This is a genomic window from Nocardia sp. NPDC051321 (assembly GCF_044455225.1).
Classification (GTDB): Bacteria; Actinomycetota; Actinomycetes; order Mycobacteriales; family Mycobacteriaceae; genus Nocardia.
This window is the reverse complement of the sequence record NZ_JBITEM010000001.1, coordinates 55,394-286,079: the sequence shown is the minus strand read 5'-3', so window position 1 is coordinate 286,079 and position 230,686 is coordinate 55,394. Positions and strand designations below refer to the sequence as shown.

Annotated in this window: 187 protein-coding genes, 1 tRNA gene and 3 pseudogenes (2 of these 191 cut by a window edge); 94 read left to right on the top strand and 97 right to left on the bottom strand. The window is 67.3% G+C overall.

Annotated elements, in window-relative coordinates; translation table 11 throughout:
- Together ACIA8C_RS01255 and ACIA8C_RS01250 are read right to left on the bottom strand one after the other, a co-directional pair.
- Nucleotides 1-967 carry the 5' portion of an epoxide hydrolase family protein gene (locus ACIA8C_RS01255; RefSeq protein WP_397130251.1) on the bottom strand. Its footprint begins 254 nt before the window's first position, so 967 of the gene's 1,221 nt are visible here — the first part of the coding sequence; its start codon is at nucleotides 965-967; the stop codon falls past the left edge of the window.
- Entirely contained in the window at nucleotides 964-1,443 is a 480-nt protein-coding gene (locus ACIA8C_RS01250) for a MarR family winged helix-turn-helix transcriptional regulator (protein ID WP_397130250.1), read from the bottom strand. The genes ACIA8C_RS01255 and ACIA8C_RS01250 overlap by 4 nt, the downstream gene beginning before the upstream one ends.
- A 122-nt stretch (nucleotides 1,444-1,565) precedes the next feature.
- Between ACIA8C_RS01250 and ACIA8C_RS01245 the strand changes: the two genes are divergently transcribed.
- The gene (locus ACIA8C_RS01245; protein WP_397130249.1) at nucleotides 1,566-2,663 is read left to right on the top strand and encodes an ABC transporter permease; all 1,098 of its coding nucleotides are present in this window, start codon (nucleotides 1,566-1,568) and stop codon (nucleotides 2,661-2,663) included.
- On the opposite strand, the gene ACIA8C_RS01240 is transcribed toward ACIA8C_RS01245, so the two are convergent.
- A complete protein-coding gene (locus tag ACIA8C_RS01240; protein ID WP_397130248.1) occupies nucleotides 2,613-3,782 on the bottom strand; it encodes an alpha/beta hydrolase fold domain-containing protein in 1,170 nt (389 codons plus the stop codon). The genes ACIA8C_RS01245 and ACIA8C_RS01240 overlap by 51 nt on opposite strands.
- 203 nt (nucleotides 3,783-3,985) lie before the next feature.
- Between ACIA8C_RS01240 and ACIA8C_RS01235 the strand changes: the two genes are divergently transcribed.
- On the top strand, nucleotides 3,986-4,624 hold the full coding sequence (locus ACIA8C_RS01235; protein ID WP_397130247.1) for an HD domain-containing protein: 639 nt from the start codon (nucleotides 3,986-3,988) through the stop codon (nucleotides 4,622-4,624).
- Complete coding sequence (locus ACIA8C_RS01230; protein ID WP_397130246.1) at nucleotides 4,621-5,595, top strand: GlxA family transcriptional regulator; 975 nt, start codon at nucleotides 4,621-4,623, stop codon at nucleotides 5,593-5,595. The genes ACIA8C_RS01235 and ACIA8C_RS01230 overlap by 4 nt, the downstream gene beginning before the upstream one ends.
- 48 nt (nucleotides 5,596-5,643) lie before the next feature.
- On the opposite strand, the gene ACIA8C_RS01225 is transcribed toward ACIA8C_RS01230, so the two are convergent.
- A complete protein-coding gene (locus tag ACIA8C_RS01225) occupies nucleotides 5,644-6,027 on the bottom strand; it encodes a hypothetical protein (RefSeq protein ID WP_397130245.1) in 384 nt (127 codons plus the stop codon).
- A 312-nt stretch (nucleotides 6,028-6,339) separates the two neighbouring features.
- Here ACIA8C_RS01225 and ACIA8C_RS01220 point away from each other — a divergent pair, with 312 nt between their 5' ends.
- Nucleotides 6,340-7,692, top strand: coding sequence for an FAD-binding protein (locus ACIA8C_RS01220; RefSeq protein ID WP_397130244.1), 1,353 nt, complete (start codon nucleotides 6,340-6,342; stop codon nucleotides 7,690-7,692).
- 37 nt (nucleotides 7,693-7,729) lie between these two features.
- On the opposite strand, the gene ACIA8C_RS01215 is transcribed toward ACIA8C_RS01220, so the two are convergent.
- Entirely contained in the window at nucleotides 7,730-8,572 is an 843-nt protein-coding gene (locus ACIA8C_RS01215; RefSeq protein WP_397130243.1) for a GNAT family N-acetyltransferase, read from the bottom strand.
- Nucleotides 8,573-8,637: 65 nt separating this feature from the next.
- Nucleotides 8,638-9,231, bottom strand: a complete 594-nt coding sequence (locus ACIA8C_RS01210; protein ID WP_397130242.1) for a hypothetical protein — start codon at nucleotides 9,229-9,231, stop codon at nucleotides 8,638-8,640.
- Between the two features lie 317 nt (nucleotides 9,232-9,548).
- Between ACIA8C_RS01210 and ACIA8C_RS01205 the strand changes: the two genes are divergently transcribed.
- Together ACIA8C_RS01205 and ACIA8C_RS01200 are read left to right on the top strand one after the other, a co-directional pair.
- Nucleotides 9,549-10,451 carry an esterase/lipase family protein gene (locus ACIA8C_RS01205; protein WP_397130727.1) on the top strand — a complete coding sequence of 301 codons (903 nt, stop codon included), beginning with the start codon at nucleotides 9,549-9,551 and terminating at the stop codon, nucleotides 10,449-10,451.
- A gap of 173 nt (nucleotides 10,452-10,624) precedes the next feature.
- Nucleotides 10,625-11,164 carry a hypothetical protein gene (locus ACIA8C_RS01200; protein ID WP_397130241.1) on the top strand — a complete coding sequence of 180 codons (540 nt, stop codon included), beginning with the start codon at nucleotides 10,625-10,627 and terminating at the stop codon, nucleotides 11,162-11,164.
- A 92-nt stretch (nucleotides 11,165-11,256) separates the two neighbouring features.
- On the opposite strand, the gene ACIA8C_RS01195 is transcribed toward ACIA8C_RS01200, so the two are convergent.
- Nucleotides 11,257-11,847 carry a hypothetical protein gene (locus ACIA8C_RS01195; protein WP_397130240.1) on the bottom strand — a complete coding sequence of 197 codons (591 nt, stop codon included), beginning with the start codon at nucleotides 11,845-11,847 and terminating at the stop codon, nucleotides 11,257-11,259.
- Between the two features lie 118 nt (nucleotides 11,848-11,965).
- On the opposite strand from ACIA8C_RS01195, the gene ACIA8C_RS01190 reads away from it, so the two are divergent.
- From ACIA8C_RS01190 to ACIA8C_RS01180, 3 genes are all read left to right on the top strand, one after another.
- Nucleotides 11,966-12,490, top strand: coding sequence for a DUF3237 domain-containing protein (locus ACIA8C_RS01190; protein WP_397130239.1), 525 nt, complete (start codon nucleotides 11,966-11,968; stop codon nucleotides 12,488-12,490).
- Between the two features lie 438 nt (nucleotides 12,491-12,928).
- Complete coding sequence (locus ACIA8C_RS01185) at nucleotides 12,929-14,449, top strand: peptidoglycan DD-metalloendopeptidase family protein (protein WP_397130238.1); 1,521 nt, start codon at nucleotides 12,929-12,931, stop codon at nucleotides 14,447-14,449.
- 168 nt (nucleotides 14,450-14,617) lie between these two features.
- On the top strand, nucleotides 14,618-15,142 hold the full coding sequence (locus tag ACIA8C_RS01180) for a hypothetical protein (protein ID WP_397130237.1): 525 nt from the start codon (nucleotides 14,618-14,620) through the stop codon (nucleotides 15,140-15,142).
- A gap of 44 nt (nucleotides 15,143-15,186) precedes the next feature.
- Here ACIA8C_RS01180 and thrS read toward each other — a convergent pair whose 3' ends face one another.
- On the bottom strand, nucleotides 15,187-16,404 hold the full coding sequence (gene thrS / locus ACIA8C_RS01175; protein WP_397130236.1) for a threonine--tRNA ligase: 1,218 nt from the start codon (nucleotides 16,402-16,404) through the stop codon (nucleotides 15,187-15,189).
- A gap of 302 nt (nucleotides 16,405-16,706) precedes the next feature.
- Between thrS and ACIA8C_RS01170 the strand changes: the two genes are divergently transcribed.
- Complete coding sequence (locus tag ACIA8C_RS01170; RefSeq protein ID WP_397130235.1) at nucleotides 16,707-17,645, top strand: undecaprenyl-diphosphate phosphatase; 939 nt, start codon at nucleotides 16,707-16,709, stop codon at nucleotides 17,643-17,645.
- Nucleotides 17,646-17,830: 185 nt separating this feature from the next.
- Complete coding sequence (locus ACIA8C_RS01165; protein WP_397130234.1) at nucleotides 17,831-18,751, top strand: class I SAM-dependent methyltransferase; 921 nt, start codon at nucleotides 17,831-17,833, stop codon at nucleotides 18,749-18,751.
- A 29-nt stretch (nucleotides 18,752-18,780) separates the two neighbouring features.
- On the opposite strand, the gene ACIA8C_RS01160 is transcribed toward ACIA8C_RS01165, so the two are convergent.
- Both ACIA8C_RS01160 and ACIA8C_RS01155 read right to left on the bottom strand, forming a co-directional pair.
- Complete coding sequence (locus ACIA8C_RS01160; protein ID WP_397130233.1) at nucleotides 18,781-19,449, bottom strand: AraC family transcriptional regulator; 669 nt, start codon at nucleotides 19,447-19,449, stop codon at nucleotides 18,781-18,783.
- A 166-nt stretch (nucleotides 19,450-19,615) separates the two neighbouring features.
- Entirely contained in the window at nucleotides 19,616-20,101 is a 486-nt protein-coding gene (locus ACIA8C_RS01155) for a MarR family winged helix-turn-helix transcriptional regulator (protein WP_397130232.1), read from the bottom strand.
- 171 nt (nucleotides 20,102-20,272) lie between these two features.
- Here ACIA8C_RS01155 and ACIA8C_RS01150 point away from each other — a divergent pair, with 171 nt between their 5' ends.
- From ACIA8C_RS01150 to ACIA8C_RS01070, 17 genes are all read left to right on the top strand, one after another.
- Nucleotides 20,273-20,725, top strand: coding sequence for an SRPBCC family protein (locus ACIA8C_RS01150; RefSeq protein ID WP_397130231.1), 453 nt, complete (start codon nucleotides 20,273-20,275; stop codon nucleotides 20,723-20,725).
- Nucleotides 20,726-20,838: 113 nt separating this feature from the next.
- Entirely contained in the window at nucleotides 20,839-21,687 is an 849-nt protein-coding gene (locus tag ACIA8C_RS01145) for an LLM class flavin-dependent oxidoreductase (protein WP_397130230.1), read from the top strand.
- 521 nt (nucleotides 21,688-22,208) lie between these two features.
- Nucleotides 22,209-23,144: a ParB N-terminal domain-containing protein gene (locus ACIA8C_RS01140; RefSeq protein ID WP_397130229.1), complete on the top strand. Its 936-nt coding sequence runs from the start codon at nucleotides 22,209-22,211 to the stop codon at nucleotides 23,142-23,144.
- A gap of 479 nt (nucleotides 23,145-23,623) precedes the next feature.
- The gene (locus ACIA8C_RS01135) at nucleotides 23,624-24,943 is read left to right on the top strand and encodes a lysine N(6)-hydroxylase/L-ornithine N(5)-oxygenase family protein (protein ID WP_397130228.1); all 1,320 of its coding nucleotides are present in this window, start codon (nucleotides 23,624-23,626) and stop codon (nucleotides 24,941-24,943) included.
- Nucleotides 24,940-26,016, top strand: a complete 1,077-nt coding sequence (locus tag ACIA8C_RS01130; RefSeq protein WP_397130227.1) for an NAD(P)/FAD-dependent oxidoreductase — start codon at nucleotides 24,940-24,942, stop codon at nucleotides 26,014-26,016. Before ACIA8C_RS01135 ends, ACIA8C_RS01130 begins: the two co-directional genes overlap by 4 nt.
- Nucleotides 26,013-28,028 (top strand): class I tRNA ligase family protein, encoded by a 2,016-nt coding sequence (locus tag ACIA8C_RS01125; protein WP_397130226.1) that lies wholly within the window; start codon nucleotides 26,013-26,015, stop codon nucleotides 28,026-28,028. Before ACIA8C_RS01130 ends, ACIA8C_RS01125 begins: the two co-directional genes overlap by 4 nt.
- On the top strand, nucleotides 28,028-29,515 hold the full coding sequence (locus ACIA8C_RS01120; protein WP_397130225.1) for an AMP-binding protein: 1,488 nt from the start codon (nucleotides 28,028-28,030) through the stop codon (nucleotides 29,513-29,515). The genes ACIA8C_RS01125 and ACIA8C_RS01120 overlap by 1 nt, the downstream gene beginning before the upstream one ends.
- Nucleotides 29,508-29,768, top strand: a complete 261-nt coding sequence (locus ACIA8C_RS01115; RefSeq protein ID WP_397130224.1) for a hypothetical protein — start codon at nucleotides 29,508-29,510, stop codon at nucleotides 29,766-29,768. The genes ACIA8C_RS01120 and ACIA8C_RS01115 overlap by 8 nt, the downstream gene beginning before the upstream one ends.
- Before the next feature lies 1 nt (nucleotide 29,769).
- The gene (locus tag ACIA8C_RS01110; RefSeq protein ID WP_397130223.1) at nucleotides 29,770-30,384 is read left to right on the top strand and encodes a GNAT family N-acetyltransferase; all 615 of its coding nucleotides are present in this window, start codon (nucleotides 29,770-29,772) and stop codon (nucleotides 30,382-30,384) included.
- Nucleotides 30,381-31,427, top strand: a complete 1,047-nt coding sequence (locus ACIA8C_RS01105) for a C45 family autoproteolytic acyltransferase/hydolase (RefSeq protein WP_397130222.1) — start codon at nucleotides 30,381-30,383, stop codon at nucleotides 31,425-31,427. Before ACIA8C_RS01110 ends, ACIA8C_RS01105 begins: the two co-directional genes overlap by 4 nt.
- The gene (locus tag ACIA8C_RS01100) at nucleotides 31,424-32,602 is read left to right on the top strand and encodes an acyl-CoA dehydrogenase family protein (protein WP_397130221.1); all 1,179 of its coding nucleotides are present in this window, start codon (nucleotides 31,424-31,426) and stop codon (nucleotides 32,600-32,602) included. The genes ACIA8C_RS01105 and ACIA8C_RS01100 overlap by 4 nt, the downstream gene beginning before the upstream one ends.
- A complete protein-coding gene (locus ACIA8C_RS01095) occupies nucleotides 32,599-36,309 on the top strand; it encodes an acyltransferase domain-containing protein (protein WP_397130220.1) in 3,711 nt (1,236 codons plus the stop codon). The genes ACIA8C_RS01100 and ACIA8C_RS01095 overlap by 4 nt, the downstream gene beginning before the upstream one ends.
- Before the next feature lie 2 nt (nucleotides 36,310-36,311).
- Nucleotides 36,312-37,316: a diiron oxygenase gene (locus ACIA8C_RS01090; protein ID WP_397130219.1), complete on the top strand. Its 1,005-nt coding sequence runs from the start codon at nucleotides 36,312-36,314 to the stop codon at nucleotides 37,314-37,316.
- Nucleotides 37,313-38,518, top strand: a complete 1,206-nt coding sequence (locus ACIA8C_RS01085; protein ID WP_397130218.1) for a CynX/NimT family MFS transporter — start codon at nucleotides 37,313-37,315, stop codon at nucleotides 38,516-38,518. The genes ACIA8C_RS01090 and ACIA8C_RS01085 overlap by 4 nt, the downstream gene beginning before the upstream one ends.
- Before the next feature lie 53 nt (nucleotides 38,519-38,571).
- Nucleotides 38,572-39,078 carry an O-acetyl-ADP-ribose deacetylase gene (locus ACIA8C_RS01080; protein WP_397130217.1) on the top strand — a complete coding sequence of 169 codons (507 nt, stop codon included), beginning with the start codon at nucleotides 38,572-38,574 and terminating at the stop codon, nucleotides 39,076-39,078.
- A gap of 209 nt (nucleotides 39,079-39,287) precedes the next feature.
- The gene (locus ACIA8C_RS01075; RefSeq protein WP_397130216.1) at nucleotides 39,288-40,124 is read left to right on the top strand and encodes a MerR family transcriptional regulator; all 837 of its coding nucleotides are present in this window, start codon (nucleotides 39,288-39,290) and stop codon (nucleotides 40,122-40,124) included.
- A gap of 758 nt (nucleotides 40,125-40,882) precedes the next feature.
- The gene (locus ACIA8C_RS01070; RefSeq protein WP_397130215.1) at nucleotides 40,883-41,347 is read left to right on the top strand and encodes a hypothetical protein; all 465 of its coding nucleotides are present in this window, start codon (nucleotides 40,883-40,885) and stop codon (nucleotides 41,345-41,347) included.
- A 136-nt stretch (nucleotides 41,348-41,483) separates the two neighbouring features.
- On the opposite strand, the gene ACIA8C_RS01065 is transcribed toward ACIA8C_RS01070, so the two are convergent.
- From ACIA8C_RS01065 to ACIA8C_RS01045, 5 genes and pseudogenes are all read right to left on the bottom strand, one after another.
- Nucleotides 41,484-42,302: an amidase family protein gene (locus tag ACIA8C_RS01065; protein ID WP_397130726.1), complete on the bottom strand. Its 819-nt coding sequence runs from the start codon at nucleotides 42,300-42,302 to the stop codon at nucleotides 41,484-41,486.
- Nucleotides 42,203-42,961, bottom strand: a complete 759-nt coding sequence (locus tag ACIA8C_RS01060) for an amidase family protein (protein WP_397130214.1) — start codon at nucleotides 42,959-42,961, stop codon at nucleotides 42,203-42,205. The genes ACIA8C_RS01065 and ACIA8C_RS01060 overlap by 100 nt, the downstream gene beginning before the upstream one ends.
- Nucleotides 42,958-43,131 (bottom strand): annotated as a pseudogene (locus tag ACIA8C_RS01055) (alpha-hydroxy-acid oxidizing protein); the annotation flags it as partial. The gene ACIA8C_RS01060 and the pseudogene ACIA8C_RS01055, both read right to left, overlap by 4 nt.
- Nucleotides 43,132-43,146: 15 nt before the next feature.
- Nucleotides 43,147-43,287: pseudogene (locus ACIA8C_RS01050) on the bottom strand (alpha-hydroxy-acid oxidizing protein); the annotation flags it as partial.
- Nucleotides 43,288-43,334: 47 nt separating this feature from the next.
- The gene (locus tag ACIA8C_RS01045; protein ID WP_397130213.1) at nucleotides 43,335-43,943 is read right to left on the bottom strand and encodes a MarR family winged helix-turn-helix transcriptional regulator; all 609 of its coding nucleotides are present in this window, start codon (nucleotides 43,941-43,943) and stop codon (nucleotides 43,335-43,337) included.
- Nucleotides 43,944-44,018: 75 nt separating this feature from the next.
- Between ACIA8C_RS01045 and ACIA8C_RS01040 the strand changes: the two genes are divergently transcribed.
- Complete coding sequence (locus ACIA8C_RS01040; protein ID WP_397130212.1) at nucleotides 44,019-45,470, top strand: FAD-binding oxidoreductase; 1,452 nt, start codon at nucleotides 44,019-44,021, stop codon at nucleotides 45,468-45,470.
- A 124-nt stretch (nucleotides 45,471-45,594) separates the two neighbouring features.
- Here the strand turns inward: ACIA8C_RS01040 and ACIA8C_RS01035 are convergent, their stop codons facing one another.
- The 7 genes from ACIA8C_RS01035 to ACIA8C_RS01005 form a co-directional block, all read right to left on the bottom strand.
- Nucleotides 45,595-45,933 (bottom strand): hypothetical protein, encoded by a 339-nt coding sequence (locus ACIA8C_RS01035; protein ID WP_397130211.1) that lies wholly within the window; start codon nucleotides 45,931-45,933, stop codon nucleotides 45,595-45,597.
- 262 nt (nucleotides 45,934-46,195) lie between these two features.
- A complete protein-coding gene (locus ACIA8C_RS01030; protein WP_397130210.1) occupies nucleotides 46,196-46,636 on the bottom strand; it encodes a hypothetical protein in 441 nt (146 codons plus the stop codon).
- Between the two features lie 224 nt (nucleotides 46,637-46,860).
- On the bottom strand, nucleotides 46,861-47,148 hold the full coding sequence (locus ACIA8C_RS01025; protein ID WP_397130209.1) for a hypothetical protein: 288 nt from the start codon (nucleotides 47,146-47,148) through the stop codon (nucleotides 46,861-46,863).
- 25 nt (nucleotides 47,149-47,173) lie between these two features.
- The gene (locus ACIA8C_RS01020; protein WP_397130208.1) at nucleotides 47,174-47,953 is read right to left on the bottom strand and encodes an acetoacetate decarboxylase family protein; all 780 of its coding nucleotides are present in this window, start codon (nucleotides 47,951-47,953) and stop codon (nucleotides 47,174-47,176) included.
- Nucleotides 47,954-47,957: 4 nt separating this feature from the next.
- Nucleotides 47,958-48,758, bottom strand: coding sequence for an SDR family NAD(P)-dependent oxidoreductase (locus tag ACIA8C_RS01015; protein WP_397130207.1), 801 nt, complete (start codon nucleotides 48,756-48,758; stop codon nucleotides 47,958-47,960).
- 16 nt (nucleotides 48,759-48,774) lie between these two features.
- Nucleotides 48,775-50,019, bottom strand: coding sequence for an NADH:flavin oxidoreductase/NADH oxidase family protein (locus tag ACIA8C_RS01010; RefSeq protein ID WP_397130206.1), 1,245 nt, complete (start codon nucleotides 50,017-50,019; stop codon nucleotides 48,775-48,777).
- A 14-nt stretch (nucleotides 50,020-50,033) separates the two neighbouring features.
- Nucleotides 50,034-51,446, bottom strand: a complete 1,413-nt coding sequence (locus ACIA8C_RS01005; RefSeq protein ID WP_397130205.1) for a flavin-containing monooxygenase — start codon at nucleotides 51,444-51,446, stop codon at nucleotides 50,034-50,036.
- Nucleotides 51,447-51,554: 108 nt separating this feature from the next.
- Between ACIA8C_RS01005 and ACIA8C_RS01000 the strand changes: the two genes are divergently transcribed.
- Complete coding sequence (locus tag ACIA8C_RS01000; protein ID WP_397130204.1) at nucleotides 51,555-52,226, top strand: TetR/AcrR family transcriptional regulator; 672 nt, start codon at nucleotides 51,555-51,557, stop codon at nucleotides 52,224-52,226.
- Between the two features lie 144 nt (nucleotides 52,227-52,370).
- Here the strand turns inward: ACIA8C_RS01000 and ACIA8C_RS00995 are convergent, their stop codons facing one another.
- The 3 genes from ACIA8C_RS00995 to mdoH form a co-directional block, all read right to left on the bottom strand.
- Nucleotides 52,371-52,751, bottom strand: a complete 381-nt coding sequence (locus ACIA8C_RS00995; protein WP_397130203.1) for an amidohydrolase family protein — start codon at nucleotides 52,749-52,751, stop codon at nucleotides 52,371-52,373.
- Nucleotides 52,752-52,814: 63 nt separating this feature from the next.
- Nucleotides 52,815-53,456, bottom strand: a complete 642-nt coding sequence (locus ACIA8C_RS00990) for a DsbA family protein (RefSeq protein ID WP_397130202.1) — start codon at nucleotides 53,454-53,456, stop codon at nucleotides 52,815-52,817.
- A gap of 77 nt (nucleotides 53,457-53,533) precedes the next feature.
- A complete protein-coding gene (mdoH, locus tag ACIA8C_RS00985) occupies nucleotides 53,534-55,609 on the bottom strand; it encodes a glucans biosynthesis glucosyltransferase MdoH (protein ID WP_397130201.1) in 2,076 nt (691 codons plus the stop codon).
- A 441-nt stretch (nucleotides 55,610-56,050) separates the two neighbouring features.
- Between mdoH and ACIA8C_RS00980 the strand changes: the two genes are divergently transcribed.
- Nucleotides 56,051-56,650, top strand: a complete 600-nt coding sequence (locus ACIA8C_RS00980) for a hypothetical protein (RefSeq protein WP_397130200.1) — start codon at nucleotides 56,051-56,053, stop codon at nucleotides 56,648-56,650.
- Here ACIA8C_RS00980 and ACIA8C_RS00975 read toward each other — a convergent pair.
- The 8 genes from ACIA8C_RS00975 to ACIA8C_RS00940 form a co-directional block, all read right to left on the bottom strand.
- The gene (locus ACIA8C_RS00975) at nucleotides 56,636-56,821 is read right to left on the bottom strand and encodes a hypothetical protein (RefSeq protein WP_397130761.1); all 186 of its coding nucleotides are present in this window, start codon (nucleotides 56,819-56,821) and stop codon (nucleotides 56,636-56,638) included. The genes ACIA8C_RS00980 and ACIA8C_RS00975 overlap by 15 nt on opposite strands.
- On the bottom strand, nucleotides 56,770-57,138 hold the full coding sequence (locus tag ACIA8C_RS00970; RefSeq protein ID WP_397130199.1) for a zinc-binding dehydrogenase: 369 nt from the start codon (nucleotides 57,136-57,138) through the stop codon (nucleotides 56,770-56,772). Before ACIA8C_RS00970 ends, ACIA8C_RS00975 begins: the two co-directional genes overlap by 52 nt.
- Nucleotides 57,047-58,282, bottom strand: a complete 1,236-nt coding sequence (locus ACIA8C_RS00965; protein WP_397130198.1) for a lipase family protein — start codon at nucleotides 58,280-58,282, stop codon at nucleotides 57,047-57,049. The genes ACIA8C_RS00970 and ACIA8C_RS00965 overlap by 92 nt, the downstream gene beginning before the upstream one ends.
- 548 nt (nucleotides 58,283-58,830) lie before the next feature.
- A tRNA-Ala gene (locus ACIA8C_RS00960) sits at nucleotides 58,831-58,903 on the bottom strand.
- 102 nt (nucleotides 58,904-59,005) lie between these two features.
- A complete protein-coding gene (gene glpR, locus ACIA8C_RS00955; RefSeq protein WP_397130197.1) occupies nucleotides 59,006-60,118 on the bottom strand; it encodes a gephyrin-like molybdotransferase receptor GlpR in 1,113 nt (370 codons plus the stop codon).
- Nucleotides 60,119-60,398: 280 nt separating this feature from the next.
- Nucleotides 60,399-61,052 (bottom strand): GNAT family N-acetyltransferase, encoded by a 654-nt coding sequence (locus ACIA8C_RS00950; RefSeq protein WP_397130196.1) that lies wholly within the window; start codon nucleotides 61,050-61,052, stop codon nucleotides 60,399-60,401.
- Nucleotides 61,053-61,064: 12 nt separating this feature from the next.
- On the bottom strand, nucleotides 61,065-62,324 hold the full coding sequence (glp, locus tag ACIA8C_RS00945) for a gephyrin-like molybdotransferase Glp (RefSeq protein ID WP_397130195.1): 1,260 nt from the start codon (nucleotides 62,322-62,324) through the stop codon (nucleotides 61,065-61,067).
- 132 nt (nucleotides 62,325-62,456) lie between these two features.
- On the bottom strand, nucleotides 62,457-63,413 hold the full coding sequence (locus tag ACIA8C_RS00940) for a UTP--glucose-1-phosphate uridylyltransferase (RefSeq protein ID WP_397130194.1): 957 nt from the start codon (nucleotides 63,411-63,413) through the stop codon (nucleotides 62,457-62,459).
- Nucleotides 63,414-63,492: 79 nt separating this feature from the next.
- Here ACIA8C_RS00940 and ACIA8C_RS00935 point away from each other — a divergent pair, with 79 nt between their 5' ends.
- The 4 genes from ACIA8C_RS00935 to mscL all read left to right on the top strand — a co-directional run bounded on the left by ACIA8C_RS00935 (nucleotide 63,493) and on the right by mscL (nucleotide 65,720).
- Nucleotides 63,493-64,089 carry a 5-formyltetrahydrofolate cyclo-ligase gene (locus ACIA8C_RS00935; RefSeq protein ID WP_397130193.1) on the top strand — a complete coding sequence of 199 codons (597 nt, stop codon included), beginning with the start codon at nucleotides 63,493-63,495 and terminating at the stop codon, nucleotides 64,087-64,089.
- 69 nt (nucleotides 64,090-64,158) lie between these two features.
- Nucleotides 64,159-64,470: an FmdB family zinc ribbon protein gene (locus tag ACIA8C_RS00930; RefSeq protein ID WP_397130192.1), complete on the top strand. Its 312-nt coding sequence runs from the start codon at nucleotides 64,159-64,161 to the stop codon at nucleotides 64,468-64,470.
- A gap of 88 nt (nucleotides 64,471-64,558) precedes the next feature.
- Nucleotides 64,559-65,212, top strand: a complete 654-nt coding sequence (locus ACIA8C_RS00925; protein WP_397130191.1) for an SAF domain-containing protein — start codon at nucleotides 64,559-64,561, stop codon at nucleotides 65,210-65,212.
- 103 nt (nucleotides 65,213-65,315) lie between these two features.
- Nucleotides 65,316-65,720 carry a large conductance mechanosensitive channel protein MscL gene (mscL, locus tag ACIA8C_RS00920; protein ID WP_397130190.1) on the top strand — a complete coding sequence of 135 codons (405 nt, stop codon included), beginning with the start codon at nucleotides 65,316-65,318 and terminating at the stop codon, nucleotides 65,718-65,720.
- An 80-nt stretch (nucleotides 65,721-65,800) separates the two neighbouring features.
- Here the strand turns inward: mscL and ACIA8C_RS00915 are convergent, their stop codons facing one another.
- From ACIA8C_RS00915 to ACIA8C_RS00880, 8 genes are all read right to left on the bottom strand, one after another.
- A complete protein-coding gene (locus tag ACIA8C_RS00915; RefSeq protein WP_397130189.1) occupies nucleotides 65,801-66,463 on the bottom strand; it encodes an MspA family porin in 663 nt (220 codons plus the stop codon).
- A 64-nt stretch (nucleotides 66,464-66,527) separates the two neighbouring features.
- Entirely contained in the window at nucleotides 66,528-67,202 is a 675-nt protein-coding gene (locus ACIA8C_RS00910; protein WP_397130188.1) for an MspA family porin, read from the bottom strand.
- 316 nt (nucleotides 67,203-67,518) lie between these two features.
- Complete coding sequence (locus ACIA8C_RS00905; RefSeq protein ID WP_397130187.1) at nucleotides 67,519-68,190, bottom strand: MspA family porin; 672 nt, start codon at nucleotides 68,188-68,190, stop codon at nucleotides 67,519-67,521.
- A 65-nt stretch (nucleotides 68,191-68,255) separates the two neighbouring features.
- Nucleotides 68,256-68,930, bottom strand: coding sequence for an MspA family porin (locus tag ACIA8C_RS00900; RefSeq protein WP_397130186.1), 675 nt, complete (start codon nucleotides 68,928-68,930; stop codon nucleotides 68,256-68,258).
- A gap of 695 nt (nucleotides 68,931-69,625) precedes the next feature.
- The gene (locus ACIA8C_RS00895; protein ID WP_357381779.1) at nucleotides 69,626-70,120 is read right to left on the bottom strand and encodes a MogA/MoaB family molybdenum cofactor biosynthesis protein; all 495 of its coding nucleotides are present in this window, start codon (nucleotides 70,118-70,120) and stop codon (nucleotides 69,626-69,628) included.
- A gap of 80 nt (nucleotides 70,121-70,200) precedes the next feature.
- Nucleotides 70,201-71,673: a trypsin-like peptidase domain-containing protein gene (locus ACIA8C_RS00890; protein WP_397130185.1), complete on the bottom strand. Its 1,473-nt coding sequence runs from the start codon at nucleotides 71,671-71,673 to the stop codon at nucleotides 70,201-70,203.
- A gap of 174 nt (nucleotides 71,674-71,847) precedes the next feature.
- Complete coding sequence (locus ACIA8C_RS00885; RefSeq protein ID WP_397130725.1) at nucleotides 71,848-73,233, bottom strand: ATP-binding protein; 1,386 nt, start codon at nucleotides 73,231-73,233, stop codon at nucleotides 71,848-71,850.
- 84 nt (nucleotides 73,234-73,317) lie between these two features.
- Nucleotides 73,318-74,004 (bottom strand): response regulator transcription factor, encoded by a 687-nt coding sequence (locus ACIA8C_RS00880; protein WP_396997455.1) that lies wholly within the window; start codon nucleotides 74,002-74,004, stop codon nucleotides 73,318-73,320.
- 363 nt (nucleotides 74,005-74,367) lie between these two features.
- On the opposite strand from ACIA8C_RS00880, the gene ACIA8C_RS00875 reads away from it, so the two are divergent.
- The 7 genes from ACIA8C_RS00875 (at nucleotide 74,368) to ACIA8C_RS00845 (ending at nucleotide 81,151) form a co-directional block, all read left to right on the top strand.
- The gene (locus ACIA8C_RS00875; RefSeq protein WP_397130184.1) at nucleotides 74,368-77,121 is read left to right on the top strand and encodes an ATP-binding protein; all 2,754 of its coding nucleotides are present in this window, start codon (nucleotides 74,368-74,370) and stop codon (nucleotides 77,119-77,121) included.
- Nucleotides 77,118-77,525 carry a roadblock/LC7 domain-containing protein gene (locus ACIA8C_RS00870; protein ID WP_107659354.1) on the top strand — a complete coding sequence of 136 codons (408 nt, stop codon included), beginning with the start codon at nucleotides 77,118-77,120 and terminating at the stop codon, nucleotides 77,523-77,525. Before ACIA8C_RS00875 ends, ACIA8C_RS00870 begins: the two co-directional genes overlap by 4 nt.
- A gap of 7 nt (nucleotides 77,526-77,532) precedes the next feature.
- Nucleotides 77,533-77,904 carry a DUF742 domain-containing protein gene (locus tag ACIA8C_RS00865; RefSeq protein WP_396997459.1) on the top strand — a complete coding sequence of 124 codons (372 nt, stop codon included), beginning with the start codon at nucleotides 77,533-77,535 and terminating at the stop codon, nucleotides 77,902-77,904.
- Nucleotides 77,894-78,520 carry an ATP/GTP-binding protein gene (locus ACIA8C_RS00860; RefSeq protein WP_379281097.1) on the top strand — a complete coding sequence of 209 codons (627 nt, stop codon included), beginning with the start codon at nucleotides 77,894-77,896 and terminating at the stop codon, nucleotides 78,518-78,520. Before ACIA8C_RS00865 ends, ACIA8C_RS00860 begins: the two co-directional genes overlap by 11 nt.
- 107 nt (nucleotides 78,521-78,627) lie before the next feature.
- On the top strand, nucleotides 78,628-79,386 hold the full coding sequence (locus ACIA8C_RS00855) for an MHYT domain-containing protein (RefSeq protein ID WP_397130183.1): 759 nt from the start codon (nucleotides 78,628-78,630) through the stop codon (nucleotides 79,384-79,386).
- A gap of 68 nt (nucleotides 79,387-79,454) precedes the next feature.
- Nucleotides 79,455-80,474 carry a glycoside hydrolase domain-containing protein gene (locus ACIA8C_RS00850; RefSeq protein ID WP_397130182.1) on the top strand — a complete coding sequence of 340 codons (1,020 nt, stop codon included), beginning with the start codon at nucleotides 79,455-79,457 and terminating at the stop codon, nucleotides 80,472-80,474.
- A gap of 452 nt (nucleotides 80,475-80,926) precedes the next feature.
- Nucleotides 80,927-81,151: a hypothetical protein gene (locus ACIA8C_RS00845; protein ID WP_364723029.1), complete on the top strand. Its 225-nt coding sequence runs from the start codon at nucleotides 80,927-80,929 to the stop codon at nucleotides 81,149-81,151.
- Nucleotides 81,152-81,219: 68 nt separating this feature from the next.
- Here ACIA8C_RS00845 and rpmF read toward each other — a convergent pair whose 3' ends face one another.
- The 3 genes from rpmF to mrf are packed head-to-tail and all read right to left on the bottom strand — an operon-like array spanning nucleotide 81,220 to nucleotide 82,977.
- Nucleotides 81,220-81,393 carry a 50S ribosomal protein L32 gene (gene rpmF / locus ACIA8C_RS00840; RefSeq protein WP_150402032.1) on the bottom strand — a complete coding sequence of 58 codons (174 nt, stop codon included), beginning with the start codon at nucleotides 81,391-81,393 and terminating at the stop codon, nucleotides 81,220-81,222.
- 1 nt (nucleotide 81,394) lies between these two features.
- Nucleotides 81,395-81,658: a type B 50S ribosomal protein L31 gene (locus tag ACIA8C_RS00835; protein ID WP_397130181.1), complete on the bottom strand. Its 264-nt coding sequence runs from the start codon at nucleotides 81,656-81,658 to the stop codon at nucleotides 81,395-81,397.
- Nucleotides 81,655-82,977 carry a ribosome hibernation factor-recruiting GTPase MRF gene (mrf, locus tag ACIA8C_RS00830; protein ID WP_397130180.1) on the bottom strand — a complete coding sequence of 441 codons (1,323 nt, stop codon included), beginning with the start codon at nucleotides 82,975-82,977 and terminating at the stop codon, nucleotides 81,655-81,657. The genes ACIA8C_RS00835 and mrf overlap by 4 nt, the downstream gene beginning before the upstream one ends.
- Nucleotides 82,978-83,073: 96 nt before the next feature.
- On the opposite strand from mrf, the gene rpmB reads away from it, so the two are divergent.
- Genes rpmB through rpsR form a run of 4 tightly spaced genes read left to right on the top strand, consistent with a single transcriptional unit; the run spans nucleotide 83,074 to nucleotide 84,126 of the window.
- Nucleotides 83,074-83,310, top strand: a complete 237-nt coding sequence (rpmB, locus tag ACIA8C_RS00825; protein ID WP_396997470.1) for a 50S ribosomal protein L28 — start codon at nucleotides 83,074-83,076, stop codon at nucleotides 83,308-83,310.
- 13 nt (nucleotides 83,311-83,323) lie between these two features.
- Nucleotides 83,324-83,494, top strand: coding sequence for a 50S ribosomal protein L33 (rpmG, locus tag ACIA8C_RS00820; protein WP_011211511.1), 171 nt, complete (start codon nucleotides 83,324-83,326; stop codon nucleotides 83,492-83,494).
- A 39-nt stretch (nucleotides 83,495-83,533) separates the two neighbouring features.
- Nucleotides 83,534-83,839 (top strand): 30S ribosomal protein S14, encoded by a 306-nt coding sequence (gene rpsN / locus ACIA8C_RS00815; protein ID WP_397130179.1) that lies wholly within the window; start codon nucleotides 83,534-83,536, stop codon nucleotides 83,837-83,839.
- A 32-nt stretch (nucleotides 83,840-83,871) separates the two neighbouring features.
- Nucleotides 83,872-84,126 carry a 30S ribosomal protein S18 gene (gene rpsR / locus ACIA8C_RS00810; protein ID WP_040738992.1) on the top strand — a complete coding sequence of 85 codons (255 nt, stop codon included), beginning with the start codon at nucleotides 83,872-83,874 and terminating at the stop codon, nucleotides 84,124-84,126.
- 73 nt (nucleotides 84,127-84,199) lie between these two features.
- On the opposite strand, the gene ACIA8C_RS00805 is transcribed toward rpsR, so the two are convergent.
- Nucleotides 84,200-84,763, bottom strand: a complete 564-nt coding sequence (locus ACIA8C_RS00805; protein WP_397130178.1) for a LysM peptidoglycan-binding domain-containing protein — start codon at nucleotides 84,761-84,763, stop codon at nucleotides 84,200-84,202.
- A 210-nt stretch (nucleotides 84,764-84,973) separates the two neighbouring features.
- Here ACIA8C_RS00805 and ACIA8C_RS00800 point away from each other — a divergent pair, with 210 nt between their 5' ends.
- Nucleotides 84,974-85,435, top strand: a complete 462-nt coding sequence (locus ACIA8C_RS00800; protein WP_397130177.1) for a hypothetical protein — start codon at nucleotides 84,974-84,976, stop codon at nucleotides 85,433-85,435.
- A 12-nt stretch (nucleotides 85,436-85,447) separates the two neighbouring features.
- On the opposite strand, the gene ACIA8C_RS00795 is transcribed toward ACIA8C_RS00800, so the two are convergent.
- The 10 genes from ACIA8C_RS00795 to ACIA8C_RS00750 form a co-directional block, all read right to left on the bottom strand.
- Nucleotides 85,448-87,016 carry a family 20 glycosylhydrolase gene (locus ACIA8C_RS00795; RefSeq protein WP_397130176.1) on the bottom strand — a complete coding sequence of 523 codons (1,569 nt, stop codon included), beginning with the start codon at nucleotides 87,014-87,016 and terminating at the stop codon, nucleotides 85,448-85,450.
- Nucleotides 87,017-87,230: 214 nt separating this feature from the next.
- The gene (purH, locus tag ACIA8C_RS00790; protein WP_397130175.1) at nucleotides 87,231-88,808 is read right to left on the bottom strand and encodes a bifunctional phosphoribosylaminoimidazolecarboxamide formyltransferase/IMP cyclohydrolase; all 1,578 of its coding nucleotides are present in this window, start codon (nucleotides 88,806-88,808) and stop codon (nucleotides 87,231-87,233) included.
- A gap of 73 nt (nucleotides 88,809-88,881) precedes the next feature.
- Nucleotides 88,882-89,562: a phosphoribosylglycinamide formyltransferase gene (gene purN, locus ACIA8C_RS00785; protein ID WP_397130174.1), complete on the bottom strand. Its 681-nt coding sequence runs from the start codon at nucleotides 89,560-89,562 to the stop codon at nucleotides 88,882-88,884.
- Between the two features lie 64 nt (nucleotides 89,563-89,626).
- Nucleotides 89,627-91,147: a DUF6350 family protein gene (locus tag ACIA8C_RS00780; protein ID WP_397130173.1), complete on the bottom strand. Its 1,521-nt coding sequence runs from the start codon at nucleotides 91,145-91,147 to the stop codon at nucleotides 89,627-89,629.
- 155 nt (nucleotides 91,148-91,302) lie between these two features.
- Nucleotides 91,303-92,373 (bottom strand): DUF5336 domain-containing protein, encoded by a 1,071-nt coding sequence (locus ACIA8C_RS00775; RefSeq protein WP_397130172.1) that lies wholly within the window; start codon nucleotides 92,371-92,373, stop codon nucleotides 91,303-91,305.
- A gap of 252 nt (nucleotides 92,374-92,625) precedes the next feature.
- A complete protein-coding gene (locus ACIA8C_RS00770) occupies nucleotides 92,626-92,889 on the bottom strand; it encodes a hypothetical protein (protein WP_397130171.1) in 264 nt (87 codons plus the stop codon).
- Nucleotides 92,890-92,972: 83 nt separating this feature from the next.
- On the bottom strand, nucleotides 92,973-95,897 hold the full coding sequence (locus ACIA8C_RS00765) for a BTAD domain-containing putative transcriptional regulator (protein WP_397130170.1): 2,925 nt from the start codon (nucleotides 95,895-95,897) through the stop codon (nucleotides 92,973-92,975).
- A gap of 288 nt (nucleotides 95,898-96,185) precedes the next feature.
- The gene (gene sucD / locus ACIA8C_RS00760) at nucleotides 96,186-97,100 is read right to left on the bottom strand and encodes a succinate--CoA ligase subunit alpha (RefSeq protein WP_397130169.1); all 915 of its coding nucleotides are present in this window, start codon (nucleotides 97,098-97,100) and stop codon (nucleotides 96,186-96,188) included.
- Nucleotides 97,101-97,111: 11 nt separating this feature from the next.
- Complete coding sequence (gene sucC, locus ACIA8C_RS00755; RefSeq protein WP_150402017.1) at nucleotides 97,112-98,278, bottom strand: ADP-forming succinate--CoA ligase subunit beta; 1,167 nt, start codon at nucleotides 98,276-98,278, stop codon at nucleotides 97,112-97,114.
- 427 nt (nucleotides 98,279-98,705) lie between these two features.
- Nucleotides 98,706-98,843 carry a hypothetical protein gene (locus tag ACIA8C_RS00750; RefSeq protein ID WP_357381821.1) on the bottom strand — a complete coding sequence of 46 codons (138 nt, stop codon included), beginning with the start codon at nucleotides 98,841-98,843 and terminating at the stop codon, nucleotides 98,706-98,708.
- A gap of 15 nt (nucleotides 98,844-98,858) precedes the next feature.
- Between ACIA8C_RS00750 and ACIA8C_RS00745 the strand changes: the two genes are divergently transcribed.
- Nucleotides 98,859-100,055 carry a M23 family metallopeptidase gene (locus ACIA8C_RS00745; protein ID WP_397130168.1) on the top strand — a complete coding sequence of 399 codons (1,197 nt, stop codon included), beginning with the start codon at nucleotides 98,859-98,861 and terminating at the stop codon, nucleotides 100,053-100,055.
- 736 nt (nucleotides 100,056-100,791) lie between these two features.
- Nucleotides 100,792-102,171, top strand: a complete 1,380-nt coding sequence (locus ACIA8C_RS00740; protein ID WP_397130167.1) for a DUF1731 domain-containing protein — start codon at nucleotides 100,792-100,794, stop codon at nucleotides 102,169-102,171.
- Between the two features lie 466 nt (nucleotides 102,172-102,637).
- Here the strand turns inward: ACIA8C_RS00740 and pcrA are convergent, their stop codons facing one another.
- On the bottom strand, nucleotides 102,638-105,265 hold the full coding sequence (gene pcrA / locus ACIA8C_RS00735; RefSeq protein ID WP_397130166.1) for a DNA helicase PcrA: 2,628 nt from the start codon (nucleotides 105,263-105,265) through the stop codon (nucleotides 102,638-102,640).
- 383 nt (nucleotides 105,266-105,648) lie between these two features.
- Between pcrA and ACIA8C_RS00730 the strand changes: the two genes are divergently transcribed.
- Entirely contained in the window at nucleotides 105,649-105,942 is a 294-nt protein-coding gene (locus tag ACIA8C_RS00730) for a chorismate mutase (RefSeq protein WP_014988338.1), read from the top strand.
- A 128-nt stretch (nucleotides 105,943-106,070) separates the two neighbouring features.
- Here the strand turns inward: ACIA8C_RS00730 and ACIA8C_RS00725 are convergent, their stop codons facing one another.
- The gene (locus ACIA8C_RS00725) at nucleotides 106,071-107,525 is read right to left on the bottom strand and encodes an NAD-dependent succinate-semialdehyde dehydrogenase (protein WP_397130165.1); all 1,455 of its coding nucleotides are present in this window, start codon (nucleotides 107,523-107,525) and stop codon (nucleotides 106,071-106,073) included.
- Nucleotides 107,526-107,619: 94 nt separating this feature from the next.
- Between ACIA8C_RS00725 and pgi the strand changes: the two genes are divergently transcribed.
- Nucleotides 107,620-109,257 (top strand): glucose-6-phosphate isomerase, encoded by a 1,638-nt coding sequence (gene pgi, locus ACIA8C_RS00720; RefSeq protein ID WP_397130164.1) that lies wholly within the window; start codon nucleotides 107,620-107,622, stop codon nucleotides 109,255-109,257.
- Between the two features lie 9 nt (nucleotides 109,258-109,266).
- Here the strand turns inward: pgi and ACIA8C_RS00715 are convergent, their stop codons facing one another.
- Nucleotides 109,267-109,953, bottom strand: a complete 687-nt coding sequence (locus ACIA8C_RS00715; RefSeq protein ID WP_397130163.1) for a nucleoside/nucleotide kinase family protein — start codon at nucleotides 109,951-109,953, stop codon at nucleotides 109,267-109,269.
- Between the two features lie 129 nt (nucleotides 109,954-110,082).
- Between ACIA8C_RS00715 and ACIA8C_RS00710 the strand changes: the two genes are divergently transcribed.
- Nucleotides 110,083-110,487: a nuclear transport factor 2 family protein gene (locus ACIA8C_RS00710; protein ID WP_397130162.1), complete on the top strand. Its 405-nt coding sequence runs from the start codon at nucleotides 110,083-110,085 to the stop codon at nucleotides 110,485-110,487.
- A gap of 70 nt (nucleotides 110,488-110,557) precedes the next feature.
- Here the strand turns inward: ACIA8C_RS00710 and ACIA8C_RS00705 are convergent, their stop codons facing one another.
- The 3 genes from ACIA8C_RS00705 to ACIA8C_RS00695 form a co-directional block, all read right to left on the bottom strand.
- Nucleotides 110,558-112,084 (bottom strand): M4 family metallopeptidase, encoded by a 1,527-nt coding sequence (locus ACIA8C_RS00705; protein WP_397130161.1) that lies wholly within the window; start codon nucleotides 112,082-112,084, stop codon nucleotides 110,558-110,560.
- 521 nt (nucleotides 112,085-112,605) lie between these two features.
- Entirely contained in the window at nucleotides 112,606-114,225 is a 1,620-nt protein-coding gene (locus ACIA8C_RS00700) for an acyl-CoA dehydrogenase family protein (RefSeq protein ID WP_397130160.1), read from the bottom strand.
- Nucleotides 114,212-114,862: a TetR/AcrR family transcriptional regulator gene (locus tag ACIA8C_RS00695; RefSeq protein WP_397130159.1), complete on the bottom strand. Its 651-nt coding sequence runs from the start codon at nucleotides 114,860-114,862 to the stop codon at nucleotides 114,212-114,214. The genes ACIA8C_RS00700 and ACIA8C_RS00695 overlap by 14 nt, the downstream gene beginning before the upstream one ends.
- Before the next feature lie 94 nt (nucleotides 114,863-114,956).
- On the opposite strand from ACIA8C_RS00695, the gene ACIA8C_RS00690 reads away from it, so the two are divergent.
- Complete coding sequence (locus ACIA8C_RS00690; RefSeq protein ID WP_397130158.1) at nucleotides 114,957-115,718, top strand: crotonase/enoyl-CoA hydratase family protein; 762 nt, start codon at nucleotides 114,957-114,959, stop codon at nucleotides 115,716-115,718.
- A 199-nt stretch (nucleotides 115,719-115,917) separates the two neighbouring features.
- Nucleotides 115,918-117,228, top strand: a complete 1,311-nt coding sequence (locus tag ACIA8C_RS00685; protein ID WP_397130157.1) for a hypothetical protein — start codon at nucleotides 115,918-115,920, stop codon at nucleotides 117,226-117,228.
- A gap of 10 nt (nucleotides 117,229-117,238) precedes the next feature.
- Here ACIA8C_RS00685 and ACIA8C_RS00680 read toward each other — a convergent pair whose 3' ends face one another.
- From ACIA8C_RS00680 to ACIA8C_RS00670, 3 genes and pseudogenes are all read right to left on the bottom strand, one after another.
- On the bottom strand, nucleotides 117,239-117,370 hold the full coding sequence (locus ACIA8C_RS00680; RefSeq protein WP_397130724.1) for a helix-turn-helix domain-containing protein: 132 nt from the start codon (nucleotides 117,368-117,370) through the stop codon (nucleotides 117,239-117,241).
- Nucleotides 117,371-117,587: 217 nt separating this feature from the next.
- Nucleotides 117,588-118,304: pseudogene (locus ACIA8C_RS00675) on the bottom strand (hypothetical protein); the annotation flags it as partial.
- 271 nt (nucleotides 118,305-118,575) lie between these two features.
- Entirely contained in the window at nucleotides 118,576-119,268 is a 693-nt protein-coding gene (locus ACIA8C_RS00670) for a pyridoxamine 5'-phosphate oxidase family protein (RefSeq protein WP_397130156.1), read from the bottom strand.
- 80 nt (nucleotides 119,269-119,348) lie between these two features.
- On the opposite strand from ACIA8C_RS00670, the gene ACIA8C_RS00665 reads away from it, so the two are divergent.
- The 4 genes from ACIA8C_RS00665 to ACIA8C_RS00650 are packed head-to-tail and all read left to right on the top strand — an operon-like array spanning nucleotide 119,349 to nucleotide 123,963.
- Nucleotides 119,349-120,716 carry a PLP-dependent aminotransferase family protein gene (locus tag ACIA8C_RS00665; RefSeq protein WP_397130155.1) on the top strand — a complete coding sequence of 456 codons (1,368 nt, stop codon included), beginning with the start codon at nucleotides 119,349-119,351 and terminating at the stop codon, nucleotides 120,714-120,716.
- A 10-nt stretch (nucleotides 120,717-120,726) separates the two neighbouring features.
- Nucleotides 120,727-120,972 (top strand): DUF2630 family protein, encoded by a 246-nt coding sequence (locus ACIA8C_RS00660; protein ID WP_397130154.1) that lies wholly within the window; start codon nucleotides 120,727-120,729, stop codon nucleotides 120,970-120,972.
- A gap of 5 nt (nucleotides 120,973-120,977) precedes the next feature.
- Nucleotides 120,978-122,444: a dihydrolipoyl dehydrogenase family protein gene (locus tag ACIA8C_RS00655; protein WP_397130153.1), complete on the top strand. Its 1,467-nt coding sequence runs from the start codon at nucleotides 120,978-120,980 to the stop codon at nucleotides 122,442-122,444.
- A 13-nt stretch (nucleotides 122,445-122,457) separates the two neighbouring features.
- Nucleotides 122,458-123,963: a carboxylesterase/lipase family protein gene (locus ACIA8C_RS00650; RefSeq protein WP_397130152.1), complete on the top strand. Its 1,506-nt coding sequence runs from the start codon at nucleotides 122,458-122,460 to the stop codon at nucleotides 123,961-123,963.
- Between the two features lie 11 nt (nucleotides 123,964-123,974).
- Here ACIA8C_RS00650 and ACIA8C_RS00645 read toward each other — a convergent pair whose 3' ends face one another.
- A complete protein-coding gene (locus ACIA8C_RS00645; RefSeq protein ID WP_397130151.1) occupies nucleotides 123,975-124,844 on the bottom strand; it encodes an Fpg/Nei family DNA glycosylase in 870 nt (289 codons plus the stop codon).
- Nucleotides 124,845-124,884: 40 nt separating this feature from the next.
- On the bottom strand, nucleotides 124,885-125,622 hold the full coding sequence (cobF, locus tag ACIA8C_RS00640) for a precorrin-6A synthase (deacetylating) (protein WP_397130150.1): 738 nt from the start codon (nucleotides 125,620-125,622) through the stop codon (nucleotides 124,885-124,887).
- 43 nt (nucleotides 125,623-125,665) lie between these two features.
- Between cobF and ACIA8C_RS00635 the strand changes: the two genes are divergently transcribed.
- The 7 genes from ACIA8C_RS00635 to ACIA8C_RS00605 all read left to right on the top strand — a co-directional run bounded on the left by ACIA8C_RS00635 (nucleotide 125,666) and on the right by ACIA8C_RS00605 (nucleotide 131,515).
- The gene (locus ACIA8C_RS00635) at nucleotides 125,666-126,466 is read left to right on the top strand and encodes a thymidylate synthase (RefSeq protein ID WP_397130149.1); all 801 of its coding nucleotides are present in this window, start codon (nucleotides 125,666-125,668) and stop codon (nucleotides 126,464-126,466) included.
- Between the two features lie 68 nt (nucleotides 126,467-126,534).
- Nucleotides 126,535-127,035 (top strand): dihydrofolate reductase, encoded by a 501-nt coding sequence (locus tag ACIA8C_RS00630; protein ID WP_397130148.1) that lies wholly within the window; start codon nucleotides 126,535-126,537, stop codon nucleotides 127,033-127,035.
- A 202-nt stretch (nucleotides 127,036-127,237) separates the two neighbouring features.
- Nucleotides 127,238-127,564, top strand: a complete 327-nt coding sequence (locus tag ACIA8C_RS00625; protein WP_397130147.1) for a cupin domain-containing protein — start codon at nucleotides 127,238-127,240, stop codon at nucleotides 127,562-127,564.
- Nucleotides 127,565-127,624: 60 nt separating this feature from the next.
- On the top strand, nucleotides 127,625-128,644 hold the full coding sequence (locus tag ACIA8C_RS00620; RefSeq protein WP_397130146.1) for a Dyp-type peroxidase: 1,020 nt from the start codon (nucleotides 127,625-127,627) through the stop codon (nucleotides 128,642-128,644).
- Nucleotides 128,641-129,441, top strand: a complete 801-nt coding sequence (locus tag ACIA8C_RS00615) for a family 1 encapsulin nanocompartment shell protein (RefSeq protein WP_397130145.1) — start codon at nucleotides 128,641-128,643, stop codon at nucleotides 129,439-129,441. Before ACIA8C_RS00620 ends, ACIA8C_RS00615 begins: the two co-directional genes overlap by 4 nt.
- A 116-nt stretch (nucleotides 129,442-129,557) precedes the next feature.
- Entirely contained in the window at nucleotides 129,558-130,088 is a 531-nt protein-coding gene (locus ACIA8C_RS00610) for a hypothetical protein (RefSeq protein ID WP_397130144.1), read from the top strand.
- Nucleotides 130,089-130,135: 47 nt separating this feature from the next.
- Nucleotides 130,136-131,515: a TerD family protein gene (locus ACIA8C_RS00605; protein WP_397130723.1), complete on the top strand. Its 1,380-nt coding sequence runs from the start codon at nucleotides 130,136-130,138 to the stop codon at nucleotides 131,513-131,515.
- A 3-nt stretch (nucleotides 131,516-131,518) separates the two neighbouring features.
- On the opposite strand, the gene ACIA8C_RS00600 is transcribed toward ACIA8C_RS00605, so the two are convergent.
- Nucleotides 131,519-132,187 carry a TetR/AcrR family transcriptional regulator gene (locus tag ACIA8C_RS00600; RefSeq protein WP_397130143.1) on the bottom strand — a complete coding sequence of 223 codons (669 nt, stop codon included), beginning with the start codon at nucleotides 132,185-132,187 and terminating at the stop codon, nucleotides 131,519-131,521.
- Between the two features lie 209 nt (nucleotides 132,188-132,396).
- Between ACIA8C_RS00600 and ACIA8C_RS00595 the strand changes: the two genes are divergently transcribed.
- From ACIA8C_RS00595 to ACIA8C_RS00580, 4 genes are all read left to right on the top strand, one after another.
- Nucleotides 132,397-133,935: an amino acid permease gene (locus tag ACIA8C_RS00595; protein WP_397130142.1), complete on the top strand. Its 1,539-nt coding sequence runs from the start codon at nucleotides 132,397-132,399 to the stop codon at nucleotides 133,933-133,935.
- A gap of 81 nt (nucleotides 133,936-134,016) precedes the next feature.
- On the top strand, nucleotides 134,017-134,769 hold the full coding sequence (locus ACIA8C_RS00590) for a DUF1989 domain-containing protein (RefSeq protein ID WP_397130141.1): 753 nt from the start codon (nucleotides 134,017-134,019) through the stop codon (nucleotides 134,767-134,769).
- On the top strand, nucleotides 134,766-135,371 hold the full coding sequence (locus tag ACIA8C_RS00585; protein WP_397130140.1) for an urea amidolyase associated protein UAAP2: 606 nt from the start codon (nucleotides 134,766-134,768) through the stop codon (nucleotides 135,369-135,371). Before ACIA8C_RS00590 ends, ACIA8C_RS00585 begins: the two co-directional genes overlap by 4 nt.
- Nucleotides 135,323-137,527 (top strand): 5-oxoprolinase/urea amidolyase family protein, encoded by a 2,205-nt coding sequence (locus ACIA8C_RS00580; RefSeq protein WP_397130139.1) that lies wholly within the window; start codon nucleotides 135,323-135,325, stop codon nucleotides 137,525-137,527. The genes ACIA8C_RS00585 and ACIA8C_RS00580 overlap by 49 nt, the downstream gene beginning before the upstream one ends.
- A gap of 5 nt (nucleotides 137,528-137,532) precedes the next feature.
- Here ACIA8C_RS00580 and ACIA8C_RS00575 read toward each other — a convergent pair whose 3' ends face one another.
- From ACIA8C_RS00575 to ACIA8C_RS00565, 3 genes are all read right to left on the bottom strand, one after another.
- Nucleotides 137,533-137,757, bottom strand: a complete 225-nt coding sequence (locus ACIA8C_RS00575; RefSeq protein ID WP_397130138.1) for a hypothetical protein — start codon at nucleotides 137,755-137,757, stop codon at nucleotides 137,533-137,535.
- A 57-nt stretch (nucleotides 137,758-137,814) separates the two neighbouring features.
- Nucleotides 137,815-137,967 carry a hypothetical protein gene (locus ACIA8C_RS00570; RefSeq protein WP_396997554.1) on the bottom strand — a complete coding sequence of 51 codons (153 nt, stop codon included), beginning with the start codon at nucleotides 137,965-137,967 and terminating at the stop codon, nucleotides 137,815-137,817.
- A gap of 87 nt (nucleotides 137,968-138,054) precedes the next feature.
- Nucleotides 138,055-139,209, bottom strand: a complete 1,155-nt coding sequence (locus ACIA8C_RS00565) for an epoxide hydrolase family protein (RefSeq protein ID WP_397130137.1) — start codon at nucleotides 139,207-139,209, stop codon at nucleotides 138,055-138,057.
- Between the two features lie 63 nt (nucleotides 139,210-139,272).
- Here ACIA8C_RS00565 and ACIA8C_RS00560 point away from each other — a divergent pair, with 63 nt between their 5' ends.
- A complete protein-coding gene (locus ACIA8C_RS00560; protein WP_397130136.1) occupies nucleotides 139,273-140,223 on the top strand; it encodes a helix-turn-helix transcriptional regulator in 951 nt (316 codons plus the stop codon).
- On the opposite strand, the gene ACIA8C_RS00555 is transcribed toward ACIA8C_RS00560, so the two are convergent.
- Together ACIA8C_RS00555 and ACIA8C_RS00550 are read right to left on the bottom strand one after the other, a co-directional pair.
- Nucleotides 140,220-140,624 carry a RidA family protein gene (locus ACIA8C_RS00555; RefSeq protein ID WP_397130135.1) on the bottom strand — a complete coding sequence of 135 codons (405 nt, stop codon included), beginning with the start codon at nucleotides 140,622-140,624 and terminating at the stop codon, nucleotides 140,220-140,222. The genes ACIA8C_RS00560 and ACIA8C_RS00555 overlap by 4 nt on opposite strands.
- A 51-nt stretch (nucleotides 140,625-140,675) precedes the next feature.
- On the bottom strand, nucleotides 140,676-141,692 hold the full coding sequence (locus ACIA8C_RS00550; RefSeq protein ID WP_397130134.1) for an NAD(P)-dependent alcohol dehydrogenase: 1,017 nt from the start codon (nucleotides 141,690-141,692) through the stop codon (nucleotides 140,676-140,678).
- 21 nt (nucleotides 141,693-141,713) lie between these two features.
- Here ACIA8C_RS00550 and ACIA8C_RS00545 point away from each other — a divergent pair, with 21 nt between their 5' ends.
- Together ACIA8C_RS00545 and ACIA8C_RS00540 are read left to right on the top strand one after the other, a co-directional pair.
- Nucleotides 141,714-142,160 (top strand): TetR/AcrR family transcriptional regulator C-terminal domain-containing protein, encoded by a 447-nt coding sequence (locus ACIA8C_RS00545; protein ID WP_397130133.1) that lies wholly within the window; start codon nucleotides 141,714-141,716, stop codon nucleotides 142,158-142,160.
- Nucleotides 142,148-142,738, top strand: coding sequence for a GDSL-type esterase/lipase family protein (locus ACIA8C_RS00540; protein ID WP_397130722.1), 591 nt, complete (start codon nucleotides 142,148-142,150; stop codon nucleotides 142,736-142,738). The genes ACIA8C_RS00545 and ACIA8C_RS00540 overlap by 13 nt, the downstream gene beginning before the upstream one ends.
- Nucleotides 142,739-142,786: 48 nt before the next feature.
- Here the strand turns inward: ACIA8C_RS00540 and ACIA8C_RS00535 are convergent, their stop codons facing one another.
- Entirely contained in the window at nucleotides 142,787-143,398 is a 612-nt protein-coding gene (locus ACIA8C_RS00535; RefSeq protein ID WP_397130132.1) for a TetR/AcrR family transcriptional regulator, read from the bottom strand.
- A 72-nt stretch (nucleotides 143,399-143,470) separates the two neighbouring features.
- On the opposite strand from ACIA8C_RS00535, the gene ACIA8C_RS00530 reads away from it, so the two are divergent.
- Nucleotides 143,471-144,028 (top strand): peroxiredoxin-like family protein, encoded by a 558-nt coding sequence (locus tag ACIA8C_RS00530; RefSeq protein WP_397130131.1) that lies wholly within the window; start codon nucleotides 143,471-143,473, stop codon nucleotides 144,026-144,028.
- Nucleotides 144,025-144,507 (top strand): anthrone oxygenase family protein, encoded by a 483-nt coding sequence (locus ACIA8C_RS00525; RefSeq protein WP_397130130.1) that lies wholly within the window; start codon nucleotides 144,025-144,027, stop codon nucleotides 144,505-144,507. Before ACIA8C_RS00530 ends, ACIA8C_RS00525 begins: the two co-directional genes overlap by 4 nt.
- A gap of 39 nt (nucleotides 144,508-144,546) precedes the next feature.
- Here the strand turns inward: ACIA8C_RS00525 and ACIA8C_RS00520 are convergent, their stop codons facing one another.
- The 6 genes from ACIA8C_RS00520 to ACIA8C_RS00495 all read right to left on the bottom strand — a co-directional run bounded on the left by ACIA8C_RS00520 (nucleotide 144,547) and on the right by ACIA8C_RS00495 (nucleotide 192,504).
- Entirely contained in the window at nucleotides 144,547-145,122 is a 576-nt protein-coding gene (locus ACIA8C_RS00520) for a Uma2 family endonuclease (protein ID WP_397130129.1), read from the bottom strand.
- A gap of 132 nt (nucleotides 145,123-145,254) precedes the next feature.
- Nucleotides 145,255-189,021: a non-ribosomal peptide synthase/polyketide synthase gene (locus ACIA8C_RS00515; RefSeq protein WP_397130128.1), complete on the bottom strand. Its 43,767-nt coding sequence runs from the start codon at nucleotides 189,019-189,021 to the stop codon at nucleotides 145,255-145,257.
- A gap of 376 nt (nucleotides 189,022-189,397) precedes the next feature.
- Nucleotides 189,398-190,147, bottom strand: coding sequence for a precorrin-4 C(11)-methyltransferase (cobM, locus tag ACIA8C_RS00510; protein WP_397130127.1), 750 nt, complete (start codon nucleotides 190,145-190,147; stop codon nucleotides 189,398-189,400).
- A 27-nt stretch (nucleotides 190,148-190,174) separates the two neighbouring features.
- Nucleotides 190,175-190,600: a PPOX class F420-dependent oxidoreductase gene (locus tag ACIA8C_RS00505; RefSeq protein ID WP_397130126.1), complete on the bottom strand. Its 426-nt coding sequence runs from the start codon at nucleotides 190,598-190,600 to the stop codon at nucleotides 190,175-190,177.
- Between the two features lie 93 nt (nucleotides 190,601-190,693).
- Complete coding sequence (locus ACIA8C_RS00500) at nucleotides 190,694-191,311, bottom strand: LuxR C-terminal-related transcriptional regulator (RefSeq protein ID WP_397130125.1); 618 nt, start codon at nucleotides 191,309-191,311, stop codon at nucleotides 190,694-190,696.
- A complete protein-coding gene (locus ACIA8C_RS00495) occupies nucleotides 191,308-192,504 on the bottom strand; it encodes a sensor histidine kinase (protein ID WP_397130124.1) in 1,197 nt (398 codons plus the stop codon). Before ACIA8C_RS00495 ends, ACIA8C_RS00500 begins: the two co-directional genes overlap by 4 nt.
- 130 nt (nucleotides 192,505-192,634) lie before the next feature.
- Here ACIA8C_RS00495 and ACIA8C_RS00490 point away from each other — a divergent pair, with 130 nt between their 5' ends.
- From ACIA8C_RS00490 to ACIA8C_RS00480, 3 genes are all read left to right on the top strand, one after another.
- Nucleotides 192,635-193,693: an ABC transporter permease gene (locus tag ACIA8C_RS00490; protein WP_397130123.1), complete on the top strand. Its 1,059-nt coding sequence runs from the start codon at nucleotides 192,635-192,637 to the stop codon at nucleotides 193,691-193,693.
- A gap of 33 nt (nucleotides 193,694-193,726) precedes the next feature.
- Nucleotides 193,727-194,467 carry an ABC transporter ATP-binding protein gene (locus ACIA8C_RS00485; RefSeq protein WP_397130122.1) on the top strand — a complete coding sequence of 247 codons (741 nt, stop codon included), beginning with the start codon at nucleotides 193,727-193,729 and terminating at the stop codon, nucleotides 194,465-194,467.
- 108 nt (nucleotides 194,468-194,575) lie between these two features.
- Complete coding sequence (locus ACIA8C_RS00480) at nucleotides 194,576-195,436, top strand: hypothetical protein (RefSeq protein WP_397130121.1); 861 nt, start codon at nucleotides 194,576-194,578, stop codon at nucleotides 195,434-195,436.
- A gap of 290 nt (nucleotides 195,437-195,726) precedes the next feature.
- Here the strand turns inward: ACIA8C_RS00480 and ACIA8C_RS00475 are convergent, their stop codons facing one another.
- A complete protein-coding gene (locus ACIA8C_RS00475; protein WP_397130120.1) occupies nucleotides 195,727-196,686 on the bottom strand; it encodes a LysR family transcriptional regulator in 960 nt (319 codons plus the stop codon).
- A gap of 101 nt (nucleotides 196,687-196,787) precedes the next feature.
- Between ACIA8C_RS00475 and ACIA8C_RS00470 the strand changes: the two genes are divergently transcribed.
- Nucleotides 196,788-198,170 (top strand): MFS transporter, encoded by a 1,383-nt coding sequence (locus tag ACIA8C_RS00470; RefSeq protein ID WP_397130119.1) that lies wholly within the window; start codon nucleotides 196,788-196,790, stop codon nucleotides 198,168-198,170.
- Entirely contained in the window at nucleotides 198,167-198,913 is a 747-nt protein-coding gene (locus tag ACIA8C_RS00465; protein WP_397130118.1) for a 3-hydroxybutyrate dehydrogenase, read from the top strand. Before ACIA8C_RS00470 ends, ACIA8C_RS00465 begins: the two co-directional genes overlap by 4 nt.
- 8 nt (nucleotides 198,914-198,921) lie before the next feature.
- Here the strand turns inward: ACIA8C_RS00465 and ACIA8C_RS00460 are convergent, their stop codons facing one another.
- Entirely contained in the window at nucleotides 198,922-199,515 is a 594-nt protein-coding gene (locus tag ACIA8C_RS00460) for a TetR/AcrR family transcriptional regulator (RefSeq protein ID WP_397130117.1), read from the bottom strand.
- Between the two features lie 183 nt (nucleotides 199,516-199,698).
- On the opposite strand from ACIA8C_RS00460, the gene ACIA8C_RS00455 reads away from it, so the two are divergent.
- The 10 genes from ACIA8C_RS00455 to ACIA8C_RS00410 all read left to right on the top strand — a co-directional run bounded on the left by ACIA8C_RS00455 (nucleotide 199,699) and on the right by ACIA8C_RS00410 (nucleotide 212,210).
- Nucleotides 199,699-201,297 (top strand): carboxyl transferase domain-containing protein, encoded by a 1,599-nt coding sequence (locus ACIA8C_RS00455; protein ID WP_397130116.1) that lies wholly within the window; start codon nucleotides 199,699-199,701, stop codon nucleotides 201,295-201,297.
- A 5-nt stretch (nucleotides 201,298-201,302) separates the two neighbouring features.
- Complete coding sequence (locus tag ACIA8C_RS00450; protein ID WP_397130115.1) at nucleotides 201,303-203,342, top strand: acetyl/propionyl/methylcrotonyl-CoA carboxylase subunit alpha; 2,040 nt, start codon at nucleotides 201,303-201,305, stop codon at nucleotides 203,340-203,342.
- A complete protein-coding gene (locus ACIA8C_RS00445; RefSeq protein WP_397130114.1) occupies nucleotides 203,339-204,499 on the top strand; it encodes an acyl-CoA dehydrogenase family protein in 1,161 nt (386 codons plus the stop codon). The genes ACIA8C_RS00450 and ACIA8C_RS00445 overlap by 4 nt, the downstream gene beginning before the upstream one ends.
- A complete protein-coding gene (locus tag ACIA8C_RS00440; RefSeq protein ID WP_397130113.1) occupies nucleotides 204,496-204,996 on the top strand; it encodes a MaoC family dehydratase in 501 nt (166 codons plus the stop codon). The genes ACIA8C_RS00445 and ACIA8C_RS00440 overlap by 4 nt, the downstream gene beginning before the upstream one ends.
- The gene (locus ACIA8C_RS00435; protein ID WP_397130112.1) at nucleotides 204,993-205,805 is read left to right on the top strand and encodes an HpcH/HpaI aldolase/citrate lyase family protein; all 813 of its coding nucleotides are present in this window, start codon (nucleotides 204,993-204,995) and stop codon (nucleotides 205,803-205,805) included. The genes ACIA8C_RS00440 and ACIA8C_RS00435 overlap by 4 nt, the downstream gene beginning before the upstream one ends.
- 30 nt (nucleotides 205,806-205,835) lie before the next feature.
- Nucleotides 205,836-207,785 (top strand): acetoacetate--CoA ligase, encoded by a 1,950-nt coding sequence (locus ACIA8C_RS00430; protein ID WP_397130111.1) that lies wholly within the window; start codon nucleotides 205,836-205,838, stop codon nucleotides 207,783-207,785.
- 197 nt (nucleotides 207,786-207,982) lie between these two features.
- Nucleotides 207,983-209,326: a cytochrome P450 gene (locus ACIA8C_RS00425; RefSeq protein ID WP_397130110.1), complete on the top strand. Its 1,344-nt coding sequence runs from the start codon at nucleotides 207,983-207,985 to the stop codon at nucleotides 209,324-209,326.
- A gap of 39 nt (nucleotides 209,327-209,365) precedes the next feature.
- Nucleotides 209,366-209,500, top strand: coding sequence for a hypothetical protein (locus ACIA8C_RS00420; RefSeq protein ID WP_397130109.1), 135 nt, complete (start codon nucleotides 209,366-209,368; stop codon nucleotides 209,498-209,500).
- Nucleotides 209,501-209,535: 35 nt separating this feature from the next.
- Nucleotides 209,536-210,780: a TetR/AcrR family transcriptional regulator gene (locus ACIA8C_RS00415; protein WP_397130108.1), complete on the top strand. Its 1,245-nt coding sequence runs from the start codon at nucleotides 209,536-209,538 to the stop codon at nucleotides 210,778-210,780.
- A 185-nt stretch (nucleotides 210,781-210,965) separates the two neighbouring features.
- On the top strand, nucleotides 210,966-212,210 hold the full coding sequence (locus ACIA8C_RS00410; RefSeq protein WP_397130107.1) for a TetR/AcrR family transcriptional regulator: 1,245 nt from the start codon (nucleotides 210,966-210,968) through the stop codon (nucleotides 212,208-212,210).
- Here the strand turns inward: ACIA8C_RS00410 and ACIA8C_RS00405 are convergent, their stop codons facing one another.
- The 11 genes from ACIA8C_RS00405 to ACIA8C_RS00355 are packed head-to-tail and all read right to left on the bottom strand — an operon-like array spanning nucleotide 212,211 to nucleotide 221,872.
- Entirely contained in the window at nucleotides 212,211-212,861 is a 651-nt protein-coding gene (locus tag ACIA8C_RS00405) for a hypothetical protein (protein ID WP_397130106.1), read from the bottom strand.
- Between the two features lie 11 nt (nucleotides 212,862-212,872).
- Nucleotides 212,873-214,051 carry an MCE family protein gene (locus ACIA8C_RS00400; protein WP_397130105.1) on the bottom strand — a complete coding sequence of 393 codons (1,179 nt, stop codon included), beginning with the start codon at nucleotides 214,049-214,051 and terminating at the stop codon, nucleotides 212,873-212,875.
- Nucleotides 214,048-215,118, bottom strand: coding sequence for an MCE family protein (locus ACIA8C_RS00395; protein WP_397130721.1), 1,071 nt, complete (start codon nucleotides 215,116-215,118; stop codon nucleotides 214,048-214,050). Before ACIA8C_RS00395 ends, ACIA8C_RS00400 begins: the two co-directional genes overlap by 4 nt.
- A gap of 59 nt (nucleotides 215,119-215,177) precedes the next feature.
- Nucleotides 215,178-216,278, bottom strand: a complete 1,101-nt coding sequence (locus ACIA8C_RS00390) for an MCE family protein (protein ID WP_397130104.1) — start codon at nucleotides 216,276-216,278, stop codon at nucleotides 215,178-215,180.
- Nucleotides 216,278-217,300 (bottom strand): MCE family protein, encoded by a 1,023-nt coding sequence (locus ACIA8C_RS00385; protein WP_397130103.1) that lies wholly within the window; start codon nucleotides 217,298-217,300, stop codon nucleotides 216,278-216,280. The genes ACIA8C_RS00390 and ACIA8C_RS00385 overlap by 1 nt, the downstream gene beginning before the upstream one ends.
- Nucleotides 217,300-218,322 (bottom strand): MCE family protein, encoded by a 1,023-nt coding sequence (locus ACIA8C_RS00380; RefSeq protein ID WP_397130102.1) that lies wholly within the window; start codon nucleotides 218,320-218,322, stop codon nucleotides 217,300-217,302. The genes ACIA8C_RS00385 and ACIA8C_RS00380 overlap by 1 nt, the downstream gene beginning before the upstream one ends.
- Nucleotides 218,309-219,685: an MlaD family protein gene (locus tag ACIA8C_RS00375; protein ID WP_397130101.1), complete on the bottom strand. Its 1,377-nt coding sequence runs from the start codon at nucleotides 219,683-219,685 to the stop codon at nucleotides 218,309-218,311. Before ACIA8C_RS00375 ends, ACIA8C_RS00380 begins: the two co-directional genes overlap by 14 nt.
- An 8-nt stretch (nucleotides 219,686-219,693) precedes the next feature.
- Complete coding sequence (locus ACIA8C_RS00370; RefSeq protein ID WP_397130100.1) at nucleotides 219,694-220,557, bottom strand: ABC transporter permease; 864 nt, start codon at nucleotides 220,555-220,557, stop codon at nucleotides 219,694-219,696.
- A gap of 1 nt (nucleotide 220,558) precedes the next feature.
- Nucleotides 220,559-221,413, bottom strand: coding sequence for an MlaE family ABC transporter permease (locus ACIA8C_RS00365; RefSeq protein WP_397130099.1), 855 nt, complete (start codon nucleotides 221,411-221,413; stop codon nucleotides 220,559-220,561).
- A gap of 46 nt (nucleotides 221,414-221,459) precedes the next feature.
- A complete protein-coding gene (locus ACIA8C_RS00360) occupies nucleotides 221,460-221,648 on the bottom strand; it encodes a hypothetical protein (RefSeq protein WP_397130098.1) in 189 nt (62 codons plus the stop codon).
- A complete protein-coding gene (locus tag ACIA8C_RS00355) occupies nucleotides 221,648-221,872 on the bottom strand; it encodes a hypothetical protein (protein ID WP_397130097.1) in 225 nt (74 codons plus the stop codon). The genes ACIA8C_RS00360 and ACIA8C_RS00355 overlap by 1 nt, the downstream gene beginning before the upstream one ends.
- A gap of 291 nt (nucleotides 221,873-222,163) precedes the next feature.
- Here ACIA8C_RS00355 and ACIA8C_RS00350 point away from each other — a divergent pair, with 291 nt between their 5' ends.
- Nucleotides 222,164-223,066 carry an oxygenase MpaB family protein gene (locus tag ACIA8C_RS00350; RefSeq protein ID WP_397130096.1) on the top strand — a complete coding sequence of 301 codons (903 nt, stop codon included), beginning with the start codon at nucleotides 222,164-222,166 and terminating at the stop codon, nucleotides 223,064-223,066.
- Between the two features lie 72 nt (nucleotides 223,067-223,138).
- On the opposite strand, the gene ACIA8C_RS00345 is transcribed toward ACIA8C_RS00350, so the two are convergent.
- Nucleotides 223,139-224,269, bottom strand: coding sequence for a serine hydrolase domain-containing protein (locus tag ACIA8C_RS00345; protein WP_397130095.1), 1,131 nt, complete (start codon nucleotides 224,267-224,269; stop codon nucleotides 223,139-223,141).
- A 139-nt stretch (nucleotides 224,270-224,408) separates the two neighbouring features.
- Between ACIA8C_RS00345 and ACIA8C_RS00340 the strand changes: the two genes are divergently transcribed.
- The 3 genes from ACIA8C_RS00340 to ACIA8C_RS00330 all read left to right on the top strand — a co-directional run bounded on the left by ACIA8C_RS00340 (nucleotide 224,409) and on the right by ACIA8C_RS00330 (nucleotide 227,119).
- Nucleotides 224,409-225,230, top strand: a complete 822-nt coding sequence (locus tag ACIA8C_RS00340) for a carboxymuconolactone decarboxylase family protein (protein WP_397130094.1) — start codon at nucleotides 224,409-224,411, stop codon at nucleotides 225,228-225,230.
- A gap of 101 nt (nucleotides 225,231-225,331) precedes the next feature.
- Entirely contained in the window at nucleotides 225,332-226,027 is a 696-nt protein-coding gene (locus ACIA8C_RS00335) for a type 1 glutamine amidotransferase domain-containing protein (RefSeq protein ID WP_397130093.1), read from the top strand.
- A gap of 219 nt (nucleotides 226,028-226,246) precedes the next feature.
- Entirely contained in the window at nucleotides 226,247-227,119 is an 873-nt protein-coding gene (locus tag ACIA8C_RS00330) for an aldo/keto reductase (RefSeq protein WP_397130092.1), read from the top strand.
- Between the two features lie 47 nt (nucleotides 227,120-227,166).
- Here the strand turns inward: ACIA8C_RS00330 and ACIA8C_RS00325 are convergent, their stop codons facing one another.
- Nucleotides 227,167-227,355 (bottom strand): hypothetical protein, encoded by a 189-nt coding sequence (locus tag ACIA8C_RS00325; protein ID WP_397130091.1) that lies wholly within the window; start codon nucleotides 227,353-227,355, stop codon nucleotides 227,167-227,169.
- A gap of 257 nt (nucleotides 227,356-227,612) precedes the next feature.
- Here ACIA8C_RS00325 and ACIA8C_RS00320 point away from each other — a divergent pair, with 257 nt between their 5' ends.
- Nucleotides 227,613-228,959, top strand: a complete 1,347-nt coding sequence (locus tag ACIA8C_RS00320) for a helix-turn-helix domain-containing protein (protein WP_397130090.1) — start codon at nucleotides 227,613-227,615, stop codon at nucleotides 228,957-228,959.
- Between the two features lie 20 nt (nucleotides 228,960-228,979).
- On the opposite strand, the gene ACIA8C_RS00315 is transcribed toward ACIA8C_RS00320, so the two are convergent.
- From ACIA8C_RS00315 to ACIA8C_RS00305, 3 genes are all read right to left on the bottom strand, one after another.
- Nucleotides 228,980-229,141: a hypothetical protein gene (locus tag ACIA8C_RS00315; RefSeq protein ID WP_397130089.1), complete on the bottom strand. Its 162-nt coding sequence runs from the start codon at nucleotides 229,139-229,141 to the stop codon at nucleotides 228,980-228,982.
- A 122-nt stretch (nucleotides 229,142-229,263) separates the two neighbouring features.
- Entirely contained in the window at nucleotides 229,264-229,482 is a 219-nt protein-coding gene (locus ACIA8C_RS00310; protein WP_396991206.1) for an MbtH family protein, read from the bottom strand.
- Nucleotides 229,483-229,532: 50 nt separating this feature from the next.
- A protein-coding gene (locus tag ACIA8C_RS00305; RefSeq protein ID WP_397130088.1) for a condensation domain-containing protein crosses the window boundary here: on the bottom strand, nucleotides 229,533-230,686 show its 3' portion. The gene runs 1,009 nt beyond the window's last position; the window shows 1,154 of its 2,163 coding nt (coding positions 1,010-2,163); its start codon lies beyond the right edge, outside the window; the stop codon is at nucleotides 229,533-229,535.

The window sequence follows — 230,686 nt, the reverse complement described above, 5'->3', positions numbered from 1 at the left end:
TCGCGTTGGCGTAGTAGCGGATCGAGGTGCCGATGGCGTTGTTGACCCAGAAGATCATGGCGTGGGTGAGCAGGTCGTCTTTGCTGAAGACGGTCTCGATATCGCCGTGGTTCGCGCTCCAGGTGACCCAGCGTTGCAGGATCCAGGCGAGCAGGCCGACGGGTGAGTCGGTGAGACCGTAGGCGAGGGTGCTCGGTTCGAGCACATGGGCGGCCAGGTGAACGGCGAAGCGATGCTCCAGGGAGAGCAGCTGCCGGTAGGCGGACTCGGACAGTCCGGACGGAATCGGTTGTCCCCCACTGAGATCCCAGGCGCGGTCACCGGTGAAGAGGCTAAGTTTCTGGCCGGAGCCGATATGGATGCCGTACAGCTCGTCGGCGTACTTGTGGCCGAGTTGGCCGGTGACGAGGGCGCCGACATCGCAACCCGCGGCGGCATACTTCGGATGGCCGAGGGTATCGGTCATCAGCGTGTGCCAGAGGTCGGCGACCTTCCAGAAGTTCATGTCGGGGTTGTTCGGCAGCGGGGTGGAGAAGCCGAAACCGGGCAGCGAGGGGACGATGACGTCGAACGCGTCGGCCGGGTCACCGCCGAAGGCCGCCGGGTCGGCGAGCGGGTCGATCACCTTGGCCCAGTGCCAGAAGGTCCATGGCCAGCCGTGGGTGAGGATCAACGGGGTCGGGTTCGGGCCTGCACCTGGTTTGCGCAGGAAGTGGATCGGCACGCCCTCGATGTGCACGTGGTAGTGCTCGTAGGCGTTGATCGCGGATTCGGCTTTGCGCCAGTCGTATTCGTCGATCCAGTAGTCGACGAGCTCCTGGAGATACCGGCGGCTCACGCCGTAGTGCCAGTCGTCGTTGCCGACGTCGTCGGGCCATCTGGTCAGCCGAAGTCGCGCCGCGAGATCGTCGAGTACGTCATCGGCGACATGGATCGGCGATGTATGGAGGGGGAACGTCGATGTCATGAAAGTCCTTCCGGCACAGCGGCAGCCATGGACCCGCGCTCGGTGTCCATCAGCGTTGCCATGCGTTCGAGCGCGGGCAGCGCCGCGCTGATCGTCGCTCGTTCCTCGGGCGTCAACGTCGCCATCAGCTCGGTGAATCGACGGACCCGCTCTCGATGACGGGTTCGCACGATCCGCGCCCCCGCCTCGGTGATCTGAACCAGCACCGCCCGGCCGTCCTCGACGTCGGGCCGTCGCTCGACCAGACCATCGCGTTCGAGTCTGCTGACGAGCTGGGTGATAGCGGGCTGAGTGATCTGCTCGGTCACCTTCAGCGCGGACACCCGCATCGGCCCTTTACCGGCCAACGTGTGCAGCACCGAAAGCGTGGTGAAGGAATGCTTCTCAGCACTCGGAAGCCGGACGGACCCCCGCGTGAACGCACCCATCACCCGAGCGAGGTCGTCGGCCTCGAGGCCACGCCGCTGCGCTGACATGGTCAGAATGTATCACTTATTTATCTAAGTTGCTTATGTAATTTCGGGCGGCCCGGTGTTCCGGCAGCCGACAGGCCGCGCGGGTAGTGGGCATCCGCACTGGTGGGACCTAGTGTGCGGGGATGGCTAACCCGCATGGTCAGCATGAGCGGCGACGGACACGGGCCGAGTGGTGGGCGATGGTGCGGGCCTCGCCGTACCTGCCCGCGACGGTGCTGGTGCTGCTGGTGACCGCTGCGGCCGGTCTGTTCGCCGGGTCGTACACCTACGCGTTGGCGAATCCGACGCCGCGCCAGATTCCGATCGCCGTGATCGGACCGGAGCAGGATGCTTCGGTGCAGCGGTTCCTCACGGAGATGCAACGCTCGCTAAATGATTCGCTGACTATTCGCCACTACGACACCGCCACGGCAGCGCGGTCGGCCATCGAGGATCAGCAGGTCTTCGCCATCGTCACCGAGCGCCCGCCCGGCGTGCGTCTCGATATCTCCAGCGCGTCCGGGCAATCGGTCGCACAGCTGATCACCCAGGACGCCACGGCGGCCGGTCCGGCGCTGGGGATGCCGGTCGAGGTGACCGATGTCGTGCCGCTGCAGCGCGGCGATCCGCGCGGGCTCGCGATCTTCTATATCTCGCTGGCCGCGGTGATCATCGGATTCGTCGGCGCGACCCAATTCAGTGTGCACGCGTCGGCGCTGAACCCCGTCGAACGGATCGGCTTCACCGTGCTGTACGCGGCGTGCGGCGGCTTTGCCATTGCGGCGGTGACGGATTGGGTGCTCGGCGCGGTCCGCCTGCCGTTTCTGGAGTCCTGGGGAATTCTGTCGCTGACGATGTTCACCTCCGGCATGGTGTTCACCATGTTCAACACCCTGTTCGGGCGGTGGGCGATCCTGCCGACCTGGGGTCTGATGGTGCTGCTCGGCAACCCGTCGTCCGGCGGTGCGGTGTCCTGGCCGCTGCTGCCCTCGTTGCTCGGCCATATCGGCCGCTGGCTGCCGCCGGGCGCGTCGGTCAACGCGCAGCACACCGCGGTGTATTTCCATGCGCACCAACACCTGCTGCCGTTCCTGGTGCTCGCGGGCTGGGCACTCGTCGCGTGTGCGGTGTTCTGGATCTGGCGCAGCCGTCATCCTGGCGGGCGGTCGACCGAGAACGCGCACGCGAGATCAAGGAGCCGGGAAGTGCTCGGCGAGGAACTTGCCGAAGACCTGCCGTGACAGCTGAGTGCCCCAGTTCTCCCAGGTGAAATCGTAGATATGTTCGCCGTAAGGCACTGCGAGCAACTGATTTTCGACGCCGACCCGACGCAGCCGTTCGGCGAGTTCGGCCGAGCCGCGGTACGGCGCGACATGGTCCCGATTGCCGTGCATGAGCAGCGTCGGCGGCAGATTCGGACGGACATAGGTGACCGGCGAGGCCGCCTTGTAGCGGTCGGGCACCTGGTCCGGGGTGCCGCCGGTGTAGTCATGCAGAAACGTGTGCATCCGCGCAGGCAGACCGGTGTCGCGCCACGCCTCGGCCAGGTCGGGCACCGGGTAGAACGCCGCGACCGCCTTGACCGCCGTGTCGGTGACCGCGCAACTCGGCGCGATCCGATCGTCGCCGTAGGCACCCATCAGCGCGAGATTGCCGCCCGCCGAACCGCCCGCGAGCATCACCCGTTCGGGATCGATCCCGTACCTCGCCGCCTGCAGCTTGACCCAGCCGACGGCACACTTCACGTCCGCGGGCGCCTGATTCCAGCGCGCGGGCGGCGTCATCCGGTATTCGATGGCGAAGACCGCATATCCCTTGTCGTTCAACCACTTATGCCACAGCGGCACCTCCCCGCGATCGCCATTGCGCCAGCCGCCACCGTGCACCCAGACCACCGCGGGTCGCGGTCGATCCGAGGCGCCCTCGGGCAGTTTCACATCGAGCTTCAGGTCTTGACCGTCGACGGTGTTGTACACGGTGCTCAACGATTCGACCGGTGCGCCGGTGTTCGTGCCGCCGGACAGGTAGTCGCCGATCGACAGCGTCGCGTCCTGCCGCACGGCCGTACCCCACGACGCCGCCATCGGAAAGCCCGCGGCGACCACGCCGAGCAGGCACACCAGCCCGGTCGCCCCCGCCACCCGGCGCACGCCGACCCGGCCCTTCTTCCCGAAAGCGATCAGCGACAACACGAATCCGGCCAGCCCCAGCGGGACCAGGTACAGCCCATAGTCACTCACCACATGCGTCAGCACCACGAAGGGCGCGGGAATCCGCACCGCGATGATGACGTAAATGAACAGCACCATCAGCGCGGCGACCCCGGCCGCCGATGCCGCAACCAGCCAGCGAATGACCATGCGCTCATTAACCCACGACCGCCAACACCAGCACCTATGGCACGCCGACCACACGTGGTCACCGAGGCGCACTTGATACGTGCGCCCGGAAGGCGGAGGATGTCCCGATCTGCGGTGCATCGGTCCGAACAGACACGGCGGCCGAGCCGCCGCAGCACGCATTCTGGGACAGGTCAGCCACCGTCGTTTACAGGAGCGTTCCCATGACAGAGCATGTCGCAGGCATCGCGATTCCCGACAGCCGCCTCGTCGCCGAGGCCACCGAACTGGTGCGTGCCAGCGCGCCGCCGCTGCTGTTCCACCACTCCCGGCGCGTCTATCTGTTCGGGATGCTGCAGGGACAGCGGCGCGGGCTGAAGCCCGATCCCGAGCTGCTGTACGTCGGCGCGATGTTCCACGATCTCGGGCTCACCGACACCTATCGCACCGCACACCAGCGTTTCGAAGTCGACGGCGCCGACGAGGCCCGCCGATTCCTCGCCACGCACGGCATCGATGACGAGGCGGCGCAGCGGGTGTGGACGGCCATCGCATTGCACACCACGCCGGGCATACCCGAGCACATGGCACCCGAGATCGCGCTGGTGACGGCCGGGGTGGAAACCGATGTCCTCGGTATCGGTTACCGCGACCTCGACCCCGCCGACCTCGCGGCCGTCACCGCGGCGCATCCGCGCCCCGACTTCAAGCGACAGATCCTGGCCGCGTTCACGAACGGGTTCGCCGATCGCCCCGACAGCACCTTCGGGACCGTCAACGCCGACGTGCTCGCCCACTTCCTGCCCGGCTTTGTCCGTACCGATTTCGTCGAGGTCATCGAATCCAATTCGTGGCCCGAATGAGCGGGCGGCCTCGTCCGCACGTGGTCGGCGTGCTGGTGTTTCCCGGCGTCACGCTGCTCGACGTAGCCGGGCCGAGCGAGGTGTTCACCGAGGCCAACCGGTGCGGCGCGAACTACCGGATCACGCTTATCTCTCCCGATGGCGCACCGGTGCGCTCGTCTACCGGGTTGCGTTTCGACGTCGACCACGCCGCCGAGGACCTCCGCGAGCTGGACACCCTCGTGGTGCCCGGCTCCGAGGAACTGGTCTCCGCGCCGCTGCCGGACGAACTCGTTTGCTCCGTAACGCGATTGACTGAACGTGCGCCGCGGGTCGCGTCGGTCTGCACAGGAGCGTTCGCGCTCGCCGCCGCGGGTCTGCTCGATGGCCGCCGGGCCACCACGCATTGGCGGCACGCCGCGACCCTGCAGCGACGCAACCCCGGTGTCGAGGTCGATCCCGACGCCATCTTCGTCACCGACGGCCCGATCATGACGGCGGCGGGCATCAGCGCGGGCATCGATCTCACCCTGCACCTGGTGGAACAGGACCACGGCCCGGCACTGGCCCGCGACGTGGCGCGCTCATTGGTCGTTTTCCTGCAGCGACCGGGCGGCCAATCTCAGTTCTCCGTCCCGATTCGCACGCCCGCACCGCGGGACAACACCCTGCGCACTCTGCTCGACACCATGCACGCCGACCCGACCCGGGCCTACACCGTTCCCGTGCTCGCCGGGCTCGCCAACACCAGCCCGCGCCAGCTCACCCGCCTGTTCCGTCGCGAACTGGGCACCACCCCCGCCCGCTACCTCGAGCGGGTTCGCCTCGAACAAGCCCAAATGCTCTTGGATCAAGGACATTCCGTCACGACCACGGCCGCCCGCAGCGGCTTCGGCAGCGACGACACCCTCCGGCGCGCCTTCCAGCACCACCTCGGCATCCCACCGAGCACCTATCAGCACCGATTCACCGCAACCACCGAGCGCGACTAGACCGTCGCGGTCAATTCGCTTGGCGCGGCGGCAGTTACGCGCGGACCGCTACGACTCGCACCACGCGGCGATCGCGGCTTCCCACCGGCGATTGCTGGTGAACTCGGAAATCTCGCGGCGATTGATCAGGATATAGATCTCGCCCGCCGTTGTCGTCTGCAGAATCAGCGGCTTGCCCGCATTGAGCAGGCCACCCATGAATCTGCCGTAGAGCGAGGTGAATTCGCGGCGCAGCGAGACGATGGCCGCGCGCGACAGGGTCAGATCGCCGGTGTCACTCCAGTCGGACAACACCAGAGCTTGCTCGCGGAGCTCGATGCGACCGCGGCGCGGGAACATCGCACGTTGGCTGACCATGCAGGCCGCCTTGTCGGCGGCGGTGTGCTGGCGCAATTCTGCAACGGTGGCGGCGATGTAGCTTGCACTTCGCATACGAGAATTGTCTTGCCGGGCATGGGTTGGGCACATCGCTCGGGCGACCGCTTTCGGCATCCCTCTAAGGAACTACTTCCGGCCACACCCATACTCCGAGAGGAGGACACCGTCGTAGCCCGGGGTGCGCCTTGGCAGCCTCCGCAGGTGTCGCGCCGCTGTTTTGGGTGGTCACGACCCTAGGCTAGGAGGATCGACACCAACTTCTCGCGCGGCATCTTCCTGCGGAGCGCACTCGGCATCGGCCTGACCGGCTGGGCACTGGCGGGTCTGCCCGGCCCTTCCGGCGCTCGGATCGCGCGTGCCGAGCCGATGCCGCTGCCGTCCAGCCGGATTGCGGCGGGCGTGGACTGGAGCAGGCTCGACAAGCGGGTGCGTGGCCGCGTCTTGCTGGCGACCGACGCGGAATATCCGGCGGCGAAGCAGATCTTCAACATGCGGTTCGACGACGAAAAGCCGACCGCCGTGGTGCGTGCCGAGACGGTCGACGACGTCGCCGCCGCGGTCACCTTTGCCGCCGAGAACGAGCTGATCACCTCGACCCGCGCGGGTGGGCATTCCTATGTTGGCTCCTCCTCGGCGACCGGGGCGATGATCATCGACCTGCGCAAGCTGTCCGGGGTGACCTATCGCGACGGCGAAGCCGTTGTCGCGCCGGGCATGACGCTGAACGCGGTGTACCGCGAGCTCGACCGGTTCGGGCAGACGATTCCCACGGGGATGTGCCCGATGGTCGGCATCGCCGGGCTCACCCTCGGCGGCGGCCTCGGCTTCGAATCGCGCCGCTACGGGCTGACCTGCGACCGGCTCGCCGCCGCGACGATGGTGCTGCCCGACGGCACCGTGACCGAGGTCTCGCCGACCATCCGGCCGGATCTGTTCTGGGCGGTCCGCGGCGGCGGCTCGCATCTCGGCGTGATCACTTCGCTCACCTACCGGACCTGTCCCGCGACGCCGAAAGATGTTGTGCAACTAGCTTTCCCCGGCGAGCTCGCAGCCCAGGTAATCGCCGGCTGGTCGACCTGGCTCGGCACCGCCGACCCCGCCGAGTGGGCCTGCGTCAGCGTGGACGCGGACGGGAAGGGCGGGCTGAAATGCTGGATGCAGCTGGTCTGCCCGGCCAAGGAGGGCATCAGGGCGGCGGTCGCGTTGATGGCGGCCACCGCGAAGCCGCTCAATGTGGAGTACCGGAGCCTGAACCACATGGACACGGTCATGTATCTGGCGGGCGGTAACGCCACCCAGCCGCGTGCCACCTTCACCTGCGGCTCCGACGTGGTCACCGAGCTCGGCGCGGACGCCATCGCCGCGATCATCGAGGCGATCACCGCGCACTCCCGCGCCGGCGGCACCGGCTGGGTCCAGATCAACACGCTCGACGGTGCCGTCCGCGACACCCTCCCCACGGAAACCGCCTTCCCGTGGCGCGAGCACGCCGCCCTCGTGGAATGGGGCAACTACCAACAGATCCCGCACGAGCAGGCCGCCGCCTGGATCGCCGAGGCGCACCACCTCGTCGCGCCATACTCGGCGGGCGCGTACGTCAACTATCTCGAATCCGGCGAGCCGATGGAGCGCTACTACGCGCACAACTACCCGCTGCTCGATGAGATCCGCCGAAAGGTGGACCCGCAGAACCGAATACACACGGTGCTGGTCAGCTGAATTCGCGGTCCCGGCGACGTGACCGAGTCGCCGGAAGCTAGACCTGACGGACGAGAATCGCTCGGGCGTACAGGAGTTGGAACCCGAGCTTTTGCACGTTCTGCTGCGACTGCGAACCGGGGAGCGTGGTGACGACGGCGAGGTCGCAGCCTGCCGACGCGGCCGCGGCCAGGCGAGCCGAGAGCAGCGCGGCTTGGACGCCGCGGCGGCGGAAGGCCGGAAGGGTCGCCGCACCACAGAGCTGGGCGACACCATCGGCGAGGCGCAGGCTGGCGCCACCGACGGGGACGCCGTCGATGCGGGCTAGCGAGCCGGAAAAGCCGGTGGCCGAGGCGATGTCGCGAATCGAGTTGTCGAGGGCGGCACGGGGAAACTCCTCGTGCGACGCCACGCCCTGGGTGTCCGGCGCGGCGAAGGCGTCGGCGACGACATTCAGCCAGGTGTCGAACTCGTCCGGAGCAACAGCCGAGATGTCGACTCCAGCAGCGGAATTCGCCTGCCTTCCCGCGTCGAGTCGCAGGCCGAGCACATTCTCGAAACCGGTCAACACGTAGCCGCGGCGAGTCAGTCGTTCGACCACGGCGGGATCGGCCAGAGTCGAGACTTCGAACTGGACCGGTGCGTCACGCTCAGCGAAAGCCGCTTCCACCACGTCCAGGGCGCTGTCGTCGAACTCGTCGCCCATGCCGATGCCGACAACCTTGTCGAGGGGCGAGTTCGGCCCGGCCCACACGGCCAAGCCGCTGCCGATGGGGAGTAGCAGCACCCGCGGCTCTCGCTGCGCGGCGGCGCGAGCGCCCTCTTCCATCAGCGACCGTTCGGCGCGCTCGACGCGGGTCGCAAGATCATTTCCCGCGAACAGGCTGGGTTCAGGCGACATGAACGTATTCCTACCAGGGTGAACCGCCGAGGCGGCAATCCTTTTCCGTTCAACCGTTCAGCCGTTCAGCCGTTGGCCCGGACCGCCGACGTCGCCTCGAATTCGTCAGTGTCCGTTCTGAGTGCGACGACCGACGCAACGATGCCGATGCCCGCGAGCGGAATCAGATCGAGCGTGAGCATCGGCACCATCGTGCTGACCGCCATCACCACCGGGCTCCACCACGGCAGCCGGCCCGCGCGGGTGAGCAGCACGGTCAGCACTATCAGGCCGAGAAAGAACAGCGGCGGACCAACCTCGTAGAACGCAGGCCGAACACCGGGTATAGCCGAGAACTCATGGCTCAGCCTGGACATGTCGGCCTTGTCCTCGGCCATGGCCGCGAACGCGATATCCGCGCCGAACTGAACAATCGACGCCGCCAGCCCGACCAGCGTGACGATCACCGTCCCGGTGCGCCAATTGCCCTGCGGGAGCAGATGTTCCAGTCCGAGCACCGCTGGGATGAACAGCACCATGCCGATCAGGCCGACGATATGCGCGGCCTGCCAATCGACGCCGGGCCCGTATCGGCCGTCCCCCAGGCCGAACAGCCGGATCACGCCGTATCCGGAGAAGAACAGCGGTGCGGAGATCAGCAGCACTCCAGGGGATTTCACGCTCCAAAGCTTGGCAGGACGACGAGGCGGTGACCTCCGGGAAAACCCTGGTTCCAGCCTGAGAATTCGCAGCGCCCCGCAGGGTTACGGCGCGCTCTGTTGCCAAGTCCGCGGATCGGTCGAATGCGAAACCTTTATCGCGCCACTCCGGCCGCATGTTTGCCACTCATTCGCTCCGATGGTTGCATGAGCCATCGATACCTGGTGACGAGATTGGCATCCGATTTGCCGCGCAGAGCTGTTTGGCCGGTGAAAGGAGCTGTGTCTCGATGCATGCGGGTGAATCACGTCGGTATCGCTGGGGAATCAGTTTGACCGTGGCGCTCGCGGTCGCCGGAATGGTTGCGGCCGTCCCGGCTTTCGCCGAAGTCGTTGCGGACGGCAGCGTCGCGCCGACCGGGGCGAACGATTGGACTTGCGTCCCGAATACGAAACGGCCGGATCCGGTGGTGCTCGTGCATGGCACGTGGGGCAATCAAAACTCCTGGGACACGTTGGCTCCGGAGCTGAAAGCTTCTGGCGTATGCGTATTTTCACTCAATTACGGACACGCGCCATTCAGCATGCGCGGCGCGGCCCCCGGGGTGTTCGGTACCGCGGATATTCGCACGTCCGCCAAGGAGCTCGCGGCATTCATCGATCGGGTGCGCGGCGTCACCGGTGCGGCGAAGGTCGATATCGTCGCGCATTCGCAGGGCGCGCCGTTGACCAGGCAATATCTACGGTTCGACGGGGGCGCGTATCGCGGCGATCCGCGCCGCAACAAGGTCGACCACCTCGTCACCATCGCAGGCACCAACCACGGCACCACGGCCGATGGGCTCGGGGTCTTTCTCCCCTCGGGGAGCGCGTCCGGAATTTCGGACGGCGTGATCGCCAGGGTGCTCGGCACGTCGGCGGCGCAACAGTTGACGGGCAGCGAATTCATCCGGGCCCTCAACGCGGGCGGTGACACCGAACCCGGCGTGCATTACACGGCGATCGCGACCCGTGTCGATCACGTCGTCACACCGCCCGAAGCGACCTTCCTGCGCGCCGGACGCGATGCCACCGTCGAGAATCTCTGGGTGCAAGACCTATGCCCGACCGACACTTTCCACCACGGCATACTCCCCGATTCCCCGGCCGTGGGCTTTCTGGTGCATCGGGCACTCGGTCTGCCCTTCACCGGCGATCCCTGCCCTGCGCCCAGCACCGATCAGCAGACTCCGTCGCCGTGACCGGGCGGTGGGCGAAGTCCCCCAACGCCAGGGGCTCAAACCAAACCAAAAATATGCTTTGATCAGGGGAAATGCCTAATAGACAGTGATCAGCCACCAGCGCATCATGATCTTACGTCCGGTGCCGTTTGTCGGGGGAACGTCAAAGGAAACCCGCACGGATTGGAAAGACCATGTTTGTTAAGAAGTTGGTAGCGACAGCGATATTCGCCATAGCGGCCACCGGAATCACGATGGCGACGGCACACGGCGAAGCCGAATTGGCCGACATCAGTGTCAGCGGAATGGACGGCTCGGTCGGCTACACGACGACGTTGGCAGCCGATCATTCGCACGCCCTGGTCACTTTGGCCTCCGGCAGGTTCGTCCTGACGCCGGACGCGGTTCAGGTGGTCGCCGACGACGGCGCCGTCATCGGCGCGATCCCCACGACGCTGCGCGCCGAGACGGGCCAAACCATGTCCGTCACACCGGCTTTGACCAGTGATACCGCGCTGACCCTCACCCCGGTTGGTGGTCCGACGGTCGCCGCGACCAGCTCGCATGACCTGCCGTTCGTGCACACCGTCGGCGGTGGCGGAGCCATCCTGGCCGGTGCTTTCGTCGGCTGCCTGGTCGGCATTGTGATCGGAATCTGGTTCTTCCTGGTCGGCGCCATCATCGGTTGCGCCATCGGTGCCGCCATCGGCGGTTTCATCGGCGCGGTTTCGTGATCGATAGGTGACGACGCACCCCGAGAATTGGGAAACGAGAGGCCCGTGCTCATTGCGAGCGCGGGCCTTTTTGTGTGTGCGGACGGATGCCGTTACCCGCAGTATTCGCAGGTTCCGTTGGCGGGCAACTGGATAAAGCATTGCGCGCACACCGCCGGACGGGACGGCTGCGGTTTGGTTTCGACCTGCGCGACGGTGCTCGGCGCACGGCGCCCGGCCACCTTGGGCGTGAGCGGCGGGACCGCCATGTCGGCAGGCATTGCGGCGCCGTAGAACTCGTAGCACTGCCAGCGGGCGTAGGCGGCGTGCAACTCGAGGTCGTCCGGGATCGGCAGTCCGGCAAGCTCCAGCACGTACTTGTAGGTGTCGCCGACTGTGTGGTTCTGCCGCACGCAGAGCGCGGTGAGCGGCGGCTCCCCCGCTTTGTGGCAGCGTCGCGCGATCTTGCGCAGGATGGCATCCATCCACGTGCGCGTCGGCGCCCCGGTGTGCACCCCGGACACCTCCTGCACCCGCTCGGCCAGCTCGCCGACGGTGATGAAATGCCCGTACCCCGTAGCGATCTCGGACAGTTCCGCGTGCGCGGCCAGCGCCCACGCCACCGTCGCCTCCCGCAACGACACCGCGGCGTCGTCACCCGCCCGCCATGCTCCCGCCGTCGTGGGTACCGAATTGCTGATCACCCGATCAAGTTATCGCGCGCGCCCATGAAAAGACCAATGCCCTAGGCGTACTGGAGTGATGTCGACGGCATCTCAACCCACTCTTGACTATAAATACGTACGGCCGTACGTTTTTTTGATGACCATAGATACCGGCAGCGGCCGAAACATGACGAGGGACCCACGAGTGCAGGATGTCGGCAAGGTTCGGACCACGCACCTGTTCGACGTGGTCGTCGATTTGAACCCACAGCTGGACATCGGCGCCGGGCCGTACGGTCGGCGCATCCTGTTCGGCGCCGCGGGCGGGTCGTTCGAGGGGCCGAGGCTGCGCGGGGAAGTGGTGCCGGGCGGCGGTGATTGGACGTTGTTTCGTCCCGACCGGGCGATGACCGTGGATGTCCGGCTCACGCTGCGTACACACGACGATGCATTGATCCATATGTCATATGGGGGGCGGTGGACCGTCCCGCCCGAACTTCGCACCGATATCGCCGACCCGATCAAAAGCCGTGAGATCGATCCTGCACGGTATTATTTTCGGACCGCACCGCTCTTTGAAACCGGAGCGGCGCAATATGCATGGTTGAACGATATCGTGTGCGTCGGATCGGGATATCTGATCAAAGGCGGGGTTGCCTATAAGGTTTCTCAAATCCTCTAGTATTCGCCATAGAGAACGAGTCGCGAGGGTGAGCCAGGAACAACAACTGTACTGAATTCGTAGCCCCCCGCTTACCGGCCAGGCACAGCCACGATGCGAACGAGGGACGAGGCAAGCTTGCAGGCCCAAGGGGTGCTCAGAGCGGCGCCACTCCGGCAAGCGCAATGCGATCCATGCATCACTGCCCAATTCTCGATGCCGCCCATAACATATCGAAGCCAGGGATTCATAATTATTGAATCCCTGGCTTAACTCTATTTATAGAATGGCTAATCTTTCCATCTTTCACTAATCGCCTAGCCTACACTTTCGGCTGGGAAGTGGGCATGCGATCCGGCAAGCGTGACCGATACGTTATATGCCGACACCCCTCTCCCACCGGCCGTTTCGGCCCCTCGATAGACGATTGTCACGACCGACGGAGAAAGTTGCCTCATCTTGAGATCGATCAATCCACGCCGCCTCGGACGTTGGATATTCCCCAGTGCCATCACCACACTCGTCCTCGCCACCGCCATCGGCTTGACGATTACCATCGGCCCGGTCGCGGCGGAACCCACCGCGGACGGCCTGGACGACGCGATCACCGACACCCTCGCGACGCAACCCAGCACTAAGGACGTCACCAGCGACAAGCCTCCGGTCATCGACCGCATCCGCAGCGACGGCGAATGGGTCTTCGGCGCCGCGACCGTCCCACAGGACAGCGAGAGCGAGGAAACGCCGAAATCCACGCTATATGTCGCGAAACTCGACGACGAGGGCGATTGGGCGGTCGCGCTGGAAGGCACCCCAGAGTTCGGCAGCATGGTCGGCGACGCGCCGGAATCGGTGGTGAGCGGCGGCGAGAAAGCGGCTTTGACTGCGCCGCAACCACGTTCGGGAAACACCGCGCTGTCCCTCCCGTGGAAACAGGGCCAGGCCTGGTACATGGGCGGCGGACCGCACGGCATCAGCGGTACCAGCAGGCCGTACAACTCGATCGACTTCAACGGCGGCGACGGCCGGGTGATGGCCCCTGCGGCGGGCCGGATCTACAAGACGTGCGTGCGCAACGGAAGCGCCGAGGTGAAGATCGTGCACAACAACGGTTACACCACCACCTACTACCACATGACCGACATCATCGGCGCCGCCGACGGCACCCAGATCGCCGCGGGTACCTACTTGGGCCACACCGGTACTCAGCTCCCGTGCGGCGGGTTCGCCAGCGGGGCGCATGTGCATATGTCGCTCTACAAGGGTGCGCAGCCGGTGCCCGTCAACGGTGTGACCCTCGGTGGCTGGACATTCCATGAAGGTCCCGAGGCTTACGGCGGATACGCCCAGCACGAGGGTCAGCAGGTGCGGGCAGGCGGCAGGCTGACGAACTTCGGCGGCGGCGACGATTCGACTCCCCCAACGGATCCCAAACCGCCGACGGATCCCAAACCACCGACGGATCCCAAACCGCCGACGGATCCGAAACCACCGACGACCCCCAAGCCGACCGAGCCCAAGCCACCGACGGACCCCAAACCCAATCCGACACTTGCCAAGGGCGTCGTCCGCCCCTACCCCGACCGCAATCGGAACGTCAACCTGCGTTCCGGTCCTGGCACCCGGAATTCGGTAGTCGGCACGGTCCGTAACGGCGACGTCGTGAAGATCACCTGCACGGCCCGCGGTGACCGGCTGAACGGCAAGTGGGGCACCACCGATCTGTGGAACAAGCTCGACAACGGCAAGTGGGTCAGTGACGGCTTCCTCGACACCGGAAGCAATGGACCGGTCGCGCCCGCATGCCAGCAGAACGAGCCGCCGAAGCCGCCCAAGGGGACGGACGGCCAGCGGCCGAACAATGAAGGCACAGAAGACGAATGGACGGACAACGAATTGCCTGATGATGATTCGACAGAGGATGACTGGCCGGGCGATTGGGCCGGCGGCGATTGGACCGACAGCTGGTGGACAGAATAACGAATGATCCGCAGCCGTTCGGCTGACCGATCGGCGCGGTGGAGACCGCACCATAGCCTCCACCGCGCCGAGTCCTACCTCGATTGTGACGCGTGACATACCTCCGAACGGGTGCTACAGTCGGCCTCAGCAAACTTTCGGTAATCCAACTTTTAGGATGTGAGTGGCATGCAGAAACTTGCTATCCGGGCGCTACCAGGCATCGGAGCATTGGTGGCGGTCGCCGCATTCGCTGGACCGGCACAAGCCGCACCGCCCGCCAATGCCCAGCAAGCCCAGGACACCTGCATCGACTACCTGTCGCAAACCATCCGGGCCATGCCCGAGGGCACCTACCTCGAGGCGCAACCGGACGCCGGACGGACGACATCACCGGGGGCCGTCTTGCCAACGGGGACCGGCAGTGCCTTTTTTCCCCGCCCCGAGTACTACTCCCTCAGCTACAAACTGCTGGGCGACTCGTCCCAGTCGCCGCTGGCCGATCTCGAGTCCGCATGGAACACCATCGGGTGGCCGCCGAATCGAAAACCGCCATACCCCAACGGGGTCGTCGAAACACAGGCCTATCCCGCCGACGGATATCAGCTCAGCGCCATATTCGCCAACGCCATCACCCTCTCGTGTGAAACGAACCAGACATTTCCTGGCGGCGGTCCCGCCGCCGCCCCGGCCCCCTGGACCCTCGTGCCCTGACCGGTCCGAGCTACGCAAGGACAGGTAGTCGGGATTGATTGGAATCAGTCAGTCCACAAACGGGTTTCGTTGCTCTCGATCAGCGCACGGATCTGCGCTACTGCATAGTCTGCGGCCTGGGCAGGCAGGCGGCGACCGTCTCGCAGTCGTACCGCCACCTCGCCGTTCGCGATTTCGGCCGGACCGAGAATGAATTGGTATGGCACCAAACGGGTTTCCCGCACCCGCGCGCCCAGGCTTCCTGCTGCCGCATCGACAACCTGTACGCGCAAGCCCGCGCGCAGGCATCGGTCTCGTAGCGCCGCGGCGGCCGGTACCTCGGCCTCGGAGATCGGCAGCACCGCCACTTGAAGCGGCGCAAGCCAGGCGGGAAAGGCGCCGCCGTGCTGTTCGATCAGGTGCGCGACCGCGCGCTCGACGCTCCCGATGATGCTGCGGTGCACCATGACCGGCCGATGCTTCGCACCATCGGCACCGGTGTAGTGCAGGTCGAACTGTTCGGGTTGATAGAAGTCGACCTGCACGGTGGACAGGGTCGATTCGCGGCCTGCGTGATCGGTCACTTGGACATCGATCTTCGGGCCGTAGAACGCGGCCTCGCCCTCGACTGCCTCGTACGGCACCCGTGACCGGTCGAGTACCTCGCTCAGAATTTTGCTCGCGCGCTGCCACATCTCCGGTGCCGCAACATATTTGCCGCTTGCGCCCGGCAGTGACAATCGGTATCGGGCGGTGCTGATCCCCATTGCCCGATACGCGGAGCCGATCAATGCCAGCGCGGCGGTGGCCTCGTCGGCGACCTGGTCGAGAGTGCAGAAGATATGCGCGTCGTTGAGCTGGATACACCGTACCCGGGTCAAACCGCCCAGCACTCCGGACAATTCAGCACGGTACATCCCGCCGAGTTCGGCCATCCGCAGCGGAAGTTCCCGGTAGCTGTGCGACCGGGACCGGTATATCACCGCATGGTGCGGGCACAGACTGGGACGCAGCACCACCTGCTCGCTGCCGAGGTCCATCGGCGGGTACATGTCGTCGTTGTAATGCGCCCAGTGTCCAGAGATTTCGTACAGTTCGCGTTTTCCGAGCACCGGAGAGTACACATGCTGGTAGCCCGCCTGCCGTTCCGCGGTGCGGATGTATTCCTCCAGGCTGTGGCGCACGATCGCGCCGTCGGGTAGCCAGTACGGTAATCCGGCTCCGATCAACGGATCGGTGTCGAACAAGCCGAGTTCGCGGCCGAGCTTTCGATGGTCATACATTGAGACTCCTCGTCGTCGAGGACGGATGACCACAGCGAAAAGCCCCGGGCATCCGCCCGGGGCTCTTGCAGAACAGGGTTCAGCGCGCCGGGACGTCGTCCGGCGTCGTGGTGATCTGAGCGCGCTGCATGCCGGGGACGCTACACCTGAGGCGTTTCGCGGTACAACCGCAATATCGTTTCAAGATCGACTACGATGGTGCGTTTCGGCCGAAAGGCGCTGGGAGCGGCTCGATTCGGGCATATCGGTCGACGTGCGGGGGCCTGCCGAGTTGCCATTGGTCGCATGCGAAACTCGTCGCGATGCTCACCTACTTTCAAGCGGCTGTCATCGGTGCGGTGCAGGGTGTCACCGAACTGTTCCCCATCTCGAGCCTCGGGCATTCCGTGCTCGTCGCCGCGTGGCTCGGCGGTAGCTGGCAGAAAATGGTCAGCCCGGGCGAATCAGGCCCTGGCACACCGTATCTAGCCTTCGTAGTGGCCTTGCACGTCGCGACGGCGCTGGCACTCATCGGCTACTACTGGCGGACTTGGTGCGGCATCGTCGCCGGTCTCGTCACCATGGTGCGAACCAGGCGCCTGGACACCGTCGCGCAGCGGATGGCACTGCTGATCGTGGTCGCCACCCTGCCCGTCGCCATCCTCGGACCATTGCTCGAACACCCGCTGCACGCGCTGTTCGCCGCCCCCATCTGTGCCAGCGTCTTCCTGGTACTGAACGGTGTCGTCCTGGTCATCGGCGAGGGACTTCGCCGCCGCAACGAGCCGACGCTCGCCGAATACGGTCGCCGATTCGCCCGGCAGCAAAGCCGCACAACAGTTCTCACCGTCGAAGCGCCGCCGCGGCGCCAATCCGACCGCCAACTGGCCGCCCTCGACATCCGAGACGCCATCGGCATCGGCTTCGCTCAAGCCGGCGCGCTGGTCACCGGCTTCAGCCGAGCCGGCCTCACCATGGTCGGCGGCCTGTGGCGCGGCCTGGAAAACGAGCACGCCGCCAAATTCGCCTTCCTGCTCGCCACCCCGGCCATCCTCGGCGCCGGAATACTCGAACTCCCCGAACTCGTCGGCCCCGAAACCCACGGCATCCGCGGCCCGATCCTCTTCGGCGCCACCATCTCCGGCCTCTCCTCCTGGCTAGCCGTCCGCTTCCTGGAACGCTACTTCCAAACCCGCACCCTCCTCCCCTTCGCTGTCTACTGCGTAGTAGCCGGCCTACTCTCCATCGTCCACTTCAGCTGAAACGCCGCGCTCGACAAGCTGCAGCGACAGGATCCCCCTTGCACTGTGCTGGGATCGACCCATCAGCTGGCTGCACCACCGAAAGGGTGGAATTGTTTGCTGCTCAGAGGGATTCGAATGTGCTTCGGCCGAGCTGATCGAGGGCCGCCGGAGATCCTGGTCCGACGAAACGAGAAGGGCAGAACATGACTTCCACCAGGCATGATGGAGACACTTGGGACCTGGCGTCCAGCGTCGGCGCGACCGCCACGATGGCCGCGGCGGTCCGGGCGATCGCGACCCGCGCGGAGCGTCCGCTCATCGACGACCCGTTCGCCGAACCACTCGTCCGGGCGGTCGGCATCGACCTCCTCACCCGGCTGGCGACCGGCGAAGATACCTCCAATGACTTGGTCGAGCAGATATCGATCGACATCGGCGTCGTCCGCACCAAGTTCTACGACGAGTTCTTCCTCGACGCGACGAACGCGGGCATCAGACAGGTCGTAATCCTGGCCTCGGGGTTGGATTCCCGCGCGTATCGACTGCCATGGCCGACCGGGACCGTGGTGTACGAGCTCGACCAGCCGAAGGTCATCGAATTCAAGACCCGCACGCTGGCGGAGTTGGGCGCCGCACCCACCGCCGACCGGAGAGCGGCCGCGGTCGATTTGCGCGACGATTGGCCAGCCGCACTGCGCACCGCCGGATTCGACCCGGCCCGGCCGACCGCGTGGAGCGCCGAGGGACTGCTCGGCTACCTGCCGCCCGAGGCGCAGGATCGGCTGCTGGACACCATCACCGAACTCAGCGTGCCGGGCAGCCGAGTGGCCACCGAAAGCAGACCGAACCCACAACCGGGCGAGGAGGACAAGACGAAGGAACGCCTGCACCGCATCTCCGAACGCTGGCGCGCGCACGGTTACGACCCCGACATGGCGAAGCTGCGATATTTCGGTGAACGCAACGAAGCCGCTCCCTACCTGACCGACCGCGGCTGGACACTGAACGAAACGAGCGCCCGAGACCTGTTGGCCGCCAACAATTTTGCGCCGATGAACGACGACGGCTTGCGCATGGGCGACGTGCGCTACGTCAGCGGCACCCGCAACGAGACCACGACGTAGCACCAAGTACCCGAATCGGCGCGCGCCGACTACTCGAGGTCGGTTGTCGCTCCCACGTGGAGATAGGTGCCGGGCGTTCGGCCGGTCGATCGGCGGAAAGCCGTGATGAACGCGCTGGGCTTGCGGTAGCCGACGGCCCGCGCGGTGGCGTTCACGGATCGGCCATCGGCCAGGTGCTCGGCAGCGGCCCGCATGCGGACGTGCGTTCGCCACTGCGCGAACGTCAGGCCGGTTTCGTTGACGAACAGCCGCGACAGCGTGCGGACTCCGGCATGAACCTGGTGTGCCCAGAAGGTCAGCTCGCGGGTGTCGCTCGGGTCGGCGATGAGCTGCTCGGCAATCGCCCGCAGTCGTGGATCGGTCGGCATGGACACGTCGATGGCGTTGACCGGAAGCGGTGTGAGCAGGTCGAAGACCAGCGGCTCGGCGTGTGCGCGACTCGGGTCGTCCGGTGCCGCTGTGTGCAGGTGCAGCACGAGCTCGCGCAGCAGGGGTCCCACCGCGATGCCGAACGGTTCGGGCCAGCGGATTGGACAGAGGTCCGGCGCGAATCGCACGATGCAGAGCTCTCCGGCCCGTAATGCTTTCTCCGCGTGCACGATCCGCGGCGGAACCCAGAGGCCGTAGCCGGGCGGCACGAGCCAGTCACGCGCCGGGGTACTCATCGTCACGGTGGCGGTGGCCGACCACAGCAGCATCGCGTGGTCATGCGAATGCCAGTCGATGGTTCGTCGAGCTTCCGCTCCGTTCCGAACGATGCTCAGGATCGGCGACCTGGCTGGAGTCGGGGCGACCAGGTCGGTGCTGCCCGGCGCGCGCGTCAGCTCTGGGCGACGTTCGACTCGACCGGCCAACTCCGGCCGACTAGGTCCCGGCGAGGTCGCGCTCGGCGACCAGCGCCAGCAGGTTCAGCACGAGATCGCGGTGGGCGGCGGGGACCCCGTCGAAAGCGCGGGCTTCGGCGGCGTCCCTGGCCACGGCGAACTCGGCGTGGGCGCGCTTACCCGCGGCGGTGATCCGTGGGATGCGCACGCGCCGGTCGGTCGGATCGATGGTGCGCGTGACGAGTTCTCGCCGCTCTAGCCGGTCGAGCACGCTGATCAGGGTCGACTTGTCGACGCACACGATGCGGCTCAGTTCGAGCTGGTTCGCGTGCTCCCCATCTGCGAGTGCCGCGAGCACGAGCCAGTCCCGCATGTCCTTCAACCCGATCTCGACCGCGGCACGGTCGAGATGGTCCGCCATTCGCGAGTTCGCCGCGTGCAGCAGGAAGGCGAGGTCGGCCGGACGGCCGTACATGTCGGAGATCTGACCGTTCGCTACGAGGTCGGACGGTCCCGAAGTCTCCATGAACTGCACGGTAGCCGCTCCAACGAGTTAGGTCAAAAGCAAATCAGTTGAAAGTAGATAATCTTGACTCAAACTATCTCGACTCGTATGTTCAAACCTGCCGCCGCGGTGCCATCCGGTCGAAGGACTCCGATGCGCGCAGGCAACCACCAGCTGAACCAGGAGAACCGCATGTCATCCACGCCCCGTCCACTCCGGGTCTCGCGCGACATCGTCATCGCCGCACCGCCGTCGGCGGTGTTCGAGGTGCTAGCGAACCCGCACCGCCACCCCGATTTCGACGGATCCGGCACCGTGCGCAACATGATCACGGGACCGGACCGGCTGAGCATGGACGCGACGTTCAAGGCCGCAATGAAACTGTTCGGTGTGCGCTACCGAATCCTGAACACGGTGGTCGAGTTCGAGGCGGATCGGCGCATCGCGTGGTGCCACCCCGGCAAGCACCGCTGGCGTTACGAACTCGACGAGGTCGACGGCGGCACCCGGGTGACCGAAACCTTCGACCTGACAACGTCGCCGATACGCGCACTGCTCGTGCGCACACCGTGGCCGCGCCGCAACGCCGACGGCATCGAGAAAACCCTGCCGCGACTCAAGACACTGGTCGAGAAAGGCGCCTGAACCGATGCCAGCCACACCTCGTCCATTCCGGATCGACATCCCGAAGCAGACTTCGGCTCCCTTCGCCACACGCTGTGACGCTCCAATTGTCCCCTTGCAGAAAGGAATCGCTGGTGCAGATCGGCATCGGAATGCCCAACCAGGTACGCAACCTCACCTCGTCGATCATTCCGCGCTGGGCGGCGCGGGCTGAGGAAGCCGGGTTTTCCACGCTCGCCACCACCGGGCGCTTCGCCTATCCAGGCGTGAGCGACACCGTCGCGCTGGCGGCCGCTGCCGGAGCGACCACCACGATCGACCTGCTCAGCGCGGTCTTACTGGCCCCGGCATGGCCAAGTGCCTTGCTCGCCAAGGAAATCGCGAGCATCGACGGGATCTCCGGCGGCCGCCTCACGCTCGGCATCGGAGTCGGCTCACGCGAGGACGAATTCACCGTGCCAGGCCACGGGCTACACGGTCGCGGCGCGCGCTTGGCCGTCGACCTTGCGACCTACCGCGATGTATGGGGCGGCAAGCCGGTCGGCGGTGGGCCGAATCCGGCTGTGCCAGCGGGAACTCGGCAAGTTCCGCTGCTGTTCGGCGGCTACTCCACCGCCACGCTGAACCGCATGGCGCGCTGGGGCCAAGGCTATATCGGCGGTTCGCTACCGACGGCCATGACGGCGCCCAGCTTCGAAGCGGCGAGACGAGCCTGGCGGGAGGCAGGCCGCCGAGGAGCCCCGAAACTCGTCGTACTCACCTACTTCGCACTGGGCGACATCGAGACCGGACGGACGAACATCCGGGACTTCTATCGGCTGGCCCCCAAAGCCATCGCCGACAACGCCGTCCTGCGCACTACCCCGAAAACGATCAAGCAAACCATCGCGGACTACACCGACCTCGGTGTCGACGAGATCATCTTCATCCCCGCCACCGACGACCTCGACGACATCACCCGGCTCGCCGACATCGTCAGCTGAACGGTCGTCGGGGCCTTGAACTGAAGTCCACGATTGCCACCGGCCTGGCGAACCCAGGCAACGGCTTCGGAACCGGCGAACCCGGAAGGGTCAGGGGCGAAGCGAACACGGAAACCCGTCGCAGATGCGCCAGACCGCACCCCGCAGGTGGTTCCATGCGGTAACTTTTTCAGAGTCGATGGCGTCATGCGGACACGACGCCATCGTCGGGGCTGCCAGGGGTCGCGGCGATGAGAAAGGGGGTCGCGGAACAGCGCGACGGCCCGCCCCGCCCACGGCGCGATACCCCCCGTTCGGGGGACCCGGCCACCGGTGCCGCTGGTTACCCTGAAGTTGGGACGCGATCCCGGATTGCCTGCGCCGTAGCCGTCAGCGAACTCGGCTGTGCGGCGTATCGGAAGCATGTGGACCCGGGAGGGGAATCTATGACCAGTGGGGGTAGTGCCGGTTCGTCCCGGGCAGGGACCCTATCCGTACCGAATTTCCCTGGGGCACAGTCATATTGCTCGGAGATCGTCGAAGTGCCGACCAGCGAGCTGCGGCCGTCGGATTCGCCACCACGCGCGGCGGGCGAGAACACGGCGCACACTCGCCTACTCGCCGAGTCGACGACCGCAGCCGCGCCCATCGTCGTCCGCCGCGCGACCATGCAGGTTGTCGACGGCTGGCATCGTCTGTGCGCGGCTCGACTGCGCGGCGAAAAGACTATCGCGGCAGTATTTTTCGACGGCGGGCCCGAGGACGCGTTCGTGCTTGCGGTCAAACTGAACACGACGCATGGCCTGCCGCTGTCGCTGGCCGAACGCAAGGCCGCCGCGCTACGCATTCTGATCTCCTATCCGGACTGGTCGGATCGAGCGGTAGCCGCCATCGCCGGGGTCTCACCGAAGACCGTCTCCGCCATCCGCAGGCGGTCGCCTGTGGAAGTTCCACAGTCGACCGGTCGGATTGCTCGTAACGGTGTGCGGCATCGGTCCGGACCGCAGGGTCGACAACGCGCCGCCGAGCTGTTCACCGCCGATCCCACCGCGTCGGCGCGAAAAGTAGCTGTGGCGGCGGGCATTTCGGTCACCACGGCAAAAGATGTGCGAAACCGACTACACAGCGGCCGGGATCCGGTGCCGCTGCGCCGCTCAGCACGCCGTTCGACCGCCACCCTCGAAGCCGCCGACAGGTCCGAGCGGACTCCGGTCCCGTTCGAGCAGCGGATGATCACCGCGGCGATGTTGCATCAGCTGCGCAAGGACCCGTCGCTGCGCTTCTCCGATACTGGGCGAAAATTGCTGCGGTGGTTGGAGTTTCCGTTCGATGACGACGTCGAGTGGGATGCTGTCATCGGCAATATCCCGAGTCACTGCGCCCCGCGTATCGCCGAGCTCGCTCGACGACGCTCGCAGGACTTGCAGCGGCTGGCACAGCAACTCGACCAGCACACCCGCGGAGCTTTCTCCGCGTAAAACCCCTTGCTGGTCGCCGCGATGAGGCCGATCGGCGAGCAAACCACGCCCGCTTCCGAACACGCTGCCCTGCAAGAGGATCCGCTGTTCGAACGCGGCACAGCAGGGCAACTGCCGCCATGGCGAGATGAGCGGCCTGCTACCAAGCGTCGCCCGACTTCCAGGTTACGCCGTAGGCGCCTCATCCCAAAGGCCCACCGCACCAACCGCTTACTGCGTACGCGTCCGAGATGATCAGTGCCGCAAAACAACCCGACAAAAACTTTCACCGTTCTTGTGCACGCCTGCACCACCCGCTAGCGTTGAGTCGAGGATATTACCGCGGAATCTCGAGTGGTAAACAGGGCGCCAGCCGATCGACGGGGGTTCTCTATTCATGTGCATACAAAGCCGCCGGGGTAGGCGAGTACTGCGAATCAGCAACCGACGATTCTCTCGGTATTCACCCCGAGGACTGGTCTCGAGGTGCAGGAGGCGTAATGAGCCAGAGATCGCTCACCGACAATCATGAACATTACCGATGCGTTGGCATCGGTATCGGGCCGGCAAACCTGAGCCTGGCGTCGCTGCTGTACGAACAGCCGGATGTCTCGAACTTGTTCTTCGAAAAGCGGCGCGACTTTCGGTGGCACGATGGCCAGCTGCTCCCCAACACGTCGCTCCAGGTCTCGATGCTCAAGGACCTGGTCAGCCTCTCCGACCCGACGAATCGTTTTACTTTTCTGTCCTATCTCCATGCCAAGGGCCGGATCTACCACTATCTCAACGCCCAATTCGATGCGGTGCCGCGCAGCGAGTTCCGGAACTATCTCGAATGGGTGAGTTCCATGAACGAGAACCTTGTTTTCGGCGAAGAAGTGCGCTCGATCGAATTCGATGACGTCTTCCGGCTACGCACCGGCAATCGCACCGTGACGGCCGACAACATCGTGATCGGCGTCGGCCGGAAGCCGTATGTTCCGCCGATAGCCGAAAAACTGCTCGGGCCAACTCAATTCCACATCAGCGAATTCGCCGACAAGGCAGGCGGACTCGCCGGGAAACGAGTCTGGGTGATCGGTGGCGGCCAGTCCGGAGCGGAGGCCTTTCTCGAGCTTATCTCCCGGTCGCGCACCGAACTGCCGCGCCGGGTCGGCTGGATATCCCGGCGCCGCAACTACTTTCCGCTGGACGACTCCCCGTTCACGAACGACTATTACATGCCGGGCTACTCGGAGTACTTCTCCGGCTTACCCGGCGCTGCCAGAGACGCGCTCAACTTCGCCCATGTACTGACCAGTGACGGCATCTCCGAGGCCACGTTGCGGGAGATCTATCAGCGCATCTATCTGCACCAATTCGTCGACGGTGCAACCGATCTGGTCGCCCTGTATCCGAACCGCGAGGTGCTGCGGGTGACCGGCGATCCCGGCTCCGGATGGGACATCACCTTCACGCACAACGACCAGCCGGGCGTGCAGGAGCACGCCGAGACGGATGTGATCGTCTGGGCGACCGGTTTCCGCGCCGACGACATGGCGTTCCTGTCCCCGTTCGCGGACCGCATGGAGCGGGACAACGACGAATACAAAATCGACTCGGATTTCGCCGTGTGCTGGGACGGCCCGGCCGACCGAAACATTTTCCTGCAGAACGGTGCTCGACGACAACGCGGCCTGGCCGACACCAATCTGAGTCTGCTGGCCTGGCGCAGCAAACGGATAGCCGATCGCCTGCGTGGCATCCGCTCCGACGATCCGCACGATTCCTTCCTCGAATGGTCGGCCAAGGCCCCCGACGACCGGAGTGTGGAGCGATGACCAGTCGCACCGTCGCCGTGGTCGGCGGCGGAATCATCGGCTGCCTGATTGCGCGCGAGGTGATTTCCCGCTCCCCCGATACCCCAGTCGTGGTGTTCGACCGGGATGGCATCGGCACCGGAGCGAGCAGGCGCTCCGCAGGACTGCACTTTCCGCGCGGAGCAACCGAACGGGTGCGTCAGATGACCGCGTACAGCCACGATTACTACGCGGACCTAGCGGCGAAACATCATGCGCTGCCGATTCATTCACTCGGCATGACCGTGGTGGCGACACACACGGCGGCGAGCCTCGCGCAGATCTACCTCGACCGTGCTGCGCTGACTCCGACGGACGCGGTGCCGGGGCTTGTCCAGATGCCGCGCGGGGCCGGCGTCTGGCGCGGTCAAGGCTGCCATTACGCAGATGTGCCCGCACTGGCTCAGGCGATAGCCCGCGAGCTGCGCCCGCGCGTCACCTTTCGGGAAGGCGTGCGCGTCACCGCCGTCGAAGCCGCGGGGTCGCAGGTGCTGCTGCGGCTGAGCACGGGGGAGACCTGCACGGCCGGACGCGTGGTGCTGGCTCCTGGACCGTGGCTGGCCGACCCTGCGTGGCGCGACCTGGTCGCCCCGCTGCATTCGCGAGTCAAGAAGGTGGTCGCGATCCACCTCGAACAGGAGCCGAGGCCCGATGACGGGGTCGTCGTGTTCCAGGACGAGGACGCCTTCCTGCTGCCGCTACGGCACCGCGGGCACTGGCTGTTCAGCTACACCCACGACGAGTGGGACGTCGACCCGGACACCGTATCCAGCGGGCTCGACGACAGCGTTTTCGCGGCGGCAATGCCGCTGCTGCACCGGTATTCGCCCGCACTGGCCGAGCGTGTGGTTGGCGGCCGGATGTTCTGCGACGCCTACAGCGTCGATCGGCAGCCGCAGGTGCGGGCGCTCGACCCGGCCGGACGGGTGATCTTCGCCGGCTCCGCGAACGGTTCGGGTTACCGGCTCGCCCCGGCGATCGCGGCCGAGGCCGTCGGCCTGCTGGCACTGGACGGGCAGACAAGTCAGCCACCGAAGGAGATGAGTCCCGCATGATCATCAATCGTTTCGATACGGCCGAACTGCACGCGGCATTCGGCATCGACATGAGTTCGATCGACGGATTCGGCTTCGGCGCAGGCTGGGCACGGGTGGCCCCCGGCGGACAGTCCGATCCGCACCAGCACGACGAGACCGAGTTGTTCCTGGTCGTCAGCGGTCACGGCGACGTCGTCGTGGATGGCGCGCGCCATCCCGTCGCCCCCGGCATGGCCGTGCTGTTCGATCCGTTCGAGACCCACGTCGTCGAGAACACCGGGTCGACGGAACTGGTGTTCTTCGACCTGTACTGGCGCGACCCCGGCCGGGCCGCCCGTGCGGCCGCCGGACGCAGCGACCGGCGGCGGTTCGGCGAGCGGCCGATCTTCGTGTTCTCCACGCCGCCGACGCCGAATGGCGATCTGCATCTCGGGCACCTGTCCGGCCCGTACCTCGGTGCGGATGTTTTCGTCCGTTTCCAGCGGATGAACGGTGCCGAGGCGTGGCACCTCACCGGCAGCGACGACTACCAGAGTTATGTGGTCGACCGGGCTCGGCGCGAGGGCAAGGAGCCCGCGGCGACGGCAGCGCATTACAGCGCCGAGATCGCCGAAACGCTGCGGCTGATGGACATCGAACCCGATCAGTACACGGCGACCGACGCTGATCCTGACTACCGGGCCGGACTCCAGGAGTACTTCTCCCGCCTCGTGGCATCGGGATCCGTTGTACCCCAAGAGGGCTCGGCGCTGTTCGACGGATCGACGAAGGACTACCTGTACGAGGTCGACGTGTCGGGCGGTTGCCCCGGGTGCGGAGCCGCGACCGGCGGCAATATCTGCGAGGGCTGCGGCGAGCCCAATTCCTGTGTCGATCTGGTCGATCCGCGATCGAATCGGTCGCAGGCGGCCCCGCGGATCGACACGATCACCCGATTCACCTTGCCGTTGCACGAGTTCGCGGCCGAACTCGCGGCGCACCATCGCCTTGGCCGAGTTCCGGCGCGGCTGCGCGAGCTGGCCGGGCGATTGTTCGCCCGTCCTCGACTCGACGTGGCGATCACCCATCCGGCGACGTGGGGTGTGCCGCCCACCGAACCCGGCGCGGACGGACAGGTCATCTGGGTCTGGCCGGAGATGTCTTACGGTTTCCTGCACGGTATTTCGACACTGGGGCGTCGTCTCGGCCGAGACTGGCGTGCGGACGAGCCCGCGCAGGACTGGAAGATCGTGCATTTCTTCGGCTACGACAACAGCTTCTACCACTCGATCCTGTACCCGGTGCTCTACCGGCTGGCCTTCCCCGGCTGGCACCCGGATATCGACTACCACGTCAACGAGTTCTATCTGCTCGACGGCGGCAAATTCTCCACCAGCCGACGGCATGCGGTGTGGGGCAAGGACATCCTTTCGCCGGACAGCGTGGACGGGGTGCGGTACTTCCTGTCCCGCACTCGACCGGAGTCGCGGAGCACCAACTTCACGCACGAAGGTTATGCGGCCGCCGTGCGCGAGGAACTGATCGGCACCTGGCAGCAATGGCTCAACGATCTCGGACTCCGCGTCCGGACTCGCTACGGGGGCCGGGCACCGGACGCCGGTGTCTGGACACCGGAGCACACGGCATTTCTGGGCCGCCTCGGCGACCGGCTGTCCGCCGTGACCGCCGCCCTCGGTCCGGATGCGTTCTCCGTCGAGGTCGCGGCCGCGGAACTGCACGGAATCGTCACGGACACAGTTCGATTCGCCGATCGAGAAAGCGCGGTGGCGACGGTCGACGGCTGGCATGACGAGGCCCGTACCGCCGTCGCGCTGGAACTGGCCGCGGCGCGGTTGCTCGCCCACTGCGCAACACCGATGCTGCCGCGCTTCGCCGGGCGGCTCGGCGAAGCACTCGGCGGGCAGCGCCCGGCGCAATGGCCGCACATCGTGCAACTCGTGCCCGCGGGCACCCGGATCGACCTGGTGCGGGAGTTCTTCGCCGAACCATCGGCCGCGGCGGCGGAGCCGGTCGGTGTGGGGCGGGCGTGATGGATTCGGTGATCAACCAGATCGTCAGCACGCCGCCGCCGGCAGGCTATCACGCCACCTTCGCGCGGCTCGGCACGACGGAAACGATCGAACTTCGTGAGTTGTCCACGCGGGCCGAACATTTGGCGGCTCGGCTCCGCGAAATGGGGGTGGCGCCAGGGGATCGCATCGGGATCCTCGCCGCGAACTGTCTGGAATGGGTGCTGCTGGATCTCGCCGCACTGCGGTGCAAGGCCGTGACCGCAGGCCTGGAACCCGGCAAGTTCGAGCCCGACGCGGAACTGCTCGCGCGCTACGACCTGAAGCTGTTGTTCACCGATCAACCGTCCGCTGCCGCCGGAGTGCGGCCGATCAGCGAGGCTCGCACCCTCGCCGAGCAGTCTGCGGGCCCCCTGCCCGCGGTCCGGTACGACAGCGCGGAGGCGACGACAATCAAGTTCACCTCGGGCAGCACCGGTGTGCCGAAAGGCCTCGCGGCCAGCGTGGGCAGCATCGACAGCTCACTGCGCGCCGTCCAGGACATGTTCGCGCACGGTCCCGGCGATCACCTGTTCGTCTTTCTGCCGCTGGCGCTGTTGCAGCAGCGGTATTGGATCTATTCGGCGCTGCGCTTCGGCCACGACGTCACGGTCAGCACCTACGAGGCGGCCTTCACCGCGATGCGGCAGGTGCGGCCCACCGTCGTGATGGGGGTGCCGGGTTTTTACGAGACCGTGAAACAGCATCTGGCGGCACAGCCCGATCCGCAGGTCGCGGCCAAGGAGTTGTTCGGCGACCGAATCCGCTACCTGTGGACCGGTTCCGCGCCGGCGAGCGCGGACATGCTGCGTTTCTTCACCCGCCTCGGCGTGCCCATCTACGAGGGCTACGGCATGAACGAGACCTGCATCGTCGCCAAGAATCATCCCGGCGCCAGTAGGGAGGGCAGCGTCGGGCGCGTCCTGCCCGGCAAGCAGGTGCTCTTCGACGCCGACGGAGTCATCAGTGTCCGCAGCGACTACCCGGTGGCACGGCGGTACGAATACGGTGCGGCCGCGCAGTCGATGGGCGTGTTCGCCGCGGATGGCACGGTCCGGACCGGCGATATCGGCTACCTCGACGACGACGGCTTTCTTTACATCCGTGGTCGCGCCGACGACGTGATCGTGCTGGCGAACGGGAAGAAGGTCATCGTCCGGCCGATCGAGGAGCGCATGGCGGCGAGCGCGGCGATCGAGCATTGCGTGGTGTTCTGCCCCGCGCAGACCCAGCTCGTCGCCGTCGTCTCCCCCGCGCATGAACCCGCCGACGAGGCGGCCATCGCCGAGCACCTCGCGCACACCAACGCGGAGCTGGAGCGCGATGAGCGCATCGGCAGGGTCGTGATCGCACACCCTCGGTTCAGCATCGACAACGGACTGCTCAGCTCGCAGTACAAACCGAAACGCGGGCAGATCCTCGAACAGTATCGACGGGAAATCGGCGAGAAAGGAAGAACCCATGCCTGATGTGGAAATGGCTGTGCACGACAACTTCCGGAAGGTGATCGCGTCGAACAGCGCGCAAGGTGAGCTCGATCAGGACCTCGACATGGTCGACGACTACGGCCTCACCTCACTGAACAAGGTGCTGTTCCTGACCGCGGTGTGCGATGACACGGGCATCTCGCTGGCGAACTTCACCGAGGAGGACGTGGCCGTCATGCGCACCTTGCGCGACGTGACCGCCGCGCTGTCCCGGCACTCGGAAAGCGCGGTCTGAGATGGGGTGGGCTGAGCTTGCGCCCGCGCGGCTCGAGAACGACCATGTCTTGCTCCGGCCGATCGAGCCTGCGGACCGGGCGGCGCTGTGCGAGATCGCGCTGGATCCGGATATCTGGCGGTACTTCGTTTCGCTGGTGGAGACCGAGGCCGACTTCGACGCGTTTTTCGATGCGGCACTGGACGATCAGCGGGCCGGGCGCCGGGTGGTCTTTTACATCATGGACAAGGCCAGCGGCCGGGCCGCGGGCAGCATGAGTTTCGGGAACATGGCCGAGCGGGACGGCAGGATCGAGATCGGCTGGTCCTGGCTCGGCCGCGACTTCCGGGGCCGCGGGCTCAACCGGTGGGCGAAATATCTACTGCTGGAACACGCCTTCGAACGACTCGGCGCGGAACGGGTGGAGTTCAAGACCGACATCCTGAACGAGCAGGCACGCCAAGGCCTGCGCAATATCGGGGCGGTCGAGGAGGGCGTGCTGCGCAGTTTCAATCCGATGCCGGGCGGCCGCCGCCGGGACGCCATCTTCTACAGCGTGCTGCGCGGCGAATGGGCCGGTGTCAAAAGCAAATTGGCGGCCTATCCGAAGGTGCAATTGGCGGGCGCCGTCGAATGAGCGCGGTCCTGCGGACTCCGTTCCTTCGCGTCGAGGGTGATGCCTTCGCCCTCGGCTACCAGCACGGCAAGGCCAGAGCCGGCGACTTGCGGGCCTTCCTGGACGACGGGCTGTGCCGGTTGAACCGGATCCTTCCCGAGCCGGTGTCGCTGACCGAGTTGGGGCCGACGATCGACGCCTACCTGGCCGAGATCACCGCGGCGACACCGGATCTTGCCGAGGAGATCCGCGGCCTCGCCGCCGGGGCCGGCCTCCACCCGCACGAGGCCGTGCTGCTGCAGATACGCCGCGAAATCCTTGGCTACCAGAAGATCCCGACCGCCGGGGACTGCACCACCTTCGCACTGGCGGGCCCCGATCCGGTGCTGGCGCAGACGGTGGATCTCAACGGCAATCTGGACGATCAGATCAGCGTCCTGGAAATCGTGCGGGCCGGGACACCCCGGCGCGTCCTTGTGCTCAGTTTCGCCGGCTTGCTCGGCTACCTCGGCCTCAACAGCGACGGCCTCGCGGTGGGATTGAATCTCGTGCTCGGCGGGCAGTGGCGGCCGGGTGTGCCGCCCTACCTGGCTATTCGGCATCTGCTCGACAATGCGGGCTCCGTCGAGGAAGCGGTGCGCCTGTTGCGGGAGCTGCCGCTGGCGAGTTCCCGCAACATCGTGTTGTGCGACCGGGACACGGCCGCCTACGTCGAGCTGCTCGGCGCCGACAGCAGGGTCGAGTACGGACTGAATGTGTTGCACACCAACCATTTCCTGCATCCCGACTTCTCGCCGCGGGACGAGATCAACGTATTCGCCCGCAATTCCTCCGTCCGCAGGCTCGAGGTGTGCCGGACCAGGCTCGCCACCGTTGGCACCGACCCGGAGGACCATTTCGCCGTGCTGTCCGCGCCGCCGATCAACGTCACGGACAACGGTGACATCCGCCGCGAACACACGGTCGCCGCTGTCGTCCTGAGTCCTGGTCGGCTGCACCTGCGGGCGGGCAACCCCGCGGTGCATCCCACCGAAATCTTCACGCTGTCCGAGGAGCAACGATGAGCTTCGACGCGGGCATCCTCGCCCTCCCGTTCTACGAGCCGCGACATGTGCAGCGCGCGCGGCAGATCGAGAGTTGGTGCGCGGAACACACTGAGCTGTGGGATGACTCGGGCGCGGACCCGGACGCGACCGGGCTACGGGTCCTTCGGGCGCTCGGCGAGCACGGCTGGCTGGCCGCGCTGGATCCCGCCGCCGGACCAGAAGGGTTGGCGGCGGGCGACAGTCGCTCCCTGTGCCTGCTGCGCGAGGCGCTGGCCTACGCCGACGATCTCGCCGATTTCGCGTTTTCGATCCAGGCGCTGGCCGCGACGCCGATAGTGCGCCATGGCAACGAAGAACAACAGCGACGGTATCTCGCGCCGATGGCGAAGGGCACCCTGTGCGGCGCGTTCGCCATCTCCGAAACGGAGGCGGGCTCCGACGTCGCGGCGATCGGCCTGCGTGCCGACCGGGTCGCCGACGGTTATGTGCTGAACGGCGCCAAGGCGTGGATCGCGAATGGCGGTATCGCGGATCTGTTCTGCGTCATCGCGCGGACCGGCGAAGGCCCTGGCGCCTTGGGCTTGACGGCGTTCCTCGTGCCCGCGACGGCCCCGGGATTGGCGGTGGGACAACGGGTTCCGCTGATCGCGCCCCGGTCGTTCGCCGATCTCGAGTTCGCCGACTGCCACGTATCGCAGGACAGCGTGCTCGGCAGACCGGGCACCGGTTTCGTGATCGCGATGGAGGTGCTCGAACGGTTTCGGATGACCGTGGGCGCCGCGGCGCTAGGGTTCGCGCGCCGGGCCACCGACGCCGCGCTGGCCCACGCGAAGAACCGAAAAATGTACGGCGCAAGGCAATTCGATTTGCAGCTGGTGAAGGCCACCTTCGCGGACATCGAGGTCGAGCTGAACGCCGCGGCATTGCTGGTGGCCCGTGCCGCCTGGGCGGCCGACCGCGGGGATCCGGCAGCGGCGAAACACTCCAGCATCGCCAAGCTGTATGCCACCGAGCGCGCGCAGCACATCGTGGATGCCTGCGTCCAGGTGTTCGGCGCCGCGGGGTTGGTCGCCGACAGCGTGCCGGAGCGGTTGTACCGGCAGATTCGGTCGCTGCGGATTTATGAGGGCACCTCCGAGGTACAGAAGATGATCATCGCGGGCTCGCTCGGCGGCCGAGGGCGGGCGAGATGAGTGCGTTCCTCGCTCGGCCACCGCGTCGCTCCGCTCGGGTGCGGCTGTTCTGCCTCCCGCATTCCGGCGGTGGCGCTTCGGTTTTCCGTGGCTGGCCGCAGGAGCTACCGGGCTGGGTGGACGTGCTGCCGGTACTGCTCCCCGGTCGGGAAGAACGCGCGGATGAGCCGCCGGTAGCCGATTTCGACGAATTCGCCGACGCGATCGCCGACGCGATCCGTCCGCATCTCGACGCGCCGTTCGCGTTGTTCGGGCACAGCCTGGGTGGCCTGCTCGCATACCAGGTGGCGCTGCGACTGCATCGTGACCGGGTCCCGGTGGCGCTGCTGGTGGCGGGCCTTGCCGCACCGCACCGGCTCGCGCCGGAGCCGATGCACGAGCTGTCCGACGACAATCTGCTCGATCGGATCTTCGAAATGGGCGGAACCCCAGTCGAATTGCGCGATGATCGGGATCTGCTGCGTTCGGCGTTGCCCGCGCTGCGCGCGGACGTGACGATGTTCTGCACCTACCGGCATCGGCCTGCCGCACCGGTGGCGTGCCCGATCGTGGTGTTCAGCGGCCGCGACGATGCCCTTGCGGCACCCGACGACGCCTCCGCCTGGGGTGCGCTTACCGACGGGCCTGTCCGAACGCGCGAATTGCCCGGCGGTCACTTTTTCGTCCGGACTCATCGCCGCGAGCTGACCCGGATGATCACCGCCGAGCTGCGCCGCTGCCTGCCGCCGATCGATCGACCACGGACGCCGGGCCCGGAGCCCGCTCGACGCGGACGCATCGAACCGGTCGCCGTTGTCGGCATCGGCTGCCGCCTGCCGGGTGCCGATGGCCCGCAGGCGCTTTGGCGATTGCTGGTCGACGGCGTGGATGCGGTGACCGAGGTGCCCGCTGCGCGCACTGAGCACCCGACCGTGTTCGGTCGGCTGCCGGCGGTGCCGTCCGAATTTCGCCGCTTCGGCGGATTCCTCGACGACGTCGAGGGTTTCGATGCGGCGTTCTTCGGCATCTCGCCGCGGGAGGCCGACCGGATGGATCCGCAGCAGCGGTTGCTACTCGAGGTGGCCTGGGAAGCCTTGGAGGACGCCGGAATTCCGCCCACGGCGCTGGCGGGCACGCGCACCGGTGTCTTCGTCGGGCAGATGGGCCGGGACTACTGGGAATTGCAGGCCCGGCAGAGTTCGCTCGACCTGCACGCACTGACCGGGGGCGGGTTGTCCTCGTTCCTGTCCGGCCGTATCTCGTTCGCGCTCGACCTGCGTGGCCCGAGCGTCTCGGTCGACACCGCGTGCTCGTCGTCGCTGACGGCGGTGCATCTGGCCTGGCAGAGCCTGCAACTCGGCGACTCGGACCTGGCGCTGGCCGCCGGCGCGAATCTGGTGCTGCTGCCCGAACTTGCCGCCATCTATGAGCAGGTCGGGCTGATGTCGCGGCGGGGCCGCTGCCGCTTCGGCGACGCCACCGGCGACGGCTTCGTCCGTTCCGAAGGCGTCGGCGTGGTGGTGCTCAAACCGCTGGCGCGAGCACGTGCCGACGGCAATCGGGTGTACGCGGTGATCGCGGGAAGCGCGAGCAACAACGACGGCAGCGGCGGCGGTTCCCTGGTAGCCCCAGCACAGGAGGCGCAGGAGCGGCTGCTGCGCGACGCATTGGACCGGGCGGGCGTCGAACCCGCCGCGGTGGATTATGTGGAAGCCCATGGCACGGGCACGAATACGGGTGACGCCATCGAGCTGCGGGCACTGTCCCGAGTGTTCGGTGGAACGCGACCCGACGGGCGGCCGTGCCTGGTTGGCTCGGTGAAGACTAATATCGGCCACCCCGAGGGGGCGGCCGGTATCTCGGGACTCATCAAAACCGTGCTGAGCCTGCATCATCGAGTGATTCCGGGGAATCCGCTGCTGACCGAGCCGCATCCGGTCCTGCTCGAGCCGGATACGCCGCTGCGGGTGCCCACCGAACCTGTTGCGTGGCCCGAGGATTCGTCCCCCATCGCCGGTGTGACGTCCTTCGGTCTTTCCGGAACCAATGTGCATGTCGTGCTCACCGCCGCACCCGCCGTTACCGAACCCGATGACGACAATGCGCCGAAGCCGTTAGTGCTGCCGCTCTCGGCGCGCGATCCCGCTGCGGTACAGGCGCTTACGGCTGCTTACGCCGACCGGTTGGACGGGGCGGATCCGGACACCGTACGACAGGTGTGTGCCGTCGCGGCGCGCGGCCGTGCGCACCACGAATGGCGTTCGGCGGTAGCCGCTTCAGATGGCGACGGACTGGCCACGGCGTTACGCGACCAACTGCTCGATGAGGTCACCCAGCAACCCACCGGCGGAAGCCGCGTCGCCTTCGTCTTTCCCGGACACGGCAGCCAGTGGGTCGGTATGGGTCGCGAGTTGTTGAACACCTCGGCCGCGTTCCGCGAGGCGATCGAAAACTGTGACTCGGCAATCGGATCCGTGGTCGGCTGGTCGCTGCTGAAGGTGCTCGCCGACGACGACGGGACGGAGCTGGCCAAGACCGCGGTGATCCAACCGGCCGTCTGGGCCATGCAGGTGGCGCTGGCACAACACCTGCGCACCTGGGGAATCCGGCCCGACGTCGTCATCGGTCATAGCTTCGGTGAGGTGGCCGCGGCCACTGTTTCCGGGGCGATCGATCTCGACACTGCCGCCGAACTCATCTGTCGCCGTGGCGAACTCACTACGCAGACGGACGGCCTGGGCGGAATGGTCGCTGCGGCAATGCCGGTCGACGAGGCTGAGGCGGCCGCCGCGCGCTACGGCGACCGGATCGTGGTGGCCGCGCGCAACAGCCCACGACTGACCGTGCTGTCCGGCGAAAGCGACGCGCTCGACGAGTTGCTCGCCGAGCTGCGGGCCGCCGGGAAGCGCGCCGGGCGAGTGCGGATCAACTTCGCCTCGCACAGCCGGTTCATGGATCCCCTGCAACCGCAGTTGATCGCCGCGCTCACCGGACTACGGGCCGAACCGGTTGCCGTGCCGTTCCGGTCCACCGTCACCGGCGAGCGCATGTCCGGTCCGGATCTCGACGCCCGGTACTGGGCCGACAACCTGCGGTCCGCCGTTCGATTCGCCGATGCGATCGTCGCCGAAAATGCGACGGGCCCAACTGTTTTCCTCGAAATCAGCCCGCATTCGGTGCTTGCGCAGGCCATCGAGCAATGCCTCGCCGACAGTGCGAGCGGTACGGCGGTCGCCGGGCTGCGCCGGGGCACGTCCGAAACCGCCCGCCTCGCGGCGATCGTCGCCCGCCTCTACACCGCCGGAGTAGATCCGGATTGGACCGCGATATACCCGACCCGCACCGTTCCGGACGAGATGCCCACCTACCCTTGGCAGCGTCGGCGGACCTGGTTCACACCTATCGAATCCGCTCCGGTGGCTGTACCGGTTCGCGCGGAACCTGCTCCGCCGCAAACGGTCCCGGCCAGTGGCGGCCTGCTGGACGACCTGACCGCCGAACTCGGCGCGGTACTCGGCCTTCCCGCACAACGGATTCCGCGTCGGCGTCCGTTGCGCGACGTCGGTTGCGACTCACTGGCCGCCGTCGAGATCCGTGCCAGGCTCGAACAGCGGTGGGGAACCGAGATTTCGTCGAGCGCGGTGCTCGCGGCGAGCGTCGAAGAACTCGCCGAGGCGATCACCGCGAGCCGCCCTGACGCGGGTGGCCGGAAAGAAATGGAGGGATAGCCGTGTCTTTGCCGCAATATCCCGGAGGCGGTCCCGTCGTGCCGTCGCTACCGGACCACGACCCCGACGACCCGGTCGAAAACGCGGTGATCAGCAGGCTCACCGCGAATTGGCATCGGCGCGCGATGGTGAAGCGCCCGGAGCCGGACCTGGACGAGCTGTTCGAACCCGCTCGCCCCGACTATCCGGAAGGCCTCATCCCGTTCCGGGACCACCCGACCTATCAGGCCATGGACCCCGAGCTCAGGGCGCGGCTGCTCGGCTGGGGCTGGGTGGCCTTCAACAAGCACATCATGGACACCGAACAGCACGTGGTGAACCCGACCTTCGCGCTGGTCATCGAGGACACCTTCGACACCGGCCTTGCGATGGAAACGCTGACCACCGCCATGACCCAGGCGATGCTCGACGAGCAATACCACACCCTCATGCACCTCAATGCCAGTTCGGTGATGCGGCGCCGGCGCGGCTGGCGGATGCCAGAAACGGCACTCCCGCTCGGGCACAAGGCATCCCGGCTCCGGCAGCGCATGGCCAACAGCGAGCAACGCTGGCAGCGCGATCTCAGCGCGCTCGCCTTCGCCACGGTCGCCGAGATCTCGATCAACTCCTACCTCGACCTGATCGCCGAGGACGACGAGATCCAGCCGATCAACAAGGTCACCGCCACCATGCACAACCGGGACGAGTACTGTCACTCCTCGATCGCCGACGAGATCGCCAAGGCCGTGTACCACCGGCTCGGTCCGGCCGAACGCGCCCTGTTCCGGGAGGCTATGGTCGACGGGCTGGAAGCGTTCGCCGCGAACAACTTCCCCACCTGGCATCGCATCGTCGATCTGGTGGGCTTCGATGGCGGACACGAGATGCTGCGGGAGGTCGAGCACGACCCGTCGGCAAAGCGGTTGCTGTCCAATTTCAGTGGGCTGCACAAGTTCTGCAGCGAGCTGGACATACTCGAGGAGCTCACGTTCGATTGGGCCACGGTGACGATCGAGGGCCCGTGAGGGCCAAGACCACCGCGCTCGCGGCGAAATCCGCTGCGGCGGTCCCGATCTGGCTGGTGGCCGTCGGTGTCTCGCTGGTCGCGCTGAACCTGCGGCCGCCCATCACGGCGATTTCCACGCTGATGCCGCAGGTGCAGCGGCAGGAAGGGTTCAACAGCACCGTCGCCAGCCTGCTGGTGGCGGTGCCGATCGCGTGCTGGGTGGGTTTCTCCGGCCTGACACCGCGCATCGGGCGCACACTCGGGCTCAACCGCACCATCGGGTTCGCGCTACTGGTGCTGTTGGCAGGCTTCGGCATCCGACTGCTGCCCGGCGTGCCCGCGCTGTTCGCCGGGACCGCGATCATCGGCTTGGCCATCACCATCGGCAACGTGCTGGTGCCCGCCGCGATCAAGCGCGATCATCCGGCACACGTCGGACTATTGACCGGGCTGTACACCATGTCGCTGTACACCGGTGCGGCCGCGGCTTCCGGAATCACGCTGCCACTGCAGGACGCCACCGGTTTCGGCTGGCGCGCGACATTGGGCCTGTGGGCCGTCCCCGTCGTCATCGCATGGCTGGTGTGGCTGCCTCAGTTGCGCGCCCGGAGCGACGCCGGCACCGGCCCAACGTCGGAAGCCACGCCGCGTAGCCTGTGGCTGCAGCCGCTGGCCTGGGCGGTAACCATCTTCTTCGCGATGCCCGCGCTGCTCTTCTACGCCGTTTCCGCTTGGCTCCCAACGATTCTCGTAGATGCCGGCATGAACGCTTCCTGGGCGGGCGGCATGCTCTCGGTAGCCAATCTGGTCGCGGTCCCCTCGGCGCTGGCCATGTCCATCCTGGTGAACCGGAGCGAACGGCAGGTCTGGGCCGCGATATCGACCGGTGCCGTATCGGCCACTGCCTTTGTGGGCCTACTGATTTCGCCCACCGGCGGGACGATCGCGTGGATGATCCTGCTCGGCGCCGGACTCGGCGCAGGCACCGCGATCGGCTATTCACTACCCATACTCCGCTCGCACGACGCACAGACAACCGCGAAGCTGACCGCGATGAGCCAAATCGCCGGCTTCGCCCTCTGCGCGGTCGGTCCGGTACTGGCCGGTGCGCTGCACGACCTCACCCACGCCTGGACCGCGGTACTGGTCTTGCTGGTGGTGCTTTCCGTCGTGCAGATCGCGTCAGGCATCCGAGCTGGAACCCCGCGCTTCGTCTCCTGAATCAAACTCTGGGCTGATGAAGTATCCGACGCCGCGCAGGACACAATGGCCCCATGGTTGAACTCGTGCTGGTCCGCGGCGACATCACCGAGCAAGATGTGGATGCGGTGGTGAACGCGGCGAATTCGTCGCTGCTCGGCGGCGGGGGCGTCGACGGCGCTATCCACCGCAAGGGTGGTCCTTCGATCCTTGCGGCATGCCGTGACCTGCGTGCATCGCACTACGGGAAGGGTCTGGCAACCGGCAAGGCCGTCGCGACGACCGCCGGAAACCTGCCGGCACACTGGGTGATCCACACCGTCGGCCCGGTGTGGTCGGCCCAGCACGACCGATCAGACCTGCTGGCCTCCTGCTACCGCGAATCATTACGAGTAGCAGACGAATTGGGCGCACAAACAGTAGCGTTCCCAGCCATCTCCACCGGCATCTTCGGCTGGCCGATCGACGACGGCGCCCGCATCGCCATCGAAACCGTACGGACCACCGACACCGCGGTGCGGGAAGTGCGTTTCGTACTGTTCAGCCCGGATGCCTACAACACCTTCGCTGCAACAGTGTGAACCCGACGCCGACGATGACTTCGCGGATTGCGGTTCCGAGCTCCTGACAGTGCTCTCGATCCTGATCGCAACGATGGGCGGACTACCGAGGGGCACTGCAGCATTGACCTGAATCATGTCACCTCACCTGCACAGACAACGAGACTTCTAACGTTTACTAGAAGAGTATTGACTAGATAACTGAACGATGCAATGCTCAACTCGTGCGAGTGACAGACAGTGATCTGACCGTGGAGGAGCTGGCTGCGCGAGTCGGCGTGCCGACCAGCACCGTGCGGATGTATCAGTCGAAGGGTTTGCTGCATGCGCCGCGCCGGGCCGGTCGCACCGCGCGGTACGACAGCTCGCACCTGCAGCGCCTCGAACTGGTGCAGCGATTGCAGGAGCGCGGCTTCTCACTCACCTCGATCGCCGAACTGCTGACCGCCCGCGAACAGGGCGCGACGGTTGCCGATCTCCTCGCGCTGCCCGGCGGCCCCGAGGATTGGGTACCGCTCGGCCTGCGCGAGATCCGGGTGATGATCAAACCGAAGGATCTGCGGCCCACCTTGCTGCGCAAGGCAACTCAGCTCGGATTGATCCGGTGGCGGCGCGGCCGCCCGCAGGCGCGGCGTTGGGCACTCACTAGCGGAATGCGGGTCGCCGAACTGGATATACCGCCCGGCGAGGTGCTCGATCAGGTCGTCCGGCTGCGTGCGCACACCGATCAAATCGCGGCCGACTTCGGAGACATCTTCGAACGCACGTTGTGGCCACGCATCCACGCCAGCAGCTCCGAGACCGACCAGCTCGACCGAGTCCGGGCGCTACTCGAGGAGCTGACCGGCCTAGCCGAAGGAGTGGTGGTCAGCGCGTTGCGCGAATCGGTCCGGCACCTCGCGGAGCAATTCGCCGATCGACACGAACTATTACCCGCCGAGGGGGAACGACCCGCTTGGCTGGACCATCCGGTTCCCGTGCTCAACGAGCGCCTCCTCGACCGCACCGATGACGACGTCGAGGCTGTGGACCAATTCCTGGCCACCGATCACACCCCGGAACAGTGATGAATTCGTACATAAACTTCAATGCGGCCAAGACGGGTTGCCGGCCCCTCGGCCTGATATCGATGAGCCGACAAGCGAGTCTCCGCGATACGGCCTCGACCTGGCTCCGTTACGGCTGGCAGCTGGCCCTTGGCGTCGTATCGGGCGTCGTGCTGACCGCCGTCTGCACAATGACCCTTGGGTACTTTCTGTACACGTGGGCCATCGTAATAGGACCGATTGTCGCCCTGGCGATCTGGACCGTGATCATTATTGGCAGTGCTGTGCACTTGATGTTTCGTGGCTGGAATTCCGCGAGGATTAGATTTCTGGCCGGGTGCGGGATTATCCCCTGCTACGCTGGCGTATCCATGATTATTTACTGGTCCGAATTGTCGAATCCGTAGCCGATGAGTGTGTCGACAGCACCCGCCATCTCAATGGATCGATCGCCAGTCGTGGTGCGGCCCAAGGTGTTCCGGCTCCGGTCAATGAAACCCTTACGCACCTAGTAAATTTGACCGAGGCCACCACCGCCTACCAGCGAAACCGCTCCACCACCATGGATGGCACCACCAACCCGCACTGACTCGAATCGAGGCCGGGAACCCTGAACCGCGGGCGTTCGATGCGAGCCCGGCGCGCATAGGCGATCGCCGCGCCGAGGTGCGCCCCCAGCCGCGAAAGAACGACTGGCCGAGCCTGCGGCAACGACGGCGACGCGCCGTTGCGGCTGCCGATTTCCGCAGGTCAACCCCGTACCGGGGTATGGTCCGGCGATGACGAACGAGGCGGCGTTGCCGATGCCTCATGGCAGACGACCAGCGGGGGTCGGCACGACCCTCATCGGCCCGGGCGAGGTCGAATGGACACCCGCGCCAGGCGCCCCCTCGCAGAGCTTCGAGATTGCCCCGGTCGTCGGTTCCTTCTGGCAGGACGGCTTCTACATCTGCTACGCACGCTGGTACCCCGGGTGGATGAGCGCCCCACACACCTACCAGGTCGACAGGCACTCGGTCACGGTGTCCGGGGTCTGGACCGTAGGGGCAGGCACCAGCATCGATCTGGAGCAAACCATTCCCGCCTTTCCAGGTGACTACGGATTCCGCAAGGCCGGCACCTCCCACTACGACGGGGCCCTATCCGACGCCGGCGAACCGGCGGTATTCGTACTCTTCGGCGAAGGCCCGGCCATCCCGGCTCTCACCGATCCCGACGCGAAGACGATCTACCTCCGGTTGTGATCGACTCGCGCCGTCTCCCCCATCAGGTTCGTACAGGTAACACGGTGCGGCCATGGCCTCAACGCGCAGTACCGCGATGTGGAGTTGACCGCCCCGAAACAGCCTCCGCCGCAGCACATTCGACGAACCGAAGGAGTCAGATGGGTGGTGTCGCGGTGTGGTATCCGGTGTGGGCCTGGATGTCCACGGCAATCTGCAGCAGGTGAGCGTCGCTGTAGGGCGCGCCCATCAGTTGTACGCCGACGGGGAGCCCGGTGACGGAGCTGCGCTGCGCCGGAATCGCGACAGCGGGCAGGCCGCAGTAGTTCGCGTCGTTGGTTTGCGGTGACATCGCCATGCCCTCCTGCGGGCCGTAGTCGCCGAACGGCGGGCGGTCGACGAGTTCGGTGCCGAGCACCGGCAGCAACACGGCGTCGAGTTTGTGATCCCGCAAGAGTGCGCACCATTGCTGTTGGCGCCGCGTGCGTTCGCGCAGCAGCTGGTTGTAGACGATGGCCTTGGGTTCGTGCGCGAGCAGGAAGGCGAAGCTCTCGGACAGATATCGGGTGTAGACGTCGCGCCGCGCGGGCCACCATTGTGCTTGGTAGGCACCGATTTCCACGCCCTGGCCGATGATCATGTCGAGATAGTTCATCGAGGCGGGGGTCTCGACCTCGATCACCTCGGCACCGAGGGAACGCAGCGTCGCCTGCATCGCACGGTAGCTGTCGGCCACGCCTGGGTCCAATGTCGGTGCGGTGGAGGGGATTCCGAGGCGAGTGCCGGAGAGCCCGGATGCGCGCGGCGCGCTGGGGTAGGACTGTGGCCAATCGATGGCACCGTTGGTGCGGGGATCGAAGGGGTCGAATCCGGCGATCACCGCGAGCAGGGGCCCGAGATCGGCGGCGCTGCGCGCCATCGGGCCGACGTTGTCGAAGCTCCAGGCCACCGGGATGGTGCCGTATACCGAGACCAGTCCCGCCGTGGGTTTGATGCTGCACACGTTGCAGGCTGAGGCGGGGATGCCATCTGATGGGTCTGCACGTGGCCGAGCAGCGGCATCCCGTCGGCCTTCAGCCGCGCCCACGCGGTGCAGTCGCCTACGGCAATGTTGTCGCCGAGCAGTGCCGGTAGGCCGGCGGTCAGCGGACGGCCCTGCACCGCGAAAACATCCTTGAGCGCGAGCGGGATTCCGCACAGTAGCGGCGCGCGATCGCCCTCGGCTCGGCGGCGCGCGTCGGCGTCCCTGGCTGCCGCGAGCGCGGTGTCAGGGTAGCGGTGGACGAAGGAGTTGATGTCGCTGTCCTTCTCCTGCGCTCGGTCCAGCAGGGCCTTGGTCAGCTTCTCGCTGGTGAGTGCGCCCGCGCGCAGCAGCGCCGCGAGTTCGAGCACGCCGAGCGCGGTCGGATCGGTGGAGTCGATGCCGTGATGCTCGGGTAGCGACAGCTCGTAGGTGCGCGGTTTCGCTACGGGCCGGGGTGCCTGCTGCACCGGAAAGGGCGCGCGCGCATCGGTATTGGTGGGATCGGTCCCCGGCGGCTGCTCCGGGTAGGAGAACGCCGAGGCGGATGCCCGGGTCGTCGCTCGGCGCGCACCGTCAGCGGTCTGGGCAGCGGCCGATGATTTCCCGTTCATCGGCCGGTGGGCAGGATTGCTTCGGCGGTGAGGTCGGCGATCGCCGGGTAGCCGTCGAGGGCCAGCGCCTTCACCACGTCGGCACCGGATCGGATGCCCGAATCGAACAGCACCGGCATTCCGTCGGCGGCCGCGACGACACCGGGCAGCAGATCGAGCGCGGCCAAGCCGCTCATGCCGCACAACTCGACAGACAAATCGCGCTGCGCGGTGGCACGCAGAATACGGGGCAGCACACCGAGTTTCTGAAAGGCGGCCTCGTTGTTGGACTGGGTGAATTCATCGCCAGCGCCGTGGGAAACATAGGACCAGATATCGGGCGCCATCGTGGTGCGCGCTTTGTCTGCCAATTCGGTGCAGTCCGCGTAGTTCGTCATGTCGTTCCTTTCTCGGTCGGTCGAGTCTTGGTCGGTCGAGTCGGAGTATTGGAGTCACCGCGGCGCTGTTGTGGCGGGCGAGCCGGGGATGCCTGGTCGAGCATGCGGGTCAGCGCCGGCGAGGTCGCGAGGGAATCGAGTACCGGTCGCAGGCTCTGGGTCAGGGCGGCGCGGTCGTCGGTGGTCAGGTGTTGCAGGAAGTAGCGGCGTACCCGGTCGATGTGTTCGGGAGCGACGGCGAGCAGGGTTCGGTGGCCTGCTTCGGTGAGTACGACCTCGACGCCGCGTTTGTCGGTCACGGCCTGCCGCCGGTCGACCAGGCCGCGTGCCTGCATGCGCTTGATCTGCTGAGACAGCCTGCTCTGGGAGAGCATGGCCGCCTCGGCCAGGTCGTTCATCCGCACGCCGAAGCCGGGCGCCGCTTCTAAGGCGACCAGGATCCCGTATTCGTCCAAAGTCAGCTCGTGGCCGCGTCGCAGGTCGGTGTCGAGCCGGTTGACCAGCAGTCGGCTGGTGAACAGCAACGACAGCCAGGTTGTCAGTTCATCACCATCCCACCTGCTCACGAATGCGATACCTGCGGATTGATCCTGTGGGACCATCATCACATCTCCTCGAAGCAAGCACTTAGCTACTATCTAATCTACATTAATTTTAATGTAAATCGAGAGGAGATAGCCGTGAGCGACATCGCAACGCTGCTCCACCAGCACCTGCCCTCGGTGCAGATGAGTTTCGAGGACGATCCCGAGTACGACCGAGCCCGGGCTACCTGGAACGTGCGGACCCAGTTCCGCCCGCTCGGAATCGTGCGGCCGCGCAGCACCGCTGAGGTAGCGACGATCGTGCGATGTGCGCGCGAGGCCGGCGTCACCCAGATCGCGATCCGCTCCGGCGGCCACTCCATCGAGGGCAACGGACTGGGCGGGCGAGGCGGTCACGCCCTGGTGATCGACCTCATCCACCTCGACAAGATCACCGTGGACCCGCAGGCGCGCACCGCGACCGTGGAACCCGGTGCGCTGCTGGGCAACCTGTACTGGGAGGCGTGGTCGCATGGCGAGCTCATGGTCCCCGGCGGTGACTGCCTGCCCGTCGGCATCGGCGGCCAGGCCACCTGCGGCGGTTACGGGCGCAGCGTACGCCGGTACGGCATCCTCACCGACCATGTCATGCGGGTAGAAGTCGTCGCGGCCGACGGTCAGGTGCTGATCGCCGACGACGACACCAACTCCGACCTGTTCTGGGCGCTGCGCGGCTCCGGCACCGGATCGTTCGCCGTGATCACCAAGTTCGTCTTCCGTCTGCACGAGGCACCGAAAGCCCCCGCGAACTTCTCCATGCGCTACCGCCTGACCGACCTCGACTTCGTCGAAACATTCACCGCGCTACAGGATTTCACCCTGAACGCGCCAACGACCTTCAGCCCGATGCTGGTCATCTGGCAAGGCATCCTCGAAATGACCGGCGCGATCCTCACCGATACCCCCGCCGAGCGCGACGCCCTCATCGCCGACATGCGCGCGCAGCTGCCGCGGCCGACCGAGTCCGACATCGAACCGATGAGCTATATCGAGGTAGTCGCCAGCCAAGCCGCGACGCAAACCTCGGCGCACTGGCTGGCCGAGCCCGGGAAAATAAGCCGCGAAGCCGACGAAAACCTCCGCTACCAGGCGATCAAGGCCGCACACCTGCCCGAACCGTTCACCCCCGAAGTCATCGCGAAACTCGGCGAACTCGCGGCCCGGCAACCACCGCGGGGCGCCCGGATGCAGATGCAAGCCTTGGACCCGACCTCCGGACTACCGGCCGGCGCCACCGCCATCAAGACCCGCGGCAGCGTCTGGCTGCTCGGCTTCGGCACCGACGTCGAACCCGACGAAGCCGACGACCCCGCAAACCTCATCCCGCTCGGCGAGGACCGCCGCTGGTGGCCCCGCGAGGCCTACGAACTGGTGTATCCCTACACCGTCGGCGGCTACATCGGCGACGACGACCTCGAAGAACAGCTGCACGGACGCGACATGTACGCCAGCTACTACGGCGACCACTTCCCCCGGCTGCAGGCCATCAAACGCAAGTACGACCCGGACAACCTATTTCACAACGCCATGAGCATCCCGCCCAACTGACTGGACCAGAAAGGGACGCAGATGACCCCTGCTACCAAGGGACCCTGGGACCGACGGTGCGGCAGGTGCGAGAGCAACTCGCACCCTATGACTTCATCGCTTGGGTAGGCGGCGCGGTACTGCCCTACCACGCCGTGGACCCGGGACGATACCTGCCGAGGGAACCAGAGCTGACCCTGCTCACACCCGACCCCGACCAAGCCGCACGCGCACCACTCGGTACCCCACCATCGGCGACCCTGCCGAAGCGCTCGCCCGGCTCGCCGAACTGGTCGCCACCACCGCGGGTCAGGGAGATCGTCTGCGGCGCAAGCGATCGCACCGCAGGCGTAGCGAGTAGCCGCAGCAACCGCGTGTAGTACTCCCCGATGGTGAGCCCGAAGATCGGGAGTACGTGTTCGTCACCGCCGTCGTACGGCGCCCACTCGACAGCGAACTCGAGCAGGTCTCGCTGATATCTCATCGGTGCGGATTCCGTTCGCGGACCGGCCCGTTACCTAGCCGATGCGCGACCGGGCCTCGCCGAAGATGTTTCGGATCCTCACGATCAGATTGGCGTCCGAGTCACACAAAACTGGAGCCGCCACGCAGCTGCCTTGCGGTGTAGGTGCTGCGGGTAGGCCGATCGGTTGGATGCATCGGCCGCCGATCAGATCGTTCACGCACCGACACGACAGTCATATGCCACTTGCCAGCCGGACGGACAGCCACACCGACTGGTCGGCTCAGGGGCGGTTCTGGCAATCCCACGACTGGCCTTGGTGGCCGGGGCAGTAGACGGTGATGTAGGCACTGTCACGGACTCCGTAGCTACCGTTCGGCGCGCTAGGGTCGTCGTAGACGTACTTGGCCTCGATCTCGTAGTGGCCCTGCTTGATCGGCATCCACGGCATAGTTGCGACGCCGTCGGTCGATTTGATCGGCTTGTAGCACGTCCCGATGCGATCAACGGTCGAGCAGAAGGTGGCTGTCCCCGGCTTGGCCAGGTCCGCCGTGATCGTCAACGAGTACGTCGACCAGACCGAGTATGTGCCGTTGTCCGAGGTCATCGTGAAGGTAGCCCCCCACGCTGTGGCGTTGGGTGCGGCGAGGATCAACGCCACGCCTGCCACCGCCGACCCGAGACCGAGCCGACGCACACGCCTGCCCAAAACGCTTGTGATCACAGATGATTCCCCCTCATCGCGAAGTGCTGCACCGGAGAGCGGCTCGGCCGCATCCCCCTCGTACATCATACCGCGATCATGATCAATCAGTAAATACCGACAGCGCAAGGGTTCGCGCGACCAACCGTTCGGCACTTCCCTGAAAGATGCAAGCCCCCAAGCGTTTTCAGCACTCTCGACAAGTCCGGCGATGAGTGGTCCAGCGCGTGCGATGTGGCTGCCAGCTACATACTTCCGCTGTTGCGTGCGCGGATGGCGCGGTATGTCGAGCAGAGATATTGATGGATGGAGGATTTCAGCAGTTGCCATAAGCGTACCGAATCAGGAGTGCCGGTAGCGGCGAATACCCGCCGGAAATCCAGAGCGGCGCTGCGGCATTCGCGCAGTCGAGCACCGAAGCCGCCAGGTGCGGTGAGTGCCTCGTCGAAGGTATCGATGCGGGTGAACAGCGAGGTGGCGGCCGGGCGTGGGATGGCGATCGGCTCGGTGGTGAGACGGTCGGCGATGCTCATGCGTGGCTCCTGGGTGCGGCGGCGGTTACAGGATGCGGGGCCGCAGGTGAGTCATGGTGAACAGCGGGGTCAGCGGGCGCACCGGAATTGGTGGCAGCCACCCGCCCAGCAGGTCGACGCGATGCAGCCGCGCCTCGATCACCCGCCCGATCCCCATCTGATCGATCGGATCACGTTCGGAACCGTCGAGTTTCAGGGTGAAGTCTTCGATCCGCCGTACTTCGATCACGCTCTCGCGCGGTGTGAAGGCCACCAGCCACGCCGGGAACAGGCCCGCGAGACCGACGACATTGCGGTGCGGGCGGGCCAAAATGGGCGGCGGGTCGGGGATGACCTCGCCGAGCCAGCCGCCCATGCTGAGCAGCTTGTGCCCGCGGCGGGTTGCCTGCGCGTGGATCTCGATGTCGGTGAGCGTCCAGTCGACCTCACCCAGTTTCTTCGGGTAGCCGAGCAGTTCGCGGCCGATGATGAGGGCTACGTCGTCGTCGAGAATCATCCACGGGCAATGGATTCCGGTGCCTTGCACGGTCTTGACGTGCACGAAGAGCCCAGCCTCGTGGTATCCCGGGGACTCGAAATTGTTGTCGGGGAACCAGGCGGTGAACAGGTCCGCGCGAGCAGGTTCGCTCAGCTGCATCCCGGCGGGCAGCCACTGCCGCATGCGTGCTGGGTCGATTTCGACTGTGGCGCTGAAGTAATGGGCGTCGCGGTAGAGGCTCTGCCGTGGATCCCCCAGCGCCAGGAGGCGGCGCAGGTCCGCACCGAGCGCACGGCCCGCAGTCCGAATAGCGGGTTCCCATCCCATGATGTCATACGACCTTTCGGTAGATGGCGCGCAAGATCGGCCCGACCAACCCGCGCGGGGTGTACTGACCGCCGACGGTCTGCACCTTGGCGAACAGGCCTGGAACCACGCGGCGGCGACCGGCGGCCATGCCCGCGATCGCGTCGGCCGCAGCCTGCTCCGCGCTCACCCACAGTGGACCCGGCACCATGCGGTCCAGGTTCGGGGCCTCAGCCGCCTCGGCGTATTCGGTGCGCACCGGGCCCGGCGCGAGCAAAGTGCACTGCACACCGGTGCCGGAGAGTTCGACGTGCAGCGATTCGGCCAGGGTGTTGGCGAAGGCCTTGCTGGCGGCGTAGGTGGCGTTGTGTGGGCCGGGCTGATTGCCCGCGGTGGATCCGGTGATCAGGATCGCGCCGGTACCGCGGCGCACCATGCCGGGCAGCGCGGCCAAGGTGAGGTCATGCACCGCAACGGAATTCAGTTCGACCTGCTGGCGTTCGCGGTCTGGGTTCGCGGTCGCCAGCTCGCCATAGGTGGCGAAGCCTGCGTTGTTGCACAGCACCGCGATATTCCGGTCGGCGAGTTCTGCACACAGTTTCGCGCGTGCACCGCGGTCGGACAGATCCATGGCCCGGACCTCGGCTTCGATACCGTGGCGGGCCGCCAGTCGCTCGGCCAGCGCACGCAGCCGGTCCTGGCGACGAGCCACCAAAATCAGCGAATAGCCGTGCTGGGCAAGGGCTTCAGCGAGGGCCACGCCGATACCTGAGGAGGCGCCGGTGACCACGGCGCGCATGGTGGGAGAGGGGGTAGGCAGGCTCATGAAGGCTCCTCTACGATCAGAACTGAGTGAGTGCGTGGGCGGTCACGGTGGTACCGGCGGCGGCGAGGGTGCGCAGCGCTCCCGGACCGCTCACCTGCTTCGCGCCTGCGGCGATGCGGCGGAAATTGGCTGCGTGCCAGGCGAGTTGGAGATAGGAGTTGATCGGTGTGGCAGCGGGCAGCGCGATACGCGGTGCGGTCGGCAGCACCTGCGGTTCCCGTTCGCCGGACAGCAGCTCCGCCGCGATATCGGGGCGCACCGCGAAGGGGCGGCCCAGTCCGATCACGTCGACCGCGCCCTGCGCCAGGACCTCGTTCATGAAGTCGAGGGTGCGGATACCGCCGGTGAGCATGAGCGCCATCCCCGAGCGGGCACGCAACTGTTGCGCGTAGCGCAGGAAGTATGCCTCGCGCTCGCGCGTATTGTCGGCCACCACACCGGTCATGGCCGGGGCCTCGTAGTTGCCGCCGGAGATTTCCAGCAGATCGATGCCTGCGTGCTCCAGGGCGAGCGCGACATCGAGAGACTCGCCTTCCTCCAGGCCCCTGCGCTGGAAGTCGGCGGAGTTGAGCTTCACGGAGAGAACGGCATTGGGGCCGATGGCCTGTCGTACGTCGGCGACTACCTCGAGCAGCAGGCGACGGCGGTTCTCGGCGTCGCCGCCGTAGCAGTCCTTGCGCTGGTTGGCGATCGGCGAGAGGAACTGCGAGAGCAGATACCCGTGTGCCGCGTGCACCTGCACACCGGAGAAGCCGGCAGCCACACCGAGTTCCGCCGTCCGTGCGTAGCGGCGGCGCAGGTCGGCGATATCGTCGAGCGACAGCGCGCGCGGCTTGCGCAGGTTGAATCCGATCGCCTGCGGACGCAACGCCGACGGGCCGACCGGGCGGCGGTGCAGCGGGCCGACCGCGACGCGGCCAGGGTGGTTGATCTGCATCAGCATCACCGATCCCGCTCGCGATCCCGCGACTGCCCAATTGCGGACGGCGTCGAGATGCCGGTCGTCGGTGAGGGTCACATTGCGCGGCTCGACGTACGCGCGGCGGTCGATCATGACGTTGCCGGTGACGAGCAGCCCCGCACCGCCGCGTCCCCACGCGCTGTAGAGCCGGGTCAGGGTGTGGCTCGGAGACCCGTCGATCTGGCCGAGCTGTTCGCTCATGGCTGCCTTGGCGATGCGGTTGGGCAGGGTCACACCGCACGGCAGGGCTAAGGGGCTGCCGACGGCGACGATGCGGGGGATGCTGTTCTTCGATGTCATGGGGGTTCTCCTGTTCAGGTCAGGCTTTGCTGCGCGCGGCGGCGAGGATCGGGCGCAGCGCGCCGCGTTTGCGTGCGGCGGCGGTCGGCATGTGCGTCGAATCTGTCTGCGGCTCTGAGCTTTTCGCCTCGGAGATAGGAGTGCACAGGCAGGTAGGACAGCAGTGCACGCAGGGTTGACAGCTGGGTCAAGCGGCGCACCAGCCACCGCCCGCGCAGCACCTCCCAGCGCAAATCCGGTCCGCCCGCGAGGATCTCGCTCGACGGCTTGCAGAGGTGGGCGTAGAGATCTCCCACGGGTGTGCGCATCCGCTGTTGCAGCAGCACCGCCTCAGCGAGCAGCCGGGAACTGTTCATCAGCAACATGCCCGCACCCGAGCGCGGGGCCACCAGTCCGGCGAAGTACAGATTGGCCAGCCCCGGTGCGAAGGTGTGCGATACCAGCCGCGGCTGCCCGTTCTCCCACTCCAGCAGGCCCTCGCCCAGGAATGGGAAGGTGGTCCGGAAACCGGTCGCCCAGACGATGGTGTCGTAGTCACCGTGGGTGCCGTCGATGAAATGCACTGTGCGCCCTTCGAAGCGCGCGATCTCCGGACGGACGGCAATGCGACCGTGCTTGAGGAAATACGGCAGCTGCTGGTTGACCACCAGGTCCTGGTCGAAGATCCGATGTGTGGGCTTCTGCAGCCCGAAGCTGTGGAAGCTGCCCATACCGAGCGCGACGATCGACCGGAAAACGGCCTCCTGCAACAGTTTCGGCACCGGCACCGATCCGAAATCGAACTTACCGCTTGGGATGCCCAGGACATATTTCGGGATGAACCAGTAGCTGCGGCGCAACGAGATCTCCGCGTTCCCGAACGTCAGCGCCGCTTCCACGGCCAGATCACAGCCCGAGTTCCCGGACCCCACCACCAGCACGCGCGGCCCGTCCAGATCCCGAGGACGCTTGTAGTTCTTCGAGTGGATTTGCTTGCCGGTGAATTCGCCCGGGTACGACGGGATATTGACATCCCAGTAGTGACCGTTGGCGACCACGACACCGGCATATTCGCGTACTTCGCCGCCGTCGACTACGACCCGCCACCCAGACGATCCCGAATCATCGAGCGGTCCGACATCGGTCACCAGGGTGTCGAACTCGATCCGGTGGACCAGGCCGAATTCCGTCGCGAAACAACGCAGATAGTCGCGCATTTGCGCAGCGCTGGGGAAATCCGGGTACTTCTCGGGCATCGGATAGTCCGGGTACTGCGTGACGTCCTTCGAGCTGATCAGGTACGTCGAGTCATAGACCCCGTGCGACCAGTTGCCGCCGATGGCGTCGGTGGCCTCGATGTGGTCGTAGTCCAAGCCCAAATCCGTAAACGCCTTCGCCACCGCCAATCCGGTGTATCCGGCCCCGATGATGCAGTACCGACGCGCCATTGCGACCTCCCATCAAAGCTACAGTCTCTGTAGCTACAGTGAGTGTAGTATTTGCTCACTCGCTGCCGGATGTCAAGCAGCCCCAGGACGGAAAGGTGGATTGTCCGCATGGCCGAGCGGCGAAACCGCGAATACGCACCGCGTATGGCTCCCGAGGCGCGTCGGCAACAGTTGCTGGACGCGGTCTTGCGGGTCATCGTCGAACAGGGCATCCACAAGGTGTCCATCGACACCGTGGCCCGCACGGCGGGGGTCAGCCGCCCGGTGGTCTATGGACTGTTCGACGACTCCGAGTCGTTGCTGCGCGCCTCCCTCGACCGCGAAGAAACCGCAGCACTGGCGCAGATGGCCCAGGCGGTGCCACTGGCAAACACGAGCGACCCAGCCCGCGCCATGTCGGACAGCCTCACGCGCTTTCTTGCCGCCGTGCAGGCAGCCCCCGATCGGTGGCGGGCAGTATTCCTGATCGCCGACGCCAGCACCCCCGCTTTCCGTCGCCGCCTCGAAGCCGGACGGCACGCATTCATCGCGGCACTGGTGACCTTCGTCCGGGCCGCGACACAGCCCGACCTGCTCCCGATCATTGACGTCGAACTGACGGCCCGCACCATCTACGCACTGTTCTGGGAAGCCGGCCGCCTGATCCTGGCCGACCCCGAAACCTTTCCACCCCAGCGGATTCGCGATTACGCCGACACGCTGATCCCAGCCCTACCCGCGTTCCGTGACGCAGGGCCGCCCGATGACCGACCTCTGTCACCACGTCCTGCGCGCCCATGAATGGATTTACGAGAACGCCGACGGACCGCTCGGGCACCGCCTGCTCTTCAGGAACCCCACCGCAAGCGGATAACGGCGACTGATAGCAGGACCGAAATCGCTGCGCGTCGACGACGTTCTCGTGTGGCTGGCCGGAGGCAGCGGCTAGCGGGCGGCTGGGGTCGGTGCCAATCCAGCGATTTTGGTGCCGAACACCTTCAGCGCGGTTCCGCCGAGGATGTTGTTCTTCGCCTGCTCCGACAGATTCGGGATCGACATGATGCGGCCGGGGGTGTCGAAGTCCCAGTGTGGCCAGTCCGAGGAGTACATCAAGGTGTTCTCGGCATCGATCGCCTTCAGTGTGCTTTGCAGTAGGTCGGGGTCCGGCATCTCCAAAGGCTGTGAGGTGTAGTACATTCCGCGCATGTAGTCGCTGGGCATTTTCCGCAGCAGGGGCGCATCCGAGGTCCGCAGGATGAACTCGTGGTCCAGGCGCTGCATGAGGAATGGCAGCCAGGCCAGACCGCATGCCGATGGTGCGGTCATCGACCACTCGTGACAGCTGGCTTGGCGCTGCGCAGGATGTCTGTATCAGCATCGATGACGAAGTTAGTCGAACGACGGTTCGGCGTCTCTGCTTCGTTTCAGTTCGAAGAAGCCTGGGGTACCTGCGAGGAGGAGCATCCCGTCCCACAGTCGTCCCGCGGCCTCGGCTTTAGGGGCGGGGGTGACCACCGGCCCGAAGAAGGCGATGCGGGAGCCGTGGGGTCCAGGAACGCCAATGATCGGGGTACCGATTTCTTGTCCGACGAGACTGATTCCCTTCTGGTGGGAGGTGCGTACAAGGGTGTCGTAGTCGGCGGAGTACGCGGCATCGGCGAGGTCTTCAGACAGGCCGGCATCGGTCAAGGCTGCCGCGAAGGTTTCCCGAGTCTGCTTCTGGCCCAGGTTGTGGATGCGGGTACCCAGGGCTGTGAACAGCGGGCCAAGGACCTGGCTGCCGTACTTCTGCTCGGCGGCGACGCAGATCCGCACCGGATACCGGCCTACGATGTCCCATCTGTGGAATTGCTCGGGCAGTTCATCGAGACGGTTCTCGTTCAGCACCGCCAAACTCATGACGCGCCAACGGATTTCCACTGACCGGACCTTCTCGACCTCCGTCATCCAGCGGGACGTGATCCACGCCCAGGGGCACCGCGGATCCAACCAGAAGTCAACTGGCGTCGTAGTGGCATTGACTTTGGACACGATGCTCCTCGTTGTTACCGATACGCGGGTTCTATGTCCCGGTTGAGTGACCGACTACCGAAACCGTGCGGTGTCTGTTACCTCGTGATCAGTTGTTGTTCTGGCATAGGTGTTGGGATGAGTGGCGGGTAGTCGATCGGCAGCGCTGACGGTGGATTGTCGGCGAGGTTCTGCGGGGCGCGCAGCAATGCTGTCTTCTCGGCGGTTGTCATGCCCATCCGTGCGGAGGTGCCTGCGCGGTATTTCTGGGCTGCCGCAGCGGCTTCGGTGCGTTGCTGGGCGGTCAGGGGTGCGGCGTGGGCGAGGAATCCGCGATGTATGGCGGCGGCGGTTTCATCGGTCAGCGCTGCTTGCCAAGCGTGCGGGGGGAGTTGCTTGCCGATGATCTCGGCCAGTTGTTCGGATCGTGTGATGATCGGTGGCGGCACGTTTTCTTCGGGGATCAGCAGTATTCCTGCTTGCTGGGTGAATCCACCGAGTCGAGTGGAGGAAAACATTCGCGCGATGGGTACCGTGCAGATCCAGCAGGCCAGTACTGGCGAGATCCACCACAGCGCCCAAGAATTGGTGACGATCAGGGTCGTAGTGACGCCGGTGCCGAAAGCGGTGTGGGCGAAGTACAGTCCGATGTTCTGGCTGCGGGTCGACATGTCGGGGGTGCGGCGCAGGGTGGTCCAGCCCGCATCGCGCCCGTAGGCGAGTTCGACGACGAACAGCGCGTGGGTGAGCAGCCTGGTGGGTGTGGTCAGCAACCACAGGATCTGGTCGAGGAAACGGTTGCCCAGCGACCGCCACACCGGCACCCGCTGCTGGGTGACCGAGCGGTTGTAGACCGAGATACCGAACCCGATCGCGGGCACACCTGCCCAGGATTGGCGGGCGGCGAAATCCCACACCAGCAGCGGAACGAAGATCGCGGCAGCTCCGTAGCCAGGTCTGTCGGCTTGCGCGATGATCAGCCCGCACAACAGCAGAAGTAGCGGTGTCGACACATCACGCACGGCGGCCATGGCGAAACGAATCCGGCCTGCCGGTGGCAGTTTTGAGGTGCCGATGAGGCGGAAGTTGACGAAATCGCCTTGGAACCAACGCCGGTCGCGGCGGAAGTACTCGTCGAAGGTGGGCGGGCATTCCTCGTAGGAGCCCTCCAGCTCCGGCACCAGCCACACCTGCCAGCCCGCGCGGCTGAGCAGGGCCGCTTCGACGAAGTCGTGGCTGAGGATGTCACCGCCGAAGGGGGGCCGGCCGGGGACGACCGGCAGTCCGCAGTGCTGCATGAAGGGCGCGATCCGGATGATCGCGTTGTGGCCGTAATAGGCGCCGGCGGCGCCCTGCCACACCCGTTCGCCCCACTGCACGATCCGCGCGTTGCTCCAGATCGTGAACTGCTGCAACCGTGCCCACAGAGTTCGGCCTTTGATGATGTTGGGTGCGGTCTGCATCAACGCCGCTCCCGGGTTGGCCTGCATCAGCCCCACCAAGGTCAGCAGGCAGTCCGCCGACATGAGGCTGTCGGCGTCCATCGTCACCATGTATTCGTAGCCAGCGCCCCACCGTTCGCAGAATTCGGTGATGTTCGCGGGTTTGCGGCCCTGCTCGCGGTGACGACGCCAGTAATAGACTCGGTCGAACATCCCCGAGACCGCATGCCAGGCCAGTTCCTCTTCCACCCAGCAGTCCGGGTCGTCGGAATTGCTGATCACATAGATATCGAACAATTCCTGCGCGCCGGTGGCACGCAGCGACTCGGCCATCGCCGCGACGTTCGCGAAGACCTGAGCGGTGTCCTCGTTCTTGATCGGGAACACGATCGCGCTGGACACTCCCAAGTCCGCAGCCGTTGTGGAATCCGGCCACAGCAAACCTTGCGGCACCCGCCGCCGCGCCGCCGCGACCGCCCCCAGCACCCAGGTATTGGCGCCGATGGTCAGGAATATCGCGAACGGGACCGACAGCAGCTGAACCATCTTCAACCCGGTCCCCGACAAACCCGCACCGAGCAAGAGTTCGCGATATCCAGCAAGTAGCAACACCAGACTCAGCGGCCAGCCGACACAGATCAGGGTAAGTCCCACAGGTCGTTTCGCCGCGGCGAGTGCGTTCGAGTGCTCGATCCGGGTTTGGGCATGGCTGAATTGCTCATCAGTCGTCAACGAAAGACCTCCGGTATGTCGGTCGACCAGAACGCGGCGTGAACAAACGCAAAGAGCCTGAGCTACACGAGCTTTGAGATCTCTCGCCGTTGAGCGACCAACCGGAGCGCTATCCCCCAGATCTGTATTACGTTAACAGCCAGCATCTTTGAGCAGCCCTAGAATCAGGCAAACCGACGATCATCCTGGAAACCTGCCCATGCCCCTGTGCTCGACGGCCGTCGGCTGGCCTCCTATCCATGCGGGCACTGACACTCAACACACGCACATGCCGAATACCGTGCGTTCGCGAGGGAACGCTCCGACGATATGTGGCCCTGGAGGCCGGGGCCACCTGCGGTCCCAAACCCGTGGCGGTTCACGGTGGTGGAGGAGGCTGCGGTGTCGTGACTGTAGAGCAGCGTTGCATAATCGCTGGGGCCATGGCGGGAGGGGATGAGCATGTTGCCAGAGCAGAAGGAATGGGGACCGCTGCTGTCGCACTGGATCCGATACATGAGTGTTCGCGCCAATAATGTTGCTGAAACAGCGGATTCCAGCACAGGTCACGCAGCTTGGGCGTGGGACCCCGATGACTACGAACCGGTGACGGCGTTGGAAGCGCTAGAAGCGAACACTCTGCTGACCAGGCTTCTCGACGCTGAGCGTGATGAGCTGATGATCGCCGCTCTCGCTGATTTCGATGGGTGGCAGCCGGGGCTGCAGCGTCCCGGTGGACGTCCGAATATTCTCGGATTGCTGGATGACTGGGGTTGCTGGGCCGCGTTTACTGCCCTGTGGTCGGATCATCTCGAGCGCACCGCATCAATTACTGCCGCTGAACGTGCAGCAGCGATCGGTGATGCTGCTGGGGCACATCGTCATCATCGAGCCGCCCAGGCGATCGAGCCATTGTTGCCTGTGGATGCTCTCTCGATCGCCGTACATATGATCAAGAGCCTCGATATCGCGAGAGACGGCGTGATCCGTGATGCCATCGCGGAAGGTGTGACTGATCAGCAGATCGCTGGGATCATTAACGGCAGATCACATTTGATCTGAACGGCCATGGGCGGGAAGCAGTCTTTTGATGCCGTGCGTGGCGCAGAAGTCGAGCATTTCCCGGGTTTCGGCGATCCCGCCGATCACGGAGGAGCCGATGGTAAGCCGGTGGGCGGCCGTCAAATTGATGAACAGCGGCTGGGATAGATCCAGCGGCCCGACCATGTCCACGACACCGCCTGATCGTCGACCACGACGACATCGTCGGCACCGAGCTGGCGGGCGGCGTCGATCTTGCTGGGAGATGAGGTCAGGGCGATGACTGTGGCGCCGAGTGCCTTGGCGATCTTGACGGCTATGTGGCCCGGGCCCCCGATGCCTTGCGATCCTCGATCGTCGGGGGCCTCGCCTACGGCATGGACATCGCAATTTCCGGTCGCGTGAGGCCCTGGGCCGTCACGGGCATTGGGACGGGGCGGGTTTGCCGGCGAAGCGGTCGGCGAGGTAGTTCGTGGTGGGACCCACCTCGAGGAGGATGCCGGTGACATGTTCGCCGGGTGTCCGGACGCGGTCCACGGCGGCACCGGCGGCGCAGTACGTGTCGAGCACCGCGTCGGCTTGCGCGAGGGGGGCGACTTCGTCACCGGTGGTGTGGAATTCGAAGATCGGCGCGTGCGGGATGCGCTGACCTAGACTGTTGATATCGAGCAGTTGGACGCCCCGCGGCTCGGTGAACGGATTGGGGACCGAGCTGAACTCGGCAATGTGAGCGAAGGGGTGTTTCACCAGTAGATCGTTGAGGCAGTCGCTTGCGGCGTCGGCCAAGACCGCTCGACCGCGATCGTTGAGGAAATCGGTGAGCCCGAACTCTGGATAGGCGCGGTCGAGCCCGATGAACCCGGCGATCAAAAACCCGAAGAACGGGCTGCCGTCGAGCGCGTGGGCGACGGCCTGGAACTGGGCCGGCCAGCCGCTGAGCGCGACACCGGACAGCGTGAGCTCGGGCGCGTACTCCGGTTGCAGCTCGGCCGCCCAGGCGGTAGCGACGGCACCGCCGGAATACCCCGACAGCCCGAGCGGGGCGTCTGCGCTCAATCCGGCCGGACCGTGCGCCCGCGCCGCGCGCACACCATCGAGCACGCTATGAGCTCCTATCGGTCCGGCAAGGAACTGCGATCGCGGTCCTTGGTAGTCGGGGACGACCACGGCCCAGCCGTTGGCGAGTTCCCGCTGGATGTTCTGGTCGGCTTGCGTGGCGTTGCCCGGCGCGCTGTATCCGACACGCAGTGCATAAGACGGGGCGCATTGCAGTCCCGCCGAGTCCTCAAACATCTGCTGCGACACCAGCGGCCGCGGGCCCGGGCCGGGCCACGGCGTGCGCGGGACCATCACGGTGGCCACCGTCGCGGTCGGTGCGTCGTGGGAGTCGGAGGTCTTGTACAACAATTGCCACGCGTCCACGGGCATCGGCAGATTCAGATACAAGGAGGCGACCGGCCGCGATCGCAGGATGGTCCCGTTCGACTCAGAGCCCACCTCGGTGGGCACCGCATAGAACGGGTCCTCGTTCGTCGGCAGGACCCCCGGCACCGGCGGCAACAACGGCGGAATCACGGGCGCGGCGGCACCGACCCCGGACATGCCCGCAACGACGCCGAGGACCACGGTCACCACAGTTAGCGCTCGCTTCATACCAGCCCCTCACTGTTGCTCTCACCGGGCACCGAGAAACCCTATGGCAATAGCTGAAAATTCGCCCGTTTCTCGTAAACCAGGCGTTTCGGCAACCCATAGAAATGCCGGAGGCGAGCAGCTGCCAGCTTGCGGCAGCCATTTCAGGTGCCTGGCGCCTACCCCGAATGCGCTGCTATGCCCGCAGTTCCGGATCGAAAGCCAGTGGCGGATCTAAGGGTGCCCATTAAGAGAGCGCATCCAGTAGCGGATGAACACCCTGTAATGCCGCGAGCCGCGCATTGGTCAGCCGTCCAAACTGGCTGGCTGGCAGCACTTCCCACCGCGCCCCAACTAGCCACGACCCGTGCGTTGACTCCAATGGACGCACCTATCCAACAACGACACCAGCAACCACAACAGCCCTTGTAACCACTTGGACACCACCTACCAAATGTCACATCGAACTCAGGCCCAGCCCCATCCCTGCTGGTCAACCACGCAATCAGGGCTCCTGACAGGAGCACAGCAAAAAGCCGCAGGTCTCTGACCTGCGGCTTTTCTACGAGTGGAGCTAAGGGGAATCGAACCCCTGACCTTCTCGATGCGAACGAGACGCGCTACCAACTGCGCTATAGCCCCGTGCGGCTCCTGGGAACCGCGCTGTGTCACTCTAGCAAAGGATGTTGCGAGACTCCGAATCGAGGGGTTGACCTGGGGTGATTCGGAGTTACGCCGATGTGGTTATTCGCCTGCGGCGCGGCGCATGTCGCCGCCGCCGGTGCGGTCGCGCAGGGCGCGGGCGGTGGCGGGGTCGAAGGGGTCGAGGTGGTCGAACATGGGGTCTTCGTCATCTGTCTCGAGGAGGGCGGAGCGGCGGCGTAGGGCGCGGGCGGTGTCGCGGTCCATGGCGGCGCGGGCGGCTTGTGCTTGCCGGGGGCCGTGTTCGCCGAGTTGTTCGGCGCGGCTGAGGCGGGCGGCTCGGCGGCGGCGGATGTCTTCTTCGATGCGGACTTGCTTGCGGAGGTAGGTGAGGTAGCCGATGAGGACGAGGCCGGCCAGGCCGGAGCCCCACCAGAAGTGTGGTGATATCGCGACGGCCAGTCCGCCGCACAGGACGCCGGCCAGCACGAGGCCGAGGACGGCACGCTGGCGGAAGGTGTAGCGGGCGGCGCGGGCGATGGCGTCGGCCTCGGGGTCGTAGCCGCCGCGGCCGCGGCGGGTGGGGACGTAGTCGAGGTCGTCGGGGTCGTATTCGTCGCGGTCGCGGCGTGCGGCGTGTTCGCGGTCGGCTTCGTCGTCGGCGAGGTAGTCGTCGAGGGAAACGCGCGCGGGGGCGGTGGACGGCGCGGGCGGGATCCGGGCCGCGGGTGGTTCGGTGTGCTCTTCGCCCACCTCGTCATCTTCGACGGTGTCGTCGTCGGATGTGGTGACTTCGGCGTCGTCGGATTCGGTTTCCGCGCTTACCGTTTCGGTATCGGAAACCTCGGCGTCCGCCGATTCGGCGAGTTCGGCGTCAGCGATGTCGGGATCGGGTCGGGATGCCGCGGATTCGGCGATCGCCGGTAGGTCACCTTCGGTGACTGGTTCGTCGGCCGGTGTTGTCATCCGGTCCTCCGCATCATCGCTGTGGGCATGCTTTCTCTGTGCGCGGCGAGGCCGCCAGTTGGGGTCGGTTTCGTGTCCTGCGGCCGGTCCACTCTTGGTGCGCCGCTTGGAATCTCCGCGGACGAGCACACGCGTGGCGAGGGCGGCGTCGGTGGTCCGCCGGATCCTCGGGTGCCGGTCGGCGAGGATGGGGAACAGGACGAAGACCCAGAGCACGACCAGGCCGATCCACAGGATTGAATTCGGCATCTCGGTCAGCACCTCCGTCCCGGCCTGGTTTGGTCCGTTCGGCCGGCGAGCGGTGCGCAGCACGCCCCGCGTCCGCCCGGCTTCCGTCCGTCGCTGCGGCGTGGACGCCGGTCGCCTCGCAGGCTCCCTGCCGAGGGTGCAGGACGCACCTCCGACGTCCGTAGGTTAATTCCGTGACACGTCGAGATCCGGCAGGCGCGCCGTGCACATACGCCACATGAGTCACAATGCCACCAATTCCTCCGCGCGTCGGATGCGCCGGGCGTGTCCGTATTGCGTCTTATCTGGGCAAAATGGCCCTGCCGTCGCGAACGAGCCGGTCGACGACAGTGCCCATCAGCTCCTCCACGGTGATGCCGACCAGCAGGTGATCGCGCCAGGCGCCGTCTACATCGAGGTAGCGGCGCAGCATGCCCTCCTCACGGAAACCGACATTGCGCAGTACCGCTTGGCTGGCAAGGTTTTCCGGCCGCACGGTCGCCTCCACGCGGTGCAGGCCGACGGGCCCGAAACAGTGGTCGAGGCCGAGCGCCAGCGCGGCGGTCGCGACGCCTTTACCGCTGAGGTCCTTGGCGACCCAATAACCGATCCAGCCCGAACGTAGCGCGCCGCGCACGATATTGCCGACCGTCAGCTGCCCGCTGAAGACGCCGTCCACCTCGATCACCAGCGGAATCATCGCGCCGCGCCGCGCTTCGGCCTTCAGGCTCGACCACAGCGACGGCCAGTTGGACGCGTGGTTGCGCGCCTCCCACGCGCCGCGGCCGGTAGGCTCCCACGGTTCCAGATGTGCCCTGTCCTGCAACCGGATTCGACTCCACGCGGCGGCGTCACGCAGGCGCACCGGGCGCAGCGTCACCTCCCCGGCGGCGACCCGGACGGGGCCGAGGCGGGCCGGCCAACCGGGATGCTGGGTGACCCGGAACACGTTCATCGACCCCACGCCTCAGCCGCGCTGTGCGAGGAAAGCGACCCGGACCTCGTCACCGGTGCGAATCTCGGTGTCGTCGGGATCTATCACGATCAAACTGTTCGCCTCGGCCAGCGTGGCGAGCAGGTGCGACGAGGCGCCCGCGCCACCGCCGAGTGGTTGCACGAGATAGTCGCCGGTGGCCTCGTCGCGCATGAGTTGCGCGCGGAGGTAGCCCTTGCGACCGGCCATCGAGCTGATCGGTGTGATGGTCCGCGCCATGATGATCCGCCGCATGGGATGCCTGCGCCCCAGGGCGATTCGGATCAGCGGACGCACCATCACCTCGAAAACGACCAGCGCGCCGACCGGGTTGGACGGCAGCAGAAAGGTGGGCACCTCGTCGCGCCCGAGCCGGCCGAAGCCCTGCACCGAGCCGGGATGCATGGCGACGCGGGCGATTTCGAGTTCGCCGAGCCCCTCGAGTGCCTCGCGAACCTGATCCGAGGCCCAGCCACCGACCGCGCCCGCGATGACGACGACCTCGGAGCGCACCAACTGGCCCTCGACCACATCGCGCAGCCGTCGCGGATCGGCGCTGACGATGCCGACCCGATTCACGTCCGCGCCCGCGTCTCTGGCCGCTGCGGCGAGAGCGTAGGAGTTCACGTCGTAGACCTGGCCGGGGCCAGGGGTGCGATCGATATCGATGAGCTCGCCGCCGACCGAGATCACCGAAAGCCGCGGCCGCGGATGCACGAGCACCTTGTCCTGCCCGACCGCCGCTAGTAGTCCCACCTGGGCCGCGCCGATGATGGTGCCCGCGCGCACCGCGACATCGCCGGGCTGCACATCGTCGCCGATGCGCCGCACGTAGTCGCCGGTACGGACCGGCTCGTAGATCTTGATCTTGGCGCGGCCACCGTCGGTGAAGTCAACGGGCAGCACGGCATCCGCGAGCGTCGGCAACGGGGCACCGGTGTCGACGCGCACGGTCTGCCGCGGCTGCAGCCGGATGGGCTGACGCGATCCGGCGATCACCTCGCCGACCACGGGCAGCGTGAGATCGACCAGCTCGTCGTCCTCGTTGCGAATATCGGTGCCCGCGGCGGCGACATCGACGCTGCGCACCGCGTAGCCGTCGATCGCCGCTTGATCGAATCCGGGCAGCGGTCGTTCGGTGACGACGTCCTCGGCACACAGCAGGCCCTGCGCCTCGGAAATCGCGACCCGGACCGGCCGAGGCGCGACCGCCGCGGCGGTCACCTTGATCTGCTGATCCTCAACCGAGCGCATCCAGCCCTTCCTGATCTCTTCGCACACCTGTGATTGCACCGCGCGATTTCGCTTCGGCACAACCATTTCGGCGCACGTGATGGTGAACCATCATTCGTACCCGACGGCCCACTATCAACGAAACCCGACGCCTCAGTCGTAGGTCGTCAGCTGCGGATCCCAGTCGGGCCCGAGCCGATGCTCCAACCACTCCCGTAGGGCGGGGCCGTATTCGTCGCGTTCCAAAGCGAAATCGACCGCAGCACGAAGATAGCCGCCCGGGTTGCCTAAATCGTGGCGCGACCCACGGTGTACCACCACATGAACCGGATGGCCCTCGGCAATGAGCAGCGCGACGGCATCGGTAAGTTGCAATTCGCCGCCCGCGCCGGGCTCGATGCGGCGCAGCGCGTCGAAAATGGCGCGGTCCAACAGGTATCGACCGGCGGCGGCGAAGGTGGACGGCGCATCGGCGAGCGCGGGCTTTTCCACCATGCCCTTGACCCGCAGCACATTCGGATTCACCGCGTCCGGCACGGTCGCCACATCGAATACGCCGTAGGCGCTGACCTCGTCCTTCGGCACGTCGATGGCGCACAGCACGGTGCCGCCACGCTTGCGGCGGACTCGGCACATCACGTCCAACACGCCGGAGGGCAGCACCAGATCGTCCGGCAGCAGCACGGCGATGGCGTCTTCGTCATCGTCGAGGACGGCCTCGGACTGGGCGACCGCGTGCCCGAGGCCGAGCGGTTCCTCCTGCACCACCGAGGTCACGTCGAGCAGGCCCGGCGCCTTGCGCACCTTTTCGAGCAGCTGGAACTTGCCGCGCTCGGCGAGGGTGCCCTCGAGCACGAGGTCCTCGACGAAGTGCGCGACGACACCGTCCTTGCCCGGCGAGGTGACGATCACCAGCCGCTGGGCACCGGACTCGGCGGCCTCGGCGGCGACCAGCTCGATACCGGGGGTGTCGACCACCGGCAGCAGTTCCTTCGGCACCGTCTTGGTCGCGGGCAGGAACCGTGTTCCGAGCCCGGCTGCGGGCACCACGGCCGTGCGGAAGCACGAGGCCGGCGTGGCATCGCCGGGTTGTCCGGCCTTTGCTGTCATGCGCATACCCTATCCATCGTCACAGCCCCTGACTCGACGTCGAGCCGACCGGTATTCCGGTCAGCCTATGGTGATCGCCATGGAGATGCCCGGTGAGCGCGATAAACATGCATGGCGCACCGAAATTCTTGCTCGACGGGCGGCGATGTCCGCCGAAGAGCATGCGATGAACACCCTCGCGCTGGTTGCCGCAGCCGGTCGGCTGGACGTGCACGAATGGGTCGGTGCCTATGTACCGGTGCGCGGTGAGCCCGGATCGACCCAGGTGCTCGACGCGTTGCGGACTGCGGGCGCGCGGGTGCTTGTGCCGGTCACCGGGTCGCCGGGACCGCTGAATTGGGCCGAGTACACGGGCCGGGACAGCCTGCGGCGAGCCAGGTTCGGGCTACTCGAGCCGATCGGTGAAACGCTGCCAACCACTGCGATCGGGCAGGCGGAGCTGATCTTGGTTCCGGCACTCGCGGTGGACCGCCGCGGGGTCCGTCTCGGCCGCGGGGCGGGCTATTACGACCGGACGCTGGCCGCGGCCCGACCGGACGCGCGGCTGGTCGCGGTGGTGGGTGACGAAGAACTCGTCGACCGACTGCCGGAGGAGCCACACGACCGGAAAATGGGCTGGGCGCTCACTCCGCGTCGCGGCCTGCAACGACTGGGCGAAGATCACGCGCCGGAATGAAAGGTAGATTGGCAACGTTGGCACTGTCGGCTGTAGAGTGCCAGATGACGAAAACTTGCGGAGGATGCTGTGCCAACTTACTCGTATGCGTGCACCCAGTGTGACAACCGCTTCGACATCGTTCAGTCCTTTTCCGACGATGCGTTGACGGTGTGCCCGGAGTGCTCCGGGAAGCTGCGCAAGCTGTTCAATTCGGTCGGCATCGTGTTCAAGGGCAGCGGCTTCTACCGCACCGACAGCCGCGGCGGTGCGTCCACCGCGAGCGAACCGGCGAAGTCCGACAACGGCGCCAAGGAGTCGAGCTCGACGGCTTCCACGAGCTCGGATTCCGGCTCGTCCAACGGCAGCAGCACGTCGGCCAGCACGGCCGTGGCCAGCTGATTCGTCGAGTTATCCCCAGCCCCTTCGTTATCCACAGCTAGCCCTTTTGCCGGCGTGGCGGGTGTGCTCGCGGTCATAGGATTCGGCCATGACTCGCGCACTCGCCGATCTCGGCCGCGGCAGCCGCTTCGAGGTGTGGCATCGGCCACCCTGGGCGGACAGCACGCTGGCGCGGCGACTCCTCGCCGTCGGGCTGATAGTCGTCGCGGCGATCCTGTTCCTGCGCGGTGATCCCGGCGCGGATCGAACCACGGTCGTGGTCGCCGGGCGTGATCTCGCACCGGGTCACGTGCTCGACGCGGGTGATCTTCGATCGGCTCCCCGCGAATCCACCGCACTGCCCGAGGGTGTGGTGCGCGACCCGTCGACCGTGCTCGGTGCCACCCTGACCGGCGCGATGCGCGGCGGCGAGATGTTCACCGATATCCGCGTCGTCGGACCGCGCCTGGCCGCGGTAGCAACCGGTGCGCGCGACGCGCGCATCGTGCCGATCCGGCTGGCCGACACCGCCGTCGCCGAGATCCTGCGCGCGGGCGACCGGGTCGACGTGGTCGGCGGCGAAGAGCAAGGCGCGCGACCCGCCCGCACGTTGGCCACCGATGCCCCGGTGGTGCTGGTGTCGGGCCCCGGCGATGGGCGCGCCGCGAAAGAACGAGTCGTCCTGGTAGCGATGGACGCCGAGCACGCCGCCACTGTCGCGGCCGCGTCACTACATACGGCGCTCACCGTTGTATTCCATTGAGTTGTCCGCATATCTGCAACAAGGTCAACTAGCATCGGCCATACCACGGGCGTCGACCGCCGAGCAAGACTTGTCAGCTCCATACGCAGAGGAGATATCGGCAATGCTCAAGGGTTTCAAGGACTTTCTATTCCGCGGAAACGTTGTCGATCTCGCGGTGGCGGTGGTGATCGGCACCGCGTTCGTCGCGATCGTCACCGCGTTCACCAACGGCATCGTCAACCCGATCCTGGCCGTCTTCGGCGGCAGCAACGAGCTCGGTCTCGGTTTCCAACTCGTGGCCGACAAACCGGCGACCTTCGTTCAGGTCGGTCCGATCATCACCGCCGCGATCAATTTCGTGGTCATCGCCGTGGTGCTATACCTCGTGCTCGTACTGCCCGCGCTACATGTGAAGAAGCGGTTCAGCAAGGAAGCCGTCGAGCTCAGCGACACCGAACTGCTCATTCAGATCCGCGATCTGCTCGCCGAGGGTCAGCGCAGCGCGGGCGGTAAGCACGAGTCCTGAATGCGCTTGCGGGAGAACAAAAAACGGGCCCGCCGCGGTAGCGACGAGCCCGTTTCTCTTGTGCTAGTGGATATTCGATATCAGCCGAGGCTGAAAGGCTGGCCCCACAGGACCATCCAGGTGATGACGTTGTCGGTCTCCACCTCGACCTTGACGTACGCGCGCGCCTGCGCGTAACCACCACAGCCGGACAGACCGATGGTCTCGTCGGCCCAGGTGGTCGAGGCGCTTTCGCCCTTGAACGCCCAGCTCTTCTTGTGTACCTCGTTACCGTAGTCGTCGGCCTTTTCTCGGTCGATGATAGAGAACGAGGTCGCCTGGCCGGGGCCGAGCGACAGGTTGGCGCCGGTGGTGGCCTCGGCTTTCGGACTCTTGCCTGCCCAGTCGGTGCCGCCGGAGAGACCGCCGCTGGCGCCGCCACCGTCGATGTTGACCTGGCAGCCCACGACGTAACCCGGGATGATCGCGCCACCCTTCGCGCCTTCGATGTTCACCGACGCGGACCCGGAGACCCACGCGTTGCGGTGCACCGGCGTGGAACCCATGGACGGGCTGATGTTGGCCGATTCGTTGGTCAGCCGGACCGTCACCACGGTGCCGTCGGACAACGTCTTGACGAGTTCACCGCCCGGCAGCGGAATGAAGGTATCGGCGTTGGCCGCACCGGTGGAGAAGAGCCCGACTGCCATCGTGGCGGCGGCAACAAGCCCGGCCGCCCGTGCGAGTTTCTTGCGGTTGATCATTGTATGTGTGTCCTAAGGGATCGAATTCGCTTCAGCGAGAACAGAGATGACGGATCCGGCGCGATCAGCCGATGCTGAACGGCGCACCGTAAAGGGTGGTCTTGGAGTAGTTGTCGCCGATGATCTCGACGACGGTGTACGACCTGGCCTGGGCGTACCCGGCACAACCCTGGATCTCGATCTCGGCGTCCTGGTACTCGACCGAGTAGACGCCTGGCTTGGTGATGTCCTTGCTGTCGATCCCGACGAACTTGACGTCGCCCGGGCCCAGTTTCAGCCCGATGGAACCACCGACGTTGGCACCACTGAGGTTGACGCCACCGGAGACGCCCGCCGAAATGGCGTTGTCGGCGATGCTGACCTGGCAACCGACGATGTAGCCGGTGTTCAGCTGCGACGTCCCGTGCGTCGACGAGTTGTTGGTGCCCGGGTTGTTGGTGGCACCGTTGTTGGGTCCTGCCTTGCCCTCGGGTGTCGCGGTGATGTCGGCGACGGCGTTACCCGACACCCACACGACGCGCCCCGCGCCATTCGCCGCAAGCGACGGCGAGATCAAGGCGTGCTCGCTGTTGCGCGAGATCGTGACGCCGGGTCCGATCTTCTGGCCGTCCGGCAACGGCACAAAGGTATCGGCGTTTGCGGCGCCGGTCGAAAGCAGGCCCATGGCCACGGCGGCCGCAGCGCCGGCGCCCGCGATGCGGACCCCTCGATGCAGACCCCTGGTGCGGATCTTGCTCATACTTCCCCTCATCAGGTTCTAGCGGTCGACCTCGGGTTGTCGAGGCCGAGTTACCCCTTTCAGGTCGGCGACACCTGGTGGAATGTTCTGTCCATCAGGTGAATTGCCGTCCATCCCGTCATAGGACGATCTCGGGTGGGGCTTATGTTATTGGTTTTTACCAGACTTCTCACAGATTTCGAGTATGTTACTCCCGATATCCGCTATGTTCGCCAAAAATGTTGGGGGACAACACGTTTGCACACGAAACTAGCCCGTCGCATAGGGCGCGACGGGCTCGTTTCGTGATCTTGCTAGTTGTTCGACTCAGATCGACTCAGCCAAGGCTGAACGGCTGCCCCCACAGGGTCACCCAGGTGATGACGTTGTCGGTCTCGACCTCGACGCTAACGAATGCCCGCGCCTGCGCGTAACCGGCGCAACCGGTCAGGCCGATGGTCTCGTCGGCCCAGGTGACCGAGCCGCTGGTGCCCTTGAACTTGTTGCGCTTCTTGTGCGCCTCGTTGCCGAAGTCGTCGGCCTGCTCGAGGTCGAGCACGTAGAACGACTTCGACTCTCCGGGGCCAAGCGACAGGTTGCCACCGGTGGTGGCGCCGACACTCGGCTTCACGTTCTGGCCGTCGCTCCAGTCCACGCCGCCCTCGACGCCGCCGGTGGTACCGCCACCGGCGATGTTGACCTGGCAGCCGACGGTGTAGCCCGGGAAGATCGCGCCGCCCGCGGCACCGGACAGCTCTACCTGCGCGCTACCGGAGACCCACGCGTTGCGGTGCACCGGGGTGGAGCCCATGGACGGGTTGATGTTGGCGGATTCGCCGACCAGCTTGATGGTCACCACGGTGCCGTCGGACAGCGTCTTGGTGATTTCACCACCGGGCAGCGGGACGAAGGTATCGGCGTTGGCGGCGCCGGTGGAGAACAGGCCCAAGGCCATGGTGGCAGCGGCGCCGACACCGGCCATCCGTGCCAAGTTCTTACGGTTGATCATGTGTACTGCCCCTCGAGGGATTGAGTTCGCTTCAGCGAGAAGATTGTTCGTGTTTTCGACAGACGTCAGCCGATGCTGAACGGCATCCCGTACAGGGTGGTCTTCGAGTAGTTGTCGCCGATGATCTCGACGACGGTGTAGGAGCGCGCCTGCGCGTAGCCCGCACAACCCTGGATCTCGATCTCGGCGTCCTGGTACTCGACGGAGTACGTGCCGGGCTTGGTGATGTCCTTGCTGTCGATACCGACGAACTTGACTTGGCCGGGGCCGAGGTTCAGGCCGATGGAACCGCCGACGTTGGCGCCGCTGAGGTTGACGCCGCCGGAGACGCCGGCCGAGATCGCGTCATCGGCGATGCTGACCTGGCAACCGACGATGTAGCCGGTGTTCAGCTGCGACGTCCCGTGCGTCGAGGAGTTGTTGGTGCCCGGGTTGTTGGTGGCGCCGTTGTTCGGGCCCACCTTGCCTTCAGGGGTGGAGGTGATGTCGGCGACGGCGTTGCCGGACACCCATACGACACGGCCTGCGCCGTTCGCCGCAAGCGACGGCGAAATCAGGGCGTGCTCGCCATTTCGGGAGATGGTTACGCCAGGGCCGACCTTCTGACCGTCCGGCAACGGCACGAAGGTGTCCGCGTTGGCAGCACCGGTCGAAAGCAGTCCCATGGCCACGGCCGCGGCAGCGCCGACGCCCGCGACGCGGACACCGCGGCGCAGACCGTTGGTGCGGTTCTCGCTCATACTTCCCCTCATCAGGTTCAAACAGTCGACCTCGACCTTCGAGGTGGACAATGGTCCTCTCAGGCCCAGCTCAGTGTGTCGTTACTTTGTTGCCGATGTGTAACCGGCCGTAAGTTCGGCGCAACGGTAGCTGGCAACGGAACCGAGCCAGGTTCCGCCGGGCGACCACATACGTGCCGACCCGGGCCTGCGGGGTCCAGTTGTGGGTTGGCTCGTGGCGAACATTAAACGCTAGGTAACGGCGCTGCAACGTAAGCTTTCGTAAAGATCAATGTGATGTAGATCACAATTGATAACATCCGAATAACGCTTGACGTGCATAAATGGCTGACGGAGACAGTCGGACCGACCGGCCGGTGCTGTCAGAGTCGCTAAAGCGTCAGCCGCCGAATACGGGACACGGCCGTACATATATCGGCGAAATAACGCTGATGTGAAACAATCACAAGTAAATTACGGTTAGCCAAACTTATCGATACGTAGCTACTACGTAGATTCGGGCAATCAACCGTGGTGCGGCGGCTTCTGCGCGCGCAGCCATTCATCGGCGGAAGACTCGTTTCCTGAGTCATCTCCGCGTTCGTCGCTCGTAGTGTCTGGGAGGGTGTCCCCGAAAATTTCGGCGAGACGCGCCGCATCCCTCGCCCGGCGAGCGGCCGGACGAGGGATGTCGTCGGAAGAACTGGAAACCGTAATTACTCGACCAATCCGGACAGCTCGCCGATGACCTTGCTGGCCAGCGGGCCGAGGGTGGCCATGCCGTCCCGGACCGCGGCCCTGGTGCCGGGCAGATTGACCACCAGGGTGCTGCCGGAGATGCCCGCCACGCCGCGGGACAAGCCCGCGTCCAGCGAACCGGCCACTCGACCGGAGGAACGCAGCGCCTCGCTGATGCCGGTCAACTCGCGGTCGAGCACCTGCGAGGTGGCCTCCGGAGTCACGTCACGCGGGGACATGCCGGTGCCGCCGACCGAGATGACCAGGTCGACACCGCCGATCACCGCGGTGTTCAACGCGTTGCGGATCTCGACCTCGTCGGCCTGCACCGAGACGGACGCGTCCACCAGGAAGCCTGCCTCGGTGAGCAGCTCGGTAACCAGCGGGCCGAGCGAGTCAATACCTCCATGCGCCGTTCGATCATCGACGACCACCACCAGAGCACGCCCCGCCACCGGAGCATCGATTTCCATGGTGCTAACCGTAGCGTCTACGCCGAGAACCTCTGCGGCCGTGTCGAGCAGCGGCGTCCGGCCGCCCTGGACCACGCGCATCACCTGCCACCGTCCGCGGGCGCGCCGGTGAGGGTCACCTCGACGGTCTTCGGGTTCTTGCCTTGATCATCGGTATAGGTGACCTTCACCTTGTCTCCCGGTTGATGCGAGCGGACCGCGGCGACGAGTGCGTCGCCGGTCGTGATGCTGCGGTCGTCGAGCTTGGTGATGACGACGCCCGCGGGGATCCCCGCCTTCGCGGCGGGACCGTCGGCGGTGGCATCTATTACCTTGGCGCCGTTGATCGCGTCCTGCGCCTGCGCCTGGATCTTGATGCCGATCTGCGCGTAGGTGGCGTGCCCGGTCTTGATGAGCTCGTCGGCCACCCGGCGGGCCTGGTCGATCGGAATGGCGAAACCGAGGCCGATCGAACCGCTCTGCTGGCCGACCCCCGGCTCGCCGGCACCGAGGCTGGCGATGGCGGTGTTGATGCCGATGAGCTTGCCTGCGCCGTCGACCAGCGCGCCACCGGAATTGCCCGGGTTGATCGCGGCGTCGGTCTGGATCGCGTCGATCACCGGATTCACGCCAGGGGCACTCTGCTGGCCCTCGCCCTGCGTGGACACCGGACGGTTCAGCGAGGACACGATGCCCGTTGTCACGGTCCCGGCCAGGCCGAGCGGTGAGCCGATCGCGACGACCGGCTGGCCGACCTGCAGACTCGCCGAGGTGCCGAGCTCGATCGGGGTCAGGCCGGTCTTGCCCGCGACCTTGATGACGGCGAGATCGGAAACCGGGTCGGCGCCGACGATTGTCGCGGGCGCGGAGCTGCCGTCGGAGAACAGGACGTCCATCTTGGCGTTGGGGCCACCGCCCGCGGCGACGTGATTGTTCGTCAGGATGAGGCCGTCGGAGGACAGCACAACGCCAGAGCCCTCGCCCTCGGCGCGGCTACTGGCCACCTTGATCATCACCACGCTGGGCAGCACCTTCTGCGCGACCGCCTGGGTCGAGCCCGCCGGTGCGTTGGAGACGTTGTTGACGTTGGGCTTCGGCTGGTCGAGCGCGTTGGTGATGGTCGAGTGGCCGTTGTCCGAGTGGGTGGCCAGCGCACCGACCGCGCCGCCGACGCCGCCACTGACCAGGGCCAGGGCGACCGCGCCAAGCACAAGACCGGTGCGGACCGGGCGCCGGGCTGGCGCCTGCTGCCCACCGAGCGGACCCCCTTGGGATGCGTGCTGATCGAAGGGCTGTGCGTGCTCATAGGTCTGCGCGCCGAACTCCTGGCCGGGGAACGGCTGGGTGTGCTGGTACGGCGGCGGATACTGCCCCGCCTGCGGCGGTACCTCGTACGGCGGGCGCGGCGCTTCGTACGGCCCGAACCCGGGTCCCTGCGGCGCGTAGCCGCCCCCGTATGGCGCGCCAACGGGCTCCGTCGGTGCGGCCGGGATCTGATCGGTCGGGTTGGGCTGATCCGGTGCGGCGTTCGCCGTTTCCGGCTCGTCCCGCCGGTCCTTCGAATCCTCGGTCATGGACTCCTCGTTTCTCCTCAGCGTCTCCTCGACTAGCTTGACGACGACTACTGAGAGCGGACTGAGACCGTGCTTTCAATTGTCCGAGACTGTGTACCCACGCAACGCGGCGCAAGCGGCCGCTCCCCCCGCCATACGATACGACCCCGGCCTCCACTTCGCGCGCTCGCGACGTCAGATATCCGCGGTCTTGCCGTTTTCTCCCGGCAAGACGATGCGGATCCGCGCCCCGCCGCGGCCGGACGCCTCGATCGTGATGGTGCCGCCGTGCTTGGTGACGACCTGCTTGACGATCGCCAAGCCGAGACCCGAGCCGGGCATCGAGCGCGACGCGGTGGTCCGATAGAAGCGCTCGAACACCAACTCACGCTCGGCAGGCGGGATGCCTGGCCCGGCGTCATCGACGGTCAACTCGAGCAGGCCACGGCCGGTCTCGCGCATCTCGACATAGACCTGAGCACCGGCCGGGCTCCACTTCGCGGCGTTGTCGAGCACATTGAGGATCGCCCGCTCCAGCCCCGCCTCGTGGCCGTAGACGAACCACGGCCGGATCGCGGAGACGAATTCGACCGTGCCACGGCGGCGCCGGGCCCGTTCCAGCGCCCGCTCGGCGACCTCGCCGAGATCGACTCGCTCATAAACGGTTTCGGGCGCGTCCTCACGTGCCAGGTCGACCAGGTCGCCGACCAGGTTGGACAGCTCCTCGATCTGACCCATCACGTCCGAGCGGAGCTCGGCCATGTCCTCATCCGGAATGCGTGGCGCGCCAGGCCGGCTCGACGCCATCAACAGTTCGGTGTTCGTCCGCAGCGAGGTGAGGGGGGTGCGTAGTTCGTGCCCGGCGTCGGCGACCAGCCTGCGCTGCCGGTCCCGTGACTCGGTCAACGCGCGCAGCATGGTGTTGAAACTTTCGGTGAGCCTGGCGAGTTCGTCGTCGCCCGTCACCGGGATGGGCGTCAGGTCGTCGGTGCGCGCGATCCGCTCGGTGGCCGCCGTCAATCGCCCGATCGGTCGCAATCCGGTGCGGCCGACGGCGGTACCCGCGGCGGCGGCGAGCACGACCCCGCAGCCACCGACGACGAACAACAGCCACGCGAGGCGATCCAGCACATTCCTGGTCGGCTCCAGTCGTTGCGAAATCACCAGCGTCGCGCCGTCATCCGTGCGCACCGCGAGCACCCGCTGATTGGCGACCGTGCGCAGCGACGAATTCGCCTGGCCTTTGTAGACCGCCTCCTCCGGCGCCCCGACCGGCGGAATGGTCGCTTGCGGCACGGTATAGGGGCCGATGCCGGGATAGAGCAGGATGATGCCGGTGTCGGGGTAGAACGCGGTCGCGAGCACCAGGTTCTGCAGATTGAACCCGTACGGGTCGACGGCGGTCACCGCGGTCGCCCTGCTGCGCAGTTCGGTATCGACGTTCGCGTACAACGCGCGTGCCACCAACGCGTAGGCCGCTATAGATGTGAAGGCGACAGCGATGGCGACCACGGACGCGGCGAGCAACGTCACGCGCCAGCGCAGCGAGACCGAGCGGGTGAGCGGGATCGGTGGCCGCATCTCCGCCGGGTCGGCCGGACGTTGTTGCTGTTCGAGCCCGGCGATGGTGGCTCGCTTGGGATCTTTACGTGCCATGGTCTGCCCCTACGGGGGCGTCTCCCGCAACACATAACCGACACCACGCACCGTGTGGATGAGCCGCGATTCCCCCTCGGCCTCGGTTTTACGGCGCAAATACCCGATGTACACCTCGAGCGCGTTACCCGAGGTCGGGAAGTCGTAACCCCAGACCTCCTCCAGGATCCGGCTGCGCGTCAGCACCCGGCGCGGATTTGCCATCAGCATTTCCAGCAACGAGAACTCGGTGCGGGTGAGGCTGATCCCGCGCTCGCCGCGAGAAACCTCGCGAGTCACCGGATCCAGCGACAAATCGGCGAACGTCATTGCCTCCGAATCCTCGCCGGGATCGGCGGTCGTGCGTCGCAGTAGCGCACGCAAACGCGCGAGCAATTCTTCCAACGCGAAGGGTTTCGGCAAATAATCGTCGGCGCCCGCATCGAGTCCGGCAACCCGCTCGGACACCGAATCCCGTGCCGTCAAAACCAAAATCGGAAGATCGTCACCGGTGCTGCGCAGGCGACGGCAGACCTCGAGGCCGTCCATCCTCGGCATCATCACGTCGAGCACCAACGCGTCCGGCCGCTGACTCGTTGCCTTGTCGAGGGCATCGACGCCGTCCACCGCGAGGTCGACGGAGTAGCCGTTGAAGGTCAGTGACCGGCGCAGAGACTCGCGGACGGCGCGATCGTCGTCGACTACCAGAATGCGCATGCGACCAGTTTGACCGTATCGACTGAGAGCCGACTGAGAGGGGACGTTCGACACGCCGCGACCGAGTCCGCGCGGCACGCCGGAAGCCAGCAGCCGATCAGCTATCAGCGATCTCACGCCGTATAGATCAATCGTCCAGGAGCTATGTAGACTCACAAACTCATACAGCGCGAAACCTGTTCCGCGTAGCCATATTCGGCCACGAGCAGACCCGGTCCCTCAGATTGCCGACGGCCAGTCAGCACGGTATGTTCCCTGCGGTAAAAAGAAGACCTTGAGTTGGTTCTCGGCGGGTTGCTCCAGACTGCTCCTAGACAGCCTTCATTCGGGGACCATGCGCGAAGTGGAGGCGACGGAAGCGGAATGGAAGCTGCACCGCGTTCCTGGCAATTCAGCCTGTCCAACATGTCGGTCACGCGCAAGGTCGGCATCGTGCTGTTGCTGCCGGTGCTGCTCGCCTCGGCCTTCGCTGGACTGCGCATCAAGGATGAGCTCGGGGTGATCTCGAAGCTCGACGCGGCTACTGAGCAGGCCCGCATCCTGCGCCCGATGCTCGAATTCGGCGAGGCCACCGAGCAACTCGCGATCGCGGCGGTCAACGCCAGGCCGGAGGACCCGATCGATACGGTCGCGGCCAAGTTCGATCAATCGGCCATCGATCTGGAAACCGCGCTGCGGACGAAGAAGACCGAAGACGGCATCACCAAGGAACTGCCCGCCGCCATCGCGGTGGCCCGCACCATGCGCAACGGACTGCGCACCTCCTCCCCCGCGACCATCGGCGGACAGGTCGACGAGGTCGGCACCCGCATCATCACCGCGATCTCGGTCTCCTCATCGATCGAAGAGATCGTCATCCAGCGCTACTTCCTGCAGTTGGGCCTGATCTCCAACGCCTCGCGCCTGCTCACCCAGGAGCAGATCATGTCGGCGACGGCGAGCGGCAGCAACAACCCGGCCGCGCAAGCCAGCATGCTGACCACGCTCGGCGCGGAAATGATGCTCACCTACTCCTATCCGCAGATGAGCCCGGGTTCGGCCACCAACGCCCAGGTCTTGATCGACCAGGTGCAGTCCCGCATCGGCGCGCTGAGCCAGAACCCGAACAGCCTCGGCAGCAACGGATTCATCAACGATTCGCTGCACGCCAGCTCCGAGGCCTATCGCCAGGCCACCACCACGCTGCTCGACACGATCGACTCCAAACTGGCGGACCGGACCATCGAGTTGCGCAGCGCGGTGCTGCGTGATGTCGCGATCGTGATCACCACGCTGCTCGCCGGTCTTGCCCTCGCCCTCGGCGTCGCCCGCTCGCTTGTGGTGCCGATTCGCCGGCTGCGCCACGACGCGTTGCAGGTCGCGCACGTCGATCTGCCGAACGAGATCGAGGTGGTGCGCACCGGCGGTGCGACGCCGAAGATCACCCCGGTCGACATCCGCACCACCGAGGAGATCGGCCAGCTGGCCCGCGCGGTCGACGACATCCACCAGGCCTCGCTGCACCTGGCCGCCGAGCAGGCGCGCTTGCGGGTGCAGATCGGCAGCATGTTCGAGACGCTGTCGCGGCGCAGCCAATCGCTGGTCGAGCAGCAGCTGGCGCTGATCGAGGACCTGGAGCACGACGAGGACAACACCGAGCGGCTGCAGAGCCTGTTCCGCCTCGATCACCTGGCCACCCGCATGCGCCGCAACGGCGACAACCTGCTGGTGCTGGCGGGCACCGCGCTGCGTCGTGGCCAACTGCACCCGGTTCAGCTCTCCGACATGCTCTGGAGCGCGGTCTCCCAGGTCGAGGACTATCAGCGGGTCGAGATCGGCGCCGTCCCGGACGGCATCGTGTCCGGCGAGCCCGCCATCGACATCGAGCATCTGCTCGCCGAACTGATCGACAACGCGCTGCGCTACTCGCCGCCGACCACGCCGGTCACGCTGTCGGTGGCCCGCGCCGTTGACGGCGGCTACCTGATCGAGATCATCGACCGCGGCCTCGGCATGTCCACCGAGGATCTGCGCGCCATCAACGACCGGCTCAGCTCCGGCGGTGAGGTCACCGTCGAAACCGCGCGCCGGATGGGCCTTTTCGTCGTCGGCAGGCTGGCGAAACGCCACACCATCACCGCCAACCTGCGGCGCACCTCGAGCACGGCGCAGCAGCCCGGCGTCACCGCGAGCGTGCACCTGCCCGGTGCGTTGGTCGCGCCGCCGCTGGATGCCACCGACCCGACCGGCAAGCCGCTGGAGCTGACCGGCGACTACGAACTGCCCGCCCAGCCGCGCGCGCTGACGCCGGTACCGAGCCTGCCGCAGCCGCGGTTCGAGGTGTCCAGCACCGGCCTGCCGCAGCGCAGGCCCGCCATCCGGGTCGCAGAGCCGCCCGGCCAGCCCGCCGTCTCGGTGCCCGGCCGGGCCAATACTCCCGACGCCGATTCCGACACGCAGCCGCCGACCGAGCCGTGGTCGATCAACACCCCTACCGACGATCGGTCCCCCTTCGGCCCGCCGACGGTGGGCGTATCGAGCAGCGGACCGACTCGGGCGGCCGAACCGGAGCAGGATTTCTGGAGCGAGTCCGACGCCAAGGGTCCGGAGCCGGAGCCGACCATCCCGCAGCAGCGGGTGCCGCGCGAAGCGGAGCAGCCGAGCGCCGCGCGCGAGCCCGCCCGCACCACCTCGCGGTCCGGCCTGCCGATCCGGCGACCGTCCGCCGTGCCGGAACCCGCACCCGTGCCGCCACGGGCACCCGAGCCCGCGACGGTGACCTCGACCCGGTTGCAGCCGGTGGCGGGCGCCTCGCCGACCCCGATCTATCAACGCATGGTGTCGGAATGGCTGGTCGAGCCCGCGACCTCGCAGGCCGCCGAGAGCACCTGGACCTCGCCCGCCGACGTGGGCTGGACCGCCGCCGAAGAGGCGACGCACCCGACACCGACCGGCCGCACCAGCGGTGGACTTCCTATCCGAACGCCGGGCGCGCAGCTCGTCCCCGGCGGTCTGGCTCAGGCAGACGAATCGGGAGCCCGTGATCCCGAGGAGATTCGGAACAACCTGACCAGGCATCTCAGTGGGGTCCGCAGTGGGCGGGCCAATGCGCAGTACGACGACGGAGGGCTTGCATGACCAACGCGAACAGCACCACGGACGAGAACCTGAACTGGCTGGTCGCCAGATTCACCAGGGACGTGCCCGGCGTGTCCCACGCGGTGCTGGTGTCGGCCGATGGCCTGTTGCAGGCGACCAGCCCACACCTGCCCTCGGACCGGGCCGAGCAGCTCGCGGCCGTCACCGCGGGCCTGGCGAGTCTGTCGATGGGCGCGGCGTCGCTGTTCGACGGCGGCAAGGTGATGCAATCGATCGTCGAGATGCAGCGTGGCTATCTACTGGTTATGAGTGTGGGCAACGGATCTCATTTGGCCGTGCTCGCCAACAAGTCGCACGATATCGGCCGGATCGGCTACGAGATGGCGCTGTTGGTCGACCGGGTCGGCACGGTGGTCACCGCCACCGCGCGCACCGCGGTTTGAGCGGGAGATGTCCAATCCCTACGGACCTGGGCCGCGACCGACCACGCGCGTCCGACCGTATGCCCTGACCTCGGGGCGCACCGAGCCGGCGGTCGACCTGCCGCTGGAAGCAGTCATCGAGACCCTGTCCTACACTGCGCATCTCGACTGGCCAACCGGTGATGTCCGCACGGATATCCTTAGGCTCGGCACACATCGGCTTTCTGTTGCCGAGATCGCCGCTAACTTGGATCGTCCGCTCGGCATGATCCGGGTGATGATCGGTGACCTCGTGGTCGACGGCATTGTGCGTCTGCATTCGACACTGACTGACGAGGCGAGTTTCGACGAGCGCCGTTCTTTGATGGAGAGGACTTTGCGTGGACTCCGTGCCCTATAAGAGAATCGGGCCCGACACCAACCCCGGCCAGGCCGACGGGGACAATCGGACCGCGTCCACGAAGATCGTGGTCGCCGGTGGTTTCGGGGTAGGCAAGACAACATTCGTCGGCGCGGTGTCGGAGATCGTTCCCCTGCGCACCGAGGCCATGGTCACCCGGTTCTCCGACGGCATCGACGATCTCGCCGAAACGCCGGAGAAGGAAACCACCACGGTCGCCATGGATTTCGGCCGGATCATCCTGCCGGGCAACCTGGCGCTGTATCTGTTCGGCACGCCGGGGCAGCGACGCTTCTGGTTCATGTGGGACGACCTGATCCGCGGCGCGATCGGCGCCGTGGTGCTGATCGACACCCGCAGGCTGGAGGACAGCTTCGCGGCGGTCGACTTCTTCGAGGCACGGCAGTTGCCGTTCCTGGTGGCGGTCAATCGTTTCCCCAACGCGCCCCGCTTCCCGATCGCCGAACTGCGCGAGGCGCTCGCGGTGCGCGAGAGCGTGCCGATCGTAGACATCGACGCGCGCAACGCGAACGAGGTGCGCCAGTCGCTGGCCGCGGTGACCGAGTACGCCATCCAACGCCTTGCCGCGCAGGAACGCGAACAGGCTGTGCTGTGAGCGAGCGTCAGTCGTGAGCGAGCGTCAGTCGTGAGCGAGCGTCAGCGAGGGAACCGAAGGCACAGGCCCTTGGGCACGGCGGAGCCGAGCGCTAGCGAGGCGGAGTCGTGACCTACTTCAGCATGGGCTATTGGATCATTGGCTTGTCGGCGGCGGTTTCGCTGGTCGGCGCGCTGGTCGGTTTCAGTTGCATTCGGCAGTCGACGAAGTCGGTGACGTCCAAGTTCCGGGTGGTGTGGCAGGCGTCGGCGGCGGTCTCGATCGGCGGGATCGGTGTCTGGCTACCGGTGTTCGTCTCGATGCTCGGTGTCACGGTGCCGGGCAGCTTGGTTCGCTACGACGTGTGGAGTGTCGCCGCGGCGGCCGTGGTTTCGGTGCTCGCGGTGTGGGCCGCGCTGCTGATCATGGGGAAGACGCTGAACATTCCGCGCCTGATCGGCGCCGGGGTGGTGATGGGCGGCGGCTTCGGGCTGATGCACTACCTGGCCTTGGACGCCATGCACATTCAGGGTTCGATCACGCTGAAGCCGCTGCTGCTCACCGGCGCGGTGGCGATCGCGATCGCCCTCTCGCTGGCCACCCTGTGGTTCACCCAGCCGAGGCGGCCGCTGGCGATGCTGGCGGGCGCGGCGCTGGTGTTCGCCGCCGGGATCGCGGGCATGCACTACACCGATCTGCTCGGTGTGCAGATCGACCTCGCCAAGGCCAATTCGACGCCACCGGGTGAGGACCTGTTCGGGTTCTTCGTGCCCGCGTTCGTGGTCGGCATGCTGTCGCTGGCCATACCGATCAGCGCGATCTTGATCGCGCCGGACCGGCGCACCTCGGCTCCGGTGCGAGTGCCCGCGCCGAATTCCGCGTTCTGAGCTGATTCGCGCGGCATGGTTCGGCAATGCCGCCGTACGCCCTGACCGCCCGATTTACAGTGAGAGACATGCGTTTCGGTCTGGACTACGCCACGGCACGTCCGGGCGGCGCGGCAATCCGCGCGGCGGGTTTCGACTTCGTTGTCCGGTATCTGTCCGATGGTGGCGTCACCTTGCCAGGCAAGTTGCTGACCCCCGCCGAGGCCGACGATCTGCGCGCGCACGGCGTGTCGATCGCGGCGAATTGGGAGACCACCGCGACCCGCATGCTGGACGGCTATGGTGCCGGTGTGGTCGACGCGCGTGCGGGCCTCGCGCAGGTGCTGCGCTGTGGCGGCAGGCAGGATCGGCCGATCTACTTTTCCGCCGATTTCGATGTGACGGCGCAGGATCAGCAGCGGATCAATGCCTATCTCGACGGCGCGGCGACGGTGCTCGGTCGCGCGAATGTCGGTATCTACGGCGGATATTGGTCGGTGAGCCGGGCGTTGGACGCGGGTAGCGCGAGTTGGGCGTGGCAGACCGATGCCTGGTCGGGCGGCAAGGTGGAGCCGCGGCGCAGTATTCATCAGACGTTGCGTCAGCAGCTGGTCGGTGGCGTGGTCTGCGATGTGAACGAGGCCGAGTCGACCGATTTCGGTCAGTGGGATTTCTTTGCACAGGAGGACGCCGACGTGACGCCGGAGCAAGAGGCAGTGCTGCGCGATATCCAGGTCCAGTTGCGCGGGCCCGGACTAGCGGGCTGGCCGCAGTTGGCCGACGATGATGGGCCGGGTCGCACGCTGGTGGATGGTGTCGCGGCCGCGCTGGCTCGGATCGGCGAGCTGGAGGGCGAGGTCGGCGAGTTGCGCACCGAGATCAGCGAATTGGAGGCGACCACCGCCGAGCTGGCCGAGCAGGTGCAGCGGCTTACCGAGCGGCATTGGCCGTGGCCGTTGTCATTGATCGAGGGTCCCGCGGCGCTGGTCGGTGAGCAATTGGCGCGACTCGAGGCATTGCTGCCTGACTTGCCCGGTTTGCCGGGGCCGGGTGCGGGTACGCAGCACACATCTAGTAGTGGTTCGCGGGATTCGCGTTCTGCGCGATGAGGGTGGCTGGTGCGGTGGATGGTTCCGCATGCGCGGGATAGATGTGCCGCGGCCGGGATATTGGCGATGAGCGGGTTCTCTCGGGAACCGGGAGAACCCGCCCTCCCGCACGAGAATACTGACGCGAGGACACGTTTGCATCACTTCGCGGAGACTTTTCCGACTGCCAAAAACCAACCAACAGTAGGTATTTCGCCCCGTAGCTACCGGGTCGCAATCGCATCGTGCACGAGGTGACAACGTCGCCCTGACCAGGCCAGTAGCTACTCGATTGCCCCTCGTTCCACTTCCACGGAAATATTGGTCATCAACCCCGCACGACGTCCCGATCCGGCCGTTCGACCATCGACCCGGCGCGTTCGCCACCCATGACAGCAGCGTGCGAGTTATCGTCGGCTGGCACATGGCGCTCGCTGGGCGCCGCACATCCAGGTTCGTTCGAAGGAGTTCGCATGGCCGTCAACGTGGTGCTCGACAAGGCTCTCGACAAGGCGTACGAGAACAAGTCGCTGAACGAAATCCTCTCCGCTCCGCCCTCGGCCCTCGCCGGTCTCACCGAAGCGCACGACAAACAACTGCTGGACGCGCTCAAGATCAAGACAATCGCCGATCTGGCCAACAACAAGTACTTCCGGCTCGCCGCGACCCTCGCGGACCTCGCGGCCAAGGAAGGCTGAGCGAGCCGAGATCCGAAGATCGACTGTGGCCCGCGGCATCCGCCGTGGGCCACAGTCGATTTCGGCCGTCAGAGCCGATCTAGGTCGATCAACCCCCGCTTGACGGCCGCGACCAGTCGGCGCGGCACCTTGTGCACCACACCGGCCACGGTCACCGGCACCAGATCCGGCGGCGTCGCCTTCCACTGCGCGCGCCTGCTGCGGGTATTGGACCTCGACATCTTCCGCTTCGGAACCGCCATCTCAGCCCGCCACCCGGCGCGTGCGCCTGCCGTACTTGCGCTCGAACTTCTCCACCCGCCCCTGACTGTCCAGCACACGCTGCGCGCCGGTCCAGAACGGATGCGAGTCGGCGGTCACGTCGACGGTCAGCAGCGGGTAGGTGTTGCCGTCCGGCCACCGCACGGTGCGGGCGCTCGTCGCGGTCGACCTGGTCAGGAATTGCTTGCCGGTGCCCGCGTCCTCGAACACCACCGGATGGTAGTCCGGATGGATTCCTGTCTTCATTTCGCTTCTCCTCTCGGGCTTTTCACATCATCGATCGGTAACGTGGTGTCGGCGGTCTCGCACGGGTCGGCGTGCCAGGCGCCAAAGGGGTCCTCCCACTGGGCAACTCGTTCGGGTGCGCGTTCGACGAGGCGTAATTCGTCGTCCTCCACCAGCGCCCAATGCAATGCCTCGCGGATCTCGGCGGGGTCGGCGTCGTGCACCAGGATCACCAGCGAGATGTCCCGGTCGCCGAACTGCTCGTCCCAGCGCAGTGCCGCCATCGCCCGGCGGTCCGGATCCGCCTGTGCCCGTTCGGCTTCCGACATCGAAGCCAGCCAACGTCCTGCGCTGCCGACGCGCAGGCCGCCGCCCGCCGACTCCAGCCAGGTCACCTCGTCGGGCTGGGTGGCGAGCCACATCCGGCCGCGCGCGGTCACCACGCCGTCGAAGAGCACGTCGAGCGCCTCGTGCAGGCGGGCCGGATGGAACGGCCTGCTCGCGGCGAATTCCAGCAGCGCGACACCGTAATCGCTGGACAGCGGCGGCTGCCCACGCAGCAGCGGCGCGTGCGCGTCGAACACTCTGCCGCGGCGCGCATGCGCCGGGATTCGCGTCAGCAGCCCGTCGAGCCGAGCCGCGGTGAGCAGGTGCGGATCGCCCACCCAGTCCACCGGCGCATCGGGGACGAGCCGGGCGAGCACCGCACCGAGCTTGCCGCGATCGACGTCCCCGCCGGGCGCGACCGGACCCAAAGCTATTACCGCGTCCGCGAATTCGACCTGACCGACGGCGACCTGCGCCACCGTGCGCTCGTCGTCGGCTCTGGCTAGTCCGCGTTCGGCCAGGGTCTGCTCGCCGGTCGCGTCGGCCACCCACGCATCCGCGTCCAAGAAGGTCAGCACGGCATCGATGCGCACATCGCGCCCGGCCGGACCGTCGACTCGGCCTAGAATGCCTTCCACCACAACATGTTCGATGGCATGGCAGACCGCCTCGGCCTCGAACGCGGGATCCAGCGCGAGCACGATGCGGTCGACCGAGTCGCGCGCGGCGAGCGTGCGCAACAGTGGCAGCAGGTCGATCCGCAGGGTGCAGGAGACGCAGCCGTGCGCGAGTTCGAGCACGTCCGACGTCTCGTAGGTGGCGCTGCGGACCGTGCGGTGCACGATGCCCTCGTGCAGCTGACCGAGGTCGTGCCGGACAACGACGGTGCCGGGCGCGTCATGGCACAGCGCGGACGCCGCGTGGTCGGCGCCCGCCGCGGCCGGTCCGGCGAATCCCGCGAGCACCACGACCGGTGTTCGCCGGTCGGTCTCAGGTGCGAGCACTGACAGCACTCCCTTTCGATAACGATTTTCATTTGCGTCAAGGCAACGGTACATTGTCGATCAGCCGTTGTCGAAAATGATTGTCATCTACCGGAGGGAGCCCGCATGTCGGCCCACTGCCAGGTCACCGGGCGCAAACCCGGGTTCGGCAAGTCCGTCTCGCACTCACACGTGCGGACCAATCGGCGCTGGGATCCCAATATCCAGCGCAAGACCTACTTCCTGCCCAGCGAGGGGCGGCGCATCACGCTGACCGTCTCGGCCAAGGGCATCAAGACCATCGACCGGGACGGGATCGAGGCGGTAGTTGCCCGCATCCGCGCCCGGGGCGACAAGATCTGACCAGGAGAAACCCATGGCGTCCAAGTCGACCGAGCTGCGGCCGATCGTCAAACTCAAGTCCACCGCAGGCACCGGGTACACGTACGTGACCAGGAAGAACCGCCGCAACGATCCGGACAGGATGGTGCTGCGCAAATACGACCCGGTGGTCCGCAAGCACGTCGATTTCCGCGAGGAGCGGTGAACACGGTGCCGGACAACGACTTTCCCGAGGAGCGCTGACATGGCGAAGAAATCGAAGATCGCCCGCAACGCGCAACGCGCGGCCGTCGTCGCGCGCTACGCCGAGCGCAGGGCGGAGCTGAAAGAACTCATCCGTAAGCCGGGCACCTCGGCCACCGCACGCACCGAAGCCCTCGCTGAGCTGCGACGACAGCCGCGGGACGCCAGTCCGGTACGATTGCGCAATCGGGACGCCGCTGACGGACGACCGCGCGGTCACCTCCGGAAGTTCGGATTGTCCCGTGTGCGTGTGCGCGACATGGCCCACCGGGGCGAGCTGCCCGGTGTGCGCAAATCGAGCTGGTAGAAAACCACCGTTCTCGTACGAAGGATCCGTATATGGCAGTCAAGCGAGCACCGTCGAAGAAGGTTCGTGCCGAACAGGCCCGCCGTCCGAAGAAGAACCCACTCATTGCCGCCGGCATCGAGAAGGTCGACTACAAGGACGTCAACCTGCTGCGCACGTTCATCTCCGATCGCGGCAAAATTCGCAGCCGCCGGGTCACCGGGCTCACCCCGCAGCAGCAGCGCCAGGTTGCCGTCGCGGTGAAGAATGCCCGCGAGATGGCGTTGCTCCCCTTCACCAGCCGGTAGTCGCTCCCCCCGAACGAAAGCGTGGGGCTCCGGATGCTCCGGGGCCCCACGTTTTGTCTTGCGCCGCAATAGGTTACGGGATGGTCAGCACCTGACCCGGGTTGATCGCGTCCGGGTTGTCGATGCCGCTGGCGTTCGCGATCTCCTGGTAGCGGTTGCCGTCACCGTAGAAGCGCTCCGAGATCGCCCACAGGGTGTCGCCCGGCTCGACCGTGTAGGTGCGCACCTCGGGCGCCGGCGGCGGAACCTCTTCGGCGGCAGGCGCCTCGGCGACCGGCTCCGGCTCGGGGGCCTGGAGCGGGTTGTCGGACTTGGTGTTCGAGGCCCACAGCGCGCTGCCGTCCTTGCCGTACAGCACCACGTTGCGGTCCGCCTGCACGACGAGCCGGTCCGCGTCCTTGCCATTGGTCTCGGTGGACCAGGCCGACGCGTCGCCCTTGTACACCACGAAGTTTCCGTCGTCCTGCAGCACGGCGCGGTCGACACTCTGACCGTGAGTCAGGGTGGACCACACCACATTTCCGTCCGGCTCGGACAACACCAGGTTGCCGTCGTCCTGCAGCGTAAGGGTGTAAGCACCACCCTGCAGGGACTGACCCAGTCCGAGTTCTTCACCAACGCGCAGTGTGTCGCCCACGGTTCTTCCTTTCGAAGGTTCTGAAGAGCATCCGACAATCGACGCGCGCCGAAGACACAGGCGCGCATCTAGGCCGAAGATACTGCGCGAGACCGGGCTACGTAGGGATTACGCGCATGGTTCGCCGAAAGTTCACTGTGGGGTGTGTCCTATTGCCGTGTCATGCCCGATGTGAGATGACCCCGGGGATTGCCCACTAGGGTGGTCGCCATGACTCGGATGTCGGGCGGGCGTGCCGCCGCAGCTGTTGCCGTTGTGCTCGGATGCCTCGCCGCGGCGGGGTGTGCCGGTTCGGATGATGCTGGGACGCAACCGAAAACCAGCACCACCACCAGCGCGGCGCCGAGCACGCCGACCGAGGACACCGGCGGCAACAGCGGCCGGGACTTCACCGCCGACCCGACCATCGTGAACGGGCGGCCGATTCCGTTCAGTACCTGGACGCGGCTGGCAGACGACCGGATCGCGGTCAACTTCCAGACCGGCACACCCGAATGCTATGGCGTGGACGTCACTGTGCGCGAGACTGATTCGACCGTCACCGTCGAGCTGCGTTCGGGCACCCGCGCCGACGCGGTTGGCCGGATGTGCACCATGAACGCCGTGTTCGGCACGATCCAGGTGCCGCTGAAGGCACCACTGGGCAACCGGCAGGTGCTGAGTGCGGCGTAATACCCGCACCCGCTACGCCGCGGGTTCGCCGACGGCGTCGGCCAGCGCCGAGAATTCGAGGTAGCTGCCTGCTTGCGGTGGACCCCAGGTCTGCTGTGCCGTGACCCGCAGCGGCATCGTGACGGCCGCGGCGATCTGGTCCGGCGTCCGCACCGTCGGGTCGTCACACCAGACGAACAGACCCGAGCCGAGGTTGTGGGCGTTCTGATCCGGTGTCAGCCGGGTGCCGTCCACGAACAGCGTGGGATCCCACAGCTGGTAGGCGAGGGGCGCGGGTACGTTGCCCGCCGCCGTCGGTCCGCCTGCCACGTAGTAGGCCGGGGTGAACGAGGCGTTCCTGACGTCGTGGCCCGCGGCGATGAGATCGGCTGGGCTGCGGGCTATTCCGAAGAACGGCAGCGGCAGCTGCGGGATGCCCGCCTTGCTCCAGTAGTCGATGACGATGTCGGTGCCGACGGTCAGGGTGCCCGCGCCGGTGTGCAGTCCGTCGTTCCAGATACGCGGGCGCTTGCCGTGCGCGCGCACGATGTCCGCGCCCCAGTTGATCAGCCCGAGGAACGCGTCGACAGGCTGCGCCTGCGGGCCGTAGGCGGCGCGCGCGTACTCGCCGAGCTGCGAATACTCGTCGAAGCTGGCGACACGGGTGCCGTCGAGCAGGAACTCGTCGGCGCCGAGATGCCAGTAGCGGCCGGGGAACAGCGGCAGGAACTCGTCGAGGATGTCGCCCATCAGGTCGTAGGCGCGCGGATTCGCGATATCGATGGCCGCGTCGGAGACCCGTCCGTCCGCGCTGCGCAGCTTCAGTTCGGGGTGCGCGGCCAAGATGCCGTTCATGTGGCCGGGGAAGTCCACTTCCGGCATGACCTCGACCTGATACCGCGCCGCGTACTCGACCAGATCGCGGATGTCCTGCTTCGAATAGTGCTGTGCGGCAGTAATTTCTGGATGTCTGTCGCTTTCGAGGCGGAACCCGAAGGTATCCGAGAGGTGCAGGTGCAGCAGGTTCAGCTTGAGGTAACCCATCCGGCGGATCTGGGCGCGGAGCAGGTCGAGCGGCATGAACTCGCGGCCGACATCCAGCATGAGGCCGCGTTCCCGGTATTGCGGCCAATCGATCACGGTGCCACCGGTTATCGTGGTCCGCTGGCGCAGCAGCTGCAGTGCCGAGCTGGTGGCATAGAACGCGCCCGCAGTGTCGGCACCGCGCAGGTCGAGGGTTTCGCCAATCGAAATACGGTATGCCTCAGGCATTTCTGGCGCGCCTGGCATCGAGCCGGTGCCGAGCGCGATGTCCCCGGGATTGCCGGACGAGCCCTCCTGCGCGACAACGTCATTGCCGGTGAATGAACGCAACGCTGCGGCGAAATCCGTTGCGGTGTCCCGCAATGCCTCCGTGGCGTACCACACCCGCGCATGCGCGCCGAGCGAGAATCCGGTCCCACCCGGACTCCACGCCTTCAACGAAGGAAGCGTCCGCGGCGGCGGTCCTTGCTCCGCATGCGCCCAAGGCTGTCCGCTGAACGACACCGCCACAGCAGCCACCATTACGACCGCACCGGCTGCCACTGCACGAATCGACATGCCGTCACTGTACGAAACCAGCGCAAGCACTACAGGCATTCGCCACGCGCTCCCGTCATCGCAGCTCAGCACCAGCCGCCGCACCACTTCTGATTTCCCGCACTGAAATTCGCATGCGATTCTCGGTGCGGCGCATCAGAAGGCGTGCGTGGATCGAGGGACGAGACGCCGAACGCCACGTCGGCGGGCGACGTGGCGTTCGGGGTTGGCTAGGTCAGTGGGCGAAGTGGCGGGAGCCGGTGAGGTACAGGGTTACTCCGGCCTCGCGGGCAAGGTCGATGGTTTCCTGGTCGCGGACCGAGCCGCCGGGCTGCACGATCGCCCGGACGCCCGCCTGGATGAGCTGCTGCGGGCCGTCCGGGAACGGGAAGAACGCGTCCGAGGCCGCGACCGAGCCCTTCGCCCGGTCACCGGCGCGCTGCACGGCGAGCTGCACCGCGTCCACCCGGTTCACCTGGCCCATGCCGACGCCGACCGAGGCGCCGTCGTGCGCGAGCAGGATCGCGTTGGACTTCACGGCACGGCAAGCGCGCCAAGCGAATTCGAGATCGGCGAGGGTCTCGGCGTCGGCCGCGGTGCCGGTGGCCAGCGTCCAGTTGGCCGGGTCGTCGCCCGCGGCGTCGAGGATGTCGCGCTGCTGCAGCAGCGCGCCGCCGCTGATCGGGCGCAGCTCGGCACCGGCGCGCCGCGGCGGCTCGGCGATCAGGATGCGCACGTTCTTCTTGCGCTGCAACACTTCTACCGCGCCGTCGGCGTAGGCCGGTGCCACGATCACCTCGGTGAAGATCTCCGCCACCTGCTCGGCCATCTCCACGGTGACCGCACGGTTGGCCGCGATCACGCCGCCGAACGCGCTCACCGGATCGCAGGCGTGCGCCTTGCGGTGCGCCTCGGCGATGTCGGCGCCGATCGCGATGCCACACGGGTTGGCGTGCTTGATGATCGCGACGGTCGGCGCGGTGTGGTCGTAAGCGGCGCGCCAGGCGGCGTCGGCATCGGTGTAGTTGTTGTACGACATCTCCTTGCCGTGCAACTGCCGTGCCTGCGCGAGCCCGAGGCTGCCGTCGTTGTTGGTGTACAGCGCGGCCGCCTGATGCGGGTTCTCGCCGTAACGCAGCACCGCGGTGCGCTCCCAGGTGCCGCCGAGCCAGCCGGGGAACTGCACGCCGCTGTCCTCGGCCTGCCCCGCGACACTGGGCGCGAGCACCGAGCTCATCCAGCTGGCGACGGCCACGTCATAGCTTGCGGTGTGCTGGAATGCCTTGGCCGCCAACGCCGTCCGCTCGGCCAGGGTGAAGCCGCCAGATTGCACCGCGCCGAGTACCTCGTCGTAGTCACCGCTGTCGACGACCACGGCCACCGACGGATGGTTCTTCGCCGCGGCGCGCACCATCGACGGTCCGCCGATGTCGATCTGCTCGACGCACTCGTCCGGGCTGGCCCCGCTGGCCACGGTCTGGGTGAACGGGTACAGGTTCACCACCACCAGCTGGAACGCCTCGACGTCCAGCTCGACCAGCTGGTCCACGTGCTCCGGCTTGCGGGTGTCGGCGAGGATGCCCGCGTGCACCCGGGGGTGCAGCGTCTTCACCCGGCCGTCGAGGGTTTCCGGGAAGCCGGTGAGCTCCTCGACCTTGGTCACCGGGATGCCCGCGTCGGCGATCTTGCCCGCGGTCGAGCCGGTCGAGACCAGCTCGATGCCCGCGGCGTGCAGACCGGTCGCGAGCTCGATGAGCCCGGTCTTGTCGTAGACGCTGACCAGCGCCCGCTTGATCTCCTTGCGGTCACTCATGACTGCGCCTCGCCGGCGCTCGGCTTCGTCATTCGTGCCGACGCCGCGTCCTTGGTTCGCTCGCTGCGCTCACTCACCGGAGAACTCGCTCATCTGGGATAACTGCCTTTCGTCCGTCGGAAACAATGCCCCGCGTGGCGACGGCGGCGACGACCTGCGCGAGCAGCCGCCGTTCCACCACCTTGATGCGTTCGTGCAGGCTCGCCTCGTCGTCCTCGGGCAGCACCGGCACCGCCTCCTGCGCGAGGATCGGCCCGGTGTCCACGCCCGCGTCGACCAGGTGCACGGTCGAGCCGGTGACCCGCACCCCGTAGGCGAGTGCGTCGCGCACCCCGTGCGCGCCGGGGAAGGCGGGCAGCAGCGCGGGGTGGGTGTTGATGATCCGGCCGCCGAACCGGGCGAGGAAGGCGGGCCCGAGGATCTTCATGAATCCGGCGGACACTACGAGATCGGGTGCGTAGCCCGCGACCGCGTCGGTCAGCGCGGCATCCCAGGCGGCGCGATCGGGAAAGTCATTCAGCGCCACCTTGAAATGCGGTACGCCCGCGGCGTCCGCGTGCTCGGTGGCCGCGCAGGTGCGGTCGACGCCGACGGCGACGATCTTCGCCGGGAAGTCCGCGGTAGCGGCCTCGTCGAGCAGCGCGCGCAACAGCGATCCGGTGCCAGAAGCGAGCACGACCACGGTCGCCGGGGTCCACGGGGCGGACGGAGACGGCCCGGGGCCGGCGGACGGCGAAGCAGGCGGGGTGGGCACGCTCAGGGCTCTACTCCTGCGAGTCGATCGGATGGCGGACGGAAGAGCTCCGCCGTGCTAGAGCCTAACGACCGTCGACCCGGTCGCTTTCCGGCAGGTCCGCCTCGACCACCTCGGCATCGACGATGTCGGGTGTGCTAATCGGGTCGGGCGTGCGCACGGTGTTGATCGAGGTCTGCTCCTCGACGAGTTCGCCGTCCAGTTCCACTTCCAGGTCCGCGCCGTCGTAGTCGGCGTAGTCGTCCTCGAAGTAGTCGCGGTTATCGGCGTAGTTGTCGTCGGCGTAGTCGTCGTCGGCGTAGTCGTCGTCCGCGTAATCGTCGTCGTAGTAGTCGTACTCGTCGTACGGGTCGGCGTAATCGCCGGGCGCCGTGCCGACCGGGACGAGGAACCAGCGCGCGAAAGCCAGCCCGACGTAGCCGGGGATGGCCAGCCACGCGAAGGTGACCAAGAGGAAGATCGGCAGGTCGAGGCCGATCCGGCCGAAGGTGCCGAGCTCGCCGCCCCCGATCGCGCCGAGCAGCGCGAGCGCGATGGTGGCCAGTGCCGCCGAGCACAACGTCGCCCATGGCGCGCCGATCCGGTCGGTCGAGCCGCGCGCGAGGTCGAGTCCGCCGAGCACGCCAACGGCGGCCGGGATCAGCAGCAACACCGGCCACCAGCCCGCGGCCGGTCCGGTCGGCACCGCCGCGATCAGCGGCACGGCCGGAATCGGGCCGCCGACAACGGAAAACACGCCGAACGACGCGACACCGATCTGCGCGCTGGAGCCGACGAGCACGCCGACCGCCAGCACCACCAGATTCGGCAGGTAGGCCAGCGAGAGCAGGGTCAGCCCGATCACCCCGGCGGCGTTGCCCGCACCGTGGTAAGTGTCCCCGAGCCGCGGGATGTGCACCAGGAACGAGATCACGATGAGCGCGGTGGCGCAGCCGAGCAGGCGCAGCATCGCACGGCCTGCGCCGTACATTCCCGAGATCGCCCAGTCGGGCAGGCGAAGCAACTCGAACACATGCCGTCGGCTCCTGGTCGCGATCCCGCCTACTGCCGCAACCAGATACAGGCCGCCGACCCAGGCGAACGCGGCGAGGGTATTCGGCGGTTGCAGCGCGACAATCCCGGACGCGTCCTCCGCGACCGCCAGGCAGATGGCCGTGACCAGCAGCGGCCCGGCCAGCGCGGCGCCGACTATCCAGCCGAGATCGGCACGCGTGCAATCGGGTTCGACGGCGCGGGCACATTCGCGCCCCGCAAGCCAGACCACGAGCGCGGTCGGCAACAACGGAAGCAGGCCGAGTGAAGTCTTGCCGATCACCAGCGAAACCTGGTGTGTGCCAAGCCATCCCGCCGCGATGGCACCTGAGGTGCCCGCCAAATTGCTGCCTGAGGTCAGCAGCGTCGCGAGCACCAGAACGATGATCGCGGTGAGCGCGTAGGTCGTCGGGCGCCCGGCCACCAGGACGAGAACCCTGGCACGTTCGGGCGTCAACGACAGAAACCCGGCCTCTTCGGGCTCGGGGTGCGGATCGGGCGCGCCGCGCGATCCGCCGGTCCGGCGCGCGAGCGAGTTTCTGGACGAATTCACGACGCCGCCTCGGGCACGCTCGGCTCCATCGTGCGCTCAGGCGCGCCGCATCCCTGATTCACTCGCTGACGCTCACTCATGACAATTCAGCGTGGCAGCTCCCCCGGCGCGAGCGGGTCAGGCGCGCCGCGTAAACCCGCGCCGGGGACCGACTGCTACTTGTTGTCTTCGGAGGGACGGAAGGCCTGCGTGGCGTCGGAAGACGGGTCGGCGGCCTGGTCGCCACCGAAGGGCTGGCCTTGCTGCGCGCTCTGCTGACCCGGCTGCGCGTAGTTCGACGAACCGTACGGCGACTGCTGCGCGGGCTGCTGGGTCGAGCCGAAGTGCTGGGTGGCACCCTCGTCCGGCCGCGGCTGCGCGGTGCCCGGCGCGCCGTATGGCGAACCCTGCTGCGGCCCACCGAAAGCCGTGGTCGGCGGCTGCTGACCGTAGGCGGGCTGCTGACCGTAGGCCTGGCCCGGCTGGCCGTAGGCGGGCTGGCTCGGCTGGCTCTGGCCGTACGGCGAAGCCTGCTGCGCCGCACCGTAACCGGGCTGCTGGCCGTAGCCGGGCTGCTGGCCGTAAGGCTGACCCGGCTGGCCCTGGCCGTAGCCGGGCTGCTGGTTCTGTCCGTAGGAAGGCTGATTCTGTCCGAAGGCCGACGGCTGCTGCTGGCCGTAGCCGCCCTGACCGAACGCGGGGGCGCTGGCCGGACGCGGCGCGGGCGCCTTGACGATGCCCGCCTCGAACAGCACCGCACCCACCGCGACCGCCGCCTGCACGAACGCGAGCACCAGCACGACATACGCGCCGAACTTCAGCTCGATGCCGTCGGAGAGGGTGAAGGAGTGCACCGCCAGGGCGAGGAAGCCCGCGACCGAAGCCGCCGCGGCCGCGCCCGTCCAGCTCTGCTTGGGCAGCACCGACAGCGCGGCGAGCAGTCCGCCGAGCAGCAGGATGCCGAGCAATGCCGAGCCGCCCGCCTCGAACAGGCTCGCGGTCTCACTGCTGGTCATCCTGGCACCGCCGAAATCGACTGCCTTGGTGCCGACATAGGGCAGGAAACCGAGCAGGAAGTTGATCACGCCGAGCGCCGCGACACCGACCACCAGGAAAAACGGCAGCCCCTTGCCCTCGGCACCGGTGGCGCTCGAACCGGAACTGGCACCACTCGCCGTCGAAGCGGGGCTGGACGGGGTGGAGGGCGCGGGTGTGTTGTACCCGGAGCCCCCGGACGGGTATGACATGTCGTCGTCTCCTAGGTCGAGTCATACGTGGTCTTCAACTGCTGGATCTGCACCTGACGCTACTGCACTCCTCCGTCCAGGTCACCCTCAACCGACGGCTCTCAGGGCCTTATCAGCCCTTCCCTGCCAGGTCGCGAGGGTTTTGCCAGTAGCAAGCACCGCCCAGCGCAAGCACTACGGCCGCACGGCCTCGGCCCGGAGCCGCGCGGGCGCGCACACTCCGGGCCGAGGCCGATCGAGTCGATTACCGGGTCAGGGCCGGGGAAGGAGCTGCCAGGCGCCGTAGCTGCCCACGCAGTCGTAGTTGGACCATTCGCCGTTCTCCATGCCCTGGTTGCCGCGTTCGAGGCACTGGTGCTCGTACTCGAACGGGCCGAGGTTGCCTGGGGCGGCGGGCGCGGCCGAGCCGCTGTCGAAGGGGCCCGCGAACGCGGGTCCGGTGGCGCCGAAAAAGCCTGCGACGATCAGGGCGGCGGTGGCGGCGCCGCGGGCGGCCGCGATGCGGGTGGTTGTCATCGGTCTTCGCTTTCTGGTCTGGTGTGGTGCGTTGCGAGGACCAGACTCCCGGCCGACCGTCTCAGCGCGGTTTCACCGGCATCTCACGCGATCAGACCGGGTCTGACCAGCCGGTCTGTGTAACGGTGCCAGCCGAATCCGGCCACCGCGAACTCGGCGCGGACCTGTTCGAGCAGCGATCGCGCGCCGGCATCGTCACCCTCGGCGTGCCGCAGCGTCACGGCGACGGCGCGGGCGGCGAGCAGTGGCACGCCACCCGGCGCCGTCGCGAAGAATTCATCGAGCAGCAGCCTGGCGGCCGCGATCTCGCCCTTGGCGAGCAGCACGTCGGCGAGGTCGATGCGGGCCAGACCCGTCGCGTCCTCCTCGTGGCCGAGCGCGGCGCGGCAGTACGACTCGGCCGCGTCGAGGTGGCCCGCGACCAGCGCCGCGGCGGCGCGGGTCAGGTCGTTCAGCGGCAGGATCTGCCGGTCGTCCAAGCGGCGGGCGTAGCGGTCGGATTCCTCGGCGGCGGCCAGTGCCTCGTCGACGCGGCCGAGACCGAGCAGCGCCTTGGCCTGATTGCTCAGCCCGCGGGAGAGCCCGTGCTCGTCCTCGTGCGCGGCGTCCACCTCGCAGGATCGGGTGTATGCCGCGAGCGCCTCGGCCAAGTCACCCGAATACAACAGTGCCGTGCCGAGCGCGTCGGCGAACGACGAGCCCTGGGTGTCGCGCACGGCAAGCCGCTCCCCCTCCCGCAGCCGCTCGACGGCCTCCGGCAGCCTGCACCGTTCGATGTCGACGATGCCTTGGTAGTAGCGGACGGTTTGAGCCAGTTCCGGATCGCCGAGGGGCGCGGCCAATTCGCCCGCCTTGGCCAGTTGGACGGCCGCGGCTTCGAGATCGCCGGTCATCAGCGTGTGAAAGCCATAGTGGCTCAAGGCCTGCGCCAGTTCGTGCGCCGCGACGTCGGCCGCGTCGGTGAGCGCCGCGTAGTGGCGTTGCGCCTCGCGGAACCAGGCCCTGGCGAGCCAGGGCACGTGCATTTCCACCGCGAGCCGCAAACCGTCCGTGGCCCTTGGTGTTCCGGGCGCGCGCTCCAGCGCGGCCAAGATGTTCGGCCATTCCGCGAACACCGCCGCCACCGATTCGGCCGTAGCGAAATCGTCCGGCGCGCCGATCGTGCGCACCAGGTGCAAACACCAGCGCAGGTGTCCGGCGCGCAGCTCGTCGACCTCGTTCACCTCCGCCAGCCGAGCCAGCGCGTAGTCGCGAACCGTCTCCAGGAGCACGAAACGCCTTGTCGCACCGTCGGCCTGGACGGTGACAAGGTTCCGGTTCACCAGGTCCGCCATGGCCGGCGCGACATCGCCCTGCTCGACGTCGCCGTCCGGCACCACCGCCTCGGCCGCCTCCAGCGTGCACCCACCCGCGAACACGCCGAGCCTGCGCAACACCGCCCGCTCTCGCTCGGCGAGCAGCTCGTGACTCCAGTCCAGCGCGACCCGCAGGCTGGTGTGCCGACCGCCCGCGGCACCGCGTGCGCCGCCGACCAGCAACCGGACCCGGTCGTCGATCCGTTGTGCCAGTTGGGAAATCGTCAACGTCCTGGTGAGACCGGCGGCCAACTCGATGCCAAGTGGCAGCCAGTCCACCGCCGCGCAGATCGTCACCAGCTCGTCCCGCTCCGTCGCGGTCACCAACCCGTGCAGCCCGGCCCGCTCGACGAACAGCGCAACGCCGACACTGCGATCCAGCGGACCGAGCGGGTACACCGACTCTCCCGGCACCCCGAGCGGCTGCTGCGACGTGACCAGCACGCTGAATTCGTGTGCCGCCGTCACCAATTCGGCCACCGAGTGCAATACATGCTCGGCGTTGTCGAGCACGAGCAGTGCGCGCTCACGGTCGACGCCGCCGTCGAGTGCGGCGATGATTCCGGGCAGCGGACCATTGGGATCGATCGATCCGTCGACGGCAAGGCCGCCCGCTTCGAGTGCCGCGGCCACCGCGGGCGACACGTCCTCGGCGCGGCCGAGCGGTGCCAATTCGACGAGCACGACAGGCCGGCCCGCTCGACCGATCGAGCGCGCGAGTTCGGCGGCGAGACGAGACTTTCCGCTGCCCGCGACACCAACCACCGTTGTCAGGCCAGGATCAGCGAGACGCGTTGTGAGCGTGGCAAATTCACGGCCGCGGCCGACGAAGCTCGTCATCGGCGCCGCCAGCACCGGCGCGGGCCATGGCCGCGGTTCCGGTGCGCCCGACCCGGCCGGAAGGATCCGCAACGCCGGATCATGTTCCAGGATACGAAGTTCCAACGCGCTCGTGTCCGGCGAAGGATCGACGCCCAACTCCTCGGACAGCGCCCGCCGCAGCCGTGCCAGCCGCTCCAACGCGTCCGCCTGCCGCCCCGTGCGATACAACGCCAACGCCAACAGGCACGACAGCGGCTCATGCAGCGGATGCCGCGCGACCAGCCCCGTCAGCTCGGTCACCACCTCACCCGCCGCGCCGAGTTCGAGATTCGCCTCCAGGCCCGCCACGGTCAGCGAAAGCCGCCAGTCGTCGAGCCGCTCCCCCTCGGCCGCCGCGAACGCGATCGTGCGCAGGTCGGCCAGCGCATGCCCACGCCACAGCGCGAGCGCCTCGCGCGCCGCGGCCGCCACGGCATCGAAGTCGCCGCCGCGCCGCGCGGTATGCAACCGCTGCGCCGCCGCCTCAGCGGCAAGCAGATCCGTCGCCGCCACCGTCGCCTGATATCCCGCCGGCGTCCGCACGATGACGTCGGCCAGCGGCCCGAGCGTGGCCCGCAGTCGCGACACCACCACGCGCAGCCGCTGTACCGGGCGTTCGACCTCGGCCCCCCACAAATCCTCGGCCAGCCGCCCGTCCGGCACCGGAACCCGATTCGCCAACGCCAACCGCACCAGCACTGCTCGTTCCAGCGGCCGATCGACGGTCACCGCGACACCGTCAGCCCACGCCTGCACTGGACCCAACACCAGCACGTCCACGTCGCTAAGCATGCCCTGTCCGGTACATCCGCGTCTCCCCAATATCGATGAACTCAGCGGTGAACCAAGTGGTGTCTCAGCTCGTATCGATGAGGGGAGACGAAATGGAGGTGTCCATCATGAATCCGATGGAACAGTTCTGCGAATGGCTGGCCAGGACGCTCGGCTTCTGCCCAGGCTGAGCGCGCCGCCGCACATGACGAAGGCCGCCCTCCCTCGAACCAGGGGGCGGCCTTCGTTTCGACCTGACGAAGGCCGCCCCCCGATCGGGAAGGCGGCCTTCACTACGGACGCTGCGCGTCAGACTTCGACGCTTGCCTTCTCCAGGATCTCGCGAGCCAGCGCGGCGGTCTCGGACGGCGTCTTGCCGACCTTCACGCCCGCGGCCTCCAGCGCGTCCTTCTTCGCCTGGGCGGTGCCCGCCGAGCCGGACACGATGGCGCCCGCGTGGCCCATGGTCTTGCCCTCGGGGGCGGTGAAGCCCGCGACGTAGCCGACGACCGGCTTGGTGACGTTGGCCTTGATGTAGGCCGCGGCCCGCTCCTCGGCGTCGCCGCCGATCTCGCCGATCATCACGATCAGCTTGGTCTCCGGGTCCTTCTCGAACGCCTCGATGGCGTCGATGTGGGTGGTGCCGATGACCGGGTCGCCGCCGATGCCGATGGCGGTCGAGAAACCGAAATCGCGCAGTTCGTACATCATCTGGTAGGTCAGCGTGCCGGACTTCGAGACAAGACCGACCGGGCCCTTGCCGGTGATGTTGGCCGGGGTGATGCCGACCAGCGCCTCGCCGGGGGTGATGATGCCGGGGCAGTTCGGGCCGATGATCCGGGTCTTGTTCCCCTTCTCCACGTTGTAGGCCCACGCGAACGCGGTGTCCTGCACCGGGATGCCCTCGGTGATGACCACGAGCAGCGGGATCTCCGCGTCGATGGCCTCGATGATGGCGTCCTTGGCGAACTTCGGCGGCACGAACGCGATGGAGACGTCGGCGCCGGTCTCCTTGATGGCCTCGGCCACGGTGCCGTACACCGGCAGCTCGACCGCGTTGCCGTCGGAGTCGGTGTGCGCGACGGTGGTGCCCGCCTTGCGCGCGTTGACGCCGCCGACGACCTGGGTGCCTGCCTTCAGCATCAGCGCGGTGTGCTTGGTGCCCTCGCCGCCGGTGATGCCCTGAACGATGACCTTCGAGTCCTTGTTGAGGAAGATAGACATTTCCGGATTCCTTACTTGGCCGCTGCCAGTTCGGCGGCCTTGTCGGCGCCTTCGTCCATTGTCTGCGCAAGTGTGATCAGCGGGTGCGCGGCGTCGACCAGAATCTGGCGACCCTCGTCCACCTTGTTGCCGTCGAGACGGACGACCAGCGGCTTGTTCGCCTCGGCGCCGAGGATCTCCAGCGCCTTGACGATGCCGTTGGCGACCGCGTCACAGGCGGTGATGCCACCGAAGACGTTCACGAACACGCTCTTGACCTGCGAGTCACCCAGGATGACGTCGAGGCCGGCGGCCATCACCTCGGCCGAGGCGCCGCCACCGATGTCGAGGAAGTTGGCGGGCTTGACGCCGTTGTGGTTCTCGCCCGCGTAGGCGACCACGTCGAGGGTCGACATGACCAGGCCTGCGCCGTTGCCGATGATGCCGACCTCACCGTCGAGCTTGACGTAGTTGAGGTCGTTCTCCTTGGCCTTGAGCTCCAAGGGGTCGGTCGCGTCCTTGTCCGCGAAAGCCTCGTGATCCGGGTGCCGGAACTCGGCGTTCTCGTCGAGGGTGACCTTGCCGTCGAGGGCGAGGATCTCGTCCTGCGGGGTGCGCACGAGCGGGTTGACCTCCACCAGGGTGGCGTCTTCCTTGACGAACACCTCCCACAGCTTCTGGATGGTCACGGCCGCGGCGTCGAGCACGTCGGCGGGGAGGTGGCCCTGCTCGGCGATCGAGCGGGCGAAAGCGAGGTCGACACCTTTGACCGCGTCGACGGCGACCTTGGCGAGGCGCTCCGGCTTGGTCGCGGCGACCTCTTCGATCTCCATGCCGCCTTCCACCGAGCACATGGCCAGGTAGGTGCGGTTGGACCGGTCGAGCAGGAAGGAGATGTAGTACTCCTCCGCGATGTCCTTGGCTTCGGCGACCAGGATCTTCTTGGTGATGTGGCCCTTGATGTCCAGGCCGAGGATGTTCTGCGCGTGTGTGAACGCGTCGTCCGGGGTGGCGGCGTACTTGACGCCACCCGCCTTGCCGCGGCCACCGGCCTTGACCTGAGCCTTGACCATCACCGGCTTGCCGATTTCCTCCGCGATGGCGCGGGCGTCCTCGGCCGTGTCCGTGACGCGGCCCTCGGACGAAGGCACTCCGTGCTTAACGAAGAGCTCCTTCGCCTGATATTCGAAGAGATCCATGTACTCACCGTCTCGTCTGCGTTGTGTTGACAACGTCTTTGTTGGTGGCCCGACACCCGTAGTGATTGCTTGCAGGTCACTCGAATTGGTCGGAAGCGGGTCGGGTCGGACTCTAATCAGTCACATGGACGGCCAATCGGCCACGTTCATCCTAAGTGGCGCAGGTCACGGGCCGATACGCGTGGCGGAGAAACCCCTGGCCAACGCTACTCATCAGTAGGTTGTTGACACCTCACCAGGTAGAGCGTCAGAACCCGCGGACACGGCTGGATCTACTACGGAACGTCGTGGATCTACCCGCCTCGCGTCCCCAATGCACAGATAGATATTCCGTGGTGTTACCGTGATCAATCTCACATGTTCGGACAGAAAGGCCGCAGCGCTTGCGGACCCTGCAATCGTTTCGTTACCGTCATTGCGGTCGATGTCACAGCACGGTCACGACTAGGAGGACGGCAAGCTTGACGCAGCACAGCACTCCGCAGATGGAGAGCCGTTCCGCAGACGACTCGTCGACGCCACTGATCAGCTGGCCGCTCGGCCCCGCGAACATCTCCCGCTTCACGATGTGGCCCCGCCGATGAACTATCGCTCCGCCCTTATTCCTGAACATCGCGCCCAGCCCGGACATCGTTATCGCAACGATGACGACGCCTTCGGCACGCAGGCTCCGCACGGCAGGCAGGCAGGCCCCTCGGTGGATCGACAGCGGAACTCGCTGTTCAACGCCGCGCCCGCCAGGCCGCAAGACGACTACAGTGCGCCGCGCCCCGACTACGGCACCGCGACACCTGACGCCGGATACCAGAACGGCCGCGAGAACTCCTGGACCGCGAACGACTCGTGGTCCCAGCAAGATTCGTGGGCCCCGCAGGACTCCTGGTCCGACGGCGGCGCATGGAACGCCGGCGACGCCTGGGCCGAGAACGACTACCAGGCACCCGAAGACGGCTGCTGGGCCCCGGAGGAATCCTGGGCACCCGACACCGGTTCGGAAAACCCGGTCGCGCCCACCATCATTCCGGCCCGCCGCACCGCCAAGCGTGGCGGCGCGCACCGGCTGCCCGCACCGCCCGCCGCCCTCAAGGGTCGTGCCGCGGTCGCCGCGGTCGCCGCAGGCGCGGTCGTCGCCGCCGGACAGGCCGCGTTCGCCTCGCCCGACCAGCCGTCCCAGTCCGTCGACTACGAGGCCGCCGGCCAGATCCACGAGATCGCCGCGCAGTCCGTCAGCCTGGCCGACCCCACCGCTTCCCCGGAATCGCCTCAGGTTCTGAACGTTTCGGGCGCCACCAACGTCGGCGATTTCAACGACATCCTGCAAAAGGGCCAGAAGTACGCGAACGACCTGGCCGCCCAGGAAGCCGCGAAGCTGCGTCCGCTGTTCACCAAGTTCGCGGCAGGCACCTTCACCTCCGGCTACGGCGCCCGCTGGGGCGTCCAGCACCTCGGCGTCGACATCGCGGGCCCCATCGGCACCCCGATCGTCGCCGTCGCCGACGGCACCGTGATCGAGGCAGGCCCCGCCGCGGGCTTCGGCATGTGGGTCCGCCTGCTGCACGACGACGGCACCGTCACCATCTACGGCCACATCGACACCGCCACGGTGTCCCAGGGGCAGCGCGTGATGGCAGGCGACCAGATCGCCACCATCGGCAACCGCGGCTTCTCCACCGGCCCGCACTGCCACTTCGAGGTGTGGTTGAACGGGTCCGACAAGATCGACCCGCTGCCTTGGCTGGCTACGCGCGGCATCAGCTTGGGCGTCCAACGCGACTGAAGCTCGCGGTCCTTCGGGGCCGGGGGTCGAGATGCGACTGGAGCTCCCGCCGCTTCGGGGCAGGGTCAAGACGCGACCGAAGCTCCCGCCACTCCGGGGCAGGGGTCAAGACACGACTGAAGCTCCCGCCACTCCGGGGCAGGGGTCAAGACACGACTGAAGCTCCCGCCGCTCCGGGGCGTGGGTCAACACGCGACAGAAACGATCATGCATTTTCGGGCATGATCGCTTCTTTGCGCATCTGGTTGGGTAGCGCCGCCCGCGTTGCCGGTCGGCAAAATCATCCAGAAGGAACTGACGCGCGCCGCACCACCGGAGCAGACGCCGAGCGCCAGTGCGAACAGGCCTCGAGTCAGATCGGCAGTCGCCTGCCGCGCACAAAACTGCCGACACTTTTCACGCGCACGGAGCGCCGATACGCAGCTGGACCGTGGCTGCCCGCCATGGTCGCTACCCCCAAAGCCATCTGAACAAACGCATCGGGACGGCGCGCGCATATCGTGCTGCGACTCACGAAACCGCTGGCAATTTCGTGCGCACAGGGCGAATCGGCGCGCGGCTGGATGGTCGAGACAGGGGGCAGGTGCGGGGCCGATGGGCCGTTGGTTGGGACACCAGGCAGAACTCTCGGCGATGCCGGAGCCATGCGCCGCGCATTCTGGTCCGATGCTGGAGCGACCGGTAGGTGATGAGGCGCACGGTTCATCGATGCTGGTCAGGGACTAGCGTCGTCGGTATGGCACGTACAACGTTGTACACCCAGTTCATTGCGCTTCCAACGGAACTCGTGTGGGCGGTGGTGGCGGATCCGGCTCGGTGGCCGGAATGGCATCCGGGCGTCACCTCGGTTCGGCTGCATGGTTCGGTCGCGGTGGGCACCACGGGTGACTACCTGCCTAGGGGGCGGGTCCTCGAGACATTGCATGGGCGGACGGCGCCGCCGTTCGTCATCAGCACGCTGATTCCCGGGCGGGAACTGAGCATCGAGCAGCCGGAACCGATCGGGCGAATGCGGCTGACCTGGACGTTGACGCCGCGCGACGGCGGCACCGAGATCACCCAGCGGCTCACGTTCACGGGGCTGTCGGCGCCGATCGCCAGGATGGTGGTCGGGCCGCTGTTGGAGACCGACGCGCGCGTCTGCTTCGCACGGCTGGCCCAGCTGGCGGGTATCGAACCCTCGGCGTCCGCGCTCACCGTCGTAATTGCCGGTGGCACAGGCGCGTTGGGTAAGCATATCGCCGCTGACCTGACCTGCCGCGGTCATCGGGTGACCGTACTCACCCGGCGACGCGACACCGGACTGCCGTTCAACCAGGTGGAGTGGGACGGTAGGTCGGTGGGCAATTGGGTTGCTACGCTGCGCAATCCGGGGCGGACCGCGATCATCAACCTGGCGGGCAAGCTGGTCGACTGCCGGCCCAGCAAACGTAATGTCGACGAATTGCGGCGCAGCCGAGTGGATTCCACCCGCGCGCTAGTGGACGCGGCCGCCACGCTCGACGCGCCCATCGACTACTGGGTACAGGCCAGCACCACCGCGATCTGGTCGGACGCTGGCGAAACCCGTTGTGTCGAAACAACTCCGCTGCCGGTGGGGCTGCCACAGATGACCGGTGTAGCCGAACCGTGGGAGCGGGCGTTCGACGGCGCCAACGCCGCACACTCGACCATCCTGCGCACCTCGATCGTGCTCGACCCGCAAGCTCCCGCACTGAAACGCCTTGGCCAGTTGACCAAAGCAGGCCTCGGCGGCCGCGTCGGCCCTGGCGACCAATGGTTCAGCTGGATTCACGTCGAGGATTGGCTTGCCATCGTGCGCGCCGCTCTCGGCCTAGACCCCCAGCTCACCCTGCCGAACGGAATCCTGGTGGCCGCCACCGACTTCCCCGTCCGCAACCGTGAGCTGATGGCCGCGCTACGCAGCCACCTGCACCGCCCACCGGCCCCACCGACCCCGACCGCGATCCTGAAGATCGGCGCCGTCTTCCTCCGCACCGACCCGGCCCTCGCCCTAACCGGCCGCCACGCCACCTCAGAAGTACTGCGCGACAACAACTTCACCTTCCGCTACCCCACCCTGAACGAAGCCCTCACCGACCTACTACCACGCTGACCAAGCGACAGATAGGTCAACTTCGCACACCCGCGTCTTCTTTCACATACCCCTCGGCAGCTGCCAAATAGGTGAAGGGAGAAACAGGTATGCGAAGAACCCTCACCCCCACCGCCGCGATTTCATTTGATATTGAAAATCTCGAAACCGGACCACAGCCAGATGACCACGCTGGAACGCGACACCACGCACCTGACGTGCACCTACAGCCGGGTACGGCACACGACGCAACCACACTACTCACGGAAAAACCTGGACAGGTCTTCAGCTTTCAGGGCTGCTGACCTTGGGTCGTCCTTAGCTGTACTCACCCGGACGAGTACACCCATCGAGTCCTTGGGATCTTCCACAATCGAGGTGAGCGAAATGGTCGTTCTCGCTCATCGACGTGAGTCAAAAGGTCGCTTTACAAGATCTTTAAGCGACCATATGACTCACCTCGATGGTGCTTACCGCTGCGGACGGGTCACAGCTTTACCAGGGTTCTGCTGTATTGGGGGATGAGGCGGATCTTGCCTGCGGTGCCGAAGTCGATGGTGACCGTGGCGAGGGGGCCGAAGCCTTCCGCGGCGACCACCTTGCCGAGTCCGTATTTGTCGTCGCTGACTCGATCGCCCACGGCGAGAACGAGGTTGGCGTTGTTGCGGGCCGCCCCGCCGGGGGCGGGGCGACGGGATCCGCGGTCGCCGCCGCGCACACCGGGTCGCTGCTGCTCGGACCAGCCGTCGCCGCGGGTCCAATCGCGTTCCATCCGGTCGTCGTCACCTCGCCTGCGGATGCCCCTGGTCGCCGCGGAGCCGGTCGGTTCCAGCCGCCGCCAGTCGATCAGGTGGTCCGGGATCTCCTGTAGGAAGCGAGATTCCGGGTTGGACACCGGCTGCCCCCAGCCGGAACGCACCACGGCGCGGGTGAGGTACAGCCGCTTCCTGGCGCGGGTGATGCCGACGTAGGCGAGTCGGCGTTCCTCGGCCAGCTCGGTCGGATCGCCGAGCGCCCGCATGTGCGGGAACTGGCCGTCCTCCCAGCCGGTCACGAAGACGACGGGGAATTCGAGCCCCTTGGCGGTGTGCAGGGTCATCATCGTCACCACGCCGGTGCCCTCGTCCGGGATCTGGTCGGTGTCGGCGACCAGCGAGACCCGCTCCAGGAACGCGGCGAGCGACCCGGGATCGGGTTCGCCCTCGGCGGCCTCCGGCAGCAGGCCCTCCGCGCGGGCGGCCTCCGCGTTGTTGTGCGCCTCGGAGCTGAATTCCCGTGCGACGCTGACCAGTTCGTTGAGGTTGTCCAGCCGGGCGCCGTCCTGCGGATCGTCGGACGACTCCAGCTCGGCCCGGTAGCCGGTGCGCTCCAGCACCGCGTCGACGACATTGCCGACATCGGGGAAGTCGAGGTTTTCCTGCACGCCCGCCGCCCGGATCTCCTCGAGCAGGTCGAGGAACCCGGCGATCGCCCGCTGCGCCCTGGTGTTCAGCAGCGCGACCTTGCCGTCGGCCGCGTCCCGCAGCGCCGCGGCGAAACCGATGCCGCGCTGGTCGGCGTGCACCGCCACGCAGGCCTCGGCGCGATCGCCGATGCCGCGCCGCGGCGTGTTCAGGATCCGGCGCACGCTCACCGCGTCCTCCGGGTTCTCCAGCACCCGCAGGTAGGCGACGATGTCGCGCACCTCCTTGCGCTCGTAGAACCGGACACCGCCGACCACCTTGTACGGCAACCCCATCCGGATGAAGATCTCTTCCAGCGCACGGGAGTTGTTGTTGGTCCGGTAGAACACCGCGACGTCGCCGTAGTTGGCCTCACCCTGGTCGACCAGCTTGTCGATCTCGCGGGCCACGAACGCGGCCTCGTCGTGCTCGTTGTCGGCGACGTAGCCGGTGATCAGGTCGCCCTCGCCGGAATCGGTCCACAGCTTCTTGTCGCGCCGGTTCTCGTTGCGCGAGATCACCGCGTTTGCGGCGGACAGGATGTGCTGGGTGGAGCGGTAGTTCTGTTCCAGCAGAATGGTTTCCGCGTCCGGGAAGTCGCGCTCGAACTCTTCGATATTGCGGATGGTCGCGCCGCGGAAGGCATAGATGGACTGATCCGCGTCACCCACCACGCACAGCTCGCTCGGCGGGGCCTGATCCTCGCTCTGTTCTTTCCGATGGTGACCGACCAGCTCGCGCACCAGAATGTACTGAGCGTGGTTGGTGTCCTGGTACTCGTCGACGAGTACGTGCCGGAACCGGCGCCGGTAGTACTCGGCGACCTGCGGATGATGTTGCAGCAGCGCCACCGTCTCGCCGATCAGATCGTCGAAGTCCAGCGCGTTCGCCGCGCGTAACCGCCGTTGATATTCGGTGTAGACGCGGGCGACCAGGCCGGGCAGTTCGGTTTCGTCGGACTCGGCGTCCGCGACCGCCTGTTGCGGCCCGATCAGCTCGTTCTTCAGATTCGAGATGGCGGTGGACAGCAGCCGCGCCGTGTATTTCTTCGTGTCGATGTCGAAGTCGCGGCTGATCATGGTGAGCAGTCGCCGCGAATCGTCGGCATCGTAGATGGAGAAATTGGAATTCAGGCCGGGCAGCAGGGCCGCTTGCATGCGCAGGATGCGGACACAACTGGAGTGGAAAGTGGATACCCACATGTTGTTCGCCCGCGGGCCGACCAGGCCGATGACCCGCTCCCGCATCTCCGCAGCAGCCTTGTTGGTGAAGGTGATCGCGAGCACCTGGCCGGGCGTCACGCCACGGGCGGCGAGCAGGTAGGCAATGCGGCGGGTGAGCACGGCGGTTTTGCCGGAACCCGCGCCGGCCACGATGAGCAGGGGTGCGCCACTGTGCACAACGGCGGCCCGCTGCTGTGGATTCAGGCCGTCGAGTAGCTGCTCGGCTTCCTCGGCGCGCCGACGCTCCCGTTCGACACGCCGTTGTTCCAAATCGGTGGCCGACGGCGGCGGTTCGGGGACAGCGGCCCGCTGTGTTTCCCGCACCGCACGCACCTCCTCAACGGGCCCGCCCGCATGGTCGGTGTTACCACCGGTGACCTGCGGTTTGTGTGTCGAATCCGGCTGCAGGGCGCGACCGGCCTGCGTCTTGGGAGCCACCGTGATGTCCATCGCCCATCCACGCTACCGGCGGGCACCGACAGAGATGAAGCCCCGGGTGGCTCCGGTTTCTGTTCGGTACCGCCCCGGCGAACGGCGGGTGAACTCCGCAGGCAGGCGCCGCGACCATTTCGTGTCCTGCTTCTCAGCAGATTCACAAAACGAAATGTTTTGCATACCTACCGGCCCGTGGCAGACTGGCGACATGATGAGTGCCCGCGCGATACATCCGTTTCGGTTACCGACCGGATATCGTGATCGCGGCACCTGTATCTGAGCGCACATCCTGGGGGGACAATTCGACGGCCCCACCAGGTCTGTTTCATGGTGAAAGAACCGATCGGTAACGAGCCGGGCTCACCCGCCGATCCAGTTCTGACACGAGGAGATGAATGATGAGCACCCCCGCCACGACGACCGGGTCCGATTCGGCGTTGCCGCAGAGCGACGCGGAGATCGACAAGCTCCGTAAGGAGATCGATCGTCTCGATGCCGAGATCCTCGCCGCCATCAAGCGTCGCACGGAGATCTCCCGGATCATCGGCCGGACCAGGATGGCGTCGGGTGGGCCCCGCCTCGTACACAATCGTGAAATGAAGGTGCTGGAGCGATTCAGCGAACTCGGCCAGGAAGGCCACACGCTCGCCATGCTCCTGCTGCGCCTCGGTCGCGGCCGCCTCGGCCACTGACGGCCCCCTCCCCTGTCGGCCGCTACGCGCGGCCCTAGACCCATGCGGCAAAAAGTACGACAACCGCATCCCCAAGGCCGCCCCGGGTGTTCATCACCCCGGGGCGGTCGTTTCGTCTCTGCGGCGGCTCAGCTCAGCGCGATGTACTTGGTGGAGAGGTATTCCTCGATGCCCTCGGTGCCGCCCTCGCGGCCGAAGCCCGATGCCTTGACGCCGCCGAAAGGTGCTGCGGGATCGGAGATTACGCCGCGGTTGACGCCCACCATGCCGGACTCGAGGCCCTCGGCGACACGCAGGGCGCGGTCCAGGTCCCGGGTGTAGACGTAGCTGACCAGACCGAACTCGGTGTCGTTCGCCGCGGCGATGCCTTCCGCCTCGGTCGCGAAGCCGACGATCGGCGCGACCGGGCCGAAGACCTCCTCGCGCAGGATCCTGGCCTGCGCCGGGATATCGCTGAGGATGGTGGCCGGGTAGTACCAGCCGGGACCGCCGGGTGCCTTGCCGCCGAGCCGGACCTGAGCACCCGCCGTGACGGCGTCCTCGACCAGTTCGCTGACGATGTTGAGCTGCTCCTCGTTGATGAGCGGGCCGAGGGTGGTGTTCGGGTCGGTGCCGGGGCCGAGGGTAACGCCGCTCGACATGGCCTCGACGAACTTGCTGGTGAACTCCTCGAGCACGCCGTTCTGCACGTGGAAGCGGTTGGCCGCGGTGCACGCCTCGCCGCCGTTGCGCAGCTTCGCCAGCATCGCGCCCTGCACGGCCGCGTCGATGTCCGCGTCGTCGAACACCACGAACGGCGCGTTGCCGCCGAGTTCCATCGACGTGCGAAGCAATCCGTTCGCCGACTTCTCCACCAGCTTCTTGCCCACCTCGGTGGAGCCGGTGAAGGTCAGCTTGCGCAGCCGGGGATCGTCGAGCAGCGGCTGGGTCACCGCGCCGGAATGGCTCGACGTGATCACCGAGAGCACCCCGTCCGGCAGCCCGGCCTCGCCGCACAGCTTGGCAAGCAGCAGCATGGTCAGTGGCGTCGCCGAGGCGGGCTTGACGATCATCGTGCAACCCGCGGCCAGCGCGGGGCCGATCTTGCGGGTGCCCATCGCGAGGGGGAAATTCCACGGCGTGATCGCCAGGCACGGCCCGACCGGCTGCTTGTGCACCATGATCCGGCCGGTGCCGGACGGCGCGTGCAGGTAGCGCCCGTGTACCCGGACAGCTTCCTCGCTGAACCACCGGAAGAACTCCGCGCCATACTTCACCTCATTGCGGCTCTCCGGCAGCGCCTTGCCCATTTCCAGGGTCATCAGCAGCGCGAATTCCTCGGCACGCGCGGTGATCTGCTCGAAGACCGCGCGCAGGATCTCGCCGCGTTCCCGCGACGGCCGCGCGGCCCACTCGGCCTGCACCGCGACGGCCGCGTCCAGGGCGCGCACCGCGTCCTCGGGTGTCGCGTCGGCGACCTCGGCCAGTACCTCCCCGGTGGCCGGGTTGTGCACCGGAAAGGTGCCGCCGCCGGTGGCGGCCACCGGCCCACCGATCCATAGTTGCGTCGGGACGGATTCGAGAACTTCGCGTTCGGACACCATGAGGCCAGCGTAGGCCGAGCCGAATCAGTTCTCACCGAGTCCGGCGGGGTGTTTGCCGTGCGCGGCGGTGGGGCGGTGAGTAACCTCGGCGAACGTGAGCAGCGACATCACCGCCACGGCGGCCTGGCGGAAACTGCACGAACACTTCGACGGGATCGCGGGGCGGCACCTGCGGGAGCTCTTCGCCGACGATCCGTCGCGTGGCCGTGCGCTGACTATCGACGTTGCGGACCTGCACATCGACTTCAGCAAGCATCGGATCTCGCGGGAAACCCTGCATCTGCTCGTCGAATTGGCCCGCGAGGCCAAGGTCGCCGAGCGCAGGGACGCGATGTTCCGCGGCGAGCACATCAACACCTCGGAGGATCGCGCGGTCGCGCACATCGCGTTGCGGCTGCCCGAGGGCGAGTCGCTGACCGTGGACGGTGCCGACGCGGGCGCCGAGGTGCACGAGGTGCTGCGCCGGATGGGTGAGTTCACCGACGCGGTGCGCTCCGGCGAATGGCGCGGCGCCACCGGCGAACGCATCAGCACCGTGGTCAATATCGGCATCGGCGGGTCCGATCTCGGGCCGGTGATGGTGTACCAAGCGTTGCGGCACTACGCCGACGCGGGCATCAGCGCGCGGTTCGTCTCCAATGTCGATCCGGCCGACCTGGTGGCCGAGCTCGACGGACTCGACCCTGCGACAACGCTGTTCATCGTCGCCTCGAAAACCTTCTCCACCCTGGAGACGCTGACCAACGCGACCGCCGCCCGGCGCTGGCTGGTCGGCGCGCTCGGCGAGGACGCCGTCGCCAAGCATTTCGTCGCCGTCTCGACCAACGCCGAGAAGGTCGCGGATTTCGGCATCGACACCGCCAACATGTTCGGCTTCTGGGACTGGGTCGGCGGCCGCTACTCGGTGGATTCCGCGATCGGTCTCTCGGTGATGGCGGCGATCGGCAAGGCGCGGTTCGCCGAGTTCCTCGCCGGAATGCACGCCGTGGACCAGCATTTCGCGAACGCGCCGCTGGCGGCGAACGCACCGGTGCTGCTCGGCCTGCTCGGCGTCTGGTACTCGAACTTCTTCGGCGCGGAATCCCGTGCGGTGCTGCCCTATTCGAACGATCTGGCCCGCTTCCCGGCCTACCTGCAGCAGCTCACGATGGAGTCCAACGGCAAGTCGGTGCGCGCCGACGGCAGCCCGGTCACCACCTCCACCGGCGAAATCTTCTGGGGCGAGCCGGGAACCAACGGCCAGCACGCCTTCTATCAGCTGCTGCATCAGGGCACCCGTCTCATCCCGGCCGACTTCATCGGTTTCGCTCGCCCCACCGACGATCTGCCCACCCGTGACGGCACCGGCAGCATGCACGACCTGCTGATGAGCAACCTGTTCGCACAGACCAAGGTGCTCGCGTTCGGCAAGACCGCCGAGGAGATCGCCGCCGAGGGCACCGACCCGAAGGTGGTGCCGCACAAGGTGATGCTGGGCAACCGGCCGAGCACAACCATCCTCGCGCCGCAGCTCACCCCGTCGGTCGTCGGCCAGCTGATCGCGCTCTACGAGCATCAGGTGTTCGTCGAGGGCACCATCTGGGGCGTCGACAGCTTCGATCAGTGGGGCGTCGAGCTCGGCAAGCAGCAGGCGCTGGCTCTTGCGCCACTGCTGACCTCTTCGGAAGAGCCTGAGCCACAAGGGGACTCGTCCACCGACGCGCTTATCCGCTGGTACCGCGCCAAGAAGTAGACCGGCCGGTCAGGACGGCACTACGACGTCGTAGCGGCGGCCGCGTTGACGTAGCACCAGATCGGCTCGCGCCTTTGTGGTGCCGATCAGGTCGGCGTTCAACAGGTCGCTGTCACGTACCTTCGTCCGGGCGGCGGCGGGCGTGCGGCCGCCGCGAATGTGGCGGCGCAGCAACCGATCCTCGATCAGACGTCGCGGTGCGTCGAGGTACCAGCACTCGTCGAGCAGCTTGCGCACCGCCGACCATTCCCGGTCCCCGACATCGTCGAGCAGCAGGTAATTCCCCTCGGTGAGCACGATCTGCTGTCGATCGAAGACGAGACCGGCGGGGATCGGGGCGTCGATGGCGCGGTCGAAGGTCGGCCACGGCACCGGTTCGCCGATCGGGGCGTCGCGGAGTCTGCGGAGGTTGTCCAGGAAAGCCGCGGTATCGAAGGTGTCCGGTTCCCCTTTGCGCGCAAGGCTTCCCGCGGCACGCAATACGTCGTTGGTCAGGTGATAGCCGTCCATCGGCGCGATCTCGGCGATCGGCGACTCGGCATTGAGCGCGTTGCGCAGCCGGACCGACAGGGTGGACTTCCCCACACCGGGCGGCCCGACGATGCCGAGCAGGTATCGGCCGCCGCGGCCGTCCGCGTGCTCGCGCACCCGCCGGACCAGCGCGCTCAACGATGTTTCGGCATACGCCCTGTCCACCGCGCCACTGTACTGCCGGGTCGCCGAGACCGCGCTCCTCGATGGCTGCCGCATCCATGCCGATCACGCATGCCGCGCATGCGGGATTGTCGCTTGTCGCACGGACAAGGCGCTCCTACCGTCGATCGAGTGAGTGCGATCGAGAACAAGAAACTGCTGGAGCACATCTTCGAGCAGATGGCCGCGGGCAACACCAGCGCGCTGAGCGAGGCGATGGCGGACGAATTCCGCTGGGTGTTTCCCGGAAGTTGGTCATGGAGCGGCACCTGGGAGCCGAAAGCCGTTGTGCTGAAGGAACTTCTGCGGCCGTTGATGGCCCAGTTCACCGAATATCGGGTCGCCGCCGACTTCGTCATCGCGGCGGACGACCGAGTCGTCGTCCAGGCCCGCGGGTACGGCGACACCATTCGCGGCGACCGTTACCACCAAACCTACTGTTTCATCTTCCGGGTAACCGACGGGCAATTGACGGAGGTGATCGAGCACTGTGACACCGCACTGGTCGAGCGAGTGCTGGAAACAATCGCGCCCTAGCGAACAAAAGAACAACTCACCGAGCTCGAGATGAGCGCGGTGAGATGTTCGGTTCTAGCGATAGCGATTGTTAGTCGCGGGTCGCTAGCTGCGGCAGCTTGGTTGCCTTGGTGGCGTTGGCCACCTGGACGCAGTCAGCGGCCGTTGTGCCCGCGGTGTTGTTGCGGACATTGGTGTTGCACGCGTTCTTCAGCGCGGTGGACAATGCGCCGTAATTGGAGTTCGACGACAGCAGGGTCTGCGTCGTCCAGTAGAGCGCGGCGACCTTCGGGATGCCGAGCGCGGTGACGGTCACGCCATTGAGGGTGCCACCGTCGACCATGATCGACGCGGTCCGGTTGCCCACGCCGCTGTTGGTGTGGACGCCGCCACTGTCGCCACTACCGGCGTACCAGTACTGGCCCTTGTAGGTGTCGGGATCTTGGTATGCCTTCGGGTTCTTCATATCCCGGATCACGCCGATCGAGCTGCAGACACCGAGCTTCCACCGATTGGCGGCGGTGTTGCACGGGTTGGCGGTGTCAACCAGGAAGGTGAGCTCGCCGAAGACGTCCGACATGGACTCGTTGATCGCGCCAGGCTCATTGCGGTAGACCAGACCGTTGGTGTGCTGGGTTACGCCGTGGGTGAGCTCGTGTGCGGTGATGTCCTCGGTGGTCAGACCCGTGCCGTAGGCCATGTAGCTGCCGGACCAGAACGCGTTCTGGTAGGGGCATTCGGTGGTGGTGCAGAGACGGACGGTGCCGCGCAGCGCTTTACCTTTGCCGTCACCGGTGTCCGACCCGATCAGGTTGGTCAGGTTCGCCACCTTGGTGTACTGCGCGTAGAACTGCTCGGTCTTGCCGAAGTAGTCGTAGATCTTGTCGACGTCCGCGATTCCGCTGGGGGGCTGGCCTTCCGACCTGGTGGAACGAAGGCTGCCGGTGCCACATCCGGCCCGGTTGGGGTCGATCCGCCGGTTGGCGTTGTCGCACACGACACGGTTGAGGTTCTTGGTCTCACTCCAGCTGTCGAGCACCTTGCCGGGATTGTTCGCGTCGACGAAGACGACCCAGGTCGCGGGCTCGCCCTTCTTCTCGGCGGCCGCACCGATGATGTCGACCTTGAACGCGGGCACCGCGATGCTCTGTGCCTCGTCCTTGGCTGCCAGCTTCGAGTCGTACCAGAAGGCCTTCGTGTCGCTCACGGACAGCTTGTCGATTGCCGTCTTGCTCTGGTCGGCAACCTTTTTCAGCGCGGCCTGCTGCACCTGGGCGGACGGTTGAGTCGTCGCGAACTTGCCCTGCGACTTCTTCGACAGCGAACCGGTCACCGAGATCAGTGAGCCGTCGGCGGTCAGCGACTGCGCCGCCGATGCGCCGAACACCTGTACCTTGTCAATCTCCTGACGCAGTCGGACCGTGGATCCCTCACCAACCTGGAACACCGACTCCACGACCAGATTACCGGCGGTATCGCCATTTCCGCCGAGCGCCTTCTGCACACCGTTCGCGTGCGCCTCCGCCGCGGCCGGCGCTTCGGCAGCCGTTCCCGCCGGAGCCTTGATCGGCTCCTTGGGGACCACCTGCTGGACGGAGCCTTGCGCATCCGTCGTCACTTCTTTCGGTACGGAGGAAAGGTCGGAACCCGCCGGTGCGGATGGACTGGCCGGCGGCTGACCGCTGGCGCCAGGGCCGGACGCGAAGATCATTGCCCCGACAGCAATTATCGCAAAGGCGGTATTTCGACCCGCCCGTTTATGTGTGGGTTTCATGACCAAGTAGAACCACAGACGGGCGGTCAACTCGACTGGAGACGAGTACTGGGGAAACAGATGAATGGGCTGGGAATCTTTGAGCTATCGCCGAATTCGGGCCGTGAGAAGTTATGCGCGAATATCTTTCGAATGCATGGATATCCAGCAAAGAGGCGCCTTACACCGCGTGGCATGCCGAACCATCAATTACATTGATCTACCGGCGATCCCGAGACACCGCAAGCTAACTCGCTCAGCGAGAACAGCTTTCGATGGCCAACCCATTGAGGTACGCCACTGTACCCACGACAAAGATCAACAATTGCACCAATAACTCAGCCAGAACTATTGCTACCCAACCCATTCCGGCCGACGCGGCGAACTCACACCAACGCGCGCCCCAGGATCGCTCCGGTATCCACACCGGTCGGCAAGGTGCCGAAAGCGATGCCCCAATCGTCGCCGAGCCTGGTGGCACAGAAGGCATCGGCGACCGCCGGGTGACCGTGCCGGACCAACTGCGCACCCTGCAGCACCAGAGCCATGAGCTCGACGACGCGCCGGGCCCGGAACTCGATGTCGCTGAGGTCGGACAGTTCCTTGCCGACCCGCGTGATGGCGTCGTCGAGCCGCGGGTTCTCGCCGCGGGCCAGCGAGACCTCGTTGAAGTACGCCTCGACCGTCTCCGGCTGACGCCCCATGGCGCGCAACGCGTCCAGCGCCGCGACATTGCCGGAACCCTCCCAGATGGACATCAGCGGGGCCTCCCGGTAGAGCCGCGGCATGCCCGACTCCTCGGCATAACCGTTGCCGCCGAGGCATTCCAGCGCCTCGGCCGCATGCGAGGGCACCCGCTTGCACACCCAATACTTGGTCACCGCCAACGCGATGCGCCGCAGCGCCGCCTCGGCCGGATCATGGCCGGCCCGGTCGGTCGCACCGGCCAGCCGCATCATCACCGTGGTGGCGGCGTCGGACTCGATCACCAAGTCCGCCAGCACGTTACGCATGGCAGGCTGATCGATCAGCTTGGCGCCGAACGCTTCTCGATACCGCGCGTGGTGCGCGGCGAACACCACGCCGGTCCGCATGTTGGTCGCCGAGCCGATCACGCAGTCCAGCCTGGTCATGTTCACCATCTCGATGATGGTCTTGACCCCGGCGCCCTCCGCACCGACCAGCCAACCGGTGGCGTTCTCGTATTCGATCTCCGAGGAGGCATTGGACTTGTTGCCGAGCTTGTCCTTGAGCCGTTGGATGCGAATGGGATTGCGCGTTCCGTCCGGCAACACCCTGGTGAGCAGGAAGCAGGACAGGCCGCCGGGCGCCTGGGCCAGCGTGAGGAACATGTCCGACATCGGGGCCGAGGTGAACCACTTGTGCCCGACGATCCGATACGAGCCGTCGGGCTGCGGTGTCGCGGTCGTGGTGTTGGCGCGGACGTCGGAGCCGCCCTGCTTTTCGGTCATCGACATGCCGGCAATCAGGCCCGCCTTCGACGACGGCTCGCGCAGACCGAAATCGTAGACCCGGGACCCGAGCAGCGGTTCGTATCGCGCCGACAGTTCCTTGTTGTGCCGCAACGCGGGCACCACGGCGTAGGTCATCGAGATGGGGCACATGTGCCCGGCCTCGGCGGCACCCCAGGTGAAGAACTTCGCGGCGCGCGCGACGTGCGTACCGGGCCGGTCGTCCAACCACGGCGAACCGTGCAGGCCATGCGACACAGCGACATTCATCAAGTCGTGCCAGTGCGGATGGAATTCGACCTCGTCGATCCGGTTGCCGTAGCGGTCGTGCGTGTGCAGCACCGGCGGGTTCTCGTTGGCCAGGCGTCCCCACTCCTGCGCCTCGGATCCGCCTGCCAGCACCCCGAGTTCACGCACCTCGGCCTCGGCCCAGCCCGCGCCCTCCCGGTGCAGACCCTCGATCAGCGCCGGATTGCGCGCGACGTCGAACGGCGCGATGTCGGGTACCTGGTTGAAGACTTCATGCGTCTGCATCGGACACTCCTGATTCCTGCCGAGCGATCGACTCGCTCGGCTCCGCGCGCACCCCGAGTGCGCGCAATGCGAAGGTAATGAGTTCGGGGACAACGGATTCCCCGTGCGGCGCCGAGGCGAGCGGGCCGACGAGCACCTCGCCGATCGCGCCGACCAGCGCGGCGGCACTGGTCCGCGCATCCTGTGCGGGCAGCTCGCCACGCGAAACACCGTCCGCGACAGCCGATTCGAAGGCCTCGGCGAAGGCGCGGCGGAAATGCAGCCGTTCCGCGTCGACCACGGTGTCGACGGGCTCGACGAGCAGCACGTAGGCGAGCTTCCGATTCTTCAGCGCGCGTCCGGCGAAGGTCTCCACCGCGGCGGTCACCCGCTCGATCGCGGTGCCGTCGACGCTCGCGGCGACCACCGCGGCCACCTCCCAGGCGACCACTTTGCGGAATACCGCGCTGACCAGTTCCGCCTTGCCCGCGAAGCTCTTGTAGACGGTTCCAGTGGCCACGCCCGCCTCGGCCGCGACGGCCGCCATGGAGAGCCCGGCGTAGCCCGCACTGGACAAAACCTTGGTCGCGGCCTGCACGATCAGCCCCGCCTGGGCGTCCAGACGGGCCTGCACTGCGGGGGTTCTGCGGTAGGCCACACAAGAAGTGAACCACGAATTCATTTCTTGCCACAAGAGGGGTTTTACGGCGTATGGTCGGGGTCGTGTCCGAGCGGACCAGTGAGGTGGAGTCATGAATGTACGAATCGAGCGCCAGGGTCCGGTGACCACGGTGATCCTGCATCGGCCCGAAGCGCGCAACGCCGTCGACGGGCCCACCGCCGCCGCGTTGGCCGACGCCTTCCGCGAGTTCGATGCCGATCCCGACGCGGCGGTTGCCGTGCTCTGGGGTGACGGCGGCACCTTCTGCGCGGGCGCCGACCTCAAGGGCCTCGGCACCGAGCGGTCCAATGTGGTCACCGAGGAGGGCGACGGCCCGATGGGTCCCACCAGGATGCGGTTGTCCAAGCCGGTGATCGCGGCCGTCTCCGGATACGCGGTCGCGGGCGGGCTCGAGCTCGCGCTGTGGTGTGATCTGCGAGTTGCCGAGCAGGACAGCGTCTTCGGCGTGTTCTGCCGCCGCTGGGGGGTACCGCTCATCGATGGCGGCACGCTGCGCCTGCCGCGGCTCATCGGCAGCAGCCGCGCCATGGACATGGTGCTCACCGGCCGCCCCGTCGACGCCACCGAAGCCCTGCACATCGGCCTGGCCAACCGTGTCGTCCCGACCGGCGAAGCCCGCAGTGCCGCAGAACAACTCGCCGCCGAGCTGGCCGCGCTGCCGCAAGCCTGTCTGCGCTCGGACCGCATGTCGCTGCTGGAGCAGGACGGCATGGACGAGGAGGCCGCATTGCGCAACGAGCTCCGACACGGCATGACCGCGCTGACCAACGGCGCGCTCGACGGGGCTCAGCGTTTCGCCTCGGGTGCGGGTCGGCACGGCGCACGGGCGTGAGCTGGTGAAACGACCGCACAGCGCGTGCCGCGCACGACGGAGCCGAGCGCTAGCATCGACCAGCGACACAATGCGGGCAGCAGGCACGATGGCGCCGAGCGGTGGCGAGTGGGAGACGTGAACGCGCACCACGAAACAACCATGGGCGCGGCGCGGCGCGACCGAGCGTAGTCGAGAGCGAGGGGTAATCGTGCGCCCGATGGGCCGCTTGAGCGTCGTCGACGAGATCTTCCTGCGTACCCACCGTGGCCTCGGCACTCCCATTGCCCTGCAAGGCTTGTGGCGCACGGCCGACCGTATCGACCCCGCGCTGTTGCGCGAGGTGCACGAGGCGCTGCGCACCGGTCCGTTGGGTCGGCGGGTGGTTCGGCCGCAGGTACCGGGTGCCCGGCGTTCCTGGCAGTGCAATACCCGCGCCTACCCGCTAGCACTCACCGATCAGCTCCTTGCCGCCACCGCGCTCATGACTTGGGCGGATGCACAGGGCGCCGACCTCGACCCTGAATTCGGTCCTGGTTGGCGACTGGCCGCTATCGCACTGGACGATGGCGGTTCCCTTGTCTCCCTGACCTGTTCGCATTCCGTCGCCGACGGTAGGGCACTGATACTCGCGGCGGATGCCGCCCTCGGCGGTACGTCCCTGACCACCGATTCCGACTCGGGCCGCCCGTCGGCACATCGCGGCGCCTCGGGCTCGGCACCACGCCTGCCGCGGACACGTTCGACGACACCGGAGTCGGACTGGGCTGATGCGAGCAAGCAGTGGTCGATCGTATTGCGCGGTACCGCAAAAGCGTTGCGTCGCGGGATTCCCGCCCAGCCGAGCCGAGCGACGGGCCGCACTCGCACCGACGCGGCGTCTCGCGTGCAGACGTCCGGCGCGATACTGCAATGCACTGCGGCCGAATGGGACCGCGTGGCCGCCGCACAGGACGGCACTGCCAACAGTCTGTTCATCTCTGTTGTCGCAAACATGCTGTGGACCAGTGGTTTTCAGCACGACACGATCGACGCCAGTCTTCCGGTCGACACTCGCGACGAACCCAGGGTCGACAACGACCTGGCGATGACCGACATCACGATCGATCGCACCGACACCCTCGCGACCATCCGGCAGAAGTCACGCGCCGCTTACGAGTGCCGGATGACCAGTCCCGGCGGCATGCCCGAGGAACTACTCCAGGTGATACCCGACCGTTGGGCCTACGCGTTGTCCAGGGGCGCCGGTGAGCGAGACATCCTGTGCTCCAACATCGGAACCCTGCCCGCCACCCTGCGCGCGCTGGGCCCGCATCGCTGCCTCGGCGTCGCCGCCCGCGCCATCCACCCTGGCCTGACCGTCGCGCGGCTCCCGAGGACTCGGCTGTCCGGCTACCTCTGCCGCATTGCCGACGACTACATCCTGTCCCTGGTCAGCCTCGACCCGTCGAGCATCGAATCATCCGCCGCACTAACAGATTTGGCACAGCAAACCTTGCTGCAATCCGGAATTCCCGTTCGCGCTTGGTGATACCGCACCGTCATTCGATCGCGTCGATATCGCTTGCGGTAAGCGCGGCCGCGAAGAGCTGGGCATGGTCCGGCCGATTGGGGTCGTAGCCGGTCACCTTGCCTATTCGATTGAGGCGGTAGTTGAGCGTATTGCGGTGCACGACAAGGGCCGCGGCGGCCTGCTGCCGGTTTGTAGTCGTTGGCGATGAGCGCACGCAGCGCGTCCAACAGGTGAGGCTGGTCGCGAAGCGGGTCGAGCAGCGTGAGCAGCCAGGAGCGCGCCGGACCGGGCCGAGCGAGTTGGTATTGCAAGGCCAAGTCCGCCATCCGATACACCGCCGTCGGCCGCCCGAGTTGATAAGCGAGCCTGGCGATTTCGCCCGCCTCCTCCGCCGCCGCGGGCACGTCCTGCACACCAACCGCGGTCGCGAATCCGGCGACCGCCCGCGCCCCGGTGCTCTGCGCGACCCGGGTGACGAAAGTGTCCAGCACAGTGCCGAGTTCGCCCTCCCCGCCGGGCACCAGCAACACGCCACCCCCGCGCTCGACCGTGCTCAGCACCCGGCTGGACACCGCGTCGATCTCGGTCTGCACAATGCGCAGCACCGGCCGATTCCCACCGGCCGAATCCGCCTCGGCCACCCGGAATACGAGCACGTCGAACCCGCCGTCCAAGGAGATCCCGAACCGTTCGGCAAGCAGGTCGGCGGGCGTTCCGTGCACCAGCGCCTGCGCCACCGCACGTTTGGCCTCCCGCTGCTCCCAGTGCAGATCCTGACGCTCGCGCAGATACCCGCCCGCGACCCCGGGCGTCACCGCCCCGAGATAGCCGAGCACGTAAGGTACTGCCGCCAAAAGCTGTTCACGCTGCTCGGGTGTCGTCGCCAACGCGGACACCGAATTCCAGGCGGCGATCGCGCCATGGTGATACACCGAAAGCACCGCGTCGAGCGGGATCCCGGCCCTGGCTCGCCGCACCGCGATGTCGATCAGTTCGGTCAACTCGTCCGCACGCGGCGCCCGCCCCTCGGCCAGCGACCGCAGAAACAGTCGCAGATTCGCCTCGGCGGCCAGCGGCAGGTCCCGCTCGACCATGTCGGCGGACAACTCCCGATACGAGGGCACTTCACCGAACACCCCGGACAGCACGTCGCGGGCGATCCCGGGCAACGCTTCCCGCAGGTAGTCGGAAAAATCGGCCAGCGCGGCGGGATCGGGGGCAGCAGTCACCCGCACATTGTTTGCATAACCAAACCGGTCCGCACAATAGGCAGTTCCAGCCAACATTTTTAGTGCATGCGGCCAAGGCACTACCCCGTCCGATGCACAAACACCCGGCCGAATTTCTTGGCTGCCGAACCTTGACCTACCGCACCGGTACGAGGCTGGACGCGGACCGCTCGAGCACGTCACTCGGCACTGTGCGCCCCGGCTCGAGGTCGGCCGAATCGATCGGCTCGCCCCATACCTGGCGCATCGGCAGCACGCCCGCCCACACCCCACCGTTCTCGATATCCGCAGGGTCGTCCTTGGGACCACCGGCGCGGACCTTCACCGAGGCTTCGGTGAGATCGAGCGCGAGCACGACCGTGGCGGCCAGCTCCTTCTTGTTCGGTGGACGCACTCGCGACCAAGCACCCGGCGCGGCGTGTTCGGTGATCACCTCGAGTGCGTGCAGCCGATCCGCGGCGTCGGTGACCTCTATTGCGCGTCCGTGCACCACCGCCGAGCGGAAGTTCATCGAGAAGTGGAACGCCGAGCGGGCATAGACGACGCCGTCGACCAGGGTGACCGCGACCGAGACGTCCCCAGCCAGCGCGGCGCGCAGATTGCCCGCACCGGTCGAGCCGTGCACGTACATGGTGTCGCCGTCGCGTCCGTAGATGGTCGGTAGCACCACGGGCGCGCCGCCGAGCAGTACGCCGAGGTGGCAGACCAGACCTGCGTCGAGGACCGCGTCCAGGTCTGCTCGCTCGTTCCGCCCTCGTTCCTTCGACCGCGTCAGCGTGCTGCGCGGGGTCGGCGAGAGCGGGGTCCTTGGGTTGGCCGATGGGGTCATATGACCAGCATCGGGCGACGAGTGGCACTATGAAAGTGCCAATTCAGGGAGATTATTACAGTCCATTCGTGAGGTGACCGTTGCTCGACGAACTACCCCTTGTCCTCGATCGCGCGCTGCCCGAGCCACTGTCTGTGCAGGTCGCCGACGGCCTGCGGGCCGCGGCGAGCAACGGGCTGCTGCGTGGCGGCGACCGATTGCCGTCGTCGCGCTCCCTTGCCGGGCGCCTCGGCGTGAGCCGCACTGTCGTGGCGGCCGCCTTCGACCAGCTGCACGCCGAGGGCTGGATCAGCGGCAAGCGCGGTTCGGGCACCTACTTGACGACCACCCCGCCCGCCGCGCCGCCGCACACGTTTCAACCCGACGGTGCAGGCGCCGGTCCGGCCCTGCTCGATCTGGAGCCCGGCGCGCCGTGCGCCGACGCGATCGACCGGCCCGCGTGGCGGCGCGCCTGGCGGGCCGCCGCCGACCTGTCCCCGCTGGTACGCAAGGACCGCGCGGGCGAGCAGGACTTCCGCGCGGCCATCACCGAACATCTGCTCCGCCATCGCGGACTCGGCGCGGGCAGCGAAACGGTGCTGCTCGCGACGGCCGGAACCAGTTCCGCCGTAGGCGAACTCGCCGCCGCGCTGCTGTCACCCGGCGACGCCGTCGCCATCGAGGACCCCGGATATCAGCGCGCCGTCGGCGCTTTCGTGGCGGCAGGGGTCCGGGTACTGCCCGTCCCGGTCGACGCGCACGGCCTCCGCGTCGATCTGCTGCCGCCGCACATCAAGGCCGTGTATTGCACACCGGCACACCAGTTTCCGCTCGGTGCGCGACTGCCCGCCGCGCGCCGGGTCGAGCTCGTCGAGCACGCCCGCCGCGCCGGGCTGCTGATCATCGAGGACGACTACGACGGCGAATTGCGTTACGACACCGCACCATTGCCCTTGCTGGCCGCGATGGCACCGGACGTGGTCGTGCATCTCGGCACCACAAGCAAGATCCTCTCACCGAGCCTCGGCGTCGGCTGGCTCGTCGCCGCGCCGGAGATCGCCGACGCGGTCGTCGCGCATCGGCAGCGGACCGGAACCAGCCCGAGCCCGGCGGGCCAGCAGGTGTTCGTTTCCCTCGCCGCGCACGGCGACCTGGCCAGGCACCTGCGCCGGCTGCGCCGCGCGCTGCCGCCGCGCCGGGCGCTCATGGTGACCGAGCTGCGCAGGCGCGGGCTCGACGTGCTCGGCGACGACGCGGGTTCCCATGTGGTCGTGCCGCTCGCCTCGGCCGAAGCCGAGCAACGCAGCGTCGCCGCGGCCCGCGCCGAGGGCGTCGCGCTCGACCCGCTCGCCCGCTACCACCTCGGCCAGCGGCGTCACCACGGCGTCACGCTCGGCTACACCGCGCTGTCCTGGCCCGACCTGGCCAGGGCGGTGCCGATAGCCGCCGACTGCCTGGCGCGGCCGTAGCATGGTCGCCATGACCGAACAGGACGTTTTGGCCCGCATCAAGGCACTGGTCGACCAGGAGCACGAGCTGCGCGCGCAGGCCGCCAAGGGTGACCTGGACCCCAAGGCGGAACGCCAGCAGCTCGCCGAGCTCGAGGTGATGCTCGACCAGGCGTGGGACCTGCTGCGGCACCGCAGGGCGCGCATCGACCAGGGCCAGTCGCCGGACGGCGCCGAACCGAGCTCTCCCGGTCAGGTCGAGGGCTACCTGCAATAACCGCCATGCCGAGCACCGAAAGCTTGCGCGCCGCGGAAGGCCGCACCCCTGCCGAATACGACGTCATCGTGATCGGTGGCGGCCCGGCCGGCGAGAACGCCGCCGACTACGCCATCGCCGGCAGCGATCGCACCGCCGTGATCGTGGAACGCGAACTCGTCGGCGGCGAATGTTCCTATTGGGCCTGCATTCCGAGCAAGGCCCTGCTGCGGCCCGGCCATGTGCTTGCCGCCGCGCAGGCCATGGACGGACTCAGCGCGACCGGCCTCGACGTCGAGGCGGTGCTGCGGCGACGCGACCACTTCATCAGCAACCAGGACGACGCGTCGCAGGTGAAGTGGGCTCGCGACCACCGCATCGAGGTCGTCCGTGGCACCGGGCGGCTGGTCGGCGAGCGTCAGGTCGAGGTCGACGGTCGGCTGCTGCTGGCCAGGCACGCGGTGGTGCTGGCCACCGGCACCCGGGCGAGCGTCCCGGATGTGCCCGGCCTGCGTGACGCGCTGCCGTGGATCTCCCGCGACGCCACCAACCTGCACGAGGTCCCCGGGCGCGTGGTGATCATCGGCGGCGGTGTGGTGGCGTGCGAGGCGGCGACCTGGTTGGCCACGCTCGGCGCGGACGTCAGCATGATCGTGCGCGGCAAAGCCGTGCTCGCCTCGGCCGAACCGTTCGCGAGCGAGCGCGTGCTCGCGGCGTTGCGGGGCAGCGGTGTGCAGGTCCTGCTCGGCACCGAACCCACGAGCGTGCACCGGCCCGATGCCAAGGACACCGGCGAGGGGCGGATCCACGGCGGCCCGGTCACCGTGCGGCTGCACGGCGCGCAGGGCGACACCGAGATCGAGGCCGACGAGATCATCGTGGCGGCCGGCCGCACCCCGGCGACCGAGGGCCTCGGCCTGGACTCCGTCGGACTGCAGGACGGCTATGTGCAGGTCGACGACCAGCTGACGGCGCGCGGCGTGGACGGCGACTGGCTGTACTGCGTCGGCGATCTGAATCACCGCGCCGCCCTTACCCATATGGGTAAGTACCAGGCCAGGGTGTGTGGCGACGTCATCGCGGCCCGCGCGGAGGGCAAGCCACTCGACGACGCCAGGTTCACCGCGAGCGCCGACCACGGGCAGGTACCGCAGGTGGTGTACACCGCGCCCGAGGTCGCCTCCGTCGGACTGACCGAGGCCGCGGCCAGGGACGCGGGCCATGCCGTCGAGACCGTGGAGCTCGACATCGCTGTCGCCGGTTCCTCGTTGGCGCGCAACGACTTCGCGGGCCACGCGAAGCTGGTCATCGACACCACCTCCGACACCATGCTCGGCGCCACCTTCGTCGGGCCGGAGGCGGGCGAACAATTGCACGCGGCCACCATCGCGGTGGTCGGCAAGGTGCCGCTGGCAACCCTGTGGCACGCGGTGCCCGCTTTTCCCGCGGTGAGCGAGTTCTGGTTACGCCTGTTGGAGACACGGCGCGCGTAAGTATCATTGGCGGATGGTGGCATCGACAGATATCCAAACCGCCGACGGAGTCGTTCGCGGTCGTCGTGGCCGCCGGGTATTGCGCTGGCGGTCCCTTCCCTACGCGGCCCCACCGGTGGGCGACTTGCGTTTTCGGGCACCGCAACCGGTGCAGCCATGGGCGGGGGTGCGGGAGAGCACCGAGTTCGGATTCGCCGCGATGCAGCATCGGGCCGGCGCGCGGATCGGGCCGCGCCAGTACCAGCCGACCGACGAGGACTCGCTGACACTGAATGTCACCGTGCCCGTGACGCCGTCGGACAAGCCGCGCCCGGTGCTGGTGTTCATTCACGGTGGCGGCTACCTCACCGGGACGTCGGCGCTCGGCCTGTACTCCGGCGCTCGGCTTGCGGTGCGCGGCGACGCGGTGCTGGTGTCGCTGAACTACCGGCTCGGCGCGTTCGGGTACGTCGATTTCGGTGAATTCTCCACGCCGGAGCACGTTTTCGAGTCAAACCTCGGATTGCGCGACCAGGTGGCCGCATTGGAATGGGTGCACACCAATATCGCCGCGTTCGGTGGCGATCCGGCCAATGTCACCATCTTCGGCGAGTCCGCGGGCGCGCACGCGGTGCTCAGCCTGCTCGCCGCACCCGCCGCGAAAGGGCTGTTCCACCAGGCGATTTCGCAGAGCCCGCCCGCCGACTGGGCAATGACCGCCGACGACGCCCGCCGGTTCGCCAGGCGCTGCGTCGAAGCGCTCGGCAGCACGCCGGACCAGGCCGCCAACGCATTGCGCACCGCGAGCGCCAACGACATTCGACGCGCGGTCGACCGCACCAGCAATCGGGTCCTGCGCGAACGCCGGGGCCTGTTCCCGATCGCCCCGGTGGTCGACGGCGAGGTGCTGCCGCAGTCGCCGATCGATGCGATCACCGACGGCAACGCCCATCGGGTGCCGCTCATCATCGGCACGAACCGCGACGAAGGCACCCTGTTCGCGAAGTTCGCCGATTCGCTGCCGACCACACCGGACCGGCTGCGCGCGGCGCTGGCCGATGACGACTCCGAATCCCGGATCGCCGCAGCGTATCCCGGCTACCCGGACGCCAAGGCGGCCGTGCGCGCCGGTGGCGACTTCGTCTTCTGGCGTCCGTCGGTCACGGTGATGGCGGGGCACAGCCGCTACGCCCCCACCTATGCCTACCGCTACGACTTCGCCCCGCGCGCAATGCGTCTCGCGGGCCTCGGCGCCACCCACGCCTCGGACCTGATCCCGGTCTTCGGCGGCGGCGATTCGCCGTTCGGCCGTGCCATCACCGCCGCGGGCGGCCGACGCGGACTCCAGTCCGTCACCCAGCAATTCCAGGACAACTGGCTCGCGTTCGCCCGCACCGGCGCACCACTACCCTCCTGGCCCGCCTACTCCGAATCGCGCCGCAGCACCTTGATCATCGATGCGACCACCCGACTGGAACACGACCCGGACAAGGCGAAACGCCTTGCCTGGCAAGGCGTCCGCGTACCGACGATGACCTGAGCCGGTAGCTCTTATTTGAGCAGCCGCGACATCCGCCGGTCGGCAAGGATCTTGCCGCCGGTCTGACAGGTCGGGCAGTACTGGAAGGACCGCTCGGCGTAGGACACCTCGCGCACGGTGTCGCCGCAGACCGGGCACGGCAGCCCGGTGCGGGCGTGCACCTGCATGCCGGAACGCTTTTCGCCCTTGAGCCGGGCGGCGGCCTGACCCGACGAACGCAGCACCGCATCGGTGAGCACCGAGCGCATGGCCGCGTACAGCTCGGGACCCTTATCTGCCGCAAGGGTTTTCGTGTTGGCGAACGGAGAGATCTTCGCCGTGTGCAGGATCTCGTCGGAGTAGGCGTTGCCGATGCCGGCCAGCAGGGTCTGGTCGACGATCGCGGTCTTGATCCGCTGCGAGGTGCCGCGCAGGATCTCGATGAACTCCTCCTCGGTCACCGCCAGGGCGTCCGGCCCGAGCCGGGCGATGCCGGGCACCAGCTTCGGGTCGTCGACGATGTACACCGCGAGCCGCTTCTTGGTGCCCGCCTCGGTGAGATCGAAGGCGGGTGTCGCGCCCTCCGGGGTGAAGAAATGCACCCGCAGCGCCAGCGGACTCTTTCCGCCGGGCCTCGGCGGCGTCTGGCTTGGTTCGTCGATCCACCGCAGCCAGCCGCCTCGGGACAGGTGCGTGATCAGCCACAATCCACCGCAGTCCAGCCCGAGAAACTTTCCCCAGCGCCCAGCCCCGGTCACGTCCCGGCCGGACAGCGCGGTCACCGGCGGGTCGAACGTCTTCACGGCGCTCAACGCGGCCACATCCACGCGCCCCACCACCGCACCGACCGCGTGTTCCCGCAGAAACTGCGCCAGCGCCTCTACTTCCGGTAGTTCGGGCACCTGCTCAGGCTACCGGCCCGCACCGACAAGAGCAGGGCGGTCAGCGCCGACTGAGCAGGTAGATGTCCATGATCCAGCCCTTTTCGGCGCGCAACCCGGCGCGGCGTTCGACGATCCGCTGCTCCACCTCGCGCAGCGGTCCCTCGATCAGCGTTTCGTCCGGCATGCCGAGATACGCGCCCCACCAGATGTGCACGTCGTCCCCCGGAACCTCGGTGAACGAGCAGTCGCCGTCCAGCATCACCACGGCGGCATCGGCGAGCCCTTCCTCGCGCAGCCGTCTGCCGGTGGTGATGTGCACCGGTTCGCCGATGCGATGCAGCACTATCCGATGCCGCGCGGCCAGCGCTTGCACGCTGGTCACGCCGGGGATCACCGTGTAATCGAAGGGCGTCGTCCCGCGCGCGAGCACCCGCTCGATCATCCGCAGGGTGCTGTCGTAGAGCGACGGATCGCCCCACACCAGAATCCCGCCGACCCCGTCGACCTGCGCGAACGCCGCTTCCAGCACCGCAGAGCGCCGCTCGTGCCAGTCCTCGACGACACCTTGATAGTCGGCGGGCGCCCGATCGCGGGGCGGGTCGGCGATCTCCACGATCCGATACGGCCGATCGACGTGCTCGGCCAGGATCGCGGTCCGCACCTCGACCAGCTCCCGTTTCTCCGCGCCCTTGCCGATGACGAAGAACACCTCGACCTGCCGCATCGCCTTGATGGCCTGCACCGTCACCTGCTCGGGGTCGCCCGCGCCGATGCCGATCACGTAGAGCTTGCGCATGCGGCGAGCTTGCCAGGTGGCGCGAAGACTAGTGTGAGCAGTCGTGGCGACCGATACCCAGTACGAGGATCTGCTCCGGCTGGTGCTGGAGTCCGGCACCGAGAAGCCGGACCGCACCGGCACCGGAACGCGCAGCATCTTCGGCCATCAGCTGCGCTACGACCTCGCGGCGGGCTTCCCGTTGATCACCACGAAAAAGGTGCATCTGAAGTCGATCGTCTACGAGTTGCTCTGGTTCCTGCGCGGCGATTCCAACGTGCGCTGGCTGCAGGAGCACGGCGTCTCCATCTGGGACGAATGGGCCGACGCCGACGGCGAACTCGGCCCGGTCTACGGCGTGCAGTGGCGGTCGTGGCCGACGCCGGACGGCATGCACATCGACCAGATCTCCGAGGTGCTGCACACCCTGCGTACCAACCCCGATTCCCGGCGCATGCTCGTGTCCGCCTGGAACGTTTCGGAGTTGGACAAGATGGCGCTGGCCCCGTGCCACGCGTTCTTCCAGTTCTATGTGGCCGACGGAAAACTGTCCTGCCAGCTGTATCAGCGCAGCGCCGACCTCTTCCTCGGCGTGCCGTTCAATATCGCCAGCTACGCGCTGCTCACCCAGATGGTCGCGCAGCAGACCGAGCTCGCGCTCGGCGATTTCATCTGGACCGGCGGCGACTGCCACATCTACGACAACCATCTCGACCAGGTCCGCGAACAGCTCAGCCGCGATCCGCTGCCGTTCCCCACGCTGCGCCTTCGGCCGGCGACGACGCTGTTCGACTACGTCTACGAGGACGTGGAAGTGGTTGACTACCAGCATCATCCGGCTATCAAGGCCCCGGTTGCGGTGTGAGCGGCCACGCTGGAGGACCCAGCTTGGGTAACCATGGAGGGCCAAGCGAACACCGAATCGGGCAGGGCGTGACGCGCACGATCGGACTGATCTGGGCGCAGACCCCCGACGGGGTGATCGGCGCCGAGAACACCATCCCCTGGCGGGTACCCGAGGACATGGCGAACTTCAAGGCGGCCACCATGGGACATCCGGTCGTGATGGGCAGGCGCACCTGGGATTCGCTTCCGCCGAAATTCCGCCCGCTGGCCGGCCGCCGCAACATCGTGGTGACCAGGCAATCGGACTGGGCGGCCGAGGGCGCGGAACGCGCCTCGTCGATCGACGAGGCACTCGCGCTGAGTGGACCGGACACCGTGTGGATCGCCGGTGGCGGCGAGATCTACCGCGCCGCTATGGATTTCGCGACCGACCTGCTCGTCACCGAGGTGGACACCGCCGTCGCGGGCGATGCCTACGCCCCGGCCATCGGCCCCGAGTGGGCAGCCGACGAGAACGAGCCGTGGCACGAGTCGACCTCCGGTCTCCGGTACCGGATCCGGCGCTACACCCGCCGCGAATCCGACTAGTCGGCTAACTCTCCGCATCGATCGTTGCGGCCGCACAACACCGTTCGATCACAGAACGCCACGGCCGCGCAAACCCGTCTCGAGACCAAGCACGGTCGGGCATACTTCTCGAGTAAGCGGGGTCGGCCCTTCGTCCGTCCGGACCCCCGAGCCGGTGCGACCAGCCCCCGCACCGGCTGTTGTCATTTGCGAAAGGTGGTCCATGGACAAGAAATCGCTGACTGCGGTTGCTCGACAACAGCTCAAGATTGCGAGCACCGCCACCAGCGGGCGTAGTTCTCAAACGATCTACGGTGGTCACGCGAATTCACTGCGCCAGACCGTGGTCGGCCTCAGCGCGGGCCAGAGCCTGGCCGAGCACGACAACGCCGGCGAGGCCACCCTGCTCGTGCTCAGTGGCACGCTGACGCTGATCACCGGGACCAAGGAATGGAAAGGCTCGGCGGGAGACCTGCTCGTGGTGCCCAAGGAACGGCACAGCGTGATGGCCGTCGACGACGTGGCCTTCCTCATGACGGTGGCCAAGTAGTAGCCACGGTGCCCGTGCCACCTGGTCTGTCCTTGCGCGCCGGGCATTAGGCTGAAGATCATGAGTGAGCCGCAGCCGATCCTCGACCCGCTCACCCCGGCCGCGATATTCCTCGTCGCCACCATCGACGAGGGCGGCGAGGCGGTTGTCCGGGATACCCTCGCCGATATCCAAGGTCTGCGCCGCTCGGTCGGCTTCCGCCTTCCTGGTGCGGGCCTCAACTGCGTCACCTCGATCGGCTCCGCGGCCTGGGACCGGCTCTTCACCGGACCACGGCCCGCCGAACTGCACGACTTCCCCGGCTTCGTCGGCAAGCACCACACCGCACCCGCGACGCCGGGCGACCTGCTGTTCCACATCAGGGCCGAAAATCAGGACGCCTGCTTCGAGCTGGCCATGACCATCGGCGACCGGCTGGCCGGCGCGGCCACGATCGTCGACGAGACCGTCGGGTTCCGCTACTTCGAGCAGCGCGACCTGCTCGGCTTCGTGGACGGCACCGAGAACCCGGAGGGCCAGGGCGCGTTCGCGGCCGCGCTGGTCGGCGACGAGGATCCCGACTTCCGCGGCGGCAGCTACGTCGTCGTGCAGAAATACCTGCATCCGCTGGCGGACTGGCGGGCACTGTCGGTCGAGGAGCAGGAGAAGGTGATCGGGCGCACCAAGCTCGACGATTTCGAGCTGTCCGACGCCGACAAGCCCGCCGACTCACACGTCGCGGTGAACACCATCGTCGACGCCGACGGCACCGAGCGCGAGATCCTGCGCGCCAACATGCCGTTCGGTAGCGTCAAAGACGGCGAATTCGGCACGTACTACGTCGCTTACGCGGCAACACCGAGCGTCCCCGAGTTGATGCTCACGCGCATGTTCGTCGGCACCGAGGAGGCGGCCTACGACCGCATCCTCGACTTCTCCATCGCGGTCACCGGCACGTCGTTCTTCGCGCCCGCCCTCGATTTCTTCGATGAACTTCCCCCACCACCCGACGAAGCCCGCGCGGCGCAAGACGTGCGGCCTGCCGCCATCGGCTCGGGCTCACTCGGTATCGGCACGTTGAAAAGGAGCACGCAAAGATGAACAACCTCTATCGCGAACTCGCGCCGATCACCGCCGAGGCATGGTCGGCGATCGAAGAAGAGGCGACGCGCACCTTCAAGCGGCACATCGCCGGGCGCCGCGTCGTCGACCTGTCCGGTCCGCACGGACTCGACTACTCCGCGGTCGGCACCGGGCACACCACCCCGATCGCCGCACCCGACGAGGGCGTGCAGGCCAGGCAGCGGGTGGTCGCGCCGCTAGTCGAGCTGCGGGTGCCGTTCCGGCTGTCCCGCGAGGAACTCGACAACGTCGAACGCGGCGCGCTGGACCCCGATCTGGACGCGGTGAAGGACGCCGCGAAGAAGATCGCGTTCGCCGAGGACCGGGCCATCTTCGAGGGCTATCCGGCCGCGAATATCACCGGTATCCGGGCGAGTTCGACCAATCAGGCGATCGCGCTGCCCAGCGATCCCCGGCTGGTGCCGGAGTCGGTCACCCAGGCGCTCACCGCGCTGCGGCTGGCGGGTGTCGACGGGCCGTACTCGGTGCTGCTCAGCGCGGAGCTGTTCACGGCGGTCAGCGAGACCTCCGATCACGGGCACCCGATCCGCACCCACATCGAGCGGCTCATCCCGGACGGCGAGATCATCTGGGCGCCCGCCATCGACGGCGCGTTCGTGCTCACCTGCCGCGGCGGCGACTACGACCTGCGGATCGGCCAGGACCTGTCGATCGGGTACCTGTCGCACGATGCGGAGTCGGTGCAGCTGTACTTCCAGCAGAGCCTGACATTCCTGGTGTACACCGCCGAGGCAGCGGTCGCGCTGGAAGCTTGATCAAGCCGCGCACCTTCTGATCTCCCGCACACCGATCGTTGCGGGAGATCAGGAGATGTGCGGCGCTGCGGCGAGCGGTAGCGTGTGCCGCAGCACGCCGGATGTAGGTAGGTGAGATGGCAATGGTGCGGGCGGGTGTGGTGCCGACGCGGCGCGCGGCGCTGTACAGCTCCCTCGGCATCCTGGCGACCGTCGGAGTGTGCGCGGTGGTAGTCGGCCTGTTCGGGGTGAACCGGGTGTTCACCGGCTTGCTGGCCGGTGCCGTCGCGGGCATCGCCGTCGTGGCGGCGCTGTTCACCAGGGATGCCGTGGTGCTCACCGAACGGGCGATCTTCCGGCGCACCCCGTGGACCGAATCGAGCATCGACTGGGACCGGGTGGTCGCCGGACGCTTCACCCTCGACGAACGATCCCGCTGGTCCTTGGCGCTCGACCTGTCCGGCGGGGACGAACAGCACGGCGAATTGGTGCTGCTGTCCATTCCGCCGGTGCTGCGCCCCGTCTCCGGCGCCTACGATCTGCGCAAACGCGAGCAGGTGAACGAGATCCGGGCGTTGTTGCGGCGCAAACGGATTCCGGTCACCGTGCTCCCCGAAATCGCGGGCGCGCTGCAGCAGCACTGGGAGATCGCGCCGCCGACGCGCTGATCAGGTACCCATTCGGGGCGTTTGGCGATACGTTGGCAAGTGTGTCGATGTCGAAGGGCGCCAACGTTGCGGTGCCGGTATCCGCCGTCCGGATCGAACTGGGCTGGCAGAGCGGCCCCGGCGTGCCCGACGCCGACGCCTCGGCGCTGCTGCTGGTGTCCGGGAAGGTGCGCGGCGACAACGACTTCGTCTTCTACAACCAGCCCGTGCACCCGTCCGGTGCGGTCCGGCACGAGGGTAAGCGGCAGGGACCGATCGTGCTCGACGTGCTGTCGGCGAATCTCGCGCAGGTCGAGGCGCAGATCGACACGATCGTGATCGCGGCCTCCGCGGACGGCGGCACCTTCGGCCAATTCCGTGGCCTCCATGTGCGTCTGGTCGATCCGGGCAGCGGCGCCGAGGTGGCGCGGTTCGACAGCGTCGGCGCGACCACCGAGACCGCGTTCGTGCTCGGCGAGCTCTATCGACGCCAGGGCGCGTGGAAGTTCCGCGCGGTCGGGCAGGGGTACGCCGCCGGATTGGCCGGTCTGGCCACCGATTACGGCATCTCGGTGGACGACGCCGCGGCACCCGCCGCGCCGCCGCATCAGTTCACCCCGCCACCACCGCCCGCCGTCCCACCGCATCAGTTCACCGCGCCGCCGCCCCCGGCGCCGCCCGCCCCGCAGTACGCCCCGCCTCAGCCGCAGTTCCCACCGCCGCCGCCCGGATATCCGCCGCCGCCCGGCACCTACGGCTCGCCGCCGCCGAACATGGCTCCGCCACAACAGTTTCCGCCGCAGTCCGGCGCTCCCGTCAATCTCGGCAAGATCTCGCTGACCAAAGAGTCGCCCTCGATCTCACTGACCAAGCAGGGCGCGACCGGCGGCGTCATGCGGATCAACTTGAACTGGACCGGAGCCGCGGCTCCCGCGCCGCGCAGGTTCGGCAAGCGCAAGAGCGCGGGCCTCGACCTTGACCTGTGTTGCCTCTGGGAGATGACCGACGGAACGAAGGGCGCGATCAGCCCGCTCGACAGCTTCGGTTCGCTGCGCAAGGCGCCCTTCATCCAGCTCGATCAGGACGATCGGACCGGCGCCGTCGCCACCGGCGAGAACCTCGACATCAACCTGGACCACACCGCGAAGTTCCGCAGGATCCTGGTGTTCGCCTCGCTGTACGCCGGCGCGGACGACTTCCGTGGCGTGCACGCCACGGCCACGCTGTACCCGGTCGGCTCGCCGCCGATCGAGATGCTGGTCGGTGGCTGCGCCGACAATTCGCGGGAGATGGTGCTCGCGTTGATCGAGAACATCAACGGCGAGTTCGTGGTGCACCGCCAGGGTGTCTTCATTCGGCCGCCCGCCGGTCGCCCGCTGTGGGGCAAGAAGGAAGTCGACCAGGCCTACGGCTGGGGCCTCGAGTGGGGACGTAGCGCAGGCAAGTAGGTCTCAGGCGGTGTCGAGCTGATCGAGCAGCCGTTGCGCCTGGTCGCGCAGTGCGTTCAGATCGCCGGGCCAGCCGAGCACGCGCAGCGCCGCCTCCGGGATCGTCCGCTCCGCGTCCTCGGGGGCGTTGCCCTCGTCCGAGCGCATGCTGATCACCATCTCGACCAGCCGGAACGGCAGCGCCGCCGCCCCGACGATGCCCGCGCCACCCGCCTCGGCCAACACCGTGGCCGCCAATGTCTCGTAGTGCCCGCGTAGTTCGTCGCGCCGCAGCCGGAACGTCGCGAACCGTTCGGTGCGCAGCTCCGGAAGCAGGTACAGCGCACCGAGATTCCAGCGCGCGGCGCACAGTTGCCGAACGTCGAAGTGGGCCAGCGCGTAAAGCCGTATTGGCGCGGGCTGCGACACATTCCCCAGTCGCTCGGCGAGTTCCAGTGGGGCGGCTATGGTTTCGGCAAGCAGCGCATCGAGGATGTCATCCTTGGCGGCGAAGTGGTGATACAGCGATGCCTGACGGATGCCGACCGCGTCGGCGACCACACGGGTGGAGGTGTTCGCATAGCCATTGGTGGTGAACAGCTCCCCGGCGGCATCCAGTATCTCGGCGCGCGGCGTCTGGCCGCGACGGCGTCGCTGCTCCACACGAGGACGGCCGGGGCCGAGGTTTGCCACAGGGCCCATTCTGGCAGGTCCGCGCCGGACCGATCCGCATCGGCCGGTCCTCCGGTGACCGGTGGAGAGATTTCTGTCATTCGATAGAAACTTCGGCAACGCAGAATTAACCAGGGTTACCGCAAGCGATACACGCGGGTCACCGAAAGCGCGATCGCCATCGCAAAACTGTCACCTGATAGGTATTGGCCACTCGCCGAAGGACCCTCATGGCCACGATGTTCGCCCCCGCCCCTCCGCCCGACACCAGCCGCGACGGCGCCGATCTGGCCCGATTCGGCTATGAGCCCGTGCTACGTCGAAAGCTCGGCCGCTACGCCTCGTTCGCGGCGGGCTTCTCGTTCGTCTCCATCCTCACCACGATCTTCCAGTTCTTCGGCTTCGGCTATTCGTTCGGCGGTGCCGCCTTCTTCTGGACCTGGCCGATCGTGTTCGCCGGGCAGTTCCTCGTCGCGCTGAACTTCGCCGAACTGGCTGCGCGCTATCCGATTTCGGGCTGTATCTACCAGTGGTCGCGTCGTCTCGGCGGCGAGCTCGTCGGCTGGTTCGCGGGCTGGATGATGGTCATCGCGCAGATCGTCACCGCCGCCGCCGCGGCCATCGCGCTGCAGGTGGTGCTGCCGTCGATCTGGAGCGGCTTCCAGCTCGTCGGCGACGACACCGCGCTCACCTCGTCCGCCGGTGCGACCAATGCGGTGCTGCTCGGCAGCATCCTGCTGGCGGTCACCACGATCATCAATGTGCTCGGCATCGACCTGATGTCGCGGATCAACTCGATCGGCGTCACCGTCGAGATCGTCGGCGTGCTGGCGATCATCGCGCTGTTCTTCACGCACACCGAGCGCGGGCCCGGCGTGGTGCTGGACACCGATCAGGCTGTGCCCGGCTCGTATTGGGCCGCCTTCCTGGCATCCGGACTGATGGCCGCCTACGTGATGGTCGGGTTCGATTCCGCCGGTGAGCTTTCCGAGGAAACGAAGAATCCGCGCCGGGTGGCGCCGCGCACCATCCTGACCGCGCTCGCGGTGTCCGCGCTCGGCGGCGGGCTGTTGCTCCTCGGCGCGCTGATGGCCGCGCCGAGCCTGTCGGATGGCTCGCTCGGCACCGGCGGCCTGGCCTACGTGCTCACCGCGAAGCTGGACAGCCCGGCGGGCACGGTGCTGCTCTGCTGCGTCGCGGTGGCGATCACGGTGTGCACGTTGGCGATTCAGACGGCGGGCGCGCGGCTGATGTTCTCGATGGCCAGGGACGGGCGGTTGCCGTTCGCGCGCAGGCTCGCCGCGGTGCACCCGCGCTTCGGCACCCCGGTGCTGCCCTCGGTCATCATCGGCGCGCTCGGCATCGGCCTGCTGCTGCTGAATCTCGGCAACGCCGCGATCTTCGCGACCCTGGCCAGTGTCTGCATCGTGACGCTGTACCTGGCGTATCTGCTGGTTACCGTGCCGCTGCTGGTGCGGCGGAGCAAGGGAATGCCCGCGGACGAATCGAGCGAAGCAGGCCTGTTCAGCTTGGGCCGCTTGGCGATTCCGGTGAACGTGCTCGCCGTGCTCTGGGGTGTCGCCATGGCGGTGAACCTGGCCTGGCCGCGCGCCGCGGTCTACACCCCGAACGGCGGCGGCTGGTGGATGCTCTGGGCCGCACCGCTGTTCGTGGCGCTGGTGATCGCCACCGGCGTTGTCGTGCATTGGTTCGTCGCCCGCACGCCGGGCACCACCGAAAGCCCGGTGCCCGCAACGAAATCCGCCTGACCGGTGGCGCGGTGGTGGCGCCGGCCACCACCGCGCCCTCGTTCCTATCCGACCGGCCGTTCCCACCGAAGGGGGCACATAATGACCAGCACCGCATCCACCGAGGGCGCACGCGCGCACGCGCGATCGCAGGCTGCCACTGCGGCCGTCGAGGGACCCGCACTGCCCGCGGACATCGAAACGGCGAGAATTACCTTCGCCCAGCGTATTCCGCGAGATGGCTACGCGAACGTCGTGCTCGGGCGGGGCACTCGGATCCGGCTTTCCGATCCGGCGGGTGCCGCCTGCGCGCATCTGCTGCTGGTACGCCCCGACGCGCCCTGGGAACGGCTGAATGTCGCCGACACCGTCAAGGTTCCGTGGCAGGCCTATCTGGGCGACGGGCATCCACTGCTGTCCGACCAGGGCCGCATTCTGGCCACCGTGCTCGCCGACACCTCGGGTAGCCACGACACCCTGTGTGGACCGGCCGCCGAGGCACGGCAGCTGCTGCGCCTCGCCGGCGCCAAACACGGCCTCGAGCCCCGCGACATCGGCCCGACGGTGTCGTTCTTCCGTGGGGTGCGGGTGGCATCCGATGGTGCACTGACCGCCACCGGCAGCGCCGCACCCGGATCCTCGGTCGACCTGCTGGTGCACCTCCCGGTGATCCTGCTCGTCGCCAATGCCGCGCACCCGCTCGACGACCGCGCCACAACGGATCTCGACATCGTCGCCTGGGCCGCACCGGAGGATCTCGGCCGCACCCACAGCAGCGACCCGGAATACCAACGGGCCGTAAACAACACCGAACGCGCCTGGACGGCCGCACTGACGCTGGAGGCAAGGCCATGAGCACCGTCGTTCTCGACGAAACCGTCCCCGCCCGCGCCCCCTGGTCCGCGGTGGTCAAGGCGGGCGAGCAACTGGAGATCGTCGATCTGCACGGCAACCAGGCGGTGGACTGCCTGCTGTATTCGGCGGCGGACCACACCGACCGCTACAGCGCGCAGGCCACCATCGCCGCGCAGCGCAATATCTTCCTGACCACCGGCAGCGTGCTGCTGACGGACGCGGGAACCGCTCTGATGACCGTCCTCGCCGACGAGGTCGGCAATCACGACACCATCGCGGGCGCCTGTTCCCAGGAGTCGAACACGCTCCGCTACGGCCAGCACACCCGGCATCAGCACGCCTGCGTGGAGAACTTCCTCACCGTGGCGCTGCGCTGGGGTCTGGGGAAACGGGATCTGGTGTCGAACATCAACTGGTTCATGAACGTTCCGGTGGAGGCCGACGGCACGCTCGGGATCGTCGACGGATTATCCGCTCCCGGAAAGAAAGTCACCCTCCGCGCCGAGATCGACACCCTCGTCCTGGTCTCCAACTGCCCCCAGATCAACAACCCATGCAATGGTTTCGATCCGACGCCGGTGCGCATGGTGGTGACGAAATGACCAGCACCGAGCTATCCGGCGAAACGGCCTTGAACGCCGAAGCCCGCTCTAAGACACCCGGAATGGGCGCTGTGGCCGGCTCCAGCGTAGCTCCGACGGGCATCACGAACTCGGCGCGAGCCGGACGCGAATCGCCGGGCTCCGTCTCTTCGTTCACGTCCGTCGAAGTTATCCGGTCCGGAATGCTGACCACAGTGCAGGATTGGCCCGGGCGAACCGGATACTGGCATGTCGGGGTGCCGCCGTCGGGGCCGATGGACGATCTGTCGTTCCGGCTCGGCAACCGAGTGCTCGGTAATCCTGAAGGCGCGGCCGGGCTGGAGTGCACCCTCGGTGGTCCCGCACTGAGGTTTTCGGCAGCCACCTGGGTGTGTGTCACGGGTGCGCCGACCGACGTCACGGTGAACGCCGTTCGAGTAGCGCAGTGGCGGACCGTACAGATCCCGGCAGGCGGCGTCCTCGATATCGGCGCCGTTCGCGGGCCGGGCATGCGCTGCTACCTGCTGTTCGCCGGGGGCATCCAACTGCCCGAATACCTGGGCAGCACAGCGACATTCACCCTCGGCCGATTCGGCGGCAGCAACGGCAACGCACTGCGGGTTGGGGAGACCTTGTCGCTCGGACCACAGCACGGCCCTATCGCGACCGGGGTCCCGATGGACGACCAGCCGGTGCTGACCAAGCGCTGGGAACTGGCGGTGACCGAAGGCCCGCACGGCGCACCGGAATTCTTCACCCGCGCCGACTTCGACACCATCATCGGCACCGACTACGAGGTGCACTTCAACTCCGACCGCACCGGCGTCCGGCTGATCGGACCGAAACCCGACTGGGCCCGCACCGACGGCGGCGCGGCGGGCCTGCACCCGTCCAACATCCACGACACCCCGTATTCGGTTGGCGCGCTGGACTTCACCGGCGATACCCCGATCCTGCTCGGCCCCGACGGACCGAGCCTCGGCGGCTTCGTCTGCCCGATCACCGTGGTCGCCGCCGACCGCTGGAAGCTCGGGCAGTTGACACCCGGCGACGCGGTGCGTTTCGTGCCGATCCGCAGCGAACGCGCCGCCTCGATTCGAGAACTCGGCGCCGGGCGAAGGGCGTCCTGGCCGACCGTGCTGTCGTCCGGCGGCGATGCAGATGACGGCGTCCTGCGACGCACCGAGGTCGACGACGAGACCGGGGTGACCTATCGCCGCGCGGGTGACGACGCGGTGCTCGTCGAATACGGCACCATGACACTGGATCTCGCGCTGCGCGCCCGGGTGCACGCGCTACATCAGCACCTGCTCGCCGCGGGTGCGCGCGGTGTGACCGAGCTGACCCCGGGCATCCGTTCGCTGCAGATCCGAGTCGACCCGCACGTCCTTTCCGTGTCGGCCCTGCTCGATTTACTGGCCGAAGCCGAACAGCATCTGCCCGCCGCCGACCAGCTCGTCGTCCCAAGCCGCACGGTGCACCTCCCTTTGTCCTGGGACGACCCGGCAACCCGCGAGGCCATCACCCGCTACATGCATGGCGTCCGCGCCGACGCCCCGTGGTGCCCTTGGAACATCGAATTCATCCGCCGCATGAACGGATTAGCCTCGGTAGCAGACGTTTACGACACCGTCTTCAGTGCCGAATACCTCGTTCTCGGCTTGGGCGATGTGTATCTCGGCGCCCCCGTCGCCACCCCGACCGACCCGCGCCACCGCCTGGTCACCACCAAGTACAACCCAGCCCGCACCTGGACTCCGCAGAACGCGGTCGGCATCGGCGGTGCCTATCTGTGCGTCTACGGCATGGAAGGCCCCGGTGGTTATCAATTCGTCGGCCGCACCACCCAGGTGTGGGACCACCGCGCAGGTCCGCTCGCCGGTCGGCCCGGTGCGGACCGCCATCCCTGCGGTGCGGAAACCCCCTGGCTGCTGCGCTATTTCGATCGCATTCGCTGGTATCCCGTCGGCGCGGACGAATTGCTCGAGCTACGCGCCGATTTCGCCGCGGGTAATGTCCAGGTGCGGGCCGAGGACGGCGAATTCCGGCTCGCCGACTATCGCAAGTTCCTCACCGCCAACAACGCGTCCATTACCGAGTTCCGCGCCGTGCAGGCGGCAGCCTTTGCCGCCGAACGCAACTCATGGCAGCTCGCCGGTGAACTCGCGGCGGGTTGACGCCGTCAGGTCATCGTCGTCGGTACGACGGGTCCGCTCCAGCCGCACGGCAATCCACAGGTGGCGACCACCAGTTGCTCGACGTCGTCGTCATCGAAGTGCGCGGTGATCGTCGACGCGTGCGCGGGATACCCGCACAGCGGACACTTGCCGAAATAGTTCAGGACCGGATCCACCCGCGATGAAACCATCGTGCGATCCCGGTGACTCGGTAACCCCGGTGTGGTCATGCTCGTTCCTCCCGACCTGATGGTGCGCCTCCGGCCGGGCAACGGCAAGCCCCGAATTCACCAGCCGAAAAGTTCCGCCAGATCGATCGAATCGTCGTCCCACGCGCGTTCGATCGCCGCGCGCTCGGCCTCCGGAAGTTCGGGCGACCACCCGCAGCGGCGCCAGAACTCTTCCCGGTGTTCCTGAGTGAATGGTCTGGGTTTATCCATGGGCTGCACCTCGCCGACGGTCCGCTCCCCCGATTGTGGGCCTGCTCCGGCGGCGACATGCCGGAACAGGCCCACAGACTTCAATTTTCAGCGCAGATCGCGGAAGAACTCGCGGACATCGGCGGTCAGCAGCACCGGCGCTTCCAGCGCGGCGAAGTGACCGCCGTGGTCGGCCTCGGTCCACCGGGTGATGGTGTTCTCAGGTTCCGAGTAGCGCCGGATGCCGACGTCGTGAGCGAGAATCAATGCCGCGGTGGGCACTCCGGAGTTCGCCTTCGGCGCACCCCACGCATCGGAATGCGCGTAGCCGACATACGCCGCCGAACCGGCGGTTCCGGTGAGCCAGTACAGCATTACGTTGGTCAGCAGCCGATCCCGGTGAATGATCTTGTCCGGGTCTACGTTTCGCGGATACGTCCACTCGCGGAACTTGTCCATAATCCAGGCGAGCTGTCCCACCGGGGAATCCACCAGCCCGTAGGCCAGCGTCTGCGGACGGGTGGACTGAATCGCGATGTAGCCGAACTCTTCCTGCATGAACGCCTCGATCCGGCGCACCCGATCGCGCTCGACCTCGTTCAGGCTCGCCAGCTCCGCCTCGGACAGTGGCAGCCGCGGCATGGGGCCTGGCCCGCCGTTGACGTGCACGCCCACCACACTTTCCGGCGCGATCCGGGCGGTCTCCGGGCTCACTCCGGCGCCGATGTCACCGCCCTGCACGCCGTAGCGCTCGTACCCGAGCCTGCGCATGAGTTCGACCCAGGCCTGCGCGGTTCGCTCGATCCGCCAGCCCGCCTCGGCGACCGGGCCGGCGAAACCGAAGCCTGGCAGCGACGGGATCACCAGGTGGAAAGCGTCTTTCGGATCGCCGCCATGGGCGGTGGGATCGGTCAGTGGCCCGATCACGTCGAGGAATTCGACCACCGAGCCGGGCCACCCATGCGTCAGCAGCAGCGGCAGCGCCGCCGAGTGCGGCGAACGGATGTGCAGGAAGTGGATGTTCTGTCCGTCGATCTCGGTCGTGTACTGCGGGTAGGCATTGAGCTCCGCCTCCGCCGCACGCCAGTCGTACTCGGTCCGCCAGTAGTCGACCAGCTCACGCAGCCAAGTGGTCGGCACGCCGGTGTCCCAGCCGTCGCCGGGCAGCGGCGCGGGCCAGCGCGCGCCATCGAGCCGAGTACGCAGGTCATCGAGCTGCCGCTGCGGGATGTCGATGCGGAATTCGTTGATCTCGTTGGTCATGAATTGAACGATATGACCCGCCTAGGACACCTATCGCCCTAGGTTTCCGGCAGACTGAAACCCATGTTGGAAACCTCCGCGCGACTACTGCGACTGCTCTCGCTCTTGCAGACTCCCCGCGACTGGACCGGCACCGACCTGGCCGAACGTCTCGAGGTGGACGTGCGCACGGTCCGCCGGGACATCGACAAGCTGCGCAACCTCGGTTACCCAGTGGATGCCACGCCGGGCGTCGCGGGTTATCGGCTCGGCGCGGGTGCGAAGCTGCCGCCGTTGCTGCTGGACGACGACGAGGCGGTGGCGGTCGCGATCGGTCTGCGCACCGCGGCGGGTGGCACTATCACCGGGATCGAGGACAGCTCGCTGCGCGCGCTCACCAAACTCGAACAGGTGCTGCCGTCCAGGCTGCGCCACCGCGTCGGCCTGCTTCAGTCGATCACCGTCACGGTGCGGGCCGGCGGAGCGACCGTCGACCCGGACACGCTCACCGCGATCGCCGGCGCCATCCGCGACAGTCACCGCCTCCGCTTCGACTACCGAAGCCACGACGGCACAACATCTTTGCGCACCGCCGAGCCCCACCGCCTGGCGCACACCGGGCGTCGCTGGTACCTCATCGGCTGGGACGTCGACCGCGCCGACTGGCGCACCTACCGATGCGACCGCCTGCACCCGCGCATCCCGACCGGCCCCCGCTTCACCCCGCGCGAGGCACCCGACGTGGACCTGTCCGGCTATCTCTCCCGGGGAGTGACGAGTTCGCCGTATCGCTATGCCGCTCGCGTCACCCTGGGCGTGCCTGCCGAGATCGCCACCGATCGCATCGCGCCCACCATCGGCGCCGTCGAGGCTGTGGACGCCGAAACCTGCGCGCTGCGAATAGGTTCGGACTCACTCGACGAATTGGCCGTCTATCTCGCCACTTTCGGCTTCCCGTTCCGCGTGCACGAGCCGCCGGAACTGATCACCCATATCCGCGAGCTGACCGCCAGGCTCGCCCGATCGGTCGATTAGGCAACTGGCACGGCGGCAACCGCCTCGACCTCCACCACCGCGCCGGGCACCGCGAGTCCGGCGACCAGCGCGACGGTGATCGCCGGCGGATTCGGTCGACCCGCCCACACAGCCATGAACGCGCCGAAGCCCTCCTGGACCGATTGGCCGTCCACGATCAGGATCGTCCACTTCACCACGTGTTCGATCGACGCACCCGCCGCCGCGAGGCAGGTCTGCAGGTTGGCCAGCGCCTGCCGTGTCTGTGCGGCGACATCGGGTCCAACGAGGCGACCGGAACCGTCCACCCCGTTCTGCCCGCCGACGTAGACGGTGTCCGCCGCCGCGGCGACCCGCACCACCTGGGTGAACGCCGAATTGCTCGGCAACGTTTCGGGATTGAGGTATGTCGCGATTGTCATGTTCGTACTGTAGGCACCGCTCGCCCATGCCTCGACAGGAAGCGGCGCGGCTCAGACGACGAGCAGTGTCTTGCCTTGGGCGTGCCCGTCCAGGACGTGCTGCACCGCGGCGCCCGCCTGGGCCAACGGATAGCGCTTTTCGATCAGCGGCCGGAGTTTGCCTGCCGCGGTCAGCCCGGCGAGGAACTCCAGATCGGTGCGACGCGGACGCATGAGCAGGATGCCGATCTGCTGGCCGACGAACAGGTTGGCCAGCACAATCTTCCCCATCCACACGATCGGGCCCGCCCAGTCTCCGCCGGGTGCACCGGCCGAGGAGACGAAGCTGCCTTTCGGGGCGAGCACTCGTCGGCAGTGCCGCAGTGACCGGTTGCCGATCAGGTCGAGCAGCACGTCGTAGCGCCGGTCGCTCGCGGTGAAATCATCGGTGGTGTAGTCGATTACGTGGTCCGCGCCGAGCGATCGCATCGTCTCGATATGACGAGTGCTGCACACCGCGGTGACCTCGGCGCCGAGCGCCTTGGCGAGCTGGATCGCGGCGGTACCGACCCCGCCCGAAGCTCCGTTGACGAGTACCGACTGCCCGGCCGTCAGCTGACCGACGTCGCGCAGCCCCTGGAGTGCCGTCATCCCCGAATCCGGCAGGGCCGCAGCCTCTTCGAGGGGTAGTCCGGTTGGCGCGATGGCAAGCCGCTGCGCCGAGACACACGCGTACTCCGCGAAGGCTCCCGAATTCACCGAGCCGAAAACCGCGTCACCGGGCCGGAATCCGGTCACCTCGCACCCGACCGCCACCACTTCCCCCGCCAGGTCGTGCCCGATGATCGGATCTTTCGGTCGCCGCAGGCCGAAACCGAGCCGCAGCAGGTAGGGCATGCCGGTGAGCAGATGGGCGTCGCCCTGGCAGACCGACGCGGCACGCACTCGCACCAGAATCTCGTCGGGGCGCGGATTGGGCCGGACCACCACCTCGGTCCGCAGCACCGAACCGTCGCCGTACCGCGGCGCGCCTATCGCCGTCATCGTGTTGACATCGACCGTTGATTGCGGGCTCTTGGCCTCGGACATGGGATTTCCTCGCCTGAAAACATGTACTTACAGCGTAATTGGAAGGCGGCCATGCGCGCGCGGGCCATCGCCGCGCACGAGGTACTGCTGCGGCACCCGTGGGCCAACGGACTGATCGGCACCCGCCTCAACGTCGGCCCGGCCATGCTGCGCTACGTCGACGCCACCATCGGCTGCCTGCGGGCCGCGGGCTTCTCCTACCCGCTGGCCGATCGGGCATGGAACGCGCTGGACAGCCACATCTACGGATTCACCTTGCAGCAGGTGAACTTCCCGCTGCAGCCGGACGAATACGCCTCCGCCGCACAGCAATTCCTGCCGCTCATCCCGGCGGATCGGTTTCCGTACATGAACGCGTTGTCGCGGTTGGTGATCGACGGAAAGCACACGGGTATAGCGGATTTCAGCTTCGGCTTGAACCTGATTCTCGACGGGCTCGAACGACTCCTCGGCGAATCCACGGACTGAGTCTCACACCTTGGCCGATCGGTCGATACCCACCGTCGCCCGCCCTCAACTACCGACTCGGCCACGGCTGGGTCGTCAACCAGGGCATCGGCGGAAATCGCCTGCTGACCAACGAGATCGGCGTGCCCGGCCTGGACCGCTTCGACCGCGACGTCCGCAACGTCCCCGGCGCGAGCACCGTCTTGATCAATTTCGGCATCAACGACCTCATCCTCGGCGGCATGTCCGGCGAACCGCCCGCCACCACCGCCGAACTGATCGCCGGCTTCACCGAGATCGCCCGCCGCGCCCGCGAGGCGGGCCTGACCATCCACGCCGCCACCATCGGCCCATACGCAGGCTGCATCTACCCCGGCATGCCGCTCGAGGAAACCCAGCAGACGCGCCGCGAAGTGAACGAATGGCTGCGCACCACCGACGTTTTCGACTCGGTCTTCGACGTGGCCAACGCCGTCGAAGACCCCGACCGCCCCGGCTTCATCGCCCCCCGCTACGACTGCGGCGACGGCATGCACCTCAACGACGCGGGCCATCGCGTCATGGCCGAAACGATCGACATCACCGCCCTGTTCGGCTGAACTCTTACCGAGAGCCGTTGCGCGACACCGCGTAACGGCTCGCACCGATCACGGCGCCAACCCGCGCAACACGATCTCGAGGCCGCCGCGGAACTCCTCGTCGACCGACATCTTCCTGGCCTGCGCCGCGGTTTGCGTGAGCATCGGGTACTCCTCGGGGGAGAGTTGTGCGATGGCGGTGGTCGCGGGGGCGTTGATCGATGCGTAGTGCTGGTTCTCCAACGACCCGAGCAAGAACGCGACCAGGGTGCGCTGGGCGATCACTCGATCGGGACCGTCGAAGCCACCGTCGGTGAGCACCGACAGCATGGCCTCCATCCAGCGCAGCGTGCCGGTCGACGACTTCCGGTGCCGAGGGACCAACGGGACCGTCGGGGGGTGGGCGGAGATGGCGGCCCGCATCCGTCCGAGCAAGGTGGTCAGGCGGTCTCGCCAGTGCGCGTCGGCCGGGGTCGATACGTCGATCCCGGCCAGCACCTCGTCCACGACGAGGATCTCCAACTCCTCCCGGTCCGATACGTAGCGGTACAACGCCATCGTGGCCATGTTCAGTTCTTTCGCCACCGCCCGCATGGTGAGCGCGGCCAGCCCATCGCGGTCGATCACCGCCAGCGCGGCGACGCCGAGATCGCGTTTCGTCAGCGAACGAGGACGTGGCATGGGTTGACAGCGTACAAGCTACGCGCATACTGGTCGTAGGTGTACAAGGTACGCCTACGAAAGGAACCGCTCATGCCTTTGCCGACGTCCGTCTCCGATCGGGTATTGACCACCATCGCCGGTGCCGCCGTGCCCATCCCCGATCCGAACCGCCTGATCCACCTGCAATTTCGCCGATTCGCCGGCTGCCCGGTCTGTAATCTGCACCTGCGCTCGATAGTCGCCCGCCATCCCGAAATCGCCGCCGCGAACATTCGCGAGGTAGTCGTATTCCATTCCAGCGCAGCGGAATTACACACCTACACCGAGGACATGCCGCTCGACCTGATCGCCGATCCCACCCGCGAGCTGTACCGCGAATTCGGTGTCGAATCGTCACCGCGAGCCCTACTGAACCCACGCGGCTGGCCCGCCATCCTCCGCGCCGTGACACACGCGGCCACCGCCGCCCTCCGCAAGCAACAACCCGCTCCCCCAACAAAACCCGAGGGCGGCAACCTCGGCCTCCCCGCCGACTTCCTCATCGCCACCGACGGTCGCGTACTCGCGTCCAAACACGGTACACACGTCTACGACCAGTGGTCGGTCGACGAATTGCTGTCCCTTGCCACCGTTTCGGAGCCACGTTGACCACCTTCGAAAAGCCCACCGTGGCAAGAGCATCCGCCCTGTGCTTCGGTGGCCTGCTAGCAGGCGCGTTCGGCTACGGTGCCGTCAACGTTCTCTACGCGTTCCGCGAAGTCCCGCTGAACGTCCGCTTCACCTTCCACACCGCGCTGATGTCCGTGAACGGTCCCGTCATGCAGTCGCTGATGGGCCTCACCATCCTCAGCTGCCTGGTGCTCGCGTTCCGGACAACCGCCCGCGACCGCTGGTTCGCCGCAACCGCGGCCGCACTGGCCATCGCCTCGTTCCTCATCACCCGATTCGGCAACGTCCCGATCAACCAGCACATCAAGGTCTGGGCGGTGACGTCCCCGCCACCCGACTACGCCGAGATCCTCAGCCGGTGGGAGGCATTCCATTTCGCCCGCACCGCCTGCGCCCTCCTGGCTTTCCTCCTGATCGTCACCCGCACCCTCACCCCCACGAAAAGAGCGACGCCATGACGACCGTCGAACTGTTCATCCGCAGAGATCAGTTGCCCATCAGGGCAGCAACGTTCCGGGATCGAAGGTGAATTCGAACGGACTGCGCAGGGTGACGACGTCTCCGGCCGCCACCCTGTGGGTCAGCTCGTAAGTCTGGTCACCGCCGAGTTCGTAAGCGAACAGAACCGGCAGGGACTCGCCCGGCAACTGGCCTTTGAATGAGTTGATCTCGAGACGCCAGTAGTGGGGGATGCCTGCCTCGGCGTAGACGACGGGCTTGACCATCCGGTCTTGCAGGGTTGTCGACTTGGACACCACTTCGACAACTAGTTTCACCTGGCCGGCTGGAATCCCGCGGCCGTCCCATTCGATCGGACCGATGGCCGCAATTAGGTCGGGGATCGGCTCGTCCTCGCCGATCAGGACGCCGACGCCGGGAAGTGTGACGAGCCATGGCGGCACAGCGTCGTCGAGGGCACGTCCCAAGCCTTGGATCAGCAACTGGTGCCGAATGTTCGGCGCTGCGGTCACGACCAGCAGGCCATTCACCACTTCGTAGCGCAATCCGTTTTCAGGCAGTTGGTCGAGGTCTGTCGCTGTCCAACGGCCACCGCGCGGAACCGGCAGCACCATGGGACGACCTCCAGCGCGAAGGTGGCGAATCGGAGTCCGCCGATCCCGTACCAATCTAGGTCACGGCGGCAGACGAAACCGCCGGTGCAGAGTGCTGGTTGGCGCTCTGCACAGGCGGATTGCCGTTTCGTTCTACTCCGCGATCACGATCTTGACCTCGGGGTCCGCCGCATCGGTTGCCTCGCTCGGGGTGACGAACCAGTGGGTGACTTCGCCGTCGGCTAGGTCGTTGGCGACTTCGCCGGTCGGGAGGACCGAGAGGGCGCCCGCGGTGGCGGCGGCCAGGAACTCGAGCATGGCGGCGCGGCCGGAGCGGGCCGTGGTGTACGTGGTCGACTCGTAGTCGATGCCGTACTCCTCGCGGACGTGTTCGGCTCGGGCGAGGGCCTCGGTCTGCGAGATGGCGAGGACGCCGTCGCCGGTCGGGACGACGAAGGCCGGATGGTCCTCGCCGAGCGGGCGGACCCGGTCGGCGTAGGAGACCGGGTGCGACGGTGCCGCGACCAGGTCGGCCTGCATCCGCGGCTCGGACGGGACCAACCACTGAATCGGGCTGTCCGGCAACGCATTCAGCGCGATACCGAAAGTCGTTCCGGCACCGACCATGTCGTCGACGGTGAGATCACCGGCGAACAGCAGTGCCGCACCGGCCTTCTGCACCGCCCAGGCCGCGACCACCGCGTCCAGCGAACGCGGCAGCGCCACCGCGACGATGTCGCCCGGCCCCGCACCCCGATCGATGAGCACCCGCGCCAACTGTGAGGAGCGTCGATCCAGCACGTGGTAAGCGATTTCGTCGCCGTCGGCGAGCAGCGCGGGCGCCTCCGGATCCTCCTCGACCACCTCGGCGAGCACCTTGGCGACCGTGTGCGCGCCGACCCGGCCGGTCGGCTCCGGCGCGGAAGTGGTTGCCGTGATGCCGGATTCGACGAGCAGGCGAGCCCGTTCACCGGCGTCGAGGATGTCGATGTCGCCGACGAGTCCGTCCGGATCGCCGAGCAGCGCTTCCAGCACCCGGATCAACCGCGCGGACATGATCTCCACCTCGTCCGCGGAGAACCGGCTGCCAAGGTACTTGAGCGTCAGCTCGATCGTCGCCTCGGCGGTCACCAGCAGCGTCAGCGGGTAGTGCGTTGCGTCGTTGACGCCGACACCGGTCACCGACATGCCGTCGATGGAGCTGGCGGCCGAAATGGCCTCCTTGTCCATCGGATACGACTCGAACACCAGCAGCGTGTCGAACAGCGATCCGGTGCCTGCCACCCGCTGGATGTCGGTGAGTCCCACGTAGTGGTGCTCGAGCAGATCGGCCTGATCGTGCTGCACCCGCTCCAGCAGCTTGCCGATGGTCTGCCGATCGTCGATGCGCAGCCGCACCGGCAGCGTGTTGATGAACAGGCCGACCATCGACTCCACGCCCGGCAGCTCGGCGGGCCGCCCGGAGACGGTGGCGCCGAACACCACATCGCCACGGCCGGTGAGCCGTCCGAGCAGGATGCCCCAAGCCGCCTGCACCAGCGTGTTCACCGTGACGCCCAATTCGGCGGCGTGCTTGGTGAGTTGGCGGGTGCGGTCGGTGTCGAGCTCGGTGACCAGCTTGCCGATCTCGTACTGCTCGGCCGAACGCGGCTGCGGCGCAAGCTGAGTCGGCTCACTGACGCCGTCGAGCGCGGTCGCCCAGGCCCGCAGCGAGGCCTCGCGGTCCCGTCCGGCCAGCCAGCCGAGGAAGTTGCGGTACGAGGCCACCCGGGGCAGCGCCGCCTGATCGCCGCGAACCGCGTACAGCACCAGCAGATCCCGCATCAGCAGCGGCATCGACCAACCATCCAACAGGATGTGATGGGTGGTGATCGCCAGGTGCCACTGGCTCTCGTCGGTGCGGAACAGGGTGAACCGCAGCAGCGGCGGCACCGCCATGTCGAAGTGCGTCGCCTGATCGGCCGCGACCTGCCTGCGCAGTTCCGCGGTCCGCTCGTCGGCGGGCAGCGCGGTGAGATCCACCTCGCGCCACGGCGCCTCGATCCGATCGAGCACGACCTGCACGGCCTGCCCGTCGGAGTCGGTGACGAACGCGGTGCGCAGGTTCGGGTACCGGTCGATGATGCCCTGTGCGGCCGCGTGCAGCCGCTCGACATCGAGCGCGCCGCCGAGGTCAACCACGGCCTGCATGGTGTACACGTCGACCGTCGCCTGGGTCATCATCGCGTGGAACAGCAGACCGGACTGCAGCGGCGAGAGCGGCCACACCTCGGCCAGCGCCGGGTAATTCCGTTCCCACAGCTCGATATCGGTCTGCTCGACCCGAACCAGCGACATGTCGGACGGCGTGAAGCCACCCGCGTCCGGCCGCCGCGCGTGCGTCGCCAGCGCGGTGAGCGCGGCGACCCAGTGGTCGGCGAACTCCTGCACCTGTTCCCGCGTCAACAACCCGGTCGGGAAGGCGAACGCGGCGCCGAGCTCCGGACCGTCCGCGCCGTCGGTGACGATCGCGTTGATGTCGATCGTCGCGTTGGCGGGCATGTCCAGGTCCATGTCGCCGTCCAGCTGACCGAGGTCGGCCACCGGCACCCAGCCGATTTCGGCGAGTTGCTCCGGGATCTCCCCGGCCGACATGCGACCCAGATAGTTGAAGCTGATCTGGCCCGAGGCACCGAGCCGCTGACCGGTCGCCGAGTTCAAGTGCCGCAGCAGGCCGTAACCGAGGCCCTTGTCCGGCACCGCGAGCAGCTGCTCCTTGATCGACTTCACGATCTCGCCGAGCGCGGCACCACCGGCGAACGCGTCGGTGAGGTCGGCGCCGCCCAGATCGAGCCGGACCGGGTAGGCCGTGGTGAACCAGCCGACGGTGCGCGAAAGATCCGCGCCGGGCACGACTTCCTCTTCACGGCCGTGACCCTCGAGCTTGACAAGGGCTGAACCCATGCCCCGCCAGCGCGCGACCGCCATGGCCAGCGCGGACAGCAGTCCGTCGTTCACCCCGCCGCGGTAGAGGCCGGGGATCGCGGTGAGCACCGCGTCGGTGACCTCGGCAGGCAAGGTGACCTCGACCCGCTCGACCGTGGCGAACGTATCGACCGCGGGGTCGAACGGCCGCGCGCCGAGCAGCGGATCCGGCGTCGTCGAAACCTGCTGCCAGAACGGCAGTTCCGCGACCCGCTCGGCCGAGGTGGCCGCCTCGGCCAGACTGTGCGCCCAGCGCCGCATCGAGGTTCCGTTGGCGGGCAACGCAACCTGCTGACCGGCGGCCAGCTGCGACCACGCGACCGCGAAGTCCGGAATCAGGATGCGCCAGGACACACCGTCGACCACGAAGTGATGCGCCACGATGAGCAGCACATCGCGCCGCTCGCCCTCGAAAGCGAACCAGATGAACTGCGCCATCACGGCATTCGCCGGATCCAACCGGCCGAGCGCGGCGTCGAACGCCTCGCTGCCGACCCGCTTGAGCTCCGCGTCGTCGACGTCGGCGGCGAGCTCGACCCGATGCACCATGGCGTCCACGTCGACCGCACCGGTCGCCAGCGCCTCGAAGGCCCACCGATCGTCGTTGCGGCGCAACCGAGTACGCAGCACGTCGTGGTGGTCGAACACCGCCGCGATGGTCCCGACGAGCGTCGCCCGGTCGATACCGTCCGGCAGCCGCAGCGCCATCGTCTGCGAGAAGCGGTCGTAGGCCGAGCCACTCGCGAGGATCTGCGTCATGATCGGCGTCAGCGGAATGTCGCCGACCCCGCCGCCGGGCAGCTCCTCCAGCTTCACCTGCTCCGAACCCGCACCGAGCGTGGCGATTTCGGCAAGCGAGGCCACGCTGCGCCGCTCGAACACCTCGCGCGGAGAGAACACCACGCCGCGCGCCTTGGCCCGCGACACCAGCTGGATGGACAGGATGCTGTCGCCGCCGAGCGCGAAGAACGAGTCGTCCAAACCGATCTGCTCGACCCCGAGCACCTCGGCGAACACCTCGGCGATGACCGCCTCGATCTCGCTGGCCGGTGCCCGGAACTCGCGCGGCGCGAGCACCGGCTCGGGCAGCGCCTTGCGGTCCAGCTTGCCGACCGGGGTCAGCGGGATCTCGTCGAGCACCATGATCGCCGACGGCACCATGTGCGGCGGCAGGCTGCGCGCGGCGTGCTCGCCGAGCCGGACCGTGTCGATCTCGTGGCCGGGCACCGCGAGCACATAGGACACCAGAATCGTGGCGCCCGCCGCGGTCTGCTTGCCGAGCGTGATCGCGAACTCGACGTCGGGATGGGCCGCGAGCACCGTGTCGATCTCGCCGAGCTCGATGCGGAAGCCGCGGATCTTCACCTGGAAGTCCGAGCGCCCGACGTAGTCCAGCTCCCAGCGCACCTCGGGCACCGCGGCATTACCCGCGCGCTCGCCCGGCTCGGCGAACCAGCGCACCACGTCGCCGGTGCGGTACATCCGCGCGCCCTCGTTGCTCCACGGGTTGGCGACGAATCGTTCCGCGGTGAGGTCGGGGCGGTTGTGATAGCCACGCGCCACCGCGCCACCGGCGAGGTAGAGCTCGCCCGCGACACCCGGCGGCACCGGGTTGAGCCGGTTGTCGAGCACCAGCGCCGACATGCCGCGTACCGGCAGGCCGATGGTGACGTGCCGTCCCGGGGTCAGGCTGGCGTACGACGAGATGATCGTCGTCTCGGTCGGACCGTAGGCATTGAAGTACTTCCGGCCCGGGTACCACTTGGCCAGCAGTTCCGGCGTGGTGACATCGCCACCGACCGAGGCGACTTCGAGCGCCTCCATGCCCGCCGGATCGACCGTGCCGAGCACCGCGGGGGTGATGATCGTGTGCGTGACCCGCTCGGTGCGCAGCAGCTCGGCCAGGTCCGGCCCGCCGATGATGGTCGACGGCACGATCACCAGCGTCGCGCCGGTGTAAGCGGCACACAGCCATTCGAGCACCGACGGGTCGAAGCTCGGCGAGCAGATGTGCAGGAACCGGTGGTGCGCCTCGAGCTGGTAGAGGTCGGTGGCGACGCCGACCAGACCGCCCATGCCCGCGTGGGTCACGGTGACGCCCTTGGGCATACCCGTCGAACCCGACGTGTAGATGACATACACCGGGTGCCGCATGGCCAGCGACGAGATCCGATCCGCGTCGGTCACCGAGTCCGGCGACTTGGCCTCGATCAGCTCGCCGAGCGCCGGATCGTCCAGCCGCAGCCATTCGACGTCGCGCGGCAGGCGATCCACGTGCTCGGTCGCGGTGATGCCGATGACCGCGCCGGAGTCGTTGATCATGTGCCGCATGCGGTCTTCGGGGTAGGTCGGGTCGACCGGCACGTGCGCGCCACCGGCCTTCGCTACCGCCCAGAACGCCGCGACCATCTCGTAGGAGCGCGGGAAGGACAGCGCCACAATGCGTTCCGGACCGACACCGCGTTCGATCAGCACCCGTGCCAGTCGCGACGAGTACTCGTCCAGCTCGCGGTAGGTGATCGAGCGCCCCTGGTAGCGGACCGCGATCTGCTCCGGGTTCAGCTTGGCGCCGCGCTGCAGCAGATCCGGCAGCAGCCCGGTGGCCATCACGTCTTCGCCGTGCACGTGCGTGAGCAGCTCGTACTCGTCCGCGTCGAGCAGCGGCAGGTCACCGATCGGCAGCTCACGTTCGGTGGCGATGGCGTCGAGCAGCCTGGTGAACCGCTGCGCGAAGACCTCGACCGTGGCGTCGTCGAAAAGGTCACGGGCGAAGGAGAACTCGGCGTACATGCCCGCGTCGCCGCCGGCCGCGGCCTCGCGAATCGTCAGCGACAGATCGAACTTCGCCGTCTCGACCTCGAAATCGACCGCCCCGACGTGCAATCCGGGCAGCTCGAAGCTCGTCTCCGGCAGGTTCTCGAACGACAGCGCCACCTGGAACAGCGGGTGCCGCGCGGTCGAGCGCTCCGGGTTGAGCAGCTCGACGAGCCGCTCGAACGGCAGGTCGGCATGCGCGAACGCCTGTAGGTCCGCGTCCTTCGTCCTGGCGAGCAGCTCGCCGAAGGTGAGGTCGCCTTCCACGTGCGAGCGCAGCACCAGCGTGTTGACGAACATGCCGATGACGTCGTCGAGTTCGGCCTCGCCACGACCCGCGATCGGGGTGCCGATGGCGATGTCGTCGGTGCCCGACATGCGCGCGAGGAACAGCGCGAGCGCGGCGTGCACCAGCATGAACATGGTCGCGTTTTGTTCCCGCGCGATCTCGGTGAGCTTGCCGTGCAGCTCGCCGTCGATCGGGAACACCACGCGTCCACCGTTGAACGACTGGGTCGTCGGCCTGGTCCGGTCGGCGGGCAGGTTGAGCTCGTCCGGCAGCCCGGCCAGCGCGGCCCGCCAGTATTCGGCCTGCTGCGAGATCAGGCTCGCCGGATCGGCCTCCGAGCCGAGCACGTCGCGCTGCCAGAGGCTGAAGTCCGCGTACTGCACCGGCAGCGGCGCCCAGCCAGGGGGCACGCCGTTCGAGCGGGCCGCGTAGGCCAGCATCACGTCGCGGGTCAGCGGGCCCATCGACCAGCCGTCCGCGCTGATGTGATGGACAACGAACACCAGCACGTATTCGCCGTCGGTGATCCGGAACAGCTTGGCCCGCAGCGGAATTTCCGCCGTGACATCGAAGCCCGCGGTGATCACGTCGACGATCCGCTGCTGAATGTCTTCGACGGCAACGGTTTCCGGCGTCAGGTCCGGCACCGACTGCTCGGCGGGCATGATCACCTGGCTCGCGGCACGCCCCTGCTCCGGGTACACCGTGCGCAGCGTCTCGTGCCTGGCGATGACATCGCCGACGGCGTCCTGCAGCGCGGCGACATCGAGGTCGCCGGTGAGGCGCACGGCAACCGGGATGTTGTTGACGGCCGACGCGGTGTCGAACTGGTTCAGGAACCACATGCGCTGCTGTGCCAGCGACAGCGGAACCTGTTCCGGACGCGGCCCCGCCACCAGGGCGCGACGGCCACCGGCACCGGCGTGCTGTTCGACCTTCACGGCCAGACCGGCGACGGTGGACGCCTCGAACAGCGCGCGCACCGGCACCCTGGCATCGAGCGCGGCGCCGATGCGGGCGGCGACCTGAGTAGCCAGCAGCGAGTTACCGCCGAGACCGAAGAAGTCGTCATCCGCGCCGACCTGCTCCACACCGAGCACCTCGGCATACACCGACGCCACGATCTCCTCGATCGGCGTCGACGGCGCACGGAACGCCTGCGCCTCGAACTCCGGCTCCGGCAACGCCTTTCGATCCAGCTTGCCGTTCACATTCAACGGCAACGCATCCAGCACCACGAACGCCGACGGCACCATGTACGACGGCAAACCAGCGGTCAACGCCGACTTCACCTGCACCACATCGACATCGGCGCCCACCAAGTAGGCAACCAACCGATCACCAGTCTTCGGATCAGACTTGGCGACCACCGCCGTCTGCGCGATCTCCGGCAGCGCAAGCAGCGCCGCCTCGATCTCACCCAGCTCAATGCGGAAACCACGGATCTTCACCTGGAAGTCGGTGCGGCCCCGGTACTCCAACTCACCGGAGGCGTTCCACGCCACCAAGTCACCGGTCCGGTACATCCGCGCACCGGGCTGGAACGGGTTGGCCACGAACCGATCCGCGGTCAGATCCGCGCGACCGAAGTAACCACGCGCCAGCTGCGCACCCGCGAGGTACAGCTCACCGGCGACACCGTCGGGCACCGGCCGCAGTCGCGAATCCAGCACGTAGACCTGGCTGTTCCATTCGGGCAGACCGATGGACACCGAGGTCTCGTCCGCCCTGGTCACCCGATGGCTGGTAATCGAAACCGCGGCCTCGGTCGGGCCGTACAGGTTGAACAGCTCGGTACGCGAGTGCTCGCGCACGAACCGCTGCGCCAGCGCGCCCGGCAGCGCCTCACCGATGGCCAGCACCCGCCACAGCGAGTTCGGGAAGTCACCGGCCGTGAGTGCGTCGAGCATCGAGGGCACCACGTGCAGCGTGGTCACCCACTCGCGGGCCATCAGCTCGTTCAGGTACGCCGGGTCCTGATGACCGTCGGGCGCGGCGATGACCAGCCGGCCACCACAGACTGCCGCGGACCAGAACTCCCACACCGAAAGGTCGAAGGTGGCAGCGGTCTTCAGCAGAATCGCATCGGCGGCATCGAGACCGAACTCGGTGACCTTCCACTGCAACTGATTCGCGATCGCGCCATGCGAAACCGCAACACCCTTCGGACGACCGGTCGAACCCGACGTGAAGATCACGTACGCGGTGTTCTCCGGACGCAACGGCGCCACCCGGTCAGCATCGGTGATCGAGGTCTTGTCCACCTCGGCCAGATCCAGCTGATCGATCCGGACCAAAGGCGCGACATCGGTAGCGAACTCGGCATCGGCATTGGTCAGCACACACACCGGAGCCGCGGTCTCGAGGATGTAGTTGGTCCGCTCGGCAGCCTGCGCCGGATCCACCGGCACATACGCACCACCGGACTTCGCCACGGCATACATCGCCACGACCAAATCCACCGAACGCCGGAACGCCAGCGCCACCCGCGACTCCGGCCCCACACCCATCGAGATCAAATGCCGCGCAAGACGATTCACCCGTGCATCGAGATCGCCATAGGTGATCGACGCGCCGTCCTCGGTGACCAGCGCGACTTCCTTCGGCCCGGCCGCCACCGAGGCGTCGAGCAGCGAAACCAGCGTCGCCGCCGTGTCCACCGCGTTGTCGGTCGCATTGCGGCCGGTCACCAGCCGCGCGCGTTCCGCGACGTCGAGCAGTTCGATATCGCCGACCGAGGTGCGCGGCGCGGCGATGATCTCACCGATCAGGCGCGCGAACCGATCGACGAAGCCCTGCACGGTATCCCGCTCGAACATGTCGGTGGCGTAGGTGAAGAACCCGGTGATGCCCTCGGGCTCGCCCGCGTCGCTGTAACGGTCGGTCGCGATCAGGTGCAGATCGAACTGCGACAGCGCGGTGTCGATATCGAGCCCGGACACCGCAAGACCCGGCAGCTCCAGTCCGGCCTTGGCCAGGTTCTGGAACGAAAGACCCACCTGGAACAGCGGATGCCGCGCGGTGGACCGGACCGGGTTGAGTACCTCGACGAGGCGCTCGAACGGCACATCGGCGTTGGCGAACGCCTGGATGTCGGTCTCGCGTTGCCGCGCAAGGAGTTCGGTGAACGGCTCACCGGCGTCAATCTTGGTGCGGAACACCAGCGTGTTGACGAACATGCCGATCAGGTCGTCGAGGACGGCCTCGCCGCGACCCGCCATCGGCGTGCCGATGGCGATGTCGTCGGTGCCCGACAGCCGCGCGAGCAGCACCGCGAGCGCGGTGTGCACGACCATGAACAGCGTCGCACCCTCGGTGCGGGCCAGCTCGATCAGGGCCTGATGCGTCTCGGCGTCGATGCGCAGCTCGACCTTGCCACCGGCGAAGGACTGCACCGCGGGACGCGGCCGATCCGACGGCAGATCCAGCTGATCCGGCAGCTCGGCCAGCGCCTGGCGCCAGTACGCGACCTGCTTGGCCGCCAACGACTCCCGGTCGTCCTCGCTGCCGAGCAGCTCACGCTGCCAGATGCTGTAGTCGGCGTACTGCACCTCGAGCGGGGCCCAGTTCGGCGCCTCGCCAGCCGACCGCGCGGCGTAGGCGATCATCAGGTCACGGGTCAGCGGGCCGACCGACGAACCGTCACCGGAGATGTGGTGCACCACCATCGCGAGGACGTATTCGACCTCGGCGGGAGCGGAGCCACCCGACGAAACCGCGTCCGGATCCGTTGCCTCCCCGGCGATCTGGAACAGCGCGACCTTCATCGGCACCTCGGTGGTGACGTCGAACATCGTCGAAGTCAGTGCCACCACGGCGGATTCGATCTGTGCCGGCGCCACCACGCGCACGTCCAGCCGCGGCACGGCCTGGGCGGGCGGCAGGATCACCTGCACCGGACCGCTGTCGGTCTGCGGGTAGATGGTGCGCAGGATCTCGTGCCTGCTGACCAGGTCCGCGATCGCGGCACGCAGCGCGGCCACGTCGAGGGCGCCGGTGAGCCGCACCGCGATCGGCACGTTGTAGGCGGCCGACTGGGTGTCGAACCGGTTGAGGAACCACATGCGCTGCTGCGCGAGCGACAGCGGAATGTGTTCGGGGCGTGGCGCCGCGGTCAGCGCCTTGCGACCACCGGCGTCGGCATGCTGCTCGACCCGGACCGCAAGCGCGGCAACCGTGGACGCCTCGAACATCAACCGGACGGGCACGCGAGTGTTCAGCGCCTCACCGAGGCGGGCGGCGACCTGCGTGGCCAGCAGCGAGTTACCGCCCCAGGCGAAGAAGTCGTCATCGAGGCCGAGCCGCTTCGATTCCGCCCCTTCCCGATCCGAGATTCGCAGCACGTCGGCGAAGGTGTTCGCGACGATCTGCTCGATCGGGGTGACCGGCGCGCGGAACACCGCCTTCTCGAAGGTGGGTTGCGGCAACGCCTTCCGGTCCAGCTTGCCGTTGGCGTTGAGCGGCAAGGCGGCCAGCTGGATGAGCACCGACGGCACCATGTACGACGGCAGCTCCGCGGCGAGCGCGGCCTGCAGCCCGCGCTTGTCGAGCTGACCCGCCCGCGGCACCACGTACGCCACCAGACGGTCGCCGATGCTCGGATCGGTATGCGCGAGCACCGCGGCCGCCGTGATCGCGGGCTGACGCAGCAGCGCGGCCTCGATCTCGCCGAGCTCGATGCGGAAGCCACGGATCTTCACCTGGAAGTCGGTGCGGCCGCGGTAATCCAGTTCGCCGGTGCCTACCCACCCCGCCGGCTCCGCCGGCTGCCGTCCCCTAGTGGCATTCCAGGCCACCAGGTCGCCGGTGCGGTACATGCGCTCGCCCGCCGCGCCGAACGGATCGGCGACGAACCGGTCGGCGGTCAGCTCGGCCTTGCCGAAGTAGCCGCGCGCCAATTGCGCACCGGCCAGGTACAACTCGCCCGAGACGCCGACCGGGACCGGCCGCAGCCTGGCGTCGAGCACGTAGACGCGGCTGTTCCATTCCGGCGCGCCGATCGATACCGACAGCTCGTCGGCGTCGGTGACCAGGTGGCTGGTGATCGACACCGCAGCCTCGGTCGGGCCGTACAGGTTGAAGAGCTCGGCTGTGTTGTCACGGCGGAACCGCTGCGCGGTCGCGGCGGGCAGTGCCTCACCGATGGCGAGTACCCGGCGCAGCGAATGCGTCAGGCGGCCAGCGGATTCGGTGAGCAGCGAGTCCAGCATGGACGGCACCACATGCAGCGTGGTGACCCCGGTGGTGCGCATCAGCTCGTTGAGGTAGGCCGGATCGCGGTGACCGTCGGCCGCCGAGATCACCAGGCGCCCACCCGACGCGGCCGCGGTCCAGAACTCCCACACCGAGAGGTCGAACGTCGCCGCGGTCTTCAGCAGGATCGCGTCGTCGGCGCCGAGGCCGAACGTCGCGATCTCCCACTGCAACTGGTTGACGATCGCGGCGTGCGGAACGGCGACGCCCTTGGGCTGGCCGGTCGAGCCGGACGTGAAGATCACGTACGCGGTGTTCGCCGGGGCGAGCGTGCCGCGGCGTTCGGTGACCGGCCCGGCCGCGAACACGGTCAGGTCGAGCGCGTCGATCTGTACGACCTCGGTTGCGGCGGTGCGGAATCCGTCACGACCGGTGGTCAGCACGCAGACCGGTGCCGCCGTCCCGAGGATGTAGTCGGTCCGCTCGGCAGGCTGATCCGGGTCGATGGGCACATAGGCCGCACCCGATTTCGCGACCGCGTACATGGCGACCACGAGATCGGTGGAGCGGCGGAGGGCCAGCGCCACCCGGTCTTCCGGACCGACGCCACGCTGAATCAGGTAGCGGGCCAGGCGGTTCACCCGAGTGTCCAGCTCGGCGTAAGTCAAGCTCGCGAAGCGAATCCGTGAGGGGGGGTGGTCGGGCGACGGGTGGGCCTGGTGCTGACCGGTCGGCTCGTCGGCGACGAGCGCCACCGCGTCCGGCGTCGCCGCTACCGTGGCGTCCAGCAGCGACACCAGCGTCGCGGTCGTGTCGACCTCGTGCGCGGTGTCGTTCCAGGTGCTGAGGATGCGGGTGTGCTCGTCATCGGCGAGCAGGTCGATCTCGCCCACCGGCAGGGTGGCATCGGCGACCACGGCGTCCAGCACGCGCACGAAGCGGTCCGCGAAGCCCTGGACCGTGTCCTCGTCGAACAGGTCGATGGCGTAACCGAATTCGGTGATGATCTCGGCGGGGGTGCCGTCCTCGGCGTAGCGGTCGTACAGCGTGACGTGCAGGTCGGTCTTGGCCAGCTGCGAGTCGAAGTTGACCGCGCTCACCGAAAGACCCGGCAGTTCGAAGGTGGTCTCGGCCAGGTTCTGGAACGAAAGGCCCACCTGGAACAGCGGATTGCGCGCGGTGGAGCGGACCGGGTTGAGCACCTCGACGAGGCGCTCGAACGGCACGTCCGCGTTGGCGAACGCCTCGAGGTCGCGTTCCTTGACGTCGGCGAGCAGGTCGGCGAAGCGGTCGCCCGGCGCGACCCTGGTCCGGAAGACCAAGGTGTTGACGAACATACCGATCAGGTCGTCGAGTTCGCGCTCACCGCGACCCGCGATCGGGGTGCCGACCGCGATGTCGTCGGTGCCGGACAGCCGCGACAGCAGCACGGCGAGCGCCGCGTGCACCACCATGAACAGCGACGCGTTGTTGGCGCGGGCCAGTTCGTGCAGGCGGGCGTGCCGCTCCGGGGATATCTCGAAGCGAATCGCCTTGCCGTGGAACGACTGTGCGGGCGGGCGCGGCCGGTCGGCGGGCAGTTCCAGCTGATCGGGCAGCCCACCGAGCGCGGTCCGCCAGTAGGCGACCTGCTGGGCGGCAAGGGATTCCGGATCGTCTTCGGACCCGAGCACCGCGCGCTGCCAGAGCGCGTAGTCGGCGTACTGCACCGACAGCGGAAGCCACTGCGGCGCCTCGCCTTGCACGCGGGCCACGTACGCGGCCATCACGTCGCGGGCCAGCGGGCCCATCGAGGAGCCGTCGGCCGCCACGTGGTGCACGGTGAACGCGAGGACGTGCTCGTCCGGCGCGATCCGGAACAGCGCGACAGCTAGCGGCACCTCGACGGTGACGTCGAAGGTGGTCAGCGCGAACGCGATGACCGCGTTGAGCAGATCGGCCTCGGTGACCTCGACCGGGGTGAGCGCGGCCGCGGACTGTGCCGCGGGCCGGATCACCTGGTGTGGCCCGTCCGCGGAGCGCGGGTAGGTGGTGCGCAGTACCTCGTGGCGGGCGAACACGTCGCCGATCGCCTGTTCCAGCGCGGCGACATCGAGCGCACCCGACAACCGCACCGCGAGGGGGATGTTGTCGACGGCCGAAGTGGTGGTGTCGAACTGGTTGAGGAACCAGTAGCGCTGCTGGGCCGGCGACAGCGGGATCCGCGCGGGACGCTCCCCCGTCTCCAGCTTCGGCCGCTGCCTACCCGATCCGGCGTTGCGCTCGACCCGGGTGGCCAGCGCGGACACCGTCGATGCCTCGAACAGGTCGCGGACCGCGAGCCTGGTGTCCAGCGCGGCACCGAGCCGCGCGGTCACCTGGGTGGCCAGCAGCGAGTTGCCGCCGAGTTCGAAGAAGTCGTCGTCGAGACCGACCCTGGCGACACCGAGCACGTCGCCGAAGGTGCCTGCGACGATCTCCTCGATCGGGGTGGACGGTGCGCGGAACACCTTGGCCTCGAACACCGGCGCGGGCAGCGCCTTGCGGTCGAGCTTGCCGGAGGCGTTGAGCGGGAACTGCTCGAGCACCACGAACGCCGAGGGCACCATGTACGCGGGCAACTCGCCGCCGAGTTCGGCGCGCACGCCGTCGATGTCGATCGCCCGACCGGTGGTCGGCACGACATATCCGACGAGTTGATCGCCGAGGCGGTCGTCCGAGCGCACGACCACCACGGCCTGCGCGATGGAATCCAGTGCGGTGAGCGCTGATTCGATCTCGCCGAGCTCGATCCGCAAGCCGCGCAGCTTCACCTGGAAGTCGGTGCGGCCCAGGTACTCCAGCTCGCCACGCGCCGTCCAGGTGACGAGGTCACCCGTCCGGTACATGCGCTGGCCGTCCGCGCCGAACGGGTTGGCCACGAATCGATCCGCGGTCAGCTCCGGACGCGCGACATAGCCGCGAGCCAACTGCACACCCGCGAGGTACAGCTCACCCGCGACGCCGACCGGCACCGGGTGCAGCCGCGAATCCAGCACGTACACCTGAGTGTTGAACACGGGGGCACCGATCGGCACCGACACCGAGTCGGCCTCGTCCACCTCGTGGAAGGTGACGTCGACGGCGGCTTCGGTGGGGCCGTACAGGTTGTGCAGGCGAGCGCCGGTGAGTTCCTGCATCCGCTGCGCGGTGGCCGCGGGCAGTGCCTCACCGGAGGCGAAAACGTTGACCAGGCTGGTGCACTCGTCCGCACGCTGCTCGGCGACGAACACCGAGAGCATCGACGGCACGAAGTGCGCGGTGGTGACCTCTTCGGAGGTGATCACCTGGACCAGGTACGCCGGATCCCGGTGACCATCGGGCTTCGCGACGACCAGGCGGGCACCGATCTGCAAGGGCCAGAAGAACTCCCACACCGACACATCGAAGGTCGCCGGAGTCTTCTGCAACACCACATCAGTGCGTTCCAGACCATACTCGGCCTGCATCCACACCAAACGGTTGACGATCGAACCGTGGCTGACCGCAACACCCTTCGGACGACCCGTGGAACCGGACGTGAAGATCACGTAAGCGGTGTTCGAAGGCCGCAGCGGCGCACGACGATCCGCATCAGTAACCGGCGCCTCGGAGTAACCCGACAGCTCGAGATGATCGATCTCGACGGCAGGGGTCTTCCCCGCGTCGAACTCATCGCGCGCTGTGGTCAACACGCAGACCGGTCGCGCCGTATCAAGCACATAGTGCGTGCGATCGGCCGGGTGATCGGGATCCAACGGCACGTAAGCACCACCGGCAACGCTCACCGCGTACATGCCGACAACCAGCTCGATCGACCGGCGCATACCGAGCGCGACCATCGAATCCGGGCCGACGCCCATCGAAATCAGATGACGCGCAAGACGATTCACCCTGGCCGAGAACTCGGCATAGGACAGACTCGTCCCCTCGAACGTCACAGCGATCGCGTCAGGCGTCCGAGCAACCTGCGCCTCGAACATCGACACCAACGTCGCCGAATCATCCACCGCATGCGCGGTGTCGTTCCAGCGCGCGACCACCTGCGCGTGCTCGGCGGAATCCAGCAGCTCGACATCGCCGATCGCCACGGACGGATCCGCGACAACAGCGGTCAAAAGCCGGACGAGCCGATCCGCGACGCCTGCGATGGTGTCCGCGTCGAACATGTCCGTCGCGTAAGCGAATTCCGCGGTCATGCCGTCGGCGGCGCCGTCGGCGTCGAACCGGTCGGACAGGCTCAGGTGCAGATCGAACTTGGCCGTCACCACGTCAAGGGGCACACCGGCGACCTCGAGACCGGGCAGCTCGAACGAGGCCTCCCCGGTGTTCTGGAACGACAGCATCACCTGGAACAGCGGGTGCCTTGCCTGCGAGCGCGCCGGGTTCAGGATCTCGACCAGCCGCTCGAACGGCAGGTCCGCGTGCCCGAAGGCGGCCAGGTCGCGGTCCTTGGTGTGCGCGACCAGGTCCGCGAACGGAGCCGCGGGGTCGACCTCGCTGCGCAGCACGAGGGTGTTGACGAACATGCCGATGGCGTCGTCGAGTGCGGCCTCACCGCGACCGGCGACCGCGGTGCCGATGGCGATGTCGTCGCTGCCGGACAGCCGGGCGAGCAGCGCGGCGAACGCGGCGTGCACCACCATGAACAGGCTCGCGCCGTGCTCCCTGGCCAGCGCGTTCAGGTCACGCAGCAGCTGCGCGTCGAGCGAGAACTCGTATACCCCACCGCGATTGGACGCGACGGCGGGCCGCGAGCGGTCCGACGGCAGGTCGAGCTGGTCGGGCAGTCCGGCCAGGCTGTCGGACCAGTAGGCGACCTGCTGCGCGATCAGCGAGGACGGATCCTCTTCGGAGCCAAGGGTTTCCCGCTGCCACAGCGCGTAGTCGGCGTACTGCACCGGCAGTGGCGGCCAGGCAGGCGCGTCGCCGCGGGAGCGGGCCGCGTAGGCGATCATCACGTCGCGGGCCAGCGGGCGCACCGACCAGCCGTCGCCGGAGATGTGGTGCACCACGAAGACCAGCACGTGGGTGTCCGGCTGTGAGCCGTCCATCGAACCGGCCACCCGGAACAGCTGGGCCCGCACCGGCACCGCGGTGGTGACGTCGAAGCCGGTCAGCACCAATTCGCGGACGCGGTCCTGGATTTCGGTCTCGGACACCTCGATCGGGGTCAGGTCGATCGGTTCCTGCCCGGCGGGCAGCACCACCTGAACACCTTGACCGTCGGCGGTCTCCGGGTAGACGGTGCGCAGCACCTCGTGCCGGTCGACCACGTCGGCGACGGCCTGGCGCAGCGCGTCGGTGTCGAGCGAGCCGGTGAGCCGGACGGCCAGGGGGATGTTGTTGACCGCCGAGTCCGTGTCGAACCGGTTGAGGAACCACATCCGCTGCTGTGACAGCGACAACGGAATCCGGGCCGGACGCTGTCCCGCGACCAGCTCGCGGCGGCGTCCGGTGCCCTGGTTGGCTTCCATCCGCGCGGCCAGCGCGGCGACGGTCGGCGCCTCGAACAGCATCCGTACCGGGACACGGGTGTCGAGTGCGGCGCCGAGCCTGGCGACCACCTGGGTCGCGATGAGCGAGTTGCCGCCGAGCTCGAAGAAGTCGTCGTCGATGCCGACGGCGCGTTCGCCATCGGCTGCGGTGAGGCCGAGCACCTCGGCGAAGGTGTTGGCCACGATCTCTTCGATCGGGGTGGACGGCGCGCGGAATTCCCTTGCCTCGAAGGCGGGTTCGGGCAGCGCGCGCCGATCCAGCTTGCCATTCGGGTTGAGCGGCATGGCGTCGAGCACCACGAGCGCGGCGGGCACCATGTACGACGGCAGTCGGCCGGCCAGGTGCGTCCTGAGCTCGTCCACGTCCACCGTGGCACCGCTGACCGGCACCACATAGCCGACCAGCTGATCGCCGGTGTGCCCGTCCGCGCGCACCATGGCTACGGACTGAGCCACCGAATCGTGTGCGGCGAGCGCGGATTCGATCTCGCCGAGCTCGATGCGCAGGCCGCGCAGCTTCACCTGGAAGTCGGTGCGGCCGATGTACACGATGGCGCCGTTGTCGCCGCGGGTGACGAGGTCACCGGTGCGGTACATCCGGGCGCCCTCGGCACCGAACGGGTTGGCCACGAAGCGATCCGAGGTCAGGTCGGTGCGGCCGAAGTAGCCGCGCGCCAGCTGCGCGCCCGCGAGGTACAGCTCGCCCGCGACACCCGACGGCACCGGCTTCAGCCGGGCGTCGAGCACATACGCCTGGGCATTCCACACCGGAAGACCGATCGGCACCGCACCGGTGACGTCGTCGGCCACCGGGCCGTGCGTGGCGTGCACGGTGAATTCCGTTGGGCCATAGAGGTTGTAGAGCTCAGCCGAGCTGACCCGGCGGATCGCGTCGACCGCTTCGGCGGTGAACGCCTCACCGGCGATGAACAGCGTCCGCAGCGAGGCGAGCGCGTCGCTGCCGTCGGTGATATCGACGTTTCCGGCGAACACCGTCAGCATCGACGGCACGAACGAGGTCATGGTGACGCGTTCGGCGGCGATCACGTCGGCGAGGTACTGCGGGTCGCGATGTCCGTCCGCGCTGGCCACCACGATGCGGCCGCCGGTGGTCATCGAGCCGAACAGTTCCCACACCGACACGTCGAAGGTCGCGGGCGTCTTGAACAACACGATGTCGTCGGCGCCGATGCCGTATTCGCCGGTGATCCAACGGATCTGGTTCACCACGGCCGCATGCGGCACCGCGACACCTTTGGGGCGACCGGTCGAGCCGGACGTGAAGATCACGTACGCCGGATGCTCCGGGCGCAGCGGCGCGAGCCGGTCGGCGTCGGTGAGCGGCGCGTCCGAGTAGCCGGACAGATCCAGTTCGTCGATCGACAGCGTGGTCCGGCCATCCGCCTCGAACCCGTCGCGGGACGTGGTCAGCACACACACCGGATCGGCCGACTCGAGCACGTAGTTCACCCGGTCGGCGGGCTGGTCGAGATCCAGCGGCACGTAACCGCCACCGGCCTCGTGCACGGCGTAAGCGGCAACCACGAGATCGACCGAGCGCCGCAGACCCAGAGCGACCAGAGACTCAGGGCCGACTCCGGCCTCGATCAGCTTGTGCGCCAACCGATGCACGCGAGCACTGAACTCGGCGTAGGTCAGCGAATCACCGGTGGCAGGGTCGACCACGGCGACCGAGTCTGGGGTGGCCTGCGCCTGAGCGGCGAACTCCGCGACCAGCGTGCTGGGCGCGCCGAGATCACGCTCGGTGTCGTTCCAGCCGCGCAGCGCCTGCTCGGTCTCCCGCTCGTCGAGCAGCGCGATATCGCCGATCGGCCGATCCGGTTCCGCCGCGAGCGCGCCGAGCAGTCGGTTGAATCGCTGCCCGAGCTCCGCCATTGTCTCCGGATCGAAAAGATCCGTGGCATAGATGAATTCGGCGCTGATCCCGGCCGGAGTGGCATGGGCGCCGTTCGCCGCTTGGGTGGCGTTCTTCTCCGACAGTGTCAGCTGCAGATCGAACTTCGCCGTGTCGATCGGCAATTCGACGCCGCTGACCGTCAGGCCGGGCAGTTCGAGGCTGTTCTGGCCGAGGTTCTGGAACGACAGCAGCACCTGGAACAGCGGGTGCCTTGCCTGCGAGCGCGCCGGGTTCAGGATCTCGACCAGCCGCTCGAACGGCAGGTCCGCGTGCCCGAACGCGGCGATGTCGGTGGCGCGCACGGTGCGAAGCAGGTCGGTGAACGTCGCGCCGCGCTCGATCGGGGTCCGCAGCACCAGGGTGTTGACGAACATGCCGATCAGGTCGTCGAGGGCGCGCTCGCCACGACCCGCGACCGGCGTGCCGATCGCGATGTCGTCCTCGCCGGACAGGCGGGCGAGCAGCACGGCCAGCGCGGTGTGCGTGACCATGAACAGCGTCGCGCCCCTGGTGCGGGCGAGTTCGGTGAGCTTGGCGTGGGTGTCGGCGTCGATCTCGAAGCTGTGCGTCGCGCCGCGACCGGAGGCGACCGCGGGCCGCGGCCGGTCGGTGGGCAGGTCGAGCTGATCGGGCAGCCCGGCCAGCGAGTTCGACCAGTACGCGATCTGCTGGGCGATCACCGATTCCGGATCGTCCTCGTCGCCGAGCACCGCGCGCTGCCACAGCGCGAAGTCCGCGTACTGGACTTCCAGTGGCCGCCAAGCGGGTTCGCCACCCTCGACGCGAGCGCCGTAGGCGGTCATCACGTCTCGGGTCAGCGGGCCCATGGAGAAGCCGTCGGCGGAGATGTGGTGCACCACCAGGGCCAGCACGTGCTCGGTCGGGCTGACCTCGAAAAGCCTTGCCCGGAACGGCACCTCGGTGGTGACGTCGAAGGCGGTCAGCACCAGCTCGGAAAGCCGTTGCGGCAGTTCGGCCTCGGTCACCTCGAAGGGCGCGAGATCCGGAATCACCTTGGCGGTCGGCACCGTCTGCTGGTGCGCGGTGCCATCGACCTCGGGGTAGAACGTGCGCAGCGACTCGTGCCTGGCCAGCACGTCGGCGACCGCGATCTGCAGCGCCTGCCGGTCCAGCAGACCGGACAGCCGGACGGCGGCCGGGATGTTGTCCACCGCCGAGTCCGGATCGAAGCGGTTGAGGAACCACATGCGCTGCTGAGCCAGCGACAGCGGAACCAAGGCGGGTCGCTGCTGCGGCGCAAGGGCCGCCCGGGCACCGGCACCGGTGTGCGTCTCCGCCCGGGCCGCGAGTGCGACCACCGTGGACGCCTCGAACAGTTCCCGGACACCGAGATCGGCGTCCAGCGCGGCGGACAACCGCGCGGCCACCTGGGTGGCGGTCAGCGAGTTACCGCCGAGCGCGAAGAAGTCGTCGTCCAGGCCGACCCGCTCCAGGCCGAGCACCTCGGCGAAGGTGGCCGCGACGATCTCCTCCACCGGCGTCGTCGGCGCGCGGAACACCGCGGCCTCGAAGACCGGGGCGGGCAACGCCTTGCGATCGAGCTTGCCGGAGGCGTTGAGCGGGAACTCGTCGAGCACGAGCACCACGGACGGCACCATGTACGCGGGCAGCCGCTCGGCCAGGTCCTCACGCAGCAACTCGGTGTCCACCCGGACATTCGGCGCGGGAATGATGTAGGCGACGAGCTGATCACCGGTGTGCTGGTCACCGCGGACCACCACCACCGACTGGGCGACCTCGTCCAGCGCGGTCAGCGCCGTCTCGATCTCGCCGAGTTCGATGCGCAGACCACGCAACTTCACCTGGAAGTCGGTGCGGCCCAAGTACTCCAGCTCACCGGCCGAAGTCCACGCCACCAGGTCACCGGTGCGGTACATGCGCTCGCCGGTAGCACCGTAGGGGTTGGCGACGAACCGGTCGCTGGTCAGATCCGGACGCGCGACGTACCCGCGAGCCAGCTGAGTACCCGCAAGATACAGCTCACCCGCGACACCCACCGGAACCGGGCGCAGCCGCGAATCCAGCACGTACACCTGGGTGTTGAAGACCGGAGCACCGATCGGCACGGTGTCGGTATCGGTATCGATGACCTCGTGGAAGGTGACGTCGACCGCGGCCTCGGTCGGGCCGTACAGGTTGTGCAGCGCCGCACCGGTCAGCTCGCGCAGCCGGTGGGCGGGCTTGGGCGGCAACGCCTCACCGGAGGCGAACACCAATCGCAGCGAATCGCACTGGGCCGCGGCCGCGTCGGCGACGAACACCGCGAGCATCGACGGCACGAAGTGCGTGACGGTGATCCGCTCGGCGCTGATGATCTCGGCCAGGTAGGCCGGGTCCCGATGTCCGTCGGGCTTCGCGACGACCAGTCGCGCGCCGATCTGCAAGGGCCAGAAGAACTCCCAGACGGACACGTCGAAGGTGGCTGGAGTCTTCTGCAGCACCGCGTCCGTGCCGTCCAGCACGTAGGCGGACTGCATCCACACCAGGCGGTTGACGATCGCGGCATGCGAAACACCGACGCCCTTGGGGCGGCCGGTGGAACCGGACGTGAAAATCACGTACGCGGTGTTCGACGGCCGCAACGGCGCCCAGCGATCCGCGTCGGTGATCGGCGCTTCGGACAGTCCGCTCAGATCGAGCAGATCGATGCGCACCTGCGCGGTATCGATGTCGAGATCGCTGCCGGAGGTCAGCACACAGACCGGATCAGCCGTGGCCAGAATGTATTCCGTGCGCTCGGCCGGGTGATCCGGATCCAATGGCACGTACGCGCCACCGGCAACCGCGACCGCGTACATACCGACGACCAGATCGATCGAGCGCCGCATACCAAGCGCCACATACGATTCCGCGCCGACACCACGGGCGATCAGCCAGCGGGCCAGTTGATTCACCCGACCGGCGAACTCGTCGTAGGAGAGACTTGTCCCCTCGAACGAAAGCGCGGGCGCATCGGGCGTGCTCGCGGCCTGCTCGTAGAACTTCGAGACGAGCGTCGCGGCCGAATCCACCTCGTGCGCGGTGTCGTTCCAGCCGGACACCACGAGCTCGCGCTCAACGCTGTCGAGCAGCTCGATATCACCCACCGGCACAGCCGGTTCGGTGGTGATCGCGGTCAGCACTCGGATGAGGCGATCGGCGATCCGCTGCACGGTCTGCTCGTCGAACAGATCACGCAGGTAGCCCGCGCGAATCCGCAGCTTCGAATCCAGCTGGGCGATCAGTGTCAACGGGTAGTGCGTGGCATCGGCCGCGTCGAGACCCACGACCGCCATGCCGTCGATGTCGGCGGCCTGCGCCTGCAGTCCCTCGGCGTCCATCGGGTAGGACTCGAACACCACGAGCGTGTCGAACAGGCCACCGATGCCCGCCGCGGACTGGATGTCCGCGAGCCCGACATAGTGGTGATCGAGCAGGTCCGCCTGCTCGCCCTGGGTCCGGGTCAGCAGTTGGCGCGCGGACTCCGCAGGGTCGAAACGCACCCGCACCGGCACGGTGTTGATGAACAGGCCGACCATCGACTCCACGCCGGACAGGTCGGCGGGACGCCCGGACACCGTGGTGCCGAACAGCACGTCGTCGCGACCGGTCATCCGGCCGACCACGATTCCCCACGCGGTCTGCAGCACGGTGTTCGGCGTGACGCCGAGTGAACCGGCCAGCGCGGTGAGCCGCGTGGTGACCGTCTCGTCGAGTTCGAAGAAGTATTCGCCGGACAGCGAGGTGATTTCACGTCCGGCGTCCGGGCGGGCCAGCAGCGTCGGCTCGGTGACACCGCGCAGCGCGGTGGTCCACGCGGCGACCGAGGCCGAATGATCCTGCTGCGCGGTCCATTCCAGGAAGTGCCGGTAGGACCGGACCGCGGGCAGCACGCTGGTGTCCGCGTGTGCCGCGTAGAGCACAAGCAGGTCCTGCATGAGCAGCGGCATGGACCAGCCGTCGAGCAGGATGTGGTGGTTGGCCACCACGAACTGCCAGCGGTCGCGCGCCACCTGGATCAGCGTGAAGCGGATCAACGGCGGCTCGGTCAGGTCGAAGCGCGTGGTGCGGTCCGCGGCGATGAGGTCGTCGCCGTCGCCCTGCTCGATCCGGTCGTGCTCGGACCAGGCGACCCGGACACTGTCCAGGACCACCTGCACCGGGCTGCCGTCCCGGTCGGTGACGAACGCGGTGCGCAGGTTCTCGTAGCGGTCGACCAAAGCCTGTGCGGCCGAACGCAACCGGGCCGCGTCGACCCGGCCGGTGAGGGTGAGCACCGCCTGCGCGGTGTACACGTCCACCGAGCTGGCGGCGAGCCTGGCGTGGAACAGCAGACCCGACTGCAGCGCCGACAGCGGCCAGATGTCGGCCAGGTTCGGGAAGCGCCGCTCCCAGCCGTCGATATCGCCCTGCGCGCTGCGCACCAGCGCGAAGTCGGACGGCGTGTGCCCACCGGCGCCGGTCGAATTGGCGTGCCGGGCAACCGCTTCCAGCGCGGTCGTCCACAGCTCGCCGAATTCGCGGACGGCGGCGGCGTCGAGCAGCGTCGACGGGTAGCCGATGTTCGCGGTCAGCTTGTCGCCGGTGACGATCGCGTTGATGTCCAGCGGCGCCATCGCGGGCATGTCCGCGTCGTAGGCACCGCCGAGCGCGCCCAGCTCGGCGGCCGGGATCCAGCCGAAGCCGCGCAGCGACTCTGGCACATCACCCTCGGACACGCGGCCCAGGTAGTTGAAGCTCACCTGGCCGGGCAGCTCGACGGGCAGTTCGGTGGCCGTCTCCGGGTTCAGGTAGCGCAGCAGTCCGTAGCCGACGCCCTTGTCTGGCACCGCGAGCAGCTGCTCCTTGATCGCCTTGACGGCCTGGCCGAGCGCGGGCCCACCGGCCAGCGCGGCGTCGATGTCGATGCCGGACAGGTCGAAGCGGACCGGGAAGATCGCGGTGAACCAGCCGACGGTGCGGGACAGGTCCGCGCCGGGCACGATGTCCTCTTCGCGGCCGTGGCCCTCCAGGCGGATCAGCAGTGAGTCGCCGCGCGCACCGGCCCGGCGCGCCCGCCATTTCGCGGTCGCCAGGGCCAGCGCGGTAAGCAGGCCGTCGTTCACCCCGCCGTGGAACAGCGCGGGGACCGTGGTCAGCAGCGCCTTGGTGACCTCGGCGGACACCTCGACCTGCAGCTTCTCGATGACACCCGAGGTGTCGATCGCCGGGTCCATCGGACGCTCGGTGAGCAGCGGATCGGCCGCGTCGACCACCGAACGCCAATGGTCGAGCTCCGCGACGCGTTCGGCACTGCGTGCCTCGCGTTCGAGCCCGTGCGCCCAGGCCCGCATCGAGGTGGCCGGTGCGACCAACTCGGGCTGCTGGCCCGCGGTGCGCTGGCCCCAGGCCGCGACGAAGTCCGGCACCAGGATGCGCCAGGAAACACCGTCGACCACCAGGTGATGGCCGACGACGATCAGGCGCCCGGCCCGGTCACTGCTCGACGGCTCCAGCCAGACGAACCGAATGACAACGCCCGCAGCGGGATCCAGCCGATCGAGCGAGGAATCCAGTGCGGCCGAAGCGATCTCGATCAACTCGGCATCATCGACACCGGCATCGAAGCTGCGGTGGTCGACCAACGCGTCCACGTCGACCGTGCCTGCCGCGGCGGTTTCGAGGATCCACTCCCCGTCGACCTCACGCAGGCTCGACCGCAGCATGTCGTGGCGGTCAATGACCGCGCCGACCGTCGCGACGATGCCCGCCCGGTCGATACCGACCGGCAGCTCCAGTGCGAGGGTCTGATTGAACCGGCGGAACGAACCGCGCCGCTCCGCCATGAACCGCACGACCGGGGTCAGCGGCATCGTGCCGACGCCACCACCGGGCAGCTCGGCAAGCACCACGGCCGAGGCCGCCGCGGCATCGGCGGTGCCCGCGACCGCGGCCAGCCCGGCCACGGTGCGCTGCTCGAAGACATTGCGCGGCGTGAACACCACGCCACGCGCCTTGGCCCGCGACACCAGCTGAATGGAGACGATGCTGTCGCCGCCGAGCGCGAAGAACGAATCGTCGACGCCGACCCGCTCCACGCCGAGCACCTCGGCGAACACCTCGGCGATGGCCTGCTCGACCGGCGTGCGCGGTGCACGGAACACGACCTCGGTCGCGAACACCGGCTCCGGCAACGCCTTTCGGTCCAGCTTGCCGACCGGAGTGAGCGGCACCCGGTCGATCACCATGATCGACGACGGCACCATGTACGCGGGCAACCGATCCTCGACGTGCGCGGTCAGCGCCGCCACATCGATCGTCCGGCCTTGCGCCGCAACCACATAGGCCACCAGCGAGGTGGCACCGGCGGCACCCTTGTGCCCGACGGTGACCGCGAAGTCGACGTTCTCGTGCGCGGCCAGTGCCGCGTCGATCTCACCGAGCTCGATACGGAAACCGCGCACCTTGACCTGGAAGTCGGACCGGCCGACGTATTCCACCTCGCCGATGCGCGTCCAACGGACCACGTCACCCGTGCGGTACATCCGCGCACCGGCCACATACGGATTCGCCACGAAGCGGTCGGCGGACAGCCCGGCGCGCGCGTGGTAGCCACGGGCCAGCTGGACACCCGACAGATAGAGCTCACCCGCGACACCCACCGGAACGGGCCGGAGCTGGGCGTCCAGGATCAGCGACTGCATGCCGCGGGTCGGGCCACCGATGGTGACCAGATCGCCCGGCGTCAGCGCGTCGCTGATGTTGGTCATGATCGTGGTCTCGGTCGGACCGTAACCGTTGTGGAAGCGCCGCCCGGAACCGTCCGGCGCGCCACCCCACTTGGTGACCAGATCGGCCGGGACCGCCTCGCCACCGGCCACGATCACCCGCATGCCGGCCAGGGCGGCCGGATCCAGCGAGGCGAGCACGGACGGGGTGATGAACGCGTGCGTGACGCGCTCGGTGCGGATCAGCTCGGCCAGCTCGTCGCCGCCGTACACACCGGGCGGGCAGACCACCAGGGTGCCGCCGCGACCGATCGCAAGCAGGAACTCCAGGATCGACGCGTCGAAGCTCGGTGACGCGAAATGCAGTGCGCGCGTTGATGAATCGACGTCGTAGCGAGCGTTCTGCTCGTCCCGGAAGTTGGCGAGACCGGTGTGGGTGACCACGACGCCCTTGGGGACGCCGGTGGAACCGGAGGTGTAGATGACGTACGCCGGATGCTCCGGCCGCACCGGACGCACGCGCTCGGCATCGGTGATCGCGGCCGCGTCGACGCCGGTCAGATCCAGCTCGTCGAGGACGAGCCATTCGACCGAGTCCGGCAGGTCGCCCCGCACCGACGTCACGGTGAGACCGACCGGGGAACCCGAATCGGTGACCATGTGCGCGATCCGATCGGCCGGGTAGGTCGGGTCGATCGGCACGAACGCGGCACCGGACTTGGCGACCGCCCATTCGGCGAAGTAGGAGTCGTCCGAGCGTGGCACGGCGACCGCGACCAGATCTTCGGTGCCAAGGCCACGCTCGATCAGCAAGCGGGCCAAGCGGTTCGAGCGCTCGTCGAGCTCGCCATACGACGTACTGCGTCCCTCGAACACCACCGCGGGTGCGGCCGGGTCGATGGCGGCGGCCTCGGCGATGAGGTCGGGCAGCGTCCGCGCGACCGTGGCCCGCTGGCCGGTGCGAGCGGTCAGGTCGGCCCGCTCCGCGGCATCGAGCACGTCGATCCGACCGACCGCGATGGCCGGGTCGGCGACGATGGCCTCGAGCACCCGCTGCCACCGCTGCGCGATCTCCGCGGCGGTCGACTCGTCGAACAGCTCGGTGGCGTAGGTGAGCGCCAAAGCCATTCCGGCCGTGCCGGGTTCACCCAGCTCCGACAGCGTGAACTGCAGGTCGAAGCGGGCGACGTTCTCTTCGAGGTCGAGCGCGGACACCGACAGCCCGGGCAGTTCGAGGCTGGTGCGATCCAGGTTCTGGAAGGCGAGCATCACCTGGAACAGCGGGTTACGCGCCTGCGAGCGTTCCGGCGCGAGCAGTTCCACCAGTCGCTCGAACGGCACGTCGGCGTTGCCGTACGCGTCGAGGTCGGTGCGCCGCACCCGATCGACGAGTTCGGTGAACGATTCGGCGGCGTCGATGCCGGTGCGCAGCACCAGGGTGTTGACGAACATGCCGACCAGGTCGTCGAGCGCCTGCTCGCCGCGGCCCGCGATCGGCGTGCCGACCGCGATGTCGTCCGCGCCGGACAGCCGCGCCAGCAGCACCGTCAGCGCGCCGTGCATCACCATGAACAGCGACGCACCGCGTTGCCGCGCAATGTCTTCCAGCCCGGCGATCAGCTCGCCGGGCAGCTCACGGTGCAGCGTCGCGCCGCGGAACGAGGCGATCGCCGGACGCGGGCGGTCCGCGGGCAGCGTCAGCTCGTCCGGCACCCCGTCGAGGACCTGCTGCCAGTGCGCCACCTGGCGCGCCATCAGCGAGTCCGAATCGTCTTCGGTGCCAAGGACTTCGCGCTGCCAGACGGCGAAGTCGGCGTACTGCACGGCCAGGGGTGCCCAGCCGGGCGCGCTGTCCTGGGTGCGCGCCGAGTAGGCCAGCATCACGTCGCGGGTCAGCGGCCCCATCGAGAAGCCGTCCGCCGCGATGTGGTGCACCACCACGACGAGCACGTGCTCGTCGGGGCCCGCGCTGTAGAGCCTGGTGCGCAGCGGAACCTGTTCGGCCACATCGAATCCGGTGGTGACGAAGTCGGTCACCACGGCGGTCAGCTCGGCCGGATCCACCGGCACCGGGTGCAGGTCGAGCGCGATGTTCTCGGCGGGCACGATCACCTGGACCGGGGTGCCGCCGTGCTCGGGGTAGCGGGTGCGCAGCGACTCGTGCCTGCGCACCACGTCGGCCACCGCGAGCCGCAGCGCGGCCACGTCGAGCGCGCCGGTCAGGCGGATGGCGACCGGCAGGTTGTAGGCCGCCGAGGAGGTGTCGTACTTGTTGAGGAACCACATGCGCTGCTGCGCGAATGACAGCGGCACCAGTTCGTCGGCCTTGCGCGGCCGCGCGACCAGCCTGGCCCGCGCGGCACCGTCGGCGTGCGATTCGACCCGCGCGGCCAGGGCGGCCACGGTGGGCGCCTCGAACAGCGCGCGCACCGCGACGGTGGTGCCGAGCGCGGCACCGATGCGGGAGACGACCCTGGTGGCGATGAGCGAGTTACCACCGAGATCGAAGAAGTCGTCGTCGACGCCGACCCGCGGCAGATCTAGGACCTCGGCGAACACCGCGGCCACCGTCTCCTGCACCGGGGTGACCGGCGCGCGGAAGGCACGGGACTGCACGGCGGGGGCGGGCAGCGCACGGCGATCGAGCTTTCCGTTGACCGTCAACGGAATCCACTCGAGCCGCACCAGCGCGGCGGGCACCATGAACGACGGCAGCCGCTCGGCGGCACCGTCACGTACCCGGTCGAGTACCGGCACGACGTCGGGCTCGGCGACCACGTAGGCCACGATCCGCTGATCGCCCGGCTGGTCCTCGCGCACGATGACCGCCGCTTGGGCGATGCCGGGCTGGGCCAGGATGGCGGACTCGATCTCGCCGAGTTCGATGCGGAAGCCGCGGACCTTCACCTGATCGTCGGCGCGGCCCAGGTATTCGAGCTCGCCGAAGCGGTTCCAGCGCGCCAGGTCGCCGGAGCGGTACAGGCGCGAGCCCGCTGCGTCGGAGCCGCCGAGCGGGTTGGCGACGAAACGGGTGGCCGACAGGTCGGGACGGCCGAGGTAGCCGCGCGCCAATTGCGGTCCGGCCACATACATTTCGCCCGCGACACCGACCGGGACCGGCCGCAGCCGGTTGTCGAGCACATACACCCGCAGACCGGCGATGGCCCGGCCGACCACGCTGCCGGAGGCGGCGGCGATGGTCGCGGCGTCCAGCGCACGGTAGGAGACGTGCACCGTGGTCTCGGTGATGCCGTACATGTTGACCAGCAGCGGAGACCCCGCTGCGGGGCCCGCGGTGGCGTTCTCGGGCCCGGCGCCGTGGCGGGCAACCCAATCCGAGAGCCTGCGCAGCTCGAGCGCCTCGCCACCGAACACCACGTAGCGCAGGGCCAGCGGGGTGGCGTCGGGCGCGGCGTTGCGATCCGCTTCCGCCAGTTGATAGAACGCGGACGGGGTCTGGTTGAGCACCGTAACCCGCTCTGCGCGGAGCAGTTCCAGGAACTGCTCGGGCGAGCGCGAGGTGTAGTAGTCGACCACCACGAGGGTGCCGCCGAACAGCAGCGGGCCCCACAGCTCCCACACCGAGAAGTCGAAGGCGTAGGAGTGGAACAGCGTCCACACATCGTCGGGGCCGAAGTTGAAGTCGCGATCGGTATTCGCGAACAGGCGCACCACATTCCGGTGCGTGACGGCGACACCCTTGGGGCGGCCGGAAGAACCGGAGGTGTAGATCACGTACGCGACGTGGTCGGGCGAGAGCGCCGCGTTGCGGTCCGCGTCGGTGATCGGCGCGTCGTCGGCGTCCTCGACATTGCCGGTTTCCACGGCGAAGCCGTCCAGCACCACGCTCGGCAGGTCTACCGGCACCGTCACCTGGACCGTCGAGTCCAGGATCACGCTGGTCGGCTGGGAATCCCCGAGCACGTAGGCGATGCGATCCGCCGGGTAGGTCGGGTCGACCGGCACATAGCCCGCACCGGTCTTGACCACCGCGACCAGCGCGACGACCAGGTCGAGCGAGCGCGGCAGGATCACCGCGACCAGCGATTCGGGTCCGGCGCCGTCCGCGATCAGCCTGCGCGCCAAGATGTTCGCGCGCCGATCCAGCTCGCCGTAGGTGAGTGTTTCGACGCCGAAGCGGGCCGCCGTCCGGTTCGGATGCGCGGCGACGGCCGCGTCGAACACGGTGACCAAAGTGGCCTCGGACTCACCGAAAACGCCCGCGCCGCCGTCCATTCCGGAAGACACCCAGCGCTGCGAGACATCGAGGCGCTCGGACTCGCCGAGCAGATCGATGTCGCCGACCGCGATCTCGGGATCCTCGGCGATGGTGTGCAGCACACGCACCAACCGGTCGGCGAACGAAGCCACCGTCTCCGGATCGAACAACTCGGTCGCGTAATTCCACGACATCGCCAGCGCGCCGTCGGCGGTCTCGCCGACGGTCAGCTGCACATCGAACTTGGCTGTCCCCGCGTCGAATTCGACGACATCGAGATCGAGGCCGGGCAGCTCGACGGTCCCCATGTCGGCGGCCGAGGCCGCCTCGAAGGTCAGCGCGACCTGAAACAACGGATGATGCGCCTGCGAGCGAGCCGGGCTGATGACATCTACAAGGCGCTCGAACGGCACATCGGCATTGCCGAAGGCCGTCAGATCGGTCCGGCGCACCTGCTCGAGCAGCTCGCTGAACCGCGCGGCGGGATCGATCTCGCTGCGCAGCACCAGCGTGTTGACGAACATACCGACCAGGTCATCGAGGGCCCGCTCGCCTCGTCCGGCGACCGGGGTGCCGATGGCGATGTCGGAGCTGTTGGACAGCCTGCCCGCCCACGCGGCCAGCGCGGCGTGCACCACCATGAACAGCGTGACCCCGCGACGACGGGCCAGTTCGGCCAGCGCGGCGTGCAGTTCGGCGTCGATCGAGAAGTTGTGCGTGCCACCGGCATTGGAGGCGATCTCCGGACGCGGCCGGTCGGCGGGCAGCTCGATCTGATCGGGCAGATCGCGCAGCTGCTCGACCCAGTACGAGATCTGCTGGGCCGCAACCGATTCCGGATCGTGCTCGACGCCGAGCACGTCGCGCTGCCACAGCGCGTAGTCGGCGTACTGCACATCTAGGGGTGCCCAGGACGGCGTCTCGCCGCGGGTGCGCTCGCTGTAGGCGACGACCACGTCGCGCAGCAGTGGCCGCAGCGAGAAGCCGTCGGCGCTGATGTGGTGCATGACCAGCACCACGACGTGATTGCGCTCGTCCAGGCTGAGCAGGCTTGCGCGGAAGGCGATCTCGCTGGTCACGTCGAAGTGGTAGCTGGCCAGCTCGACGATGCGCGCGGGCAGCTCGTCGGCGGTCACCGGCTCGGCGACGACCGGGGACGACACCTCCGAAACCGGCAGGATGCGTTGGTAGCCGGTGCCTTCCACCTCGGGGTACACGGTGCGCAGCGCCTCGTGGCGGGCCAGTACGTCGCCGATGGCGGCGTTGAGCGCTTCGATATCGAGTTCACCGGTGAGCCGGATGGCGACCGGGATGTTGTTGACCGCGGTGCGGTTGTCGAACCGGTTGAGGAACCACATCCGCTGCTGCGCCAGCGACAGCGGCACCAGGCCGGTGCGCTCCTGCGGCACCAGCGGCGCCCGGCCGCCTTGTCCGGCAGCCGATTCCACGCGTGCGGCCAGCGCGGCGACGCTCGACGCCTCGAACAGCGCCCGTACCGGAACCTGGGTATCCAGCGCCTCGCCGAGGCGCGCCGCCACCTGGGTGGCGACCAGGGAGTTGCCGCCGAGCTCGAAGAAGTCGTCGTCCAGACCGACGCGCTCGACACCGAGCACCGCGGCGAAGGTATCGGCGACGATCTCCTGCACCGGGGTGGCCGCCGCGCGGAAGGTCTTGGCCGCGAACGTCGGTTCGGGCAGCGCCCGGCGATCCAGCTTGCCGGACGGGTTCAGCGGGAACTCGTCGAGCTCCACATAGGCCGATGGCACCATGTACGCGGGCAGCTGCTCGCCGAGCGCGGTCTTGACCGACTCGACGTCCAATGCCCGATCCGGGTTGCCGACCACATAGGCGACCAGCTGATCGCCGGTCCGCTCGTCGGTGCGTACCAGCACGACCGCCTGCGCCACGGATTCCAGTGCGGTGAGCGCGTTCTCGATCTCGCCGAGCTCGATCCGCAGGCCACGCAGCTTCACCTGGAAGTCGGTGCGGCCCAGGTACTCCAGCTCACCGTCCTCAGTCCAGGAGACCAAGTCGCCGGTGCGGTACATGCGCTGGGCATCGCCGAACGGGTTCGCGATGAACCGGTCGGTGGTCAGGTCAGGGCGGGCCACGTACCCGTGCGCCAGCTGCGCGCCGGCCAGGTACAGCTCGCCGGGCACGCCGACCGGAACCGGCCGCAGCCGCGAATCCAGCACGTACACCTGGGTGTTGAACACCGGGGCGCCGATCGGCACCGAGCTGGTGTCGGCCTCGGTCACCTCGTGGAAGGTGACGTCGACGGCGGCCTCGGTGGGGCCGTACAGGTTGTGCAGCCTGGCACCGGTCAGCGCGCGCAGTCGCTGCGCGGTGACGGCGGGCAGCGCCTCACCCGAGGCGAAAACATTACGCAGGCTGACGCATTCGCCCGCGCGCTCCTCGGCGACGAACACCGAAAGCATCGACGGCACGAAATGCACCGTGCTGACCCGCTCTTCGATGATCAGTCGCGCCAGGTACGCGGGGTCGCGGTGGCCGTCCGGCTTCGCGACGACCAGTCGCGCGCCGACCTGTAAGGGCCAGAAGAACTCCCACACCGACACGTCGAAGGTGGCTGGCGTCTTCTGCAGCACCACGTCGTAGGCGGCGAGGCCGTACTCCGCGTGCATCCAGACCAGCCGGTTGACGATCGCGGCGTGCGAGACCGCGACACCCTTCGGCCGACCGGTCGAACCCGAGGTGAAGATCACGTACGCGGTGTTGGCCGGGCGCAGCGGCTTGTGCCGGTCCGCGTCGGTCAGTGGCGCGTCGGAGAACTCGGACAGGTCGAGCTCGTCGATGCGCACCTGCCGGGAGCCCGTGGACGCCAGGTCGGTGCCGGAGGTCAGCACGCAAACGGGGCGCGCGGTCTCCAGGATGTAGTCGGTGCGCTCAGCCGGGTGGTCCGGGTCAAGCGGCACGTACGCGCCACCGGCGGCGTTCACCGCGTACATGCCGACGACGAGGTCGATTGAGCGCCGCATGCCAAGGGCGACATAGGATTCCGGGCCGACGCCGTTCTGCTTGAGCCAGCGTGCCAGCCGGTGCACTCGTGCGGCGAACTCGGCGTAGGACAGAGTTGTCCCCTCGAACGTGACCGCTGCCGCGTCGGGTGTCCGTGCGACCTGCGCTTCGAACAGCGAGACCAATGTCGCGGCGGCGTCGCCGACCGGCGAGGTCAGCGCCGCGTCCACCGGGAATTCGGTGTCGTTCCACCGCCGCACGACCAGCTCGCGCTCGGCCACATCCAGCAGCTCGATATCGCCGACCGCCGCGGTCGGCTCGGCGGCGACGCCGCCGAGCACGCGAAGGAAGCGCTCGGCGAAGGTATTCGCGAACGCTCCGTCGAAAAGGTCGGTGGCGTAGAGGAGTTCGGCGTCCATCGACGCCTCGGTGCCCTGCACCTCGCTCAGCGTGAGCTGGAGGTCGAATTTCGCGGTCGGCTGATCGATGCCGAGCTCGGAGACCAGCAGGCCGGGCAGTTCGAGCGACGCACGGCCCAGGTTCTGGAACGACAGCATCACCTGGAACAGCGGGTGCCGCGCCTGCGAACGGGCCGGGTTGAGCACCTCGACAAGCCGCTCGAACGGCACGTCGGCGTGCGCGAAGGCCTGCAGGTCACGCTCGCGCACCTGCGCGAGCAGTTCGGTGAACGACGCGTCGGTGTCGACCTGCGCACGCAACACCAGGGTGTTGACGAACATGCCGACCAGGTCGTCGAGGGCCTGCTCGCCACGACCCGCCACCGGGATGCCGATGGCGATGTCGTCGGAACCGCTCAGTCGAGCGAGCAGTGCGGCGAAGGCGCTGTGCACCACCATGAACAGCGTGGTGCCGTGCGCGTGCGCAACCCTGTTCAGCTCGTCGATCAGCTCGCCGGGCACCCGGAATCGGTGTGTCCCAGCCTGATACGACGCGACCGCGGGCCGGGGGCGCCCGGCCAGGCGCAGCTCGTCGGGCAGACCGTTGAGCGCGTCGCGCCAGTAGTCGAGCTGCTCGGAGATCAGCGAGGTCGGATCGTCCTCGGAGCCGAGCGTTTCCCGCTGCCACAGCGCGAAGTCCACGTACTGGACCGCGAGCGGCGGCCAGCCGGGCTCGGACTCCGAGGTGCGCGCCACGTATGCGGTCATCAGGTCGCGGACCAGCGGCCGCATCGAGAAGCCGTCCGTCGCGATGTGATGCACCACGACGACCAGCACGTAGTCCTGCTCGCCGAGCTGGTAGGCCCGCAGCCGCACCGGCGGCTCGGCCGTCACGTCGAAGCCGCGCTCGACGAATTCGTAGAGCGCGCCGAGCAATTGGCCCTCGGCGACCGGGAAGACCTCCAGGTCCGGGATCGCCCTGGTCGCGGGCAGCACCCGCTGGTAGGCGACGCCGTCCTGCGACGGATAGACGGTGCGCAGCGATTCGTGCCGCGCGACCACGTCGGCGACCGCGCCGCGCAGCGAGGCCAGATCCAGCGCGCCCTCCAGCCGCACCGCGGCCGGAATGTTGTTGGCGGCCGAGTCGGCGTCGAAGCGGTTGAGGAACCACATCCGCTGCTGAGCCAGCGACAGCGGCGGCCGCTCGGGTCGCACCTGTGCCGTAAGCGCCTGCCGCGCACCGGTTCCCGCCCGCGATTCGACGCGGGCAGCCAGCGCGGCCACGGTGGGCGCCTCGAACAGCGCGCGCACCCCGACCTCGGTGTCCAGCGCCGCGCTCAGCCGCGCCACCACCTGGGTGGCCACCAGGGAGTTGCCGCCGAGCTCGAAGAAGTCGTCGTCGACGCCGACGCGCGGCAGCCCGAGCAGCTCGGCGATGACCTCCGCCACGATCTCCTCGATCGGGGTGGCGGGCGCACGGAAACGCTTGGCCTCGAACACCGGAGCGGGCAGCGCTCGGCGATCGAGCTTGCCGCTGGCGTTGACCGGGAAGGCGTCGAGCACGACCAGCGCGGCCGGAATCATGTAGCCGGGTAGCAATCCGGCGAGTGCGGCCTTGACCGCATCGGTGTCGATGACCGAATCCGCTTCGGCGACAACGTAACCCACCAGCTGATCGCCGGCGTGCGCGTCGGTCCGCACTACGACAACCGACTGCGCGATGCCGGGCTGGGTCAGCAGCGCGGCCTCGATCTCGCCGAGTTCGATGCGCAGGCCGCGCAGCTTCACCTGGAAGTCGGTGCGGCCCAAGTACTCCAGCTCGCCATCCGCTGGCGCACCCGTCGCCCGACCACCCCTCATCGAATCGCTTCGCGATGCGGTCGTCCATCGGACAAGGTCGCCGGTGCGGTACATCCGCGCGCCCGGAGCCCCGTACGGATTGGCGACGAACCGATCCGAGGTCAGGTCCGACCGGCCGAGGTAGCCGAGCGCGAGCTGATCGCCCGCGAGATAGAGCTCACCCGCGACACCCGGTGCGACCGGGTGCAGCCTGGCGTCGAGCACGAAGACCCGGGTGTTCCACACGGGGCGGCCGATCGGCACCGAGACCGAATCCGCGTCCGTCACTTCGTGATACGTGACGTCGACGGCGGCCTCGGTCGGGCCGTACAGGTTGTGCAGCTTGGCACCGGTCAGCTCGCGCAGACGCTGCGCGGTTTGCGCGGGCAGCGCCTCGCCGGAGGCGAACACCTGCCGCAGCGACGACGGGTACCCGTCCGCGTCGCCGTTCTCGTTGCCGAGGGTGGACACGAACACCGACATCATCGACGGCACGAAATGCGCCGTGGTGATGCCGTGTTCGGCGATGAGCTGCGCCAGGTACACCGGATCGCGATGCCCGTCCGGCTTCGCGACGACCAGTCGCGCGCCGGTCTGCAAGGGCCAGAAGAACTCCCACACCGACACGTCGAAGGTGGCCGGCGTCTTCTGCAGCACGGCGTCGCCGGGCCCGATCGGGTACTCGTGCTGCATCCACAGCAACCGGTTGACGATCGCGGCATGGCTCACCGCCACACCCTTCGGGCGACCGGTCGACCCGGAGGTGAAGATCACGTAGGCGGTATTGCCCGGCCGAAGCGGTTGGGTGCGTTCGGCATCGGTGATCGGCGCGCCGCTGGAGGCGGCGATGCCGGGCACACCCTCGATGCCCTCGATCGCGATGACCGAGACCTCACGCTGCAGGTCGATGCCGAACCCGTCCGCGGAGCGGTACAGGATCATCCGCGGGCGTGCGGTGTCGACGATGTGGTTGATCCGGTCGGCGGGCTGATCCGGGTCGAGCGGCACATACGCCGCACCCGTCTGCAGCACCGCGTACATCGCGATGACCAGCTCGTTGGAGCGGCGGATGGACAGCGCGACCAGCGATTCCGGTCCGACGCCCGCCTTGATCAGCTGCCTGGCGATCCGGTTGGCCCGCACCTGCAGTTCGCGGTAGGTGAGCCGTTCCTCGTCGAAGACCAGGGCGGTCGCCTCCGGCGTCGCGGCGGCCTGCGCGTCGAACAGCGAGACCAGCGTTTCGCCGGACACCTGCTGCGCGGTGTCGTTCCAGTCGACCAGCACCTGCGCGTGCTCTTCGGGCACCAGCAGGTCGATGTCGCCGATCGGCACGTTCGGGTCGGCGGCGACCGCCGCGAGCACCCGGTCCAGCCTGCGGGCGAACGCGGCGACCGTGTCCTCGTCGAAAAGGTCTTCGGCGTAAGAGAATTCGGCCGACATGCCAGCCGCGTCGCCCAGCTCGTCCTGGGTTTCCTGCAGGGTCAGCTGCAGGTCGAACTTGGCAAGGCGCGCGTCGTAGTCGACGCCGTTGACCGAGAGCCCTGGCAGCTCCAGGCTGGCCTGCCTGGTGTTCTGGAAGGTCAGCATCACCTGGAACAGCGGATGCCTGGCCTGCGAGCGGGCCGGGTTGAGCACCTCGACGAGCCGCTCGAACGGCACGTCCGCGTGCGCGAACGCGTGCAGGTCCTTCTCCCTGGCCTGCGCGAGCAGATCGGCGAAGCTTGCCGCGCCGTCCACCTCGGTGCGCAGCACGAGCGTGTTGACGAACATGCCGATCAGATCGTCCAGCGCGGCCTCGCCGCGGCCGGCCACCGGCGTGCCGATGGCGATGTCGCCGGTGCCGCTGGCACGGGCGAGCAGCACGGCGAGCGCGCTGTGCATCACCATGAACAGCGAGGCATTGTGCCTGCGGCCCAGGTCGACCAGCGCGCGCTGGGTCTCACCGGAGATCACGAAGGGATAGGTGCCGCCGCGATAGGACGCCGCCGCGGGCCGCGGGCGGTCCGAGGGCAGCACCAATTCGTCTGGCAGATCGGCGAGTTCGCGGGCCCAGTAGCGAATCTGATTGGCGATCAACGAACTCGGGTCGTCCTCGGAGCCGAGCACCTCGCGCTGCCACAGCGCGTAGTCCGCGTACTGCACGGGCAGCGCCGACCAGGCGGGCGCCTCCCACGAGGTGCGCGCGGCGTAGGCCACCATCACGTCGCGGGCCAGCGGGCCCATCGACCAGCCGTCGGCGGAGATGTGGTGCACCACCATGCCGAGCACGTACTCGGTCTCGCTGACCTCGAAAAGCCTTGCGTGCAAAGGCACTTCGTTGGTTACATCGAAGGCCATCGAGGCGAGCTGGACCAGGTGGTCGATCAGGTTGTGCTCGGTCACCGGGATCGGCGTCAGGTCGGGCACGATCTGCGCCGCGTCCAGGACCACCTGCACCGGCCCGGTCTTGGTCTCCGGGAACACGGTACGCAGCGACTCGTGCCGGTCGATCACGTCGATGACGGCGACCTGCAGCGCGGCCACGTCGAGGTCGCCGGAGAGCCGGATGGCGACCGGGATGTTGTTGACCGCGGACTCGGTATCGAACCGGTTGAGGAACCACATGCGCTGCTGCGCAAGCGAAAGCGGCACTTCCTCCGGACGGACCCGGGCCACCAGCGCCTTGCGTGCGCCGTCACCGGCGTGCGATTCCACCCGTGCCGCGAGCGCGGCGACGGTGGACGCCTCGAACAGCATGCGCACCGGAACACGGGTGTCCAGCGCGATGCCGAGGCGCGAGGCGACCTGGGTCGCGATCAGCGAGTTGCCGCCGAGTTCAAAGAAGTCGTCGTCGACACCGACTCGGTTGATGCCGAGCACCTCGCCGAAAATCTGCGCGACGATTTCCTCGATCGGCGTTGTCGGCGCACGGAATTCGCGCACCTCGAACATCGGCGCGGGCAGCGCCTTGCGGTCCAGCTTGCCCGACGGGTTGAGCGGGAGCGCCTCGAGCACCACGATCGCCGACGGCACCATGTAGGCGGGCAGCGTGCGGTGCAGCGCGTTCTTGATGTTGTCGATATCGACCGGGCCCGCCGGGGTGACCACGTAGGACACCAGCTGATCGCCGGTGACGGTGTCCAGCACGAGCACGACCGCCTGGGTGACGGCCGGGTGGTCGAGCAGCGCGGCCTCGATCTCGCCGAGTTCGATGCGCTGACCGCGGAACTTCACCTGGAAGTCGGTGCGGCCGATGTATTCCAGTACGCCGGCGGCGCCGACCTCGGGATCGTGCGGCTCGACCCAGCGGACCAGGTCGCCGGTGCGGTAGAGGCGGCTGCCCGGCGCGCCGAACGGGTTGGCGACGAAGCGTTCCGCGCTCAGGTCGGGGCGGCCGTGGTAGCCGCGGGCGGTCTGTACGCCGCCCATGTACAGCTCACCTGGCACGCCGACCGGGACCGGATCCAGGCCCTCGTCGAGCACGTAGGCCTGCGCGTTCCACACCGGGCGCCCGATCGGCACCGAGGTGGGTGCGACCTCGTTGAGGTGCCATGCGGTGGCGTGCACGGTGAATTCGGTCGGGCCGTACAGGTTGTGCATCGCGGCGGTGGAGAACTGCCGGAACGCGGCGACGGTGGCCGGCGGCAACGCCTCACCGGCGACGAGAACCGCACGCAGCGAGGCGCATTCGGCGGTGGACGCGGCGCCGGCGAACACCGAGAGCATCGACGGCACGAACGAGGTCATGGTGACCTGATGCCGTCCGATGATCTCGGAGAGGTACACCGGATCACGATGCCCGTCGGGCGCGGCGATGAGCATGCGGGCACCGACGGCCAACGAGCCGAACAGTTCCCACACCGACACGTCGAAGGTGACCGGCGTCTTCTGCAGCACCACATCGGCGGGGCCGATCCGGTATTCGCCGGTGATCCAGGCGATCTGGTTGAGCACGCTGGCGTGGCTGACGGCCACGCCCTTGGGCCGGCCGGTGGAACCGGAGGTGTAGAGCACGTACGCGGTGTTCGTCGCGCGCAGCGGTGCGCGGCGCTCGGCGTCGGTGATCGGCTCGTCGCCGAATTCGCTCAAATCCAAGGTGTCGAGGGCGATCACCGGGCAGTTGTCGGACGTGACGTCGTCGGACAGGGTGGTCAGCACGCACACCGGCGTCGAGTTGGCCAGCACGTAGTCGGTGCGTTCGGCCGGGTGATCGGGGTCGATCGGCACGTAGCCGCCACCCGCGGTCATGGTGGCGTAGATGGCGATCAGCATGTCCACCGAGCGGCGGATGCCAACGGCGACCAACGTTTCCGGGCCGACACCCTCGGCGATCAGCTTGCGCGCCAAGCGATTGACCCGTGCCGAAAACTCGGCGTAGCTGAGCTGGACTTGCGGGCCGAATTCACCGGCGCTGCGGGTGCCGCCGTCGAACAGGACGGCGATATCGTTCGGGCGCAGGCGGACCTGTTCCTCGAACAGATCGAGCACGGTCGCCGCGGGTAACTCGTGCGCGGTCTGGTTCCAGCCGGTGAGCACGAGCGTGCGCTCGGCGTCGTCGAGGATGTCGATGTCGCGCACCGCGGACTGCGGTGTGGTGACGGCGGCTTCGAGCACCCGCAGGTAGCGACGGCCGAATTCGGCGACGGTCGCGGCGTCGAACAGATCGGTGGCAAAGGAGACCACGGTCGCCATGCCCGCCGGTTCGCCTTGCGCGCCACGCTCTTCGGTGACGGTCCACTGCAGGTCGAACTTGGCGATGTCGACGTCGAGCTCGTCGGCGGTGACCGAGAGGCCGGGCAGTTCCAGTGTCGCGTGCGACATTTCCTGGAACGACAGCATCACCTGGAACAGCGGGTGCCTGGCCTGGGAGCGGGTCGGGTTGAGCACCTCGACGAGGCGCTCGAACGGCACGTCGGCGAACGCGAACGCGGCGAGGTCGGTTTCCCTGGTGCGGGTGAGGAACTCGGTGAACGGCTCGCTGCCGTCGACCTCCGAGCGCAGCACCAGCGTGTTGACGAACATGCCGATCAGGTCGTCGAGTGCCTGCTCACCACGCCCGGCGACCGGGGTACCGATGGCGATGTCATTGGTGCCGGACAAACGAGCCAGCAGCACGGCCAGGGAAGCGTGCATGACCATGAACAGGCTGACGCCCTGTGCGCGCGCCAATGCCGAAAGCCGCTGGTGCAGTTCGGCGTCGATGTCGAAGCTGACCCGGCCACCGTTGAAGCTCTGCACCGACGGGCGCGGGCGATCCGCGGGCAGGTCGAGCTGATCGGGCAGCCCTGCCAAAGCCCTACGCCAGTAGGCGATTTCGCGGGCCGCCATGGAGCCGGGATCGGATTCGGCGCCGAGCAGCTCACGCTGCCAGACGCTGAAGTCCTGATACTGCACCGGCAGCGGCGCCCAGCTCGGCGCCTGCCCCGCGGCACGCGCGAGGTAGGCGGCGGCGACATCGCGGGCCAGCGGGCCGAACGAGAAGCCGTCCGCGGCAATGTGATGCACCACGAACGCGACCGCGTAATCGGCGGTGCCGTTGTGGCCGCTACCGGTCACCGCGTAGACCCGGACCCGGATCGGCAGTTCCCGCGACACATCGAAGCCGGTGGACGCGAACGCGGTGAGTACACCGTGCAATTCGGCTTCGTCGATCGGCTCGATCGCGATGCCGAGGTCTACCTGATCGACCGGCAGCACCTGCTGGTAGCCGCCGTCGCCGGACTCGGGGAAGATCGTGCGCAGCGACTGCTGGCGCGCGACCACATCGATCAGCGCGGCCTGCAACGCGTCCAGGTCGACCTCGCCGCGCAACCGCACCACGAACGGCAGGTTGTAGGCGGGCACGGTCGAGTCGAACTGGTTGATGAACCACATCCGCTGCTGCGACAGCGACAGCGGCACCCGCTCTGGCAGCTGCTGGGCTACCAGCGGCGGCCGGGCGCCCTCGGTCTGGCTGGCGTTCTCCGCGCGGGCGGCGATCCCGGCCACGGTCGGCGACTCGAACAGCGCGCGCACCCCGATCTGGGTGCCGAACGCGACGCCGATCCGCGACACCACCTGGGTCGCGACCAGCGAGTTGCCGCCGAGATCGAAGAAGTTGTCGTCGATGCCGATGCGGTCCTGGCTCAGCACGTCGGCGAAGATGCCAGCGACGATCTGCTCGGCCTGGGTGCGCGGGGCGCGGAAGCTCGTCGCGTCCACGCTGAACACCGGCTCCGGCAGCGCTTTTCGGTCCAGCTTGCCGGAGGTGTTGAGCGGGAAGGCGTCCAGCACCATGACCGACGCGGGCACCATGTAGCTCGGCAGCTTCTCGGCCGCGAACCTGGTCAACTCGGTCGGATCGACCGAATGTCCGGGCGCGGGAACCACATACGCCACCAGCTGCTGACCGGTGGCGGTATCCATCACCAGGACAACGGCTTGACTGACCGCCGGGTGGGCGAGCAGATCGGTCTCGATCTCGCCGAGCTCGATGCGCTGGCCACGGAACTTCACCTGGAAGTCGGTGCGGCCGATGTATTCCAGCGTGCCCGCGTCGTTCCAGCGCACCAGGTCGCCGGTGCGGTACATGCGTTCGCCGTTGTCGGACAACGGATTCGCGACGAAACGATCCGCGCTCAGGTCAGGGCGGCCGCGGTAGCCGCGGGCCAGCTGACGGCCACCGAGGTAGAGCTCGCCGGGCGCGCCGATGGCGGCCGGTCGCAGCCGCGAATCCAGCACGTAGACCGAGACATTCCACTCCGGGATACCGATCGGCACGGTCACCGTGTCGGCGGCGGTCGCCTCCCAGTAGGTCACCGAGACCGCGGCCTCGGTCGGGCCGTACAAGTTATGCAGGCCTGCCGTGGTGATCGCGCGGAAACCGGCGGCGGTCTCCGGCGGCAGCGCCTCACCGATCACGAAAACCGCACGCAGCGTGGCACATTGCGCCTGCGTCGCGTGCGAGACGAACACCGTGAGCATCGACGGCACGAAGTCGGTGACGGTGACACCGTGCCGCTCGATCATGTCAGCGACATACAGCGGGTCGCGATGACCGTCGGGCGAGGCGATGACCAGCTTCGCACCGACCAGCAGCGGCAGGAAGTAACCCCACAGCGACACGTCGAACGTGGTCGCGGTCTTCTGCAGGTACACATCGGCCGCGGTGAGCCGGTACTCGTCGAGCATCCACAGCTGCTGGTTGACGATCGCGTGATGGGTGACCGCAACGCCTTTGGGGCGTCCGGTCGAACCCGAGGTGTAGATGACGTAGGCGGTGTTGTCCGGACGCAGCGGCGCGAGCCGGTCCGCGTCGGTCACCGGCGCGGCGGAGAACTCCGACACGTCCAGGGTGTCGATCCGCACCTGCCGCACCGACTCCGGCAGTTCCACCTCGTCGGCGGACAGCGTCAGCACACAGACCGGTGCCGCGCTGTCGAGGATGTAGGCGGTGCGATCGGCCGGATGATCCGGATCGATCGGCACATACGCGCCACCGGCCTTCAGCACCGCGTGCATGCCGATGACCAGCTCCAGCGAGCGCCGCATACCCAGCGCGACAAGCGATTCCGGGCCGACACCGTCGGCGATCAGGAACCGGGCCAGCCGGTTGACCCGCGCGTCGAACTCCGAATAGGTCAGCGTCGCGCCCTCGAAGTCGAGCGCGATGTTGTCCGGCGCCAACGGCATCTGCGCACCCAGCAGCGCGGACAGCGTGGTGTCCGGCACGTCCTGGTCGGAGTCGTTCCACTCCAGCAGCGAGCGCTCCCGCTCGTCGGCGGTGGTGACGTCCAACGCCCAGATCGCGGCGTCGTCGTCGGCCGCGAGGAACCGGTCGAAGAACTCCAGGAAGCGCGAATGATGGCGCCGCGCTTCGTCTTCGGTGTAGAGGTTCGGGTTGGTCTCGAAGTCGATGTGCGAACGGGTGCCCGCCACCGACTGATAGAAGTTGACGCCGAGATCCTCGATGCTGCCGGTGGACAGCACATGCAGCTGACCGACCATCGGGCCCATCACCAGCTCGTCGTGGAACAGCATGATGTTGACCCACGGACCGAAGAATTCCGTGGTCACCATGCCGTCGCCGGCCGAGTCGCGGCGGATGTCCTCGTGCCGGTATCGCTGATGCCGCAGCGCCCCGGACACCTCGACCGTCACCTGCTTGAGCAGTTCGCTGACCGTCGTGTCGTGGCCGACGTGCAGCCGCAGCGGCACGATGTTCGACGAGACACCGCCGGAGCGACGCATCGCCGCGGTGGTGCGCGCGGTCACCGGCAGGCTCAGGATGACGTCCTCGACGCCGTTCCACTGCGCCAGGTACCCGGCAAACGCGGCAAGCAACAGCCCGGCGGGCGACGAATCACGGCGCCGCACAGCCGCATCCAGCAGCGTGTTCTGCTCATCGGACAGCGCGGCGCTGGCGATCCCGTTGATCGCGGCGGGCGGGGCGGACCGGCCGGTCAGGCTGGTGCCTTCCTCCAGCCCGGCGACCCGTTCGGCCCAGTACTCCTTGTCGGTACCGAAGCGCTTGCTCTCCCGGTAAGCCATCTCCTGCTCATAGAGCGTGTGCAGGTCGGTGGCCTTGGAGGCGGCTGGCTCGGTGCCGTTCGCGTACGCGGTGTACAGCTCGGCGATCCGGTTCAGGTTGGTCATCGCGCCGAAGCCGTCGAGCGTGACGTGATGCGCCCGCGAGTACCAGTACCAGTGATCGTCGGCCAGTTGCAGTGCCGCGACCGCGATCAGGCGGTCGGTCGTCAGATCCATCGGACGGCTGTACTCGGCGCGCATCCACGCCATCGCGGCCGCGGCCGGATCGGCCTCGGCGCGCAGGTCTACATAGGTGACCTTGTCGTAGTCGGCAATGCTGTGATCGACGAACTGCAGCGGCTCGCCGTCGCGTTCGATGATGCGCAGGAAGCCCGAACCGAGCTCGTGCGACGCGTCGATGCTGGCCTGTTCCAGGATCTCGACATCAAGCGCGCCGTGCAGATCCACGTACTGCGCGATGTTGACCGGCACCTGCGGGTCAACGTGCTGCGCGTACCAGATGCCCAGCTGCGCAGGAGACAGCGGGAAGTAGCCCGAACCAGCGTGCGCCCGTTCGTCACCAGCTTCGCCGTTTCCGCCGAAATCCAGCCGGTCCAACCGTAACCTCGCTTCCGGAACACCACGCAAGCGCTCCCCGACGACACCCGGACAGGACGCTCACCTATCCCAGCGTGGCGCCCGCGTCTCGGGGTTCAGTTCTCTAATCAATCAGGCAAAAAAGCTCATTGGCACTATCTGTCCGCCAGGGTGACCTTGTTACATAGGCGCAACCGCGCCCACTACCCACCGACCGGCAATGCCGGGAATCTCGCTGCAGATCACCGAACCAATCTACCGTCGTCGTCCGCACCGAACCAACCAACCTCGATAGCTGACCGACATCATCACAGGCAGCGGAGGTGTCAGTACTTTGCGGCCCTCATGTTGCAGACCTCACATCCTGCGCGACGCGCTGCGCGGGCGGCGCGGCGGGTCACCGATGACGGGTACGAGCCGGGTCGTAAAGGTGCGATTGCGCACAGGGCATCGTGCTCGCGAGGGCCTTGCCCACCAGGATGATCGCGGCCTGCCGCAGCCCGGCGGCCTCGACCTGATCGGCGATATCGGTGAGGGTGCCGCGCAGGATGAGCTGATCGGGCTGGCTGGCGCGGTACACCACGGCGACCGGACAGTCCGCGCCGTAGTCGGCGACGAGCTCGGCGGCCAGCGTGCGGACGCGGGTGATCGCGAGGTGCAGCACGAGAGTGGCGCCGGTGACGGCGAAGTTGGCCAGCGCCTCGGTGCCGGGCATGGCGGTCGAGCGGGCCTGGGTTCGAGTCAGCACGACCGACTGCACTACCTCGGGGACGGTGAGTTCGGTGCCGAGCAGGGCGGCGGCGGCCGCATAGGCAGGAACGCCGGGGGTGACGTCCCACGAAACCCCGTGCGCGTCGAGCCTGCGGGTCTGTTCGGTGAGGGCCGAGTAGAGCGACGGGTCACCCGAGCACAGCCTGGCTACGTCCTTGCCGGATTTATCGGCGCGCACCAGATGTTCGGTGATCTGGTCGAGATCCAGGTGCTGGGTATCGATCAGTTCGGCGTCGGGCGCGCAATGGCCGAGCACGTCGGGGTCCAGATAGGTGCCCGCGTAAAGGCACACCGGTGCGGCGCCGAGCAGGGTGACCGCGCGGACGGTGAGCAGGTCGGCCGCACCCGGCCCGGCTCCGATGAAGTGCACGGTCATGCGGGTGAGTGTAAAACGCGGTCCGGGTCAGGCCGTCGCGTCGAAGTGCGCGAGCACCTTGGTCGGCCGCAGGCGAACGACGAGCTCGCCGGGCACCCCGTTGCGCTTGCCGAATTCCTCGGCACGGTCGGCGCCCATGTAGCGGCCGCCGATCTCGGTGGCCGTCCGCACCAGCTCTTCCGGATCCTCGGACAGGGTCACGGTGCCCTGCAACTGCACCGACGGGTACGGCACCGCCTCGACGTCGACGATCACCGCGATCCGGCCGTCGCGCGCGAACGCCTTGCCCTTGGCGGTGGTCTTGCCGGTGTTGAACACCAGTTCGTCACCCTCGAGCACGAACCAGACCGGGGTCACCACCGGCCGGCCGTCGGCGGCGACGAACGCCACCTTGGCCGTCCGCGTGCCCGCGGAGAGGAACTCGCGCACCTGAGGATCCGACAGAGTTGCCATTGGCTCACCCTAGAGCCACGCGGGCGGTCGAGCGGGGCAGCTGCGAGCGCATGTCGCAAGATACGAGCGCTGCCGCCGAGTACACGCTTTCTTTCAGATCGCACCGTGCTCGCGGGCGCGGGCGACGGCCGAGGTGCGAGAGCGGACACCGAGTTTCGCGTAGATGTGCACCAGGTGCGATTTGACGGTGGTTTCGCTGAGAAACAGCTCCTTGGCGATCTCGCGATTGGAGCGGCCGTCGGCGACCAGCCGCAGCACCTCGATTTCGCGCGCGCTCAAGGTGGTATCGGCGCGGCGCACGCGGGTCATCAGCTTCGAGGCCACCGCGGGCGAGAGCACGCTCTCCCCTGCCGCGGCGGAGCGGACGGCGGCGAGCAGTTCGGTGGGCGGGGTGTCCTTCAGGATGTAGCCGCAGGCGCCCGCTTCGATGGCGCCGAGGATGTCGGCGTCGGTGTCGTAGTTGGTGACCACCAAGACATTCGGCGGTTGCGGGAGTGCGCGCAGCTCGGCGGTGGCGTCCGCGCCGGAGCGGCCAGGACCGAAGCTCAGATCCATCAGCACCAGATCCACCGGGGTGGTCGCGCAGAACGCGACGGCGGCCTCGCCGGTCGGCACGTCGCCGACGACGGTGATGTCGTCACCGCCGTCGAGCAGCGCGCGCAGGCCCGCGCGGACGATGGCGTGGTCGTCGGCCAGCAGCAGGCGGATCATGCGCGCTCCCCCGGTTCGGCCGAATCCGGCTCGGGCGTGGCGGGTTCGAGCGGGAAGGAGACGGTGACCGCGGTGTGACCGGGCTCCGATTCCACCGCCATGGTGCCGCCCTGCTGCTCCACCCGCGACCGCATGGCGGCGAGGCCGAACGAGCCGGACGGTGCGTGCGCGAGGACGTCGGGCTCGATCCCGACGCCGTCGTCCACCACGTCGAGCAGGACCTCGGCGTCGGCGTAGGTCAGCGTCAGGCGCATCCGGCCGGCCTTCGCGTGCCGCACCACATTCGAGACCGCGCCCTGCGCGATGCGCACCAGCGCCGCCTCGATCGGCATCGGAAGGCGTTCAGGGGTGCCCTCGACCACGAGCTGCGTGGCGAGCCCCGGGGCATTGGCGCGCAAGCAGATTCGCTCCAATGCTTGGGCCAGCGACTGACCGTCGAGCGCGGCGGGCGCCAATTCGGCGATGAGCCTTCGTGTTTCGGCGAGATTTTCCGCGGCCGTTTCCCTGGCCAGCTGAATCCGTTGCAGCGCGGGGTGACCCGGGGCGGACTGTTCGGCGGCGTGCAGAAGCAGCTGAATGCTGCTCAAGCCCTGGGCAACGGTGTCGTGGATCTCCTGCGCCAAACGCTCGCGTTCGGACAGCTTGCCCGCCGTGCGCTCCTTATCCGCGAGTATCGCTCGGGTACTGATCAATTCGTCGATCAGCCGCTGTCGTTCGGCGGACTCGCGGAACAGCGCTTGATAACCGAGGCCGATGCCGACGGCCACCGCCGCGCCGAAGATCGGGCCGATCGCGCCTGCCACCGACCATCCCCGGTGCGCACCGAAACCCAGGACCGCGATCGCCGTTGCCGCCGCCACCGCGAGCAGGCTCCATGGCCGCGGCAGCAGATGTAGATAGAGGAAGAAGAGGCCGAAGGCCAGGTATCCGGCGTCAGGGGCGAGCAGCACGAGGCAGAGCCACCACACCGTCAGCGCGGTCAACCAGATCGCGATACCGCCGCGCCGCCCGCTCAGGACGGGACCTGCGAAGTAGGTCGCCAGGAAGCCCGCCGTCAACACCACCACCGGGATCGGATGCGGTGCTCCGGGCAGCAGCGCACGCACGGCGATCACCACCGCCAACGCCGTCACCAGCACATGCAGGCCGAGCCGCAGCGCGGTGAAGACAGGCGTGAGCGGGGACGAATGCACCCTGCCAGCTTATGTGCGGCTACCCGGGCGGCATCCATCGAAAGGTGTAAACCGCCACCCACCGTTCGATGGTGCGCCTTTCCTTCCCGCGTGCGATGGCCGCGGGCGCCCCGCGCGGAACAGTGAAGGCATGTTCGTCGCACTCCGAGATCTGCGCGCCGCCCGCGGCCGCTTCCTACTCATCACCCTGGTCGTCACCCTGGTGGCGCTGCTGGTGAGTTTCCTGAGCGGGCTCACCGCCGGACTCGCGCACCAGAACATCTCGGCCGTCGAATCGTTCCCCGGCGACACCATCGTCTTCGCCGACACCGGCGCCGCCCCGTCCTTCGACGCCTCGACCCTGACCACCGAACAGGTCGCGGCGTGGCAGGCCGCGGCGGGCAAGGGCGGCACCGCCGACCCGATCGGCATCAGCCACGGCAAGGTCGACCCCGGCGGCCGGGCCTCGGTGCAGGTCGCCTTCTTCGGCACCACCGGAACGGCCTTTGGCAACCGCTCCGCAACCGAGAACGGCAGCGTGGTGCTCAGCACCGGCGCGGCCAAGGATCTCGGCGCGGCCGCAGGCGACTCCGTCACCATCAGTGGGCGCGCCTTCACCGTGGCCGCCGTACGCGGCGACGACTGGTACAGCCACACACCGGTGGTCTGGACCACCCTCGCCGACTGGCAGGCGATAAGCCCTCGCGCCGGCGCCGCCACCGTGCTCGCGGTCTCCGGCGTCGCCGATCAGGCCGCGGTGAACATTACCGCGCACACCCAGACAACCGACCCATCCGGCGCACTGTCGGCACTCAGCGCGTACCAGGCCGAGAACGGCTCACTGACCCTGATGACCGTGCTGCTGTTCGCCATCTCGGCGCTGGTGATCGGCGCTTTCTTCACCGTCTGGACCGTCCAGCGCATGCCCGACATCGCCACCCTCAAAGCACTGGGCGCCACCTCCGGCTCCCTGGTCCGCGACGCCCTCGCCCAGGCCGCCATCGTGCTGACCGCCGGCGTCGCGGTCGGGCTCGGAATCACCGTCGCCGCAGCCGCTTTCATGGGCGACGCCCTCCCATTCGTCCTGAGCCCCGCCACCACACTGCTGCCCGCACTAGTCCTGATCGTGCTCGGCCTACTCGGCGCCGCCTTCGCCCTCCGCTTCCTGTTCACCACCGACCCGCTGACCGCACTCGGCGCGGGACGCTGACCCATCAGCATTGAGCCACTGGAGTTTTCGAGCATGACCACCGCGATCCGCACCGGCACAGCCCTCACCGTCGAGAACGTGACCCTCACCTACCCCGACGGCGCTGGCCGACTCACCGCCCTCGACCAAGTAAGCCTCCACGTCACCGGTGGCACCATCGCCGCCATCACCGGCCCCTCCGGCTCAGGCAAATCCAGCCTCCTGGCCGTGGCCGCCACCCTCATCCGCCCCGACTCCGGCCAGATAACTCTCGAAACCCCCACCGGGACCACCGATCTCGCCACCGTAGGCCGCCGCGAAGCCGCCGAGCTGCGCCGCTCCGCCATCGGCATCGTTTTCCAACAGCCGAACTTGATACCCGCCCTCACCGCCCTAGAACAACTCGAGGTGATGTCCCACCTCGGCCAACATCTGCGCACCTCCGCCCATCAACGCCGCGAAACCCGCACCAGGGCAATGGAACTCCTCGACGCCGTCGGCCTAGCCGACCAAAAGTCCAAACGCCCCGCCCAACTCTCCGGCGGCCAACGCCAACGCATCAACATCGCCCGAGCCCTCATGAACAACCCCGCCCTACTCGTAATCGACGAACCCACCAGCGCTCTCGACACCGAACGAGGCTCCGCCATAATCGATCTCATCCTCACCATCGTCCAGAACCACGGCGCCGCCACCCTCCTGGTAACCCACGACAGCACCCACCTCCACCGCATGGACGCCGTCTACACCATGACCGATGGCCACCTCACCCAAACCGCCCCCGCAACCCCGTAGCACTCGCGCATCAATTGCCGAAAAGTGGAACGTTCCAACATGATTCGTTCCAAAGGCACCGAAAATACGAGCTTGTTTTCTGTCATTGGCCACTGATAGCTTCCCTGCATGCCCGGCAAACTGCATGAAAGAATCATCGATCTGTTCAGGCAACGCCCGCAACTCGCAGCCGACCTATTGACCGTGCTGGACACCCCGCTGCCCGAATTCGACCACGCACGTTTGGAATCAGGCGACTTCCCCGATATCGATCCGACGGAATACCGCGCCGACGCCGTGGTGGTGTTAGCAACGGGAACGAAACCAGCGCTGGCGGTGATTATCGAAGTCCAACTGAAACCGGACAACCGCAAGACTTGGAGTTGGCCGGTATACGTGACCACTCTTCGAGCACGGCTGCACTGCCCCACTGTCCTTCTCGTCATCTGCCCTAACGAACGCACCGCCGCTCGATGCCGTAGCCCGATCGACATCGCCCCCGGGTGCAGACTCGCCCCCATCGTGCTCAGCCCCGAACACGTCCCCGTAATAACAGATCCAGCTGTCGCGTCGGCAAACGTCGAACTGGCCGTGTTATCGGCGATCGCCCACCGCAACGATCCGGAACGAGACGCGATCCTGACCGGTCTGGCCGCGGCCATAGTCGACGTCGCGGACTACGAAATGTACATTGACCTGGTAATGGCTGTTCTGCCCAAAGCTGGCCAGCACTTCCTGGAAGGCCTCAAAATGCGCATCGGAGCATCCAAGTACATCAGCGACTTCGCCCGGAACTACTACACCGCAGGAGAGGCTGGAGGAGAAGCGAAAGCGCTACTGACGGTGCTCGAAGCGCGAGGGCTGCCTGTCCCCGAGGCGATCAGAACTCGGATCGACGAGTGCACCGATCTCGAGCAGTTCGACAAGTGGCTCCGCCGCGCCGCCGGTGCCGACTCGCTCTATGAGGTGTTCGACGACCGAAACGCATGATCACGACCCGGCAGGACCTTGGCCATCAACTGTCTCTCACCACAGAATGTCCGTATAGAACCGACTTCATCAGGAAGGCCTACTTCGAAGGCCTACTTCGAAGGCATGGTCGAGAGCCTGCGCCATAGGTTGCTGCGGGCCCTCATCGATTCAGGGTTCACTTTGCCAGCAGCTGAGTCGGTTCGGATTGCCGACTGTTGGGATCCCGACCTGCTCTGTGCGTGGATAGGCAACGCCGTTACCGCCGAAACGCTGCACGACGTCTTCGTTGATTTGAATCAGCCAAGTTGCTAACCGCCTAAAAGCGCCGAGCGTTCGTGGTGGACCTTTGCGCGGAGGGCGTCTACGAAGGCGGATACTTCGGGGCGGCGGAGGGTTTCGGCTCGGGCTACGAGCCAGTAGGTGAGTTTGACGGAGACCTGGCCGGGGAGGATGCGGGTGAGGTCGGGGTGGCGGTCGGCCATGAAACATGGGAGTAGGCCGATGCCTGCGGCGGCTCGGGTGGCTTCTACGTGGACGAAAACGTTTGTGGAGGTTACGGATTCGCGCATGGCGGGGACGAAGCTAGAGGCCAAGTCCAGGTCGTCTACTTGGAGCATGGAGTCGATGAAGTAGACCAACGAGTGCTGGGCCAGGTCATTGATGGTCGCGGGGGTTCCATGGTCGCGCAGATAGTCCCGGCTGCCGTAGAGACCGAGACAGTAGTCGGAGAGGCGGATTGCGGTGGCGCGGTGGACTTGTGGTTCGCCGACGACCACCTCGAGGTCCAAGCCCGAGCGCTGGGTGCTCGCTCGTCTTGTGGTGGCGACGATTTCGACGGTGATCTTGGGGTGTTGGCGTTGCACCTCGGCGGCGGCGGGCGCGGCGAGGTAGGCGCTGAAACCGTCGGTTGCCGAAATCCGTACTACCCCTTCGAGGACTCGGCTGCCGTCGGCGTCGGCGGCGAGCGACTTGACGGCCGACTCGATCGCCTCGGCGGCCGCCAGCGCTTCCTTGCCGAGTTCGGTGAGCTCCCAGCCGCCCGCGGCGCGCGTGAGGACCCGGCCGCCGAGGGTGTGTTCCAGCGCGGCGATGCGGCGGGAGATGGTGGTGTGGTTGATGCCGAGCTCCTCGGCCGCCGACACGAAACGCCCCGATCGGCCGACTGCGAGCAGCACCAGCAGGTCGTCCGCGCTCGGCCGACGGGCAGACCCCGCGGAACCGACGTTCATATCTGCATCCTCGCAGATACCTACTGCACATCTAGCCATTGCGGACAAACCCATCTGCACTAATACTTCGTTGCAGCCGAGATTTGTGGGGGCCATCACATCTACACCCTGATGTGACCCCTGGCACGAAGGAGAGTTCGATGAGCGTGCGCAGTGCATTGTGGTCAAGCGACCCCGGCGGGGTACCGACCGGCTTGAGACGGGTGGTCGCCGCGTCGATGGCGGGCACGGTCGTCGAATGGTACGAATTCTTCCTCTACGGCACGGCCGCGACGCTGGTGTTCAGCAAGGTGTTCTTCGCCAAGGGCACCAGCGATCTGGACGCGATTCTCGCCGCCTTCATCACCTACGCCGTCGGCTTCGCCGCGCGCCCCCTTGGCGGCATCGTGTTCGGGCACTTCGGCGACAAGTACGGACGCAAGAAGCTGCTGCAGTTCAGCCTGATCCTGGTCGGCGCTTCGACGTTCCTGATGGGCTGCCTGCCGACCTTCGGTCAGGTCGGCTACTTGGCGCCCGCACTGCTGGTTGTGCTGCGCTTCATCCAGGGTTTCGCGGTCGGCGGCGAGTGGGGCGGCGCGGTTCTTCTTGTGGCCGAACACAGTCCGAGCCGCAGTCGCGGCTTCTGGGCGAGCTGGCCGCAGGCCGGGGTGCCGATGGGGAACCTGCTTGCGACGGTCGTGCTGCTGGCACTGACCACCTGGCTGTCGGACGCGGCCTTCCTCAGTTGGGGCTGGCGCGTTGCCTTCTGGCTGTCGGCGGTGGTCGTGCTGATCGGCTACTACATCCGCACCAAGGTCACCGATGCGCCCATTTTCGTTGCCGCGCAACAGGAATTGGAGCAGATCAAGGCGACCTCGCTGAGCGTCGTCGAGGTGCTCAAGCGCTACCCGCGCGGTGTGCTCACCGCCATGGGTCTGCGTTTCGGCGAGAACATCCTGTACTACCTGGTCGTCACCTTCACCATCACCTACCTCAAGGTGCAGGTGCACGTCGACACCAAGGTCATCCTCTGGTGGCTGCTCGCCGCGCACGCGGTGCATTTCGTGACGGTCCCGCTGGTCGGTCGGCTCTCCGACCGCTTCGGCCGGCGACCGATTTACCTGATCGGCGCGCTCACCGCGGGTACCTGGGGTTTCTTCGCCTTCCCGATGATGGACAGCGGGCACAACGCGATCATCCTGTTCGCCATCATCCTCGGCCTGATCTTCCATGCCTTCATGTACGCGGGCCAGCCCGCGATCATGGCCGAGATGTTTCCGACCCGCATGCGGTATTCCGGTGTGTCCCTTGGCTATCAGGTCACCTCGATCGTCGCCGGATCGCTTGCGCCGATCATCGCGGTCCGGCTGCTCAACACCTACAAGTCCGCGGTACCGATTGCCATCTACCTGGCCATCGCCGCCGCCATCACCGTCGTCGCCGTCTTCTTCGCCCGGGAAACGAAAGGTCTGGATTTGGCAACCGTCGACCTCGCCGATGCGGAATACCTAGCAGGCAAGCCCACGGCGGTGGCCGCCAAATGAGCGATCTGACCGGCCGTTCCGCCCTGATCACCGGCGGCGCCAGCGGTATCGGCGCCGCCTGCGCGCGGGCGCTCGCCGCCCGCGGCGCGCTGGTCACCATCGCCGACATCGACGAGGTGGGCGCCAAGTCACTGGCCCGCGAACTCGACGGAAAGTCCTGGGCGGTGGACCTGCTCGAGATCGAGGCGCTGGAAACGCTAGAGCTGGACGTGGACATCCTGGTGAACAACGCAGGGGTGCAGAGCATCAGCCCGATCGAGGACTTCGCCCCGCGGCAGTTCCGCGACATGCTCACCCTGATGGTCGAGGCGCCGTTCCTGCTCGTCCGCGCGGCCCTGCCGCACATGTACCGCCGGGGATTCGGCCGGATCGTCAATATCTCATCGGTACACGGGATTCGGGCATCGGAGTACAAGTCCGCCTATGTGACGGCCAAGCACGGCTTGGAGGGTCTCTCCAAAGTCACTGCACTGGAGGGCGGCCGGCACGGCGTCACCAGTAACTGCGTCAGCCCCGGCTACGTCCGAACCCCGTTGGTGGACAAGCAGATCGCCGACCAGGCCAAGGCACATGACATCCCCGAGCAGGAGGTGCTGGAGAAGATCCTGCTCACCGAGAGCGCGATCAAGCGCCTGGTCGAGCCCGAAGAGGTTGCCTCCTTGGTGAGTTGGCTCGCCTCGGCGGACGCGGGCATGGTGACCGGCGCCTGCTACACCATGGACGGTGGGTGGAGCGCTCGATGAGGGAGCGCTCACCCCAAGGCGGACAAGGCCATTCGGCGCAGGATGGGTCTGGCGCGCGCGGCGGTCGCCGTGGTCGCGCTGTGCGGGGTGGAGTTGATCAGCCCGAAGGCGGCGTGGGCCTGCACCCGCGCCGTCTCCTCGGGTAGCCCGGGATGCAGCTCGCGCAGCACCGTGACCCAGATTTCCACGTACTGGCGCTGGGTGCGGCGCAGCTCGCGCCGGGCGGCGGCGGGCACGTTCTCCAGATCGCGATCCTGGATGCGGATCAGGTCCGGATCGCCGAGCGCGAAGTCGAGATGGAAGTCGACGAGCCCGTCCAGGGCCTCGGCCGCGCCATCCGTGCGCGCGACCACCGCCTTGCCGCCGTCGAGCAGCCGCTGGCTGACGCCGACGAGCAGTTCTACCAGCAACGCTTCCTTGTTCGGGAAATGGCGATAGACCGCGGGCCCGCTGATACCAACGGCCGCGCCGAGGTCGTCCAGGCGCATCCCGAGGAACCCGCGGTCGGCGATGAGCCGGGCACCTGCATCGAGGAGCTGCTTCCGTCGCTCCGCCTTTAGCTGTTCACGGCGGGTGAGCGTGACAGGGTCAGTGCTGGTCACACGCGCTCCTTTCGCCTGATGTGGACATCTCGGTTAACCAAGATTAACCTGGATTCCAGTTATCGGCGACTAACTGGACACCCGTCACCCGACCACCACCCCTTCATCGAGTCGCTCGTCCACCCGTCGCCCGACCGCCATCTCATCGAGTCGCTACGCGACGCTGACCAACAGGATGACGCCATGACCGTTACCGAAGAGGCCGTCGACAACCGGGTCGCCCACAAGGCACTGGTAGACGACCTGGGCGCCCGGCTTGCCGCCGCCGCGCTCGGCGGACCCGTGAAGGCACGGGATCGCCACGTGGCGCGCGGCAAGCTGCTGCCCCGCCAGCGGGTGGACCAACTGCTCGACCCCGGCAGCCCATTCCTCGAACTCTCCCCCCTCGCCGCGACCGGCATGTACGGCGACGAATCTCCCGGTGCGGGCATCATCACCGGGATCGGGCGGGTGTCCGGCCGCGAGTGCGTGATCGTGGCCAACGACGCCACCGTCAAGGGTGGCACCTACTACCCGATGACGGTGAAGAAGCATCTGCGCGCCCAGGAGATCGCGCTGCAGAATCAGCTGCCGTGTCTGTACCTCGTCGATTCCGGCGGCGCGTACTTGCCCGAGCAGGACGAGGTTTTCCCCGACCGGGAGCATTTCGGGCGCATCTTCTACAACCAGGCGACGATGAGCGCCAAGGGAATTCCGCAGATCGCCGCGGTCCTCGGCTCCTGCACCGCGGGCGGCGCGTATGTGCCCGCGATGAGCGACGAGGCCGTGATTGTGCGCAATCAGGGCACCATTTTCCTCGGCGGCCCGCCGCTGGTGAAGGCCGCGACCGGCGAGGTGGTCACCGCGGAAGAGCTCGGCGGTGGCGAACTGCATTCGCGCACTTCGGGTGTCACCGACCATCTGGCCGAGGACGATCAGGACGCGCTGCGCATCGTGCGCCGGATCGTCGCGACGCTTGGCCCGCGTCCGGCGAGTCCGTGGGCGGTGCTGCCGACGGTGGCGCCCGCCGCACCGGAGTCGGAGCTGTACGACGTGGTGCCGGTCGACCTGCGCACCCCGTACGACGTCCGGGAAGTCATCCGTCGCCTCGTCGACGGTGCTACGAACGGGGACAGCGCCTTTCACGAGTTCAAAGCCGAGTACGGCAAGACCTTGGTCACCGGTTTCGCGCACATCCACGGCCACCCGGTCGGCATCGTCGCCAACAATGGCGTGCTGTTCAGCGAATCCGCCATGAAGGGCGCGCATTTCATCGAGCTGTGCGACAAGCGCAAGATCCCGCTGCTGTTCCTGCAGAACATCACCGGGTTCATGGTCGGCCGCGACTACGAGGCGGGCGGCATCGCCAAGCACGGCGCCAAGATGGTCACCGCCGTGGCCTGCGCGCGGGTGCCGAAGCTGACCGTGGTGATCGGCGGTTCGTATGGCGCGGGCAACTATTCGATGTGCGGGCGGGCCTACTCGCCCCGCTTCCTGTGGATGTGGCCCAACGCCAGGATCTCGGTGATGGGCGGCGAGCAGGCCGCCTCCGTGCTGTCGACGGTGCGCGGCGATCAGCTCGACAGCTCGGGACAACCGTGGTCGGCGGCGGACGAGGAAGCGTTCAAGGCACCGATCCGCGACCAGTATGAGAGCCAGGGCAACCCCTACTACTCGACGGCCCGCCTCTGGGACGACGGCGTGATCGATCCCGCGGACACCAGAACCGTCCTCGGACTTGCCCTTTCGGTGTGCGCGCAAGCGCCGCTCGAACCCGTTTCCTACGGCGTCTTCCGGATGTGAGTGCGATGTTGAATAAATCTCATCCTGTCGGGTTCGACACCATTCTCGTCGCCAACCGCGGCGAGATCGCGGTGCGTGTCATCCGTACCTTGCGCGCCATGGGGATTCGCTCGGTCGCGGTCTACAGCGACGCCGACGCCGACGCCAGGCATGTGCACGAGGCCGACACCGCGGTGCGGCTCGGCCCGGCCCCCGCACGCGAAAGTTACCTCGCCATCGACAAAGTCGTGGCCGCCGCCGTGCGTACGGGCGCACAGGCCGTGCATCCCGGGTACGGATTCCTCTCCGAGAACGCCGCTTTCGCCGCGGCGCTCGCCGACGCGGGCATTGTCTTCCTCGGCCCGCCCGTCCGCGCGATCGAGGTGATGGGCGACAAGATCGCGGCGAAGAACACCGTGTCCGCCTTCAATGTCCCGGTCGTGCCCGGCATCGCCAGGCCGGGTCTGACCGACGCGGATCTGATCGACGCGGCACGCGAGGTCGGTTACCCGGTGCTGGTCAAGCCCTCGGCGGGCGGTGGCGGCAAGGGCATGCGGCTGGTCGAGGATCCCGCGCAGCTGCCCGACGCGCTGCGCAGCGCGCGCCGCGAGGCCGCCGCCGCGTTCGGCGACGACACGCTGTTCCTGGAACGCTTCGTCACCCGCCCACGGCACATCGAGGTGCAGGTCCTCGCCGACCAGTTCGGCAATGTGCTACACCTCGGCGAACGCGAATGCAGTCTGCAACGCAGGCACCAGAAGGTCATCGAGGAGGCGCCGTCGCCGCTGCTCGACGCCGCGACGCGGGCCAGGATCGGCGCGGCCGCCTGCAACACCGCGCGCAGCGTCGATTACGTCGGCGCGGGCACGGTCGAATTCATCGTCTCCGCCGATCGGCCCGACGAGTTCTTCTTCATGGAGATGAATACCCGGCTGCAGGTGGAACATCCGGTTACCGAGCTGGTCACCGGCATCGACCTGGTGGAATCCCAGATCCGGGTGGCGGCCGGGCAGAAGCTCGCGGTGGAGCAGGACGAGATCCGGATGATCGGGCACGCCATCGAGGCCAGGGTGTACGCCGAGGATCCCGGCCGTGGGTTCCTGCCCACCGGTGGCACGGTGCTCGATCTGTCCGAGCCCGAAGGCGTTGGCGTCCGGGTCGATTCGGGCTTGCGCGTGGGCACCGTGGTCGGCAGTGACTACGACCCGATGCTGTCGAAGGTCATCGCGCACGGCGCCGATCGGACCGCCGCGATCGCGAAACTCGATCGGGCACTTGACGATACGGTGCTGCTCGGGGTAACCAGCAATATCGAGTTCCTGCGCTTCCTGCTCGCCGACCCGAATGTCGCGGCAGGACACCTGGATACCGGGCTGCTTGACCGCCGGGTCGCCGACTTTCACCCGGCTCCGGTCGACGACGCGGCGTTCCTGGCCGCTGCCACTTATCGCTGGCTGCGACGGTGGCCGACGACGCAGCAGGATCCCTGGCACATTCCGTCCGGCTGGCGCATCGGCGACGCAGCGCCGACCAAGATCCGGCTGACCGGCGGTGATCGGACCGAACACGTCTACCTCACCGGCACTCCCACCGATGCGACGGCTCGCATCGATGGGGGCGAATCGACCTCTATTACAGCCGCTTTCGATAACAGCGTGCTGACGCTGACGCTGGACGGCATCCGTCACGAATATCGGATCGCCGAATACGACGGGCAACTGTGGCTGTCCGGCCCCTCCGGCAGTGCGCTGCTGCGCGAGATCCCCGAGGCGAGCGTCCGCGGCGGGACCGAACACGTCGGCGACGCCGAAATCAAAAGCCCCATGCCGGGTTCGGTGATCGCCGTGCAGGCCGACACCGGCGCCACCGTCGCCGCGGGCACCCCCGTGGTCATCGTCGAGGCGATGAAGATGGAGCACTCCCTCACCGCGCCCATCGCCGGAACCGTCGAAATCCTGGTCACACCCGGCACCCAGGTCCGCCTCGACCAAGTGCTGGCCCGCATCATCGCGACGCCCGTCGCCGAAACCCCCGAGACCGCCGAGCGAGAAGGAACCCCAGCATGACCGACTTCCTGTCCACCGGCGCATTGCCGCAGGAGTACCGCGACCTCGCCATGACCGTGCGCGATTTCGCGCGGACGGTGGTCGCACCGGTGGCCGCCGAGCACGACGCGAAGCACACCTTCCCGTACGAGGTGGTCTCCGGCATGGCCGACATGGGCCTGTTCGGCCTGCCGTTCCCCGAGGAGTACGGCGGCATGGGCGGCGACTACTTCGCGCTCTGCCTGGCCCTGGAGGAACTCGGCAAGATCGACCAGAGCGTGGCCATCACCCTGGAAGCCGGTGTCTCCCTTGGCGCCATGCCCATCTACCGCTACGGCAACGACAAACAGAAGCAAGAATGGTTGCCGCAGTTGACCAGTGGGCGTTCGCTCGCGGCGTTCGGGCTCACCGAACCCGGCGCGGGCAGCGACGCGGGCGGCACCAAGACCACCGCGATCGCCGACAGCGGTGATTGGGTGATCAACGGCAGCAAGCAGTTCATCACCAACTCCGGCACCGATATCACCACGCTGGTGACGGTGACCGCGGTGACCGGCCAGAGCGGCGGCAAGAAGGAGATCTCCACCATCCTGGTGCCCACCGACACCCCTGGCTTCGTCGCCGAACCCGCCTACAACAAGGTCGGCTGGAACGCCTCGGACACGCACCCGCTCAGCTTCACCGACGTCCGGGTGCCCGAAGAGAACCTGCTCGGCGAGCGCGGCCGCGGCTACGCGAACTTCCTGCGCATCCTGGACGAGGGCCGCATCGCCATCGCGGCGCTCGCGGTCGGCGCCGCACAGGGCTGCGTCGACGAGAGCGTGCGCTACGCCACGGAGCGCGAGGCATTCGGCCAGGTCATCGGCCGCAATCAGGCCATCGCCTTCAAGATCGGCCGGATGGAGGCACGGGCACACACGGCCCGCACCGCCTACTATGACGCCGCGGCCCTGATGCTGGCGGGCAAGCCGTTCAAGAAGCAGGCGTCCATCGCCAAACTGGTGGCCAGCGAGGCGGCGATGGACAATTCCCGCGACGCCACGCAGATCTTCGGCGGCTACGGATTCATGAACGAATACCCGGTGGCCAGGCACTACCGGGACAGCAAGATCCTCGAAATCGGCGAGGGCACAACGGAGGTGCAGTTGATGCTGATCGGACGGGAACTCGGACTGTGACGGATACCGATAACTTGCGCCGGGTCGTGCAGACCGGGATGTGGTTCGAGGAACTCGAAACCGAGGTGCTGTACGAGCACCGGCCCGGACGCACCATGACCGAGACCGACAACGTGCTGTTCAGCACGCTGACCATGAATCCGCAAGGGCTGCACATCGATGCGGCCTACAGCGAGGCTCAGGAGCCGTTCCATCAGCGCCTGGTCAACTCGCTGTTCACTCTCGGCACCATGGTCGGCCTCGCGGTCGCGCACCTGACCCAGGGCACCACCGTCGCCAATCTCGGCTTCTCCGAGGTGAAGTTCCCGGCGCCGCTGTTCCACGGCGACACCGTCTACGCCGAGACCGTCGTGCTGGACAAGCGGGTGTCGAAGAGCAGGCCGGGCGAGGGCATCGTGACCTTCCGCCATACCGCGCGCAACCAGCACGGCACCGTCGTCGCGGTCGCCGTGCGCAACGCGATGATCCGCCTGCGTCCCGAATCCGGAAAGCCATGACCTGGGAGATGCCGGGACCCGGGTGGCTGTTCTGTCCGGCGGATCGACCGGAGCGCTACGAAAAGGCCGCGGCCGCAGCGGATGTGGTGATCCTCGATCTCGAGGACGGTGTCGCCGCCGGGGACAAGGCGGCGGCGCGCAAGGCGCTCGTCGAGACGCCCCTCGACCCCGATTCCACGTTCGTCCGGGTCAATGCCGTCGGCACCGACGAGCACACCCGCGATCTGGCTGCCTTGGCCGACACCAGGTACCGGCGCATCATGCTGCCGAAATGCGAGTCGGCCGAACAGATCACCACGCTGGCCGAGTTCGAGGTGCTCGCGTTGATCGAATCCCCGCTCGGCGCACTGACCGTCGGCGACGCGATGACGGCGGACAACGCGATCGGCGTGATGTGGGGCGCCGAGGACCTCGTCGCCGGGCTCGGCGGCAAGTCGAGCAGGCACGCCGACGGCAGCTATCGCGACGTGGCCCGCCATGTTCGGTCCACTGCGCTGCTCGCGGCCAAGGCGTACGGGAAGTTCGCGCTCGACTCGGTGTATCTCGATATCGGTGATCTCGACGGCCTTCGTGCCGAGGCACTGGACGCGGTCGCCGTCGGATTCGACGCGAAGGTCGCCATCCACCCCAGCCAGGTAGCGATCATCCGCGCGGCGTACGCGCCGTCGGACGACGAGATCTATTGGGCTCGAAGGGTACTCGACGAAGTTCCGAAGCATCGTGGTGTGTTCGCCTTCGAGGGCCGCATGGTCGACGCCCCCGTCCTGCGGCACGCCGAGCAGATTGTGCGGCGCGCGGCGCGCGCCTGACCACCAGTTCGAACAGCCAGGAGGATCGCGGTGCAACCACAGTGGGTGCCGACCGAGCAGGATATCGCCGACGCCAGGATCACCGACTTCGCGAAGTTCGTCGAGGCCCGTACCGGCCTCGTCGCAGCCGACTACCACACGCTGTGGCAGTGGTCCGTCGATGAGCTCGCCGATTTCTGGCATGCGGTATGGGACTACTTCGAGCTCGGCGAGGTCGCCGGCGAGGTGCTCGCCAAAGCCGAAATGCCGGGTGCGCAATGGTTCCCGGGCACCCGGCTGAACTATGTCGATCAGCTCGTCCGCCAGTTCCGCAGCGACCGGCCCGCGATCATCGGGATCACCGAGGACGCATCGCCGCGCGAGGTGTCCTGGGCCGAATTGATCGACGACACAGCGGCATTGGCGCGCACCCTGCGATCGTTGGGGGTACAGGCGGGCGATCGGGTCGCGGGTTACCTGCCCAACATCCCCGAGACGATCGTCGCCCTACTCGCAACGGCCAGCATCGGCGCGGTGTGGAGTGCCTGCGGCCAGGACTACTCGGCCAAGGCCGCACTGGACCGGCTAGGCCAGCTCGAACCCACCGTGCTGATCACCGTGGACGGCTACCGATTCGGCGGCAAGGCGCACGACAAGCGCGCCGACATCGCCAAGCTGCAGGCCGGTCTCGGCACGCTGCGCGCCACGATCGCCGTTTCCCAGCTCGGCCTCGACGTCGCGGATGCGACCGCGTGGACCGACGCGATCGCCTACGACGAGGCCGCGCCCGCCGTGATCACCACGGAGTCGGTCGATTTCGACCATCCGCTGTGGATCGTGTTCTCGTCCGGCACTACCGGACTGCCGAAGGGCATCGTGCACGGCCACGGCGGGGTATTGCTGGAGCACCTCAAAGCCGTTGCGCTGCAATCCGATATCGGGCCCGCCGACACGTTCTTCTGGTACACCAGCCCGAGCTGGATGATGTGGAACTTCCAGGTCTCCGGCCTGCTGGTCGGCGCGACCATCGTCTGTTACGACGGCAGCCCTACCTATCCGGCACCGGATGGGTTGTGGCGCATCGCCACCGAGACCCGGACGACCGTGCTGGGCACCAGTCCCGGCTACGTGCTCGCCTGCATGAAGGCGGGTGCCGTGCCGCGCACCGAGCACGACCTGTCCGCGCTGCGCACGGTCGGCATCACCGGCGCGTCGCTGCCGACCTCGTCGGCACTCTGGTTGGGCGAGAACACCGGTGAGCACGTCCAGGTCAATTCCATCAGCGGTGGCACCGACGTGGTGTCGGCCTTCATGGGCGGCGCCCGCACCGTGCCCGCCTGGCCGGGAGAGCTGTCGACCCGTTTCCTCGGCGCCGCACTGGAATCGTTCGACGGCACCGGAGCGCCGGTCCGTAACGAGGTCGGCGAGCTCGTGATCACCAAGCCGATGCCGTCGATGCCGGTGCGTTTCTGGCACGACGAGGACGGAAAGCGTTATCACGACGCCTATTTCGATATGTACCCCGGCGTGTGGCGGCACGGCGACTGGATCACCATCACCGACCGCAACTCCGTCGTCGTGCACGGCCGCTCCGATTCCACCCTCAACCGGCACGGCATCCGGATGGGCAGCGCCGACATCTACCAGTCCGTCGAACGCCTCCCCGAGATCGCCGAGGCCCTGGTCATCGGTGCCGAACAGCCGGACGGTGGGTACTGGATGCCGCTGTTCGTCGTGCTCGCCCCCGGCGCCGAACTCACCGAGGACCTGAAGACCCGCATCAACAGCACCATTCGCACCGAGGTCTCCCCGCGCCACGTCCCCGACGAAATCCTCGTCGCCCCCGGCATCCCGCACACCCGCACCGGTAAAAAGCTCGAGGTCCCGATCAAGAAGCTGTTCCAGGGCGCCGAGGCGGCGCGCGTCGTCGAACGCAGCGCGGTCGACAACCCGGACCTGCTCGACTGGTACTCCGCGCAGCGACCCGGCACCGCAAGTTAGCGGCCCGCAGGTCAGGGGCCGCTACGCGCGTGCGTCTCGGTGGTAAGGATGCCGCGGCTGACGCACGCGCGTCGCGGCACCAAATCGGACCACCGCGTCAAGTACGGTTGATTACCTGCCGCGTTATAGACCCCACGGCATAGATCTCTTAGCGTGGTATGAAACAGGTTCGTCTCATACTCAACGAAGGTGGCATCGTGGCCGCACAGGACGTCCGGGAGCGTGACGAGACCACCGCCGCCTATCCGCCGGGGTCGCGGCTACCCGCCTTCGTGCAGAGCCTGCTGTTCCAGCTCGATCGCCAGCGCTTCGTGCCCGCCGTCGCACGCCGGTACGGCGACGTCTTCACGCTGCGCATCCCGCCGCTCGCCGAGCATGCGGTGGTGTTCTCCCGCCCGGAGCACATCAAGGAGATCTTCGCGGGCAACCCGCGTGACCTGCACGCGGGCGAGGGCAACCAGATCCTCGGCGTCGTGATGGGCCAGCACTCCCTGCTGCTGACCGATGAGGACGAGCACGCGCGCGCCAGACGGCTACTGATGCCCGCGTTCAACGGCTCGGCACTGCGCGGCTACCGCGATCTGGTCGCCGGTATCGCCGTCGCCGAAATCGACCGCTGGACACCGGGTTCCACGCTGATCACGCTCGACCGGATGAACGCGCTCACCCTCGAGGTGATGATTCAGGTGGTGTTCGGGGCCTCCGACCAACAGACCCGCGCCGAGCTCGCGCCGCGACTGCGCCGGATCGTGCACCTCAACCCGCTGGTGTTCCTCGGGTTCAAGTCGGGCGTGCTCCGCCGGGTCGGGCCGTGGAAGCGGTTCGCCGAGAATATGCGCGCGGTCGACGCCCTGCTCTACGCCGAGATCGCCGCGCGTCGAAGCGCGCCGGATCTGGCCGAACGCACCGATGTGCTGTCCCGGCTGCTGCACGCGGGCACCGGCGACGATCACGACCCGCCGCTCACCGACGCGGAACTGCGCGACCAGCTCATCACGCTGTTGCTCGCCGGCCATGAGACGACCGCGTCGGCGTTGTCCTGGGCGCTGTACGAGATCGCGACCCACCCCGACATCCAGGATGCGGCCCTGGTCGCCGCGCGCACCGGCGACGACAAGTACCTCGAAGCCGTCATGAAGGAAGCCATGCGGCTGCGCGTCATCATCAACGGCACCAATCGAAAACTGACCAGGGACATGACAATCGGCGGCAGGCGGCTGCCCGCGGGCACGGTGGTGAACACCTCGATCCTGCTCGCGCACCGCAGCCCCGACAACTATCCCGATCTCGCGGTCTTCCGGCCGGACCGCTTCCTGTCCGGCGAGGTGGCGCCGAACACCTGGCTGCCCTTCGGCGGTGGGGTACGGCGCTGCATCGGCGCGGGTTTCTCGCTGATGGAAGGCACCGCGGTGCTGCGGGAAATCATTGTGCGACATTCTCTTTCACGCCCTGATGGCGCGAGTCCGGAACGCGCGAAGACCAGGAACATCACCACGATCCCCGAAGGTAAGGCGCTACTGGTCATCACGCCGCGCGACTGATCGGGCAACGGCGTTCGAGGCCGCCGTGGCCGATCGGCTGTGGTGGCCCTCACCTGCGGCGACCCGCGCCTACGGGTCGCGGCGACGGCCGCGGGCTTCCGGCAGGTGCCGCCCCGATTCCGGGTGACCTGGCACACCCAGCCGGTCCGGCAGGCGCCCCGCACCGAGCCGTAGCCCGTCTCACCAGCCCTGATCAGTACGATGTCCGCATGAGTGTCGACAATCGCCGTACGGCGCGGAAGGCGAGCACCGGCGACTCGGCACCCCGGGAGGTCCGGCGCAGGCCGAAGAATCGGCGGGCGCAGATCGCCGCCGCCTCGGCCGCCGCGTTCGGCGCGCTCGGCTATCACGGCGTCAGCATGGAGGACATCGCCACCGGCCTCGGCATCAGTTCAGCGGCGCTGTACCGCCACTATCCGAGCAAGTACGCGCTGTTCCGTGAGGAATTGCTGCGGGTCGGCCGGGCGATGACCGAGTCGGTCGAGCTGCCGGAAGAGGCGGCTGCGTGGCCGCCCGAGCGGCGGCTGCGGCACGTGCTCGACGCGCTCATCGCCGTCACCATCGAGAACCGGCCGACCATCACCCTGGTGCGCTGGGAGGGCCGCTACCTGGAGCCCGACGATCTGACGCTGCTGAACGATCAGCAGTTCGCCGTGCTCGGCGCGCTCGGCAGCCAGCTCGCCGAGCTGCGGCCGGAGCTGACCGAGGACGACACTCGAATATTGCGCATGGCACTGCTGAGCACGATCACCAGCATCGCCGACCACCACGCCACCCTCCCGGCGAAATCTCTTGCCCGGCTGTTGAGTTCGGCGTGCCAGCCGATCATCGGCACGGAACTGCCCGCGGAGCGGGCCGCCGAGCCGGTCCAGGTGGTCGAGATCCCGGACTCCTTCAAACACGAACTGCTGCTGCGTAAAGCGGTCGAGCTGTTCCATGAGCGCGGGTATCCCAATGTCAGCGTGGAGGATATCGCCACCGCGGCGGGACTGTCCGCCGCCTCGGCGGTGTACCGGTTCTACCGCGGCAAGAGCGACCTGCTCGCCGCCGCGTTTCGCCGTGCCGCGGAACGGGTTTCGGGTGCGGTCGGTCCGGCGGTCGCGACCGCGGCGAGCCCGGAGGCCGCACTGACCACGCTGATCGACCAGTACGTCGCGGGGTCGTTCGCCGAGCGTGCGCTGACCTACGTGTATTACACCGAGTTCCAACATGTTCCGGCGGAGGAACGCACGGTGCTGCGAAACATCCAGCGGCTCAGTGTCGAAGAGTGGGCCCGGCTGCTGCGCGAGGTGCGCCCGGAGCTTTCCCCCGCCGAGGCGCGCTTCCTCATCCACGCCGCGTTCGCGTTGGTGGTGGATCTGGGTCGCGCGTTCGACAACCAGCCGATGGCGGCGCAGTGCCGGGTCCGGCTGTTGATGCAGGTGGTTCTTTTCGGTCGTCCCGCGGCCGCCTAGACCTCCCAGATCGGCGCGATCGAGGTACCGACCGGTCGTTTATGTTACTCGACATTCCAGACAGATGAATCGGAATAGCTAAAGGTAGCGGGCAGAATAGTACCCGCATTGTGATCTTCGATTCAGTTTGGTTTCCGGGGTCCAAGGCCCCGCTGCCGAGCGTCCGGTTCGGCTACCATCGCGGCATGGGTGCCCAGGAAGGCCGCGCCGCGGACAAGGCGTCCGACGGCACCGCCGCGCGCGTGGTTCGGCGGCGGCCGCGTGATCGACGGGCCCAGATCGCGGCGGCCTCGGCGGAGGCGTTCGGATCGGTCGGGTATCACGGCGTGAGCATGGAGGACATCGCGTCCCGGCTCGACATCAGCTCGGCCGCGCTGTACCGCCACTACCCGAGCAAGTACGCGCTGTTCCGCGAGGAGGCTTTGCGACTCGGCACACTCAGCGAGGCCGCGGTGCACCTGCCGGACCCGGTCCGCAGCCTGTCCGCACAGGCACGGCTCGGCCACGTCATCGACGCGCTCATCGCCTCCTCGATCACCAACCGCCGTAGTGCCGCGCTGCTGCGCTGGCAGCGCCGCTATCTCGAGGACGCCGACGCGGCGATCCTGGACGGTCAACTGGCCAAGGTGAATTCGGTCCTGATGTCGCTGCTCGCCGAGACCCGACCGGAGCTGGACCGGGCCGACCGAGCCGTGCTGTCGGCCGCGGTGCTGAGCGTGCTCAGCAGCATCGGCGATCACCACGTGTCGGTTCCGGTGCGCGCCTTGGCCACCCTGCTCGGTACCGCCTGCCGGTCGGCCGCCGACTGTGTGCTGCCTGCTGCCGCCCCGCACACCGAAACCCTTGCGGCCACCGAAATTCCGCTGACGTTCAAGCACGAGCTGCTGCTCGCGCGGGCGATCGAACTGTTCCACCGACGCGGTTATCCGAATGTGAGCGTCGAGGACATCGCCACCGCGGCCGGGCTGCCCGCCTCGTCGGCGGTGTACCGCTTCTACCGCGGCAAGGGCGATATCCTCGCGGCCGCGTTCCGCCGTGTCGCGGAACGGGTTTCGGCCGCGATCGGCCCGGCGGTCGCGGCGGCGGACGGGCCGGAGCAGGCGCTGACGACGCTGATCGAGCTATATGTGGCGGGCTCGTTCGCCGAGCGCGAGCTGACCTTCGTCTACTTCGCCGAGATCAGCAATGTGCCCGCCGATGATCGGACGGTGCTGCGAAACATTCAGCGGCTCAACGTCGAAGAGTGGGCCAAGCTGCTCGTCGGGGTCCGGCCCGAGCTGTCCGCCGCCGACGCCAGGCTGCTGGTGCACGCGGCCTTGGCCCTGGTCGTGGATCTCGGTCAGCGCTTCGGCTCCGACGACCCGGTGTGCTCGCGGCAGCGGGTAATTCACCTGATGCGGGTCGTGCTGTTCGGCCCCGACGGCGGCTGACTACGGCTGCGGCGGCGGTGCCAGCGGTGAGTTCACCTTGTTCACCAGCCAGCGGCCGTCCACCTTCTCCAGCCGCATCACCATGGACAGCTGGCCGGGTGCGGGCTTGCCCTGGGTGCCCATGCTGGTGATGGTCTGGCCGATCACCACGATGGCCTCGGCGGAGTTCTCGTCGCCGGACTTGATCGCGCACTGGACGTCGTTGACCTTCGACACCACCTCGCCCTGGGTGAGCACGTCGCGCAATTCCTTACTGGTGCTGTCGAATTGCTTCTTCCAGTCGCCGGTCGCGCCGCCGAGGACGGCGGCGAAGTAGTCGTCCAGTTTCTTGGCGTCGTAGTCGGCCAGGACCGGGGCGTACTTGCAGGCGGCGGTGCGCGCGTCCGCGTTGGCGTCGATGATCGCCTTGTTGCCCTTGTTCTGGAGGTAGAACACGACGGTCGAAGCAACTGCGGCGCAGAGCAATACGGCCGCTGCCGCACGGAGCGCGATCCGTCCGGCTCGGCCAGGGACCAGCCGGAAACGCATGGCCGCGAGCGGCGGTGTGTCCTGTTCCGGTTCGGCCGAAACTTTCTCTGCCGCAAGGCCGCTCGATTCAACAGGCGTCGGATCCTCGGTCGGCGTTTCGATCTCGCCCTCGGTGTCGTTCATCAGATGTGCTCCTATCTACCAGGTGCCGGTCGGGACAGCTCATTACCGGTGACGCCGGGCGGCGGGCCGGATCCGTTGTCCGGCACGTTCGGTCGCGGCGCGTTCGCCGAACCACGAACCTGCAGCGCCGGATTGTCGGTGACGCAGTAGTTGTAGAGCCGCACCCTGGTGTCGACGGTTTTATTGGTCGGCACCACGGGGATCGTGTCGTAGTCACAGCTCGGTCGTGGCCAGGGATCGACGAGGGTGTGATAGGCGTTGTCGTGCGCCGGAACGCCGATCGCCTCCGACCCCGTGCGCAGCGCGGGGAACAGCGCCGCGATGGCCGGTGCCCGCAGCTTCACGGCCCTGGTGATCGCGACGAAGTTGGTGACCAGGTTGGTCATCGGGTCCTCGGTGTCGCGCACGATGCCGCCGAGGGTGGCCAGCTGGCCCGGTCCGAGGTCGAGGAACTTGCGTACCTCCTGATCCGCGGCGGTCATCTGCTGGAACAGCGCGCTGGAGCCGGTGGTCAGCGTGGTCAGGTCGGGTTGCGCGTGCGTGGTGGTGTCGGCGATCACCTGGAGGTTCTCGATGAGCTGCCTGGTCTGCGGTAGCAGATCGGTCAGCCCGGCCATTGCTCTGCTCATGCCGGAGATCATGTTGCGCAACCGATCCGGGCCACCGGCGAGAGCCTTGTCGAGTTCGTCGACGATCACATTGAGTCGCGCCGGATTCATCCCGCCGATCAAGCCGCTCATGCTGCCGAGCACCGACTGCACCGTCACCGGCGTCGTCGTCCGTGCGCGCTCGACCACCGCGCCGTCGGTGAGATACGGCCCGCTGTCCACGTCCGGCCGGAAGTCGAGATACTGCTCCCCCGCCGCGGAGAGCCGGCCGACGGCGACGGTGCCGCCCACCGGAATCTTTGCCGTCTTGTCGATTTCGGCGATCGCCGCGATGCCGTCGCCGGATATCCGGACGTCGTCGACCCGGCCGACCCGGGTGCCTCGGAAGGTGACGTCGTTGTTGGCCGCCAGCCCGCCGGAGTTGCGCAGCTCCACCCGCACCGTGTACGTGCTCGGCAGCGGATTGATCCGCAGCACGTTGACGCCGAGGTAGGACACCCCGAGCACGAGCACCAGGATCAGGCCGACATTGGCCACCGCGACCCGACGCCGGACCAGCCATTGCCACAATGGAGGATTCATCGCCCACCGCCCTGCAGCCGGCCGATGACCTTCTCGATGACCTGCGCGAGACTGCCGACAAACGCTGGCACATCACCGATTTCGGGCGGCCTACTGCCCTTCGGATCGGTCAGCGCGCCCACGCTGAGATAGGACACGGTGGCCGCGACCGCGAGCACCGGGCCGTCCAGGCTGGCCGAGATCGACGGGTAGATGGCGTGTAGCCCGTCCAGTGCCCCCGCGAGATCGTCACCCATCTGGGCGAATCCGGACATGAGGCGCTGAATGCTGTCGAACAGGCTGAGGAAGTCCGGGCCGGTGGTGTCGGTGAAGTCGCCGAGCGCGGCCATGGTCACCGAGACCTTGGCGATGAGATCGGCGATGGCCCTGTTGTTTTCGGCGACCAGCCCGATGAGCGGCGGGAAGGTGTCCGCTGCGGCACCCAATTCGGCTTTGCGCCTGGCCAATTCACCGGTCAGCGTGTTGAGTCCGGACAGCACGCCGTCGACGTCGGCGGTGCGCCGGTTGAGCGCGGCGAGCACGTCGGTCATCTCGGTGATCAGATGCGACAGCTCCGGCGCGCGACCGGCGAACATGGAGTTCATCTCGGAGGTGATCCGCGCCGCCTGGTTGAGGCCACCGCCGTTGAGCAGCAGCGAGACCGACATCATCAGCTGCTCCACCGAGGCGCCGGTGGCGGTGTGGTCGGGGGCGATGGTGTCGCCGGACCGCAGCAACTCGGCGCTGTCCTGCTTGGCGGGCAGGGTCATCGCGACGAACATGTCGCCGAGCGGGGTGGCTTGGCGCAGCTCGGCGGTGGTGCCGCGGGGCAGCTGGATGTCCTCGCGGATTCGCATCTCCACGTCGGCGAGGAAGTCGGTGGTGCTGATCGCGGAGACCATGCCGACGTCGGTGCCGCCGATCTTGACGTGCGCGTTCGCCGGCAGGTTGAGGGCGTCGCGGAACACCGCGTGCAGGGTGTAGCTCGGGCCGCCGATACCTGGCTTTGGCAGTGGCACATTGTCCACCGTCACCGCGCAACCCGAACTCGCGCCGACCGCCACCGCGACAGCGATCGTGAACAGCATCGCGCCGCGATTCCGTGCGGTGCGGTGATCGGGCGACGGGCGGGCCGAGCTTCGCGTCCTCATTTGGTCAGTCCGAGCAGCGCGGCGGTGAGCCCGAAGTCCGGGCCGAAATCCTGGATCTTGCCGGTCCGGCAGCCATCCAGACGCATCTGCACCCGCTCGCAGAACACCGACAGTGCTTCGCCGTCGAGGACCGACTTGTCCAGCAGGCCGTGCAGGCGCAGCGCCTGATGTTCCTTGCTGGTCGCGTTGGCGAGATTCTGGAAGAACAGCGGTGTGACGTCGGCGATTTCGGTGACCGAGCGCGCGTTCGCCCGCATCTGCGCGGTGAGGTTGGTGAATCGGGTGAGTGCGCCGAGCAACTGCTCGCGATTGGTGCCAACCACCGTGGAGGTGTTGGTGACGAAGTCGTTGAGCTGGGTCAGCACGGCCTGCAACCCGGGCGCCTGATCACCCATCAGCTGAACCATGTCGGTGAGCCTGCCGCTGAAATCGCGCACCGTCTGGTCGTTCTCGGCGATGATCTGAGTGATCTCGTTGAGTTTCACGATGGTGTTGGAGATCTGGTCGCCATTGGCCAGGCTCACCTCGAACGCCGAGGACATCGCGTCGAGCGTCGCGCGCAGTTTGTCTCCGTTGCCGTCCAGCAGCGGGAAGAGCACCCGGCTCGCCATCGGCCCGGTCTTGTTGTCGCCCTGCAACGCCCGGCCGAGCTGATCGAAATTGTCCAGGATACGGTCGAGTTCGACCGGGGTGCGGGTGTGTTCGAGCGGGATGTGCGCGCCGTCGGCGAGCACCGGGCCGTTGCCCTCGTAAGCGGGCGCGAGCTCCACGTGCCGGTTGGTGATCAGTTGCGGCGAAACGAGTGCCGCGATCGCGTCGGCGGGCACCTTGACGCTCTTGTCGATGGACATGGTCACCTCGACATAGCTGCCCTTGGCGGTCACCGTGTCGACCCGGCCCACCGGGACGCCAAGGATCGCGACGTCGTTGCCCGCGTACAGACCGGCGACGTTCTCGAAATCGGCACTGATCCGCAGATGTTCGCCGAGATACTGATCTGGCAGTCCGCTCAGGCTGTCCGGCAGCAGCGAGCAGCCGGAGGCCACCGCGGCGACCCAGCACAACACGGCGGTTTTCAGGAAAGTACCTATTTTCATCAGTTGCACCCCTGTACCGCGCCGGCGAAACACAACCAGTTGTCCGGGAAGATCCACGGCGCCCACACATCGCCGTAGGGGCCGTTGCCGAGCGCATTGTTGAACTGCCGCAGGGCGACCGGCATGATCTCGTAGAGCGAGTCGAGGTGGTCCCGGTTCTTCTCCAGGCCCTCGGACATGGTGTTCAGGCTCTGGATCATCGGCCCGAGCTGATCGTTGTTCTCCAGGCCCATCTGCTGCAGCAACCTGGAGAGCTCGGCGACGTTGTCCAGCAACGACTTCAGCATGGTCTGGCGCTGCGCGACGGCGTTCCCGATCGCCTCGCCGCGGGTGAGCAGTAGCAGCACGCTGTTGCGATTGTCCGACACCAGCTGGGAAACCTGATCCATGCTCTTCAACAGCACGTCGACCTCGTCGCGGCGATCGTTGATCACCTTGGCGAGCGCGCCGACGCTGTTCAGCGCCGCCACGGTGAGCTGCGGTGAATCACCCATCTGCGTGCTGAGCAGGTCGAGCGACTGGCGCAGCTTGACCGGATCGATGCGCTCGATGTGCTCGAACGACGACTTGTACACCGGATCACGAATGACCTTGCCGAGGTTGTACGGCACGGACGTATTCGCCAGCGCGATCCTGTTGTCCGGCAGCCCTTTTCCGTTGCCGGGCACCAGCTCGACGTGCAACTTGCCCAGAATGGTGGTCATCTTGATGGCCGCGTGCGCGTCCGGGCCGAGCCGCAGATCCCGGCGTACCCGAAGGGCCACCACAACTTTCGCGCCGTCGAGCCGCACCGCGCCCACCGAACCCACTTCGATGCCCGACACATCCACCGACGCGCCCGCCCGCAGTCCCGCCGCCTGAGCGAACTCCGCTTGAATCGTCTTGTCCCCCAGGCGAGCCTCGGACAGCACGCTGGAACCCACCAGCAACAACACCACCGACCCCGCGGCGAGCAGGCCGAGCCACAGCAACCTGTTGCGTGGCAATCGGACGCGTCCGACCAGCGATCGCGCTCGTGTCATCACCGGCACACCTCCGATTGCGAATTGCCGCCGACCTGCGAGAAGAGCCCGGGTGGCAGCAGCACGCCCCACAGCGAGACATCGAGGCGGCAGATGTAGGCATTGGCGTAGGCGCCATAGCTGGTGAATCTGGCGATGCCATTGAGCAGACTCGGCAGCTCGACCGCCGCCTGATCCAGCGAGGCGCCGTTGAGCAGCAGCAGCGCCACCCCGCTCGTCCCATCGTTCTGCGCCCGTGCGATATTCGGCTTCACCTGGCCGATCAGCCGGGCCAGCGAGTCGGTCGAGGTGGCCACCTGGTCGACCGAGCCCTTCAGCGACTCACCCTGCGCGTACAGCGACTCGACCAGCGAACGTGCCTGGGTGATCAGTGTTTCCAGCTCGCCGCTGCGATGCGCGAGCCCGGCGATCACACTGCTCAGGTTGCTGATCACGTCGCCGAGAATCTTGTCGCGCTGGCCGAAGGTGCCAGCGAGCTCGGCGGCCTGGGTGATCAACGCGCTGAGCGAGACATTGTTGCCCTGCAAGGCTTGGATCAGCGTCTCCGACAGCGAATTGATCTGATCCGGTTGCAGCACACTGAACAACGGCTCGAATCCGGACAGCAGCGCGGACACATCGAACGAGGGCTCGGTGCGCTCGAGCGGTATCGCCGAACCCGCCGCGAGCGCCTGCCCGCCGCCCGCGCCCGGCACCAGCGCGATATAGCGCTGCCCGATCAGGTTCTGGTAACGCACCAGTGCCTTCGTGGTGGTGGTGAGCCGCTGCCTGCGCTGGATGCGGAATTCGATGCGGGCACGGTAGTCGCCGTCGAAGTCGATGCCGTCCACCCGGCCGACCCGCACGCCCGCCATCCGGACGTCGTCGCCGACCCGCAGGCCGAGGACGTCGGAGAAGGTGGCGGAGTAGGAATCGGTGTCACCGCTCACCGAACGCTGCAGGGTGGACCAGATCGTGTACGTCAGCACGACAGCGACCACGGCGAAGAGGCTGAAGCCGATCAGCGCCTTACCTGATTTCATGAGCACCGCCCTGGTCCGCCGGGGTCACCGAGCCACCGGCCAGCAGCGGCGAGAGCAGCAGGTACTGCGCGGCGGTCGGCTTACCGCCGACAATCGCCGCAACCGCGTCCGGGCCGCGTAAACCACTGGGTCCTTGGCTATTCGGCGCCGGGTCTTTCGCGGCGGCCGGAGCGGTGAGTCCAGGAATCATCGGAATGCCGGGGATGGCGGGCAGTGCCGGCACCGTCGGCGCTGGGCCGGCCGCGTCCAACCACTTCGGTGTCAACTGTGCCGGATACTCCTGTGGCGGAGCGACTTCCGGCACCGAGGCGCCGCCGCAGCGCGGCCCGGCCATGCTGCCGTAGCGCGGGCAGTCGGCGGCCGTGTACTGCTGGAACGGGGTGAAGGACACGTCCATCTTCCAGATCATCTGGCGACTCGGCCCGAAGCCGAAGACCGAGCGCAACTTCTGCAGGGAGACATTGAGATTGGCGGCCGTCTGCTGTAACGCCCGTGGATCCTCGGCCAGGCTGCCGAACAGTTCGCCGAGGCCGGAGACCACTTCCTTGCCCGCGTCGGGGTTGCGGGCGAACAACGAATTCACCGAGTCGACCGCGCCGCTCGCGTTGGTCAGCAGCGCGACGAGCTGGTCGCGCCGTTCGGTGAGCGTCCGGGCGGTGGTCACCGAATCCGACAGCACCCCGACCAGATCGGGCGCGGACACGCTCAATGCCGTCGTGGCACGGCCGAGATCGCCGAGCAGGTTGCCGATCCCCGGAATGGCATGCATCTGGGTAAGCCAGAGGTCCAGGCGTTCGATGGTGGAACCTGGTACCCGCACGGACGGGTCGAGCGCGTCGGCGAGGGTGGCGAGTACCCGGCCGAGCTTCTCCGGCTGGATATGGTCGAGCACATCCCGCAGCACGCTGAGCGTGGTCTGCAGCGCGACAGTGCCCTCGCTGGTGTCCTCGGGAATCTCCGCTCCGGCGCGCAAGGTCTCGGTGGTCTGTCCGTTGTCGACGAGCTCGATCGCCGTCACGCCGAAGATGTTGCTCGGTATCACCCGCGCCGTGACAGCAGCCGGAATCAGCGACGCCACAGCCGGTTTCAGATCGATCTCGGCGCGCTGCCGCTCGCCCTTGGCGACCACCTGCACACCGGCCACCGAACCGACGGTCATGCCGCGGAACTTCACGTCGGCGTGTTCGGGTAGCCCGTCGCCGGTGCTGGTGAGCAGGGCGACAACGCCGACGTTGTCCTCGAAACGGCCGGTGTAGCGCAAACCGAGCAGGAACAACAGCAGCAGTACGACGGTCGTGAGCGCGATGCCCGCGAGCGAGAGCTGCCTCGGGCTCGGTCCGCGGCCACTGGGATCGATGATCATGTCGCCGCCTATCCCGAGATCCGGATGCCGGGATCGATGCCCCAGATCGCCAGCGTGAGAAACAGATTCGCGAACACCATGACAACGATCACCATCTTGATCGCGCGTCCCGCCGCCTGCCCGACCCCCTCGGGCCCGCCGGTGGCGACGTAGCCGTAGTAGCACTGCAGGAACGTCGAAATCAGCACGAACACCACCACTTTGAGCACCGAATAGAAGACATCGGTGCCGTTGAGGAACTGGAAGAAGTAGTGGTCGTAGGTGCCCGCCGAGGTGCCGCCGAGAAACAGCACCGACAGCTTGGTCATCAGATACGCGACCGCCAGTCCCACGCTGTACAGCGGGACGATGGTCAATGTCGCCGCGATCATTCTGGTGCTGATCAGGTACGGAAGTGGGCGGATGGCAATGGATTCCAGCGCGTCGATCTCCTCGGATATCCGCATCGCGCCGAGCTGCGCGGTGAATCGGCAGCCCGCCTGAATCGCGAAGGCCAGGGTCGCCAGGATCGGCCCGATCTCGCGGGTGGTGGCGAACCCGGAGATGGCGCCGGTCAGCGGGTTCATCGTGAGCAGGTTCAGCGCAGTGTAGGACTCCATGCCTACGGTGATCCCGCCGAAGCCACACAGGATGACGACGACGCCGACGGTGCCGCCACCGACGATCAGCGACCCGTTACCCCACCCGACGTCGGCGGTGAGCCGAAGTACTTCCTTGCGATAGTGCTTCAGCGCGAACGGTATTGCCGCGATCGCCGCGACGAAGGTGATGGCCTGATGACCGAGCCGCTGATTGGCCCGCACCGGGCCGCGGACAGCGCCGCCGACCATCCGGAAGGGTTGCAACGCCGGTGGCGTATAGCGCGAGCCCATCTCAGAGCACCTTCGCCGGGAACAGCGTGTTGTAGACCTGGGTGATGATGATGTTGGTGGCGAACAGCATCAGCGCGGAATTGACCACCGCCGCGTTCACCGAGTTCGCGACGCCGCCCGGCCCGCCCCTGGTGTGCAGGCCGATATCGCAGGCGATGATCGCGGTCAACGCGCCGAAGATGGCGGCCTTCAGCAGCGCGACGATCAGATCGTTCGCGACGGCGAAGGAGGCGAACGTGCTGATGAACGAGCCCGAGGTGCCGCCCTGCGCGTAGACATTGAACAGATAGCCGGTGGCGAAGCCGACGAAGACCACGAATCCGCACAGCAGCATGCTCACCAGCACCGCGGCCGCCAGCCGGGGCGCGACCAGCCTGCGGATCGGATCGACGCCCATCACCTTCATGGCGTCGATCTCCTCCCTGATGGTGCGGGAGCCGAGGTCGGCGCAGATGGCCGAGCCGACCGCCCCCGCGATCATCAGCGAGGTGACCAGCGGTGCGCCCTGCCGAATGATGCCGAGCCCGCTGACCGCGCCGATGAAGGTGGTCGCGCCGACCTGACTCACCAACGCGCCCAGCTGAATCGAGACCACCACCGCCACCGGTATCGCGACGAACACCGTCGGCGCGGCCGACACACTGGCCATGAACGCGCACTGCTTGATGAATTCCTGGAACGGGAACCGGCGCGTGAGCAGCGCGCGCAGCATCTCGATTACCGCGTCGCGGCCGAGCCGCACCTGCCTGCCCAGCGTCTCCAGCGAGCGCTGCGGGTGCCGCTGCCACAGACCCCGCAGGTCGTCGACGGCTTTCTCCAGATCGGTCCGATCCGGCGGTCGTTCGGTGCTGGTCACGAGTTACTGCCTCTCCAACGCACGACTCCGCGTCGCTGACGCTCGTTCACGCGGCGCCGCTCAACTGCCGCTGCAGCAACACGAGGAGGTAGCCGACGACGGCGATGCCCGCCACGACGGTGCTCAGCACGGCCAGCCACAGGCCGAACCGCAGCACCGGATTGACCCGCCTGCGGCCGCCGAGGACCTGCACGCCGATCACCACGATGTCGATGAGCCAGACCAAGATCATCATCAGGTCATGCACACATTCGAGAAGGTGAGCACCGGCCAGCACACGATCGACCCCAGGAACGAGATGACCACGTCGATGCCGTGCATATCGCGGAGGTGGCCGGTGTGGGTGAGCGTCCAGACCACACCGATCAACCCGTACGGTATGCCGAGAATGATCAGCGTTCCGAGGAACTCCGAGACCTTCATCTCGTAGCTGAATATCCGATCCAGCCTCTTGAGCATGCGCGTCCTTTCGCGTGCCGGTCGAAGACGACCGGCCGCCCACGGCAGCACCCGAATAGGGACCCACCGTTGGATCCAGCCGGACACCTCGCGGTCCGGTATGGGCCCGTATGTTACGCACGATTCCGGACTTTGCGGAAGTCTTTCGCGTACATTCACTGCCAGACAGCCAGGAATATCCCCACGCAGCCCGACTCGTTGACGCACAGGTCCCGATGGACTTAAGTTATCAGTAGTTCACATACTATTTACGCCTTGCGGAGTCGATTCCGGACACGAGAGGACTCCCCCATGACCGCCGCCGCTCACCCCTCGGAACACACCGCCGCACTGTCGAAGGACCGCACGCGGATCCACATCGGCACCGCCCACCGCCCGGTCACCAAGCGCCCGCTCGCGCTGACCGACGCGCTGGACTTCTGGTCCTTCGCGGGTGCGGCGGCCAACGTCGCAATGCAGATGGCGCGGCCCGGCGTCGGATACGGCGTCGCGGAGAGCAAGGTCGAGTCAGGCTCATTGATGCGGCACCCATGGAAGCGGGCCCGCACCACGACGCAGTATCTGGCGGTCGCGATTATCGGCACCGAGCAGGAGCGTCTCGCCTATCGAGAGGCGGTGAATGTCGCCCACCGGCAGGTACATTCAGCGCCAGACGCCCCGGTGAAGTACAACGCGTTCGACCGGGATCTCCAATTATGGGTCGCCGCTTGCCTGTACATCGGCTTCGAGGACACTTACCAACTGCTGCAAGGCCGAATGAGCGACGAGCAGGCCGAGGCGTTCTACGTATCGTCCTCGACGCTGGGCACCACCCTCCAGGTGACCGAACAGATGTGGCCCGCCACCCGCGCGGAATTCGATCAATACTGGAACAAGGCCTGCGAGCAGGTCGTCATCGACGAGTTCGTGCGCGATTACCTGAATGACCTGCTGAACCTGCGAATGATCCACTGGGGTTTGCGCCTGCCGTTCCGAAACCTGTTGAAGTTCCTGACAATCGGCTTCCTGGCCCCAATCTTCCGCGAACAACTCCAGGTCGAATGGACGTCCACCGATCAACGCCGCTTCGAGCACCTCTTCGTCTTCGTCGCTTTCGTCAACCGATTCATCCCGCGCTTCCTCCGCCACGCCGGAACCCACAGCCTGATGGCGGACGTCCGCCGCCGAATCCGCAAGCACAAGAACCTCATTTGAGCCGGGGACCGAACATGACACCGCCGTCCGGACGCTGAGCGCCCGGACGGCGGAGACCCCTCGAGGAAAGCCCTACGGGCACAACGCGTGGCCGAGCATGCCGACCAGGTCGGGCATCGAATCCAGTCCCTTGTTGAAGGCGAAGGTGACCGCGCGGCCGTCCGGTGTCGCGCCGGATACGGTGTTGTAGCCATAGATTCCGCCAGAATGACCGAAATACTCTGCACCGCATGGCAATTTGACGTATCCGAGGCCTAGTCCGTAATGCATCTGAGTGCCTTCGTCCATCAGCACGCCGTCGCGCATCTCGCGCAGTTCCGCGTCGGGAACTATCTGACCGGCGAGCAGGGCCGAGTAGAAGCGGTTCAGATCGGCGCCCGTCGAGATCAGCGCGCCCGCCGCCCATGGCACCGATGGTTCGACGCGGGTGACGTCGGTGAGCGTACCGTCTACTACCGCATAGCCTTTGGGATGCGGGCCGCGGATTTCGTGATCACCCGGGCCGGGTAGATAGGTGTCGGCCAGCCCATGCGGCTGCAGGATACGCCGATTCAGTTCATCGACATACGGCGCGCCGGTTACCTTTTCGACCAGCATGGCCGCGACGTAGTAGTTGGTGTTGCTGTACTCGAAGCGGGTGCCTGGCGCGAAGTCGGCGGGACGGCTCAGCGCGATCGCCATTCCCTCGGCGGGAGTCATGATCCGGTTCTCCTGTGCCGCCTGGTATTCGTCGACGCGTGGATCCTTGGCGAACTCCGGCAATCCGCTCTGGTGGCGCAGGACCTGGCGAACCGTGATGGCACGGCCGTCGATCCCGTCCCCCTTCAGCAGGCCGGGCAGATAAGTTTCTACCGGCTCGTCCAGCCGCACCTTGCCCTCCGCGACGAGCTGCAAAACGATCGAGCTCACAAAGGTTTTCGAGATGCTGCCGATCCGCACGCGCTGCGCCGTATCCGCAGGCATCTTCGCGCCCGCGGCGATATCGGCGACACCGCTGGCGAGCGCGACCGTCTTACCGTTATCGGTGACGGTGGCAATCGCCCCGGTCGCCCCCGACGCCACGATGGTGTCGATATCGGCCTGCACGGCTCGAATCTTGTTGTCCGGCACGCCAGCAGGCGCGGCATCCGCCTGCCGATCCGACGTGCACCCGGCGAGCAGGGCAACCGCGGCGAGGGCGACGATGTTCGGTCCGTATCGCATACCTGAACGCTATGCAGCGGACGCCGCCACCCACATCGGGGACGCACCCCGAGATTTTCCCTGATCTCACCTACCCTTCGAGGATGAGTCGGCCGCTGCACTTGCGCTGGAGCGCACTCCAACTTCTACAGTCGTCCCCATGACCAGCACTCAGCACTCCTCCGGCCAGCACGATCGTTTCGAGCGCGGACTCGCGCTGCTCCGGCAAATCGGTGGGCAGGAACGCCCAGCGGTGCTGGACAGCCTCGCCGATATCGCTCCCGATCTGGGCCGCATCACCGTGGAATTCGGCTACGGCGACATTCTCTCCCGCCCGGGGCTTACCCTGCGCGAGCGACAGCTGGCCACCGTCGGCGCGCTGGCCGCCCTGGGCAACGCGGCACCCCAGCTGCGGTTCCACATCGACGGCGCGCTCAACGTCGGCAGCACCCGGACGGAGATCGTCGAGGTGCTCATCCACGCGAGCGTCTACGCGGGCTTTCCGGCGGCGCTGAACGGCCTGAACGCCGCCAAGGAGGTGTTCGCAACGCGTACGGATCTGGCCGCCGAGCCCGCCGCGCCCGGGACGCCGGACGGCGACCGATTCGAGCGTGGTTCGGCCACCCTGGCCGAGGTCGACGGGCACGCGGGCGAGCAGGTCATCGCGTCATTGCAGGACATCGCGCCCGACTTCGCCCGGTTGCTCATCGAGTTCTCCTTCGGCGACATCTACTCCCGGCCGGGTCTCGATCTGAAGACGCGCGAGATCGTGTCGGTGGCCATGTGCACCGCGCTCGGTGTCGCCCCGCAGCTCGGCGTGCATATCCACGGCCTGCTCAATGTCGGCGGCACGGAGACCGAGGTGGTCGAGGTGCTGATCCAGATGGCCGGGTACGCCGGATTCCCCGCCGCGCTCAACGGAATCGCAGTGGCACGCACGGTCTTCGCCGAGCGCAAGACCCATCAGAATTCCGAAGTCTGATATCGGCGATCCCATTGGCCCACCCGTCGCCCGACCGCCACCCCTCATGGAATCGCTATGCGATGCTGTTTTTTTACGGAGACAGTCCTAGTGTCGTTGACATGGCGAAACTACTTTTTGTACTGACCGGTGCCGACACCTGGACCCTGGCCGACGGCACCCCGCATCCGACCGGATTCTGGGCCGAGGAATTCGCCGTGCCGTATGAGGCGGCGAAGGCCGCGGGCCACGAGGTCGTCGTCGCCACCCCCGGCGGCGTCGTGCCGACGGTCGATCAGGGCAGCCTGTCCCCCGACTTCAACGGCGGCCAAGAAGGCGCCGACAAGCGCGCCGCGGTGCTGGCCGCCAGCACCGAGCTGCGGCACCCCGTCAAACTGTCCGAGGTCGACCTCGCCGACTATGCCGGCGTCTTCTATCCCGGCGGTCACGGGCCGATGGAGGATCTCGCGGTGAACGCCGAGTCCGGCGAACTCCTTACCGCCGCACTGCAATCCGGCAAGCCGCTGGCCATCGTGTGCCACGGCCCCGCCGCGCTGCTCGCCGCGGTCGGCCCCGACGGCAGCAACGCCTTCGCGGGCTACACCCTCACCGGCTTCACCAACCTGGAGGAGCAGCAGGCCGGCCTGGCCGACAAGGCCAAGTGGTTGCTGCAGGATCGGCTCGTCGAGTTCGGCGCCGACTTCCAGGAGGGCGAGCCGTGGGCGCCGAAGGTCGTCGTCGACCGCAACCTGATCACCGGGCAGAACCCGGCCTCGTCCGCGTCGGTGGCCGCGGAATTGCTGCAAGCGATCGGCTGAGGTTCCGCTCGCTAAGAACACAACTCTCGTGTGGGGAATCGACGGGGCGGTAGAGACGTTGCTTCCCGAAGCAACGTCGCCGCGCGACGTCGTACCGGCTCGTCCGCTTTCGCGTAATTCTACTTTGGAAGGAACCGAACTCATGAGCGAACGAAGTGAGCGAATCATGTGCCAGTGCGCCTTGCGCATGACGGAGCCGAGCGCTAGCGAGGCGGAGTCATGAGCACCAACCTCCACGCACGGCCCGCCGAAGCGTCCGGCACCTTCGCGCTCGGCGGTGACCTTCCCGTCCACCGGCTCGGCTACGGCGCCATGCAGCTGACCGGTCCCGGCGTCTGGGGTGATCCGAAGGACCCCGACGAGGCGGTCCGGGTGCTGCGCCGAGCCGTCGAACTCGGCATCAATTTCATCGACACCGCCGATTCCTACGGGCCGTTCGTCAGCGAACAGCTCATCCGGAAGGCCTTGCATCCCTACAGCGATGACCTGGTGATCGCCACCAAGGCCGGGTTGACCCGCAGCGGGCCCGGCGACTGGCGTCCGGTCGGCAGGCCCGAATACCTGCGCCAGCAGGCCGAACTCAGCCTGCGCAATCTCGGCGTCGAGCAGATCGGCCTCTACCAGTTGCACCGCATCGATGCCAAGGTTCCACTGGCCGATCAGCTCGGTGAGCTCGTGCTGCTCCAGCAGGAAGGCAAGATCCGTCACATCGGCGTATCTCAGGTGAGCGTCGAACAGCTGCGGCAGGCGCGCGAAATCGCCACCATCGTCTCGGTGCAGAACCTCTACAACCTGACCAACCGCACCGACGAGGACGTGCTCGACTACGCCGAGCGGGAGAACATCGCGTTCATCCCGTGGTTCCCCATCGCCACCGGTGAGCTCGCCAAGCCGGGCGGCCCGCTCGACGCGATCGCCAAGGAACACGGCGCGACCCCGGCACAGCTCGCCCTGGCCTGGCTGCTGCGCCGGTCGCCGGCGATGCTGCCCATTCCGGGCACCTCCAGCGTCGCGCATCTGGAGGAGAACACCGAGGGCGCGCGGATCACGCTGACCGACAAGGAGTTCGAGGCGCTGTCCGCGGCTGCCTGAATCAACCCCGGCACACAGCGGGCTCGGCTTCGGCCGGGCCCGCCTTTTTACTTGTCGGCCGCCCTGCGGAAGCAGTAGGCCGAGGCGGCGAGGTATTGGTGGCAGCGGGCGCCGTGGCCGCCGTGCACGGTAAGGATGAATCGCGCTCGGTCGTAGCTGAGACCCACCGGATCCTGTGCGCAGTCGCGGCTCTGTACCAGCCACAATTCTGGTACATCCGAGCGCAATACGTCCATTGTTCACCTCCGAGTAAAGTCTGTGCACCCGGCGCCTAAAGGCGCCCCCGGATTCACGCGCGACACGGATGGATCGGGCCGTGTCGGGACCGTGCATCGGATTCCGGAATGCCGGCGCCCTGGTAAGGGTTTGGGCAGAACCCCGGCGCCGGGTGCTGATTCAGCGTGCATGTTGCGATTCGGTGGATAACAGACCCGAATGCGGTAATTGCGGGTAGTTTCCGTTTGTATCAGCCTGGTGCGAGGAGTCAGGACCTATGGTTGAGATCGACTGGACGGGCGAGGATGTCCGTGCGCTTCGCGCCGCGATGCGGCGAAGTCGTTACGAATTCGCGCGTCTGGTGGGCGTCACCCCGCGCACCGTGGTCTTGTGGGAAAACGGCCGGACAACCCGGATGCATGCCGCAAGCCAACGTCTGCTCGACCAGGTCGTGTCAAAAGCCGATCCGGTCGTCGTCGCACGATTCGAGCGTGCCGTCACCGCGGGCCGGGACTCCGGCTTCGATCCCGAAGCCGCCGCCTCGGCGCCCGATACGGATACCCAGCTCGGTAGGGACATCGGGCTCGACAAGGAAGTCGAGGATGACGACGTGAGAAGGCGAGAGTTATTGGCCTGCATCGGGATCGGCCTGACCGGCAAGGCCGCGGACCTGGTCGCGGGCGAGCCGGAGAAGATGCTGGCCACCCTTGATGCCGGGTCGATCAGCGAACGGCGGCTCGGGCTGCTCGAGCAGTCCGCGGCGGCGCTCGGCAAACGCGTGGTGCAGGTGCCGCCGCACGAGCTGCTACACACCACACTCGAGCAATTCCGTACCGTCCGTGGCACTCTCGCGCAGCGACAGGCCACCCACCATCAGGTCCGGCTGGTGCGCACCGCGGGCAGGCTGGCCAATGTGGTCGGCGAAATCCTGTTCAACGAAGGACATTTGGGACAGGCCAGGATGTGGTACGGCACCGCGATCCACGCCGCGCAAGACATCGGCGATCGCTATTCCGAGGATATCGCGCTGGCCGGTCTCGCATATTTACCGACGTATAGTGACAAACCGAGGGAAGTCTTGAACTTGCTCGGTGGGCGTCTCGAAGAAAATCCGGCGCACGGTCCCGCCGCGGCCTGGCTGTGGGGAATGGCGGCCAGAGCGCACGCCAGCTTGGGAAATGCCGTCCAGTTTGCTCGGTGTATCGAGAAATCCGGCCGCGCATTGGAAAATGTTGGGCAAGAAGAGCTTACGGTGGGGATCTTTTCCTATCGCCCGGAAAAACTCGCCTTCTATCAGGCGATCGGCTACTCCAATCTCGGCCACGCCACCGAAACCGCCAAGGCCGCGGCCCGCGCGCTGGCCCTCTACGACCCACAGGAAACAATGGAGCCCGCCCTTGTCCGCTTCGAACACGCCACCGCGTTGCTGAGCGCAGGCGAGATCGACGAAGCGTGTTCCGTTGCGACACAAGCGATCACCAGCCATCACACCTATATCGGCCTGACCGTCACCAAGCGCGCCAGGCAGTTCGACGCGGCGCTCACCGGATTTCGCGGGCGCACAGTGACGGAGTGGCGTCAGCATGCCCGCTCGGTGATCGAGTCGGCGCGAGTGAAGGCATAGCGGACCGCGGCGCCGCGGCGCTATGACTTCGCGGTGTCCTGTGGGTGGCCGCGGTGCATGATGGCGTCCAGCCAGCCGCTGATCTGTTGCGTTTGTGCGTGTGTCGGACGTCCGGCCGCCCAGCGGCGGGCAGCTTCGATCAACGTCTCAGGCAGTGTGGGGGTGAACCGTTGATTCGTCATACGTCCATGATGCACTGGGGCGCAGCGAAGTACGAGTAGGGGGCGGGGCGCGCCGGTCAGCAGGGGGGATGTGGACCGACGCACCCCGCCTATACGGGTGGTTTCGGGTGGTTCGGTGAACCTCAGGGACTTTCGTTGGACATGGCCTCGATGAGTGACTTGGGTCGCATATCGAGCCAATGGGTTTCGACGTAGTGCAGACACGCTTTACGGGCGGCGGCGCCGTAGGCGATGGTCCATCCGCCCGGCACGGCGGCGAAGATCGGCCAGAGGGAGTGCTCGCCCTCCTCGTTGATCAGCACATAGAACTGCGCGCCATCGTCATCGAAAGGGTTGTTCATCGGGTTTCCTTCTTCCTGGTTGGGTCAGGTGTGGGGGGTCTCAGGTGCGGTCAGCGTGCTCCAAGAGGGTGGTGCGGACGTGGCCGATCCCGGCCGAGCAGCCGGGTGGCGAGCAGTGAATTGCCGCCGTGTTCGAAGAAGTTGGCGTCCAGGCCGATCCGGTGGTCGCCGAGGACCTCGGCGAAGCAGGTACAGAACTGCCGCTCCAGTTCCGTCGCGGGAGCGCGGAACTCGGTGGCGCGCGCCTCGGGCTCGGGAAACGCGGCCCGATTGACCTTGCCGTTCGCGTTGCGCGGCAGGGTTTCCAGGTGGCGAAGCACGGCGGGAACCAGGTAGCTGGGCAGCAGATCCGCTACCGCGGCCCGGCCAACCGGCATGCACACCACATCGACATCGGTCACCTCGTGGCAGGTGACGTCGACGGTGGCCTCCGTCGGTCCGTACAGGTCGTGCACCCGCGCTCCGATCACCCTCACGCGCCCGCTGCGCGGCCAGCGCGGGCAATGCCTCTCCGGAGGCGAATACGTTGCGGAGCGTAATGCACTCCTTTGCCCTTCGCTCGAGAATGAACATCGACAACATGGACGGTCCGACCTGCAGCGGCCAGCAGAATTCCCACACGGAAACGTTGAAAGTGGCGGGTGTCTTTGCAGTCCTACGTCGTCGGCGCCGAGCCGGTAGGTCTGCGGCATCCACAGCGGCCGGTTCACGGTGGCGGCGTATGGCACGGCGACGCCCTTCGGGTGACCGGCCGAGCCGGAGGTGAACAGTACGCAGGCGGTGTGCGCCGAGGTCAGCGCGCCGATCCGGTCCACCGACGTCAACGGTGTCGACGCATAACCGGTGCGGTCGAGCCGATCGGTCCGGATCTGCCGGGCCGCACCATGTTCCAGATCCCGCCCGGAGATGAGCACGCGCGCCGGTCGGGCCCTGGCGGGGATCAACCGCGCCTCGAAGTCCCTGAGCAACGCGCCGTCACTCGCCTGGCGACGATCGCGCCCACCTTCGATGACCCGGTGTGCGCCCGCGGCATCGAGCGGCGGCAGATCGCTCACCGTGCTATCGATGTCGTCGATGATCGCCCGCAGTAAACGAACGAACCAGTGCGCGTAATCGGCGATGGTGGCTTCGTCGAATAGATCCGTGGCGTAGGCGAATTCCGCCCGGATCCCCGCCGGTGCCGAACCTTCCCTGAGTCCGGCAC

Excerpts from the sequence above, each read along its gene's own strand:
- ACIA8C_RS01250 (WP_397130250.1), bottom strand. The coding sequence starts at position 1,443 with ATGTCAGCGCAGCGGCGTGGCCTCGAGGCCGACGACCTCGCTCGGGTG.
- ACIA8C_RS01245 (WP_397130249.1), top strand. The coding sequence starts at position 1,566 with ATGGCTAACCCGCATGGTCAGCATGAGCGGCGACGGACACGGGCCGAG.
- ACIA8C_RS01240 (WP_397130248.1), bottom strand. The coding sequence starts at position 3,782 with ATGGTCATTCGCTGGCTGGTTGCGGCATCGGCGGCCGGGGTCGCCGCG.
- ACIA8C_RS01235 (WP_397130247.1), top strand. The coding sequence starts at position 3,986 with ATGACAGAGCATGTCGCAGGCATCGCGATTCCCGACAGCCGCCTCGTC.
- ACIA8C_RS01230 (WP_397130246.1), top strand. The coding sequence starts at position 4,621 with ATGAGCGGGCGGCCTCGTCCGCACGTGGTCGGCGTGCTGGTGTTTCCC.
- ACIA8C_RS01225 (WP_397130245.1), bottom strand. The coding sequence starts at position 6,027 with ATGCGAAGTGCAAGCTACATCGCCGCCACCGTTGCAGAATTGCGCCAG.
- ACIA8C_RS01220 (WP_397130244.1), top strand. The coding sequence starts at position 6,340 with ATGCCGCTGCCGTCCAGCCGGATTGCGGCGGGCGTGGACTGGAGCAGG.
- ACIA8C_RS01215 (WP_397130243.1), bottom strand. The coding sequence starts at position 8,572 with ATGTCGCCTGAACCCAGCCTGTTCGCGGGAAATGATCTTGCGACCCGC.
- ACIA8C_RS01200 (WP_397130241.1), top strand. The coding sequence starts at position 10,625 with ATGTTTGTTAAGAAGTTGGTAGCGACAGCGATATTCGCCATAGCGGCC.
- ACIA8C_RS01190 (WP_397130239.1), top strand. The coding sequence starts at position 11,966 with ATGACCATAGATACCGGCAGCGGCCGAAACATGACGAGGGACCCACGA.
- ACIA8C_RS01180 (WP_397130237.1), top strand. The coding sequence starts at position 14,618 with ATGCAGAAACTTGCTATCCGGGCGCTACCAGGCATCGGAGCATTGGTG.
- thrS (WP_397130236.1), bottom strand. The coding sequence starts at position 16,404 with ATGTATGACCATCGAAAGCTCGGCCGCGAACTCGGCTTGTTCGACACC.
- ACIA8C_RS01170 (WP_397130235.1), top strand. The coding sequence starts at position 16,707 with ATGCTCACCTACTTTCAAGCGGCTGTCATCGGTGCGGTGCAGGGTGTC.
- ACIA8C_RS01165 (WP_397130234.1), top strand. The coding sequence starts at position 17,831 with ATGACTTCCACCAGGCATGATGGAGACACTTGGGACCTGGCGTCCAGC.
- ACIA8C_RS01160 (WP_397130233.1), bottom strand. The coding sequence starts at position 19,449 with ATGCTGCTGTGGTCGGCCACCGCCACCGTGACGATGAGTACCCCGGCG.
- ACIA8C_RS01155 (WP_397130232.1), bottom strand. The coding sequence starts at position 20,101 with ATGGAGACTTCGGGACCGTCCGACCTCGTAGCGAACGGTCAGATCTCC.
- ACIA8C_RS01150 (WP_397130231.1), top strand. The coding sequence starts at position 20,273 with ATGTCATCCACGCCCCGTCCACTCCGGGTCTCGCGCGACATCGTCATC.
- ACIA8C_RS01135 (WP_397130228.1), top strand. The coding sequence starts at position 23,624 with ATGAGCCAGAGATCGCTCACCGACAATCATGAACATTACCGATGCGTT.
- ACIA8C_RS01130 (WP_397130227.1), top strand. The coding sequence starts at position 24,940 with ATGACCAGTCGCACCGTCGCCGTGGTCGGCGGCGGAATCATCGGCTGC.
- ACIA8C_RS01125 (WP_397130226.1), top strand. The coding sequence starts at position 26,013 with ATGATCATCAATCGTTTCGATACGGCCGAACTGCACGCGGCATTCGGC.
- ACIA8C_RS01120 (WP_397130225.1), top strand. The coding sequence starts at position 28,028 with ATGGATTCGGTGATCAACCAGATCGTCAGCACGCCGCCGCCGGCAGGC.
- ACIA8C_RS01115 (WP_397130224.1), top strand. The coding sequence starts at position 29,508 with ATGCCTGATGTGGAAATGGCTGTGCACGACAACTTCCGGAAGGTGATC.
- ACIA8C_RS01110 (WP_397130223.1), top strand. The coding sequence starts at position 29,770 with ATGGGGTGGGCTGAGCTTGCGCCCGCGCGGCTCGAGAACGACCATGTC.
- ACIA8C_RS01105 (WP_397130222.1), top strand. The coding sequence starts at position 30,381 with ATGAGCGCGGTCCTGCGGACTCCGTTCCTTCGCGTCGAGGGTGATGCC.
- ACIA8C_RS01100 (WP_397130221.1), top strand. The coding sequence starts at position 31,424 with ATGAGCTTCGACGCGGGCATCCTCGCCCTCCCGTTCTACGAGCCGCGA.
- ACIA8C_RS01095 (WP_397130220.1), top strand. The coding sequence starts at position 32,599 with ATGAGTGCGTTCCTCGCTCGGCCACCGCGTCGCTCCGCTCGGGTGCGG.
- ACIA8C_RS01080 (WP_397130217.1), top strand. The coding sequence starts at position 38,572 with ATGGTTGAACTCGTGCTGGTCCGCGGCGACATCACCGAGCAAGATGTG.
- ACIA8C_RS01070 (WP_397130215.1), top strand. The coding sequence starts at position 40,883 with ATGACGAACGAGGCGGCGTTGCCGATGCCTCATGGCAGACGACCAGCG.
- ACIA8C_RS01060 (WP_397130214.1), bottom strand. The coding sequence starts at position 42,961 with ATGAACGGGAAATCATCGGCCGCTGCCCAGACCGCTGACGGTGCGCGC.
- ACIA8C_RS01045 (WP_397130213.1), bottom strand. The coding sequence starts at position 43,943 with ATGATGGTCCCACAGGATCAATCCGCAGGTATCGCATTCGTGAGCAGG.
- ACIA8C_RS01035 (WP_397130211.1), bottom strand. The coding sequence starts at position 45,933 with ATGAGATATCAGCGAGACCTGCTCGAGTTCGCTGTCGAGTGGGCGCCG.
- ACIA8C_RS01025 (WP_397130209.1), bottom strand. The coding sequence starts at position 47,148 with ATGAGCATCGCCGACCGTCTCACCACCGAGCCGATCGCCATCCCACGC.
- ACIA8C_RS01020 (WP_397130208.1), bottom strand. The coding sequence starts at position 47,953 with ATGGGATGGGAACCCGCTATTCGGACTGCGGGCCGTGCGCTCGGTGCG.
- ACIA8C_RS01015 (WP_397130207.1), bottom strand. The coding sequence starts at position 48,758 with ATGAGCCTGCCTACCCCCTCTCCCACCATGCGCGCCGTGGTCACCGGC.
- ACIA8C_RS01010 (WP_397130206.1), bottom strand. The coding sequence starts at position 50,019 with ATGACATCGAAGAACAGCATCCCCCGCATCGTCGCCGTCGGCAGCCCC.
- ACIA8C_RS01005 (WP_397130205.1), bottom strand. The coding sequence starts at position 51,446 with ATGGCGCGTCGGTACTGCATCATCGGGGCCGGATACACCGGATTGGCG.
- ACIA8C_RS01000 (WP_397130204.1), top strand. The coding sequence starts at position 51,555 with ATGGCCGAGCGGCGAAACCGCGAATACGCACCGCGTATGGCTCCCGAG.
- ACIA8C_RS00995 (WP_397130203.1), bottom strand. The coding sequence starts at position 52,751 with ATGACCGCACCATCGGCATGCGGTCTGGCCTGGCTGCCATTCCTCATG.
- ACIA8C_RS00980 (WP_397130200.1), top strand. The coding sequence starts at position 56,051 with ATGTTGCCAGAGCAGAAGGAATGGGGACCGCTGCTGTCGCACTGGATC.
- ACIA8C_RS00970 (WP_397130199.1), bottom strand. The coding sequence starts at position 57,138 with ATGTCACCGGCATCCTCCTCGAGGTGGGTCCCACCACGAACTACCTCG.
- ACIA8C_RS00965 (WP_397130198.1), bottom strand. The coding sequence starts at position 58,282 with ATGAAGCGAGCGCTAACTGTGGTGACCGTGGTCCTCGGCGTCGTTGCG.
- glpR (WP_397130197.1), bottom strand. The coding sequence starts at position 60,118 with ATGCCGAATTCAATCCTGTGGATCGGCCTGGTCGTGCTCTGGGTCTTC.
- ACIA8C_RS00950 (WP_397130196.1), bottom strand. The coding sequence starts at position 61,052 with ATGAACGTGTTCCGGGTCACCCAGCATCCCGGTTGGCCGGCCCGCCTC.
- glp (WP_397130195.1), bottom strand. The coding sequence starts at position 62,324 with ATGCGCTCGGTTGAGGATCAGCAGATCAAGGTGACCGCCGCGGCGGTC.
- ACIA8C_RS00940 (WP_397130194.1), bottom strand. The coding sequence starts at position 63,413 with ATGACAGCAAAGGCCGGACAACCCGGCGATGCCACGCCGGCCTCGTGC.
- ACIA8C_RS00935 (WP_397130193.1), top strand. The coding sequence starts at position 63,493 with ATGGAGATGCCCGGTGAGCGCGATAAACATGCATGGCGCACCGAAATT.
- ACIA8C_RS00925 (WP_397130191.1), top strand. The coding sequence starts at position 64,559 with ATGACTCGCGCACTCGCCGATCTCGGCCGCGGCAGCCGCTTCGAGGTG.
- mscL (WP_397130190.1), top strand. The coding sequence starts at position 65,316 with ATGCTCAAGGGTTTCAAGGACTTTCTATTCCGCGGAAACGTTGTCGAT.
- ACIA8C_RS00915 (WP_397130189.1), bottom strand. The coding sequence starts at position 66,463 with ATGATCAACCGCAAGAAACTCGCACGGGCGGCCGGGCTTGTTGCCGCC.
- ACIA8C_RS00910 (WP_397130188.1), bottom strand. The coding sequence starts at position 67,202 with ATGAGCAAGATCCGCACCAGGGGTCTGCATCGAGGGGTCCGCATCGCG.
- ACIA8C_RS00905 (WP_397130187.1), bottom strand. The coding sequence starts at position 68,190 with ATGATCAACCGTAAGAACTTGGCACGGATGGCCGGTGTCGGCGCCGCT.
- ACIA8C_RS00900 (WP_397130186.1), bottom strand. The coding sequence starts at position 68,930 with ATGAGCGAGAACCGCACCAACGGTCTGCGCCGCGGTGTCCGCGTCGCG.
- ACIA8C_RS00895 (WP_357381779.1), bottom strand. The coding sequence starts at position 70,120 with ATGGAAATCGATGCTCCGGTGGCGGGGCGTGCTCTGGTGGTGGTCGTC.
- ACIA8C_RS00890 (WP_397130185.1), bottom strand. The coding sequence starts at position 71,673 with ATGACCGAGGATTCGAAGGACCGGCGGGACGAGCCGGAAACGGCGAAC.
- ACIA8C_RS00885 (WP_397130725.1), bottom strand. The coding sequence starts at position 73,233 with ATGCGGCCACCGATCCCGCTCACCCGCTCGGTCTCGCTGCGCTGGCGC.
- ACIA8C_RS00880 (WP_396997455.1), bottom strand. The coding sequence starts at position 74,004 with ATGCGCATTCTGGTAGTCGACGACGATCGCGCCGTCCGCGAGTCTCTG.
- ACIA8C_RS00875 (WP_397130184.1), top strand. The coding sequence starts at position 74,368 with ATGGAAGCTGCACCGCGTTCCTGGCAATTCAGCCTGTCCAACATGTCG.
- ACIA8C_RS00870 (WP_107659354.1), top strand. The coding sequence starts at position 77,118 with ATGACCAACGCGAACAGCACCACGGACGAGAACCTGAACTGGCTGGTC.
- ACIA8C_RS00865 (WP_396997459.1), top strand. The coding sequence starts at position 77,533 with ATGTCCAATCCCTACGGACCTGGGCCGCGACCGACCACGCGCGTCCGA.
- ACIA8C_RS00850 (WP_397130182.1), top strand. The coding sequence starts at position 79,455 with ATGCGTTTCGGTCTGGACTACGCCACGGCACGTCCGGGCGGCGCGGCA.
- ACIA8C_RS00845 (WP_364723029.1), top strand. The coding sequence starts at position 80,927 with ATGGCCGTCAACGTGGTGCTCGACAAGGCTCTCGACAAGGCGTACGAG.
- rpmF (WP_150402032.1), bottom strand. The coding sequence starts at position 81,393 with ATGGCGGTTCCGAAGCGGAAGATGTCGAGGTCCAATACCCGCAGCAGG.
- ACIA8C_RS00835 (WP_397130181.1), bottom strand. The coding sequence starts at position 81,658 with ATGAAGACAGGAATCCATCCGGACTACCATCCGGTGGTGTTCGAGGAC.
- rpmB (WP_396997470.1), top strand. The coding sequence starts at position 83,074 with ATGTCGGCCCACTGCCAGGTCACCGGGCGCAAACCCGGGTTCGGCAAG.
- rpmG (WP_011211511.1), top strand. The coding sequence starts at position 83,324 with ATGGCGTCCAAGTCGACCGAGCTGCGGCCGATCGTCAAACTCAAGTCC.
- rpsN (WP_397130179.1), top strand. The coding sequence starts at position 83,534 with ATGGCGAAGAAATCGAAGATCGCCCGCAACGCGCAACGCGCGGCCGTC.
- rpsR (WP_040738992.1), top strand. The coding sequence starts at position 83,872 with ATGGCAGTCAAGCGAGCACCGTCGAAGAAGGTTCGTGCCGAACAGGCC.
- ACIA8C_RS00800 (WP_397130177.1), top strand. The coding sequence starts at position 84,974 with ATGACTCGGATGTCGGGCGGGCGTGCCGCCGCAGCTGTTGCCGTTGTG.
- ACIA8C_RS00795 (WP_397130176.1), bottom strand. The coding sequence starts at position 87,016 with ATGTCGATTCGTGCAGTGGCAGCCGGTGCGGTCGTAATGGTGGCTGCT.
- purH (WP_397130175.1), bottom strand. The coding sequence starts at position 88,808 with ATGAGTGACCGCAAGGAGATCAAGCGGGCGCTGGTCAGCGTCTACGAC.
- ACIA8C_RS00775 (WP_397130172.1), bottom strand. The coding sequence starts at position 92,373 with ATGTCATACCCGTCCGGGGGCTCCGGGTACAACACACCCGCGCCCTCC.
- ACIA8C_RS00770 (WP_397130171.1), bottom strand. The coding sequence starts at position 92,889 with ATGACAACCACCCGCATCGCGGCCGCCCGCGGCGCCGCCACCGCCGCC.
- ACIA8C_RS00765 (WP_397130170.1), bottom strand. The coding sequence starts at position 95,897 with ATGCTTAGCGACGTGGACGTGCTGGTGTTGGGTCCAGTGCAGGCGTGG.
- sucD (WP_397130169.1), bottom strand. The coding sequence starts at position 97,100 with ATGTCTATCTTCCTCAACAAGGACTCGAAGGTCATCGTTCAGGGCATC.
- sucC (WP_150402017.1), bottom strand. The coding sequence starts at position 98,278 with ATGGATCTCTTCGAATATCAGGCGAAGGAGCTCTTCGTTAAGCACGGA.
- ACIA8C_RS00745 (WP_397130168.1), top strand. The coding sequence starts at position 98,859 with ATGAACTATCGCTCCGCCCTTATTCCTGAACATCGCGCCCAGCCCGGA.
- ACIA8C_RS00740 (WP_397130167.1), top strand. The coding sequence starts at position 100,792 with ATGGCACGTACAACGTTGTACACCCAGTTCATTGCGCTTCCAACGGAA.
- pcrA (WP_397130166.1), bottom strand. The coding sequence starts at position 105,265 with ATGGACATCACGGTGGCTCCCAAGACGCAGGCCGGTCGCGCCCTGCAG.
- ACIA8C_RS00730 (WP_014988338.1), top strand. The coding sequence starts at position 105,649 with ATGAGCACCCCCGCCACGACGACCGGGTCCGATTCGGCGTTGCCGCAG.
- ACIA8C_RS00725 (WP_397130165.1), bottom strand. The coding sequence starts at position 107,525 with ATGGTGTCCGAACGCGAAGTTCTCGAATCCGTCCCGACGCAACTATGG.
- ACIA8C_RS00700 (WP_397130160.1), bottom strand. The coding sequence starts at position 114,225 with ATGCAGACGCATGAAGTCTTCAACCAGGTACCCGACATCGCGCCGTTC.
- ACIA8C_RS00690 (WP_397130158.1), top strand. The coding sequence starts at position 114,957 with ATGAATGTACGAATCGAGCGCCAGGGTCCGGTGACCACGGTGATCCTG.
- ACIA8C_RS00685 (WP_397130157.1), top strand. The coding sequence starts at position 115,918 with ATGGGCCGCTTGAGCGTCGTCGACGAGATCTTCCTGCGTACCCACCGT.
- ACIA8C_RS00670 (WP_397130156.1), bottom strand. The coding sequence starts at position 119,268 with ATGACCCCATCGGCCAACCCAAGGACCCCGCTCTCGCCGACCCCGCGC.
- ACIA8C_RS00660 (WP_397130154.1), top strand. The coding sequence starts at position 120,727 with ATGACCGAACAGGACGTTTTGGCCCGCATCAAGGCACTGGTCGACCAG.
- ACIA8C_RS00655 (WP_397130153.1), top strand. The coding sequence starts at position 120,978 with ATGCCGAGCACCGAAAGCTTGCGCGCCGCGGAAGGCCGCACCCCTGCC.
- ACIA8C_RS00650 (WP_397130152.1), top strand. The coding sequence starts at position 122,458 with ATGGTGGCATCGACAGATATCCAAACCGCCGACGGAGTCGTTCGCGGT.
- cobF (WP_397130150.1), bottom strand. The coding sequence starts at position 125,622 with ATGCGCAAGCTCTACGTGATCGGCATCGGCGCGGGCGACCCCGAGCAG.
- ACIA8C_RS00625 (WP_397130147.1), top strand. The coding sequence starts at position 127,238 with ATGGACAAGAAATCGCTGACTGCGGTTGCTCGACAACAGCTCAAGATT.
- ACIA8C_RS00620 (WP_397130146.1), top strand. The coding sequence starts at position 127,625 with ATGAGTGAGCCGCAGCCGATCCTCGACCCGCTCACCCCGGCCGCGATA.
- ACIA8C_RS00615 (WP_397130145.1), top strand. The coding sequence starts at position 128,641 with ATGAACAACCTCTATCGCGAACTCGCGCCGATCACCGCCGAGGCATGG.
- ACIA8C_RS00610 (WP_397130144.1), top strand. The coding sequence starts at position 129,558 with ATGGCAATGGTGCGGGCGGGTGTGGTGCCGACGCGGCGCGCGGCGCTG.
- ACIA8C_RS00605 (WP_397130723.1), top strand. The coding sequence starts at position 130,136 with ATGTCGAAGGGCGCCAACGTTGCGGTGCCGGTATCCGCCGTCCGGATC.
- ACIA8C_RS00595 (WP_397130142.1), top strand. The coding sequence starts at position 132,397 with ATGGCCACGATGTTCGCCCCCGCCCCTCCGCCCGACACCAGCCGCGAC.
- ACIA8C_RS00590 (WP_397130141.1), top strand. The coding sequence starts at position 134,017 with ATGACCAGCACCGCATCCACCGAGGGCGCACGCGCGCACGCGCGATCG.
- ACIA8C_RS00585 (WP_397130140.1), top strand. The coding sequence starts at position 134,766 with ATGAGCACCGTCGTTCTCGACGAAACCGTCCCCGCCCGCGCCCCCTGG.
- ACIA8C_RS00580 (WP_397130139.1), top strand. The coding sequence starts at position 135,323 with ATGCAATGGTTTCGATCCGACGCCGGTGCGCATGGTGGTGACGAAATG.
- ACIA8C_RS00575 (WP_397130138.1), bottom strand. The coding sequence starts at position 137,757 with ATGACCACACCGGGGTTACCGAGTCACCGGGATCGCACGATGGTTTCA.
- ACIA8C_RS00570 (WP_396997554.1), bottom strand. The coding sequence starts at position 137,967 with ATGGATAAACCCAGACCATTCACTCAGGAACACCGGGAAGAGTTCTGG.
- ACIA8C_RS00565 (WP_397130137.1), bottom strand. The coding sequence starts at position 139,209 with ATGACCAACGAGATCAACGAATTCCGCATCGACATCCCGCAGCGGCAG.
- ACIA8C_RS00560 (WP_397130136.1), top strand. The coding sequence starts at position 139,273 with ATGTTGGAAACCTCCGCGCGACTACTGCGACTGCTCTCGCTCTTGCAG.
- ACIA8C_RS00555 (WP_397130135.1), bottom strand. The coding sequence starts at position 140,624 with ATGACAATCGCGACATACCTCAATCCCGAAACGTTGCCGAGCAATTCG.
- ACIA8C_RS00550 (WP_397130134.1), bottom strand. The coding sequence starts at position 141,692 with ATGTCCGAGGCCAAGAGCCCGCAATCAACGGTCGATGTCAACACGATG.
- ACIA8C_RS00545 (WP_397130133.1), top strand. The coding sequence starts at position 141,714 with ATGTACTTACAGCGTAATTGGAAGGCGGCCATGCGCGCGCGGGCCATC.
- ACIA8C_RS00535 (WP_397130132.1), bottom strand. The coding sequence starts at position 143,398 with ATGCCACGTCCTCGTTCGCTGACGAAACGCGATCTCGGCGTCGCCGCG.
- ACIA8C_RS00530 (WP_397130131.1), top strand. The coding sequence starts at position 143,471 with ATGCCTTTGCCGACGTCCGTCTCCGATCGGGTATTGACCACCATCGCC.
- ACIA8C_RS00520 (WP_397130129.1), bottom strand. The coding sequence starts at position 145,122 with ATGGTGCTGCCGGTTCCGCGCGGTGGCCGTTGGACAGCGACAGACCTC.
- cobM (WP_397130127.1), bottom strand. The coding sequence starts at position 190,147 with ATGACCGTGCACTTCATCGGAGCCGGGCCGGGTGCGGCCGACCTGCTC.
- ACIA8C_RS00505 (WP_397130126.1), bottom strand. The coding sequence starts at position 190,600 with ATGGCAACTCTGTCGGATCCTCAGGTGCGCGAGTTCCTCTCCGCGGGC.
- ACIA8C_RS00500 (WP_397130125.1), bottom strand. The coding sequence starts at position 191,311 with ATGATCCGCCTGCTGCTGGCCGACGACCACGCCATCGTCCGCGCGGGC.
- ACIA8C_RS00490 (WP_397130123.1), top strand. The coding sequence starts at position 192,635 with ATGTTCGTCGCACTCCGAGATCTGCGCGCCGCCCGCGGCCGCTTCCTA.
- ACIA8C_RS00485 (WP_397130122.1), top strand. The coding sequence starts at position 193,727 with ATGACCACCGCGATCCGCACCGGCACAGCCCTCACCGTCGAGAACGTG.
- ACIA8C_RS00480 (WP_397130121.1), top strand. The coding sequence starts at position 194,576 with ATGCCCGGCAAACTGCATGAAAGAATCATCGATCTGTTCAGGCAACGC.
- ACIA8C_RS00475 (WP_397130120.1), bottom strand. The coding sequence starts at position 196,686 with ATGGCTAGATGTGCAGTAGGTATCTGCGAGGATGCAGATATGAACGTC.
- ACIA8C_RS00470 (WP_397130119.1), top strand. The coding sequence starts at position 196,788 with ATGAGCGTGCGCAGTGCATTGTGGTCAAGCGACCCCGGCGGGGTACCG.
- ACIA8C_RS00465 (WP_397130118.1), top strand. The coding sequence starts at position 198,167 with ATGAGCGATCTGACCGGCCGTTCCGCCCTGATCACCGGCGGCGCCAGC.
- ACIA8C_RS00455 (WP_397130116.1), top strand. The coding sequence starts at position 199,699 with ATGACCGTTACCGAAGAGGCCGTCGACAACCGGGTCGCCCACAAGGCA.
- ACIA8C_RS00450 (WP_397130115.1), top strand. The coding sequence starts at position 201,303 with ATGTTGAATAAATCTCATCCTGTCGGGTTCGACACCATTCTCGTCGCC.
- ACIA8C_RS00445 (WP_397130114.1), top strand. The coding sequence starts at position 203,339 with ATGACCGACTTCCTGTCCACCGGCGCATTGCCGCAGGAGTACCGCGAC.
- ACIA8C_RS00435 (WP_397130112.1), top strand. The coding sequence starts at position 204,993 with ATGACCTGGGAGATGCCGGGACCCGGGTGGCTGTTCTGTCCGGCGGAT.
- ACIA8C_RS00415 (WP_397130108.1), top strand. The coding sequence starts at position 209,536 with ATGAGTGTCGACAATCGCCGTACGGCGCGGAAGGCGAGCACCGGCGAC.
- ACIA8C_RS00410 (WP_397130107.1), top strand. The coding sequence starts at position 210,966 with ATGGGTGCCCAGGAAGGCCGCGCCGCGGACAAGGCGTCCGACGGCACC.
- ACIA8C_RS00405 (WP_397130106.1), bottom strand. The coding sequence starts at position 212,861 with ATGAACGACACCGAGGGCGAGATCGAAACGCCGACCGAGGATCCGACG.
- ACIA8C_RS00400 (WP_397130105.1), bottom strand. The coding sequence starts at position 214,051 with ATGAATCCTCCATTGTGGCAATGGCTGGTCCGGCGTCGGGTCGCGGTG.
- ACIA8C_RS00395 (WP_397130721.1), bottom strand. The coding sequence starts at position 215,118 with ATGCTGTTCACGATCGCTGTCGCGGTGGCGGTCGGCGCGAGTTCGGGT.
- ACIA8C_RS00390 (WP_397130104.1), bottom strand. The coding sequence starts at position 216,278 with ATGAAAATAGGTACTTTCCTGAAAACCGCCGTGTTGTGCTGGGTCGCC.
- ACIA8C_RS00385 (WP_397130103.1), bottom strand. The coding sequence starts at position 217,300 with ATGACACGAGCGCGATCGCTGGTCGGACGCGTCCGATTGCCACGCAAC.
- ACIA8C_RS00380 (WP_397130102.1), bottom strand. The coding sequence starts at position 218,322 with ATGAAATCAGGTAAGGCGCTGATCGGCTTCAGCCTCTTCGCCGTGGTC.
- ACIA8C_RS00375 (WP_397130101.1), bottom strand. The coding sequence starts at position 219,685 with ATGATCATCGATCCCAGTGGCCGCGGACCGAGCCCGAGGCAGCTCTCG.
- ACIA8C_RS00370 (WP_397130100.1), bottom strand. The coding sequence starts at position 220,557 with ATGGGCTCGCGCTATACGCCACCGGCGTTGCAACCCTTCCGGATGGTC.
- ACIA8C_RS00360 (WP_397130098.1), bottom strand. The coding sequence starts at position 221,648 with ATGATGATCTTGGTCTGGCTCATCGACATCGTGGTGATCGGCGTGCAG.
- ACIA8C_RS00355 (WP_397130097.1), bottom strand. The coding sequence starts at position 221,872 with ATGCTCAAGAGGCTGGATCGGATATTCAGCTACGAGATGAAGGTCTCG.
- ACIA8C_RS00350 (WP_397130096.1), top strand. The coding sequence starts at position 222,164 with ATGACCGCCGCCGCTCACCCCTCGGAACACACCGCCGCACTGTCGAAG.
- ACIA8C_RS00345 (WP_397130095.1), bottom strand. The coding sequence starts at position 224,269 with ATGCGATACGGACCGAACATCGTCGCCCTCGCCGCGGTTGCCCTGCTC.
- ACIA8C_RS00340 (WP_397130094.1), top strand. The coding sequence starts at position 224,409 with ATGACCAGCACTCAGCACTCCTCCGGCCAGCACGATCGTTTCGAGCGC.
- ACIA8C_RS00335 (WP_397130093.1), top strand. The coding sequence starts at position 225,332 with ATGGCGAAACTACTTTTTGTACTGACCGGTGCCGACACCTGGACCCTG.
- ACIA8C_RS00330 (WP_397130092.1), top strand. The coding sequence starts at position 226,247 with ATGAGCACCAACCTCCACGCACGGCCCGCCGAAGCGTCCGGCACCTTC.
- ACIA8C_RS00325 (WP_397130091.1), bottom strand. The coding sequence starts at position 227,355 with ATGGACGTATTGCGCTCGGATGTACCAGAATTGTGGCTGGTACAGAGC.
- ACIA8C_RS00320 (WP_397130090.1), top strand. The coding sequence starts at position 227,613 with ATGGTTGAGATCGACTGGACGGGCGAGGATGTCCGTGCGCTTCGCGCC.
- ACIA8C_RS00315 (WP_397130089.1), bottom strand. The coding sequence starts at position 229,141 with ATGACGAATCAACGGTTCACCCCCACACTGCCTGAGACGTTGATCGAA.
- ACIA8C_RS00310 (WP_396991206.1), bottom strand. The coding sequence starts at position 229,482 with ATGAACAACCCTTTCGATGACGATGGCGCGCAGTTCTATGTGCTGATC.